Here is a 224346-nt window from a genome sequence, read left to right on the forward strand (position 1 = left end):
CGATGCCGCCAACGATCTCAATCACCTCAACACGCTGGCGTACGCTCTCCTGTTCGCGTGTCTCTTCGAGCAGTACCGCCGGGCGGGGCCCGAAGCCCGGGATCGAGCCGAGGCACTGATCGAGCTCTCGACCGAGCAGGGTTTTCCGCATTTCCTCGCGCCTGCCACCGTGATCCGTGGATGGGCTCTGACCGAGTCAGATGAGTTAGAGACAGGGCTGGCGCAGCTTCGGCAGGGCCTGCCGGCTTGGCGTGCCACCGGGGCAAATGTCTATGAGCCGCATTTCCTCGGCCTACAGGCCGAGGCGCTTGGCCGCTCCGGCGCAGTGGAGGAAGGCTTGGGTTTGATTGCAAAGGCGCTCGACCGCGTGGAAGAAACCCGCGAGCGGTGGTTCGAGGCCGAACTCCATCGGATGATGGGCGAGCTGATGCTGCGGCTGCCGAGGCCCGATCCGATCGCCGCGGAAGCACGGCTCTGCCATGCCGCTGCAACCGCGCGCCGGCAAGGCGCCAAGCTCTGGGAACTGCGCGCAGCGACATCGCTCGCGCGACTTTGGATAGAACAGCGCCGGCGCAGCGAAGCTCACGATCTACTCAGTCCGCTCTATGGCCAGTTCACTGAGGGCTTTGAGACGGTGGATCTCCAGGCTGCCAGAGCAATACTTCGAGACATCACTGCCAGCTCCGAGGCGAAGACGGGTCCCAAATACCGACAGTGATGCTGCATACTTGAGCTCTCCCGCTAAGCCACCAAACGAGAATCTCGCCGGTCTTGAGTTGTGATTTGAAGTCGGCCGACTGAGGCGGCGGCTGAGGGCACCGGCGGCGGTCGACTGCGAGGTGCGCCGAAGTACGGTAGCGAGAGCAGTTGGAACTGCTCGCTGCGATGGCCCGCTCGGCCGACACCATTACGGCGGCATACCGGATTACGGCGGCATATCGGCTCCGTGAGCTAGGTCGCAAGTAGCTCCGCGACGACCCGCGCGCGGTATCCGGTACTGGCGTTGTTCGTGCGGGTCGATTGAACTGCATGATACAAGATCACGGCCAGTCGGCAGCAACAAGTCAGCGGCCAAGTCACCGCCGAAACATAGAGCCGAGCTCGCACTTGGGCTAGAGGTAGTGCTTGCCTGAGCGTGCTTACTGGAAACTGTCGGGAGCGAACCTCCGGGCTGCGCACCTCACCGCGATCTTCTGGGCGACCATGATTTTCCCACGTCTGCATCTACTTCTTCACCGGCTTACCGCGCGCGGTTGCTTTCGAGTTGGGTCAGCCTACCGGACCGGTGAGACATGGACATCACGCGTCTTATAGACGCATTGGAAATTCACACACAGAGGTCTTTGCTCGGCACCGTTTAATCCGCAACCATCTGGGAGGAAACCATGAGGTATCATCTCAATTCATCGTGGATGTGCGGTTGTGTTGTGCTCGCTTTGGCAGTCCCGGCGGCCGCTGTTCCGGCCTTCGCAGAAGAAGCGGGCCAATGGTTCGGTCGAGCCGTTCTGGTCACCCTGTCCAGCAAGAGCGTGAAGCTCGAAGACAGGGCTGACCATACGGTCTCGGTCACGGAATACGACGGCGCCGTGTTCAATGCCGATGGCAAGCCCTTCCTCGACAAAGCTCGCTATCAGGTTGTTGATCTGACGGATGCTGGCACTTCCAGTGGCGGCCATAAGACCTTCACAGAGGCCGACGGATCCAAGGTCTTTGCCAGGTACGTCTTGAAAGACACCAAGCCGAAGGAGTTCCGCGGCACCTTCGAGTTCACTGGCGGCACGGGAAAATATGCAGGGATCACGGGTCGCGGTGAGTACCACGTCGTGCTGGTCAGCGACACGGCCTTGTGGGATGAACTCCGCGGCGAGTACAAAATTCCGGCTACCGTCGGAAGTTCGCGACCTGAACCGACTAAATGAGCAGCGAATCGCGCCCGCGTTCATCGTGAGCTGCTCAAATTGCGTAGGGATGTCGGTCGGCGGCACTTCGTACGCGTCTGTTTCGCAGTAAAGCAGACGCTTCGATCTTAAAGCTGAGGCGACGATTCTATTAGTAGAACCTGGTAGCTCCGCCGCGCGGTACGCTCGGAGAAGGCTTCACGAATGTTGGCGCGCGCCACAATGGACAGCTCCGGAGGCTCCACGATCCGGCTTTAAGCAATGGCCGAGCTGAACCCGAGCTGGTCTCGCGCGCCGGAGCCGTGCCACGTTCTGCACCAGATCGCGTGCAGTAATCGACGACATCAATGATCGTAAGGCACGGCGGATGTAACCGGCCTGATGATCTTGAAGGGCCCCGACGTGTAATGGCGTCGGGGCCTTTGACATGATCCATATCGGAGCCCCGATTTCCGGACGATGCGAATATCGACGACAAGACGGAAAAGACTGCCCGAAGGCGGTCTTTTTAGTGCAATGCCGGGCCACAATAGATCGGGATCAAACGGTACTTGGCCCAGACTGACTACAGCTAACCATCGTCCAACGCGCGCTGCTTCACAAATTTCGTTGCAGTATTGAAATGGAGCGGAGTGCGCTTGCGGCTTGAGAACTTACGCGCGTTGTAGCGCAGCATGGCTGATTTCGCGAACAAAGAAAAACGGCTCCAGTTGTGGGACTGGAGCCGTGACCTTCCTAAAAGAGCGCCTCGACTTTGGGGGCTTGGAGGGCTCGGAAGAGGTCATCAATTTTGCGCCTAGCTTTTACTGTCGTCAACGCTCAGAAGCCAAACGCCAAAAGTAAGACGATTGCGCTGTCATCAATTTGACCGTCAGACTCCGGACTATCGCTCGCAATGTCAATCTGCGAGAATTTGCCCTCGACACATGAGAGTAATAGGCTTGCGAAAAACAAGCCGAAGGGAGGGTCCTCAGTGGAGAAGGTGAGACGCTTGCGCGCGATGGGTTCGCTCTGCCGTCAAAATGCCGCGTACAACAGCATGAACAAGTGGAAGCTCCTCGCGGAAGCAGAATACTGGGAGCATCTAGCTGAGCTTGAGCTGTCGTCCTATTTCGAAGAATGTAATGCCGTCAGCCCGACCAGTTCGCATGATCTGGCCGCGTGAGAAAATCTGCAATCCGGCGGACGAAATCACTCTGAAGACCAAAGTTTGGCCGACTCTTTCAAAAGTCAGGGGGCGTGCAGTGAGTAACCGCAATCGGGTGTACGACCGCCTTGTTCTGTGCCAGCGCGCTCAGGCGCTCATTTTTCAGCTTGCCGAACTGGAGATTCTTCGAGGCCGAGTGCAAGAGGCCGAGGAGAATACGCTTCTCTGTCGAGCGGCAGCCCCGGTGAGGTCAACCATTCACTAATGGGCGGCATCCTGCAGGCTGATTGCCGGGGGCGTTTTTCTATGGTGCAGCTCAGTGTTCGGGACTCGAAATGACGTGTGCGACGCTTGCGCCGATGAGCAGCATTTTAGCGATCAGTCTGGAGGTGCATAAGCATCGGCCTGCGCGAATGTATCGAAGGGCGAGCCGCCGATCTTGGTCGCGCCTTTGCTCACATGGAGTGGACGCCATGAAGCCATATAGCCTGCGCGTCCGTGAAACTCGGGACCGTTAGGGCTCTGGTAAGTGATCACGAAAGAAAAGCCGTTGCTGCTTGCGCTCCATCCTTCCAGATGCTCGACGGCACGGTGGAATTGAAGGGCCATCAGGTGACTACTCGGCAGGTCCACCGCTTCGAACGGTCTGAATGCAGATTTGCGCCGGGTCTTTGAGGCCGGTCTGGCCGATCTTGATGATCTTCTTGGCGATCAGTTCGGTCAGCGGGAATTCCGATCTTCTACGCCAATGGTACGCAGAGCCTGCTCGTAGGCAGACGAAAGTCGGGCGATCTCTTCCGGCCCGAGAGGCAAGCTTTGTATGTAGCCGAACAATCTGTTTTCAGCTCCTGAGGTTATGAGGCCGGGGCCCTAGGCGCTCGGGCCTCGCCTTGTTGCGCATCGGTCCCCAATACAGCCGCGGCGCGACGTGATTGTTAGTCAATCTGCTCGTTCGAACTTAGTGCACCCGCTTCTGCGGCGGATGACGACATAGCTGATCGCCGACTTCTGCACTCATCAGCAGAAGTCTCTGCTCCAACTGCTCATTGACAAGCATCAAAGCCCTAAGGGCGCTCCACAGATCGCCGTCGCAATGGGCGACGAGTTCATCCACAGCTTGCCCGTATTGGTCAAGAATGAAGTTGGTGCCAACGTGTGACATGCGAACAACCTCCAAGAAGTGTTCGTGCAGTAGAACACCCCTGTCCAAATGTGGAAATCCGGGGCTCTACGGTTAGCCGAGCCAACGGCGCAAGATCCGCCATGGCTGACCAAGCCTTCGCGCACAACGTATGAGGTTAGCGTTCCTTCGCCGGACGTTTGAATATTGTCGAGCCGAGATGCGGGATATTCGATCAAGCGATCAATCCAATACGCGCGTCGCCCCTCCGGCCCGGTGATGGTTTTCATGCCGCCGCAGCCGCGCCAAATGACGGCGTCTTCAGCATACCTTCTCAAGATCCTTTCAATGTCGGCTTTGCGGTAGGCATCAAGCCAATCGACCGCTGCGGCCATCGGTCAATAAGCCATGCGCTCATGCGCCGCGCCCTCTCGTGTTGGAACCTCATTAAGATTAATTGATTTAATTTGGGCGCCGTATTTAAATCCGGCAGCTGGGGATTGAACACCATGAATAGCTCGGAAGAGGATGACCGCCGCGAATTTCTAAAGACGTGCGGAAGGTTCGCCGCCGTGACGCCTCCGGCAATGACGCTTCTGCTAGCGACCTCTCTCACGTCGGATGCAATTGCTAGGTCGGGCGCGGGATCGGCCGGTGGCAACAACGGCAAGGGCAACGGCGGCCGTGACGGCAGCCCCAACGGCAAAGAGGACAAAACACGCTGTGCCAGGCACCGCAGCTTCCGGAACGAGACAAAATGCAGTCCAGGCGCCGCGACGTAGATTGGCAACTTCGCCTCCTTTATTGTTCTTTATTGTTTCGCTGATCTGGCTACCAGCTCACGCCAACCTGTCTTCAGCAAAGGAAGAGGCGGTTGGTTCGCTCACCGATGCAAGACGGACTAGCATCGGGAACCAAAATGGCACTAGCTAAGTTGATTCTTCCCGATCACGCCTCGACAACGTGATGCCGACACAAGGGCCTCAGCTTGGCGTCAGTCCCGTAGCTGAGGTTCTTTTTTTCGCTAGTGTACATTTTTGCGCAAAGCACCGGAACGCAATCCAGGTTCCTGACTCATCCCACGGGGACTTCGATCGGGATGAACAGACGTGCCGCGCTACACCTCCTTTGCCCGCGAGGCCGCAGCAACGCTGCTGCGAATGGCCAAAACAACAAAAGATCCGCAGGTTGCGTCCGGCTTGATCCAGCGTGCAGCCGATCTGAAGGACCGCGAACTGCCCCCGGTTGATATTGAGGCGGTCACCGAGGAGCCAAAGAAGCCTCTAACGAAGAACTGAGGCTGCCGTTGGCGGCCTCCTTCATTTCGGAACTCATGTGATCAAAAATGGCCCCGGGGCAATGGGCGGCGAAGCTGGGGCCAATCGGGGTCGCCCTTGGGGAAGGGCGTCGGGAAAACTTGGTAATCGGCAAAGCGTTCCCGCGCCCCGGGCTATCAACGGTCCTCAGGTTTGGGAGAATATGAATGAGGTTCATACTTGGAATTCAATTTTGCGTTTCTCTGCTCGTTTGCCGCTAACGCCCAAGACTCGCCGTTCCGGAAAAGAATTGAAGAGAGCAGGCGACAAGCCGCCGCCTAAGTAAGGTGTAGGAGAAGGCGCTCCTTGGTCCTTGATTAGCGCGCGCCTTACACTCGCGAGGCGGTCAACTAGACGTTTTCGTCTAGAACTGTCGCTCTCGTGGCACCATCGAACAGCACTGTGAACCAGGAAGAATTGGCTAGTGGTGATGCTGTAGAGGTTGCAGAGAGAGACCCCCCGGCCGCCGAGCCACGCGGACTAAATCATCCCCTTCTTGGTGACCCGCAAGCTGCGAACGTAATAGCCCTGTCTCTGAACGGCTGACTTGATCTCGTCGCTGACTTTGAGAACTCTTTTTCTGCTCTTACGCCACTTACTCCGAGAGCAAACGACGGGTATTGCGGAGCCATTGCTTAGAACAAGCAAGTCGCGCTTGTCATTGCGATAGACATCAAACATTTTGCGTCCCCGCCGATCGTATCGAAGTAAACACGAAATATGTTTCAATCATTTCTGATCGATCAGCTTACTATCTCGAATGGCTGTGCGGGTTGTAAATGTGCAACGCTCCGCGACTTCTGCTTCACGGTGCCACACCAGCACAGCTTGGATCGCACACCTCGGGTGCCACGCCCCCTGATAAGTAGCCACCGAGGACCGATACACTTTTTTGGTCAATTTTATTGCCGCATAAGAGATCCACCTCAGCCGATCGGCTTTGCTTGAATAGCGCTCATTCGGAACGCTGAAATTGCGTCATCCAGATTGAAGGAGCACGTTATGGATCGCGAGCACGTGAAGGGTGTCGCCGACAAGGCCAAGGGCACGATTAAGGAAGGGGCCGGCAAGCTGAGTGGCGATAAGGACCTGCAAAGGGAAGGCAAAGCCGACAAGGCCAAGGGCTCGGTGCACAGTGCCGCGGGTGATGTTAAGGATGCGGCGAGGGACGCAGCAGGCGCCATGAAGAAGTGAGTTCACTCACAAGCAGATCTAGCACTCGCCGCTCTTTCGGAGCGGCGTTTGTTTGCGCCGCTCGTCACAGCCCGAGCTTGCATGAACAGGTTCGCGGTCCCGGCTGCGGGCATTGATAAACAAATCGACGGGCAAGCTGATCAGCGAGGTCGTCGAGACTTCTCGACTCTTTGCCCCGGTAAATGGGGTAGGAGCCGTTTACCGGGCTTTACGCAAACCGGGGCTGTCTCCCTAGCCCGCGCCGGGAAAGCCCATCAGCGATCCCTTACGGCCGAGCCGTTCGAGGTCCGTCTCGCTCACCGACAGGTCCGTTAGCTCGATACCCGGCCGCGTGCGGCATGGCCGTTCTTCCGCGCCATCGCTGCACGCTGCCGGTCCCGCGCATTTTGTTCGCGGAACAGCCCGAGAAACTGCGCCTTCTCAGTCCGCGAAAGCGCCTTCCATGCTCGCCAGGTCAGTTCCAAGGTCATCGCACCGCCTATCCATATGGTTTTGCCGTACTATGCCTTGAAGTAAAGCGAGAAACGCCGACGCCAAATACGCGGAGACCGGGCCGTCGCGCGTCCCCCCGGTCCTCGCTGCAATCGGTAGGACCCGATGAAATGGCGCAGATCGCATGCTGCATCGCAGGGCCAGTTGACACTTAACGTTTTTGTTCTGGCGCTGCTCAGTTTCCGGGCGCACACTATACTGTCGCCGCGCGAAGCCTTGGCAGTTATCGGTGATGAGAACGCCGGTTGCGCTCCCGCCAGTGCTCGAAGGGAGGGAGCAAATGCCAGAGCCTCATCGTTTGACACCAACAAGTCCGCTTGACGAACGCCTTGCAGAGCAAGCACGACGGCTGCGCAAGCAGGCTCAAGGCACCCCGCCGGGCATTGACCGCGAGCGCCTTGTCCGCAGGGCCCGCCAAGCCGAGACAGGTTCCCACATATTTGAGTGGCTGAACTCACGCGGGCTACAACCACCAAAATGAGTTCGGTTGGCAATGGCGGTTCCCGCTTGAACCGCTCCGGCGGCTTGTTCGTTAACGGGCATCACCGGCAAACTAACTTGGCCGCCGGTGGCTGAGAGATCAACCGTTCTCCCGCCGAACGTTACAGAGGCGAGAGCGATGCATCGCAAGCGCTCTATCCCACATACGTTTCGCGAACTCTTGTCCGCTGAAAAAGCTCGCCTCGAAGTGCAATTGGAAAATACGAGCCAACAACAACAGCGCGAATTGATCGAGCGGAGACTGCGCCAGATCGAAACGGTGTCTCGGATGGATAAGTGGATGGCGTCGGCTGAATTGCAGCCGCCCCGTTAAGGCGCTATCGCACGTCCTTCACCGATGGCACTGCTCGTTCGCGTTGGGCCATCGCCTGCATCTCAACGGCGAGGTTTTGTCCCACGCTCGGCCCCAGGAACGATTGACGGTGAGCGCTCCTCTAGTTTCCGGAGCCGTTCGATCTGCGTTTTTAGCCTCTCCGGTTGGTCCGGCTCAGGCTTTAGCGTCCCGCGCAGGTGGTCGCCGATTTCCTTAGCAATTGCCCGGCTGTGTTTGTCGTCTATGTCGATGCGGCGGGGCACAACGAACCTCCATGCCTACCCCTTCCCGCAGCTTCTCCGCCTGCGAGTACGGCTGCCCTAATCAAGGAACCGGAGACCGTCGCTTTTGGCTATCTACGCGAGCGCTTGCATTGAGCATAGCGGGTCGGTGGCCGCGACCTTTGGCTATCCCGCGATCTGCGCCGTGTTAGGACCGGCGAGCGACGGCCTCGTGTTCTGCCAAAGCCTTGACAGGCGCTTTCGTTCCTTTGGGATCGCGGCGCAGGGTTCATCGAACGAGGAAACGAACAGCTCCCGGAACCATTTCTAAGAGCGCCCGGTTAATTCCTGGCTATGAAGGGAGGGACAAGATGAGAACCGAATATCTCGCTGCGATCGCGATAGCTGTTCTTGCCGCTTGTACCGGGCTGGCCATGAATTCTCTCGGCTCGCTACCTCTCGAAAAGCAGTCCATGCCAGCCGCCACGCAAATTGCGGACCGATTAGCTGTGTCCGTGGATCCATTTTTGATGCGGTCTAGTGGCTAACAGCCCGCGTAACTCAAACGCATTGATACGCGCCTAGAATGGGCGAGGTGAATGCGGGCGGGCCGCTCATATTACCGCGCCAGGCGCGCCTCCGGGCCATCGCGTTCTGAGTACCTCCGTGAGACCACAGCGATCACATAGATCGGCTTCTCGCCGTTGAACACTCGCAGGGTCCAGTTGTCGCCCGGTTGCATTCCGTTTTCGGTGTGCCTCAGCATCCTGACCGCCTGCGCCCAAGCCACCCCATCGTCGGCAAGCTCCTTGCCCACCTCATCGTGGTGGGGCTTCTCGCCTTCGATGTGGAAGAAATATCGGGGCATGCTCAGCAACGTTGAAGGACGGGTCGCAACCCCTAACGGCTGTCTATGTGTCATGACGCCACCTCTTCTTCTCTCGCCTCCGCCGTTTATTGCCGTTCCTGCCACTCAGCCGAGACGCGAGCCGCCCGAGTTTTGAGTTCTGTTGCGCCTACGGATCGCGCGCGTCGGTGATCTCGCGCGCCGCCAAGCTCAACTCAAGCTCGGTCAGCCTATAGCGCGACAATCAGGATGAGAGTCTCACCCTGATCGCCGCCGCGCAGTCAGCCGCTCGATCAACCGCTCGACGATCTCCTCGCAGTCGTATGGCGTCAGTGAACTCACGCCTCGCCGGGTCAATTCGTCTGTGAGGATCGTCACCATGAGGGCTTTGACGGTCACTTCCGCCTCCCTCTGAAAAATTTGATCGTGATCTAAATGCAATGCAATCGAGGCGGGTAATAGACGCCAAGCCCAACCACGGGCAATGGCGTGCACCGCGCGTCAGTATAACTACGCGGCGGCTGTCTGATCGGTCAGTGCCGCCAGCCCCTTCATCGGCTGTGGGCGCTCAAGCAGCAGCGCAAGTAAGTTCGACCGCTAACAGCACTTCCTGTTCTGCTGGACCGGCGGACACGGCACCGAGCCGTATGAGCAGAACACACAGCAATCGCCGGGTTTAGGCCTTAGCCGCTGGCCGCAGCCCTTGCAGTCATAGAAAAACTGGCAGGCGTCCATCGGCATGGCCTCGGTACTGGAGTGCCGACAGGACGGACAGACGAGAGTTGATAGCAGTTGCATGACGCAAATCAGGTCCAACCCCGATCGACCGAAAATCTCCCTCGATCAGGCGAGCGGCTCAGGCTGTATGTCGATTGGAATTTTCATGATGCTTGAAGAAGAGATCAAGCTTCACAGGTTTGCCGGTGTCTCGCCAGAACAGTCTTTTACCCATGCTGCCCGCCACCGCGAGGCGATGGTGGCCGCCGATTAAAGTATGATCATCCGTTGCTATGGCGATGATCTCGCCGGTTTCATCAACGATGACTTTCATGCGCCGCCTCCAATGCAACGCGCCGGTCAGCGCAGCCGCGATGGTACGCAATTCATCTAACCTCGTGCCGCCCCCCACGTTCCAACCCGTGAAGATCAAGCCTTCCGTACTCGACATGCGCCACATCACGCACGGCCATTTTTGTACTGATCCGCACTACACGGCGGCGGGTGAGGGCGGGCATGCGCGCATCAAAGCGCACGCCGGATCGCGCCGCAAATTATCATGCTGTTGTGGTGGGGACTGCGCCCGGACTACTGCCGGTCGCGGGTGTGGAAAATCCGGTCGAACTTCGACCAACTCGCCGCGCAGCTAGCGGGAGCGCTTTGGTAACTTGGGAAGCTTCGCCGGATCGAACTGTGGTCTCGGCTTGGTCGCTTCTGGCACGAGGGTCTGCTGCTCGCTCAGAATGAGCATTCCCTCAAGCACCACTCCCGGCACCTGATCCGCCGTGCCAATGTAACGAGCTATCTTGCCGGGGCACGTTCCCTCAAGCCGAAGCGTGAGGTCATCTGCGCCGAACACCGTGGCATGTCCTTCGGTGTGCCTCTTGATCGTGATGATCGCGGTGAACCGATCACCGTCAGTCTGGCAAGACCCGCTGTATGTCATGATGCTATCACAGCCCCAGATTTGCCCGTCCGCGACGTGAGCGATACCGGTTCCTTGGCTGAGCGGGGTCTTGAACCACGCCGCATAGGTGCCGTTCTTTAGCATGGAAGAAACCACTCTATAGTTGTGGTTGACCGGTCGCGATGATCCGGCGACGAGCACTAATGCTTGGTAAATGCCGCGACCCGTTCAATTCCGGTGGCGGGGGCTAATCGTCGCGCGCTTGCGGCTTTCTTCGTGTTCGACTTCGCGGGGCCGCGCGTTGTTCCACGAGCCGCAGGAGGTTCTTGCACTTGGGACATCGATAGGTTCGGATTTCCCATACCGATGTCTCCGGTTCCGAATGGACGAGCCTCCTCTCGACATTGCAGGTGGAGCACATTTGCTGGCTCACAATCGGACCTCGCAAAATCCTTGCGAAAGTGAGTTGCCGCTCGATCGGCGAAGCCGTCAATTGGGAAATTTCCCAATGGGTAAACTACGGAGAACAAATGCTTGCGCTCGCCCGGCTTTGAGCAGCGGCCGGTTTTTCTGCGCACTCGAAGTGTGCCGCTGCCCGTTACCGGTGCACTACCATTGGCCGCCGCAGGCCAGCGCTTGCGGCCTCAAACGGGCATCCATTTTGTTCGAGGACTATTCTTATCCGGGAAACTACGGTCCGGTGGATACACCGGATATCCGCTTGATGACAGCAGATTTGGAACCCCTAAGGAAGATGCTGCCACCTACGGGCAGGAACGGTCGGTGTTCGCTCTCGTTTACACCGGTCCAACCCCAAGGGAGCACTCGCATATGTTGAAGATCGCTCTTGTTTTGGCCGCAACCGCAGCGGCGCTGACAACTACCCCGATTGCCACCCCGGCAAGCGCCCAAGGCGTCAAGATGGCACAAGGCGTTGATGTTCAGATCGGACGGGATCGCGAGGATCGCTACTATAGGGACCGTGACCGGTACGACCGCGACACCACAGTTGGCGTCGGTCCAGGAGGCGTTACCGTCGGCCCAAGACAGCGCTGCCGCACAGAGACCGTCACGGTCGAACGTGATGGCCGCATGGTTACGCGCAGGGAGCGCCGTTGCGACTAATTCCGTCCGGGGTGAAGGCGGAATTAATCCGGGCAACACCATGGTGCACGCCGCAAGAAAGCGCGCGAGCTTGCCGCTCAACGCTTATGTTGGCGGCCACGCGCCGATTTGAAAGCTCAATGCGGCACTGAGATGCTGACACTGAAAGAAAGAACCGACGCGCACCGCCGGTTCACCTGATCCGGCTGACAGAGACACGCGGGATCGCGCGTTACATTGGAACGTGGCTACCGGCAAGTTCGTTGGCTTTCCGTCCCATTTTGAACAATGGACGCCAGGCTGGCCCCGACCCAGCTTCCCCCATTGCCCTTGGTGTCGGGGCCAGCCCATATGGAGAGAGACCTTGGACGGTAGGAGCACGGCCCGGATCGTCGGTTTCAGCATCGCGGGTATATACTTCGTTTGCATGGTGCTCGCGGCGATCAGTATGAGTTGACTACCTCCGGGCCTCACCGGAGCGATCAGGCCGCGAGCCGCAGCTTGGGGTCGACTGCCTTCACAGGAGGCTCCCCGATGATCCGCCGTAGTTCTGCCGCCCACGCCTGCAAGACTTCCCGCTTCTCTTTCACCTCGCGATCCTCGGCGTGGACGTAGTGCTTGCCGGTGACGGGTGGCAGCTTGACGCCGTCCTCCGTCGTCACGCGATGATCCAAGCAAAGCGCAATCTTCGCCATCGGCTGACCGATCCGACGCGCCCAACTCGCCGCCGTCCGCCGCAGATCGTGTGGCGTGAACGGCTTCAACCCGAGCAACTGGCAGATGCCGGGCGTCCTCACCTTGCCCTTGCGCTTGTCGCCACGCAGCGCGTCGGCCATTGCTTTGCGGTGCATCGGCTTGTTGTCGAGCGGGCTGGCGAATACGAAATCCTTGTTGTTCCCCTTCAAGGCTTCCCTGACGATCTCCACCGCGAGGCTCGGCAGCGGCTGTTGGATCATTCGCCGTTTCTTGACCCGCTTCAAGGGCACGTCGAGGCGCGGCTGCTCGCCGTCGAGGTCGATCAGTTCGCTGCGGTGCGCGCCGAGCAGTTCGGCCGAGCGCAGCATGGTCGCCAGTTCGAACTTGAGCGCGAGCCGGGTCCTCCGGTCCCATGACGTCATCAGGTCGTCGCGGTCGAGGCCGTGCCACAAAATCCTGATCTCGTCCTCGGTGAGGACGCGGGTGCGCGGATGCTCCGGGTCGAGCGGCTCCAGATCACTGCAAGGGTTGGCGGTGATGTACTCGCGCCGCAATGCCCACCGGAACATACCCGATGCCGCCTTGCGCATGTGACGCGCGTTGCTGACCGACGGCTTGCCGCCGTGCCGACCCGCCACGATGTCGTCCGACAACGCCTGAATGTCGCCTCGGGTGACGTCGGCCGCGATCTTCCGGCCCAGCTTCGAGCCGATGAAGCGGCGCAGATGGCTCGCGGTGTTCTCCCAGCTTTCCAGCCGGGGCCGCATCTCGCCGTCCGCCTTCCGGACTGGCGTCTTCATCCAGTCGATCCGTTCCTCGATGATCTCATTGACGGTCTTGCCTCGCTTCGCCTGCCGCTCTTTCCGGTCGTGGAAGGTTTCAGCGGCCGGCGCAGCGCCCCGCAGGCCATAAACCTTGCTCCGGGCATCATCGACGGTGAACGTCTCGAGGCTATACACGCCGAGCCAGCCGGTGCGCTGCTTGCCAGTCTCTAGATCGGTGAACTTAAACGAGAAGGTCGCCATGCCCGCCGTGGTGATGCTGACATAGAGGCCGGGGCATTTGCGATCGTAGAACTTGACCCGTTTGGGCACCCGCCTTTCGCAAAGGCGATTGGTCAGGATGACGCTGCCGGTGCGGGTGCGCTTGCCAGCGGGGTCGGCGGTGATGGTAGTATCCATTTCGGTTTCGGCTCCTAAGGCTTGGGACCAAAGGGCTCGGCTTTGGGTCTTTCAGTTTTGTCGTGCGGACGCTGAAAGGCTTAGGGCCGGGCCCTAGATTTGACGAAACCCGCCGAAGCGCCCCGAAACAGGCTAGTCGAAAAAGACTTGTTTTAAAGGGTTTTTGTAGTTTCGGCGTGTTTCACCGAATGCCAAAATATAGACGTGTGGTCCTGGCCGTCGTTGCTACGGTCAAGCCCTGGCGGATGCGGCATTGGCGTCAACCGGCGCGGTGTCCGTGACTTTCGCTGCGGTGAGGGAGGCCAGAAGGAATTCGGCTCCCGGGAGAGCGCGGCATAAGCCGTCCAACCACTGCGCAGGGAAGGCCGTGTGTTGGGCTTCACCTGTATGCTGCTGTGCGGTCTTCTCTGCGCGTGCTTTTCGCGCAGCGGACCGCGGGTGCCAGCCGGCACCCGGCCTTCCCTGGTGTGCCCGGCATGGGCTTCGACTTGGAGGTGAAAGTCCTTCCGTGAGCTGATCACAGCGAGCGAAGTGAACCGCAGAGTGTCGGACCGCGAGGCCGGCGTGAAGGAAGCGGGGAGCGAAGCTGCGGGCCGACGAACAGAAATCGGATATGAGGCGGAGCCGAGCAGGGCGAGCGGGCCAGGAGCCGCAAAGCCGTTGTGATCAAGGCAGGCGACGGAGATCCGGCGGTCGTGCAGCGAAGGTCGAAGGTCTTACCCGGGGAGATCTCGCTTGCACCTGAAAGGATGACGAGGGTTGCAAGGCCTTCGGAGCGAGAAGTCAGCAGAGGCCGTAGTGTGCGCTGGGCAGCGCATGAATCAAGGGGGTTGAAGTCCCCTCGGCGCTCGGATGAGGGCGCTGTATCCAAAAGCGGGGGTAATGCCTCGCTGGCCGGGAGAGCAAGAGGGTATGGAGAAGTCTAAACGGGCACGCAGGCGAAAGCCGGAAACAGCCAAGACGGACCTGAAGCCAGTTGCTCGGCGTATCCCGGAGGACAGGGTGTCCGGAGCGATCCGGAATCCGAAGGGTTTGAGGAGAAGTATCGGGCTGTAATCAATGGGGGCTCCCCCGACGATGAACAGGTCGGCCAAAGATGGGGCAAGGTCGAGCCCGCACTATGGGGGCGAAGGCGTTACTCATTCACCCATCGTACCAAGGTGTTTGCTGGCGGCACGATACGGAAGATTCATGTGTGACCCCAGGAGACCTGTCGGTGTCCAGGTTTTTAACCAGGTAAGCGACCCTATAAGCGAGAGCGAAATGGGAAGCGATGCACCGCCAGGAGTCGGAGAACGTATTAGTACCTGAAGCGCGAGACGAATAACTCGCGTGACCGGAGACGGCGGATCGAGAGCAGTCCGGGGAAGGACGTTCGTGAATGGATCGAGCTTTGAGCGGTCGAGGTAGATGAGAAAGGAGCGTGAAGATGGATAGTTCCCTTTGTGAAAAACCCGAACGTCACGCTTCGAGGAGACTATCCGATCATTTGACGTTCGAAGGTCAGAAGCAGAAGGTCCACTCTCTGGTGGACAAGATATACTCACGCAAGAACTTGACGCTTGCATGGGAGCGCGTTCGCGCCAATCAGGGTGCATGCGGCGCAGATGATCGATGCGACGCCGGTTCCGCTGGATCAACTCAGCACCTGGGCCGGTTGGAACGGACGTACCCGTGGTCTCAAGCTTCACGTGGTTTACGATCCCGGCTCGGATCATCCGCGCCGTCTGGCGATCACGCCGTCGACGGTCAATGACGTCACACCAGCCCAGCAATTCCCGATCGAGGCCGGCGCCACCTATGTGTTCGACAAGGCCTATTGCAGTTATGCCTGGTGGACACGGCTTCACGACGCGGGCGCCTGCTTCGTCACCCGCCAGAAGAAGAATCTGCGCTTCAGAGCTACACGCTGGCGGAAGCTGCGGAAACAAAAGGGGAAGGGCTTTAAAATCATCGACGATGCTGAGGTAAAGCTCCTCAGCAGCTCCAAACTTGCTGTTCCGATGCGCCGCATACGCCTCAAACGCGATGACGGTACAAAACTGACCCTCATCACCAACGATCTGAAGCGTTCGGCCATCGAAATCGCTGCGCTTTACAAAACACGCTGGCAGATCGAGCTGTTGTTCCGCTGGATCAAGCAGCACCTCAAGCTTCGCAAATTTCTCGGCCGCTCCGAGAACGCGGTCCGTCTGCAAATCCTCGCCGCCATGATCGCCTATCTGCTGCTGCGGATCGCCGCACGCGAAAGTCGTCTAATCATGCCGGCTATCCGCTTCGCAGGTCTTGTCGCCGCGTCGCTGTTCGCACGAAAACCAATCGCCGACATCGACCGACCTCCCAAGGTGAACCCATCCGCTGCCCGCGACAGAAGCTCCCCCGACCAGATCAGCTTCTGTTATGCATAGAATTCCCGGACAGCCCTGCGCGAAGGCGGGGAATGACAGTGGCAGTTGGAGGACGAAGCCGATGCCCAAACTCCGTCATTGCGAGCGCAGCGAAGCAATCCAGAATCCCTCTGCGGAAAGACTCTGGATTGCTTCGTCGCAAGAGCTCCTCGCAATGACGGCGTTGAAGCAATTGCGCTCCCCGAATTCGTCTTGGCCTGGTGCCGCCCAGAGTGTTAGGCGGCACGCCGGCTAAATATTCGGCAATCGTGCCCGCGGCGCCGATGGACTTGACCGCTGCAATCCGGTTCAATGGGGCCAATCGAGTTTCCAGGCGACAATGATGTCGAGATATCTGCTGGTCCTGCTGCTGATCGCCTCGCCGGCGGCGGCGCAAGTGAAGATGACGCAGAAGACCACGGCGGCTCATCCCGACCCCTGTGCCCCGATCGGGCGTACCGCGGACGGCAAGCTGGTCTACTCCATGAAATGCGAGACCCTGCCGGCGCCGCCCCCGCCGCCGCAGGCGGAACTGAAGGAGGTGCCTCCGACGGCGACCGCGGAGCCGGAGCCGGAGGTCCGGCGGAGCGGCATTTTCGGCTGGTCCTACGACCGTAGGTGAGGGCCGCGCCTCTTGCGCGAAGCCCGATGGAATGCTCTTTGCCGAGGAATCCACCGTGGGGCCCATCACCCCCGACCCAGAGAGATGAGATGAGCAAACTCGTTATCCGCGCCGGCGATTTCACCTTCGACGCCCGCTTCGAGGAGCAGCTGGCGCCCAAGACGGTCGCCGCGTTCCGCAAGGCGCTGCCGTTCGAAAGCCACATCATCCATGTGCGCTGGAGCGGCGAGGGGGTGTGGATGCCGCTCGGCGACCTCGATTTCGGCGTCGGCTACGAGAACCACACGAGCTATCCCGCGCCCGGCCAGATCATCCTCTATCCCGGCGGCATCAGCGAGACCGAGATCCTGCTCGCCTATGGCGGCGTGCACTTCGCGAGCAAGATGGGCCAGCTCGCCGGCAACCATTTCATCACGCTGACCTCGGGGCTGGAGAATCTGGCAACGCTGGGCAAGAGCGTGCTGTGGAAGGGCGCGCTCCCGATCCGCTTCGAGGAAGTCTGAGTGACTGAGACCCGCTACCCGCGCGATCTCCGCGGCTACGGCCGCAACCCGCCGCATCCCGAGTGGCCCGGCAATGCGCGGGTCGCGGTGCAGTTCGTCGTCAATTTCGAGGAAGGCGGCGAGAACAACATTCTGCACGGCGACCGCGCCTCGGAAGCCTTCCTGTCCGATGTGCTCGGCGCGCAGCCCTGGCCGGGCCAGCGCCACGCCAACATCGAATCGATGTTCGAATATGGCTCGCGCGCCGGATTCTGGCGGCTATGGCGCATGTTCACCGCGCGCAACTGGCCGACCACCGTGTTCGGTGTCGCGACCGCGCTGAAGCGCAATCCGGAAATCGTAGCTGCGATGAAGGAGGCGGGCTGGGACATCGCGAGCCACAGCCTGAAGTGGATCGAGCACAAGGACATGACCGAGGCGCAGGAGCGCGCCGAGATCGCGGAAGCCATCCGTGTCCATACCGCGGCGACCGGATCGCGGCCGCTCGGCTGGTACACCGGACGCTCCTCGATCAACACCAACCGTCTCCTGATGGAGGAGGGCGGCTTCCTCTATCTCTGCGATTCCTATGCCGACGATCTGCCCTATTGGGTGAAGGGCGCGAACGGCAAGCAGCTCATCATTCCCTATACGTTAGACGCCAACGACATGCGCTTTATCAACCCGCAGGGGTTTGCCGAAGGCGAGCAGTTTTTCACCTATCTGAAGGATGCCTTCGACGTGCTCTATGCTGAAGGGCAGACCGCGCCGAAGATGATGTCGGTCGGCTTGCACTGCCGCCTCGCCGGCCGGCCCGGCCGCGCTGCGGGGCTGATGCGCTTCTTGGATTACATCGGCAAGCACGAGCGCGTCTGGGTGCCGACGCGATTGCAGATCGCGCAGCACTGGCACGACAAGCACGCGCACCTTGCGGCCGATGCATTCGAGATCGGGTGAGAGAGCGATGTCGCAGATCTCGCTGGCCGATCTCAACGCTGCAAGCAAAACCGATTTCGTCGCGGCGCTCGCCAACGTCGTCGAATATTCACCGTGGATCGCCGAGCAGCTCGCCGGAAGGCGACCGTTCGTCGGCATCAACCAGCTGCACGCCGCGCTGATGGCGGCGATCCAGAGCGCCGAACCGGACGTGCAGTTGGCGTTGATCCGGGCGCACCCCGATCTCGCCAACAAGACGCAGCGTGCGGCAGGGCTGACGGCAGAATCGACCGACGAGCAGAACAGCGCCGGCCTCGACCGGCTGTCGGAGGCCGAATACGCCGCGTTCGAGCGCGTCAACACCGCCTATCGCGACAAGTTCGGCTTCCCCTATATCGTCTGCGTGCGCCGTCACACCAGGGATTCCATCCTGCGTGACTTCGAGACGCGGCTGCTCAACATCGTCAAGACCGAGACAAGGCGCGCAATCGAGGAGATCGGCCGCATCTCCGCGCTGCGGCTCGATCAGCTCGTCATGGCCGACAACAAGCTGAAGGTGCACGGCCGGCTGTCGACGCATGTGCTCGACAATCACACGGGCAAGCCTGCGCGGGGCATCCCGGTTGAGCTGGTCGAGCTCGCGAGCCTCGGCGAGAGCCGCGTCATTGCGCGCACTGTCACCAACGCGGACGGCCGCACCGATCAGCCGCTGATCGGCGGCCGCCCCTTGCCGATCGGCCGCTACGAGCTCAGCTTCAGCGTTGCCAGATATTACGCCGAGCGTAACGTGCCGTTATCCGACCCGCCGTTCCTCGACGAGATCCCGCTGCGCTTTGCCATCAGCGAGCCGGAGGGACACTATCACGTGCCGCTGCTGGTCACGCCATGGAGCTATTCGACCTATCGCGGCAGCTAGAGCATGTAGGTTCGGCGGGCTGTCCGTGGTTCACCTCTCCCCAAAGGGGAGAGGTCGGATTGCTGTGGCGCGCAATTGCGCGCCTGAGCAATCCGGGTGAGGGGCTGCGGCGCTCAGTGAGACCTAAACCCCTCACCCGGACCGCATCTTCGATGCGCTCCGACCTCTCCCTACGGGGGAGTGAACCGAACCATCCCGCTCTAGCCACCGAACTTGTCGAGCAGCGCCGGAAACAGCCGGTCCGGCTTGAAGGGCGGCGCGGTGAAGCGGATGCCGGTGGCATCGGCAATGGCGTTGCCGAGCGCGGCGGCGACGGGGTTGTACGGACTCTCGCTCATCGACTTCGCGCCCAGGGGGCCGATCGTGTCGGACGTCTCGGCGAAGAACACCTCGGTGCGGGGCACGTCGGCGAAGGAGGGCAGGTGGTAGTCGCGGAACTTCGGGTTGGTGACCCGGCCGTCTGCGTCGATCACCATCTCCTCGTAGAGCGCGGCGCCGAGTGCCTGCGCGACGCCGCCCTCGACCTGTCCGCGGCATTGCATGGGATTGGCGACGACGCCGGCGTCCGCCGCCTGCACGCTCCTGAGAATCCTGAGCTCGCCGGTGCCCTTGTTCACGGCGACGCGAAGGCCCTGCACGTTGAAGCCGACCGAGCGCGGCGTGCCGGTGGAATTGCCGGTGCTTGCGAATGGCTGTCCGCGGTCGCGCGCGAGCTTTGCCAGCTCTACAAAGGACATGCGCCGCACGCCGCTGACGACGGCGTCAGCTTCGAGCGCGCAGCTCCCGGCATCGGAGAGCCACGCCTCCGCAGCCGCTGCCTTCAGCTCGGTCGCAAGCTGGATGGCCGCCGCATGCGTCGCCTTGCCCGCGACGAACATGCCCGCGCTGCCATAGGCGCCGGTGTCGTGGCCGCCAAGGGCGGTGTCGGACTGGCGCAGGTGGATCCTGTCGACGGTGGTCGCAAGCGTCGTCGCCGCGATCTGCCGGTGCACCGTGCTGGTGCCGTTGCCGAACTCGGCGGTGCCGACGGTGAGATCGAAACCGCCGTCATCGCGCAGCGCGATCATGGCGTCGGCGAGGTGGCCCGCCGGTGGCGCCGTGTCGATCATGGTCAGCGCGATGCCGTCTCCGATCAGCCATTCAGGCGACAAGTCGGACTGCGGCCCATCGGCCTGCATCGCGCGCTCGACAAGGTCGAGGCACTGGTCGAGCCCGTAGGAGCCATAGTCGACGTCGTGAAATTCGGACGGTGGCGGCGACAGCATGGGATCGCCGGGCCTGACGATGTTGCGCCGGCGCATCTCGTAGGGGCTGATGCCGAGCTGCTTCGCCAGCTCGTCGATCGCGGCCTCCACCGCGATCAGCGCCTGCGGCAGGCCATAGCCGCGAAACGCCCCCGCCGGCACCGTGTTGGTGTAGACGGCGGCGCCGTCGACCCGCTTGTTCGGGCAATTATAGACGCTGATGGACTCAGCCAGCGCGTGGAACATCACGGGCCCAGCGTGATTGCCGTAGGCGCCGGTGTTGGAGAGCACGTCGAGCTGGAGCGCGGTGAGCTCGCCGTCGGCATCGGCGCCGGCCTTGACGTGGACCCGCATCGGGTGGCGCGTCGAGGTCGCGATGAACTGCTCCTCGCGGGTCAGCTCCAGCTTCACCGGCCGCCCCGTCTTGAGCGCGGCAAGCACCAGAATGTCCTCGACGAACATCTCCTGCTTGCCGCCAAAGCCGCCGCCGACGCGCTCGCAGAATACGCGGACTTTGTCCATGGGAAGCTTGAAGATATCGGACAGCGCGCGCCGGGTCAGGAACGGCACCTGCGTCGAGGTGCGGACATTGAGCACGCCGGCGTCATCGAGCCAGGCGAGGCCGCCATGGGTCTCCAATGCGGCATGCTGCACACGATGACTGTGGAAGGTGCCCTCGTAGCTGACGGCAGAGGTGGCGAGCGCAGCCGCGACGTCGCCGAATTCGCCATGCGTCTCCGCGACGAGGTTGCGCTGAGCATCAGTGACCCGGTTCGCGGTGGTGCGATCAGGATGAATGACGGGCGCGCCCGGCGCCATCGCCTGCTCCGGATCGATCAGCGCAGGCAGGATCTCGTAATCGACCTTCAGCCGGCGGCACGCCTCCTCGGCGGCGGCTTCGCTCTCGGCGACGACGGCCGCAACCTTCTGGCCGATGAAGCGGACGACGTTATCGAGAATGCGGGTGTCCTCGGGATCCATCCAGTCCTTCTCGTGCCGCGCGGTCGACATCAGGACGGGCGGCGCATCCTCATGCGTCAGCACGGCGTGCACGCCGGCGACGCGAAGGGCTTCCGACTTGTCGATCGCCACGATCCTGGCGTGAGCATGCGGGGAGCGGAGCAGCTTGATGTGCAGCAGTCCGTCGATGGCGGTATCGAAGGTGTAACGCGCCCTGCCGCGCACGATGTCGGGACCTGCGGGGGCCGGCAGGCTGCGGCCGAATGCGGCGCCGGCCTCGATGTTTGCCTCGACATTGGTGTTGCCGAGGATCGCGTGCTCGATCGAACGATAACCGGTGCAGCGGCAGATATTGCCCTTCAACGCCGTGCCGAGATCGGTGCGCTGCGCCTGGTTCAGCGAGGCGCAGGTCAGGATCATGCCGGCGGTGCAGAAGCCGCATTGAAAGCCTTGCGCATCGAGGAAGGCCTGCTGCATCGGATGGGCGCCGTGGTCGCCACCAAGGCCTTCGATCGTGGTGACGCTGCGTCCCTCGGCGCGGAACGCCGGGATCAGGCAGCTATGGACCGGCTCGCCATCCAACAGCACGGTGCAGGCGCCGCAATCACCGGCATCGCAACCCTTCTTCACGCCGAAATGGCCGAGTTCGCGCAGGAACGTGCGCAGGCACTGGCCGGCACGCGGCCCTTGCGAAAACGCCTTGCCGTTGATCTCGAAGCTCATGATGGCACTCCGCCCAGGAGTTCGCCGCGGATCTCCTCGGCGAGCCGCAGCGTCATGTGCTTGCGCCAGAGCGGCTTGCCATGGATGTCGGTATGGTACAGGTCGTCCGTGATCTGCTGCGCGATGTCATCGCGAAGCGCACTCGCGTCGGGGGCCTTGCGAAAGGTCAGCTGGATCGGCCGCACCGTCGATGCGGTAACCGTTAGCGTCAGCGTGCCGTCCGGATCGAGACTGCCGATCAGAAGCGCCGCAGAGCGGCCGACGGGCGCCAGCGAGATCTGGCGAAAGGCGGTGCGGCGCCTCAATGCGGCAATGGGGATATCGATCTGCCGGATCAGGTCGCCTGGCGTCAGGCGGTTGCGCTGGTTGCCGGTGACGAAGTCGGCGACGGAAATCCTCTGTTCACCGCCGCCGGCCTTCCAGATTATGCAGGCGCCGTCGAGCGCCGAGGTGAGCGAGATCATTGGTCCCGCCGGCAGCGACATGCAGAGATTGCCGCCGACCGTTGCCGTCTTCCAGATCTTGAACGAAGCAAGGAAGGCCCGACAGCACTGGCCGATCAGCGGTGCCGCGAGCCAGTCGGACGGGCAGGCGAGACCATCGAGCTCCGCGATGGTGCAGGTGGCGGCGATGCTGAGATGGCTCGCGGTGATCGTCAGCGCCGGCCATTTCAGGTCGGTGAGATCGATCAGCCGCCTCAGATGCGTTTGCGGCTCCGAGAACAGCCAGGTGCCGCCCGCGAGCCAAGCATCACCTGCCGTCCAGGCAGGGAGTTGCGCGCGTGTTTGCGGATGGGCGACTGCTGTGATGGTATTCAAATCCATGGCTGCGCCAACGCTTCCGCCGGGTGAATCGGACAAGAGAAAGTCTTGCAAGACCGGAGCCAAGTCGCAACAACAAGTCGCAGCCAAGAACGCGATCGGACCGGCCTCCGCCTTGCAGGCCTGCCGTCAGCGGAGGTGAGGAGAAGCAGGATCATGACCGACGCAAGTCCGATCTGGATCAGGGATCCCCTGGCCATCCTCGCCGATGGGGCCGAGCGCGGGGTCGTGGTGAAGGATGGCCGGATCGTCGAGCTGGTGCCGGCCGGCGGGACGCCCGCGACTGCAAATATCGCGGTGTTCGATGCAGGCGACCACGTCGTGCTGCCTGGCCTGATCAACACGCACCATCACTTCTACCAGACACTGACGCGGGCCCTGCCGGCGGCGATGGATCGCGAGCTGTTTCCCTGGCTCCAGGCGCTCTATCCGGTGTGGGCGAAGCTGACGCCGGAGGCGCTGGAACTCGGCGTCACCGTGGCGATGTCCGAGCTGCTGCTGTCAGGGTGCACCACGACGACCGATCATCACTACGTCTTCCCGGCAGGACTCGAGGACGCCGTGGATATCGAAGTGGCGGTGGCGCAGCGGCTCGGTGTGCGCGTGCTGCTGACGCGCGGCTCGATGAACCTGTCGCAACGCGACGGCGGCCTGCCGCCTGATAGCGTCGTGCAGGACGAGGATACCATCCTCGCCGACAGCGCGCGCGTGGTCGCCAAGCATCACCAGCGTAGCGCGGATGCGATGGTGCAGATTGCGCTCGCGCCGTGCTCGCCCTTCTCCGTGACGACCTCGCTGATGCGCGCCACCGCCGAACTCGCCGAAAAGCTCGACGTGCGCCTGCACACCCATCTCGCCGAGACCGAGGATGAGAACAAATTCTGTGAGCAGATGTATGGCTGCCGCCCGCTCGATTATCTCGAACAATGCGGCTGGCTCAATGCACGGACCTGGCTCGCTCACGGAATCTTCTTCAACGCCGAGGAGATGAAGCGGCTCGGCAAGGCCAGGACGACCATCAGCCATTGCGCGTGCAGCAACCAGCTGCTGGCCTCCGGCTGCTGTCCCGTCTGCGAGATGGAGGAGGCCGGGGTCGGCATCGGTATCGGCGTCGACGGCTCGGCCTCCAACGACGGCTCGAACCTGATGCAGGAAGTGCGTGCCGCCTTCCTGCTACAACGAGCCCGCTACGGCGTGACGAAGGTCAGCCACAAGGACGCTTTGCGCTGGGCCACCAGAGGCTCGGCGGCGTGCGTCGGCCGGCCCGAGCTCGGCGAGATCGCCGTCGGTAAGGCCGCCGATCTCGCGTTGTTCAAGCTGGACGAGCTGCGCTTCTCCGGCCATGGCGATCCCCTGGCCGCATTGGTGCTGTGCGGCGCGCATCGGGCCGATCGAGTGATGGTGGCGGGAAAATGGGCCGTGGTCGACGGCGCGATCCCGGGCCTCGATGTGGCGGACCTCATCCGCCGCCACAGTTCGACGGCGCGGAGCATGCAACTGGGATAAAGAGGGGGCAGCCACAAGTGCCGGGTGCTTCTGGCCACCCCCTCCGAACCTCCTCCGGGAGGAGCAGGTGATCTGGTCAAGCAAGAAGCGTGCTACTTGCCCGGCAGCTTGTCGTCGATGCCCTTGACGTAGAAATTCATGCCGAGGACCTGGCCGTCATCGAGGTGATCGCCGCCCTTGCACTCGACCGGCTTGCCATCCTGCCCAACGATCGGGCATTTGAACGGATGCAGCTTGCCTGCTGTGATCGCGGCCTGGGCATCCTCGGCCATTTTCTTCACGTCGTCAGGCATGTTGGTATAGGGCGCCATCGCGAACATGTGGCTGTCGAGGCCGCCCCAGGTGTCCTCGGACTTCCAGGTGCCGGCGAGCTCGGCCTTGACGCGCTCGATGTAGTAGGGGCCCCAGGTGTCAAGGATCGAGGTCAGCTGGGTCTTGGGACCGAACTTGATCATCTCGGAGTCCTGGCCGAAGGCGAGCTTGCCGCGTTCGCTGGCGATCTGCATCGCGGCTGGCGAATCCGTGTGCTGCATGATCACGTCGGCGCCCTGGTCGATCAGCGCCTTGGCGGCGTCGGCCTCCTTGCCCGGGTCGAACCAGGTGTTGGCCCAGATGATCTTGACCTTGATGTTGGGGTTGATGGTCTGCGCCGCCAGCATCGTCGCGTTGATGCCGGAGACGACCTCGGGAATCGGGAACGAGCCGATATAGCCGAGCACGCCGGACTTCGACATCTTGGCCGCGATCAGGCCTTGAATGTAGCGGCCTTGATACCATTTGGCCGAATAGGTCGACATGTTCGAGTTGCGCTTGTAGCCGGTGGCGTGTTCGAAATGCACGTTCGGATACTTCTTGGCGACCTTCAGCGTCGGATCCATGTAGCCGAAGGAGGTCGTGAAGATCAGCTTGTTGCCGGCGCGAACGAGCTGCTCGATGGAGCGTTCGGCGTCGGGACCTTCGGGCACGTTCTCGAGATAGGTGGTCTCGATCTTGTCGCCCAATTCCTTCACCAGCGCCTGCCGCGCGAGATCGTGCTGATAGGTCCAGCCGAGGTCTCCGATCGGACCCAGATAGATGAAGCCGACCTTCAACTTGTCGGCGGCGGAGGCTGCACCGACGCTCCCGGCAAGCAAAAGCCCGGCAGCCAGCGCAAGAAGTGATTTCCTCATCATCAATCTCCAAACATCAGGGGAAAGCCACGATCCGCAACGCGCGCGCCCCATCGCGCACGCTGCGGAAATGAAAAACTCAGCGGTCAGGCACGAACACGCTGCCGAGCGCGGCCGGCGCGGTCGAGCCGCCAGTGCGCGCACGGGAGAGCAGGACCAGGACGATGACGGTTGCAAGGTACGGCAGCGCCGACATGAACTGCGAGGGGATGCCGACGCCCCAGCCCTGCGCATGCAGTTGCAGGATCGTCACCGCGCCGAAGAGGTAAGCGCCGACGACGAGCCGGCCCGGCCGCCAGGACGAGAACACCACCAGCGCCAGCGCGATCCAGCCGCGGCCTGCGGTCATGCCGGGAATGAAGAACGGCGTATAGGCGAGCGGCAGATAAGCGCCCGCCAGCCCTGCGCAGGCGCCGCCGAACATCACGGCGAAGGTGCGGATGCGCAGCACGGGATAGCCGAGTGCATGCGCGGAGACATGATTGTCGCCGCAGGCGCGCAGGATCAATCCCGCGCGCGAGCGGTACAGGAACCACCAGACGCCAACGATGAGTGCGACCGAGAAATAGACAAAGGCGTCCTCGCCGAACAGCACCCGGCCGATCAGGGGGACATCCGTAAGGCCGGGAATGGTGAGGTGCACTGCCGGCGTGATGCGCTCGCCGACGAAGCCGGCGCCGATCAGGCCGGAGAAGTCCGACGCCGAGGATGGTCAGCGCGAGACCCGTTGCGACTTGGTTGACGGCGAGCCCGAGCGTCATCAGCGCGAAGATGAGCGACATCAACGTGCCCGCCACAATGCCGAACAGCGCTCCAATGAAGATCGAGCCGGTCAACCAGGCGCCGGCAAAGCCGCAGGCCGCGCCAACGATCATCATGCCCTCGACGCCGAGATTGAGCACGCCGGAACGCTCGGTCACGAGCTCGCCGGTCGCCGCGATCAGCAGCGGCGTCGACGCGGCGAGCACCGCCAGGATGATGGCCTCAACCAGCTCCACGGGTCACCTGTCGGTTCGCGAAGATCAGCTTGAAGCGGTAGAGGATGAGGGAATTGCAGGCGAGCACGTAGAACAACAAAATGCCCTGGAAGACCTTGGTGACGTCCAATGGGATCTTCATTGCGATCTGTGCCTGCTCGCCGCCGATAAAGGTCAATGCGAGGAAAAGGCCTGCAATTAATATTCCAAGCGGGTTCAGCCGGCCAAGGAAGGCCACAATGATCGCGGTGAAGCCGTAACCCGGCGAGATGCCGGGCTGGAGATGCCCAACGGGTCCTGCGACCTCGATGATGCCGGCGAGGCCCGCCAGCGCACCAGAGATCGCGAAGGTGAGGATGATGAGCTGGTCGGCATTGAAGCCGCCGAACCGGGCGGCACGCGGCGCGGCTCCAACCACGCGGATCTCAAAGCCCTTGATGGTGCGTGCGAGCAGGATCGCTGCCGCTGCGACGACGAGCAGGGAGATGATCGAGCCGAGATGCAGCCGGCCGCCCTCGATCAGCAGCGGCACCGTCGCCACCGGATCGAACTCGGCCGTGGTCGGGAAGTCGAATCCGTGCGGATCGCGCCAGGGGCCGCGCACGAGATAGTCGAGGAAAAGGTCGGCGACATAGACCAGCATTAGGCTGGTCAGGATCTCGCTGGCGCCGAACTTCACCTTGCAGATCGCTGGGATGAGCGCATAGAGGGCGCCTGCGGCCGCGGCGAGCACGAGCATGGCCGGCAGCACCCAGCCGCCGGCATCGGTGCCCTGCGTCTTCACCGCAATCCAGCTTCCGGCGACCGCGCCGATCAGGAATTGTCCCTCGGCGCCGATGTTCCAGGCATTGGCGAGATAGCAGAGCGACAGCCCGATCGCGATCATCACCAGCGGCGTGGCCTTCACCGCGATCTCCTGAAGCGAATAGCCGTCGGTTAGCGGCGCGATGAAATAGGCATGCAAAGCGAGCAGCGGATTCTTGCCGAGGATCGCGAACAGAATGACCATGGTCACGATGGTGAGGCCGATCGCGATCAGTGGCGAGATCAGCGCGATCGTATTGGAGCGTTCGGCGCGCTTCTCAAGCACCAACTGCATGCGTGACCTCCTTCGGCTCCAGGCTGCTGCCGCCCATCAGAAGGCCGAGCTTTTCGCGGCTCGCTTCGCTGGCGGCAAGCGGAGCCGACAGCCGGCCGTGAAACATCACGGCGATGCGGTCGGCGATCTCCGTGAGCTCGTCGAGATCCTGGCTGGTCACGAGCACGGCGGCGCCAGCGGTTGCGAGATCAAGCAGCGCCTGGCGGATCACGGCGGCAGCGCCGGCATCGACGCCCCAGGTCGGCTGGCTCACCACCAGCACCGCCGGATTGCGCAGGATCTCGCGTCCGACGATGAATTTCTGCAGATTGCCGCCGGAAAGGGATGCTGCTTCCGGATCGCGTCTGGCCTTGCGGACGTCAAACGTTTCGGTCGCGCGGTCGACCGTCTTCAGCGTTGCCGCGGTGTCGATGAAGCCGTGACGGACCATACCGCTGGCGGCATGCCCGGTGAGCAGCGCGTTCTCCGACAGCTTCATGCGCGGCGCGGTGCCGTGGCCGAGACGCTCCTCGGGCACGAAGGCGGCGCCGAGCTTGCGCCGCTGCGTGATCGAGAGGTGGCCGGCGGCGATGCCCTCGATTACGACGGTGCCGGGGTCCTTCGACAGGCGCTCGCCGGAGAGTGCGGCGAACAGCTCGTCCTGGCCGTTGCCGGCGACGCCGGCGATGCCCAAGATCTCGCCGCCCTTCAGCTCGAACGAAATGTGCTCGAGACGTACGCCATGCGCTTCGCTTGGAGAGAGCGAGAGATCGTTGACGACGAGCCGCGGCACGGTGGTCTTGCGGCCGGATGCGGCCTTCACTTGCTTGATCTCAGCCCCGACCATCATGCGCGCGAGCGAGGCGGCGGTCTCGCGCCGGGGATTGCAGGTTTCGACCTTCCTGCCGCCGCGCAGGATCGTTGCGGTGTCGCAGAGCCGCTTCACTTCCTCTAACTTGTGGCTGATGTAGAGGATGGCGCGACCTTCGGCCTTGAGCCGCTCCAGCACGATGAAAAGCTGGTCGGCTTCCTGAGGCGTCAGCACTGCGGTGGGTTCGTCCAGGATCAGGAATTTCGGATCCTGCATCAGCGCGCGGACGATCTCGATCCGTTGGCGCTCGCCGACCGACAATTGCCAGACCTCGCGCCGGGGATCGAGCGGCAGTCCGTAGGTCTTCGAGACCCGCTCCAGTCGCGCCGACATGTCCTTGAAGGATTCCTGCCCGTCGAGGCCGAGCGCGACGTTCTCGGCGACGGTGAGATTGTCGAACAGCGAGAAATGCTGGAACACCATGCCGATGCCGCACCTGCGCGCGTCCGAGGGACCGGACAGCACTAGTCGTTCGCCCTGCCAGCGAATCTCGCCGGCGCTGGGCTGGATCAATCCGTAGACCGCCTTGACCAGTGTCGACTTGCCGGCGCCGTTCTCGCCGAGCAGCGCGTGGATTTCCCTCGGCCGGATCTCGATGTCGATGGCCTCGTTGGCGAGGAAATCACCATAGCGCTTGGTGAGCCCGATCGCCTGAAGCAGAGGGGGCTCGCCGGAATGCAGGCCGTTAGGCGTCTGATCTAACATTCGCTGATGCGCTGGCATGGATGAAGTGCCTCAATTGTGAGCTAGTTTGAGCCGCCGCGTAAGATGTGAAAAAGCGTCATCCCTTGCTCAACGCTGCGGCAGGTGCGGCGGTGCCGGTTGAGTCGTTCCACGCTTTCGTGCGCAAACACGGACAGCGGAGGCAATCGCTGCATCGAGTTCGCGCCTGTTGCAAATTTGTGACGGTTCAAACCAAATCGGAACCCGCTGTGCAGGCTTGACGCCATGTTGAGCAATCATGCGCCGGTCCGTCCTTCGCTTGCAGCGCAGCGATCGCGACGGCCGCTCCAACTCGGCGTCGCATCGGGGCGTGATCAGAAAATCCGAATAAAAACAATCGGGAATGTTCGGCAATAGCGATCCCTTGCCTCTCGTGCTCACTGCGCGCGGGCACTGTGCAATCTCCTCCATGACTCGTCGCGTGCTGCCGAAACAAGCGGCACGCCGTGTGAAAAGTTGAGGCTTCTCACTCCGGGAGATCGGCGCAAGTGTCGCACCCAGGGGACGTTCATTTTTACGTGTCCAAACTTGGGGGTATTCAGGATGTTGTTTCGTTACACGGCAATGGCAGCAGCGGCGCTGTCACTTGCTACGCTGGCCACCGGTGGCCTGGCTCAAGCGGCGGATCTGCCGGTCAAGGCGGTCAAGAAGGCGCCGGACCTTCCGTTCTTCCTGGTCATAGATAACCGCGTCACGTTCTCGTACATCTTCAACGCTTCGCAGCCGGGCGCGTGGTCATTCCGGCCGGATGGATCGATCAACAGCAAGACCACCAAGCAGGTCTATTCGTTCACCCATTTCGACCTCTGGGCATACGGCACGAACTTCTTCACCATCTCCATGTTCAAGTCGGATCACAATGACCCGGCGGGGCCCTGCACCAGCGCTGGCACGATCTTCGGCGCGCCGGCATCCTGCGCCGGTGCGACCGAAATCTATGGTCTGTTCCGCTCGACCTTCGGCTGGAACGAGCTCTTCAACACCAAGGCTTTCACCGCGGGGCCGCTGCACAACATTTCGTTTGAAGTCGGCATGGATGCCAATACCGAGAACAGGTATTTCGGCGCCGCCAAGCGCGACGTCGTCGGCGGCCTGCAGTTTGCGTTCGACCTGCCCTACAAGGGCTACATCAACGTCGCGCCGCTGGTCGATTGGGAGTTCGCCAACCACAATTCCTTCAGCCAGTGCGGGCTGTTCGGTCCGGGCGTTCCCGGAGTGACGTGTCTCGCGGACGGCAACACGTCGTTCAAGCCAACCTGGGCTGTCGAAGTCAACTACTACATGGACCTCGGCTTCCTGCCGCCGAACATGCAGTACTTCTCGATCAGCGGCCGCGCTGGCTGGTACGGCAAGAAGGGCACCGACACCGAGCCGCTTCCCTACAGCCCGGCGAATGGCGTCTACAACACGGCGGTCGAGTTGAACTCGGAACCCATCCGTCTGACCTTCGATGCCTCGAAGGCGGCCTGGGGTGACAAGTACTCCCACTTCGTGGACGTCTGGGTGGCCTACCGCTACTGGCAGAACAAGTTCGGCCTCGATCACAACCTTGCCGTCGGCTGTACCACGGCCGTCGGTGGCCGGACGGTGAGCACCGGCTCCTGCACCGAGTCCTCGCTCTATTCCGGTATCACCGTGAAGTTCTAACCACCTGACCTTCTGCAGGTGAAAGACGATGGCGCCGCGTCAAACCTCCGCGGCGTTATCTCCTTTTGGATGTGCTGCTACTTTGTCCACGCGCCCTCGTGCAACGCTTCGGCTTCATCCTCCAGCAACGGCCCGAGCACCTCGGTCGGCCGCTGCCCGCTGGCAAAGACCTCGCGGCAGGGCAGGTCGAGCGTTGGATTCTCCGGATGGTTGCCGGTGACGCCGCGCAGGCGGTGCTCGCTGAGACCGTAGACCACGCGGCCGATGCCGGCCCAGTAGATCGCGCCGGCGCACATCGCGCAGGGCTCGGCGGAGGAATAGAGCGTCGCCTTCGCCAGCACTTCGCGACTGAGCGTGCGGCAGGCCTGCGTGGCCGCGAGACGTTCGGCATGCGCGGTGCCGTCGTGATCCGGCATGTAGCCGTTCTCGGTCTCAATCAGCACGTTGCCATCCGCATCGACGACGATGCAGCCGAAGGGATGATTGCCATGGGTGAGGGAGCGGCGGGCGATCGCCAAGGAGAGGCGGAGGAAGTGCTCGTCCTGCTCGGATGCGCCGCTCATCGCTGCTCCCTGGTCAGTGCCCCGCCATGTGCCGGCCGACCACGGTGAGGTCGGCCTCGCTGGTCCGTGCTTCATACACGAATTCGCCGTGGAACATCACCACCAGCCGATCGGACAGTTCGAGCAATTCGTCGAGATCCTCGCTGACGAGCAGCACGGCGGCGCCGCGGTTGCGGGCGGCCATGATCTCGGCGTGGATCTGCGCCACCGCTGCGAAGTCGAGGCCGAAACAGGGATTGGCCGCGATCAGCACCTCGACGTCGCCGGCAAGCTCGCGGGCGAGCACGGCACGTTGCACGTTGCCGCCGGACAGCGCCGAGATCGGCGTATCCGGCGTGCGGGTCTTGATCTTGTATTGCGCAATCTTCGTCCTGGCGTCGTCTCGAAAGGCGCCGCGATTGAGCCACCAGCCGCCACGGGCGAAGGGCGCACGGTCGAATTCGCGGAAGGCGATGTTGTCGGCGACGCTCATGCCGCCGACGCAGGCGTTCTTCAACGGCTCCTCGGGAAGGAGCGACATCTTGTGGCGCCGCATCTCCTCGCGGCTGGCGCGGTAGGGATCGCCGGCAACACGGATCTCGCCGCTTTCGGCCTCGCGCTGGCCGGCCAGCACCTCGACCAGCTGGCGCTGGCCGTTGCCGGAGACACCGGCGATGCCGACGATCTCGCCGGCCCGCACGGTGAGCGAAACGTCATGTACGGCGACTGCGCCGGCATCGTCGATCGCACGGAGCTTTTGCAGCTCGAGCCTGGCTTGGCCAGCCTTACCGGTGCGCGGCGGCTGCACCGTCAATTCCTCGGCGCCGATCATGGTGCGAGCCATCGCGTCCGGCGTGAGCTCGGCCACGTTGCCATGACCCGCCAGCTTGCCGCGGCGCAGGATCGTGACGTCGTCGGCGAACGCCATGACCTCGCGGAACTTGTGCGTGATCATCAGGATCGTCAGCTCACCCCTGACGACCATATCGCGGAGCATGCCGAGCACCTCGTCGGCTTCCGCCGGCGTCAGCACCGAGGTCGGCTCGTCCAGGATCAGGAAGCGACGCTTCAGGTAGAGCTGCTTGAGGATCTCGCACTTTTGGCGTTCGCCGGCAGAGATGTCCGAGACTTTGGCGCCGAGCGGCACCTTGAAGGGCATGCGGCTCAGAAACGCCTCGAGCTCCTTCATCTCCTTCGGCCAGTTCACCACCGCCGGCACATCGTCGCGGGCCAGCACGAGGTTTTCCGCGACCGTCATCGCCGGCACCAGCGTAAAATGCTGGTAGACCATGCCGAGCCCGAGCGCGTGAGCGTCCTTCGGATTGCCGATCGCCTGCTCGCGCCCGCCGACGAGGATGTCGCCTTCGGTCGCGTGGTAATAGCCCATGATGCATTTGACGAGGGTCGATTTGCCGGCGCCGTTCTCGCCGAGCAGCGCGTGGAACGAGCCCGGCCGCACCTTCAGCTCGACATTGTCCAGCGCCAGGAAATCGCCGAAGCGCATGGTCATGGCGACGGCATCGACGCCGAAGGCGCCGGAGGGCGGTGGCGTTTCGCCGATGATCACGAAATCGCTCCGATGAAGGCGTCCGACGTCGAGACCGCGCCGAACACGCCGCCTTGCATCTTGATCATCTTTAGCGCGTGGTCGTGGTTGCTCTTGTCGGTCGCGCCACAGCAATCGTGCAGCAACACGCATTCGAAGCCACGGTCGTTGGCCTCGCGCATGGTGGTGTGAACGCAGACGTCGGTGGTGATGCCCGTGAGCACGATGTTCTCGATGCCGCGCACCCGCAGGATCAGCTCCAGGTCGGTGGCGCAGAACGAGCCCTTGCCCGGCTTGTCGATAATCGGCTCGCCCGGCAGCGGCGCCAGCTCCGGGATGATGTCCCAGCCGGGCTCGCCGCGCACCAGGATGCGGCCGCAGGGGCCGGGATCGCCGATGCCGGCGCCGATCTGGCGCGAGCGCCAGCGCTTGTTGGCGGGAAGATCGGAGAGATCGGGGCGGTGGCCTTCACGGGTATGGATGATATGGAAGCCTTGGCTGCGCATCATTGCGAGCAGCTTCCTGATCGGCTCGATCGGTGCCCGCGTCAGCGAGAGGTCGTAGCCCATCTTGTCGACATAGCCGCCGACGCCGCAGAAATCGGTCTGCATGTCTATGATGATGAGCGCGGTGTTTTCGGGACGGAGGTCGCCGTTATAGGGCCAGGCATAGGGCTCGGACTTGATGTGTCGCTCGGGCATGATCTTGCTCTCTAGCGTGTGATCGACAATTCCGCCGGGGCTCCGGTCAGCGTGCGTTTGGGCGAGCAGGTGATGATCATGATCGCCAGCGTCAGGATGTAGGGCGCGGCATTGAAAAGGTGATAGCCGGAGGTGACGCCGACCGATTGCAGCGCCGGCCCCAGCGCCGCGGCGCCGCCGAAGGCGAGCGAGGCCCACAGGCAGAGCAGGGGATCCCAGCGCGCGAAGATCACGAGCGCCACCGCCGTGATGCCCTGCCCCGAGGACAATCCTTCATTCCAGCTGCCGGGATAGAACAGCGACAGGAACGAGCCGCCGATGCCGGCGAGGAAGCCGCCGACCATGGTGGCGCGCAGGCGGATCAGCAGCACCGAGTGGCCCATCGCGCGCGCGGCATCCGAGCTCTCGCCGGCGGTGCGGATGAGCAAGCCCCAGCGCGTGGTGCGGAAGGCCCAGTGCAGGATCGGTGCGAGCGCGACGCCGATCAGGAAGAGCACGTTGACGCGCAGCGCGGCGCGGACCTGCGGGACGTCGCTCCACCAGCCGAAATCGATCGCGGGCAGGCGCGGCGCGGTGGGCTCGATCAGCGGCTTGCCGAGATAGAAGGCAAGGCCGGTACCGAACAGCATCAATGCAATGCCGACTGCGACGTCGTTGACGCGCGGCAGCGAACAGATGCCAGCGTGCAGCGCGCCCAGCAGCGCGCCGGTGATGCCGGCTGCGAGCACGCCCAGCCACGGAGAGCCCGAAAGGTACGAGACACCGTAGGCGCTCATCGCGCCCATCACCAGCGTGCCTTCGAGGCCGAGATTGATGCGGCCGGAGCGTTCGGTGATGCATTCCCCCAGGCTCACGAACAGGAACGGCGTGGAAACGCGAATGGCGCCGCCGAGCACAGCGAGCGGGACGGTCCAGAGTCCGATCGATCCGTCTGCCATCTCAGGATTTTCCCTTCAGGAATCCGATGCGGCCGTAGAGCGCATCGCTGGCCAGCACGAAGACGAAGATGATGCCCTGGAGCACCAGCACGGACGCATCCGGAAGTCCGAGGCGCCTCTGCAGCAGGCCGCCGCTGGCGCTGATGCCGCCGAGGAGGATCGCTACGGGGATGATGGCGAGCGGATTTTGCCGCGCGAGGAAGGCGACGAGAATGCCGGTGAAGCCGTAGCCCGCAGCAAGATTGGCATTGGTGCGTCCCTGCACGGCGGCGACCTCGACCATGCCGGCAAGGCCTGCGGCGCCGCCGGCGAGAAAGCAAATGGTCAGGATCAGCTTGTCGACGCCGAGGCCGACGATCTTCGCGGCGCGGATGTTGCCGCCGGCAACCCGCGCCGCGAAGCCGAACACGGTGTGATAGATCAGGATGTAGGCAGCAATGGTGGCGATCAGACCGAACACCAAGCCCCAATGCACGTCGGTGCCGGGAATGGTGCCTATCATGTTGGCGGCGCCGATCTCGCGCGTCGAAGGCTTGTTGAGGCTCGCGGGATCGCGCATAGCGCCTTCGACGAGATGGTTGAGGATTGCAAGCGCGATGTAGACGAGCAGCAGGCTCGATATGGTCTCGTTGACGCCGCGATACTGTCGCAAGCCGCCCGACAGCATGATCCACACGCCTCCGCCGGTCACGCCGGCGATGACCATGACAATTTGCACGGCGAGCGGCGGCATGCCTTGAAGCGCCAGTGCGGCGCTGGTTGCCGATAGCGCACCGATCAGGAGCGCGCCTTCGCCGCCGATGATGACCATGCCGAGTTGTGCGGGCAAGGCGGTGCAGAGTGCGGTGAGGATCAGCGGCGCCGCACGTGTCAGGGTGTTCTGCCAGGAGAACCAGGTGCCGAACGCGCCGTAGTACATGTAGAAATAGAGGTCGAGCGGATTCTTGCCGAACATCGCGACGAAGATGCCGAACACCACGAGCGCGCCGACGAGCGCGGCGCCCGGGATAAGAATGTATTCAATCGTTGCGCCATGGCGCTGGAGAAAGCCGGGATCGGCGGCCGGGGCAATCGTCCCGGCCGCATCAGTGGAATCCACAGCTTCCGTCGTCACGAAGTCGCTCCGATCACGCCTTCGACGAGGTAGTCCATCTTCTCCAGCTCGGGATCCTTCTGGCCGCGATCGGTGCCGGCCGCGATCACCGTCTTGCCCTTGTTGTCGACCAGCCCGCCCTTGAAGATGGCGTAGCCGTCAGCCGAGAGGAATTTGGCCTTGACGTCGTCGGCATGCTTGCGGGCTTCTGCGGAAACCGCTTCGCCATAGGGCGATGTCTTGACGATCTCCTCCTTGAGGCCGCCGCGATAGAAGTTCGGGATGCTCTCGCCGGCGGCGATCATCTTCACGAACTTCGGATAGAGCGCTTCCCAATTCCACTCCGCGCCGGTGAGATACGCCTTCGGGGCGAGCGGCGACTGGTTGGTATGATAGCCGCAGACGAAAGCGCCGCGGCGCGCCGCGTTCTCGACCATGGTCTTGGGGCCGTCGACATGGCAGGTGAGCACGTCAACGCCCTGGTCGATCAAGCTGTTGGTGGCTTCGGCTTCCTTGACCGGCATCGACCAGTCACCGGTGAAGATGACTTGCGTGGTCGCCTTCGGATTGGCGAGCCTGGCCCCGAGCGTGAAGGCGTTGATGTTGCGCAGCACCTGCGGGATGGGCTTGGCCGCAACGAAGCCGAGCTTGCCGCTCTTGGAAGTGTAACCGGCGACGATGCCGGAGATGTATTGAGCTTCGTCGATATAGCCGAAATAGCTGCCGGCGTTCTTCGGGTCCTTGTCGCTCCACAGGCCGCCGCAATGCTCGAAGCGCAGCTTCGGGTACTTGTTGGCCATCTTGACCATGTGCGGATTGTAGTAGCCGAACGATGTCGGGAAGAGCAGGCTGGCGCCGTCGAGATTGATCATGGATTCGATCGTCTTCTCGACCGCGTCGGTCTCCGGCACCTTCTCTTCCTCGACGACCTTGAGGCCGGGAATCTTCTTCAGTGCCGCTGCGCCCTGCGCATGCGCCTGGTTGTAACCGTAGTCGTCACGCGAGCCGACATAGATGAAGCCGATCGTCGTCTCGGCTGCGAAGGCCGGTCGGACGCCAGCCGCGGCGCCGAGGGTCAGGGCCGCGCCGCTTTGCAACAAATGCCGTCGTGAAATCCTGCCAAAATCCATTGCTTGCTCCCCTTGGCGGATGCCCCGCCTCAATCTCGCGGCTACCGCCGGTCTGGCGGAGCTTGGAACAAGTGTCGCAAGCTTCGTGCCACAGGCTGCGGAGCGTTCATTTGAGTGCAAGTTATTGAAAATAGTGGAATTTGTGGGTTGCCTGAATCCTGATCAGGGAATCGACGGATTAATTTATGGGCAGTAGCTCCCAATTGTATGCAATGGAGTTAAGCAGCCTTAACCGGTTCGCGCGTGTGCATGAGGGGAGCGGGACGGTCGGCCGGCCACTCGCATTCATGCTAACCACGTGCGGATTAGGACGGCGCCGGATGCGTGATTTTCGCTGGCACCGAACTTGTATCGATCGTCATCAGAACCGCCGCTGCTGCGGTCCGCGAGAGATGGAAAGCCCGCCGAGATGGTTGCTGGGAACGCCGTTCAGACGACATCGCTCGGCGAAGAGATCGGGCGCCGCATCAACGAGCTCGGCGCGATTTCGGAAGAGGTTGGCAAGCTCACCCGCATCTATCTCAGCAAGGAGCTGCGCGAGGCTGCGGACCTCATCTTGGGTTGGATGCGCGAGGCCGGCATGAGCGCGCATCTCGATGCGATCGGCAATGTCTGTGGCCGCTACGAAGGCGAGCGGCCGGGTGCGCCCTGCCTGATGCTCGGCTCGCACTACGACACGGTGCGCGATGCCGGCAAGTGGGACGGGCCGCTCGGCGTGATCACCGCGATCGCCTGCGTCGCAGACCTCAACCGCCGCGGCAAGCGCCTGCCGTTCGCGATCGAGGTCGTCGGCTTTGCCGATGAAGAGGGGGTACGTTTCGCCTCGACGCTCCTCGGCAGCCGCGCGGTGGCCGGCACATTCGAGGAGAGCGTCCTGAACACGCGCGACCGTGACGGCTTGTCGATGCGCGATGCGCTCATCACGTTCGGCCTCGACCCCGATCATATCGGCGCGGCTGCGCGGGCGCGGCGCGAACTGCTTGCCTATCTCGAGCTGCACATCGAGCAGGGGCCGGTGCTGGAAGCGCAGAACCTGCCCGTCGGCGTCGTCACCGCGATCGCAGGGGCCACGCGCCTTGCCGCGCGGCTGACCGGCATGGCCGGTCACGCCGGCACGGTGCCGATGGCGCTTCGGCGCGACGCACTTGCCGGCGCCGCCGAATGCATCGGCGCGATCGAGCAGTTTTGCCGGACCGACGAGGGCGGGCTGGTCGGCACCGTCGGATACATCCAGGCAAGGCCCGGCGCGACCAACGTCATCCCGGGCGAGGTGTCCTTCACCATCGACATGCGCGCACCGACCGACATGCATCGCAAGCGTGCAGTCGCCGACATCGTCCGCCAGATCGAGGCGATTGCCAAGCGCCGGCAATTGGTGCTTCAGCTCGATGTCACGCACGAGAACCGCACTGCACCTTGTGCGCCCTGGCTCAAGGAGCAGATCGCCAAGGCGATCGGAGCGGAAGGTTTTTCCGTATTCGAGCTGCCGAGCGGGGCAGGGCACGACGGTATGGCGATGATCGACATTGCCGATGTCGGCATGATCTTCGTCCGCTGCCGCGGCGGGATCAGCCATCATCCTGACGAGCATGTCGAGCTCGCCGATGCCGACACCGGCGCGCGGGTGCTGCTGCGGGTGATCGAGAATTTCAGGCCGCGGGACGGTCAGTTGAGCCCGCAAGTCACCGGATAGAGACACGAATCAGACACGCCTAAAATAGTGACGGCCTTCCGCCGGGACCACGAGGCACAATTCGACGAGACATATGAACAGCAACATTTCTTTTCCGCGCCATCGTGAAAGCCGGTTCTATCAGGGCGTGACCGCAACCTTTGTCGCCAACGCGCTTCAGGCGGTGAATTTTCTCGGCGATCAATTCCTGAGGCAATCGCATCATCCGTTCACTGCCATTGCGGACCTTTACCGGCACTCGATGGACAGCGCCTTTTCGGTGACCGAGGCATTCCTCGTCACGGGGGCGCCGCACGCTTCCGCGTACTATCCGCGCGACTTCGCCTGGTTCTATCCCGACGTTCTCGATCCTGAAACCATCATGGATTCGCAGGACGCGGTGCGACGGGCCCGTCTGCTCGAAAAGAGCGTGCGTCTGTTGCTGGAGGCGGTTCGCGCTGGCGTCGTCACCACGACCATCGTGCCGGCGGGACGCGGTCGGTATCTCGGCGTGAACTATTTCTCGCGTCCTTCGGATACGCTGCTCGGTATCCTTGCCGGTCTCCAGCAGATGATGTCCGCCGAAGACAGGGCGTCGTCCTTTCTGGCAATGTCGCAATGCGCGCATGCCGGCCGCCTACTGCTGGCCGAATATAGCGCCGACCTGAGGCGGGCGATCCTGCAGCTCGCAAGCGAGCTGGAGCCGTTCGAGGCTGACGGCACCAGATATTTGCTGTGCGATGCCCGCGCCCCGCGCTCTGCGGCAACCGACACCCGCGCCGAGCGCCGACGCTTCGTGACCAATGCCTGCGTCTACACCACGTTCGTGTGGGGCGTGCAGCTCGGAATCGTCGACGAGAACGAGCTGAAACGGCTGCTCGGGCGCGACCTCGCGCACCACAAGAGAGACCTGCTCCGGCTGTTCGGCAAGGATGGCTACATCAGACATTCCCTGGACGGCCCGGCGGCTCCGCCGGCGTCCTCGGTTGCGCTGGATTTCGTCAGCGTGCATCACGGCTTCTGGGACCTGAACGAGGAAAGCGAGCGCGCGCTGTTCGCGGCCACGGCGGATTTGATCATTGCGGAGCCGCGCTTCCGCATCCCCAGCACGTTTCATTTCCTGGTGTCGGCGGATAATCCGCGGACCAAGATGATCCACAAGATCGCGGCTCCCGCCTACCAGGGACGCTCATCCTGGCCGACATTCAATGTCGAGTTTGCGGATCGCATGCTGGACTTCGACGAATTCTCGGGGAGCGGCACCTACCGGGCCTGCGCCCAGGGAATATTGAATGACATTCGGACTGCAACCGAGGTCCATGGCGGCTATCAGGAACTGATCTCGGAGCAGGGTCTGAAATATCGCACCTGGGCTTATAAGGGCGCCGTGGCTCATTCCTGGTTTCCCCGCTTCCTCTCTGTCTGGAGGAGGGCATATGGAACGCCGCTCCTCCGGTGGGATGACTGATCCACAACGTCGGTTAATCAGTCGGCGAGGCCCCCTCGAGCACTTTTGCTGCCAGGGTCATCTAGTTCCGATTTCGGCGAGAACTAATATTCGGGCGAGGGGGCCGCCGTCCTCGCACTACGCCACGAGATCCAGCAGCCGGCATGATCCGCGCACCAGCACCTTGCGTCCGGTGGGCGTCATCTCAGGCAAGCCGTCATTGACGACAACGAGGCCGAGCTTGACGAGACTTTCGAGGAGGTAGGCCTTCGAGGGGCGACCGTTTGATGCCGGATTGCGAAGTGTGCGTAGCGCTTCCCATTGTTCCGGCGAAAGATCGAAGTCGACGTCGTTGCTCATGTTGCCTCAAGCGATAGTACCGTTCGCGCGCCTCTGTTAGCGACGCTGCATGAAAACCATGCGACGACAATGAGTCGGGAATTCGGTGAGCTGTTTGGAACGTCTCTTCATAAATTGCCGCACTTCGTTGCGCCACAAGAGTTAAGATCGCTCCGCCGCGAATATCGTTCCGGACCTCGATCACTTATTGATGATGTTGGCTTGATGTTGCGCTGCGAACTGCCGCGCTGCACGGGAAGTGCTGCTGTCTCATTTCGCGTCGCAATATGCACAGAAACAATGAGACGGAGCGTTCCGGACTCTGTTAGCCTCGTTGGCAGGGAATGGCTTCACAGGCCGGAGTGGAGTGCATGAAGAGGCTGGTCGAAATCCGCAGTCAGGAATCCCTGTGCCGAGAGCGGGCCGCGCTCGATTTCGAGCGCCGCGTTTTCTGGCTCGCGCAGGCGGAAGAGTGGAAGCAGCGCGCTGTCGACGAAATCGCGCATCACTTTCGCGAGTGCAATCTTGCTCACGCCGAGCTGACCGCCGCCTGACGATAGAGGCGGGTGCGATCGCCGCTTATTGATAACTGGCCACGATATCGGATACCGCGCGCTCGAGTTGCTGCGCGGTTGCGCATTGCCGTACGACGCTGCAAAAGGTCGCATAGCGTGACATCTCGGAATCGCCAAAGCCCCAGGCGAGCCGTCCTTCCGGATTGAGCCAGACCAGTCGCTTCGACCGTTCGGAGATGCGGCGCAGAATGTCGGCGCGCGGGTCGAGATTGTTGCTGCGGGCATCGCCGAGCACGATCACCGTGGTCTGCGGCGTCAGCGTGCTCATGAACTCTTTCTCGAAATCGACCAGCGAGGAGCCATAGTCGGACGAGCCGAAGCCGACCTTGGACATGATCTCGGCCATCGCCTCTTCCGGCGAGTTGTTCTCCAGGATCTCGCTGACTTCGATCAGATGCGAGGAGAAGGCAAACGAGCGGACGTCGTCGACCACCTCGTGCAGCGAGTGGATCAGCAGCAGGAAGAAGTCGGAGACCTGCGCGACCGAGCCGGAGACGTCGCAGAGCGCCACGATCTTGGGCCGGTCACGATGCTTGCGCTTCCATGCGGTGAGGAACGGTACGCCGCCCCAGGCCGCGTTGCGGCGGAGCGTGCGGCGAACGTCGAGATGGCCGCGGCGCTGGCGCTTGCGCGGCTTCGAGTAGCGCTCGCGCAGCCGTCGTGCGATCTGGCGGATGAGAGCGCGCATCTCGGCGACCTGGCGCCGCTCGATGCGCGCAAGCGGCGCGTTGCGCAGAATCTCGTTGCGAAGGTTTTCGGCCTCCTCGCGGGCGTAGAGCGCGAGCCCCTGCGAGACCGTGTCGCGCACCGCTTCGCGCAAGGCATCGAGCGCGGCGCGCAGACGCTCGGCCAGCGACGGGTTGGTCGCGGTCAGTTGGTCCAAATCGTCCCGCAGGCGCTGGAGGCCCATGGCGTCCAGGATGCGGCTGGAGAAGATGCCGCGCTGGGTGGAATAGCGGATGTCGGACAGCGGGGCAGCACCGGAGGCACTGGCGATCGCTGCCGCGATCGCATTGCGATCCTGCGACAGCAGCATCTGCGCAAGAGGGCCGAGTTCCTGGGCGGGCTGACCTTCACCAGCTTCGCCGGCCGCGTCCGATGAGGACGACTGATCTGAATCCTGCGAAGCGTCGTCGCTGCCCGCCTCGGGCTGATCCTGCCGCGGTTCGGGCTGGCTGAAGAAGAGATCGAAACAGTCGCCGAGTGCGAGTTTTTCGTCCTGCGACTTGGCGAGTGTCAGCAGCAGGGCGTCGCGCAAGATGGCGCGGTCGGAGAAACCGACCTGCTTGACCGCGCGCATCGCATCGATGCTTTCGGCGGGCGAGACATGAACGCCGGCGCCGCGCGCCGCCCGAAAGAAACGATGGAGGTTCTCGCGCATCGGCGTCAACCGAAGACGTTGGACCGTGCCGCCTTGGCGATGAAGGTCGTAACTTGCGGCACTGCTGCCTCGATGTCGGCTTCGTATTTCAGGAGCACGTTGAGCGTGTCCTTGACGATCTCGGTGTCGAGCTCCGAAGCCTGGAGCAGCACCAGCACGCGTGCCCAGTCGATGCTCTCGCTGACCGAAGGCAGCTTTTTCAGATCCAATGAGCGGATCTCGTGGATGAAGCCGACCATCTGCCGGCGCAGCGTCTGCGAGATGCCGGGCACGCGGCTCTCGACGATGCGTTCCTCCAGCCGCTGCTCGGGGAAGCCGATGTGCAGATGCAGGCAGCGCCGCTTCAGGGCATCGCCAAGATCGCGCTCGCTGTTGGAGGTGAGGATCACGGTCGGCGGCGTGATCGCCGAGACGGTGCCGAGCTCGGGGATGGTGACCTGAAAGTCGGACAGGATCTCCAGCAGCAGCGATTCGAACTCCGCGTCCGACTTGTCGATCTCGTCGATCAGGAGCACGCAGCCGCCCCGCTGCTCCAGCGCCTGGAGCAGCGGGCGCGGCTCGACGAATTCCTTGGAGAAGAACACGTCACCGAAATCATGGAGCTGGTCGAGCGCGGCATGCAGCGTTTGCGCACCGCCCAGGACTTCGCCGAGCTTGTCCTTCAATATCTGCGTATAGAGCAGCTGCTTGGCATACTTCCACTCGTAGAGCGCCTTGGCCTCGTCGAGGCCTTCATAGCATTGCAGACGGATCATCTTCATGCCGCGCCAGGCGGCAATCGCCTTGGCAAGCTCGGTCTTGCCGACGCCCGCGGGGCCTTCGACCAAAATAGGCTTCTCGATCTGTTGCGACAGATAGACGGCGGTCGCGATCTGCCGGCTCGCGATATAGCCTTGCGCGGCGAGGCCGCTCTCCACTGCCTCGATCGAGGTCGAGGCCTTCTGATCAGCCACGAAAGGGCGCTCCCAAAGGTCTTGCTTGAGGCTTGTTCTGCCTGCGTTCCGGGCAAAGAACAAGCCTCGTTTGGGAGACATCAGACCCGCGCGAACTGCGTTTTTTCCGCTTAACGCAAATAGTTGAGCGGTGCGCGGGCCCCGCGATCAGTGCCGCAGCTGCTCCGGCTTGCGGATGGTTTGTCTGACCTCGGCGCCGCAATCGGCGCATTCATAGACAAAGTCGATCTTGGCAAGGCTCCAATGCGGTTCGACCTCGCGCACATACATCGGCAGGAACCCCATGCAGGTGGGGCAATTCACTGGCGCGATTTCGACATCCTGATGATGCTGAACATAAGCTGGCATCTCGGCTCTCCTTCGCAGGCGACTACCAAACCCCGCGTGAAGGCTACTGCCACTCGCCCCAGGCCCGTCATCAACTCTTCCGAACAGAGACGGAACGGCGGGCGTTTGTCGCCCGTTGTGACATTCTTGTTACGTGTCTGTACTGTAACGGCCGGACCAAATGCCTATTTCACGGGACGATCAAGTGCTCTGAACTTCACTGCAACGATAGGGAGTAACGCCCATGACGCATGCCATTCGCTTTCACAAGACCGGCGGCCCGGAAGTCCTGGTCTGGGAGGAGGTCAGCGTCGGCAAGCCCGGACCGGGCGAGGCGCGCATCCGCCACACCGCCGTCGGTCTCAATTTCGTCGATATCTACAACCGCTCCGGCCTGTATCCGGCGCAACTGCCGAGCGGGCTCGGCAGCGAGGCGGCCGGCGTTGTCGAGGAGGTCGGCCCAGGGGTCACCGATCTGAAGCCGGGCGATCGTGTCGCCTATGGGGCCTCGCCGCTCGGCGCCTATTCCGAGGCTCGGCTGATTCCCGCCGACCGCTTGTTGAAGCTGCCTGACGGCGTCGATGACAAGACCGCGGCGGCCATGATGCTCAAGGGGCTGACGACGCAGTATCTGATCCGGCAGACCTATCGGGTGAAGGCCGGCGACACCATCCTGCTCCACGCCGCAGCCGGCGGCGTCGGTCTGATCCTGAGCCAGTGGGCCAAGCATCTCGGCGCGACCGTGATCGGCACCGTCAGCAACGACGAGAAGGCGAAGCTTGCCAAGGCGCATGGCTGCGACCATGTCATCATCTACACGCGCGAGGATTTCGTGAAGCGCGTCGACGAAATCACCGGCCGCAAGAAGGTGCCGGTCGTCGATGATTCCGTCGGCAAGGACACGTTCCTGAAATCGCTGGACTGTCTCGCGCCGCTCGGCGTCGCCGCGCTGTTCGGCCAGTCCTCCGGCGCGGTGGAGCCGCTCAATCTCGGCCTGTTGGCTCAGAAGGGCTCGCTCTACGTCACGCGGCCGACGCTGTTCACTTATGCCGCCAAGCGTGAAAGTCTGGTCGCGATGGCAGGCGAGCTGTTCGACGTCGTCAAGTCCGGCGCAGTCAAGATCGAGGTGCACCAAACCTATCCACTGAAGGATGCCGCCAAGGCGCATGCCGATCTCGCGGCGCGCAAGACCACGGGATCGACCGTGCTCATGGTGTGATGTTCACCCGAGACGGTAGGGCAGAGGCTGCCGGCTTCCGTCACGTCCGCTCGTGCTTGCGCAGATCGCGGGCGTGATCGAGGCGCTTTGCCTGGAGGTCGATGTCTTCGGGCGGGATCTGGGGCAGCGCAGCCTCGGCCAGGATGGCCTCGGTTACGTCCTCGACCGAATTCTCGGCGATTTCGTGGATGAACGAGACGTTCTGGTATTCGCCCGAAACGATGCGCGAGATGACCTCGCGCCTTGTGATTTCGGGATCGACGACCGCCTCGCGACCGCGCCGCCCGTAGTCGATCATCACGACGAAATATTGCATGGAATGAACCTGCCGCACCCCGAGTCGGGACTGCAGCAGAGTATTTCCGAAAATCAGAAATCAGTCAAGGGTTGATTTCCAAATCCCGGAAATCCGGGCCCTATTTGCCCTTCTTGCGGGGGCGGGCCGACTTGGCGCGCAGCCGCTCGAGCTGTCCCTTGGGCATGGAAAGGCAGATCTCTCCGACCCAGTCGAGCTTCACGCCGACGATCGGCTTGGCGTTGAAGCTGGTGAGATTGACGACGGACGGGCTCTTCCCGCGCTCGATGGTCTTCAAATAGCGCTCGCCGGTCTTGAGCCGGACCACGGCCTCTTCGCCGTAGAAGCTCGACAGCGGATGGCGCTGGTCCTTGTAGACCACGATCACGTCGCCGCTCTCGTACTTGGGCAGCATCGAATCGCCCACGATCTCGAAGGCGACCGTCTCTTCCATGATCGGGAAGGGCAGCGTGATGTCGCCGAGTCCCTCCGGCGGAACCTGTTCATAATCGGGCTCGATCACGGCGCCGGCGCCGACGCGGCCCATGATCGGCGCGAGGTTGAGCTCGAGATATTCCATGATCGGAATGATCTCAGAGGCCTTCACCAGGCGCTCGCCGCCGAGAATCTCCGAGACCGCGCCGGGCCGCACGCCCATGGCCGCCGCCAGGCCGCCCTTGCTCTTGCCCGTCTTTTCCAGGCCCCGCTCGATCATTGCAACGTCCAACATGGTGATTCCCTCGATTGCGCACCGTCTTGCCTCTTATAATCCGAAATTCGGAATTGATGCAATTATGAATATCAGAATTATGCCTTGACTTTCGATTCGGAATACCGGAATGTGCCTTCCCGCCACCCGATCGTGCGATCGGAGCAGGCGCATCACAGGACAGCAGCATGGAACCGGGTCATTGGCCGTCGGAGCACTCCGACGCGCTTCGCGACTATTTTCTCAAAGGAATGTCTTACGCGGCAATCGCAACGGAGATTAACGCAAGGTTTGGAACGGCTTACACGCGCAACGCGGTGGCTGGCCGCGCCAAGCGGCTGGGAGTCGCCGCATTGGCACGGATGACGAGCCCGCCGATCGTGCCGCCTTTGCCGGGCGAGGCCTGTCTGCCTTCGCTGCGCCGTCCGGCGTTACCAAACCTGAACCTGCCGCCAAAATCCGCGATGAAACCTGCGGCGCGCGTGAAGTTGCGCTGTGTCGGCGTCCGGCCACGCCTGATCCCGCTGCTCGAACTGGCGCGAGGCGACTGTCGCTATCCCTATGGCGGCGACAAGGACGGGGAGGAGATCACGTTTTGCGGCCATCCGCGTCAGCCCGGCTCCAGCTATTGCGCGCCGCATGCAGGTCTGACGCGGCCATCCGGGGTTGCGTCCGCCCGCGTCGTCGGTCCCGTCGTGTTGCGGCTGGTCTCGGCCGGCTGAGGAGGCGGCCGCCCGTTCGACTATCGATTTTGCAATCGCCAACTTTGCAAGGAGTATCCGAGTGGCACGTGCTCGACGCAATAAATCTTACAAATTGGCTGGAATCTACGACCGGCGGTCCCGCGACGTGCCGTTCAATGCCGATGTGGCGGAAGTCGAGGTCGACAATCCGCTGGCGCTCGATGCCGGCGAGAAGATCGTGGCCGTCCGGTCCGTCCGTAGTGACCCGCTCGGCCGGCTTCACGCGCACCATCAAATCGACGAAGCACAATATCGCGGCGGGCGCGCCTTCCAGAGCGATTGGGAGAGAGCGGAGAGGGGCCCTCACGCGATGGATCCGACCCGCGAATATGTCGATGGCGCGCGTACGCGCGAGCCGGTCACCGAAAGCCAGCGCCAGGCGGTGTTGCGGCTGAACCGAGTCGAACGCGAACTCGGCACCGACGGCGCAGCATTGGTGCACGACGTGCTCGTGCTGGGCTTGACCATGGATCAGATCGGGCAGCGGCGCGCCGTTCGTACGCAGCGCTGGAACGACTATTTTGCGCGGCGTTTTCGTGAATGCCTGGACCGGCTGGCGCTGATCTACGGTTTTGCGACGGAAACGGGGACACCACGGGCAGAGCAGCGCAAATGACGACGGCACGCCCGCGGGCATGCCGTCTGCTGCTTACGGATGCGGTACGATCTGGTAAGGCGTGGAATACGGCTCGACACGGAGAGAAGCGTTGGCCAAAAGCCCGATCTTGGCGGTCGGCGCCTGCTGCAATTCGCCGTTCGGGCCGCGGTGCACGCTGTACTGCCAGACGGTGAGGTCGCCTTTCTGCGCCAGCGCATGCGCAAGCGCGCTGGCGTCATTGCCGCCGAGCGCCTGAAGCTCCTCCGCCGACAATCCGACGATGATTTCGTCCTTGATGGTGACGATCTTGAACAGGTTCATCCTGGTCTCCTGCGCCCATGCGCCTTGTATCGAGAGGGTAAGAAGCGCGACCGCGGCGCCCTTGATCAGATCGCAGCGAGAAAGCATGCCGTCGTCCTTTGGTGGTGACACGCGCCCAAATCATGAGTTTATCAGCCATGGCGCCGTCGTCCGCGTGGCCGTTCCGCAACCGCTTTGTCGTTCGCTCCTGAACAACGGTTCACGGCCGGAAAACATATCGGAACCGATGAGGCTCGCTGGGAAAAGCGCCAGCGGGGCGCATTCCGACGAGATGAGGAAGGCGACCGATCCCAAGGCGCTTGCCGCGTTGGTCGGCTTCACCGGCGCCCCAATCGGAACGTTGAAGACCTGGCGTTCATGTCGCTGACGATACAACCGCTGGGACGCTACTCAACAATTACGTGTATATGCTGCCGAGGCGCCAGTTCGTCTCTGCAAATGTCTGTTCACATCGGAAACAAGGCGAAACGCAGCGCCGATTGGCAGCGATCTCGGCTGTATGCGTGATTGATGCCGCTTCTTGACGCAGGTGGGTGACGGCGCTCGATATTCCTGTTATCCGGAATTGCCGTGGCGCGATGCGGGCGAAGCATCGCTACGCCGGGCTGTTGGGCTTGCCGGATCGGTTGTTCCTTGGCATAATTGCAACCTGTTCGGTTGGGCCCATCCGTTCGGCTAATGGAATTCGGCCTGCTAGCCCGCCGGGACCTGCCGGCCGGAGCTGATTGTCGCCATTGTATTGGGTTGCGGCGTTCGCTCCTCGACTGCGACTTCGACGCAAGAACTGAAGGCCGATGCTTGTCATAGGTGCGGGATGAAGAACCTCAATTTCGCGGCTGAACTGCACCTCAAGCTTGGCGCGCCCGCGAGCGGCACCGTCGAAAGCCTGCGCCTGCTCCGTGCGTTCCTGAAGCTCGAGGCTCGGCAGCGTTTCGAGGTTATCAAGCTCGTCGAAGACCTCGCCACCGAAGAAACTCTTCCCGAACACCCCCTGTCCTGAGTCTCGGCCGCGCCGGCCTTACACCTCGTCCCTCGTTTCCTGCCAGATCCGGCCCACCGGGCAACCTTTTGCCCGGGGCTGGCCGCTGGAAGGCGATCCGGCAAGTGTGGTATTCAGTCAGAAAAAGGGAGGAAGGCGATCATGATCGAACCGAAACTCGAAGTTCCGGCCGAACTGCGCGACTTGGCCGAAAAGACGATTGACCAGGCGGAAAAAGCATTCGGCATGTTTTTCGAAGCCGCCACCAAATCGATGTCGTCCGTCCCGGGCGCGGGGACGGACGTGTCGAAGCAGGCGCTCGCTTTCACCGAACAGAACATGAAGTCGGCGTTCGAGCACGCGCGCAAGCTCGTTCACGCCACAGACCTTCAGGAAGCAATGCGAATTCAGTCCGACTTCCTGCGCAGTCAATTCACCAGCGCCGGGGACCACATGCGCCAGATGACCGGCAGTTTCATGCAACCGGGCAAGGACAAGTCCTGATTCTGTCGGTGCCGTGCGGCATGCCCACAAATTGATCTTGCGCGGCGGCGAGATGCGTATTCTGATCCTGGTGCAGGTCCATGATGGGCCACCGAATGGATCCCCATTTGCCGTCCATCATCCTTTCTGCTGATCCCTGTCGGTCTTCCGGCAGGGATTTGCAGTTTTTAGCAGGCTCGCGATTGACCGGGGTTCTATTGGCGCAGCGATCCGATATAGGCCGCGATGTCGCCAGCTTCGGTCCGGCTCAAGGGAAAGTTCGGCATCTTCGGGTGCGGATCGAGCAGGAAGAAAGCGAGCCGCTCCGGACTGAAGTCTGGCCTGCGCGCAACGGATGCGAAGGAGGGGACGTCGGCGCTAGCCTGCGTCTGGCCGCTCGCCACCACGTGGCAACTCGCACACCAGCGCTTGGCGAGATCGGCGCCGTGCTCGGCATCGGCGGCGAGGGCAGGCGACATGCCGAAGCCCGCAATGGCGCCGGCAAGCAACAGGAAAATTCGTCTCAAACATCGGTGCATCGGGCAACCTTCATGCATGCGCTTGCGGCCGACGTGCTCACCCGCAACACGATCCCGGAAATTGCGAGAGATCGATGCGGGCGATGATCGACCGCAGCAGCCTGCGGGTCGAACGATAAAAGTGCCGTACGAACGCCGGCGTCCTTGCCGCGGGCAATCCAAGGCTCTTCGTATCAAGGCTCTTCGTATCAAGACTTTCGGTATAGTGCGACACGTGCCTCTCCGAGATGGCAAGGCCCTTCCTATCGTGGCCGGCTCGGAGCTGCCTTGATCTGCCGCAAAGGGTTTCCGGCTAATAGTCGCCAGGGTTCATGATCATCGGGCTCTTCGTATCGGCCGGCGCGAGCGCGCTGCTGGCGCTGTCACGCAGGAAGCGGTCGAGCGTCGCCTGGATCTTCTCCTTGACCGCGTCGGGACCGCGATCGCTCATCTCGGTGTGCTGTGCACCAGTATGGACGATGTCGATGCCGCGAGCCCTGGCCTCCTCCGGCGTCGGCAGTACGCCGGGATCGGTCACGAAATGCGGATCCTTCGAGCGGAACGACAGGATCTTCATATGGTCGCTGAGCACGAAGGGCACCCGCAGATTGTCGAGCGTGATCACCTTCGATACCAGCTCCGGGTGCTGATGGGCGACATACATCGAGACATCGCCGCCGTTGGAATGGCCGACGAGGGTGATGTGGTCGTAGTCGGCGTTCTCCTGCCGCCTCTTCAACTCGCCCAGCACGAACAGAATATTGGCCTCGCAGCGAATGTAGACTTCACGCCGGCCGACGTATTTCTGGCCGGCATGGGTCATCAGCGGCGGATCGCTCGGAAGATCTTGTTGGATGCTGGCAACCAGATAGCCGCGTGCGGCGAGCACGTTGGCCAGGAAGGAATATTCGGTCGCCTTGACGGTGTTGCCGTTGCTGATGATGGCGAGCGGGAGCTTCCAGAGGCCGAGATTGGCCTTGGTCTCGTAATCACGCCGCACCGCGATGTCGACCGAGATCGGCCGCTGGCGCGAGGCGTCGAACATGCTCAAAGTCTCGTGGTGGATCGCGAACCGGCTGACGATGAAATACTGGCCGACGGCGAGGACGCAGAGGAACGCCAGGACTGCAAACACCCTCTTCATGGCTTCGTCTCAAATCACCTTTGGCTGAACATGGTCATTGGGAACTCGCGGATCGAGCGATCGTGAGCAAGTTACGGGATTAAATTTAGGCAAGTCTGTGAGCAAGCCGCAAAAGCGCCGCATGCAGGTTTGTGGGGCGAAGCGCAAGGCCTAGAGACAGCCGGCCTTGCCTCGTTCAGGGCAGAGCCGCAGCGCGCTCGACAGTGTGAGCAGGAAGCGCGGGCTGCGGCGCTCGTTGTCCGGCGCCCTGTAGCTCAAGGGAACGGCTACGCCGAGATCGACCTGGAGATCGTCCGGCAGGAAGAACCGCACGCCTACCCCGGCCGAGGTCAGCGCGAGGCCGTCGCTCAGGCGGTACCCGTCGTTCCAGACCGCGCCGGCGTCGCCGAAGGCGTAGAGTTGATAGCCGGTCCAGTAGCGAAAATTGAGCTTCTGGTCGAAGCGCAGTTCGAGCGAGCCGGCAAGACCGTTGTCGCCACTGATCTCGGCCGCGCCATAGCCCCGGCCGAAGGCGGCGCCGCCGAGATAGAATTGCTGCGAGGTGAACAATGGCCGCGATGTCGTCTGGCTCGCCGCCGAGAGCTTGAGTGACCAGGCGTCGTTGAGTGTCTGATAGCGCGTGAACCAAAGGTTCAGCACCGAGAAGTTCGATGACGCGCCGACGCGCGACAACTGATCGTCGTCGAAATGCGAAGCGCCGAAGATGTCGAGGCCCTGCCGGTAGCTCAGAGTCGCGAAATTGGTGCCGCCGAAGCGATCCTGGAGCCTGTAGTCGGCGGTCAGGCTCGCCGTCCTGATGTGGTCGTTATACCAGGGGCCGTAGAGGTCGTGCTCAGATACATTGCTGAAGGTCGTCGCGGCAGTCAGGGCCAGCGAGGAGGACAGCGACTGCAATGGGACGACGCTGGCACGCAGCTCGAACGCCTCGGTGGTGGTGATGTCGCTGTCGAGACGACGAGCATCGCCAGGCCGGACTGCGCTGTACAGGATCGAAGCGCCAAGGCGCACGCCATCGACACCGACCGGTGCGTCATAGGACATCCGCGCGAAACCGAGCTCGCGCGGATCATTGGCGATGGTCGACAGGTTGACCGCGAGCGTGTCGCCGGGCGTGAGGTAGGAGTTGAACGTGCCGGTCGCGTAGGTCTGCCACGGACCGACTGAGGAAGATCCGAGATTGTCCATGCCGAACGATGAGAAGACGTGCCAGGTCTTCAAATAGACGATCAGGCGGAAGCGGCCGGTCGCTCCGCCAATCTCTTCCAGCGCGGTGTCGGTGATCCGGACGCCCGGCCTGCCGTTGATGAGGAAGAGCTGGCGTTCGAGCGTTGCCAGGCGCGACGGCTGCTCGGCCAGAATCGGCCCGAGCATCGGCCTTACGCCGAACTGTTCGGCGCCGTCGCCTTTCAGCTCGGCCTGCACGATGGCGCCTTCGATCACCTGGATCCGAACGCGGCCGTCGGCGATATCCTGCGGTGGCACGATCGCGCGGCTCAAGTGGAATCCGGCTTCGCGATAGAGATCGCTGATCGCGCCGGCAATCGCGGCGAGATCCGCTTGCGAGACCTTCTTTCCAAGATAGGATTGATAGGCTGTAGCGATGCGATCGGGGGAGACGGCGTGGGCGCCGATGACGTCGATTCCGCGCAGCACGAATTGCGGCTTGGTATCACCGCCGGTGTTGGGTTGGCCGACCGTCGGTAGCCTGACCGGGGGGCGGTTCAGCGTTTCCCGCTCGGTTTGGTTTTCAAAGTACTTCTCGGGCTGGCGCGGATCAAAGCCTGGCTGGTTCGCCTGCTGCGCGAAGGACTGCGGAATTCCCGTAAAAATCGTTGCCAGCAGTACCGATGCGGTAAGGAAGTGTCGCTTCTCAATACGCGGAGTGAACGCGTCTCCGTAGTTTGACGGGGATTTGCCCATAAGGCGGTAAGGGTTCGTTAGCCGCATGATTTTCCATAGTTTTTCATAGTCAATGATTGGTTAATGCGGCTTCTCGGCTCGCCACTTCGCGCTAATTTTCTCTTGAGTGATTTCGGATACGCCTCAGGTCTGGCTGTAACGCGGACTGAGGATTGTCATGTTCGGTAGAGTTGGAGTGTGGCGCGCCTTGCTGGCAGCGCTGATCCTTGGAACCGCATCCGGTGCATTTGGCGCGGAGAATGGCGCCTGGTCGGTCAGCAAGGCCACCGGCGAGGTCTGGGTCGCCACCAATGGCGCGCAGCAGGTGTCGTTGAATCAGGAGGAGGCGCTCAAGCCTGGCGACACCATTCGCACCGGCCGCAACGGCCGCGTGCTGCTCGTCCGCGGCGAGGAAACGATCCTGATCTCTCCCAACTCGGTCGTCGGCTTGCCTGCCGAGAAGAAGGAGGGATTGTCGACCACCATCATCCAGCAGGCGGGTTCGATCCTGCTCGAGGTCGAGAAGCGTAACGTCAAGCATTTCGAGGTCGAGACGCCTTACCTCGCCGCCGTCGTCAAGGGAACGCAGTTCAGCGTCACGGTGGGTGCGGGCAGCACCAAGGTCAGCGTGCTCCGCGGCCAAGTTGAAGTTTCCGACTTCAAGACCGGACAGATCGCCCAGGTCATGCCGGGGCAAGTGGCCGCCGTCTTCGAACATGGCAAGCCTGGTCTCAGCCTGAGCGGTGCGGGGACGTTCAATCCGATCGAGCAGGGTAAGCCCCGCGCCTCCACCATCGAGCGCATTCCCGTGCCGAAATCGGGATTATCCGCACCGCGCAATGCCGCAAATGGTCATGCGATCCATGCGCTAGGTCCGATCGACAAGGGGATCAAGATGGTCGGTGCGCCGATGAGGTCGCATCAGGCGACTGGCGGGCACGCCCCCAAGGCCGGCGTCGTGCGCATCTCGAGCTCGCTCGGTGAGGTCAAGCTGAATTTCCAAAAAGTGACGCACGGGCTCGCCCATGGCGCCGTTGGCCCCGGACAGGTGCGCAGCGCGAATGCCAGCACCGCTACCGAGACGGTCTGGAGCGATGGCAAGGCCAGCACGCAAGTATCCAACAGTGTCGTCCAAACCGCGGCAACGACTAGTGCTGCCGCAACAGCTGGCAGCAGTGCCTCGCCGGCCGCAAGCGCAGCGGCAGCGAATAACGGAAACTCCGGTGGCAACGGCAATTCCGGTAATGGCAGCAACAATAATGGCAATAGCAACAATGGCGCCACCGGTAACGGCAGGGGCAACAACGGCGATGGGCGTGGCGGCGGTAACGGCAGCAACGGCCACGGCTACAACAGACACTAAGGCGATTTCCTAGGGGATGAGGGGGCTCGCCGGTTGAAGCGGGCGCGGGGGAGGATTGGGTGAAACGCTATCGGCCGCATATTCTGGTTGTGATCGCGCTTGCGGTCGTGCTGTCCACGGGGTGGCATTGCGCGCTCCGCAATGCGCTCACCGACATGCGGTTCGCCTGGCAATCGCGTGCTGCCAGCGGCAATGTCGTCGTAGTGGCCATCGACGCGCCCTCGATCGACCAGATCGGGGTGTGGCCCTGGCCTCGCCGGCTGCACGCGGAGCTTCTGCATAGGCTTGAAGCCGCCGGCGCGCAGGATGTGGCCTTCGACGTCGATTTCAGCACGCCGTCGGATCCGGCCTCTGACGAGGCTTTCGTCAAGGCGCTTCGGGACGTCGGCGGCTCGACGGTTCTGCCATCCTTCAAGCAGCCGGCGCCGAATGGCGGCGCGGCTTACATCGATCATCCCCTGAAGCCGTTCAGCAACCAGTCTTGGCCGGCCGTCGTCAATGTCGCGGTCGAATCCGACGGACTCGTGCGCCGTTATCCGTTCGGCGAGAAGCTCGGTGACGCCTTGATGCCGTCGATGGCCGTCGTGCTGGCTGGGCAGGACGCCAATCGCCGGCCCCCCTTCCTGATCGACTTCAGTATTCAGGCGGCTTCGATCCCAAGTGTCTCCTATGTCGACGTGCTGCGCGGCGATGCCGCGACCCTGGACAAGGTGAGAGGCAAGAAGATCATCGTTGGCGCGACGGCGCTCGAACTGGGCGACCGGTTCAGCGTTCCGAATGGCCGCATCGTCTCTGGACCCGTCCTTCAGGCGCTCGCGGCGGAATCGATCCTCCAGAACCGGATGCTGCGCTGGACCTCCGATGCCGGCATGATGCTCGGCCTCGGCCTGATCTGCCTCTTGATGATCTATTCGTGGCGCCGCTTCGCACCGGGACTTCGCGTCGCAATCCTGATCGCAGCCGGTGCTGCCATCGAACTGGTCGCGACCCTTGTGCAGGCGAGATGGCCCTTCGTCATCGATACGTCGCTGTTCCACATCGCGATCATCGCTTATCTGACGGCGATTGCGCTGGACGAGATCGATTTCCGCAGTCTCCTGGGTCGCATCGCCGAGAGCCGCTTCCACCGTATCGCGATGTCGCTGGGCGATGGTCTCGTCTGCACCGACGAGGATCATCGGATCACGGTTTGGAATCCCGGCGCGAGCGCCATCTTCGGCTACATGCCGGCCGAGATGATCGGTCGCCCGTTCGAAACGCTGTGCGCCGTACCGGCGGACGGCGACCCAAGGCCGTCCATGCACGATGCCGCGCGCCAGTCGCTCCTGGTTCCCGGTGGTGCCGTCGTCGTCGAGTTCGAAGGGCGACGCAAGAACGGCGAGACATTCCCGGTCGAGGCGAGCTTCTCAGGCTGGCAGGGAACGGACGGCTTCCAGTATGGAGCGATCCTGCGCGACATCTCGGTGCGCAAGCGCGAGGCCGAGCGCGTCAGGTATCTCGCCGAACATGATGCGCTGACAGGTCTTGCCAACCGCGACATGCTGCATGCGTCGCTCGCCAGTCTGATCACCGCGGCAGAGCATCGGTCTTCCAACGTCGCACTGCTCGTGCTCGGGCTCGACGGTTTCCAGCAAATCAACGACATGTTCGGGCATGCCGCGGGCGACCGCGTGCTGCGGGCGGTCGCCGAGCGCCTGACGGCCGAGGCCGGCGCCGGGGCGATCGTCGCACGCCTCAGTGGCGACGAGTATGCCGTCGCGCTAGATTGCGCGGACGCAAGCGAGCCGATTGCCGAATTCGCCGAGCGAATCGCGCGCGCGTTCGAAACGCCGCTCGCAACGGGCACAAGGCAGCACCGGGTCAGAATCGGCATCGGAGTTGCCGTCCATCCCGACGGCGGGCGCAATGCTGATGATCTCCTGAGCAACGGCCACCTTGCGCTGACCAAGGCGAAGCTGACGCGGCGCGGCAGCCACCTGATCTTCGAGAGTGCGATCAGGCAGGAGCTGGAGAACCGGCTAAGGCTCGAGAGTGAATTGGCGCTTGCCGCGGATCGCGACGAGTTCGAACTGTTCTACCAGCCCCAGGTTCGTCTGGTCGACGGCAGCCTGGTCGGAGCCGAAGCGCTCATCCGTTGGCGTCACCCCGTGCGCGGCTACGTCTCGCCTGCGGAGTTCATGCCGGTGGTCAACACTTCGGCCCTGTCCGAGCGGATTGCGAACTGGGTGATGGAGACCGCCTGCCGCCAGGCGCGCGCCTGGGAAATATCCGGCAACGAGGTCCGCGTGGCGATCAACCTGTCGCCGTCCCAGCTTGATTCCGGTGACCTCGCGCGTTCGGTTGCCGAATTGCTCGATGCGACGGGGCTGGCCCCCTCGCTGCTCGAGCTCGAAGTCACCGAGGACATCCTGTTACACGACGAGGCCCGCGTGCTCGACATGTTCAAGCGGATCCAGGAGCTCGGCGTCCGCGTCCTGTTCGACGATTTCGGCACCGGCTATGCGAGCCTGAGCTATTTGAAGAAATTTCCGCTCGATGGGCTCAAGATCGACAGGTCGTTCGTGCTCGACCTGCTCACCGATTCCGATGATGCCGCGATCGTCGGCTCCACCATCGGTCTCAGCAGGCAGCTTGGGCTCACGGTCGTGGCTGAGGGCATCGAGAACCGCGCCACGGCCAACTTCCTGATCAGCATGGGATGCGCGGAAGGGCAGGGCTACTTCTTCGGCCGTCCTATGCCTTCCGAGGCGTTCGAACGGCAGTTTCTCACGATCGAGCGCGCTATCGTCAGCGCCGCCTAGACGGGCTGCTATCGGGTAAAGTCGCTAGCGCCGGCGCGCCACCGCGACGCCGAACAGGAAGGCAACGAACAGGCTGGTGAGCGGCGCTTCGCGTGTAATCGCCGCAACCGTCGAGAGCGGCCGGCCCGGCCTTCGCGCTTCCTCGATCGCAGAGGTAAGACGGTCGACCGCTGCATGCAGGCCTCCGGCGACTTCACCGATCGTGCGGGATACATCTGTCGCTGCATCGATGGCGCGTTCGGCCATGCCAGGTTGGGGATTGGACTGCGGTATCTCCGTGCTCAAGCGTGCGATCTCCAGGCCCGATGATGGAGGCCGGCACCTTTGGCTATCCGCGCGAGCGCTCGTTTTGAACAGCGGGTCTGACGACCTTTGGCTATCCGCGACAGGCGCCGTGGTTTACATTTACGGCGGGTGCCGGCCTTGGATGGCAATTCGGCGCGGGGGATTTGTTCCGGGATGATATGCCCACGGGCGGACCTCCCGGGAAACGACGGGTGCGAATCTCTGTTAGGCTGACGGTAGCCTTGCTGACGTCAGGAGATTGCGGTGACCGATCGGACCGTGACGGATCGAACCCGGCGGATCGCCTTGCTCGGCGCTCCCATCGACATGGGAGCTTCGCAGCGCGGTACCTTGATGGGCCCTGCTGCGCTCCGCACCGCGGGCCTTGCGACACTGCTCGAGAGCCTCGATTTTGACGTCGTCGACTACGGCGATCTTTCCGTGGCCGAGGTCCGGGACCTCGCCGACAAGCCGCCCGAGAAAGCCAATCACTACCGCGAGATCCAGCGCTGGACGCGCGTGCTGAGTCACAGAGGCTATGAGATCGCGAAAACCGGCGCACTGCCGATCTTCCTCGGCGGCGATCACACGCTGTCCATGGGGTCGGTCAATGCGATGGCGCGTCATTGGAAGGAACGCGGCCGCGAGCTGTTCGTGCTCTGGCTCGATGCCCATACCGATTACAACACGCCGGAAACGACGATCACGGCCAATATGCACGGCATGTCGGCCGCGTTCCTGTGCGGGGAGCCTGGCCTCGACGGATTATTGGGCGATGATCCGCGCGCCTCGATCGACCCCGATAGGCTCGACCTGTTCGGCGCGCGTTCGGTTGACAAGCTCGAAAAGGAGTTGATGCGCGCGCGCCGGATCAGGGTCATCGACATGCGCCAGATCGACGAGTTCGGCGTCGCCGTGCTGATCCGGCGCGTCATCGAGCGCGTGAAGGCGAGCGGTGGCGTGCTGCATGTCAGCTTCGACGTCGATTTTCTCGACCCGTGCGTGGCTCCGGAAGTCGGCACCACGGTGCCCGGTGGCGCGACCTATCGCGAGGCGCATCTGATCATGGAGCTGCTGCACGATTCAGGGCTGGTGGGGTCGGTGGACATTGTGGAGCTCAATCCGTTCCTCGACGAGCGCGGCCGGACCGCGCGTACCGCGGTCGAACTGATCGGTAGCCTGTTCGGTCAGCAGATCACCGACCGGCCGACGCCGAGCAATGCCATCGCGCCGGGCGAGTGAAACCGGTTTGAACCATTGAAAGGAGGGTGTGTTCCCCGCCTTGGCCGGGAACTTACCGGAGCCAGGACGGGAACCAGCGGGACGCAATTGAATTAACCTGCGATAGGATAATTGCGGACCTTCTGATGATGACGGCTGATCGTTTCGCGGATTCCATCTCTACGGCGCTTCGTCATCCCGGCGTAATCGCACTGATCGTGGCGGGCGTGACGATTGCAGCGATGCTGATCGTCGACCACGGCCCTTGGAGCCGCGCCAAGACCCAGCCGGCCCATATCGCGATGTACGCGACCACCGGGGAAGCTGCGCGCGCCGCGGGCGCTGCCGTGCTTCCGACCGAACCGAAGTCGCCGGTCGAGCCGGCACGGCCGGGGCCGAAGACGTCGTCGACCGTCAATCCTGTGACGCCGTAGCCTTATCGACGTTGTCCCTCTCTCATCACCCGATCACGGACGAGCCGAGCAGGGCAAGGACGGCCAGCGCCATCAGTGCGGTGCCGAGCCAGCCGAGCGCGATCAGCCATGAGCGGGCCTTGAAGCGGCCCATGATCGTACTGCTCGAGACGATCAGCATCATCATCGCCATGATCGGGACGGCGACGATGCCGTTGAGCACCGCGCTCCACACCAGCATGTGTATCGAGTCGATCCCGGTGAAGCCGAGGCCGAAACCGATGATGGTTGCGGCCGCGATGATCGTATAGAAGCCGACTGCCTTCTCGGGCTTCGCCTCCAGCGTGGCGCGCCAGCCGAAGATCTCGGCGACGCCGTAAGCCGCCGAGCCCGCCAGCACCGGGATCGCCAAGAGCCCCGTGCCGATGATGCCGAGCGCGAACAGTGCGAAGGTGAAGTCGCCGGCGAGCGGCCGCAGCGCTTCGGCGGCCTCCGTCGCCGAATGGATCTTGGTCACGCCGTTGGCATTCAGCACCGCTGCGGTAGTCAGGATGATGAAGAAGGCGATGCCGTTGGACAGCAGCATGCCGGAGATGGTGTCGGCCCGGATGCGCGCGAGCACGGGATCGCCGCCGCTCGGCAGATCGCGCAGCGGCCTGTCGTGCTTGCCCTGGTTCATCTCCTCGACCTCCTGCGAGGCCTGCCAGAAGAACAAATAAGGGCTGATGGTGGTGCCGAGCACGGCGACGATCATCAGAAAATAGTCGGCGCTGACATTCGCCTTGGGCCACACCGCGGCGAGCAGCGCCGTGCTCCACGGGATCTGCACGGTGAAGGCGGTGGCGACATAGGCAAACAGCGCCAGCGTGAGGAATTTCAGCACCGGCGAATAGCGGCGATAGGGCAGGAAGATCTCGAGCAGGGTCGAGCCGGCGGCGAAGATCAGCGCGTGTTCGTGATGGAGACCGCCGATCACGAGCGCCAGCGCCTCTGCCATCGCGGCGATATCGGCCGCGATGTTGAACGTGTTGGCGACGACGAGCATGGACACGAGCGCGAGCACCGCCCAGCGCGGCGCCAGCTGCATGACGTTCGCGGCGAGACCCTTGCCGGTGACCCGGCCGATCCGGGCGCTGACGAGTTGAATCGCGATCATGAACGGCGTGGTCAGAAACACCGTCCACAGCAGCCCGTAGCCGAATTGCGCGCCGGCCTGCGAATAGGTGGCGATGCCCGACGGATCGTCGTCGGCCGCCCCGGTGATCAGGCCCGGCCCCAGCCTTTTCAGCAGCACCGGCACGGACTTGGTCGAGGCGTCGACGCTGCCATGCTTGGCGGGGCGGTGTTTTGATCGGGTCGACAGGGGCAGGCCTTCCGCAATTTCGAAATCAACGATTAAGCCCGATTATAGCCGGAAAGTTCCCGCAGAGGGGGCCGTGTGGATTTGATTCTGATAATACGAATTTCGTTTGACCCGTCGGGCAAAACAGGTGTAGAGTGTCATCATCGCAGAAATAGCCGATGTGCGCGCCGTCCCCGGCCGCGGGCTTTCTGTTGCGGTGCGATGTCTTGTGTTCGCCTGGCCTGCTCGCAGGTCCGGAAGCCAAGTCGTGGCCGGGTGCTATTTGATGCTGACGAACATGCCCCAGGCGGCGGCCAGCGCTGCGCCCGCGAAGACGAGCACCGGATTGTCGCAGAACGCGCTGCCATAGCGGCACACGTCTGCGCCGAACTGGCCGAGCTCGTGGCGGCCCGCGGAGTAGAACAGTCCCGACAGCCCCAGCAATGCAGCGGCGACGTAATACATCGGTGGTCTCTCCGAATCTGTCCCGATTGCGTCCTTCGCAACGGGAGCAAAGCGACATGTCCCAGCATGGCGCGAAGAGCTTTCATTCCGCCAAATCCGATGTGCCGGATTTAGATAAAGTTTGACGGGAGTGCCAATTTTTCCCGACGCGGCTTGAGACATTGACTCATGAGCGCAGGCGTTGGGGCGTTATCCGCCCCAAACCAGACCTACTATGCTCACCTTGAGTTTTACCGAATTTGACTGATTTTGTTGAAAAAGGCCGGCAGTATTTCGTTGTAGTAGCTCCGTCGCAACGTCGCCGAACTGCTCTACCGACCTATGCGAGGCTCGGGGTGGGCATCCGGATCAGCTTGGCCATCTTTCGAAGGTTTTGGGCGGTGGCTGCGAGGATGAACTCGTCACGCGCGCCGGGACCTCGTAAACGCAAACGGTCGAGCTTGAGAATGCGCGTAACGGTGGCGGTGCGCTTTGAGAGATGCCTACCATGGGATGCAGCCAAGGCAAACCCGTCCTTAAGCGTGAGGGCGGCCGCCGGCGAGATGGAGATCGCCGCAAGTAGACGCGACCTGCATAGCGCCATCGCATGTGCAGGGTCCGAGCGCGACGGCCTGGCTCCGCCGAGCAAGCTCGCTGAGGGCATGGGAAGGATCTCGATGCGCAAGCGTCGGGATTTCTCGCTTATGTCCTCTGCTCTAACCTTCACCACCAAGCAAGGCCGGGAGAGATCGAGAGGAAGTAAGTAGAGAGCTTGGAATGAACAGAAGGTGGGGGTACCAAAAAGTCTATAACCTTCTCTCCGGGACCGGTCTTCCTGGTTCGTGCGCAAAATTCCGGAATTAAATACAAAAAGCCACCGGCCTGGGACGCAGGTGCGGCGAGCTATGACCCAAAGCGACATTGAGCTCATAGCGAAGTTCCACACGCACAATAGAAGTTGCAACGTCCAGCAGGTTTATAAGAAAAAGCCGGAAGATCTTCCTGGATTTTGTGCTGCCAAGCAGCCAGCCGAAAGGAATATCCTGAAGAGTTGGCAAGTCCTGGTGCTCCCATGGGAGGTTGAGCCGATTCGGAGGAATTCGTTCCATGGACGAAGATATCCTACACAAATTGGAGGGGCGCCTCGGACCGCTCCATGCGAGACAGCGATTGGCTATCGAGACGGTTCATGAGGCGCAGATCTTCGGCCACGGCCTTCTCTCCTTTCACATAGAGAACTGGTATCCGTTCCACTCTGTCGTCCGAAATGCACTCAAGCTGACTGGTCTCTACTGGCGCGGACGCCGAAATACAGAAAGCATTCTCGTCAAACGGAATGATGTTGTGTCCAAGGAGCTGCCACAGCTTTTCGACGGCTTCACCATACTCCACCTTAGCGACATGCACGTGGATATGAATGAAGCTGCCATGCAGCGCCTTATCGAACTCGTCGGCGACATGCGCTACGATCTATGTGTCCTAACCGGGGACTATCGGGGAAGAATCTTGGACCGTTTGAGGCTACCTTGAACGGCGTTGCACGAGTGCGAGCTCATCTAAAGGAGCCCGTTTATGGGGTTCTAGGCGACCACGATACCATCCAAATGGTTCCGGGGCTGGAAGCCATGGGAATACATATACTGCTTAACGAGAGCGAGGTGATCGTGCGCGGCGATCAGGAAATCTATCTAGCCGGAATCGATGACGCTCATTGCTTGAAGGCCGACGATATCGAAAAGGCTGCGTTGCAGATACCGTTTGGCGAGTTCTCCATCTTACTGTCACACACACCGGAGGTTTATCATCCGGCGGCTCATGCCGGTTTTAATTTGTTGCTGAGCGGGCATACGCACGGCGGGCAGATCTGTCTGCCAGGATCTATTCCGATCATACTTGATGCAGTATTGCCTCGACAGATGGGGGCAGGAGCTTGGCGGTATCATGACATGGCCGGCTACACCTCTGTCGGTGCTGGATCGAGCGTCGTTCCTGTTCGCCTCAACTGTCCACCAGAAATCACCCTGCACTGCCTTCGTTCGGGCTAACGGCGGGCTAATATGGTTCGTCGCGCAGGTGGACCCGGAATAGAAAACGAGACAGAATTACCGCGCCAATAAAAAAGATCCCGACGCCAAGCGCGACGTCTGCGATCGTCAATGAAAGTGCGCCGCGGCATGCCAGCATCGGAAATACGGATTCGGGAATCTGATCGAGCCCGAGTGCCTGGCTGCTGGGCGGAGAGTTTAGGCGGCGCTTCACGAAGCTGGAGAACAAATCGCCCGCCATAGCCGCAACCGCTACGATTGCACCAATCGTCAGATCCAGACCGATAACAGGGGCGCTTGCTGTCGTCACGAGGAATGAAATCAAGATACCGCGGATGGTCTTCGATGGTCCAAACAACGGCCGGCCATCAAAAAATGTGGTGCCGGCATCCAGCGGAAAGGAAAAACGTGAGCCAAAAATCTTCTTCGCAACGATCGGTGTGCCGTTCGCCAACGTCATTAAAACCAACAATTGCAGAATATGCACAAGTTGCATTTCTTCAGCTTAGCTTATAGTTGCATCCGCCAGGGTCGGGCTGATTCTGGCCTCATGGGAATACGCTATATCTACCTGAAGGCCGATCAAGGGGGCTAGCTGGTGGACGAAGACATTCTGCGCAAACTCGAGATCCGTCTCGGACCGCTCCACGCCCGCCAGCGATTGGGAATTGAGCGAGATCATGAAGCTCAGGTGTTTGGCCAGGGCCTCACATTCTTTCACCTCGAAAACTCATCCTGGGCCGAGTGGATCATTCGAAATGTTCTGCGGGCAACGGGGCTTTATTGGCGTGCACGCCAGAATGCAGAACGCATTCTTGTCAGGCGGAATGACTTGAGGTTCGAGAAATTACCGGTCCTCTTTGAGGGCTTCACCATTCTCCACATTAGCGACCTTCACGTGGATATGAATGAAGTTGCCATGAACAAACTCATCGAGCTCGTTAGCAGCATGCAGTACGATGTGTGTGTCCTGACTGGCGATTATCGGGGGCGAACTTTTGGGCCCTTCCAGCCCGCGCTGGATGGTGTCGCGCGATTGGGAAATCATCTGAAACAGCCAATCTACGCCGTGCTCGGCAACCACGATACAATTCAGATGGTTCCGGGGCTCGAAGCCATGGGCATTCGCGTGCTGCTCAATGAATGCGAAACAATCGTTCGTAGGGACCAACGGATCTATCTGGCGGGAATCGACGATGCACATTTCTACAGAGTGGATAACATCGAAAAAGCCGCTCTCTCGATACCCCGCGGTCAATTCTCGATCTTGTTGTCTCACACACCGGAGGTTTATCGCCAGGCTGCCCATGCCAATTTTGATCTCATGCTGAGCGGACACACCCACGGCGGTCAGATTTGTCTCCCCGGATCCATTCCAATCAAGCTCGAGGCGGTGCTGCCAAGACGGATGGGGGCGGGGCCTTGGCAATACGGCGATATGACCGGCTATACTTCCGTTGGTGCGGGCTCGAGCGTCGTTCCCGTGCGCCTCAATTGCCCGCCGGAAATAACCTTGCACCATTTACGTCGCACCTGACGCTCACCTAAGACGGTTCATCACGTACATGAGCCTAAAACAAGAGTCGGGGAGAGAAGTAGCTCGCCGAAGCGAAAACACCTCAACACCCGAGGCAGCTTTCGGCAACCGGCTTTCCTTCTAAACTCGCCGATGGCATCGGTGAGAGAGGAAACCGAACTGCCCTCGATTCTCAAAAGGCGGATGCAGAAATTGCGCGAGCTGGACGAGTCGCCGTCCATTGTTCCCAGCGGAAACGAGCGGTTCTCGTAACCAACACGCGACTGCTCGCACAGATCAGCTAAAATGGAAGTGAGTATTACCTCGCCAGCAAGCGCGATTGTGATCGATGCGCACTGAAGTCCCCGTGTTGCCCCAAGCAGCCTTCGCCGAGGGTGCCGCGCTCAATCTATGTGAGCGCTCGGGACATGGTGCGCCAGATCGCAAGGTCGTGGGAAGGAGGCACCTCGCAACAAGTGAAGGTCTCGGCCTAACACCGCTTGGAACTGAAACATTCCCGAGATCGGGGGGTTGGCTATTGGGCTTCGGGGCTTCGCAACGTGCGAGGCGCGCCATGACCCCTCTTCCGGTGGGTGATGTGTTTCTCACGGTCGCAATCATGGCCGTGACCTTCGCGGCCGAGATCGGCCTTTTCATCTTGATCGGGATGTTCTGAATGGAGCACTCATCCCTTGATAGGACACCTCGCGCCGGAAAGGACGCCTTAATTCCGGCTCAAATTTCTCAAAGTCCCCGGCAACCATCGGCCCCGTTCGGCGTCATGCTCAATTGCGGAGCGCGCGATGGACGACAATGAGCAACAGCAAGAGCTTCAAGACCAGATCAGGGGCTACCGCATGATGGAGCGTGACATCACTGATCCGCTCGCACTTGGCCTCCTGCACGACATCGTCGCAGAATTAGAAGCGGCGCTGCGGTCTGCCAACGAATAGCGAACCCCCGCGATGTGCATCTTCCTGAAACGTTGTCGCAGCCGTTTACTGCTAGATCGCCCGGCAGTGCGCCTTGGCTCTAAAAGCAGGGCTGCGGGGGGCGCTTAGTTATGAGGGTGGGCGATGGCGGAGGACAAAAACATGCAGTTGCCCGAGCAAACGACGCACGACGCGCAACGCCGATGCCCCGCTTGTGCAGTTATTCCAACATTGCTCCACTCAATCGCCGATCCGCACAGCGGTCGGATGATCCGCGTGTTCCGGTGCCGATGTGGCGAGCTCATCTGGGACGATTAGCTGCCACGAGCTCGATTGGGACCCCTAAGGCGACCACCCTCGAAATGGGAAAGGCAGCGCGCGCCGCTGATGTCGAAGGTCAATTCTCAACAAGCTTGATAGTCGAGAGTGGCCATCTTCCATAATGACCTTTGATCGAAATGCGAAGCCCATGCAGTTCATCTCGCCAAACGTTCTCGACGGTGCGTGCCTTTCCATCGGTAAGGACGACGGCTTTGTCGATCAATTCGGCTTGCGCCCACCGTACTCATTCAAAATTCTTGGCGCACAGCGTTTCACCGATGGCATTGCTCGTCCACGTTCGGCGACCCATCTGCGGCTCAACGGCGAGATTTGTTCCCATGCTCGCTCCCGGGGACGATTGACGGTGAGCGCTCCTCCGATCTGCGTTTGAGCCTCTCCGGTTGGTCCGGCTCAGGCTTTAGCGCCGCACGCAATTTCTCGCCGATTTCTTTGGCAATTGCTCGGCTGTGTTTGTGGTCTATGTCGATGCGGCGGGGCACAACGGACCTCCGTGCCTACCCCTTTCTCGCAGCTTCTCCGCCTGCGAGCACGGCTGCCCTCCACTAGTGGAACCGGAGACCGCCGTTTTTGGCTATCTGCGCGAGCGCTTGCATTTAGAACAGCGGGCCGGTGGCCCCGACCTTTGGCTATCCCGCGACATGCGCCGAGCTAGAATCGGCGAGCGACGGTCTCGTGTTCTTCCAAAGCCTTGGCAGATCGCGACGCCGGGCCTCCATTCGAACGAGGAAACGAACAGCACTCGGAACGATTTCTAAGAGCACCCGGTTAGTTCTTGGCTATGAAGGGAGGGACAAGATGAGAATCGAATATCTCGCTGCGGTTGCAATAGCTGTTCTTGTCGCCTGTGCCGGGCTGGCTGTCAATTCTCTCGGCCCGCTGCCTTCCGAAAAGCAGTCCGCGCCGAACATGCAAGTGGCAGACCGACTGGCTGCCTCGGTCGATCCATTCTTGCTTCGGTCTGGTGGCTAACAGACGACGTTGCAGCCAACGGTGCTTGCATCCACTGGTAAGTTGTTTCGCGCTGTAGTTGGATATTTATTCGCGGAGCAGCGCTCTTAAGTTGTTTGACGAAATTCTGCTGAAACAGAAGGCTGCTATAATCTCTTTTAGGTAATCGGCCCTGTTCCTTTTTGCACCGACAAGCCAGCCAATCGCTCTTTGAGTTTTTGAATTGGCTCAGCCTGTAAATGGGCTCACATCGGACAGCCATCGCCGGGGCCACGATTATCCGAAATCCGTGCTGGAAATTATCTCTAGTGATACTCAAACGATGGGGGTATCCATGCCCGCCATATTCGACCTGCTCTATCACGAATATTGCCGCGCCCGCCTTGCCGAAATGCGGAAACAGCTTCTGATCGCGCGTGAAACTCCGCAAGTCTCACAATCGGATTATGATCCTGCTGATCACAGTAGCGTTGGTAGGACGGACACGCAGCACGAATTCAGCTACGGCGCGCCGAATTGAAGCGGTCGCGAGACGTGGGCTCTTCGCCGCAGTAACTAACCAAGCGGCGATGGCTCGGGATACCCATTTGCCTACGAACTAAGATTGTAACTGCGCAGTTACTTCATCTCGGTTGTGAGGGCTCAACTCATGACGAAACACTTTTCGAAGCGCATTATGATCGATGTGCTTGTAGTCGCCATATCTTTGATGACAATCACGATTGCAGCGACATCGTTGGGCGAGCCCATTGTTGCAGGGATTGCTGCTTCTGTTCCGGGCCCATTCCATCTTGCGACGGAAAGGACACTTGCAGGTGCCGGGCCGAGCAAACCGACGCTCGCCCGCGCGCCAACGGGTTGTCGGCTTCGATCTGCTCCTCTGCAATGGAAGGTGGACTGGCTTTTCGGGCCGCCTGCGGCTCCCTTACGATGAATCCCCGCCCAGGGCCGCCGACCGCTGCCCTTGAGGCTTAACGGAAAGGGCAAGCCGACGATTTGCTCGCGTTCGCCGCGCCGTCGTCCTCGGCTATGTCGAAGATCTTGACTGCCTGTGAAGTAGCTTTACATCCCTTCGCTCGTGGCGCGCGCTAATGTGAGGAAAGGTTCTTACCTTGACGGAGGCCTCCAATGCTTGCAGCAATCAAATGGAACTCCCGACATAGTGCTCGCGAATGGGTAATGATGGCTGTGGCGCTTGTCGTCCGCACACAGGCAAACCGGCAGAACGGCGAAAGGAAGCAAAAGCAGCCACTCTGGAAGCAGTTCGACGACACCCATCATTGGGACTCAACCGCGGAGGAATGGGTCCCCAACCAAGACCGACCGACTTCCTAAATACCTGCGAACGACGGGGGTGTCGGGCAGGGCGATGGAATTTCTGTCAGCAAGACTGGCGGGATATCCAATCGGCGAGTCCAACGATTGGGGACCGACTGCTTGCCAGTCTGATCGGACGAGTGGCTTACCCCATCCACGCGTGCATTGCATGGTCGGTCCCGACAAATCCTTTGGCTTGGCCTCCCAGCAATTGCTTTGAGCCTGGCTGCAGTTCCCGTCGCGTTCTGCAGTGGCGTTACCCTGTCCTAGCCAACATGATCCACGAACGGTTGATGTCGGATAATGGCCCCGTGGCCGCTCAATCGGACGCCGCGATGTCTGCCTCTGGGAGATGAGCCGACCGTCTCCGGTAAGCTCCCGAGGGCGGCCTTTGACCCTTAGCCGACTTGCGCGACCTCGTTCAGCTTGCCGCTCGCGCCTTCATCAAAACGAACAGATGGGAGCCTGCGGCGATCACCGAGAAAATGACTATTCCTAGTTCTACGCCGTGCACACTTCGCGGCGCATAAGTCGAAGCCAGCCAAATAAAGAGCCGTACAGCTCCCATGAAGACAACCATTCCCCACATCGCGAACCATTTTGGGGCGTACCATGTTGGGTCGCCGCTTCGTCCCCACTGCATTGCGATGCGTTCGCGGTCGATACGGAGTCCAAAATAGAGGTTGAAGGTGACAACCAACGCAACAGCCAGACCAAAAACGTAATCTGCGGGTAACATGTTTTGCGCCTCAGAAAACGAGCAAGCAAGCCTACCGCGAGACGAAGCCCGCCGCAATCTATGCTTGTCTATCCGCTGCATCTGCTTTCCGCATTGGTCGCCAACAGGTTGACCAGCTACCCGAGGTCTAATTGTGGCCCCGAAGCTGCCGATAGGGGACGGGCAGAACATGTCCGCTCCGCCCCAATAGTTCAGACGTCAACTTGTTCTGCTATTGCGAGCGCGTCGTCGACCTCGATTCCCAGATAACGAACGGTGCTCTCAATTTTGGTGTGCCCCAGAAGCAACTGCACGGCTCGTAAGTTGCCTGTACGTCGATAGATCAGGGTCGCCTTGGTTCGACGCAGTGAATGCGTCCCGAACAGATGCGGATCCAGTCCTATACCGGCAAGCCAATCGGACAACAGGCGCGCGTACTGCCGAGTGGTTAGGCCGTAACTGGGTCCTCGCCGGCCGGTGAACAGATATTCGCCCGGCTTCTGGCCGGTCGCTCTCAGATGATCATCGATAGCTTGGCGTGTCGTCTCAGTCAGTTCGAATTTGACCGGCCGTCCCGTCTTCTTCTGCCGGACGCTTGCACGGTCGGCTGCATAGCCGCTCGGCGCGACGTCGTCGACCTTGAGCGCCACGACGTCGCAGCCCCGAAGTTTGCTGTCGATGGCTACGTTGAACAGAGCCAGATCACGGATCCGTCCCTCGACCTGGAGCTTCGTCCGGATGGACCACACGTGCTTCGGGCGGAGCGGCGGCTTTGCGCCGACGATCTTTCCCTTATTCCAAGGGACGTGCCTTGAGACGCTCTCGATTGTGCTTAAGACTTCAGGCATGGTGACCTCCTCAATTAATGAGGAGGCCATTCTCAATCTGGCAAACTTTTGAAAGAACGTCGGCTTTCAGACGACTGAGGACGTCGCATTTTGACCCGATGCGGACGGCAGGAGTCCAGTTCAACTGCCGACAAATTTCGCGTCCATATCAGGCTGCGCAAGCTCACGCTCAATCAAAGCAGCTATGGCCGTGCCGAGCGCGAGGAAGATGGCCCCAAGAAAACCAAGGACCATCGGCAGGCTCCAAATCGAAAGCACCCCGCGGATGGCTGCCGAATTGGGCTGTTCGGGGTCATAGAGGACGGAGACTGCCTGCCCTGTGTAGTAAGCCGGCGGATTGCTCCGGTGGCTGGACTGGAATTCGACCATCCGGCCGTCCACGGTTTGAAAGCGCACCAGCGGCGTGAAGAGATAACCCTGGCTCTCCTTGGCTCGCACGCGAACCATCTCGATCACTTGCCCGCGCACCTCTACGGCGCCCGCGAGCCACGCCTTTGTAGTCCAAGCGGTACAGACGGCCGCGAGCAACAGCAATAGGCCGATCGGAATGAAGCAGAATTTGCCGAGACGTCCGGCAAGAGCGCTGCGCTGCTGCATGTCGAGAAGGTCGCCGCGCTGCAAGCGCGGGGCACCGCGCTGTAAAAGGCCTGCTTTTGTCGCAGAGGCGAGCCGGGAGGTTCAATCCGTGTTTAGTGCGATAAGGGCCGTGTCGGCGACTGGCCCGACGGCGAATCCGGTCTGGCTCTTTGATGGCGGCTTATCGGGACAAACCGGGAGAAGCCGAACGATCTTCTGAACGGCGCCTTGTGACCCTTGGCTGACCTTCAGCAGGTCTGCTTGGACGGCCAGTGTAGCTCCGCCGGTGGAGCGGCCGCTGATGACTTGCGCACAGGTTCATAGAGTAACGCTGTCTGCCACAGTCGAACGTCGCCATGGCGTCACCTCGTTCCTCAAGACTTCGCCGTTGCGGGTATCTGACCGGGCTCGAACGGACCCGGCTCGAAGAAGCCCTCGATCGATTCGACCTTTGCGTAGTTCTCGGCGATGCTCTCGGGTGTCAGATGTGGATCATTGAAGCCAGGTCCCATGACGATAGCGATACGTTGGATTACTCCGGCTTCCACGTTGTAGATCCTGTTCGTCTCCGAACAACTATCGCTTGCAAGCCAGACGATCGCTGGCGCAACAGCCGCAACCGGCATTGTGGCTTCGCTCTGCTTCAGCCAAGCGGGATCCGCAACCGCCGCCGGGTGCATCCTCGTGTACCCGGCTGGCGAAATGGTGTTCACGAGAATCCCATGCTCAGCACCTTCAATTGCAAGAATGCGCATCAATCCAACTACGGCGCACTTGGCCGCAGCGTAGGTGGCTTGGCCACGTAACCCAAACAGGCCGCTGACTGACGTCGTGAGGATGATCTTCCCGTAGCGCTGTGTGACCATATACGGCCAGGCAGCCTTCACGGTGTTAACCGGCCCGCCGAGGTGCACCCGCCAATAGTGATCGAAATCGTCAAGGGTGGCGGCCTCGAATAGCTGGCTTCCGCAGATACCAGCGCTGTTCACGAGGAGGTCTATTCTCCCGAAATGCTCGATGGTCGTCGCGATCAGGTCGCTGCCACCTTCAGGAATGGAAACATCGCTGTCATTCGCGATTGCCTCGCCTCCACGCGATCGTATGAAATCGGCCACCTGTTCCGCGATCGTGGAATCCTTCCCGAACCCCGATACGTCGGTCCCAAGGTCGTTCACAACGACCCGGGCGCCGCGCTCGGCGAGAAGTTCGACGTATGCCCGCCCAAGCCCGCGACCTGCGCCAGTCACAACCGCGACCTTTCCCTCCAACGAAATTCGTTCTGTCATCTCGCTATCCTCCTTCCGGCAAGATTGAATGCGTCTGCGCGCAACCGTGACACCAACTGTCGGGGCGTTATGTCCCTTTGGCAAAGCCAGATTCACGTCCCCGCAATCGACAACGCGTCCGCTTTCGGGAAGTTCGCTGATGTCCGCTCATGGCCCCGAGGGCGAAGATCGCGATGGCGCCCGGCACGTCAGCAGCCGAGGCCAGACCGGACGTGGTGGTGACGCGGCCAAATCGACGCGAATGACCCACAACAGAAGTCGCGGCCGCGCACTCGACGGCAAGCAGATTGTTGTCGCCGAAGATGAGAACGCCGAACGAATGATAACGTGTTGCTATTGGCTGATCACAGACGCTGCTGGGCGTGGTGTCGTAATCGGGTCGGCATGCCGGTGGACAAGTTTCCAAGCGTCGTGCTCCAAGCGAAAGAGGCTGGTCACACGCAAAGCCAGTGTGGCCGTTTGATCGCTCCTGCCAACCTTGGCATGCCCTCGCTCCACTTCGACGACACAGGCAAGCCCATCGGACACATATTTCGCCACAAGTTCCACGCCGGTGACGTCGCCATCGCGATAGTTCGAGGCGGCACGGGCAATCGTTTCTTCGACCTTTTTACGGCCGCGTGCATAGGGCCCAAAAGGGTTGCCCAAAGTGACGTCATCATTTTCTGAAAAGAGAGCCTTCGCCGGGCCCGGATCACCCCGGAATACCGCTGCCACTGCTCGATGACTTCGCTCGACTGCGCGATCAAGATCTTCCGCTGCCATGTGTACCTCCGATGATGAGGCTCCCGTTACCCGCGATGAGTTTGCCCACTGGATTGTTGCAAACTCGGAAAGTTGGAGGGCATTTTATTCCTCGGTCGGGCAGAGGACAATCTGCGGCCCCAGCTCCCCCCGCCGCTGTTGGCCCGATGGCGAAGTTCGGTTCGCCTCAGATATGGCTGATCGGTGGAGACCGGAAGTGAGACAGCGCGAGTCAAACCAGCGCTTTTGACCCAAACCGGAAACGCGCTTGTCAGTGGGCGCATATTTGCAACGGGAAACTAAGAAGGTACACAATCGGAACGCGGCCCGTCGCCGCGCGAACGTTGCTTGCGCTACCAGACATCTAGCGGGGGCGGCTCGTTGCAAAGCGCGCAATCTTTGCTATGCGAAACTTTTTGTTTGGTGACCGTTGTGCAATGCAGTGACGAGTATAGACGCACTGAGAATGACAGAAGCTTAATGTTTTGACTCTGGCGCTTTTGAGGCTGGACCATATTTCGTTATCACCGACCGGATATATCGGCAGAACCGTTCGGTACTTGCCTTTCACCAGTGATAAGACCGCCAGTCGCACTCAGCGAACCTCGATAGTTAGGGGTAGCGCATGACGAAGCGTCGCCGTTTCAAACAAACAACCTGTCTTAAGGACCGCCTTGCAAACGAGGCGAAGGTGTTGCGCAAGCAGGCTCAGAATACCCCGCCGGGATTTGAGCGCGATCTCCTGATCCGTAAAGCCCGACGGTCCGAGGCGGCTTCACAAATGGTCGAATGGCTAACGTCGGCTCCCAAGCATAGGACTAAATAGAAATGGCTATTTATCGCCTGTTAGAGAACTCTGCCCTAGGGCTAGGGCCGAAACAGGTTAACCGCATCATTGAGGCGTATGAGCAAACGCTGCATACCCTCGGCGTCAAGGACCGAGACGATCCTCTAACGGAGATGATTGCGAGGAAAATTATCAAGATTGCGCAAACTGGTGTCGATGATGCGGCGCAGCTTTCGGCTCAAGCGATCAAAGAACTAGAGATTCGCTAAACAGCGCAGTCAGCGACTGCGTTTTTTGGAGGAGCGTTACGATGGCGGAATATCGTGTCAACCTCATGGGCTCCGACGGCCGTTTCGAGAGCTCCCGCACCTTCGTCTGCGACACGGATGAAAACGCGATAGCTTGGGCAAAGGAGATGGCGGGCGGAACTTTGGATTGGGTCGCGATTGGTGCAGCACCTCGGCCCAACTGTCGAAGAAGAAGCCGTCAGCCATGAAGTTCATGAAAGTCGCCTGACGCCAAAGGATAAGACATAATGCTGTCAGTCATTTCGACACTAGTCCGCTAATGTTAGCGTCGAACCCACGCCCCACCTTGGCGTCTGCTCTTTGGGGGTAGACCGGACGTGGTCGCGGCCCCAGCCGATCGACGCTAATGACCCTGGCTGTGTGAAAACGCTGCGCTTGATGTGATTCGCGCGATATGATTCCCGCACGATTTGCGGGGGCTGGAATGAAGCGCTTCGTTGCGGAGGCGGATCGTGGGCAATCGACGCTATTGCCCGAGTGCCTCGATGATTTCATTGACGAGAGCAACCCTGTTCGCGTGATCGACGTGTTTGTCGATGCGCTCGATTTGGCCGAGCTAAGCTTCGAGGGGGTGAAGCCGGCGGCGACCGGTCGGCCGTCATACCATCCCTCGGTTCTCCTGAAGCTTTACATCTACGGCGATCTGAACCGGGTGCAGTCGAGCCGGCGGCTCGAACGAGAGGCCGGACGCAATGTCGAGACCATGTGGCTGCTGGGCCGGCTCGCACCTGATCACAAGACGATCGCGGACTTCCGCAAAGACAATGGCCTGGCGCTCCGCAAGGTATGCGCACGCTTCGTCGAACTCTGCCGTGAAATGGGTCTCCTCGCGACGTCGAGCGTCGCCATCGATGGCAGCAAGTTCAAAGCTGTGAACAACCGGGACAAGAACTTCACACGCGCGAAGGTGGAGCGGCGGCGCGCGCAGCTGGAGGAGAGCGTCGCGCGCTATCTGAGCCAACTGGACACGGCCGACCGGCAGGAGCCGAGCGAGGCGTTGGCCGCCAAGGTGACGAGGCTAACCGAGAAGCTGACGAAGCTGAGGGAGGAAATGGGCAAGCTTGCCGTCTACGAGAAGCAGATGCTTGCGTCACCCGATCAGCAAATCTCGTTGACCGATCCCGACAGCCGTTCGATGGCGACAAGCGGCCGGGGCTCCGGCACCGTTGGCTACAACGTGCAGGTCGCCGTCGACACCGAGCACCATCTGATCGTAGCGCACGAGGTGACGAACAGCGGCTCAGATCGGGCACAACTCGCCAATATGGCCAAGCAGGCGAAGGCTGTTCTCGAGACCGAGACGCTCGAAGCTGTAGCCGATCGCGGCTACTTCAACAGCCCGGAGATCCTCGCGTGCCACGAGGCCGGCATCACCGTAACTCTGCCCAAGCCGCTGACGTCGGGTGCCAAATCGGAGGGGCGCTTCGGTAAGCAGGACTTTGCCTATTTGCCAGAGGAGGACGCCTATCGCTGTCCGGCTGGGGAGCGATTGCCGTATCGCTACACAAACGAAGAAGACGGCAAGATGCTGCGGCGCTACTGGACCACTGCCTGTCAAAGTTGTTCGCTCAAATCGCAGTGCACGACAGGACCAGAGCGGCGAATTACACGCTGGGAGCACGAGCATCTGCTTGAGGCTGTGCAGCAGCGCGGCAACAAGTGGAGCCTTGGTCTCCATCTTCGAGTGGTCATGGCCAGCATGCGCATAAGCGTTCCGTGAACCTTTCAATTACCCATAACTTTGACCGCTCGGACGGATCCGCTGATCGGCGAAATCTTGAGTCGAAAGAATCACTTGTGATTCCTTGCTGAGCACCTGATTCGCGAGGGGGTGCTCTATGGCGCTGAGATTAAGGAATCGATCGGCAAAAGGCTGTTTGCGATCCTTGGAAGGTGAATGTTGGATTGATCGAGAGAGTAGTGGATGCGAGTTTAGGGACGCGCGGCTCGGCGATAGATTCCGCAAACTGCTCACGCAGATTGGAAGCGCCATGGGACAAAGCATTCCGCTCGTCTGCCAGGATTGGGCGAATACCAAGGCAGCCTACCGCTTCTTCTCTAATGACCGGGTCAGCGAAGCGGACATTCTGGCCGGCCATTTCCAATCGACACGTGATCGTGCCGCCGCCGCTGAAGGTCTCGTTGTTGTGCTGCACGACACAACCGAGTTCAGCTATCAACGCGAGAAGTCAGAAGCGATCGGCATCACCAAGAGCATAAACAGTGGACGGGATAAGGCGGGCCGCCTCAGATCGCACACGGTTTGCGGCATCCTGATGCATTCGAGCCTCGCGGTTACAATCGAGGGGGTGCCGCTGGGATTGGCGGCCGTTAAGTTCTGGACCCGGAAGAAATTCAAGGGGACGGCAGCGCTTAAAAGAAGATCAATCCGACCCGGATTCCCATCGAGAAAAGGAAAGCGTCCGATGGTTGGAAAATCTCAAGCAGTCCACTCAACTGTTGGATCATCCGGGACGATGCATCCATATTGGTGATCGCGAGAGTGACATTTACGAGCTTTTCTGCGCAGCACAGGAGATCGGAACTCATTTCCTGATCAGGACCTGCGTCGACCGCTTGGCTGGAGATGGGGATCACACGATCGCCGACGAAATGGACGAGGTCGCCGTCAAAGGGCTCCATCGCATCGAAGTCAGAGACGGCAACGGCGATCCCGACCAGGCGGTTCTTGAAATCAGGTATCGCAAGATTTGTGTCCTGCCGCCGATCGGAAAGCAGAAGCGCTATCCCGCTCTGACCCTGACGGTCATCCATGCCGAAGAGCGAGGGACTCCGAAAAACAGAAAGAAGATCGATTGGCAGCTGATCACCGACCTGCCTGTTGGTTCCCGCACCGACGCCATTGAGAAGCTCGAATGGTATGGTTTGAGATGGAAGATCGAGGTGTTCCACAAGATCCTCAAATCGGGCTGCAAAGCTGAGGAGTTGAAGCTCAGGACCGCCCAGCGTCTGACCAATCTGATCTCGCTCTTTTGCATCCTGAGTTGGCGGGTCTTCTGGATGACGATGCTCAACCGTTCCGCCCCAGACGCACCGCCAACCCTCGCGTTGACTGCGACTGAAATCGGCGTGCTCGATCGCCTCGTCAGCGACAAACCAAAAGCAAGACAGAAAACGCTCTCGCACTATCTGATCAAGATAGCCCGGCTCGGCGGTTATCTCGCCCGCGCCAGCGATCCGCCGCCTGGGAATACCGTCATGTGGCGCGGGCTGTCACGCCTCACCGACATCGCGCTGGGCGCCATGGTCGGCGGAGAATTTGTGGGTAATTGAAAGTCCGTGAACCGTGCGTATGCGGCTCGCTCGCGGTCTCGCCGAAGACCCGGCAGGAAAGCGCGGCATTATAAAGGAAGCGGTTTCCGAGATTGGTGTTCTGGGTTCCGGTGCCGGTTGCAATCGCCAGCACGTTTGCATGGAAGCTCAGCGCGGGATTTAGGCGCTGGCTCAGTGCTGCGCCGAACAGCCCCTCCCAAGAGCCCGATCCAGGCTGAAATTCAGCCTCAAAGGTTTCACCGAACCTGTCAATCAAGCCGGTCGTACCCGTCGGAGCCTTGACACCAAACAGCACTGCCGCCTGCGTTCCGCTTATCTGATTGTTCACGAAGCGATATTGGCCAAGTACAGTGACATCGCCGAAACCCGATGTATTACCACGGTCACGCACCGTGGCGGGATCAGCCGGGTCTTCCTGCACGGCTTCCAGGATGCCGGTGCGGCGCACCCACGGCAGGCGCACCGACACCGTCAGATCATTGGTGATGCCATAGGCTAGCGCAGCCGCGTAGCTCTCGACTGTTTGCAGACCATGAACGTCGTTGCCGACGTTTGCGAGCAGCGCCGGCTCACTCAGTTGCTTGAGCCGAAGATAATCGACGAAAGTGGAAAAAGCGAACTGCCCCTCGTCGAGCGTGCCAGCGCCTATCGTCAAGATCCCGCCTGCACCGCCAATACCGCCGATCCCAGGATGATGCGCGGAAGCAGCGCTCATGCCAATGACTATCGATCCAGCCAGGACCACCGCGAACTGGAGGCGACTAGCCATTTTCGACCCCCCAATTTCTATTTTTTATTTTCCGCCGCATGCTCTGGAGACCGACCATAATCCCGATTGCCAGGCGGTTGGGACCGTTGCTTAAATAACGCGGCTTCTATTTCCAGGGCGTGTCGCCCGGAAGATACACCACGCTACGCCTTGCCCGGTGGTCCCGTTCATTAAATAGCCGCGTGAACTTGATGGCGTGCGCCGCCACGTGTTGCCCATTTCCGATATTGGCCCTTCGCGACATATTGCAGCGCCGCGCGGCTTTGGTCGCTAACGGCGTTGCGCGGCGGCGATCAGGGCGCTCTCATCCTGATTGTCGCGCTATACGGCGTACAGCGGAAGTCCGATGGATGCGTAGGAACGGCGGTGCCGGTTGCGCTTGGTTCATCACATCGGAGCTCTACCATCGCCTCTCAGGCAATAGTCGCGCGGTGTTGCAGAACTCCCGATTATACGATCGTGCATCGTTATACGGGAGCGAGTCTCATATTGGCTTTGCAGGCCCGCCGCCCTAGAATTGCGGCGATCGCAGGACGGGCGAAATGCAGTATGTTTGCGACGCGCCGAAGGGCAAGACCTGGTTCCGTATCGAGACGGAAGGTGAGGCGATGCATGAGTTGCGCCTGATGGGTCACACAGTTGAGAAATATTTCCGCCGCGAGCGGGAGAAGGCAGTCCAGTCCTGGCGTCCCGAGCGGCCCAACGCGATCGAGCGCGACATCGGCCTCGAGGCCCATATACAGCGAGAGATGCCGCTTTTCCTCACGCTGCGCGACAGGGAGGGCAATGCACTGACTACAGCGATGCTGCCACCCGGTGGCAAGGATCGCGGCGGGTTCCGGATCATCATCGTTGCCGCATCCAATGCCGATCCTTATCCTCAGCAGGACGCGGCCATCGCTGCACTGGGAGCGCATTTCGGTCTCACACTCGATCGCAACCGCTGCTTCCCCTACGGCCGCTAAGGAGCCTGACAAGTATCGCCGCTTGATTGGAGCGATGTCGGCTCATGGCCCTTCGCATCGGTTCGCGGCAACGCAGCACTACGGTCGCTTTCAGGGCGAAGTGGACATGAACCGCTAGGCAAAGCCCGCTGAATTGGTCGAAGATGACCCAAAGCAGTCGTTGCTAGAAATCAACAGGATTGAATGCTCCACCAAGAGGGCGGCAATGCCGGGGCAGCCGGGACATCGTCAGAGTGCGATTGTTTCCTCGACTACATGTTTCAGCGGCGTCCCCTCAGCGGACAGGGTCATTCGCAGTTTGAGCTTGCCACCTTTCACCGCCCCGCTACGCACCAGGTTCTCAATTTCACGCTGCGATGTAACTCCGACATGCTTCAGAAATTTACGGATAGCCATATTGAAGCGGTCTTCATCGAACTCGGCGGTCATGGCTGTTCTCCCTGGTCGGGCAGGCGAAGTCTAACACGAGGCGAGCAAAAACCAAACATGGGTTACCCAAGCGCTTGGATGACGCTCTTGAGCATGTTGCCTTCCGCTACACAGACAGCGTCGGCACCCGGGATCACTTTTCTATCGCGGCTCAATGGTTGGCCTGCACGTCCCCCTACCGACGCTTCGCCGACATCCTCGCGGATACCTGCGCACGGCTCGGGGTCGATGCGGTTCGCTATTCCTTCATCGTAGTGGACTTGCACCACCTACTCCTTGCCGGTCTCCCGGCGCACCTGTGTGAAAAGGCTGCGCTTGATGTGATTCGCGCGATATGATTCCCGCACGATTTGCGGGGGCTGGAATGAAGCGCTTCGTTGCGGAGGCGGATCGTGGGCAATCGACGCTATTGCCCGAGTGCCTCGATGATTTCATTGACGAGAGCAACCCTGTTCGCGTGATCGACGTGTTTGTCGATGCGCTCGATTTGGCCGAGCTAAGCTTCGAGGGGGTGAAGCCGGCGGCGACCGGTCGGCCGTCATACCATCCCTCGGTTCTCCTGAAGCTTTACATCTACGGCTATCTGAACCGGGTGCAGTCGAGCCGGCGGCTCGAACGAGAGGCCGGACGCAATGTCGAGACCATGTGGCTGCTGGGTCGGCTTGCTCCTGATCACAAGACGATCGCGGACTTCCGCAAGGACAACAGCATCGGGCTTCGTAAGGTCTGTGCGCGTTTTGTCGAGCTCTGCCGCGGGATGGGTCTTCTCACGACGGCGAGCGTCGCCATCGATGGCAGCAAGTTCAAAGCTGTGAACAACCGGGACAAGAACTTCACACGCGCGAAGGTGGAGCGGCGGCGCGCGCAGCTGGAGGAGAGCGTCGCGCGCTATCTGAGCCAACTGGACACGGCCGACCGGCAGGAGCCGAGCGAGGCGTTGGCCGCCAAGGTGACGAGGCTAACCGAGAAGCTGACGAAGCTGAGGGAGGAAATGGGCAAGCTTGCCGTCTACGAGAAGCAGATGCTTGCGTCACCCGATCAGCAAATCTCGTTGACCGATCCCGACAGCCGTTCGATGGCGACAAGCGGCCGGGGCTCCGGCACCGTTGGCTACAACGTGCAGGTCGCCGTCGACACCGAGCACCATCTGATCGTAGCGCACGAGGTGACGAACAGCGGCTCAGATCGGGCACAACTCGCCAATATGGCCAAGCAGGCGAAGGCTGTTCTCGAGACCGAGACGCTCGAAGCTGTAGCCGATCGCGGCTACTTCAACAGCCCGGAGATCCTCGCGTGCCACGAGGCCGGCATCACCGTAACTCTGCCCAAGCCGCTGACGTCGGGTGCCAAATCGGAGGGGCGCTTCGGTAAGCAGGACTTTGCCTATTTGCCAGAGGAGGACGCCTATCGCTGTCCGGCTGGGGAGCGATTGCCGTATCGCTACACAAACGAAGAAGACGGCAAGATGCTGCGGCGCTACTGGACCACTGCCTGTCAAAGTTGTTCGCTCAAATCGCAGTGCACGACAGGACCAGAGCGGCGAATTACACGCTGGGAGCACGAGCATCTGCTTGAGGCTGTGCAGCAGCGCCTTGACGCAAACCCAGAAGCCATGCGTCAGCGTCGGGAGACGGTCGAGCATCCGTTCGGCACGATGAAGGCCCGCATGGGAGCGACACACTTCCTCACCAAAACGCTCCCAAAAGTAGCGACCGAGATGGCACTCTCGGTCTTGGCCTATAATCTTACACGGGTCATGAACATCGTCGGGGCCAAGCCACTGATCACTGCGATCGCGGCCTGAGACAGGCGCGGTTCCTAGCTTCCGGACCGATGCCCTTTGAAGCCGTTTTTACACGGCCAAGACCCATAGCAGAAATTGACAACAGTTTTAGCAGCCCTCGACAATGTGCTAGGCTGATAGCCCGATGGAGCCTGTCGAAAGTGGCGGCGGGAAATTCACCCGTGCAACTGTCGGCAAGCGCCTGCGAGAGGCTGCTGCGACCGGCCCTGTCACGCTGGCCGGTCGAAGCACTGGCTCCAGGTGAAGAACCGCAAGCATCCGGCGATGGCAAGAGTGATGGAGTCGTTCGGATAGAAATCCCGAAGAACGTCCGTTGACGCTGATCAAGCCCAATCCGCCTCAAATTGCTTAACTCCAGTCGTGCAGACCGCCGGAGCGCGGGAACTAGGATAGGAGACAAAGATGCATTTCGCTATCTCCGCCACATATGGTCCGACTGATCCAACTCGGGCAATGCTGCCGTTTATCTTCGCTACGTCCGCGGTGCAGAGCGGCGACAGCGTCACGCTGATGCTATTCGCCGATGCCGTATTCACAGCAATCGAGGGCGTGGGCGCGAAGCTCGTCCCGGTCGGACCACCGAACCGGTACGAGGAGATCGCAGCGCATCCCAATGTGACGTTGATGGTGTGCAAGCCTTGCGTAGAGGCGCGCGGTCTAGAGGCATCAGCGCTCGACAAACGGGTGAAGCTTGCTGGGATGAACGAGTTCCACGCCGCAGCCAAGCAGCCCGACTCGCGAGTGGTCAATTTCTAGAAGATCGCCCTGCGAGCATTGGATCAAGGTGAAGACCGCAAGTATTCGGCGATGAACCGGGTGATGGAGTTGGCGGTCTCCTTCATTTCGCGAATGTCACCTGTTGGCCCATACCGACGACATCCAGCACTCGCGCACATGTCGGCTGCTAGGGGAAGACGAGAAACGGCTGACGTCCGGCCAAAACGACGCGAGTGACCCAGAGCTGACTCGTTATGCTGCCAACGTTCGATGGCCTTTAGGGCTGAACTCCGTGTCGTCCGCTCGTGTCTCGCATCCGCTTGAGTACGCGTGTCCTCGGCAGGGCTTCAGTTCAAGGCTCATTACCCCTAATTGCGCAGGTTAGGCTGTCAAAGTTTTTCATCCCTTAGATGGAGATACTCTGGCGTGAAGTCCGCCAGCTCCTCCAGCTCCTTCCGTCGGAGCAGCGTCAACGTGCGCCTCTCCCACTCAATGAGTTGGAGTTGTCTTAGCTCCTGTATGGTCCGATTGACGTGCACGACGGACAAACCGCAGGCATCCGCGATGTTCTGCTGTGTGAATGGAAGATAAAAGCTGGCGTCCTCAAGCAATCCGACGACTTCCAGTCGCGCGGCAAGCTCGCAGATGAGGTGCCCCACTCGTGAGCGCGCGTCGCGGGCAAGGCCTGCAATCCATTCGCGGTAAATCGCGGCATCGACAAGCGTCTCGCGCCAGAGCGCGTGAACCAGCCCGGGAGAGTTACTCAGGATATCATTGAGATAGGTGTGCGGCACAAAGCCAACGGTCGATGGACCCGCGCTGCAAATATTGTGGTCCATCACGGGCAGCTGCAAAGTGTGCAGATCCGGCATATCGCCAGCCAGGTAGATCGATAGTATTTGGGCTCGGGTGCCGACGACCTTTTGACGAAACACAAACCCGCTCATCACGATGGCGCACCGGGACGCTCTGTCTCCGTCACGCACAATGTACTCGCCATCAGTGAATTCCTTCACCGTATGGGGCATGTTGGCGAGCTGGGTCCGGTCCTCCTCGGAGAGACCAACAACGGCTTGCAGCCGTTTGATCAATATTTGGCTTGGCATTGCGGCACCCGAGTTCTGGGGCGGGAGCACAACACTCTCAGTTGCCAGCTACCCTGCCTTAACGCCAGCAATGCTGATACGCTAACACAGGACGAGGGGAACATGACAGTCGGAGCTGTTAGCATTCTCGGCGGCACATTGCCAAAATACATCTTAAGGAAGGGGCGATCTTATTTTTGGATTGCGGAAAACCGCAGAACGAAGAGCGTCCGGCCCTCTGGTAGCGGACCGTCGGTGACCTTCATCTCCCACGGAATGCCCTTCCATAGAGTTTCCATTGAGCCCTGTTTAATGATTTCACCGCTCGTTTGCAGGGCCGCAGTTTGTGCGGCTGCAATGTCCAGGAGCTCAGTGCCGGCATCATCGAGCGAAGTGCTATCAGAGATATGGAAGAAGTAGCGCGGCATGCTTGCTCCGTCGCAGATTGCATCAGCCGTCCTAACGATAATCCGATAATCCTCCATGGTTCCTACCCAACACCATTCTATTTCTGCTTTGTCTGACCTGCATTAGCACAAGTGAATTTCCAGCCTTCGGTTCCGTGGTCTGACTTTCAAGGGCGGAACTTGCTCAGAATTTTTCTAACGAATGCCCCTCGAAATGGCGGTCGGTTGCTGCGCTCCATGTTCCGGAATTGGCCCGTCTGCGAAGTGTCCGCACGCCTCGTCGAGGTCCGGACAGCGGGGTATAGCGGACTAGATTTGCTCACGTTGAGTTCTTCGCATTGTAACCCTAATGCGACCTCGGCCGAGTGTCGGGCAAGCGCTGTCGCCTACGGGTGAGGATGCCTTTACTGGCGCGCGTAAGAGCGCATTGACAAGCACCGGACGACAGGCGCCTTTCGCTGTCACTCGTTGATCTGCATCAATCGAAACAAATTGTGTCGCAATATATTGGGTATCGTGCAAGCCGAGGAGTGCGTGATGATGGACGGTTGCTGTTGCGGAACGCAAACGGAAGCAGCGAAGCAGCCTGCGCTTGAGATTTTGAAGGAGCGCTTCGCGAGGGGTGAGATCGACAGGGCGGAGTTCGAGGAAGGGCGTCAAGTCCTTTCCAATGCGACAGAAGAAACGGCTGCTGCCGCGGTTAACAAGGGCAAGGGTTGCTGTTGATCGAGGTGAACTGTCCCCCCTGTGACAAGCGGATATCCAATTTGTAGGTTACCGCGAGCCTTGGATTAGAACGGAGGCTGTCATGTGGTGGTGGAACGGATTTGGGCCGGGGCCGTGGCTGTTGGGCCCGGTAATGATGATCTTGGGCCTAGCCTTCTGTGGGGCCATGATGTTCTTCATGATGCGCCGGATGATGGGCGCCCATAGAGAGCGGTTCGGCACACTCGACATACTGAAAGAGCGCTTCGCTCGCGGCGAGATTACCCAAGCTCAATATGAAGAACAGCGCCGACTGCTAGAGGTATAGGTAGCCTCAGTTGGCGGCCTCTTTTACATTTCGCGAATGTCACCTGTTGGCCCACAGCGACGAGATCGATCCCTCGCCTACACGCCGGCTGTCAGGGGTAGACCGGAAATGCCTGCCGGCATGCTAATTGACGTGAATGACCCATTCCGGACCTCGACAGGTTTACGTTCCCCCTTCCAGAACACAGATGCCGAGTGGTACGGTGCTGTGTCCCGACCGGGGGACCGCGTTAGATGATAGATGCGAGTATTTTCCGCGACCAGATGACGATCCGGCGGCTCCGCCTCGCAGCTGGTCTCGTCATGCTCTCCTATCTCACGCTGCACCTTAGCATGCACGCGCTTGGCAATGTCTCGTTTGAGGCAATGCAATGGGGCACTCGAATTCATGATTTTATCTGGCACAGTGTGCCAGGAACTATCGTTCTCTACGGCGCGTTCGCAATCCATTTTAGTCTCGCGTTCTATGCCCTGTATGCGCGCCGGAGCTTCCGCATAGGTGCCGGCGAATTAGTGCGGCTTGTTCTCGGTTTTTCCATTCTAACCCCTCTTGCTGCATCACTTTGCGGCCGGGCGGTATGTATATTCTGCGTTCGATGTAACGCGCCGTTATGATGCAGTGCTCACCGTCTATTTTTCCTTTGTTCCGTTCTGGGGGTGGCGGCAAGTCACCGTGCTCCTGATCGCTTGGACGCATGGTAGCCTCGGCGTGCATTACTGGCTACGAGCGCGAACCAACTATCATCAGTTTGCTCCGGTATTGCTTACATTCGCCACACTCCTGCCAGTGCTCGCTTTGCTCGGGATTTGGCAGGGCACGCGACAAGTGCTCGCACAATGGCCACTGCACCCAGAATGGCTTGAGATGACCGTGCGCGACGGTCATGTGCGCGATCCAAGCGTGAACGGACCGAGTTGGAATCTCGAAGTCCAGCTTTACTGGATTTATGTTGTGCTCCTGGCGCTCGTGTTCATCGCATGGACGACGCGCTGGCTGGTTGAACGCCGCCGCGGCCTGATCAACATCGCGTATCCCGGCGGCCGTGTCGTTCGCGTGCCCGTGGGCTATGCCGTGCTCGATGCTAGCCGCCGCGCCAGCATTCCGCATGCTGCAATTTGCGGCGGACGAGGTCGCTGTACCACGTGCCGCATCCGGGTGCTGCGTGGGGTCGACAGGTTGCCGCCACCTAGCGCGTCCGAGCAAGCATTGTTGAATCGATTGCACGCTGGTCCGAGTGTACGTCTGGCGTGTCAACTCCGTCCCCGAAGTGATACCGCAGTGCTTCCGCTGCTGCCGCCAGACATCGGCACGAGCGAGACGCGTCGACGTGACTATTCCGAAGCTTCGGACATTGAACGTTTCGTGGCGATCATGTTTGTGGACATCCGCAGGTCAACCGCCTTGGTCGAGCAGCGGCTCCCTTATGACGTAGTGTTCCTGCTGAACCACTTCTTCGATGCCGTGGCAGGAGCGGTAGTTGATACCGGCGGCATGCCCAACCAATTCGTCGGCGATGGTATGATGGCGATCTTCGGCATGCACGCCGCGCCGCGTGATGCTTGCTCCCAAGCGCTGGTTGCGGCGCAACTTATTCATGGCCGGCTCGCCGATATGAATCGAACACTGGCTGACGAGTTGCCGGAGCCAATTGCAATCGGCGTCGGGCTTCACGCCGGTAACGTGATCCTGGGCGAGCTTGGTTACCGGGATCGCTTCCTCCTGACAGCAATCGGCGATTCGGTACATGTGGCTGCGCGCCTCCAGGAGCTGACCAAAGATTATGGCTGTCAACTCGTCGTATCCGACATCGTCGCCGCCACTGCCGGCGTCGAAATGAGCGGGTTTCCTGTGCGGGTGATAAACGTGCGCGGTCGCGGGGAACCCCTGGCCGTGCGAATTGTCGGCGCTATGAATGAACTGGTCGCATGAAATTGCCGTCTGGAAATCGACCAATCTTTTTGCAATGCGATGGTCCGCCACCTAGCGCACTGCCGGTAGCGTCATCACTATGGTCCCCTTATGAATTTATCGACCAACCGAAACGCTTGCCTCCGAGTTGGCCGGGGCAGAGCGACGCTAAATCGGCGCTCTGCCCTGACTCTGGACCTCCCGCAATGTCAGCTTTTGTGGCACTATTGGCAAGCATAGCCAAAGTTAACCTCGTCTGATCGAGCATCAGCGAACGGCAATTTGCCGTGGCGACCCACCAGTCAGCCAAGACTAGGGAGGGAATGCATGCCCCGAAAGATCGTGAACGGTGTGATGGCGGGAAGATCCGTGGCCCAGCCGCTCGCAATGCACCTTGTTCTTTTGGCCACAGTGGCTTCGTTGGCGTCCGCCTGGGGACCCACAAAGCCTGCGTACAGTGCCGATACGCCGCCTGCGTGGGCGTATCCCGTCACGCCTCCAGATTTTAAGTTGCCGCCGGACGACGGCAGCGTCAAGCGTGTGCCGGACAGTTCAGCCGCTTTCTCAATCGGTCAAATACGGGACCGTTTCTTCACAAAAGATTGGCATCCCGGCGATCATCCCGCGATGCCCGAAATTGTCGCGCGTGGCAGGAAACCCGATGTTCTTGCGTGCGGTCATTGTCATCGGGCTGATGGGTCTGGTGGTCCCGAAAACGCAAATCTCGCCGGGCTTCCTACAGATTATATCGTGCAGCAGATGGCCGATTTCAGAAGTGGAGCAAGAAAGAGTTCAGTACCACAACGGCTACCAGTGAGTTTGATGCTTTCAGTTGCCCGCGCTATAAGTGAGGATGAGGTGGGGAAGGCGGCAGCATATTTTTCCTCTTTGAAACCGAAGGAGCGTATCAAGGTCATTGAAACTGATACTGTTCCAAAGACCTACATCGCTTGGCTGATCTTTACCGCGTCGAAAGATGGTGGCCAGGAGCCGATTGACCAGCGCATCGTCGAAGTGCCGGATGATCTGGATCAGTTTGAGTCTTATGACGACCGTGCCAGATTTACCGCGTACGCGCCGGTCGGCAGCCTTGAGAAAGGAGAGGCACTGGTAACCACGGGCGGGGCCGGCAAGACCGTTCAGTGCGCAATATGCCATGGTCCTGATCTCAGGGGCCTCGGCCCCATACCTAGTATAGCTGGTCGCTCCCCAAGCTACATCGTCCGGCAACTCTATGATTTGAAGCACGGACAGCGCACCGGGCTGTGGAGTTCGCTAATGGCGAGGGTTGTCGCCAATTTGGACGAAGAGGCTCTCGTTTCAATCGCCGCCTATCTCGCCTCTCGGGAGCCGTGAGACTGGATTGCGCAATGGCGCTCGGCGGCCTCATCATCCCACCAGCGCTGCTTGCCCGCCCCGACGGGATGCTCGAATGGAGCTGCGCTGCGCGAATCCGGAGGTGGCCCTTCGAGACATGCCGACCGGCTCAGAAGTTGTCTGCTTATCGGGGTAGACCGGAAGTCATCGGCGCACCCTCAGAATGACGTGCTTGACCCAAGGCGGACACACCTTACCTGCCGCCCGAAACCAGGGTGCTTTTGCCAGTCGCCTGGCAGCCTGAGAGTGCTATAGTCCAGCAAGTCCATGAAGCAGTTCTCCAGCGAGGTCAGGTGCGACGACGCGGATTTATTGGGCTTCTTGGCGGGACGGTAACCTGGCCTCTCCTGGCAAAAGCGCAACAGCGGTCCAGGCTGCCGCGTGTCGTCTATTTCGCGCCGGTCGATATTCCGGCGCAGACTGACGCAACCCGGAAGCTTCTGGCCGAGCTTGGATACGTTGAAGGACGGAACATTCGACTTGAGTTTCGGAATGCAGCGGGAAATGTCGATGCGCTGCCCGCACTTGCACAGGAACTAGTGCGCGAGGGCGACATAGACGTCATTGTCGCGATTAGCACGCCTGCTGCGCTTGCAGCCCACAAGGCAACTCAGACGATTCCCATCGTCGCTTTCGCCGCCGTTGATCCGGTCGCGTCGGGACTGGCAGACAGTCTCGCCCGCCCGGGCCGCAACGTAACCGGCATCGCCGTCTTCTCGGAGGAAACCACAGTCAAGCGCGTTGAGCTAATGCGGGAGGTTCTCCCGCGAGCTGTCCACCTCGGGACGGTGACGACGAAAGTCAGTAGTGGCGCTCAAAGCCTTATGCCCGTTTTGGAAACCGGCCGTAAGCTCGGTTTTGAGATAGAGCAAATCAATATCGATGATCCGACCGCTATCGCGAAAATCTTAAGCCCGGGAGCTCTCGCCCGATTTGATGGGCTTGTGTTTGTACCGGATGTTGTACTTAGTTCTCATATGGCCGAAGTCATCAAGATGGTGGGTCTGAGCAATAAACCTGCAATTTTCGCTTCACCCGAATGGGTCGCTAACGGTGGCCTTATATCTCTTGGACCCGATTTTTCCGACGCAACGCGTCACTTGATTTCACAGCTCGATCGCGTTTTGAAGGGAGCAAAGCCCGGCGATTTACCTTTCGAACGGCCCACCAAGTTCGATCTTAGGATCAACCTGCGCATTGCCAATGCGCTAGGTATAGAGTTGCCTCCCACCGTCCTCGCCCGCGCGGACGAAGTCATCGAATGAGACCGGGCTAATTCCGTTTCTGGGCCCCAAGCCGAACAGCGCTTAGGCCGTTGTCATGTCGGCTGTCGGCGGTAAACCGGACGCCGGGCCGCGCTTGCCTCGACCGCCGCTTGTGACCCTACCGGACATTCGGCGTGACGCTCTCGTGCATCCACAGTCGCGCCTAGGGGTGACTACGTGAACAATCGATCGGTCGCTTTATCGAGCCGCTTGTCCGATCCGCTCGCGTCATTGAGATGACCAACCAACTCTCCGGACGACCGGTAGATGTTGATCCCTTTGAGGTCATACAGCTTCGTACCATTAGGGGCGAAAATTTCTCGACCCACTATGACAGCGACATGAATACCCTTGCTGTTGAATATATTGCCGTTCACAAGAGCCTCCTTGCTTGAAGTCGAGCCGTGCGATCGCTGCTCTTAGCGGGCGTGTCAGAGCCGCCTTTATGAGGCGGCTTCAGTTCACCGCCGCGCGGGCTTTGCCGTGCACAACCCTGCGCAATGGCTCATCGAGCTGTCTTCGTTGAGCCCACGCCGGGATCAGCAATCGTCTCCCAGTCATTACCGCAAGCGGAACAACGCCATTTGTTGACAACCCCAGCGGGCAAATAGGTCGAACTGACCGGAGCAATAACGAGGTGTCCGCAGGTACAGGTGCTGGTCCCTTGTGATGGAGAGCGGCGCAGCCCGTCGCTGACCATTCTTGAGGCCCAGCGGCGCTCGAATCTTCGCTGAAAATGCAATGGATAAAGGATCGAACTCATGGGCTCCCTCCTGTCGGATGGCGGGAGCGCGGTACGGTCTCTCAGTCACTGAAGCCATTTTACGATCAGCGATGCTAATAACATATGGCGTGAGCCATCCGATTGCTAGTCGAAACTCTTTGAAAACCTTCGCGCCCGCTGTGGGGACGAACCAGCCTCAAGCGGATCGACCAGCGGACGTTCGTATGCCTGCTCCGCGCTCGCGGTCGACAGAGCACATAGAGCGGTCGGTACCCCGACAGCAGTCCTTCCCCATGTGCCGCGCGGTGGCTGTCGAGGTCGAGTGGTTCGTCAGCCATCGGACGCACTCGCATCGATACGCTGCGCGTCTGCAAGATCGACCGAGCCGATCGAGATTCTCTCGGTCACCAGTCCGCGCGAGCCTTCTGCGGGCACGCTGATCATCGTGGCGACACGGCGGAACGCTTCGAACGAAATGCCCTCGATCGTCTCCTCATCGGTAATGACCTCGTAGTCGCCGGCGGGCAACAGGCGATCGATTCCCCTGATCCGGAACGGATGTTTGAAGGTGACAACTTCATGTCGGGAGCGGATAGTCATGCGCGCATTACCTTTCGCGAAAACGCTTGGCGCCGGCGCAAGCGCCGGAAGGCAGCATGTGCCCCTTAAGCGGCAATAGCCACCCTTTTCTTGCCGCACGCTGCGAACAAGCCGCCACCCGTCTCTTCCTGCCGCAGCTGATGCGAAGCGCTTTAGCGCTCGCTATTCTCAGGACATCGGCGTAGGGTTGGCGATCACCGCATTTTCTACGGCATCTACCGGTGACTGAGGGCCACGCGCCCCGCCGCAAAGCGCAGGAGCAATTCCCTTGCGGCAGTTTCGCCTGGCCGAGTGGATCGTGCCGCCTATCATCGTTCCGCTGCTCCTTTTGATCCTGGTGATCATGGTAGCTGCCTTCAACGCCTAGGCGCGGACGCACTGAAATATCGGGTCGGCGACAACCACGAAGGGGCTTCTCATTTGAACGACGGGCTCATGTCACTTGGGCTAAGGCCGCCAGGGTAGCCCCCTCCTTAGGAACTGAAACGGTCGGCGGCCGTTAGGCCGCATCACCGCCCGATCCTCTGCTGTTATCGGTGACTGAGAGCCCGTGTGCTCCCGCCTTAAGTTCAGCGGTGAGCCGATGTGCGAAAAGTGCAAAGAGCTAGACGAGACAATCTCGCACTACCAGCGGCTCGCAGCCTTTCCCTACGATCCTCTCACCGCGGAACGCATTACGGGCGTGATCGCCGACCTACAGCAGAAACGGGACGCGATGCATGCTACCGTTCTGCCGTCCTCGGAGTTAGGCCGCTGACAGCCATTTCGCTGCGCTCCTGTATGCATTTTTCGATATCCCTGCGCGCGGTTTAGGCGTAGGGTCTATTCATCACCGCCCGATCAGTGGCATCTATCGGTGACTGAGAGTGTTGTGCTCCCGCCCGCACAAGAAAGGGAGCACACGCCGGATGCGCTCCTCAAACAGGCTCTCACCACGTGAAACGGACTGGCCCCGCTGTCCGATGTGCGAAGCGCGGATGGAAGTTCTGCGTATCGGTACCAGGAAGACCCGGGTTCGAGCACAAGACGTTACTTGCAGGAAGTGCGGGCTGGTCTACGAAGCGCAGGCTCCCGCAGACGCGATTACTTCTGAAACATTGGGCTGCCTCTTGAGTGAATTGAAGCGGCTTCGCTAGCCGCAGCTACGGTTATTTAGGAGGCGGCTCCGTGAGCGAACCCGACGCGAACAGGTTCTGCAGCGAAGCGGAAGAATGCCTCCGTCTGGCTGAATCGGCGTTAAGGAAAGTAGACCGGGAAGCATGGCTCAGGCTTGCTGCTGATTGGATCAGGCTGGCTGAGGGCGCCGAACCGCATCCGAGCAGACTTGATCCGAACGCATAAGTGCACACCTCCGAAAGGGAGAAGTCATGTTGGACATCGAAACTACAGCCCTGCTTCGCGCAATACACGCTGAAGTTTGCGAGAGCATTTCCGGATACGAAATTTACACCCGCACCCATGTCGCGTCCAAGCTCTTGGAGTCGGCAAGTAGCGGTGAGCGCTCCATTCCCGATCTGAAAAAGATCGGGCGCAGTGCGCTGAAACAGGCCGCTATGACGCGGCGGGTTCAAACGTGGCCGCAATGATCTGAACCCGATGCGACTGAACAAGCCGCTCGATTGGCAAGACGGTCGTGCGCTGAGCGTGAAAGCCGTTCAAGAGGCTCACTAAGGCCACCGCCGCCGCTGGAAAGACCTCAGATGTCCATCCGTGACCCATTCTTAACGGTTGAGGGTAGCGGCTTGGAAGCTACTCAGCCGAGTGATGTCTTCTTCCAAGGCGGCCTCTTTGGTGAGGTCGCCTTTGTGAAGGGTTTCGGATGCCGGCCGCATGACTGATGGCGCGGCACATTCGGCGGCCGGCGTCCGAAAGCCTCCAAGGGAGGAAACCGCGCATGGTGGGCAGGAAGGGTGCGGCGGGCTCTATGGGGATTTGAGCTCTGCGGGCGAACTGGCCGATGGAGTTCGAAGCAATGCAGCGAGCTGCGCGAGGGTAGCGGGGCTGGTGAATGATGGGTAGATGGCTTCGAACGTGATCAATCGTCGGCGGATTGGCGACGACAGCTGACCGTTGGGGCGTATGCCGTTGTGGCCGGTCGATGAGCGGCGGGCATGGCGAACTGCTTTGCAGAGCGATGGTTGCGCGCTCATGAGGTATCGATCCTGATGGCGCTGGTTGGCGGGGTCGCTTGATGGCGAGGCGTTGTGCCTTGTTCGAAGACCTCGATGACGATCATGCGGCCGCCGCAGCATGGACACGGCGGCCTGCCGCTGTCGACGACAGTCTCGGTCGGCTCATCCTTACGATCCTTGACGACGAGCAGTTCGCGCGCGCGTGCAACGTTGTCGGCGCAGGCGCTCCGCGCGAGCAGACCGTAGTGGCGGATGCGGTGGAAGCCCTTTGGCAGCACGTGGATGAGGAAGCGGCGGATGAACTCGTCTGCAGCGATCGTCATCCGCTTTTGACGGTCGTAGCCTTCGACCCGGTAATCCTTCCAGCTGAAGGTGACGTCGTGCCGGCCGAGGGCGATCAGGCGGCTGTTGGCGATAGCGACGCGGTGGGTATAGCGCGACAGATAGGCCAGCACGGCCTCGGGACCGCCAAACGGACGCTTGGCATAAACGACCCATTCCGTCTTGCGCGACGCTGTGAGCAACGCGGCGAATGATTGTGCTCCGGCGAGATGAGCGTCGTTGCCGAAGAAGCTCAGGCGCCCGGCCTGGTGGAGGGCGGCAAGGCGCTCGAGGAACAGCCGCCGAAACAGGCGTGAGAGCACACGCACCGGCAGGAAGAACCCTGGCCGGCAGGCCACCCAGCGCTGGCCGTCGGGCGAGATGCCGCCGCCCGGCACAATCATGTGGACGTGCGGGTGGTGGGTCATGGCCGAGCCCCAGGTGTGCAGCACGGACGTAATGCCGATCCTGGCGCCGAGATGCTTCGGGTCGGCGGCGATCGTCAGCATGGTCTCGGCCGAGACCTTGAACAGCAGATCGTAGATGGTGGCCCTGTTGTGATAGGCGATGTCGGCGATCCGGGCCGGCACCGTGAACACAACGTGATAATACGGCACCGGCAGCAGTTCGGCCTCACGGTCGGCGAGCCACTGCTTCGCCGCGGCGCCCTGGCACTTCGGGCAGTGCCGATTGCGGCAGGAATTGTAGGCGATGGACGTGTAGGCACAGTCCTCGCAGCGCGCGACATGGCCGCCGAGAGCTGCCGTGCGGCAACTCTCGATCGCCGACATCACCTTCAACTGGTCGAGGCTGACATGGCCGGCATGGGCGTGACGCCATGCCGGGCCATGGCTGCGGAAGATATCCGCAACCTCCAGAGCCGGGCGAGACATAGGTGCCCAGCGTCAGCCGGGCGGCCGCGCCTCCTTGAGCTTGAGAGCGATGTGCTCCAACGGGCTCATGACCTCGCTGATGGTCTTGGTGGCGACGCGGGTGTAGAGCGCGGTGGTATCGAGCTTGGCGTGGCCGAGCAGCACCTGGATGACGCGGACGTCGACGTTCTGCTCCAGGAGGTGAGTAGCGAAGCTGTGGCGCAATGTGTGCAGCGACACGCGCTTTTTGATCTCCGCCATCTGCACGGCGGCATGACAGGCACGATTGAGCTGGCGCGTCGTCATCTGCTGCGCCGGATCGCGGCCCGGGAACAGCCAGCCTTGCGGCCGAGCCATCTTCCACCAGGCCCGTAGCAGCGCGAGCAGGCTGGGCGACAGCATGACATTGCGGTCCTTGCCGCCCTTGCCCTGCTCGACGCGGATGATCATCCGCTTGCTGTCGATATCGGAGACCTTGAGCGAGACGACCTCGTTGGCACGCAGCCCGGCACCGTAGGCCACGCTGAGAGCCGCCTTGTATTTGAGCCCCGGTGCGGCATCGAGCAGCCGTGCCACTTCCTCCACGCTCAGTACCACCGGCAGCTTGCGTGCCTCGTGAATGAATTGAGTGTGCTCGATGATATCGTGGCGCTTCAAGGTGACTTTGAAAAAGAACCGCAACGTCGAGACAGCCTGGTTGATGGTCGGCACGCCGGCGCCGCCCGTCGCCAGATGCAGCTGATAGCGACGCACGTCCTCGAAGGTCGCAAGATCGGGTGATTGCCCGAGAAACGCGGCGAAATGCTTGACCCGTTGAACGTAGTCATGTTGGGTCTTGGCTGCGAACTTCCGGATCGTCATGTCTTCGATCATGCGCCGGCGCAGTGGGCTTACTGCCTCGTCGGTCATGGGGGGCTCCTGTCTTGGGTGAAGGTTGCGAACCCCTCATCTCAAGACAGGACGCCTCGTCGCGCTATCCTCTCAGCTGCGCTGCCAGCTACCATGCCCTACCGCGCGAGCGGTTTAGTCCTATGGCCCTTTTCGGACCTCATGCGATGTCTGATTTTGCGTCGCTCTTGAGGGATAAGCAGACGTCCGCGTTGGTGGAGCAGAGCGGCGCCTAAGAGCCTCCCCACGGCGTACCGCACCGCGCCCGAACTGTCGGTGGCCTCAGAGCACTGGAGACGTACTGAGGACACGCACAGATATGTTGTCGGGTCATCATTCTCGGTCCGGCACAGTTTTAAATCTTCGATCCTCCAACGGTTGATGAAGATTGCACCTGCGGTTTCGGCTGAAGGAAGTTGGAGATCCGCGCCCTGTACGTGCGTCGGGATTGTGATCACGACGACACGACCATCTGGGCTGAAAAACTCGCCTGAGCGACCGTCGGCTTCACCCTTGCTGTCAAGGTGCACCGATCAGCCGCGCAGTTGCTTCCGCATCTGTCAATGTCGTCCCACAATAATGTGTTTCTGCCGCGTGTTGCCCGACATCCGGCTGAAGGAGTTGGGGCTGTGAGGCGGGATCAAATGTCGGAAAGATTGTGTTACCTTGGACCAGATCGAACTCGTTCGTCCTGGAATCGAGCGGGTTAGGATCGAGCTTGGCCCTGCCAAGGATCTGGCCGTCTCTCGCCGACGCCGAACTGGAGCGCGGGGTAAAGATCAGAGAAAATGAGCGATCTGCACACTGCTCGTACTGAGCGCTTTGGCAGAGCCGACTTTCTTTGATGGACACGAGCAAAAGGTCACACCCCGCAGCCTCGGCTAAGCGCGTTCGGTCTTTGGGAGGCACTTCGGAGGGATTCCACCCCCGACAATAGTACTCGACGGTTTCGGTTAGAAAGTAGCGGCGATCAGGAGCCGATTTCCCATTTCCGACTGATCTCAAAGTCTTCCCGACGAGAAACTTGAGTGCCTCAGCGCCGTTCAGCATTACTTCATCGCCAGAAGCCGATCGCGCAGGGCTTGCGATATTGGTCGCAATCAACAGTAAGCCGACACCGCCCACTTTCGCGGACCTTTTGCTGGTACAATCTTTGGCAACGAAACACCGTCAAGCCAAACCCACTTAGAAGCTAAAGCAGCTAAACACGATTGCAAGCTGAGATTGTTCGAAACTGCAACTGCACTGTTTGGTTCAGTGCCGCGAGAGTCGCCTCCTGGCCCATCTGTGACCTCGGAGAATGTCCGCTCTTCGTCCGATGTCGGGGGGTGACGGGACATCGGTCTGCCGCTCGCTCAATGAGTACATGACTTGGTCGGTTCGATCCTCCAATATCAAAAAAGGCCCCGCATCGCGGGGCCTTTGTCTTGTTGGGTCCGACCCGGCCTATCGCCGCGTGCCTACTCCGTATAGCTCGCGCTCGCGGCGGATGTCGTCGGGAGCGAGCGGCGGGCTTGCGGCGTCGAAGTCGGTCCAGCCGGCCTTCTGCCAGGCCGAGCTGCGGTCTCGAAGGTTCACGGACATCTCATCGAGCAGCGCATCGAGGCGGGCGCGATCCTGCTCGGGCACTTTCACGGCTCGCGAAACACGGCTGAAACAATCCTGAAACCCGATTGTCCTGAACTCCTCAGCCGCGGGCCCCGACCAACGGATCGAAAAGGAGAGACAATCATGATTCAGATCGGTTCGAAGGAAGAAGTCGCGTTGCTTTTGGCGCTGTTCGGCACCCACACTCAGCCGGTCAGGAAGCCGAAGCCGAAATCCTCGCGCGGGTGAGGCGCGAATCGCATGTCGGGTTTGGCCGATTGCCAGAGCCTCCTGCGTCTTTTGATCGCGAGGGGAGATCCCCAGGCGATCCCGCTCGCCGAAAATGCCATCGATCAGTATCTGGCCATCACGCCGGCCAGCGCGCGTGGGCGCGGCCTGTGCGAGCTCCAGCGCGACGCACGCGACCAGCACGGGGCCGCGGTCGGCGTGCAGCGCTCGTTCGCGGAGACGGTGGACGCCTACATTGCACGAAAGCTGACGGAGGAATGAGCGGGCCTTGGAGGGGCAGGCAGACGAGGCGATCGACCTGCGCGACGACGGCGGTCCCGTGATGCAGGTGACATTCTGGTTTGAGATCGAGAATCTCAAGACGCGATCGCGCGCGCGATCATTGAGGCGTGAGCAAGTTCGGCGGCGGCTGCTCGGGCTCCAGCACGGCGATCTTGCGGCCAAGCTGCCAGACCTCGACCTTGCCGTGGCGGGTGAACTGCCGTGCGAAGGTGAGGGCGGAGGCGTCGGACGCCGCCTCGAACGCCTCGGCGGAGCGGAAGACGCCATCATCGCCGACGAGGTAAGCGCGATATTGATGGCAGTGATCGCTCATGTCGGAGTCCTCAGCCCCGGCGAATGCAGCCAGGCGTCGATCTGCATGGCGGTCTCATCCTGCCGCGCCTTGCGCAGCAGCAGTTCGCGGCGGCGTCCCGGCGCCAACACGCGGGCTTCGTCGCGACAGCGCGCGGCCTCGTCTGCCAGCCGTTCGGAAAGTGTCTTGGTTTGTTTGAAGCGTCGCCGCTTCAGCATGGCGCATCTCCCTTTGTCTAAGTGGGGCGGGAGCGCAATCAGGGCGTTCTCATCACCGATAAATGCCACGGACCGTGCGGTGATAGGTTAACCCTACACCTCCATCTGCGGAGAGTCTGTATCTTTTGATATGCTGCGAGAGCTAATTTTCGGGTGCAATTTCAGCCGTTTGTGCCACTTACTCATCTTGAGTGCAGGCAATTTGTAATGTCCAGTTTTGAACAAAGGCAGCCTCAGGTCGTTGACCCTCATCACCGGCCAAGGCTTTGTCCGTGGGCGTCGGTGGCTGAGAGACCGAGCGCGCTCCCGCCTGCAAAGCAAGGGAGCACGGCCGTGCCGGACAACGACAATCATACGCGCCGCATTCACGACGAGGCTGCCGCTATCGCGAGGCAGAGTGCATACATTCGCGACCTCGTCGCGCGATCGTGCGAGATCCTGAAGCAGCCGGTGCCGGACACGTTTCTGGGCCGCAGGACCCACGAGCCTTTCCCCGGCGAGCCCAGCTCTTCGCCGGAGGACGAGCGCTGACCGTCGTCGCGATCGCGACTGTCGGCAGCAGGCCGGTTTGCAGCGCGCGGATTTGCCTGGCATGGGCGCAAATGGCCCGGTCGGCTTCGAGGAGGGCGGCATCGGCGCGCGCCAACAAGGGATCGCGCATTGATCCGCGCACGGCGATGCAACGCGGCATCTTGCCGCTCGTTCCCGGCAGCGGTGGCGCCGGGCGCCGACGAGGTCGTGAAGACGCAGCTGTAACGGACCGGACGCCGCACGTATATCACCGGCAATCTGCGAGAGGCGGGGAGCAGCCAGGGGAAGTAGGCGGCGTTCGTAAGTCCTGTCTGCGCTCGCACGAGCGACGGATCAATCTCTCCCGTTGGCGAAGCCAAACCAGGCGAATGGGAGCGCTGCGGCGCAGAGGGCTGCCATGGGAAAGAACGCGGCTCCGGCCCACGAGACGTAGAGTGCACCAGACGCGAAGGTGAGTGCCGCCGTGACCACGCCCGAGCCAAATGCATAAAGAGCGTGTGCAGTTGCGGCGACACTTGGTGCGACCAAGGTTGTCATCATCCGCATGCAAGCGAGGTGAAGCAAAGCGAATGTCAACCCGTGTAACGGCTGTATTAGTGAGAGCAGCAACACCGAGGTGGTTGCGCCGGCTACAGACCAGCGAATGACTCCCGCCGTAGCCGCCAAAACGGCCGCACTACGCACCCCAAGCCGATCGAGGAGCTCTCAACCGGCGAGCATGAACACCAACACCTCAGCAAGTACCGCCTCCGACCAAAGGAAGCTAATCGCGGAAGTGCTAATGTCGGCTTGGCTCCGCCTGATCACAGCAAACGCATCGTGCACAGCATGGCTGCCATAGACAAAAGCTGTGACGACAAGAACGATTCGAAACCGCGAGATCCTGAGTAGAGCTTGCAGCTCTGACGCAGGAAAGAATGGCGCGGTTTGCAATGCGGCTTGACCAGCCCGGGGCAGCAGTGCTGTGGCGCCAGCGGCGGCGATCAGGAAGACAGCATTCATCCAGATAATCGGCGAGAGATCCGTGGGGCTTATCAGCTGTCCAGCAGTCAATGTCCCCAATACGAATGCCGCGGCGGCGGAACCGCGGATCCACCCATACTCGAATTGTCTTCAGGGCCTCGCCGTATTGACCGACAACGCACCAGCTATCGAGGTGGTAGGGGCGAGAGCGGCAGCCTGAATGAGGGTAACAACCAGCAACAACCAGAACGCTTCAGCGCCAAACAGTGCGACGGCTGCCGAAGCCGCCAAGACAGCGCGGCCTGCGAGCACGAGGCGCAATGACCCGAGCAAATCCGCCAGCATTGCAACGAGCGGTCCAGAAACAAGCCGCATTATCATTGCGACAGCGAGGAGAAACCGATCTGCTAGTGGTGCACGAATACGCACAGGGGGCGACCCATGGTTTGCTGTGTTGCGTCACACGAAGTGTGACGCCTTAGATCCGAGCGTGCTCTCGGCTTGCATCGCGATCGGGGCCCCACAGACAGGCGGTCCGATTGCGGTATTCGTTGCGATAGCGCGATGACTGCGAGCGTCCAGCGGGGCTCGAGATTTCCGGGATGGTTGACATAGCTGAGCAGGCGCGATTGCCCGTGATTCAGCTGATTTATCCAAGCCCGATCACGTTCGCAGCTCAACCCAGAAGGCGATTCCGCCGGAACATAAAACCAGTCGGAACGAATTTTCTGGAGACCTCAAGGGCGCGGCTTTCGCAGCTTTCCAGCGCAATCTTCTGGGAGAGCATGACGTCTCCGATTGGCAGTTCGCCCCGCGGCAGGAAACACAGCCCGACCGTCGGACCTCCCCTTTCGTCGACCTCGCAGACATTCGCCCCTCTGCCCGCGTAGATCCTGTACTGCTTGCCGGTGTCCCCGCCGATCACCTCGAAATAGCCTTGTGCCGCGAACTGCGCCGATTGCGCCGGCGATAGCCACTCGCGCAAGAGCCGCAGCGAGCGGCCCTCCGGCGTTCTTTCGGCGCCCAATCGGATGAAGAGCGCGCGGATAGCTCTCTTGCGCGAGCGTTCACGCGGGCGAGATGGGCTGAAGCCCAACATAGCGCGGGGTGATCAACCCCCGACCAGTCTAGGGAAGAAGACGGTTTCCTCAGCGGTCGGATCGAATGAGCGGATCTGCGTGACCTGACCCGGGCCCGTCCGGACCGCCGCCGTGAAACCGCCATCTGTGAGCGCGTAGAAGCGCCGCTGCGCGTTCGCCAGCTCTCGTGCGTCGTCAGGATTGAATGGGTGATGGCTGTCGCCGGTACGGTCCATCACGATCTGGATTGCCATGATCTTCCTCCTCGGAATGCTGAGGGCCAGGGACCTGACTAAGTATCCGACTGATGCTGTGGTGGTTCAAGAGGAGAAGTTGCGGTCGCGAACTTTCGGACATAAGGCCCCGAGCTGATCTTGGCCGGATAATAAGAAAGACGCAGAACCATTGTCGCGCGTTGCCGAGTCACGGCGCCAGGCAGGAGCACCTCGACGCTGACCTTGCGATAATAGTAAATGATCCTGGCGCGCACCTATGAAGCAGCGCGGCGATGTGGACATACCCCCGTTTGCATTTGCGAAACGCCCAGGCTGTGCGCTGCCTGCTATGTCGAGGGGCGTGATGGCCGGCGCCGACTGTTTCCCGTGCTGCCTTCGCGGTCTGTTTGCTTGAGCGCCGTTCGTTGGCCTTTTTCGAGTAAACAGATGAACTTTCCTGATTGCCCGCTGGACGTGTGGTCAGATCGCGCCGAGGCCCGCCATCGCATCTGCCGATGCGGCAACCGGCACCAGGCTTAGTGCGGCGGGGGAAGGCAAAGGGAGCAAGAGGCGGCCCACCTGTGTTCATTGACGGCTTGCAGGAACGAACGCCAGCCGCAGCATCGCAAGTACTTTGGTGGACGGTCGCCTTCGGGCGGCCTTTTTCTATTGGTATCCGCACAAACGACCTCGGTTTGGGGTCCGAGGTCGCCAACCTTGGGGAAGGTTTGCTCCCGACGGGGCTTTTGACTTGGGGACTGGTCGGGAGCTTAGATTCGACTCGGCATCGGGAAAGTCGTTCCGCTTGCCGACTAAATAAAACGGCCCCGGCGTCGTTCGCTGGGGCCGTTGCATTTCCGGATGCCGTTCCGATCGCTTGCAGCTTCTCGGGTCACTCCGAGAGGTGCCGGTTCACATTTGCGGGCCCGCTGTAGTCCCTCGGGAGGCGCTCGCCCAGGAACGTTTAGCCCCGCCCGGCGTCGAATGGCGACGAAACCCGCGGTTCGCCTATGAACAGAGCGGTTGCTTATGCGATCTCGATATTCATCGTCCTCTTCGGCGTCTGGATCATTGCTGCCGGCCTGTCCTCCGGCTCACCTGTCCTATGGATCGTCGTCGGGCTTGTCCCCATAGTGATCGGGCTTGTAAGCGCTTTCGGTCCCACCTGATGGGTTCGTCCCCTTCCTGAAGCGGAACGGCACTATGCCCGTAGAGTTGTTCCTAGAGAAGCGAACGTGGATCTAATCGAGATCGAGCGCGCGTTCTTAAAGCAGCTGTCTTCCGAACCGTGGATCAGCACTCCAATGTTCGTCACGAACTCGTCGCGCGGCTGGTGGAGTTAGGTCTGGTTGATGCAGCCCCCAAACATCGCTTTGAGCGGATACAGGTGCCACTTACGAGCTATCTGCGCTCCTTCTCTCAAAAGCTTGGGGCCAAATCCCGCGTCAGTTTTTATGGATGGAGGCGGTCGCCGGCCGGTAGCCCTTGCGCTCGTCCTCCGGCGCTCTCTGGCATGAAATTCCGGGTGCACTCCGCTGGCACGGTCCTTGCCAATCCAGCGTATCTTCCGTCGATCCTGGCAGGGAGCCGTTTCGCGATGAAACAGAAATCTCGAGTCCCAACGCCGCGCAAGCCCACTCTGACACACATGGTCTCCGATCTGGTGAGATTGCTTAAAGCAATGGACGACCTTGAGGGGCTGAGAGAGAAGGTCCGGCTTGCTGAGAACAACCAGAGACCGCATTAGCCCGAAACGGATTGTCACGAGACCGCCTATCGCAATCAGGCTGGGAAATGCGTCGGCTTGGAAGCTCTCGCCTCCCAATGTGGAAATCCTCCGATTGAAGTAGCTCAAGGCGCCGACAAAGCTGGTGCAGTCAACGGGGCAGCGATCCACTTGTTGATGGATCGGGCTCAAGAGGCGTGTGTGAAACGGCCAAAGCGATGTTGTTGCGAAGATCTGCGAATCGACAGTCCTCGCGCGCGATTCTGGTCTCGTCAGAGCATACAGGTGATTGCCGGCCTCCTTCTCGTCGCACCGGCGATGACCTTGCCGATCCAAGCCGCCATCGATCCGGCGACAGGACCTCGGTACATGGGTCACGCTTCAGCAGATCGCGATCAATGGCAGAGGATCGATTTCCGATCGGAGCGGCTGTCTGTCCGAACAGCGCAGCACATCAATGTTGCCATCCAGACCCGAGGACCGGCCATGCAGGGCCTCATCCGTATTCCGGGCTGTCCGGTTCACCGCCGGCTCCGCACACCCTCAAAGCTCATCAGCCAAATCGAGTGCCTCGACAAACGCGTCGATCACGCGAACGGGGTTGTTCTCGTCAATGAAATCATAGAGGCATTCGGGCAACAGCGTCCGCTGCCCCACGATCCGCCTCTTCAACGAAGCGCCTCATAGCAGCCAGCGTTTTCAAACAGACAGGGTCACAAGCCGCCGATCATGCTCGATTCGGGTAAGTTCCGCTTTGCCTTTGGAAGGACGTCTATGACACACGTTAGACCGCGCGCATCGCCGTTTGCGCTTGAGGTGACTGCGGCCATGGGCAGTGTTGGTCCCCTACAAGTCGGTCCCCTAATCGCTTCAAAGTAGGTAGTGCCGTAGAGCTCAGACCGCGCCGGCGACGGCCGGGTTCTTTGTTTTGCGCAACTATGGAGGGGCAGTTGCGCAAGACGCGACATCGCAGAGTTTCAACAGACAATCCGCGATTTCGGGCATAGTAGATGATCAAGAAACCCGCCGGAGCGCGTGATTTCTTCTCGGCTCCTCAATTTCCGGCCGCTACGGCTGACCTTGGCCCGCTGGTAAACTGTTCAGCGCGCCGGCTCAGTGAACGGCGAGAGGTCCGGATGGGTGAAGAAAAGCACAGGCGCGTGATCAAGATCATCACGCAAGAAGCGCGATACTCCGATGATCGCGGCGGTCAGCCGCTTCCTTGAGTTGTTGGTGACCGCGGACCGGATTTCCCGAGAGTAAACTTGACCATCGGGGTGTTCCTGAGCGGAGATATTTTCCCGATTGGGAAATTCCATTGCCAGGAAACCGTTTCTGACCATTGATTTTCCCGCTCGGGAAATTAACTTGCTTTTGGGGTACTTTTCAGATTAACATTCCCGTTCGGGAAAATCGACATGGCCATCACGACCACCTCAGAGCTCGGCGCGACGATTCGGAACCGGCGGACCTCCTTAGGTCTTCGGCAGCAGGATCTTGCCTTGGCGGCAAACGTCGGCGTCCGCTTTATCGTCGACGTCGAGAATGGCAAGGAGACAAGCCAGCTCGGTTTGGTCCTCCGCCTGCTGCAGGCGCTCGGCATCCGGCTGACGGCGGAAATGAGCCCAGTGCCAGCGGCTCGGCCGGCCAGCGAGGAATCCCAAACTTTCGACCCCGACAACTTCACGCCGTCGCCATGACCAGCAAGTCAAAAGCCGGCGGCACTGGCGAGACCCTGGAAGTCCGGTACGGCAACAAGCTCGTCGGGCTGCTGCGCCGGCGTTCACAAGAGATCCAGGACATCGAGTTCGTCTACGATGAAGCGTGGGCGAAGGACCCCCACGCGTTCGCCGTCTCGACCCGCATGCCGCTCGCGCAAGGCGTTCACGAGCCGGACGTCGTGTACCGATGGTTTTTGAACCTGCTGCCAGAAGGCCGGATGCTGCGGACGGTGGGCACCATTCTCAAGATTCCGGAGGCGAACGTGTTCGCGCTCCTCGAGGAGTTGGGAGAGGACCTTCCGGGCGCGCTCGAAGTCCATCGCCCCGCGGACCAGCGGCCGAAGCGCACGCCGCGCTATAAGCGACTGACGGAAGCCGAACTCGCCGCGGCCATCCTTCGTCTTCCGGAGAAGCCACTTCTCGTTGGCGAGGAGGGCATCCACATGTCTGTGGCCGGCGCGCAGGACAAGCTTCCTGTGGTTCAGTATCCGGACGGCGATATCGGCCTCGCGCTCGACGGCGCGCCGACGACGCATATCCTCAAGCCCGCCAACAAGCACTTCTGCAACGCCGTCGAGAACGAGGCCTTCTGCCTTCGCTTGGCGGCCAAGGTGAAGCTGCCCGTCGCCGAATGCACGATCGGAAATGCGGAGGGTCTCGATTACCTGCTGGTGAAGCGCTACGACCGCGAGCCCCACGGGCGTAGCCTCCGCAGAATTCATCAGGAGGATTTCTGCCAGGCCACGGGGCACATCCCGTCGACCAAATACGAATCCAATCCGGCGACCAAGCTGCGTGGGCCGACCCTGAAAGACTGCTTCGACGTCCTGCGGAACACCCAGGCAGGTGCCTTCAACGCCGCCCGCTTCGTCGATTTCTTTGTCTTCAACGTTCTCTGCGGAAACGTCGATGCGCACTCGAAGAACTATTCGCTGCTGCTGCAGTCGGGCGGCGCCGTCTTCATGGCACCGCTCTACGACGTCATGACCGGCGACATCTATCCGGACGTCACGCGAAACCTGGCGATGAAGATCGCTGGCAAGAACCGCGGTCACTACATCTACGCCCGACATTGGGATCGGATGGCGGAGGAAAACCAGCTTTCCGGCGCGCAGGTAAGGCGCCGCGTCGCCGAATTGTCTCAGGCTGTCCTCGATGCGCTGCCGTCCGTCGTCGAAGAGTTGAACGCGTTGAAGACGTCGCCGGTCTACCAGAAAATCTCGGACTACATCGCCGGCTATTGCCGCGACATGCTGCGGAATCTGAAAAGCGACGCCAGGGACGAGCCCGAAGAGGACCCGGACCACGAGGCCGCCACGCGTCCACCGGGGTTCGCCTGAACATTTGAACTGCATCGCGACGGTGCAGTTAGTCTGAAATACGTAAAGCCCCGCCAGCGATGGCGGGGCTTTACGTATTTCAAATTGTCCGTCCAAGGACGAGCGTCGATCGATCGGACTTTTGTCCGCTTTACCTCAAAGAGCCGGCATCCAGGATGGCGATAGGATCGTCAGCTACGGGCCCAGGCCGTGTGAAAATCCGGCAACTTGGGGAGCTCCGGCGCATTGCGGCCGCCGAGCTTCTATTCGGTGGAATCGACCTCCTGTCATCTCGGTGGCAACCAGGAGCTTCGTGCAGGCGCTGATTTGGTCGTGCAGAGGCCGGCCTCACGCCTGCATCGGCTCCAGCAATCCGCCTACGCGCACGAGCATCATCACGCGCTTCATGTTGTAGGCGAGCACGTTGAGCGCCATCTCGGGGGCCACCTTTGGCAGCTTTTTCGTGAGAAAGTGCGTTGCTCCCATCCAACACTTCATCGTGCCGAACGGATGCTCCGCTGAGCAAGGGATCATCTCCTAATTGTAGTAGCGCGGTCCGCGGATGTTGGAGTGCAGGATCGGCAGGTCGTCCGCGGAACGCTGGGGAGCAGGACGCCGATCGAGGTTGTTGGCGAGGATCGATCTGACCGAGCCATAGGTGCGCGCGCCGATGTCGATCGCCCGCGCGGCTGCCGTGTCCAGGCGCTCGCGTCCGTAGGACGCGGCGAGCCTGAGGATGCCGAGACAGGCGCGGAACCCCTGCTCGGGGTGCGAGCGCTCGTCGAGAATGAGGTCGCACAATGCGCTGGTCGCCGGGCCGATCGCGGCAGCGTCCTGACGGATGCGCACGATGGTCCAGCCGGCATAGCGGCGATGGCTGGAAGCCATATGCTCCGGCACGGTGGTGTGCTTGTGATTGCCACTCATGCGCTGATGCGCGGCAATCCGCTCGCCCTTGTGGAAGATCTCGACGGTGCGGGCGGTGAACCGCACCTCGACCTCGGCACGCGCGAAGCGATGTGGAACGCTGTAGTAATGCTTCTCCACCTCGACGTGGTAGTCGAGGCTGACGCGGCGGATACGCCACTCGGCGAGCACGTAGGGGCTCGCCGGCAACGGCTTGAGCGCCGGCCGGTCGACCTCCTCGAGTAGCCGGCGGCGCGTCACGCCGAGCCGCCGGATCGGCCGCTCCTCGTTGAGCCTGGTGAGCAACTCGCCGATCGCCGCGTTGACCTCGGCGAGGCTGTAGAAGACACGGTGGCGCAGGCGGCCGAGCAGCCAGCGCTCGACGATGAGGACAGCCTGCTCGACCTTGGCCTTGTCGCGCGGCTTGCGTGGTCGCGCCGGCAAGACGGCCGTGCCGTAATGCGCCGCCATCTCCGCATAGGTGCGATTGATCTGCGGGTCGTAGAGGCTCGCCTTGATGACCGCGACCTTGGTATTGTCAGGCACCAAGAGCGCCGGCACGCCGTCGATCGCCGCCAAGGTGCCGACGTGGGCGCTGATCCAGTCAGCAAGCCCCTGCGTCCACGTCGCCTGCGCATAGGTGAAGTTCGAGGCGCCAAGCACGGCGACGAAGACCTGCGCCGTCCTCCGCTCGCCAGTGAGGCGATCGACCACCACCGGCACGCCGTCGCCCGCGTAGTCGACGAACAGTTTGTCGCCGGCCGCGTGCGACTGGCGCATCGTCACCGACAGGCGCCCCTCCCAGGCGCGGTAGAGCTCGCAGAAGCGCGAGTACCGGTATCCGCCGGGCTCGGCGGCAATGTACTCCTCCCACAGGATCGACAGCGTCACGTGCTTACGCTTGAGCTCGCGGTGCACCGCCGCCCAGTCGGGCTCGGCGATGCGGCGGTGACCCTGCCGGTTGCCGTTGCCGGTCTTGGCGAACAGGCGGGCCTCCAGGGCCGCGTCCGTGAGTTCGTCGGGCAACGGCCAACTCAGGCCTGCTGCCTCGAACCGCCGGATGGTCAACCGCACTGTCGAGGGCGCCGCGCCCATCCGCCGCGCAATCTCGCGGCTCGGCAGCCCAGCCGTCTTCATCCTGATCACATCGCGCACACGGCGCATCGCAAGCCTCTCCGTCGGCATCCAGGGTCCCCCTTCGCAAAGCCGAAAGGACGGACCCTATGGGAGCCAGAAGAGGCCGCGTCACCCGGGCGACATCATCCCGGAATGCCGGGCGAGATCGTCTCGGAACGGGTGGGCGACTTCAAATCGGAATGGTGGGCGAGATCATCTCGGAACGATGGGCGACATCGAGCGGAATCCGCAGTTACGACAATCGGATATCGTCCGGCCACTCGTCAACCACCATGGCCGAAAGCTTCACCCTGTGGCCACAGCGATAGTCCTGACCGAAGGCGAACAAGTCGCGCACGCCGGTCGATCGCAACTCGCCGAGCTTCTTCTTCCTGACACAAGGGGCAAGATCCTTCCTCAGCTGACCGAGCTGCTTCTCAATGCCGCTTGCGTATTCGTGCCAGTGCACCACCATGGTCGCTCGTCCGACCATGGCAATCAAACGGCGACGCAACCGAAGGGCGAGCGCAAGCACCTCGGTGGGCCAATTGCCAAGCCACCGCTTTGATCACCAGGATGAGAAGGTAGATCGCGGTGCGGCGGCCGATGCGGTTCATCGTTTCTTGCGGGAGGGCAAGGGATGAGGCTGGAAGGTGGGCAGATTATTTTTTCAGAATAAGCCACATTGCGCGCGCCATTCGCCTCACGGATCCGGTGTGCCGAGCGAGCGCCGCCGCTATCTCCGCCACGACACGACGACGCGCCAGCCAGGCAAGCCGCTTCCGCTCAGCCTCAGGCCATTCCTTTGGCTTCGACGATCTCATTTCGAAATGATCGAATGAGCTCGATGCGAGCGATATTGGGAAATCTACGGGTGGAGGTGCCGAACCACCCTGAGAACGCGCCCCAAGCCCGCCAACCTTAGTGCAATACGCGAGCGAGCTCGGCGAGCCGGACCTCTCTCAGGCTCTCAAGGTGCTCCATTGCTTCAAGCAATTTCACCAGATCGGAGATCATATATGCCAGGGCTTGCGCGGTTTTCGGGAAGAGCGACCGCCAGCGCCTCCCGCCGGCGGGTAGGGCGGTGAAACCGGGGCCCGCCGGTTCACGCGCGTTGTCCGTACCTCCCATTTCGATACGTTCGGTCCCGGGCGCATTTGTTTTGCGATCGCGGTGGCTGGTGGCGCATTATTAATCGCTATCACGAGCTTTTACTTCATGGAATAACGCGCTCGGAATCGGGCAAATCGCCAGAATGCTCCGGTCCCTAGCCGCCGCCTGCCTGGCCGCATTCAGTGTCGCCGCGCGAGTGTCCCCGCATTAGACAGTAAGCCGCTTCAGTTAGCGGACTCAGGTGATAGTCGCAGGGCAGCTGGAGCTGCAGAGCGACTGTTTGATACCAAGGATCTGGAGAGACGGCCCCAGCCTCCAGGGGGCTGTTGAGGGGTGGGCCGGGGCCGCTCCGCCAGCTCGGGCTGCGAGCCGGCACGACTTAAACGTTCGCCAGCGCTTGTGTTCCTTTGAAAACGGTCAAACCGAGGATTCTAAGGCAGATTTCGTCTTGTAATAACGATTAGCTACAATGTAAGGTTCGGATTTTCAGTCCTGTTATTTGAGGTAGTAATGAGTACATCTGATCGGACTGCCCATACCGCCACCGTTTTGCACCAAACTATCGCACGTCTCGAAAGTCAGATTGCCGAATTGAGCGTACTGCGAAATCGATTGGCGCAAGCTGAGTTGCGCCGCTCTCGGTCGAGATCGGTTCAGTCAGCTTCCCGAAAAATAGGACGACACGCTAGGTGTAGATAACCTTCCACGGTCAACCCACGTCTCGTTTGCCGGCCGCGTCTGGTAGCTCCAAGCTTCCTGCGTGAGTCGGGGATTCAAGGAACGGGAGCGGTTGCAGAGCATGTCTTTGGAGGAGCTGTGGCAACTCCACAGGCTAGTCAATGACATTCTCGCGCTGAGGCTCTTAGTGAAGAAAGAAGAGCTTGCGACACCTGGAGGCTTAGCCGAGGCGACAACGCTCCTGTGACGAGGTTTGACCCGGAGGAGTGAGGTTGCCTGGTTGCCTAGAACTGTTGGCTCGCTAGATTAACAGTCGATTCTCGCGCGCCATGGAAAACTGCCCCCTCGGCGTCACGAGGAATTGCCCCCTCCTTGGATAGCCTACCTGAGGTCGGCAATCCATGGCTATCTGGACAACAGAGCGCGGCAGCGCGGTTGAGCGTGCAGAAGGGACAGTGTGTTAAACTCCGGTGCGCAACACGTGCCGGATACGACAGCAGAGCCCGAGAAAATTGGGGCGCGCCGCGCAGTTGGTGTTCGGCGCGGACACAAATCCCCTCAGCCCCCTGATATCTAGGCGATAGTCTTTAAATAGAGGCTCGGGTCAAAGTATTTGCTCGCCGGCGTGAAGTCCTTGATGCCTGCGTTGGCCATGAAGAAATCTGTCGATTGTTGTAGCCAGTTGGTGACGGTCCCATCCGAGTACATGCGTTTCCAGTCCTTGGACGTGAACATCTTCTGAGCCTTGAACGACTCATTGATGTCGGCCATCGGCGTCTGGCTGTAGTGACCCTTCTGGAGCTTCTCCATCGCCTCCGCGCTGTTGGCGATGATGAAGTCGTTCGCCTCGGCCCAGCCCTTGATGAGCTTTGCCAGTGTTTCCTTGTTTGGCTCGTAGTAATCGTTAGCCGCCGCCCAGCCGCCGATGATCGCTGCCTTTGGATAATAGGCTGACGCATCCGCGAGCTTGACTGCGCCGGGCACCTTGTCGCGAACTGTCACGTTGAAGGGCACCCAGAGCGCGACGGCAGGCACTGCGCCGGAAATGAAGGCGGTCACGGCGGCCGGCATGGTCTGGTTGACCAGTTCGACCTCCTTGGGATCGACCTTGTTGGCACGAAGCGCGGTATCCAGGAATACGTGCGCCGTTGTGCCGGTCGCGGTCGCGATGCGCTTGCCCTTCAGATCCTCGAACGATTTGATGCCCTGATCACCGCGAACCCAGAGTTGCGCCGTCGCTACCTCGATGTCGTTGATGAGGAAGACCTTGCCTTGGCCACGGGCCGGGAAGTTCGAGAGCACGGCGCCGGTTGCCAGCACGTCGAGGCTGCCGCCGATCAGCGCCTGGAAGATTTCCAGGCCGGTGTTGAACTGTCGCAGCTCGAGATCGAGGCCCTGCTTTTCGAAGGAGCCGCGGTCCATGCCGGTCCAGATCTGGCCGTCAACGGCGACAGTGTGAAGATAGCCGACGCGGACCTTTGTTTTCGCCTGCGCGATCGCAGGCGCCGTGGCCGTGAAGGTCCCCAGTGCAAGGCCTGCCGTCGTGGTCAAAAATTGTCGCCGATCCATAGGTCGCTCCTCCGCTTTATGATTATTCCGAGAATGAGACCGGACGCATCTGCGCCTGCTGGGCGCGATATTCGTCCATCACGAGTTGCCTGATTTGGCTTCGCAGTTCGGCGAATTCCGGACGCTCCTGTATCGACTCGTCGCGCGGATAGGCGAACGGCACGTCGATGATCTCCCGGATCCGCGCCGGCCGCGCGGTCACCACCACGATGCGGGATGCGAGGTAGATCGCCTCTTCCACGGAATGGGTAATCAGCATGACCGTCTTGCCTTCGGTCTCCAGTACCTTGAGCAGCAGGTTCTGCATGTTGGAGCGGGTCTGGGCGTCGAGCGCCCCGAACGGCTCGTCCATCAGGAGGAATTGCGGCTTCACCGCATAGGCCCGCGCGATCGCAAGCCGTTGCCGCATGCCGCCGGACAGATGTTTCGGATAGGAATTGGCGAAGTCGGACAGGCCCATCAGAGCAAGATAGTGATCGCAGATCGCGTCGCGCTCGGCGGTTGCGACATGGTTGGCGTTGAGCGTCAGGCCGAAGGCGATGTTTTGCTTCACGGTCAACCAGGGGAATACGCCGTACTCCTGGAAGATGACGCCGCGTTCGGGGCCGGGGCCGGCGACGGGACGGCCATCGAACAGGACCTTGCCCGTCGTCGGCTTCTGGAAGCCGGCGAGCATGCTCATCATCGTGGTCTTGCCGCAGCCGGACGGCCCGATCACCGCGATGAAGTCGCCGTCGTTGATGTCGTAACTGACGTCCTCGACGACGTTGAGACGGCCCTTCGGCGTCTCGAAGGAGAGCGAAACCTTGTCGAACTGCGCGCGTTTGGTCATGCGATCGCCCGGTCCTGCCAGACCAGCAGCCGCGCCGTGATCTTGCGCAGGATCATGTCCATGATCAGCGCGATCAGGCCGATGCAGATGATGCCGACATAGATGACGTCGAGCAGGAAATATGTCGAGGCATTCTGGATCATGGCGCCGAGCCCGCGCTGGGCCGCGATCAGCTCGGATGCGACCAGCGTCGCCCAGGCCACCCCGAGCGCGACGCGCAGCGCAGTGAGGATGTGCGGGACGGTGAGGGGAATGATCACCTTGCGAAAAATCTCGCTCTGGTTGGCACCGAGCGTCTGCGCCACGCGGATGTAGAGCGGCGTGATCTGCGAGACGCCCTCATACATCACGATCACGCCGGAGAAGAACGAGGCGTAGAACAGGATGACGAGTTTTGCGACCTCGTCGACGCCGAAATAGACGATCACCAGTGGGATCAGCGCGATCGGCGGCAGCGCGCGGAAGAAGTTGATCATGGGGTCGGCGAAGGTGCGGGCCGGCCGGTACCATCCCAGCAGGAAGCCGACCGGCACCGCGGCGAGGATTCCGAGCGCGACGCCGAGAAAGACGCGCCTGGTCGAGGCGAAGACGTCGATCAGCAGACCTTCCTTGGTCAGGAGCTCGAAGAACTTCGCGGCCACCTGGTGCGGCGCAGGGATCAGCGAGACGTTGACGAAGCCGCTCCAGCGAACGGCATACCAGAGCAGGATCGCACCGATCCACGGGATCAATCCGAGACCAAAGCGTCTCACGCCAGCTCCGTCCATTCGACGCGTCCACCCGGATTGCAGTTGATGTTTTCCAAGGTCATATTATAAATAGGATGACCATACAAGTGGCGCCTTTGGTCGTAGGCGTCGCAGGCTTTCCCGCATGACAACTTCCCCTTTCACCATCCAAAGCGTCCAGGCCTTCGGCTATCGCTATCCGCTGACGGCGCCAGTCATCACGTCCTTCGGGCGGATGAAGGATCGGCCCGCCGTTTTCGTCCGCGTTGAAGACGCCGATGGACATGTTGGTTGGGGCGAAGTGTGGTGCAATTTTCCTGCACCAGGTGCCGAACATCGTGCTCGGCTCGTCAACGAGGTGCTTGCGCCGGCCCTTGTCGGATTCACTGTGCCCGAGCCGTCCGCCGCGTTCGAGCGTCTGACGCAGGGAACCTCGGTCCTCGCGCTACAATCAGGCGAAGCCGGCCCGTTTGCGCAGTCGATCGCCGGCATCGATCTCGCCATCTGGGATCTCCACGCGCGCCGCCAGAACCTCGCGCTGTGGAGGCTGCTCGGCGGGGCGAGGCGCAAGATCAAGGTCTACGCCAGCGGCATCAATCCGGTCGGTTCCGAGCGGATGGCCGAAGCGGCCCTGGGCCGCGGCTACCGCGCGTTGAAGCTGAAGATCGGTTTCGATCCGGCAGGTGACTGCGCCAACCTCGAAGCGCTGCGCCACCTTGTGGGCAAAGGCCTGCTTGCTGCCGACGTCAACCAGGGCTGGACCATTGCCCAAGCGCTGGAGCTTGCACCGCAACTCGAGCGCTTCGGCCTCGTATGGCTCGAGGAGCCGATTCGTGCGGACCGCCCCCGGCAGGAATGGAAGCAGTTGCACGAGACCGTCCACTTTCCGCTCGCAGCCGGCGAGAACATCGCGAGCCTCGCCGGGTTTGCCGAGGTGCTGCGTGAGCCGGTTCTCGATGTCGTCCAGCCCGACATCGCCAAATGGGGCGGGCTGTCGGCTTGCGCAAACATTGCCCGCGACATCCTGACTTCGGGAAAGATGTTTTGCCCGCACTATCTCGGCGCCGGCATCGGTCTTCTGGCGTCGGCGCATCTTCTCGCCGGTGTCGGCGGCGACGGGCTGCTCGAAGTCGATTGCAACGAAAACCCGCTGCGCGATCGCTTCTGCGGTCCCGTGCTTGAAGTCCGCGACGGTATGATCGAGCTCGGCGACGAAGCGGGCCTCGGCATCACGCCCGATCTTGCCTCCATCGCACAATACCGGATGGTCTGATGTCAGCTCGTGGTTACGACTACATCATCGTCGGGGCGGGCTCCGCCGGCTGCGTGGTTGCGAACCGGTTGTCGGCGGATCCGTCCTGTCGCGTGCTGTTGCTGGAGGCCGGCGGATCGGATCGGAATTTTTGGCTGAAGCTTCCGGTCGGTTACTACCGGACCATCTACAACGAGCGATACTCGCGCCTGTTCAGGACCGAGCCGTCGGAAGGGAGCGGCGGTCGTGCCATCGTCTGGCCGCGTGGCCGCGTGCTCGGCGGCTCTTCTTCGATCAACGGGCTGATCTTCATCCGGGGCCAACACGAGGACTTTGACGATTGGGAGCGCCTTGGCGCCGATGGCTGGAACTATCGCGAACTCCTGCCGTACTTTCGGCGCTACGAACGCTACCGCGGCGGCGAGAGCCAGTTTCACGGCGGGCTCGGGGAATTCGAGGTCTCCGATCTGCGCAACGACAATCCGGCATCGAAGGCCTGGGTCGACGCGGGCGTGCAGTTCGGCCTGCCGCGCAATCCCGACTTCAACGGCGCCACGACGCTGGGGGTCGGCACCTACCAGCTCGGCATCGGGCGGCACTGGCGGACCAGTTCCGCCTCTGCTTTTCTGCGTCCCATAGCCGGCCGTCCCAACCTCACCATCATCACCCATGCTCAGGTCAGCAGGGTCGTTTTCAACGGTCGCATCGCGACCGGCGTCGAGTGGATCAGCAAGGGTCATGTCCACAGTGCGGCGGCTGACCGTGAGATCATCTTGTCCGGCGGCGCGCTGCAGTCGCCGCAGATCCTTCAGCTTTCCGGCGTCGGTCCGGCCGACCTGCTGCGCAAGCTCGGCATTCCCATCGTTGCCGATTCTCCGGAAGTCGGCGCCAATCTTCAGGACCACTATCAGGCCCGGCTGATCGTCCGCCTGAAGGAGCGAATTTCCCTCAACGATCAGGTTCGCAATCCCGTCGACCTTGCGAAGATGGGCTTGCAGTGGATGCTTGCGGGCAGCGGCCCGTTGACGGTCGGTGCAGGGCAGGTGGGCGGCGCAGCCTGCACGGAATACGCCGTCGGCGGTCGGCCGGACGTGCAGTTCAATGTGATGCCGCTCTCGGTCGACAAGCCTGGCGAGCCCTTGCACAGCTATTCCGGTTTTACAGCTTCGGTCTGGCAGTGCCACGGAAAGTCGCACGGACAGCTTGCCATCAGCTCAACCGATCCGTTCGAGCAGCCGCGGATCGTACCGAACTATTTCGCCGAGGAGGTCGACCGCAAGACCATCGTCGCGGGTCTGAAGATTCTGCGCGAGATCTATCAGCAGAAGGCGTTTCGCGCGCTCTGGGATATCGAGATGATGCCGGGCGAGGCAACAAGGGATGATGTCGGGTTGTGGGATTTTGCGCGCAACACGGGTGGCACGGTGTTTCACTGTGTCGGGACCTGTCGCATGGGCAGGGACGCGCAGGCCGTCCTCGATCCGCAGCTGCGTGTGCGCGGCGTCGAGCGGCTGCGCGTGATCGACGCCTCGGTGATGCCGCAGATCACCTCGGCCAACACGAATGCGACCAGCCTGATGATCGGCGAACGCGGTGCCGCGCTGGTCATGGCTTGATCACGTGACCTGAATTCTGGAGGGCGAGATGGAATTGAGTTCCGATAGTCACGTCCCCAAATACGCGCAGATTGCCGACATCTTCCGGCAGCGGATCGCGCGCGGCGTCTGGACCCAGGGTTTTCGCCTGCCGGCCAACGAGGAACTGGCCGCCGAGTTCGGTGTGTCGCGCGTCACGATCAGGCAGGCGGTGGAGCTGCTCGCCCGCGACGGTGTGATCGAGGCGCAGCAGGGCCGTGGCACCTTCGTCACGGGGACCGTGCGGCAGGACCGGTGGCTCAAGGTCGAGACAACGCTATCCGATCTCGCCGACATGTACCGCGACACCTCGCCCGAGATCATCAATATCTCGGAAAGCCGCAGCGATGCACCGCTGCTTCCCGGGGACGGCAAGCCGGCCGAAAAGTACGTCTTCATGCGTCGGCTGCATTCGCGGGAGAAGCAGCCCTACTGCGTCATTTCCATCTATCTCGACGAGGAGATCTTTCGTAGGTCTCCGAAGCGATTTCGCAACGAGACCGTGATTCCGATCCTCAACGATCTCAGGAATCCCGCTATCGCGAGTGCGCGCCAGACCTTGACGATCGGTACCGCGGATATCGAGGCGGCGCGGCTGCTGCGCGTGCCCCTGAACTCGCCAGTGGCCGAAGTCCGCCGCATCTTCACGACGCAGGACCGCACCGTGATCTATCTCGGCGAGGTCACCTATCGCGGCGACTTCGTGCGGATCGATATGGATCTGCGGCCCTAGCGCCTTCAACGCGAAAACAGTTCCTGGTTCCGACGCTCGAGTTCTTCCCCGTAAGTACGCAGCACATGAGCTTCGCTCAAGGTGCCGATCGCGGCGCGATGGTCGGCGCGGTCGACAACCGCGAGCACGTCGGCTTCGCTGCGTTCAAAGGCCTTGAGGATCTCGCGAACCGGCGTGCTCGGGAGCAGGCATTCATCCTTTTGCTGCGCCAGTGACCCGATCAGCTCGTTGTCCTGATTAGCGACGGAATGTAGCGTCGCAGCGGAGACGATGCCCGCATAGATGCCGTTAGGATCGCGCAGCACGATCTGGCGGACCTGCACCGGCGAGAACAGCTTTTGCGCCTCGCCAATCGGCATCGTCGTCAGGGCATTCTCGAAATCGGTGCGCATCAGGGATGCCGCACTCATCTGCCGGACCCAGCCGATGTCCTGCGGTCCGCGGATCACCTCGCCGCGCAGATGAAAACGCCATGTCGCAAAGCTGTAGCCGAACAGCTCGCGGACGATCAGCGCGCAGACCGACGATGCGACCACCGCTCCAACGGTGACGGAGAAATCGCCGGTGATCTCGAGCGCGAGACAGACCATGCTGAACGGCGCTCCGAGCACGCCGGTTCCGAGCGCGGCGAGTGCTGCAATGGCTGCCGTGCCGGGCTGTAGCGCCAGGGTGGGAAGAAGACCCATCAGCACGATGCTGTAGAGCTGGCCGATCAGCGCGCCGAGCAGTAGCGAGGCGAAGAACAGGCCGCCGCGAAAACCGGCTCCGAGCGAGATGGCGGAGGCCAGGATTTTGAACACAATGGTGGTTGTGAGCAGGAGCCAGGTCGGATTGCTAACCAGCAGAATCTGCATTGCGCCATGTCCGGCGCCGAGCACGGTCGGCGTCAGCAAGGCAAGGCTGCCGAGGAGGAAGCCGCCGAGAATCGGTCTCACGACTCCCTTGAAAACCGTGACGCGCTGAAAGCAGCGCTCGGAGAATGCGACCGCAAGCATGACCAGGATGCTGGCGAAAGCGCAGATAATGCCGATCAGCACCGTCTGCCCGATCATTTCGACGGACACCGGCGATGGGAAGCCAGGCACCATCAGGAAGGATTGGTGCGTCAATTGCCGCGCGACGAGCCACGCGGTGACGGCGCTCGCGATGACCGGTACGAGACCGGCCGACGTATAGGCACCGAGCACGACTTCGAAGGCGTAGAATGCGCCGGCAAGTGGTGCTGAAAACGCGGCGCTGATCGCACCCGCGGCGCCGCAAGCCACCAGCAGCCGCATGTCGTTGCGCCGGGCGGCCAGGCGCTGGCCGACATGAGAGCCGAACATTGAGCAGATCTGGGTGTAGCCGGCCTCTAGCCCGACCGACCCGCCGAACCCGTTGGACAGCAATGTCTGGATCGAGATCAGCAAGCTGCCGCGAAAGGACACCCGGCCGCCATAGAGCGCATTGGCCTCGATCGCGTCGGCGAGCTGCTGTCCCCTGACGCGCCGGGCGAAGTACAGCCCGATCAGCGCAAGCACCAGGCCACCGAGCATCGGGATCAGCAGCGTGCGCTGCCACGAGATCACGCCGGTGGCACTGAGGTGTGCGTCGAAAGGAATGTCGAACAGCAGTGCGTGAGAGAACTGGCTGAGGCTCGAGATCGCAGCCACGAGCACGCCGTTGAGCAGTCCGACGACGATGGCGACCAGCACGAGGCCAGTCTCGCGATTGCGCACGAAATTGCGCAGGAACAGGGGCAGCAGTCGGATGCCGGGGGCAGCGGCCGGCCTCGCAGGATGTGGTGCCGGCTCCATCCTATGAAGGATCCCGCAGCGGCTCAGTGCGCACGACACGAAAGCCGATATTGCTGGACGAGGAGTCAGGCGTATTGGAGCTTCGCGCCGCGACGCGGTAGCGATTGCAGTAGGATTCGTGGCAGAGGAAGGATCCGCCACGCATCGATCGGTTGGGAGCTGGCTCGCGGTTCAAGGGGTCTCGCGATGGCGTGAGGCGGTGATAGCTCGGCGAAAAATAGTCCTCGCACCATTCCCAGACATTTCCGCAGACATTGTGCAGGCCATATCCGTTGCGCGGAAAAGCATGAACGGGCGCGGTACCGAAATAGCCATCTTCCACGGTATTGCGATCGGGAAAGTTGCCCTGCCAGATGTTGCAGCGATGCTCGCCATCCGGCTGCAGCTCGTTGCCCCAGGGATAGGTGGCCTGGTCCAACCCGCCGCGCGCGGCCATCTCCCATTCAGCTTCGGTCGGAAGACGCGTGCCGGACCATTCGCAGTAAGCCTGTGCGTCGTTCCAGGAAACGTGGACGACGGGATGATCGAGCCTGTCGAGGATGCTGCTCGTCGGTCCCTCCGGTTGCGCCCAGTAGGCGCGCGTCACCGGGACCCACCATGGTGTTTCCTGAACGCACATTGTGCGCGCGGTGCGCGTCTCTTCGGGCAGGAGCCCGTCGAAGACAAAACTCCAGCCGTAGCGCTCGGCTTCCGTCGTATAGCCCGTGGCACGGACGAAGTTGCCGAATTGCAGGTTGCTCACGGCGTGGCAGGCAATAGCAAAGGGCGACAACGTAACCAGCCGAACCGGGCCTTCGCCGTCTTCGACAAAGCCGATGTCGGCAGATCCCATGTGGAAGGTTCCGTCGATCAGTGCGCTCCAGCTGCGCAGGATCGGGGTTGGACTGGGGGGATCGCTGCTTGCGCATCGTTGCCCGTCGCCGGTCCGTTGCCGGCGACGCGCTGGATGCAGCAGTGTGAACGATCCTTCGTCATGTCCTATTTCTGCTTCTCTTCCTCCCAGAAGGCTGTGCCCCCTTCCGCCTTCATCAGCTCGAGAATCTTCTCGCGCGGGATCACGCCGCAACGGTTCGCCCATTGCTGGTATTGAGCCGTCATCTCGCGGACGCGATCCGGATGCTGCGCAGCCAGATCATTCATCTCGGTGCGGTCCGTCTCCATGTCGTAGAGCTCCCAGGGTCCCGGGTAGTTCCGAACCAACTTCCACTTGCCGACGCGCACGGCTGCATTTCCCTCGTGCTCCCAGAACAGCGGGCCACGGTTGCCATAGGCCGACGCGAATGACGGCACGAGGCTCTCACCCTCGCAAGGCAGGATGGCGTTGCCGTTGTACTCCTTGGGATAGGTGGCGCCGGTGACGTCGAGAATGGTCGCCATCACGTCTGTGAGCTGGCTGGGGTTGTGCCGCAAGCCGCCTTTTTCAGAGATGCCGCGCGGCCAGTGTATGATGAGGGGCGTGGCGATGCCGCCTTCGTGTATCCAGTGTTTGTAGAGACGGAACGGTGTATTGGAGAGATTGGCCCAGGCGGTGCCGTAGCTCTGGTAGGTGTCCTCGCCACCGGGCATCAAGGTCGGATCGTTACCGAAGCGCACCGGCCTGCCGTCGCGCGTTCTGGCCTTGGCGATCATGAGCTGGTCCACCAGCTCCTTCGCGGTGACCCCTTCCGGAATGTCCTCGGCGCATGCGCCGTTGTCGGACAGGAAAATGATCAGCGTATTGTCCATCTGGCCGGTTTCCTCCAGCGCCTTCAGGATGCGGCCGATGCCCTGGTCCATGCGATCGATCTGGGCCGCATAGACCTCCATGCAGCGCAGCGTCCATTCGCGTTGCTCCGCGTCGGTCCACGACGGCTGGGTCGGATCGCGATCGGTCAGGCGCCAGTTCGGATGGATGATGCCGTCATCGACGAGGCGCTTGAGGCGCTCTTCGCGTAGCCTGTCCCAGCCCGCATCGAAGCGGCCCTTGTATTTCGCAATGTCCTCGTCATGGGCATGGAGCGGCCAGTGCGGCGCCGTGTAGGCGACATACTCGAAGAACGGGGCGTCGGGCTTCTCTGCATTGTGCTGGCGGATGAAAGCCGCTGCCTGGTCGCTGATCGCGTCGGTGTAGAAGAACGACGGATCCTTCTCGGCCTCGTGCTCGATATTGTCGTTGCCGCGCGTCAGCGTGTTCGGGTGATAGAAGCTGCCGGCGCCGATGATGGTGCCGTAGAAATGGTCGAAGCCGCGCTGCATCGGCCAGGCGTCGGTCGGCTCCGTCAGGCTGCTGGCGATGTGCCATTTGCCGCTGAGATAGGACGTGTAGTTCCGGCTCTTCAGGGCCTCGGCGATCGTCACGCAGCTCTTGTTCAAATTGCCGGCATAGCCCTCGGGGCCGTTGCTGTAGGTGAGGATACCGATGCCGGTCTGGTGCGGATGCAGGCCGGTCAGGAGCGAGGCGCGCGAGGGACTGCAGCGGGCGGTGTTGTAGAACTGCGAATAACGCAGCCCGTTGGCCGCGAGGCGGTCGAGGTTCGGGGTCTGGATCTCGCCGCCGTAGCAGCCGATGTCCGAAAAGCCCATGTCGTCGTTGAGGATAAGCAGGATATTGGGGCTATCAGTAGTCTTTGCGCCATTCGGCATGTTTGTGTCCTCGTTATTGACGTGTGGCGTTGTCAGTGGCGGCGCGTCAGGCTGATGCTGAGGCGGAAATATTTCGGCAGGTAGACGGCACGCAAAAGCTCCAGCGCCCGCCCGTCCTTGCCGAAGGTGACGCGCTCGATAGAGAGCAGGGGCGAGCCGACCTTCACGCCGAGCAATTTTGCGCTGCCGGCGTCGGCGAGGTCGGCGCTGATGGTCTGCTGTGCGTCCTTGATGGCGAGTCCAAGCTCGTCCTCGAAGACGCGGTACATGATGATCGAGAGGAGGTCGCGCTTCTCGAGCTCGAGACCGATGTCCGGCGGATAGAAGGCGTGCTCGATGGCGATCGGTGTATCGTCTGCGAGCCGCAAGCGCCGAAGCTGCCAAACGGCGCGCTCGCGAAGCTGCTCGCGCACGGCAGTGTCGTGCCGGTTGGTCATGCCCTGCTGCAGGATCTTTGCACCAGCCTGGTAGCCGGCGTCGCGGATGGTTTCCGAAAATCCCATGAGATGGCCGACCCAGTTCTCAGGCTGGTTCGAGCGCAGGAAGGTGCCGCGGCCGCGTGAGCGGTCGAACATGCCTTCGTTCACCAGAGGTGCGATGGCGTTGCGGATGGTGATGCGGCTGACACCAAAATGTCGGCCGAGTTCGGCCTCGGTCATCAGGCGGCCGGTCTCGTCGATGAACTTGCCGTCGCGCACCTGGCTGCGAATGGATTCGCGGATCTGGATATGCAGGGGCGTCGAGCCTTCCGCGACCACATCGCTGCCGAGCGGTGCGGGTTTCTTCTTGCGCGTTTGAACAGCCATGGTGTCAGAGCCGCATGCGTGTTGCTGGATCGAACAGGTGAATGTCTTGCGGACGAGCCGTGATCGAGATCGTGTCGCCTTCGCCGGGAATGTTGCCGCCGGAAACGCGCATGCGGATCGTGGTGCCGGCGCAATCGAGATCGAGCACGGCGGTATCGCCGAGATCCTCGATCAGGTCGACACGCGCGCCAAGGCCGCCGTCCGTCATGCGCAGGGCGCCGGGGCGAAGGCCGACCACCACATCGCGCTCGCCGGCTGTCGTGGTCGTCGTCTTCACACGATGGCCGGCGATGATCACGTCGCCGTCCACGTAATGGGCGAGAACTAGGTTCATCGGGGATTGCCGATGAAGCCAGCGATGTCGATCGAGTTCGGACGGGCGAACACTTCTGCGGGCGTGCCGACCTGCTGAATCTCGCCTGACATGAATACCGCCATGCGATCGGCGAGCGTCATCGCCTCTTCCTGGTCGTGCGTGACGTAGACCGCGGTGACGCCGAGCGAGCGCTGCAGCTTCTTCAGCTCGGCGCGGGTCTCCAGCCGCAGCTTCGCGTCGAGGTTCGACAGCGGCTCGTCGAGCAGGAACAGGCGCGCCTTGCGCACGATGGCGCGGGCCAGCGCGCAGCGCTGCTGCTGGCCCCCCGAGAGCTGACCCGGCTTGCGGTCGAGCAGATGGTCGATCTTCACCTTGCGCGCGGCGTCCTTGACGGCGGGCGCGATCTCGGATTTCGGCAGCTTGGCCATCTCCAGGGGGAAGGCGATGTTCTCTGCCACCGTCATGTGCGGGTAGAGCGCGTAGCTCTGGAACACCATGGCGATGTCGCGGTCACGCGCATCGGTCGAGGTGACGTCTTTGTCGTCGATCAGCACGCGGCCGGCGGTCGGCGCGTCGAGGCCGGCGAGGATGCGCAGCGTTGTGCTCTTGCCCGAACCCGATGGCCCGAGCAGCGCAAAGAACTCACCCGGCTTGATGTCGAAATTCACGCCCTTGAGCGCGGCGAACTCGCCGTGCATCTTGACGATGTTGCGAAAACTGACCTGACCTTGGCCGCTCATCGGCGTCCTCCGCCCTTGACTGCACCGACCGTCAGGCCCTTCACGATATGCTTCTGCGCGACCACGCCGAGCACGACGACAGGCAGCATGGCGAGGACCGAGACCGCCGCGAGCTTGGCCCACAGCGTCTGCTCGACGGAGACGAAGTTGAACATGGCGACCGTGACCGGTCGCACCGTGTTGCCGCTGAGCACAACGGCGAATAGGAATTCGTTCCACGCGTTGAGGAACACGAACACGACGGTCACGGCAATGCCGCCGCGGACCTGCGGAATGATGATGCGCCACAGTGTTTTCAGTCGACTCGCGCCGTCGAGATAGGCGGCTTCCTCCATCTCGAAGGGAATATCCTCGAAATAGGAGACCAGCAGCCAGATCGCGAAGGGCAGTGAGAACGACAGGTAGATCAGGATGATGCCCTGATAGGTGTCGATCCAGCCAATGTTCCGCAGCACTAGGAAGTAGGGAATGATGATGCCGACGGGAGGCAGCATCTGCGTTGCCAGCACATAGAATCCCGCGAACTTCTTGCCGCGAAAGCGCAGTCGCGCCAGCGCGTAGGCCGCCGGCACCGCCATCAGCATGGTGAGGATGGTGGTGCCGACCGAAATGATGATGCTGGAGACGAGGTTCGGCAGGATCGAGCCCGAACCGAAAAGCACGTCACGATAGGCTTCCAGCGTCGGTGTGAACACCAGCTTGGGCGGATAGGCCAGCACGTCGGAATCGGTCTTGAGCGAGTTCAGCACGCTCCAGATGATCGGAAATGCCCAGGCCAGTAGGAAGACCATGGAAATCGCGAGCAGGGCGAAGACGCGAAGGCGCTTTGCAGTCATTTCGCCCTCCGCATCGCGAACAGGATGCCGGAAATGATGATGGTCACGATCAGCAGTGCGACTGCGAGTGCCGAACCATAGCCGATCGACAGCTCGGTGAAGGACTTCCGGTAAGCATAGAGATTGAGGATCTCGGTCGCGGTGCCGGGGCCGCCGGCGGTGACGGTGAAGATCGCTGCGAATGCGGTCAGGGCCACCATGGTCCGCATGATGATGACCATCACGATCGCGGGACGCAGCAAAGGCAGGGTGATGCGGCGGAAGCGCTGCCAGGCGGAGGCTCGGTCGAGCCGCGCGGCTTCGTAGATGTCTTCGGGCAGGGAGGCCAGCGAAGCGAGCAGCACCATGAACGCGAACGGCGTCCACTGCCAGGTGTGGATCGCGATCACCGAGACCATCGCGAGCGTGGGATCGCCGAGCCAGTTTTTGCTGCCCAGCCCTGCATTGATCGCGAGGAAGTCGACGATGCCGAATTCCGGTGCCAGCATGAAAGTGCGCCAGATCATACCGACCACGGCCGGCGACAGGACCACGGGCAGGATGGCGATGATCCTGAACCAGCCCTGGCCACGCTTCATGTCCATGACCAGCAAGGCGAGCGCCAGGCCGATGATGACCTGCAGAGCGACGGTCGAGCCGGTATAGACGAGGCTCACCAGCAGCGAGGTCCAGAAGCGCTCGTCGGAGAGAAGCACCTGGTAGTTCTCAAATCCGACGAAGCCGTTGGTGAACGGCATCGCCAGATCCATCCGGAATGCGCTGGTGTAGGCCAGGAAGAGCAGCGGAAACGTCGTCGTGGCGAGCAGCGCAAGAAACGCCGGTGCAAGCAGAGCCGCTGCAAACCGGCGCTCGCGCTGCGCCAATACGCGTCCGAAATCGCTGCGAGGCGCCTCGCTCGCGATCTCGGCCGATGTCACCGCTGTCGTCGCCATGGCTCAGCCGCGCATCATCGGTTCGATGCGGCGCTGCGCGTCGTCCAATGCGGCCTTGATCGTGGCCTGGCCGGAGAGGGCCGACTGAATCGCGGTCGCCATGGTGTCGCCGATCGCCGGCCATTGCGGCACGCGCGGACGCCAGTCGACGTCGGTGTCCTCCTCCAGGGCGCCCATCGTGGCCTCGACGAAGTTCTCGCCAAAGCCGTTCATGAGCTTGATGTAGTCGGGATCCTTCCAGACCGAGGTGCGGTTGACGCCCGAGCGTTTGGTGGGACCGGCGAACTTATGCGCGGTGCGCGCCTGGGTCTCGGCGCTCGCGGCCCACTGGATGAACAGCCAGGTTGCCTTGCGCTTCTTCTCCGGCAGTGCGGAATTGATCGGAAAGCCCCAGTTCCAGATCGATGTGGTGCGCTTGCCCGACGGCCCCTTGGGCCAGCGGGCATAGGCGACTTTGCCGATCACCTTGGACTTTTCCGGATTGTTGATGACCGAGGCCGACGAGTGCGCGTCGATGTAGCTGGCGACGGTGCCTTGCGAGAAAGCGTCGGCGATATCCGGCCAGTTCCAGTTCGCCGCCGCCGTCGGCGCGTACTTCTTCATGATGTCGACGTACCAGGCGAGCGCCGCCTCGGCCTCGGGGCCGTTGACGGTGAGTTTGCCGCCCTTCATCCAGTCGCCGCCGAACTCACGGAAAATCGACGGATAGATGTACATATTCTGGCCGGCACCGGCGACGCCGCGCAGTGCTGCGCCCCAGACGCGATCGTTCGGCGTGTTCAACGCCCCGGCATTGGACATGTAGGCTTCGAGCGTGTCTGCCGGCTTCAGGCCCTTCGCGTCATAGAGGTCCTTGCGATAGACCTGAATGGTGACTTCGCCGTCATAGGGCATGCCGTAAAGCTTGCCGCCGATGCCGTTGGCGCTCCGCCAGGCCGGAATGATGTCGTCGAGCTTGAACCAGGCCTGATCGGTCAGCGCCTTGTCGTTCAGATAGGTGCCGAGCGGCTCGACCCATTTGTTCGCGGCATAGAGCGCGTAATACATCGGGTCGGCGGCGTGGGTCGCGTAGGTGCCGGTCTTCGAGGTCAAGTCGATGACGCTCTTCTGCCGGATCTGCGCCGGCGGAATCTTCTCGAAGCGGACGTCGATGCCGGTGAGCGCCTTGAACTGCGGCGCGAGCGTGATGAGGTTTTCGAAATAGCTCGCCGGGATCACGGCGACCGTGATGGTCTCGCCGGAGACTTGCTGCCAGTCGATCTGAGCGGATTTGTAAGGTGCGAGGTCGGCGTCCTGCGCGGCGGCTTGCCGTAGAAGTGCCGGACCAAGCGTCGCGAAAGCGGCGGCTGCGGTTCCGGTCTTGAGTAGCGTTCGTCGCGTCGGCTTGAATGACGGCATGCGGTCCTCCCGAAAATCCGGATTTATATTTCCGGTTAGTTAGGACATTTGCTCAAATGTTATAACAAGTCAACCGCGACAAAATGGACCGTCATCCGGCCGTTCCGCGCGGAGCGTGAATCGATCTCGGACCTCGCCCCCGGGGGGCGATTGAGCTGAGCAGCGATGATGTGCAGTTGTCGACTAGGTGTTGCCAAGGCGCTCGAAATCTGCGCGAGCGTCGCGGGCGGTATGGATTTGACCGCTATACCTGTGCGCGATCAGCTCGAACGCTGCCGGCAATCGGTCATCGATGACAAGATGGTGGCACTCGTCGAGGTGGCCACCCCGAACCGTCGCATTGCGCCCGAATTTGGTGATGTCGGCCACGAGCACGGACGTTCGTGAATTGGCGGCGATGGATTGGCGTGCCTTGACTTCATCGACATGGAAGTCGAGCAGCGTGCCGTCCTGATCAACGCCGCCGACGCCGAATATCCCGAAATCAGCGCGAAAATCCGAGAAGAAACGCGCAGCGGCCTCGCCAACGATATCGCGGTCGAGCGGCCGCAGCGTGCCGCCCGCGATGCTGATTTCCACATCGGGATTCTGCGCGAACGCTGTGGCGACGTTCAGGCTGTTGGTGATCACCCGCAGATCCCGTCGGCGGGAGAGTGCCTGCGCGACATATTCGGGCGTCGTGCCAAGCCCGATCATCAGCGACGTCCCGTCGGGAATGAGTTTGGCGGCCGCGTGCGCTATCCGCCGCTTGGCGTCGGCGTTCAACCTATGTCTGCTGCCGTAGGCGAGGTTCTGGTTCTGGACGGGGAGGCTGACCCCGCCATGCACCCTCCGAAGCAGCCCTTGGTCGCAGAGCGCATTCACAAGGCGGCGAATGGTCTGCTGCGTCACGTCGAAACGTGCCGCAAGCTGCTCGATGGAGGCGAAGCCTTGCTCGCGCACGATCTCCAGGATGTGGGACTGACGTGTCGTGGCGGCCCTGAGCATCGGATCTCCGTTCCCAACGAAATTATCATTTGAACGTCGAAGACGCAATTTTCTGTTTCATATGGTGTCACGCTATGTTCATATGAACATAATAGTCGCTACGCCGATGAATGCGCGTGGCTCAAAGGGAGGGGCGCATTGACCGGTCTGCCCGTCGTGACCGGCCTTGCGTTGCTCTGTTGGAGCGAGCCGCCGCCAGCGTACGTAGCTGCATCATGCTGAGAGCGAACCGGCCATGTCGGCGATTACGCTGAGTCATGTCTCCAAGTCCTGGGGCGCGATGCGCGCCGTCGATGACGTCAGTCTTACGGCGGACGAGGGCTCGCTGCTGGTGCTTTTGGGACCGTCCGGCTGCGGCAAGTCGACCACGTTGCGGCTGATCGCCGGCCTCGAGGACGCCGACGGCGGCACGATTGCCATCGGCGGCGCCGACGTGACTCACCTGACGCCGGCGCAACGGAAGATCTCCATGGTCTTCCAGTCCTACGCGTTGTTTCCGCATTTGAGCGTCGCCGAGAACATCATCTTCGGTCTGCGCGTCCGTCGCGTGGCGCGTGCCGAGCGGGACGCGCGGCTCCGTCGCGTGGCCGACATCGTCGGTCTCGGCCATCTGCTCGAGCGCAAGCCGTCGCAGCTGTCCGGTGGCCAGCGCCAGCGCGTTGCGCTGGGACGCGCCATCATCGCGGAGGCGCGGGTCTGTCTCATGGATGAGCCGCTGTCCAACCTGGACGCCAAGCTGCGGCACGAGATGCGGACTGAGATCCGCGCGTTGCAGCAGCGTCTTGGCATGACCATGGTCTACGTGACCCACGATCAGACCGAAGCCATGACGATGGCGGACCGCGTCGTGCTGATGCGCGACGGCCGTATCGAGCAGAACGGTTCGCCGGAAGAGCTCTACAACCGGCCGGCAACGGCCTTCACGGCGCGGTTCATTGGCACCCCCCGATAAATCTCGTGCGACGGAGCGATCATCTCATCGGCATCCGGCCGGAGCACATCCGCATCGTGTCGGACGGCGATAATGGGGCGCGCGTCAAGGCCGTCGAGCATCTCGGGGCCGACAGCATCGTGCTGTGCGAGATCGATGGTCAGCCAATCTCGGTGCGATCGGATGGTTTCAGCAAGGTTAAGCCCGGCGAGGATGTCCGGCTGGCGTGGGACCCCGCGAACGAGCATCGGTTCGATCCGACGTCGGAATGCCGGGTGGACAGTTCGGTCAGGGAGGGCCTGCTGGCTGCATCCGGTCGGTAGCAGCGGCGGTCAAGGGATAACGAGGGAGAGCGAAAGATGTTTGCGCGACGAACGATGTTGATGGCAGCTGCATTCGCGGTCTTTTCCATGGGCGCGCGTCCCGCCGCCGCGGTGGACCTGACGATGTATTATCCGGTGGCGGTCGGCGGCCCCGTCACCAGGATCGTCGACGATATGGTCTCGCGCTTCGAGAAGGACAATCCGGATATCAAGGTGACGGCGGTCTATGCCGGCAACTACACGGACACGATGACCAAGGCGATGACCGCAATGAAAGGCGGGCAGCCGCCGCAACTGTCGGTGCTGCTGTCGACCGACGTGTTCACGCTGATGGACGAGAACGCCATCGTGCCGTTTGACGGCCTCGTCAGTGACAAGGCGTGGTTCAAGGACTTCTATCCAGCATTCATGGCCAACGGACAGATCGACGGCAAGACCTGGAGCATACCGTTCCAGCGCTCGACCATCGTACTGTATTGGAACAAGGACGCCTTCAAGGAAGCTGGCCTCGATCCCGAGAAGGCGCCGGCCTCCTGGGACGAAATGGTCGAGATGTCGAAGAAGCTCGTCAAGAAGGACGGCGGCAACACCACGCGTTGGGGCGTCGAGATTCCCTCGACCGGCTACGGTTACTGGATGCTGCAGGCGTTGGCGATCGAGAACGGCCAGAAAATGATGAACGAGGCCGGCACCGAGGTCTATCTGACCGCGCCGAAGACGGTGGGCGCGCTCGATTACTGGGTCGACCTGTCGCGCAAGCACGGTGTCATGCCGTCCGGCAGCGTCGACTGGGCGACGCTCCGCACCGACTTCCTCGAAGGCAAGACCGCGATGATGTGGCACACCACGGGTAACCTCACGGCCGTCAAGAACGCCGCGAAATTCCCGTTTGGTGTCGCTATGCTCCCGGCCAAGGAGCGGCGGGGCTCGCCGACCGGTGGCGGCAGCTTCTACATCTTCAAGAGCGCGTCGCCCGAGCAGCAGAAGGCCGCCGTGAAGTTCATTCAATGGATGACGGCGCCCGAGCGCGCGGCGGAATGGAGCATGAAGACCGGCTATGTTGCCGTGTCGCCGGCCGCTTACAAGACCAAGGCGATGGAAGAGTATGCCAAGGGCTTCCCGCAGGCGACCGTCGCGCGCAATCAGCTCGAGCATGCGGTGCCGGAGCTCTCGGTCCACGAGAACGGCCGCATCTACAAGTTCGTCAACGACGCGATTCAGGCCGCGGTCACGGGGGCGCAGAAGCCGCAGGAGGCGCTGGCTGCCGCACAAGCCCAGTCCGATCGCGTGCTGCGCGCCTCGAAGTAAGAGAAATTGCGGGATGGCGGTACGCCGCCGTCCCGCTTCCTCGGAAATGTCCGACGCCGCGGCCGCATCGCTAATTTCTGAACGCCGCGCTGGATCGCAGGCGTGGCGGAATGCTGTGAACGCCTGGCTGCTGCTGTTGCCGGCAGCCGTCCTGCTGATAGCGTTCACCCATTACCCGATCCTGGCGACGATCCGGCATTCGCTGTTCATCACCAAACGCAACGGCACCGAGGTCTTCGTCGGCCTCGACAGTTATCAGGGGATGGTCGCCGATCCGATCTTCTGGAAGGCGCTGGTCAACAATTTCTGGTTCGCGCTCGGCACGATTCCGACTTCGATCGCGCTCGCGCTCGTGATGGCGATCTGGGTCAATCGCAACATGCGCGGCCGCGGCTTTCTGCGTCTCGCCTACTTCACGCCGACCGTGCTGCCGATGATCGCGGTCGCCAACATCTGGCTGTTCTTCTACACGCCGGATTACGGCCTGCTGGATCAGTTGCGCGGCGTTTTCGGTCTCGCCGGCTGGAACTGGCTTGGCGATCCCTCGACGGTCATGGGGTGTCTGATCGTCATGGTGATCTGGAAGGAGGCCGGCTTCTTCATGATCTTCTATCTGGCGGCGCTGCAGCAACTGTCGCCGGATCTCGAAGAAGCCGCCTCCATCGAAGGCGCAAGCCGATGGTATACGTTCCGCCGGATCACGTTTCCGTTGTTGATGCCGACCACACTGTTCGTGGCGATCAACGCGGTCATCAACTCGTTCAAGCTGGTGGACCACCTCGTCATCATGACCAAGGGCGGGCCGAACAACGCCAGCACGCTGCTACTCTACTACATCTATGAAGTCGCCTTCACCTTCCAGGACTCCTCTTACGCCGCAACGCTGACGGCAGTGCTTCTGGTGATCCTGAGCGCGGTCGCGCTGATCAAGTTCGGCTATCTCGATCGCAGGATCCACTACCAATGAGAGGCCGAACACATCCCGTCGAGGCCGTCGCGGCCTGGGTGCTCGCTCTGATCTGGCTTGCGCCGTTGGCCTATGCCTTCTGGAGTGCGCTGCATCCGGCCGCCTATGCGACCTCGTTCAGCCTATCCGCGCCCTGGACGCTGGAGAATTTTGGACGGGCCTGGCGGCAGGCGCCGTTTGCCCGCTATTATCTGAACACGGTCGTCCTGGTGACGTTGATCCTGGTCGGGCAGCTCATCTTGTCAACGCTGGCGGCTTACGCCTTTGCGCGCTTCAAATTCAGGGGCAGCGGCATCGCCTTCGCGCTCGTTCTGCTCCAGCTGATGATTATGCCCGACGTTCTCATCGTCGAGAACTATCGCGCGATCTCGCGGCTTGGCCTGCTGGATACGATCCCTGCGATCGCGTTGCCCTATCTGGCGAGCGCCTTCGGCATCTTCCTGCTCCGCCAGACCTTCGAGAGTGTGCCCCAGGAACTGGTCGAGGCCGCTCGTGTCGAGGGAGCAGGGCCGCTGGCAATCCTGTGGCGAGTTTACGTCCCGCTGGCCCGTCCGACCTACGTCGCGTTTGGCCTCGTCTCGGTCAGCTATCACTGGAACAACTTCCTGTGGCCGCTGATCGTCACGAATTCGGTGGAAGCACGGCCGCTCACGGTAGGTCTTGCCGTGTTCGGCGCGCCTGAAACCGGCGTGGATTGGTCGGTGATCACGGCGGCAACCGTGATGACGATGGCGCCGCTGCTGATCGCGTTTCTGCTGTTCCAGCGCCAGTTCGTTCAGTCATTCATGCGTGCAGGTATCCGGTAATGCGGCTTCTCACCTGGAACATCCAGTGCGGAAAAGGTTGCGACGGGGTGACCGATCTGGCGCGGATCGTCGCCGTCGCAAGGCAGACGCTCGATGCGGACGTGTTCTGCTTCCAGGAGGTGAGCGCCAATTTTTCGAGATTCGGCGATGGTGCGGATCAGAGTGCGCAGCTCGCAGCCCTGCTGCCCGGCTACTCCGCAATATTCCGGCCGGCGATCGAGACGGTCGATGGTGATGGCAACCTCCACCGCTTCGGCAACATGACGCTCTCGCGATTGCCGGTGCTACAAATCGCCAATCACCTGCTGCCGTGGCCAGGCGCGGCCAAAGTGCGCAGCATGCGCCGTCACGCCCTGGAGGTGACGGTGCAGGCCTCATTCGGCGCGATTCGCATCGTCAACACGCATCTCGAGTTTCATTCAACCGACCAGCGCGAAGCGCAGGTCGCGAGGCTGCTGGATTTGCAGGAGGAGGCGTCGGTGAATCCCAGGCAGGCCGGTTCCCGGTACGATGAGCCGTATGGAAGCCAGACCGTCGCTGCCTCGAGCTTGATGTGCGGCGATTTCAATTTCGACGTCAGCGACCCCCAGCATGCCTTGATCGACCGGTCCAGCCGGCCCGGTCTGACCTATCGGGATGCATGGACCGCTAGTCGTGCCGACCGCCCGCGCGCACCGACTTGCGGAATCTACGACCGCGCGCAATGGGTCGATGGCCCGGACTGTCGCGACTTCATTTTCGTGACCGAAGATCTGATCAGTCAGGTTCGCAGAATCGACGTCAACGAAGCGACCGATGCTTCCGATCACCAACCTGTTGCGATCGAACTGGCGGAATAGAGAATGGCGAAGTCATCAAAACTTGTGGTCGCGCGGAAGGGCAGGGTACTCCTGGTCAGACGTCGACGCGACAAGCATTGGATGTTTCCGGGCGGCCGCAGGCGAGCCGGCGAGAGTGAGAGAAAGTGTCTCCGTCGCGAGATTACCGAAGAGCTACCCAAGCTCAGGCTTGGTGAGCTGAGGCTGTGGAAGGAAGTCAATGGCAAGAATCGCCTCACCGGCCGAAAGATGAGCGACGCGATCTTCCTGACCAAGAAGGTTTCAGGTCCATTAAAGATCGGGGACAAGAGGGAGATCGACAGGGCGGCATGGCGAAAACCGCGCGGACTCAAACTGACGCCAACCTCGCGATACATTCGCGACAAGCTGTTTCCAGAATGAGCCTTCCGTTTGGTCCCTCACTATGCGGAGCATGACCGACGCCGACAGGTCACCAAAACCTTCTAGGCGTACCTGCCGCTCTTAGACAGCTTCATACTGCGCTGAGCTCTCCGCTTCCTTTTCACAGCCGGGGTCGGAGCTTGGTGGCCCCAAACCTGAGTTGGGGAGGCGTTCTTGGCACAAACCGGACGTTCGGCCAGCCCAGCATGTCTCAGGAGCGCCAGAAGCGGACTGCCTCGCAGGCCGCGAGCGACCTGGTACACGACCGCGCAGTCCTTCCCTTCGGTTGCGTTCAGGCAAGCAGCGGGGTTTCCCGAAATTCCTCATCGATGCATCCACGCCCTCGAAATCGAAAGCAGTGTGTGACCAATGACGCTGAGGAGCGCCGCGATGCCCCATATAGTGAACATGTTCTCTTTGTAGCTTGCAGAAAAGCCAGCGCCTTCGGCGATCACATCGCCGATATACTTCCACCAGCCGGTGAGAGTGCCCGGCAACCCGCCAGTTGCATCAGCAATCGCAAGCGTTACTCCCGAGATTACGGGAAGATAGAAGACGAGAACTACGGATGCGGCGAGAACACGGAGAATGAATCGCATGAGACCCTCCAATGTATGCAATGATGGCCGCGAACTCACCGAGCCGTTGTTTCTACGTGAGTCCCTTTGAGGACAGCACCTCGAAACAATCCGCTTCGCTTACACTCATGACTGCGCACGCGCCCCTGCAAAAAAAACTGCTGCTCCCGCGCGCGCGTTTGTCGCCGAGAGCGGAATCATTTTCGGCGCGACCGCGGCGCTCTATGGCGAGATCACGGTCAAGAATGGTCGGGTCGAGCAGGCCAACTTCGACACTGCGCATTAACGAAACGCCCAATATCGAGGTCCATAGCGTCAAAGAGCTCGGAGCCACGGGCTTCGCCGTGGCAGCCCGCCTCAAACCTGAATCAAGGCGTAGGGTCGACCGCTGGGCTTCTTGATTGACCGCGCCACGTTGTAAACCCGCGCGCCTCCGGGCGTGCGGCCTTCATAGCGGCCCTGATGAGCATGGCCGTGAACGACCGCACTCACCGTAAATCGATCGATCGTTTCGCCGAGGCGTGACGAGCCGAGGAACGGAAGAATCTCCAGCGGCTCGCCTTCAACCGTATCGAGAATCGGCGCATAGTGAAGGACGACAACAGCCTGCTTGCTCGCCACCGCGCGCATCGCATTTTCGAGGCGCGTCGCTTCGTTGACGGCCTCGGCGACCAGGCTCTTGACGACGGCCTCGCCGAACGAAGCGAGCATGCGGCGGCCGAACCCACCGATGAAGCCCTTCACGCCGACGAAGGCGACGCCATCGATTTCGTACGACTGCCCGTTGAGCAGGTGCATTCCGGCGCCCTTCAAAATGCTCTTTACGTCTTCAGTCTGCCCGGAACTCGTAGTCGTGGTTTCCGAGCACGCCGACAACGGGAATGGAGCAGGCGCGCAAATCCTCCGCCAGAAGTTCCGCTTCGGACGGCTTGCCGAGGTCAGTGAGGTCGCCGCAAAGGACGAGCACCCGGGCCTTGGTCGAGAGCTCGGCAAAGAGTTCCCGGAAGGACAACGTGCGGTCCTCCTTCACGTGGAGATCGCCAATGGCAGCGAAGGTGAGCGTGTCGGGTTTTTCGGACATCGCGCTACTCGCTATCCTGGTCTGCGTCGGCAAAGCCCCATTCCTCAACGGCCGGGGCATAATCGACCTGCGAAAACAGGCGCCCCCGACATATCTTCACGCGCGGAGGAGGAAGTTCGAACTGGGTCTTCAGGCGGGCGACCAGTTCGTCCATCAGCCAGCGCGGCAGGCAATCGCGCTCGCTCGGATAGGCCCAGCGGAAGTTGAGTAGATGTGCCAGAAGCACCTCCCAATGCAGCTCCATGTAGGCAAGCAGACGCCGCCAGTCGATCTGATCGTGCTGCTTGAGAATGAGATGCGCGATATCCGGGCCATCGTAACGGTGCCGCAGCTGGACGAAGGCCTTGGACCAGATCAACTCCGTCGGGGCGATGATGCGCATCGGCGTACCGAACACCTCGATGCGCGGCGCGGATTCGAACCATTGGTCGGTCACGGGAGCCATGCCATGCCAGAAAGCGAAGATCACATCGAAAAAGTGCTCGTCCTGGAAGACCTTGCCGAGCCAGCGTTCGTCCTCGATTGCGACGGTGTACCCGAGGTTGCGGAAGTGGTTGAGAACACGTGGATAGTCAGTCGGCTTGCACACGATATCGAGATCTTTGGTAGCGCGCACCACGCCGGTATAGGCGCTGAGCGCATACGTGCCGGCCAAAAGAAACGGCAGATCCAGCTTCGCGAGCTCGCGCAAGGCCTGAGTGTAAAACACCTCGGCGCGGGCCGATGGCACGATCGGCTCGGCGGCCGCAGCGATCGTCTCTATCGATCCAGTGGTCTCCTTGGCCATAATAGTTCACTCGAAGCTCATCGGCTTCGGCCATGAGGGTCCCTGTTCGACAATCGAATAGACCATGCAAAGTTCCGCGCGCCCTAGGTCCCACCGGCAACAAACCGGTTCGCAATGGTCGATGGACTTCGCTTTCAGCGTGCCTTGGCGACGTTGAGGAATTGATTCGTCTTCAAATTCGATAAGTCTTCAGCGAGCCAGAGAAGCGCGTCAAACATCTGCGCACGGCGGTCGACAACATGGGCGTATGCGGTGAGGTCCGCTATACCCCTGATAGCGGCGCGATAGCCCACCCCACCAGAGGTCCGAGGCGGGCCAAAATCCGACATGGAACGAGCCGTCGGAATGTCCCGCCTTTGGGCGAAAATGAGAGCCGCCGACTAGCGGCGTGTGCTAAATAGTAAAAGCTTCAATTCCGATCGCATCAGGCGGAATGATTAGTGATGCTTCCCGAAACCCGATACGCCAGAAGCGGCGAGGTCCATATCGCTTATCAGGTCATTGGCAACGGTCCATTCGATCTTGTCTGGGTACCGGGATTTATCTCGCATGTCGATCACGTTTGGGATGAACCTCGCTGGGCCGGCTTCATGGAACGGCTCGCCTCGTTCGCTCGCTTGATCTGCTTTGATAAGCGAGGAACCGGGTTATCAGATCAGGTTACGGCAATTCCTACGCTTGAGGAGCGAATGGATGACGCGCGTGCGGTGATGGACGCGGTCGGTTCGAAGCGCGCAGCATTCCTCGGCATTTCCGAGGGCGGTCCGATGTCACTGCTGTTCGCTGCCACACATCCTGGCCGCACCCTTGCTCTCGTACTCTATGGCTCTTACGGGCTATTTTCGACGGCCGTGATGTCGCCAGAAAAACTTGCCAGTTTCTTGGAAGAGGTTGAACAGTCGTGGGGGAGCGGAGCGCTTGTTCCCGGGTTTGCACCGAGCCTTGCTCAAGACAGGGCGTTTCGCAACTGGTGGGCTCGCTTCGAGCGGCTCGGCGCCAGCCCGTTGGCCGTGAAGACACTCATGCGGATGAACAGCGAAATTGACATCCGCGGCGTCTTACCCGTCATTCACGTACCCACGTTGATAATGCACAGAACAGATGACCCGCGCGTGAATGTCGCGGCGAGTCGTTATCTGGCCGCACACATTGCCGGTGCGCGCTACGTCGAGTTATTAGGCAATGATCACCTGTTCTGTGCAGGCGACTCACAACGGATTCTCGACGAAATAGAAGAATTCTTGACCGGGTCGCGCTCTCATTACGAAATGGAACGTTGTTTGGCGACAGTATTGATCACCGATATTGTTGGTTCGACAGAGCGCGCATGCTCGCTTGGCGACCGCGAATGGCGCCACCTTTTGGTGAGGCATGACGCGAGCGTGCGTCGCGAGTTCGCTCGATTTCGTGGCAAGGAAATCAGGACGACCGGCGATGGGTTTGTTGCAACGTTCGACGGTCCCGCCCGTGCAGTACGTTGCGCCGAGGCTGTCCGTGAAGCCGTACGCGACCTGGGCCTGGAAGTTCGGGCCGGTCTGCACACCGGGGAGATAGAGATTTTGCCGAATGATATTGGCGGGATTGCCGTACACGTCGCAGCTCGGGTTGCTCAACTGGCTGCCCCGGGGGAGATCCTAACGTCGAGTGTACTCAGGGATCTGGTTGCGGGTTCTGGTCTCCACTTCGAGGATCGTGGCGTTCATGCGCTCAAGGGACTGGTCGAAGGGGTGAGGATCTTCGCTGCGCGGTCAGCTTCAATCGTGCAGCCAACGTGATGTCCGCTCCGGGGTCATTCGCGTCGGTTTGGCCACGTGATTACCACGTCCGGTCCGGCCCCGGCTGCTGACGTGCCGGCCGCAATCGCGATCTTCGTCTTTGGGCCACATCGGGACTCTCCGCAAGGGGCGACCTCCAATTGGCTTGCGGTCGCTCGTGGATGGCTAAAAGGACCTACTAACAACACGCTTTCAAATTCTTACGCATTAACGACTGGACCGTGTCGGCATGGATGGGTCTCGATCGTCCTTGGATGGACTTCCCGGATGTGTCGTTACCTCGAGCCGTTGAAATTGAACTGGAGCAATACCGATGAGAATCACCGTCAAAGCCAATGTAGCAGCCCCGATCGATCAGGTCTGGCGTGCGTATACGACGCCGGCCGACATCGTGAAGTGGAACGCAGCGTCGGACGACTGGCATACGACCAAGGCTACGGTCGACTTGCGGGATGGCGGCGCCTTCTCGTCCCGCATGGAGGCCAAGGACGGCAGCATGGGCTTCGACTTCGCCGGTACCTATACGAAGATCGCTGAACACGAGCGGATCGAATATGCGTTCGGCGATCGAAAGGCCGAAGTCGAGTTCCTGCCCGGCCCGAAGGGCGTTCTCGTCCGCGTTGTCTTCGATAGCGAACCGACCCACTCAGTCGAGCAGCAGCAGGGCGGTTGGCAGGCAATCCTCGACAACTTCGCGCGATACGTGGAGGTGAAGGAGAAGACGTGAAGGTGTGCGAGGGCTGGAGATGGTGGTCGCTGACGGGCGTCTTCGGTTTCCGCGGAGCAACTGACAAAAACTGAATAGTGAACGGTCGGCTTAGGATCACGGCCGGATATACTCGAACTGATCACAAGATTTGGCCGACATGGATTCTATGAGCCTAGACGCTTGTTGCTGGATGTGGCAGCTTGACCGGTGCGCCGCTGTTTTCAAGTCGAAGACCAAGCCTTGGGACCGGGTGGGGTCTCCTACTACCGACGCACACCCGTAAAAGAACCGAGTGCCCCGCTAAGCGCTTTGAATAGATAGCTTTCCAGACTAGGCCGACATTGCTGCGGGCTGAGGAAGCAATGCCATTCGTATGTTTGAGACAGAAAACCTGTCCGATTTGCGATAGGCCGATGGAAGCTGCGCCGTCAGTGTCGGAGGAGGTGGAGTATCGCTGCGCCACTTGCGACGAAAGCGATCCGATGAAATTTGCCATCGTTCGCGGCTGATCGAAAGTCCTCTGAAGCCACCCGAGAGATAGCATCCCAGCATTGATCTGCGTCATCATCGCCGCGAGCGAATGATCGATGCTGTGGCAATGACCGCGATTATGTTCCGCTGTCCCTCTACGCATCAATTCGTGCAGCACTGGGTTGATGATGACCCAAGTGCGGCGCGGGACTCGTTCGTGATGGTGAAATGCCCGGCCTGCGGATCCATTTCATCTGTCGGGCGACGCAACAAGCGGTCGGGGCACGAGAACGAATCCTGAGGCTTTGCGGCATTGCACTCTCTTCGACGAATCAAAACAGAACGTGTGCGGAGACGGAACCAAACCGAACCTCGCTAACTTTGTGAAACGGAAGGCACGCAAAGGAGCGGCCATGGTGGTCGATTTTTTCTCTCCGGAAGTCAATCCGGCGGACGATCGGCGATATCCCCCGTCCGCTCCGGCTCCTCCAAACTCTCCTTCATACTGCACACCGCAAGACCGTCCACGTCCTCGAGCGCGGGCTTGCACAAGGTTGGTCTGGGACGATTAGGGCAGGTTAGCGCAAGGAGTAGCGCCATGAGTAAGGCTATCCGCAATGCGACCGCCGATCCCCCGATCATTACTGTGGGCGATCTCATCGATGAACTCTGCCGATTGCCAGATACAGCGCTCGTTAGTTTCCACTGCCCAATGCTCGAACATGAACTTGCATTTTACCACCTTCGACGGCGATCGAAGGACGTCGTTGAAATCGAAGTGAACGCATATCCGCAAAGTCGCCCGGCCAACGCCGCATGAGAATTGGCATTTGGTGTACAACCGGGAACGATCATCCCGTCGCGGCATTAACACATGAGACGGTCGCCCGCTGTTCCCACAAACAGCGCATGTCGCGGGGATACCGCTGTTTAGGAAACCAGCGCCCGCGCAGATTGCCAAAGGCAACGGTCTCCGCCTCTCCTTCCAGAAACGGAAGTATTGGATCGTGGCAGGGCTTGGAAGGCCCGAGTAATCGTTTTGACCAGGCTCACGGGACCGAACGAGCATGCCCAACATCAGCATTGACCAGACACACGGCCGCGCAATCGCTCATGAGATTGGAGAGCGTCTGCGTGGATTGCTGCGAGAGGAAGTCGAGTTGCCCTCAAGCCTCAAAAGGCAGATGCAGCGACTTCGCGAGCTGGACATCGAGGCGCCCTCGATCGTTCCCACGACGAAGAGAACTCCATTGGTCGGAATCCACCGCGACTTAGGTCGTGGTGGCGAAGACAAGGCTGATTCAGATTACCCCGAGTGCGATGAAACGCCCGATCTCGATCAGGAGAGCAACGCTTGTGAAAGTAAGAAACACATCGCTCTGGGTCATGGCTCGACTCATTCCACTGCGAGCCCCGTCGCTTAAACTCCACATTGAGTAAGAAGGTTTCGGTTCCACGCGAGGGCAGATGCAGCGAAAGAATCGGGGGAATTCAGGGGTCTGCTCAAGTCGTGGCCAGGGATGCCTATGTTGCGGTGGTTTCCCGGAATGGACCCTTGCCACGAGTCCGATCAGAACGACCCTCAAGGAGGGGTTGATTATGAGTGAATTGATCGCACACAAGCAAATCTGGATGCCGTACTAGAGCGTGATGTTTTTATACGGAAACATACCCTGAATTTTTGAGATAGTTGGCGCACTCCTCCTTGGAGAAGAGGTCGAGGAGTTCGCCGACCTTGCGCCAAGTCGCTTCGACATCACGTGTCTGGGCGGCTCGCATCAGGTGTTTGAGCTTGGCGAAGACCTGCTCGATCGGGTTGAGGTCGGGGCTGTAGGGCGGCAGGAAGAGCAGATGTGCTCCTGTGGCGCGGATGGCGTTGCGCGCCGCCTTGCCCTTGTGACTGCCGAGATTATCGAGGATGACGAGTTCACCTTTTGCGAGGGTCGGCGCCAGTACCTGTTCGATATAAAGGGTGAAGAGCTCGCCATTGATTGGGCCGTCGATGACCCATGGCGCGCTGATCCGATCGTGGCGCAGCGCCGCGATGAAGGTCATGGTCTTCCAATGGCCGAAAGGCGCAGACGCCTGGAGACGTTGCCCGCTCGGCCCCCAGCCTCGCAGCGGCGCCATGTTGGTTTTGATCCAGGTCTCGTCGATAAAGACCAGGCGCGAAGCGTCGATCCTGCCCTGATGGGTCTTCCAGCGCGTCCGTTTACGGGCGATATCGGGACGATCTTGTTCGGCCGGCAGGACCGTTTTTTTTGAAGCTCAGCCCTTCGGCGTGAACGAACGTCCACACCGCCCGCACGTCTGTCTTGATCCCGCGCGCAGCCAGTTCCTCCGTCAGCTTCCGCAAAGTGAATGGGCCGGAGTGAATGCGTTTGCGCAGCCAGTCGGCATTGGTGCCGGACAGAACCGGCTTCTTGTGACCGCCGATCTTGCCGGAGAAACGCCTCCGGTCTCCCGCCGCAGATTCTTCCACTTCGTCACACAGGAAGGGCTGATCTGAAGCGCTTCTGCGATCGAACGAACGGTCTCGCCCGCGTCAGCTCGCGCAAGAGCGCGTTCGCGAATGTCTTCCGAAAGCGGTCGCGTCATCCATGCTGGCCTCCGCTTTCCAGCATGGAGCTTGAATCAGAAATCCTCCCCGCAGGGAATCCCGATTCCGGCAAAAAACAACATGCTCTAGAAGAAATCTGCTGCGAGTTACCTCCTCACCACGGCTACCACGAAACCCGCAAATAAATTGCAGAACAACTGATTGCCGCTGCGCGGTCCGGCAAGATCACGTTGGCAGATCTTCGGGCAGTGGCACGTCACGCTCGCTGACATTGATTGGCCGGAAATCGGGGTAGGGCACGCACTCGTAAATCGCGATCGGCGCGTGGATGTCTGCTGCGCCCCTGATAGCTACGCGATAGCTGACCTTACCAGAGGTCCGAGTTGGGCCATGTGTGGACGGCTCCGGGTTGGCAAGGAGAATCTTTACTTTGCGGCGTTGGTCGGAGCGGCCATGTGTTCGGCCTGTTTGCGCGGTTCACGTGACCGCTGGCCATAATGCCCTCCGCGGATCAGGTCCCGATCAAAAGCACGCATTTCGGAGATGCCATGGCCCGTGTGGGTTGTCCTGATCGCCGGATCGACCGGCGCTGCATTAAGTGCTGTTCGCCCTTCCAACCGTTACGTCACACGCATGTCCGGCGTAATCTCATTTACGGCGGGTTCCTTGTAGCGTTCGTTCCTCGCCATCATCGCCCAGGCTATCCTGGCGAGTTTGTTGGCGAGCGCGATGGCAGCGACCTTAGTTGCTCGCCGCGCCAGCAATGCGGAGAGCCAGGGTCGAGGCCCCGTTCCATGGATCTTGGCATAGCGGATCACGGCGAGTGCGCCGGCTGTGAACAGGCTGCGCAAATAGCGATCGCCCTGCTTGCTGATACTGCCAAGCTTGTCCTTGCCTCCGCTCGAGTTCTGCTTCGGCACGAGCCCAACCCAGGCCGAGAAGTCTCGACCCGATCGGAACGCCTTGGCATCAGCAACGCGCGCGACCAGCGCCGGACCGACACCAGGGATCGCGTCCAGTCGCTTGCTCGTCGCGCTCGATCGATGCCAGGCGACAATGCGCCTGTCGAACTCCAGGATTTGCACCTTCAGCGCCCGCAATTGACTGCCGAGAGCAGCAAGACATGCGCGGGCCACCTCCGGGAGCCGGCGGTCAGCTGTATCGGCGACGACTTCCAGCAACTGATCGACGCCCCGGCGCCCGACCGGGGCGACAATCCCGAACTCGGCAAGATAGGCGCGGATTGAAGTTGATGACGGCAGTCTGCTGGCGGATGAAGAGGTGGCGCGCTCGATGAAGCATCAGACAGCTCTGTTGCTCGACCGTTTTGGTCGGCACAAGAAGGACAGCACGAAACGGCGCTTGAGTTGACGCCGTATGACCACTTGCCCGGCCATGCACTTGAAAGACCGACTTCGCAATATCCAGACCGATCGTCGAAATTGACTGCATAGGCTGCTCCTCCGAATCGTGGGAGCCTCAAAAACGGTGCCCATACCTTGGCACTCTCGTGCCGGTGGAGGAGCCGTCCACATGGGGTAATCGCGGGAGCGAGTCGCCCCTGAATCAGTCCCAACCGACAATGGAAGCTGGTGGCTGTTCCCCGATAGGATGGAAATACGGGCTCACGACTGGACGCCGGGCCCAAGCATCGAATGGAGAACAGCCATGGAAGAGTATATTGGTCTCGACGTGTCGATGAAAGAGACGGCAGTCTCGATCCGCCGAGCAGGTGAACGGATCTGGCGCGGCAAGTGCGCTTCTGATCCCAGCATTGTCGCCGAGCTTATCCGCAAGCGGGCGCCATCCGTGAAACGCGTGGTATTCGAGACCGGACCGCTGTCGGTATGGTTCTATCATTCTCTGCGCACCGAAGGGTTGCCGGCGATCTGCATCGATGCGCGCCATGCTAAAGCGGCGCTCGATATGGCAACGAATAAGACGGACGCGAACGACGCCGATGGTCTGGCGCAGCTCGCGGAAGTCGGGTTCTTTCGTGAGGTGCGTGTGAAGGGCTTCGACAGCATGCTGACCCGCACGCTTGTCGCAGCGCGGACGCGGCTGGTCCGAATCACTACCGAGCTTTCCAACCAGATCCGCGGTGTCATGAAAACCTTCGGTCTGCTCGTTCCCGCCGGAAAGGGAAGCACCTTCGAGAAGAATGTGCGGAGCCTTCTTGCCGACCAGGACGGACTTGCATCCATCGTGCTGCCGATGCTGGAAGCCTGGCGCGGCATTCGCCTCCGCGCCGCCGAACTCGGACGCCAATTGGTGCGGGACGCGCGCCAGAGTCAGGCTTGCCGCATCCTCATGTCGATTCCTGGCATCGGTGCGATCACCGCAACCTCCTTTACCACAGCAATTGAGGAGCCTGACAACTTCAGGAAGTCCCGATCTGTCGGTGCGTGGATCGGGCTAACAACGCGCCGCTACCAATCCGGAGAAGTCGATTATCACGGCCATATATCCCGACGTGAACCACAATTTGCGAGGGCTTCTCTACGAAGCGGCGGCGGTCATTCTGACGCGCAGCTCAACCCACAGCACGCTGCGCACGTGGGGTCTGCAGCTCCGGCAGAGGATCGGCTTCAAAAGAGCTGCCGTGGCTGTGGCCGCAAACTGGCGGTAATAATGCATACGATGCTTAAGACCGGCGAGCTGTTTAACCCGAATGCCGGAGCCGCCGCATAAGTCCAGATCGCGTTCGGAACCCGAACGCCTAAGGCGTCCCTGCCGGGACGTGAGCCGAGCCATTCCGCTGATGCTGTTGCATTGCTGACTCAGCAAAGTGCGTCGTCCACATTGAAGGCTCGTCCCGCGAAGCTCCATCATGCGGCGGCTGATGCCGACCGCGAAGACAACCATGCACCCGGCAGTGTCTCCTCAGGGATTATATGCTTGACGCCCCGGCAGCGATTAGACAACAGCATCAAGAGCGGAAGTCGCGAAGCTGCGGACGCGGGGGGATCTCACATCGGCGGCCTATGTTGGCGGCAGCCTGCTCAACATCACGCTCTCGCTGCCGCGCTCCTGCCCATCTCGGTCAATGACGATGGAACGCTTCAAATCAGCAGGTCATGTGGCGCAGGTCCAATGGCGTGATGCGGACCATTATTGCCGTGGTTGGCCGCCTGTTCGCCCGGTGCATTGAGGACCATTTTGATGATCATCTCGAGGTCCTCTGGCTGACCGGGCGGAACGCGCAGATCGAGCGGATCATTAAGTTCCTTAAGCTCGACTCTCGCGATGACAGTAGAAGGAGCTGCGGCGCTATCGAAGTGGAACACCGGTTCTCGATCTGCGCCGCCCGTCTCGAACGCAGCTTTGGCCGGCTGTGTCGATGCGATTGCAGCAGATTGCGCAGCACGCCGCGAGTTTCCGCGTCCGGCGTCACCGCCGGTTGCGACACTCGGATCTATGATGTCGGCTGCTTGCTGTGCGTTTGCAGAGGCTGAGTTTAAATCGTGTCTCAAGTCACCGTGTTCCACGGCGACCGGTTCTGCCGTCTTCACTGCCACTGACGCCCCAGCAGCGTCCGAAGCCGGAGCGTGATGCTCCGCGCCATTCCCGACGCCATTGTCCGGTTTGACACCAGCTTCAGTCGATTCGCTCGCTGCCGCCTTTGTAGAGGCTGGCCCTGAAGCGTGCTGCGAATCGCCGTGGCCCGCGCTAACGGCCGTTGCGACGCTTGATTTGACGTTCTCGGTTGTTTCCGGCGCGTTTGCCGCGGTTGAGTGCCCGGATTTGCCGTGTTCCGCGCCGCCTGGTTCTGCCGCCTTCGCTGACGCCCCCGCAGCGTCCATAGCCAGAGCGTGCTGCTCCACGCCATTCCCCGGTTTGGATTCAGCTTCAGTCGATTCCGTGGCTGCCGCCTTTGCAGACTCTGATTCCGAAGCGTGCTGCGAGTTACCGCGGTCCGCGCTGTCGGCCACTGCGACGCTCGAGTTGACGTTCTCGGCTGTTTCCGGCGCGTTTGCCGCGGTTGAGTGCCCGGATTTGCCGTGTTCCGCGCCGCCTGGTTCTGCCGTCTTCGCTGACGCCCCCGCAGCGTCCGTAGCCGGAGTGCCATTCCTGACGCCATCGCCCGGTTTGGATTCAGCTTCAGTCGATTCCGTGGCTGCCGCTCTTGCAAACCCTGACTCCAAAGCGTGCTGCGAGTTACCGCGGTCCGCGCTGTCGGCCACTGCGACGCTCTTGGACGATCACCAGCTCAGTCGACGAAACGCCGGCATCCGCATTGATCGAAGCACTCTTCGATGTGACATTTGCGACTGCCGTTGCCGTCGCGCTTTGAGCAGGCTCGATCGATGATAAGCGAACCGACTCGCCAGACGCAGCGCTCTCTTCCGTTGATGGCGCCGAATCGCTGGTGAGGGTTCTGAACCTTGCCGCTCCCCCCAAGTTCCGGGTCTGCCCGAACTGGAACCCCAAGCCGTGGTCGGCCAGAATGGCCGCCGTCCCGGGCGTGCTCTCGCTCGCGTCGATGCTGACCTGGACACTGTCCTGACTCAGAACAGTCTCACCGAGAGGCCTCGCCGATGCCAGCGCTTGTTCGAGCTTCTCCAAGGTGACGGCGGCAGCTGCGCCTTCTCGGTGGTCGGCGAAATCCGCTTCCGCGAGAGATACGATCCCCTGCAGATGGATTTCCAGCAGGGCGCGATCTCCGATACCGAGAACACGATCGGTCGGATTCACATAGACGATCGTTTCATTGGTTGCGGAGTTGTAGATCCAGGCAAGGGTATGTGGCGGTATGGACTTGCTTGCTGCTGTCTTATGCAACCATGCAAGCGCTCCGAAAGCCGCAAGATTGATCCTGCTCGACCCCGATCCGAAATCGAAGGCAGAGTGGGAAGAGGTAGAATTGGAATCGATCGGGGAGCGATGAACATCGTTTTCACCAACTTTGCCGCCCAACAGCTGATCGTGGCTGTCTCCGCCAATACTGGCATCGTGACCGGCCTCCACTAAGCGAACAGGTTTTTGGAGTATGTTGCCCTCGGCGCCATGAATCATTTGGCTCCGAGCGTCTTCTCCCGCGACGCTTTCGTTTCCCCTGGTCACATCTCCGGAAGGCAGGTGGGAATCGAGCGAATGGAAACCCGGGGCTGAGTTGTCTACACGATTGGCATTGGCATGAGCGATCGCGGCCGGGCTTGTGGCCACATTCTCTTCGGCGACGACCACGAGGCTGTCGATCAACGCCTTACCCGGGTCATGCGGCTGCACGGCGAGATGAGGGTCGTGCAGTGCGTAGATCAACGCGCCTGCGAGAGTGGCGAAGGTGCCATATCCTCCGTGAAGCGACATCGGATGGTCCGGAGTCGGTTCACCTCCAATCTGTGTGCCGCTGGTTTCTCGCCGTCGAGGCGCAGGAAGATTGGGTGTGCTCGATCCAACAGGACCGTAGTCTTTCCACGGTTTCGAGCCTGCAGATTGCTCAACTGGGCGCAGCGCTTCCATGGCCGCCGCCGGGCCCGTGACTTGGCTCAGCTTGGCAAAAACGTCACTCTGGGTAAGTGGGGACATCTCGGCGGATTCCCAGGCGGTGAGGTGCCGGAGAATAGCTTTCTTCCAGGGGTCATATTCGGCGTGCTCTCCCGCCTGGCTGATGCTGTCGTCATTCGGAAGCATGTCGCTCGCTTCCGACGCCTTGAGTTCGTCCGCAATGGCGATCGCCAGAAAGGCCAGCGCGAGCGTGCCGAAGCCGGAGGAATGTTTTAACAACGCGAGGGTAGCGAGCACAGTCCTGTTGGTGATCTCAAGCTTCTGAAATATATTGTACAGGTGTACTTTGACTGTCCCTGGTGAAACGTTTAACTGGCGCGCGATCGCCTTGTTCGACATTCCTTCTGACACCAGTTGCACGATTTGACGTTCCCGGTGTGTCAAAACCTCCAGTCTCTTTTCAATTTTGCCGGGACCGTCAGCTTCCTTCCCGGTTGGCGAGAGATCTAACTGCTCGGGCCGCTGCGTCAACGCTCGCAGCAGTCGCAACATGGTGTCGGGGGAGGCGCACTTCGAAATTGCGCTGCAGGCGCCGGCAGCAATCGCCGCGGTTAGATCGTGGTCGGATTCGGATTCGGTAAAGAACACCAAATGCGTGGAAAGATTCTCCGCTTTCGCAATGGCGAGTATCCCAGATACCGTCAGGTCCGGCAGCGTGTCGGCAATAAGCGCGACGTCGGGTATCAAAATCCGAATTGCTTCGAGGCAACTTGTCCCGTCGCTGCATGACGCGACAACGTCGAAGTCCTGCTGGACTCCGAGTATCGATTTCAGCCCCTGTAGAACGATCGGTTGTCGATCTACGATCATAAGCCGGGTGCGCTGGAATATCCCCTGCTTCGCAGACACGTTTAACATGCACGCTGCCTCGGCCCGGCCATCTATGTGCTTTGGCATATGGCCGAGGCCGGGTGAGGCATTAAAATACAATTAATAATTGAATGAAGAAAGAGGTTTGGCGGCGTTGACGGGACATGGAACCGCGAGCTTTCTGGGCATTTTGGGTGAGAAAATATGTCATTTGACCCGATGGCGGTTGCGATTGACTGGCTCGATGCCTACCGCGCGGGCGATATCGAGGCGATCTTAGAAATGTATGCCGAAGATGCCGTGGTTCACTGCGGCTGCGGTGGCGACGTCAAAACCATTAACAGCCGGGAGGCACTTCGAGCCTATTGGGTCGATCGCCTCCGAGAGCATCCGGCCGGCAAGTTGTACGATCTCAATCCCTCGCAAAATGACGGGACCGTTATCTCGTACATCACCGATACTGGTGTGATGAGCGCCCTTTTCGCGTTTGACACCGCCGGGAGGATCAAGGAGCTAAACTGCAATCCCTCACACGCGGCGTGATCCAAGCCGCAGTGGGTCACGTGCTGGACTTGCGGCGCGAGGGTGCCAACGTCCGCCCTGGGTGTGCGCCGTGAGAAGGCGGCGCTTTCCAGTGGGTGCAAACCCCACCCGGCAAACGCTCCAGCCGGAAGCATTCGGAGCAGTCATGGAGGTAACGAAGTGGCTGAAGCCTTCGATTAGCGTGTCACGAATTGGTGACAGCGCGAGTGTGCAGGCCGTAACGCGAGTGAACGCCGAGCAAGCCTCGAAAAGGACGATGCGCAGGCCGACCCGACAACCCTTTCGGGGAAGGCTGATACGGCTGGGATAACGAGCGAAATCCACCCAGCCGCTGCGCCGGGGTAGTGGCGACAGCATGTACACAAGGAAAGCGTACGCAACACGGGAGGCCCTACGACGTGGTCAGGGATGATCAACCGGACGCCCGCGAGGGACAGGCCGGACGCCGTGGGGATGCGGAGGGGTTCATAGTACTGGTGAAGCCGGGTAACGCCGGTGGAGGGAAGGGACCTCAGTTCAAGACGAACGCAAGACGTAGTGAGGGACCTGGGGATTGGGCAGCCTATCAACTCCGAAGAGTGTTCAGAAACTGCAGACCGCGTTGCACGCGAAAGCGAAGGCAGAAGCTGGCTACCGCTTCTACGCCCTGTACGACAAGATCAGCCGGGAAGACATCTTGGCCCATGCCTATGCCCAATGCCGCTCCAACAAGGGCGCACCGGGCGTGGACGGTCAGGACTTCGCGGACATCGAGGCGTACGGGGTGCAGCGGTGGCTTGGCGAACTGGCGCTTGCGCTCAGGCAGGAGACGTATCGACCGGACCCTATCAGAAGAGTGTACATACCGAAGGCCAATGGCAAACTCAGGCCATTGGGCATCTCGACCTTGCGCGATCGAATCTGCATGACGGCAGCGATGCTGGTGCTAGAACCGATCTTCGAAGCCGACCTTCCACCCGAACAGTACGCGTACCGTCCCGGGCGAAATGCCCAACAGGCGGTGGTCGAGGTGGAAGAGCAGCTGTTCCGCGGCCACCCGGAAGTCGTAGACGCCGACCTCGCGGACTACTTCGGGAGCATTCCACATGCCGAACTTCTAAAGTCGGTAGCGCGTCGGATTGTTGATCGGCGCGTGCTGCATCTGATCAAGATGTGGCTGGAATGTCCCGTGGAAGAAACCGATGATCGAGGAAGGAAGAAACGGACGACCGAGGCACGGGACAAGCGGCGCGGCATCCCGCAAGGCTCACCCATCTCACCATTGCTGGCGAATCTTTACATGCGCCGGTTTGTGCTGGGATGGAAGATGCTCGGTCTCGAGCAAAGCCTCGGCTCTCGCATCGTGACCTATGCCGACGACCTCGTAATCTTCTGTAAACGGGGCAAGGCTGAAGAAGCCTTGCGTCAATTGCGCATGATCATGGGAAAGCTGAAGCTGATGGTCAACGAGGAAAAGACACAAATCTGTAAGGTCCCGGAAGAGGAGTTCGACTTCTTGGGCTATTCGTTCGGGCGGATGTACTCAGAGAGAACCGGCCAGGCACGCCTGGGGTACCGGCCATCGAAGAAGAGCATCAAGCGTATGGTCGAGCAAATCCATGCGCTGACGGTCCGAACGGGGACATGGCAAGAAACCACAGAGCTGGTGGGTAAGTTGAACCGGGGAGCGGCAGCTTGCGGCGCAAGAGGCGCTGATTATTGAATTGAGGCGGCAGGGTCTGAATACGGACAACGCTGAAAAAGAACTCGAAATATTGCGCGAGAACCAGCGTCGGCGCCATCAAGACCGACAACGCCTCCTCTCGCTGCTACAGCCCTGATCAAAGTCCGCCTCGGATCCAAAAGTGGCGGTAGACGTGGACGAGGACCAATGTCCGATCTACTGCGAATAGCCGAGGTGGAAGCGAAGCAATGGTCGGCTCAGACGCAAATTCAGAAGTCTTCGTGTGCAAGACCGCTGGTTATTATCCGAGGAACCACTGCGTGAACTCTTCCGTTGTGCTGGTCTTCCGGACAGCAAAGGAACACGATGATGGATCGAGAACATGTGAAGGGCGCAGCCGACAAGGCAAAAGGCGCCATCAAACAAGGTGCGGGTAAGCTCAGTGGCGACAGGGACATGGAAACCGAAGGCAAGATCGACAAGGCCAAGGGATTCGCCCACAACGCCGCGGGAGATGTGAAGGATGCAGCGCGGGACGCTGCTGACGCCCTCAAAAAATAAGCAAGAGGGAAGTCCAAGACTAGCCGCCTCGGGCTGCCTTTTCTTTGCCACTGAGCGCTCTGGCTGAGTGTGCCCGTTCGGGGCCAGAACGTTCGCACGAGGTCCGCGTCGCTCTCCTTACCGGACGTGTTAGCCCAGGCCAACTCGCATATCGCGGCGGACTACTCAATCACCACCAATTTAACGAAGCTTACAATTGAGAAACTAAAAGTGTAACGCACGCGATCAGTGTCGCCGTGCTGAGGGTCACCACGACGAGAGCTTGTTCGCTGCGAGCTTGCAGATTGTCATCGTCCATTGACCTCAACGCGAAGAACACGCATCGTTTCCATCTACAGGGAAAGACCGTCTGGCTGTTTCGGCTCTCGAACTTGAGGGTCATGAGCGCCGGCTGGTGGCTCCGCTTGTTTGTTTCGCTCTTTTTCGATGAGCGGACAACAGGCACGCCGCCCGGACCAGCGCCTTTGGGCCAGAAGCGGGCATCGGAGACGGCGGGTTGGGACGCGGCTGGAATTTGTCAAGTGAGGGCGCGTCATAGGAACTCTCGAATGGAGCCAATCCAGCCGCCCGCGTGAGAAGCTGCTCCTAACGTTCTGACCTCATGTAAGGCACTCCGCTGACGCGCCAAATATCTGGCTCCTCGCCTACGCCTGCTTGCGGTGTCTTGCGGATCCCACGCGTTGTGCGGTGCTCTACGTAGAGGTGGAGTGACTAGGAGCACGGCGCAAAAATGCTCCTGCCAGCATTGCTGTTGCCAATTCCGGATGCTTGTTCATCAAATCCTCCCGCAGTGACTTCCTAAAAATCTTCGGGGTGCGTGTGGGACGTTCCAGGAGCGCGCCGGGAACTGCTGACTTTAAGTGCGGTGTAGGCACCATGCGGTGCAGCTACGAAACAACGTTACATCGCGGAACGAAACCGGTAGCCAATCTTTCTCTGTCTTTGGAGGATGCCTATGACTTCTCAGGCCATAGAAGGTGCGTGTGCGTTCGCTTGGCGGAACTACCTGCTGTTCCACAGCGGCATCAGCGAGAACGATAATAGGCGTTCTGCCCTCTATCGCTACGTCGCCAATCTTCCTGATACTGGTGGAGATAATTTCGATCTATTGCAAATAGCGGCCGTCGCTTACTTAAAAAAACTGGACGAATTGCACGACGAAAGATGTGCGAGGCTTGCGGCAGATCAGGTCTTGGCTGAGTGCTTTAGAAGCACGCAGGGCACAACCCACCACGAAGCTTAAGGCCACAACACCAAAAAGAGGGAGCGAACCGCATGGCAGACAAGACCGCTAACGCAAACCGTTTCGCGCGCGACCCAAAAATCCCGTCACCGCAACGACTGCAATCGGTATGAATGCGTTGAATCCGATTATGCACTTTCAAGTGTCAGTCCTGAGCATGTGGGCCGATAGTATTGAGAGGTTCGCGGGCAACTACGAAAAAGGGCTAGAAGAAACGACGACCGTCGTCGAGGAACAGTCAGACAAGGGACGCGCCGCATAAATTAACGCGAATGGTGTAAGTCGGAGTCCGCCTCGCGTCATTCGCGTCGATTTGGCGCTGTCCCGGCATTTTCCGGTGTCAATCGGCTTCCAAATTTTGGACGCCGATCGCGACACTAGTCAGCCCTCTATTCCACAGGTACGTACGCGCACTTTGGCTTCGCAGGGACTCTCGCAAACTGTCAACCATACCGTCGATTGACTGGGACCTCATTTTCGTGACGCAAAGAGGACTTTGCGATGCGACTCTCCGGCCTTGGTCTTCTGACACGATGGCACAGTAGAGTCGCCAAACCCGAAATTGCTTCGGAGCTGCAGTTGATCGCGCTTACGGTAAAAGTTCCACGTGTCTACACCCAAAGATCTTGCAGCAGTGCCTTGCTTTCCTTCAAGTCGCGAATGTCGAAGCCCTCGTTGAACCAACCGTAGACCGGCGCGAGAAGACCGCGTGCTTCATCAGCCTTGTCCTGATCACGCCAGAGCCGGGCGAGATTGACGGCAGAGCGAAGTTCCCAGAGTTTCGCCTCCTGCTGACGCGCAATCGCAATGGCGTGGCGAAACTCAGTCTCCGCCTCGGCCGCGGCGCCCGGCCGAGCCATTAGCATCAACTCGCCTCGTCGCCGGTGCAGCTCGGCCTCGAACCATCGCACCCCCAATTTCTGGGTTAGTGCTAAGGCGTCGGATAGTTGACCGAGCCCGGTTTCAAATCGTGCTGCGTTTGCCTCGGCCGCCGCGAGCTGCGCGAGGTAGAACGGAAGAGTCCATGCTGCGCCGGACGCCTGGAATCCCTCGATACCGCGCCGCAGTAAGTCCACCCCGGCTTCGGCGTCGCCGGCCTCGGCCAGCGACCAGCCGCGATATGCCGTCCCCATCGCGAGAAAGAAGGCAAAGCCCTGCTCGGTGGTGAGCGCAACTAGCTCCTCCGCCCGTCGCCCAACCATATCCGCATCATCGAGCACGAAATGCAATCGGCATGCGACGCTCAGCGCGAACGCGAGGCTGATCGGGTGGGACGAATCGCGCGCCTCTGCCAGGGCGTCATTGCTCTGCACGCGCGCCTGATCGGCGAAGCCAAGGAGGCCACACGTCAGCGACAGGAACGAAAGCATCGCTACGCGGGCGTTTTCTGCGAACAGGGCCGTCAGAGAGCGCTGCAGCTCCGGATCGTACATGGCGAGCCCCCGCTCAAGATGGGCACGCGCCAGGGCCAATTGTCCGCGATGAAGCCAGCTATCGCCGACTGCCCGATGACCGGCGACAAGAATAGCGGCGTCGTTTTGTCGTCCAGCCAAATCGAGCAGGTCCTCGGCGATGCGATGGGATCGGTCCGTTTCACCACGCACGTGATAATGCACGAACTCGCCCCAGAGCGCCTTGAGCAGGTTCGGCGTGTCGTTCAGTGACTTGCAGAGGCAACGCGCCCGGGCGTAGGCCCTGCCGGTCTCTTCGGCCGCATGGCCCTTTGCGGCGATCAGTGCGCCGCCGAGCGCGAGTTGAAGGTCAGTTTCGGTGCCCTGGCGCCCGGGGGTATCCGGGAGATGGGATAGCAGATCGAGCGCCCTTCGCATCTGCACGATTGCTTCTGTCATGGCCGATCGAGCCTTGGAACGCTCACCAGCCTGCTGCCAATAGGAAACCGCCTTTTCGATCAAACCCGCATGCCCGCAATGGTGGGCGAGGATCTCCGGTTGCTCTTGGATGCCCCTAGCGAGCCTCTCCTCGAGCGTGCCAGCGATCCGCGCGTGCAGCTCGCGGCGTTGGCTGCGCAACAGTGTGCCGTATGCCGCGTCCTGGACCAGTGCGTGTTTGAACAAGAAATTGGCGTCGGGCGGTTCGCCACGCCCAAAATGAGCCCGGCGTTGATCAGCCGGTTCATCGCCGCTTGCAGCTCGTGATCGCACCGCTGCACGATCGCGGCAAGCAGATCGTAGGAGAACTCGCGGCCAATGGCCGCGCCGACTTGCGCCACCTCCTTAGCTATCGGACCGATTCGGTCGAGCCGCGCCATCAACGAAGCATGCAACGTGGCCGGCACAGCAAGTCCGGGCAGGGGCGCGAAAGAGATGGCTCGCGCGATCCCCTCGGGGCTTGTTTCGAGCACCGCTTTGGTCAACTCCTCGACGAACAGCGGTACGCCATCCGTTCGTTCAGCAATCTCATTGACGATTTCGGTCGGCAGCGTCCGGGTGCCAGCCACGCTCCGGATCAGCGCGGCGCCCGCGCTCTGGTCAAGCCGGTTCAGCACGAGCAAGCTGACGTGCGGCTTTCCGGTCCATACCAACGGGAACTCGGGGCGGCAGGTGATCAGGACCAAAACTGGTAGGCTTGCTACTCGATCGACCGTCCGGTCCAGCAGCTCGTGCGAGCTCGGATCGATCCATTGCATGTCCTCGAACACGACCATAATTGGATATCTTTGTGCGAGAGTTTCAAGCTGGCGAACCAGAGCGGCGAAGCTTCTCTCCTTCTTTTGTTGCGGCGTAACGGTAACCGGCAGATACAGATCACCGTCCGGGATCGACAGCAACTCGGCCAGGATCGCCACGTCCTCGTCGGACGGCAATGCCGGGGATAGTAGGACTCGGAGTTTATCGAGCTTCGCCCTCGGTGTGTCCTCACGATCGAAACCAGCCGCTCGCTGGAGTTGTGCGGTGAAGGGATAGAGCGCACTTTCCTGATGACGTGGCGAGCAGAAATAGCGCAAGCAGGTGTGCGGCTCGCGTTCGATACGCTCCTGCAGAGCCGCAACGAGGCGCGACTTGCCGATCCCCGCCTCGCCCACGAGCAGTGTTACTTGACCGGTACCGACCCGCGCACGGCGCCAGCTCCGTTCCAGCTGCGCGAGTTCTTCCTCGCGCCCAACCAGCGGGGCGAGGACCGCAGGATGCAACGCCTCGAAGCGGCTTTCCGCTGTTCCCTCATGCAGCACCCGCCAGGCTTGCACCGGCATGGCGAAGCCCTTCAGCGTCACCGCGCCGAGATTCTCGTAGTCAAAGAGCCCGCCGATGAGCCGCCGCGTGTCCTCAGCGATTACCACCCCATCCGGTTCGGCGAGCGCTTGCAGTCGAGCGGCAAGGTTTGGCGTCTCGCCAAGCACCGCCTGTGCCTCCGCAGCTTCGCTGCCGATAAGGTCACCTACGATGACGAGACCAGTCGCGAGCCCAAGGCGAACCCGGAGCTCGAACTCGGGTGGGGCTCTCGGCGCGCGCCTGAGCGCGGCGATCTCAAGCGCAGCGCGCACCGCGCGTTCGGCATCGTCCTCATGCGCTGAAGGATGGCCGAACAGGATGAGCATGCCATCGCCGATGTAGCGGCTGATAGTGCCACCGTACTTGCGGACGACCGCCGCTACGCTATCGCGGTACTCGGCGATTATGTCTCGTAGATCTTCTGGATCGAGCCTTGTCGCAAGTGCCGTCGAGCCGACGAGGTCGCAAAACATCACTGTGAGCTGGCGACGCTCGGCGGAAGAACTTGGCGCGGGTGACAAGCTCGAGCGCTCCGTGGCCCGCGCTACGATGGACGTCGAGGCGCCGGCCCCTGCTGTTACTTGCGGCGGTACTGTCGGCGTGAGCGCGGCACCGCAGTCGCCACAGAAGTTCTTGTCTGGCGGATTGTCGGCCCCGCACGCAGGGCAGCGAAGGAATAGCGGCGCGCCGCAATCGCCACAGACCTTCTTTCCCTCTGGGTTGACTTTGCCGCAACTCGGACAATTCATGCCGCACCCGATCGAATTCCGACCGACGTGAGGTCGCGTCGGTCTATGGGCGAATCTTCAGAGCGCGCTCTTTGAAGATTCTTCGTCAGCTGCCTACCAAGCGTCAAGGACGATCAAACTCACAATTTTCAGGAAGTAGACACAGGCGATAGTCGCAGGGAAATGAGCCAGCTGGGTGTCATCGTTGCCTCCCGAGCGGTTGTCTCGAAAGCTTAAGCTGGCAGGCTCGACGAGGATTATGAACTGGCTAACACTCTGCAGCTCAAGCCCATTTTCAATTTAAGAAGGCTGACCACATCCTAAGACGACCCAAGCGCGAAATTGGTGGTGATCAGCAAATGCCGGCAAACCTATGGGCCGTCCACTAACTACCGCCGGCCGAGTCGATGAAAGGTCCTCTCGCGCGTCAGCAACCGAGCGCTGTGGGGCAAATGCGAATTTGCGGGAACGGCAGCTCTTGGGCGCAAAGCGGATCGGCCCCCTAGGTATGTCTCAGAGGGCTCCGGACAGTCCTAAGGGTCGCAGTTTCCCTGCCTCGAAGCGCCTGACAATCCTATCTTCGTGCAACCTATCTGTTTCCCGGATCTGTCTGCAGGCGTAGAATGTCGCTGCCCTTGAAGCGGGATGTGCCGAAATCACCGTCGAGGGCGAACGAGCAGCGCTGGTGCTGTCGGCAGGCTCTCTTAGCGACCGATCCTTTTTCGGTTTCGTACCACCTTAGCCACAAACTTTGCGCGCCGCTTTGCAGCGGTCGTTAGGTTATGTTGGGAGAAAAGCGATGACCAAGATCGATCGAAGGTCCGCACTGGGAATCGGGCTGGCAGCGGCTTCGGCTGCCATAGTGAAGCCAGCCGCCGCTCAAACCACAGGCTACAAGGATACGACGCCTTGGGCAGGTGTTGTAGTGCGTGAATATGAAGGCGAGACACCATCCCTGATCCCAGGTTTTAAGACCGTCTCAATGCGCGATATCATTATGCAGCCGGGATCGAAGACCATGGGACCCCCGATGATGAATGCCATGGTCTGCCATATCACCGAAGGCGAGCTTCGGCTCGAGCAGGACGGAAAGACCTTTACGGGCAAAAAGAATTTTGTCTGGACTTGCAACAAGGATACAAAAGAACAGGCGTTCAACGATGGCAATGTGGTCGCGATTATGCGGATCACGGACCTGAAGGCCTAAGGCTGGCTCCTCGTAAGAGACCGATCGTAGGAGCGGATGGCGCGCGCTACGACGCGCCATCCACGCTGAGCCAATTACCTGGTCCGATATATAAAAGCTTGCATCTCCTCCAGGGTAAGCTTGCCATCCTTATTGCTGTCCATCGCCTTGAAAATTCGTTCGTGAGCTGCCTGAAACTCTTGCAGTGAGATGGTCCCATCGCCATCGGCGTCCATCAGAGCGAACATCATACGCATCATAAAAGGAGGTCCCATGGCGCTCCCACCCATCATGCCACGCCCCATCATATGTCCTCCCATCATGTCGTTCATACCACCTTGCCCTATCGTGCTCGGGCTTTCCCGGCCCAGGAATGAGATTGCATTTGTTGCTGATCTGGCTGGGGCGTCATTCGGTCCTGTGCGATGGCGCCCGCATTGCAATACGCCAGAATGAGGGTAGATATCGTGAGTCCCAGAACGCGCGAGTACATTCGAACCTCCTCGGAGATGTGTGGCCCGTCCCATTAATTCCGCGCGAGTGATATTGATCCTCCTGCTCGGCTTTCCCCCAACGCAGCCGCCATTCTGATCGACTACTAAGATCGTAGGCTTCAGCTGGAAGAGCCAGACGGAGACCGCATGCACTACAACCGCATGCAGGACCGTTTCGGGTTAAAGGCGGGCCTCGGACTGATCGGCGCGACGGTCCGGAAAAAGGCCGAATGCCTTGAAAAGGCACAGTTGCGGCGCGAGATGCTTGCCCACCCGAGCAGCGTCTTGCGCGTTTCTCTGCCTGTGGATCTCGCCACGACTTATCTTGCGTCCCAATTGGCCGAGTTCTCCCGGCGCTATCCCGAGATCAGCTTCGAGTTCGATCTTACGCTGCGGCATGTCGATCTGGTGGCCGAGCCGTTCGATGTGGCGATTCGTATGGGCGAGTTACGCCGTTTGCCGGTTGGAACGGCGGCTCCCGGCTGAACCTGCCGTCTGTCGCTCGCCGCGGCCGTTTCGAATTTGAAACGACGGGCAAAAGACTTGGCAGAATGGCATCAGTGAACGAGTTCGGATCAGGCGTGGGGGATGCCGCGGGCTTTGTTTGTCTCGGCGGCGAGTGAGACGTTCGTAACACTACGCAGCAGGCGGCCCGAACCAGGTCGTCAGCGCCTCCGCAAGTCCGCGTTGGCTATCGTCTTCCACCCAGGCCACATATCCATCGGGCCGCACGAGCACGGCCTTGGGCGCGGCGATCTGTCCGATGGCCGGAAGCTCCCATGTGCCGTCGTAGGCAGCATCGACCGCTTCGACGCGCCCCGCCCATGGCGTGATGTCGAGAACATCTGCCTTCTCAAAATTGAGCAGCAGGCCCCGCGCGCCGTGCAGTAGCGCGAACAGTCTTAGTGGCTGCCTTTCGACCGTCAGATCGAGATCCGGCATACGCCGTCCGAGCAGCGCATGCCCTTCGCCGAGATCATAGCGGATGTCGAGCCCGCTCATCATTGCGCCAACGCGCTGGCGCGGCTGGTCCATGGCGAGCAGCTCGGAGACGACGTCGCGCGCGGCCTTGAGGCCATCGTCGCCGCGGCGGAGCAGGGCGATTTGCGCCATGGTGTTTTGCAGGACGCGTGCCGCGACGGGATGGCGCTCGGAATGGTAGGTGTCGAGCAGGCTGTCCGGCGAGATGCGATTTACCACCTGCGCCAGCTTCCAGCCGAGATTGACGGCGTCCTGCACGCCGGTGTTGAGGCCTTGTCCGCCGACGGAGTGATGGATATGCGCGGCATCGCCGGCGAGTAGCACGCGTCCCCTGCGATAGGACACGGCCTGCCGTGCCGTGTCGGTGAAGCGGGAGATCCAGGCGGGATTGTTGAGGCCGAAGTCGGTGCCGTAGACCGCCCTGAGGGCGTCGCTGAGATCGCGCAAGGTGGGCTCGCCGGTGCGCGCGAGCGTTGCTTCCGTCACGACGACCAGTACGCGTCCGCTCTCGGTTTTGCTGAGGCCGTGGAAGCCGAGCGCATCGTGACGCAGGCCCCATGCCGGCGCCTCGTTCATCTCGACCTCGGCCATGAGGTTGCTGAGCGTCGGATCGAAACCGGCGAACTCGATGCCAGCGGCTTTGCGCACTAGGCTGCGACCGCCGTCGCAGCCAACGAGATAGTTTGCGCGCAGCGTCTTTCCGCCCGACAACGCGATATCGATGCCGGTCTCATCCTGCGCAAAAGCCGTTACCTCGGCATTGCGATAGACCGGAACTGCGAGTTCCTCGACCAAGCCGGCCAGGATGCGCTCGATGTGGCTCTGCCGCAGCGCGAGGCCGTAAGCGTGCCGGGTGGGAAGGTCGCTGATGTCGAGCCGCGTCCACGCGAAGCCGGCGAGCTGGGTGATCTGGCCCTCGCGCAGAAAGCGGTCGGCGACGCCGCGCTGATCGAGGATCTCGAGGGTGCGGGCGTGCAATCCGCCGGCGCGCGTCTCGACCAGCTCCTGGTTCGCGCGCCGCTCGACCACAGCGACGTCGACATTGGCGAGCGCGAGCTCCGCAGCCAGCATCAGGCCGGTTGGGCCAGCGCCGGCGATCACCACGGCATGATCGGTCATCGCGGCTGTCCTCGCGCCGGCGCGATGCACATGCTGGTGTGAGCGGGACCTGGGAAGCAATACAGGCATGTCGCGACCCCTCGATGTGTCGGCTGGGCCACGAGTTCTACGGCAGGGACGGGGACTTGAAGCAAGCCCCTCGCGCACCACATATCTAGCTGGGAGGAGGGGTTTCGTCGTCTTGCCCTCGACGGTGTTTGACACGTCGGGCAAAACACTGGCAGAATGGCATCATCGAAAGAGTTCGGTTCAGCCCGCGCGGGAGCAATCCGCTGCGGGTTTTCTTTTGAGCATAGTCGTCAGCAAATGCCGGCGGTTCGCTGCATGATGTCGGCGAGTTCCTCAAACGAGAACGGCTTCCTGATCATCGGAAGGCCGCCGCGCCGGGGTTCGCGACCGGACAGCTGAAGCACCTTCAACTCGGGGCGGACTCGTTTGGCCAACTCGGCCAGTTCATGGCCATCCATGTCGGGCATATTGATGTCCGTGATCAGGATGGAGATGTCCTGGTTCTCGTTGAGCTGATCGAGCGCATTCGGACCGTTTTGGGCGCTAATCACCTGGCAGCCAAGATCTTCCAGCATGCCGACGATCACGTCGAGGACGGCGGGGTCGTCGTCAACAACCAGGACAGTGTGACTCATCGAACGAACGTTCCTTCCAACGAAGGACTAAACGCGCCTCTCGTCAGGTAGGTTCCCGGCAAGCTCTGGTCGCATTTTCAGACGTTTGACACGACGGGCAAAACCCCGGCCGCATGGCATCATCCAAACGCGCGCCGCCGGTGCCCCTAATCGTCCTTCGACAAATCGCTGGATTTCGTGGGGAGGTCGATGGTTCCGCCATCGCCGTGCACGAGGTCGCGACCCCTGTCCTCTGTCTCGCCAGCGTCTTCAATAATCGACTCTTGCGTGTCGCGCGCCGTGTCGATGCGTGGCTTGGGCCCCGGCAGATTTCGCGATGTCTTTTGTAGCGTCATCTTAACTGTCATCAACCGGTCCTCCTGATCGCCAAACGCACGTTACGTGAATTTGTTCGTTTGAAACGTCAGGCAAAACACACCGGTAGGATGACATCTTGAGACCAATTTGGTTCACCCGCGTGGAAAATATCCGCCGTGGGTTTTTAGTTCTCGATCCAGAATCGGATGGTGGCCCACACATTATGGCGACGCGCTCGCTTGGCATGTGTTCGGGAAGCGCCGATCAGCGTGCCGCCCGTCCGTACCGTAGCCGGTCTTGGACGCGCGAACGTGCTGGCCCGCGCGGCGCTGCGCTCCTTGCTCACGCCGCTGCGATCTCCAGGAGCCGAGATCGGGCACTTGTAAAGGCCGGACAAGCTGATGGTCTATCGCGCGGCACTACATCTCGCAAAACTCCTGGTCTGGGACAAGGTCCTCGGCTTTGGCATCCACGGATGCTCTGGCAGGAATCACGGCCAATCTCGTGGTCCCCTACTTCGTCAAACGCGGCTTCGAGAACGCTGCAAGGATCATCAAGCGGTGAAGATGGTGGACGAGGAAATCAAGGCCATTGTTGTCGAAACGCTGGCTGAGCAGCACAGACTCCGGCAAGAGAGCATCGATGCGATCGTATCGAAGGCAGTGGCGTCGGCGCTGGCTTCTTTTGGAATCGAGGATGACGATCGGAAAGAGCTCAGGGTGGACTTCCAACACCTGCGGCGATGGCGGAAAAGCGTGGACCAGGCGCAGCGGTATACGTTGAAGGCTGTCATCACGGTAATCGCCACCGGCCTGATGGGGGCCGTCTTGTTAGGCGTCCAGGTCGTGCTGGGTAAGTGAGGATTCCTCGGGGGCGACGTCGCCGTACGACGGATCGAGGTTGAGCCCGAAGTGCCCTGGGCCTGGTCGCATACGCTTTACTGGCGAAAGTGGCTGAGATGAGCGGTGAGCGGCGTTTCCCGTGATGCGGAATGCGGCCTGTAACGCCGAATAGTCCGATGTGGCGCAGCCTATATGCGCAGTATGTCGAGAGGCCCGGCAGCCCGATGGCCGCCGGGCCTTTTTTGCGTTCTCAGGCCGTGCAGGTGAAACACTTGCGAAGTCGGTGGCGCCGGGCTTTAAGTTCGATCTTGCAGGAAATTCGGCGGCTATAAGCCGATGTAAAGGAGCGCTATCAATGCCTACCAAGCCTCAGTTGCCGGAACGTGCGTCGCGGGCGAGGGGAGGGCCAACTGCACTCGATGGTCTGCTGGTCGTCGATTTTACGCGTGTCGTCGCTGGGCCGGCCTGCACACAGACGCTTGCTGATTTCGGCGCGCAAGTCATCAAGATTGAAAACCCTGACGGCGGCGACGACACACGAGCCTATGAGCACGCCGAAATCGGTGGAGAGAGTGCCGCCTATCTCAGCCTGAACCGCAACAAGCGCGGCATCGTGCTCGACCTTACCGTGCCGGAGGCTCGCGAGATCGCGCTCGACCTGATCCGCAAGGCAGACGTTGTCGTCGAAAATTTTTCCAGCGGGGTCATGAAGAAATTCGGCCTCGATTATGAATCTGTCGCTTCGCTAAATCCACGGCTGGTCTATTGCTCAATCTCCGCCTATGGGCGCACCGGACCGTTCGCTGCGCGTCCAGGCTTCGATCCCATCACGCAGGCGGAAAGTGGCTTCATGTCGCTCAACGGGTTTGCCGACGGCCCGGCGGTCCGTACCGGTCCGCCGATCGTGGATATGGCCACGGGAATGTCTGCCTGCAACGCCATCCTGCTGGCATTACTGGCGCGGGACCGGCTCGGTCGCGGGCAGCATGTCGAGGTCGCTCTGTTCGACATTGCGATGGGGATGACCGGTTTCTACGGCATGGCCTATCTGATCAACGGCGAGAATCCTGGCCGGTTTGGCAATTCGCCGAGCGGATCTCCCACCGTCGGCGTCTACGAGGCCTCCGATGGGCCGCTCTACATGGCTTGCGCGAACGACCGGCTCTATCGCCGTCTCGTGGTCGAGGTGCTCGACCGGCCCGATCTGATCACCGATCCGCAATTTGCGACGCGGAAAGCGCGCTCCGAGAACAAGGAGCTCCTGCGGGCAGCTATCGCCGAGGTCTTTGCAAGCGATACCCTCGAGAACTGGATGGCAAAGATGAAGCTGGCCAATATCCCGGTCGGCTATCTCCGGACGGTGGAGGAGGGGTTCAATGCGCCGGAAGCACGCGAGCGCCACCGCTTGAGCCGGATTCCGCATCGTACAGCAGAATGGGTCCCCAACATCGAGCCGCCAATTGCGATGAGCCTGACTGGGGCCATTGATCCCGTGGCTGCTCCGCTGCTGGGTGAACATACGAAACAAATCTTGCACGATACGCTCGGCTACGACGAACGTCGCATCGCGGAGTTCGCCGAAAAGAGTGCCTTTGGATCGGCCAAGCCTTCGACCGATTTGAGCTAGGCAGTTGGCCGCCTCCGGGCAGGTATGGCGATGCCCGCGGATCGCCGCTTTGCGATGCACGCGCGAGCGATCCTGCTTTTTCGTCCGGCCGAGGTACCGCGCGACCGCATTGCGAGCGTGGCCTCGACTTGATTTGGCGAAGGTCCCGCCGCATAAATGCGTGAGAGCGAGGGATACGAATGGCGCCTGGTCGAGAGCCGAGCATGAGCGAGCCCGCTGGACTGAAAGCCGGTGAACGCGCCTATGCGGCAATGATCGCGAAGGCCCGGGCGCTCCTCCCACGGCTGCGAGAACGGGCGGCGCGGACAGAGGAGCTACGGCATCTTCCGCCGGAGACTGAAAAGGATCTCCACGACGCCGGCCTGTTCCGGATGCTCCAACCGAGACGAATTGGCGGCGCGGAGCTTGACTATGTTGCCCTGATCGACTGCGCCGAACTGCTTGGATCGGCGGATGCCTCGGTGGCTTGGAACCTGGCCAACCTGGCGAGCCATCATTGGATGCTCGGCATGTTCGAGCAGAAGGCGCAGGATCTGGTCTGGGACGGCGATCCGGACGTGTTGATTGCGTCCTCGTTCATTTTTCCGGCCGGACGCGCCACGAGGGTCGCGGGTGGATATCGGCTGCATGGTAGCTGGCCGTTCTCCTCGGGCGTCGCCTCCTGCGAATGGAATATGCTTGCAAGCGTTGTTTACTCCGACGACGAAGCCGACGGCATCGCGTATCGGATCTTTTTGCTGCCGAAAGGCGACTATAATGTCCTCGACACCTGGAATGTCGCGGGATTGCGCGGGACGGGATCTTGCGACGTGGAGGTCAGGGACGCCTTTGTGCCTGATTATATGACGGTCGCCGTCGGCGATCTCGCCGGGGGCCCAACGCCGGGAAGCAAGGTCAATCCGAATCCGCTATATGCGCTCCCTGTGTTCTCGCTGTTTCCTTACGTCCTCTCCGGAGTCGCGCTGGGAAACGCGCAGGCGTGCCTCGACGATTATACCGAGGTCGCGCGTCATCGCATCTCGACCTACAACCGTGCCAAGCTGAGCGACTTTCAAAGCACGCAGATCAAGATCGCGGAGGCCTCGGCGAAGATCGATGCGGCGCGCCTGATCATGCGCTCAGCCTGCCTGGATGCGATGGAGAACGCTCGGTGCGGTCGTATTCCCGATATGGCGACCAAAACCAGATATCGGCGCGATGGAGCCTTTTCGGTGAATCTGTGCACCGAAGCGGTCTCCATGCTGTTTGCCGCGAGCGGAGCGCGCGGCCTGTTCACGACGGGCGTGCTGCAGCGGCAGTTCCGCGATGCGCACGCGATCAACTCGCATCTCGCGTTCAATTTCGACGCGGCGGGGACCAATTATGGACGCGTGGCGCTGGGCCTGCCGTCCGAGAATCTCACGCTGTGAGGCCGGCCGATGAATGATCTGCCGAAGCAGCCGGCCGTTCCCGATCCAGCCAACGAATTCGCGAGCGACAGCTCGTCGATCGATCCTCGCGATTTCCGCAACGCGCTCGGCACCTACGCAACGGGCGTAACGATCATCACGGCCGCGGCTCCTGATGGCAAGCCGTATGGTCTGACGTGCAATTCGTTCGCCTCGGTCTCGCTGAATCCTCCGCTGGTTCTGTGGAGCCTCGTTGTCTATTCCTCCAGTCTGACCGTATTCCAGAACGCCAGTCATTTCACGGTCAACGTGCTTGGCGTTTCGCAACAGGCACTCGCGAACAAATTCGCAAAACCGTCCGACGACAAGTTCACCGGCGTCGATTGGGCGCCGGGGCTTGGCGGTGCGCCGGTGCTGGCAGACAGCGTCGCCAATTTCCAATGCCGCTCCGTCAATCGCTACTATGGCGGCGACCACGTGATCTTTCTCGGCGCAGTCGAGGCTTATACCTACAATGTGAAGGAGCCGCTGCTCTTCGCGCACGGGACGTTCGGTCGCTTTCTGGCCGACGATGAGCGCAACAAGGCGCCGTAACTCGCTGCCATCCTAGACAGCTTGACGCTCCGACGCTGAAAGCTTGTAGATCTCCAGCGCGTCGGCTTCCGCGCCTCGCGCTAACTTGGCCAGCCTGAAAAGTTGCCCCGCAAGCGAGGCCATCGGCACCGGCGTGGACGTCGCCTGTGCGACATCGGCGACCGTATCGAGGTCCTTGAGCATTGTGGCGATGTGCCCGAGCGGCGGGGTGTGAATGCCCTGAACCATCCGCGGCACGAAGAGCTGGAGTGGGATGGAATCCGCGAAGCCGCCGGCGAGTGCTTCGGGCAATCGGTTGGCGTCAATTCCGGCGTTCACGGCAAGGCGTGTTGCCTCCGCGAGGACGGCCATCGCGCATCCGACGATCACCTGATTGCACAGCTTTGTGGTCTGGCCTGCGCCGATCGGGCCCATGTGAGTGAACCTGCGCGCCATGGCCAGCACATAGGGCCGCACCCTCTCGATGTCGGCAGCTTCTCCGCCGGCCATGATCGCAAGGGTGCCCTCCTCAGCGCCCTTCGTGCCCCCGGACACAGGCGCATCGATCCAGCCGGTACTGTTCGCGTCTTTCAATCGCGTTGCAAGGTCGCGTGCGGCGTCAGGATGAATCGACGAGAAGTCGACGACAAGCTTGCCGGCGCCGGCAGCCGACGAAAGACCTTCGCGCCCGAAGATCACCTCTTCGACGGCGGCGGCGTCCGTTACGCACATGAAGACGATCTCCGAGTTTGCCATCACGTCGCGGGGTGTGTCTGCGCGGCTTGCGCCGGCCTCGACGAGCGGAGCCATCTTGTCCTGCGATCGGTTCCAGATGGTGACCTGATAGTCAGCCTTGAGCAGACGCCGGGTCATGGGTGCCCCCATGAGCCCAAGGCCGATATAGCCGAGCCTGTCGACGCTTTGCGGGTTTGTCCTGCTCGCATCAGCCATAGGTTGCCTCCTTCTGTCGCGGCGCAACGCCGTGCGACCGCCAGCTTACCTTACATGGCACTGCGCTCAGTGACACCGCGGCGCATGCATGGCTTGCCTGATTGTTTGAACCATGAAACATTTGCACCAGTCGGGTTGGGTGGCGCCCGTTGGCGCCGGAGCAGCGGAGTGGGCAAGATGCGAACCGTTTCGAGGTGGATCCTGGCATTGAGCGCGGTTGCGGCCGTGATCGCGGGCTCAGGCCCGTTGCGGGCGCAGCAGACCATCCGCGTCGGCTGGACGATCCCGGCCGAAGAATCCAAGTACTGGATGATGCGCCGCCCGGCCGAGTTTCCGAACCTCGGCAAGGCCTACAACATCGAATGGACCCAGTTTCAGGGCACCGCGCCGATGACGCAGGCACTTGCAGCTGGGGCGCTGGATTGCGCGACACAGGCGCCGCTGTCGCTCGCCAATGGCGTGGTCGGCGGCAATCTCAAGGCCTATATCGTGGCACAGCACGTCTTCGAGAAGCCCGGCGGCTTCTCCGTCTATTGGGCTGTCATGGATAACTCGCCGATCAAGACGATCGCCGATCTCAAGGGCAAGACGGTCGGCATTTCCGTGATCGGCGGCGGCACGCAGGGGCCATTCAACATGCTCCTGAAGCAAAATGGCGTCGATCCGGCCAAGGACATCAAGCTGGTCGAGGTCGGCTTTGCCGTCTCCGAAGACGCGCTCCGACAGGGCCGCGTCGATGCGGTCAACATGAACCAGCCCTTTGCCGCGCGCGCAGAGGCAAAAGGTGGTACCCGAAAGCTGTTCTCGCTGTCGCAGGCGATGCCGAACATCGTGCACATCCTGGAAGCCTGCCGTGCCGATTTCGTCGACAAGAACCCGGAACTGGTCAAGGCCTATGTCCGCGACATCACATCGGGCATGAAGAAGGCGCTGGCAAACCGCGAAGAGACCCTGAAGGTCGTGTCCGAGGTGCTCAAAGCGCCTATTCCAGTGCTCGAGACCTATCTGCTCAAGGACAACGATTTCGGTCGCGATCCAGGTGCGGCACCGAATTTCCCCGCGATCCAGAAGATGCTGGACATCTACGCAGAGACAGGAATGCTGCCGAAACTGGATGTCGCACAGTTCAAGCATCCGACAATCGTCGCTCCGCTGCAATAAGCGAGCTGGCGAATTGTCCGAGGACAGGGATCGTGGCGTCCCGGATCATCCGGGACGCAGCATGAAGAAGATGCACGTATGAAGAAGTTGCGATCACGGGTCACCACAGACGGTCTCGATCGAGCCCCGCATCGTGCGTTCATGCGTGCAATGGGTCTCGACGACGCCGCGATCGCCAAGCCGATGGTCGGCGTCGTCAGCATGAAGGGCGAGCAGACGCCCTGCAATATGACCCACGACTTTCAGGTCGCTGCGGCCAAGACCGGAATCGAGGAGGCCGGTGGCACGCCGCGGGAATTCTCCACCGTTTCGGTTTCCGACGGCATCAGCATGAATCATGAGGGGATGAAGTTCTCCCTGTTTTCGCGCGAGCTGATCGCCGACTCCATCGAAGCGGTCGTCCATGGTCTGGCTTACAACGCGCTGATCGGATATGGCGGATGCGATAAGACGCTTCCCGGCGTGATGATGGCTATGGTTCGCTGCAACGTGCCATCCATTTTCATCTACGGCGGCAGCTCGCTGCCCGGCCGCGTGGACGGGCGGACCCTGACGGTGCTCGACTCCTATGAGGCTGTCGGCAGCTTCATGACCGGCGAGATCGATCGCGCCACACTCGAGCGGATCGAGCGCGCCTGCCTGCCGACCATCGGTGCGTGCGCCGGCCAGTTCACTGCGAATACGATGGGGATGGTCTCGGAGGCAGTGGGCCTCACCATCCCCAACGTCTCGATGGTGCCCGGTGTCTACGCCGAGCGTGCGCAGATCTCACGCCGGGCCGGACGCCTGATCATGGAGATGCTGGAACGCGGTGGGCCTCTGCCGCGCGACATCGTGACGCGAAAGTCCCTGGAGAATGGCGCCGCGATTGTCGCTGCGACGGGCGGCTCAACCAATGCCGCGCTGCATCTGCCGGCGATCGCGAACGAGGCGGGCATCGCGTTCACGATCGATGACGTCGGCGAGGTCTTTTCCAGGACACCGCTGATCGGAAATCTGCGGCCCGGAGGCAAATACACCGCGAAGGATGTCTACGATATTGGCGGCGCCGCAGTGGTGATCCGCGAACTGATCCAGAGCGGGCATATCGATGGCAGCTGCATCACCATCACGGGCCGCACGCTTGCCGAAGAATATGGTGCAGCCAACGCGCCCGATGGTGAGGTCGTTTACGCGGCCCGCGCGCCGATCATGCCCGATGGCGGCGTGGCGGTGCTGAAAGGCAATCTTTGTCCCGACGGCGCGGTGATCAAGGTTGCGGGATTGAAGAGCCAGTTCTTCGAGGGCGTGGCACGGGTTTTTGAAGACGAGGAGGCTTGCGTCAAAGCGGTTCGTGACCGCAGCTACAAGGCAGGCGAGGTCCTGGTGATCCGCAATGAAGGGCCGGTCGGTGGGCCCGGCATGCGCGAGATGCTCGGCGTCACCGCGCTGATCTACGGGCAAGGCATGGGCGAAAAAGTGGCCCTGATTACCGACGGACGGTTTTCTGGCGCGACCCGCGGCATGTGCATCGGCTACGTGTCTCCCGAGGCCTTTGTTGGCGGTCCACTGGCGCTTGTTCGTGACGGCGACAAGATCCGGATTGATGCCGCAAACCGCCAGATGGACATGCTGGTCGAAGAGCAGGAACTTGCGGCGCGCCGACGCGATTGGAAGCCTCGCCCGCCGCGTCATCGTGCCGGCGCGCTGGCGAAATATGCGCGATTGGTCGGCCAGGCACCGGGTGGAGCTGTCACGCATGAAGGGCCGGCGGAATGGCCCTGGTTCGAATGACGCACCGCCGGGTGCGAAAACGACCTCTGTCTGGCAGGTTTCTTGCTAAGCTCGTGCCGCTGAAGGTGAACGTTCGGCAAATTCGTCGAGTAATGTTTACGCGCAAGTGAGGCGAGCGACGGTATGACGGCAGTGCCTTCGAGATCGAATGAATGGGTGAAACCGGTGATGTCACAAAACCGGGCTTCTGCGATCATTCAGATCGACCGCGTCTCGCAGGTTTTTCAAACCTCGGCGCGGAAGGATCATGTGGCGTTATCGGACATCTCGCTCACGATCGACGAGGGCGCATTTGTCTGAATCCTCGGTCCCTCCGGCTGTGGCAAGTCGACCCTGCTCTACATCGTCGGGGGCTTCGTCAGCCCGACCAGCGGCGCGGCGAAGATGAAGGGGCAGGCGATCACGGGGCCTGGTCCAGATCGCGGACCCGTGTTTCAGGAGTTTGCCCTGTTTCCGTGGAAAACGGTGCTCGGCAATGTGATGTATGGTCCGCGCCAGCAAGGCGTGCGCGCCGCCGAGGCTGAAGCGCAGAGCCGGGCCTTGATCGAAATGGTGGGCCTTAAGGGCTACGAGAACTTCTATCCCAAGGAGCTGTCGGGTGGCATGAAGCAGCGCGTCGCGCTGGCGCGAACGCTCGCCTACCATCCCGAAGTTCTGTTGATGGACGAGCCGTTCGGTGCGCTCGACGCGCATACCCGGACCCGCTTGCAGAACGATCTCTTGAACATCTGGGAGCGTGATCGCAAGACGGTGCTATTCGTCACCCACTCGGTCGACGAGGCTGTCTTCCTCTCCGACAAGGTCGTGATGATGTCGAAATCGCCCGGCCGCATCCGGCAGGTCATCGATATTGATCTGCCGCGGCCGCGCCGTCGCAACGAGCTGTTGCTCGATCCACGGTACCAGAAATACGTCGTCAATATCGAGCACATGTTCGATGAGAGCGACGCAGCCGGCGCGCCCGCATGATGTCGTCGGCTGCCATAGTCAAGCGCGCTGCCCCGGTGCTCGCCTGTATCGGATTGCTGGCGGTGTGGCAGGTCGCGTCACTCGTGCTGAAGAACGACAGTTTTCCGACGGCGATCGAAGCGATCCGCGCGATCCCAGATATTCTTGGCGATAAGGAATCCCTGATCAACATTCTGGCCTCGCTTCGTCGCATGACGATTGGATTTGGCGTAGCCGTGCTAGTGTCGATTCCACTTGGTCTCCTAATGGGACGGAGCCGCGCGGTCGCGGCCTTCTTCAATCCGCTTTTGATGGTGATCTACCCGGTGCCGAAGGCGGCGTTGATGCCGATCATCATGCTGTGGCTGGGCGTTGGCGACATCACGAAGACGTTGGTGATCTTCCTCGGCGTCAGCCTGCCCGTGATTTATCACAGCTTCGAAGGCGCCAAGGCTGTCGAAGAGAAGATGGTATGGTCAGGCGCCGCGATGGGGCTCTCGCCGGCGCAACGCCTGGTGCGCATCGTGTTACCCGCGGCACTGCCGGAAATTCTGACGGGCTGCCGCACGGGATTGGTGTTGGCGCTGATCACGATGATCACAAGCGAGATGATCGCCCGTCAGTCCGGCGCCGGGAACATCCTGTTCAACGCACTCGACATGGGCCAATATGACACCGTCTTTGCGATGATCATCATCGTGGGGGCAATGGGAATCTGCCTCGACGCGATTTTCGAAAGGGTTCGTGCCCGCCTTGTGCGCTGGTCCGAGCCTCAGTTCGACCTGCCGCTGAGCTTCTCATGATGTCACGCCTTCTCTCCCCAAACGTCGTTCTCGGGCTTGCACCAATCGTGCTGGTGATCGCAGTTTGGCAAGGCCTCGTGTCAACAGGCCTTGCACCTGTGACGCTGCTGCCGCCGCCGGGCTATGTCTTCAGCCGGCTGTTCCAGCAGCTCGTGACGTGGACGTTTCAGCAGGAGATCACGGCTACCCTGATCCGGCTGTTTGCCGGGTTCGCGACTGCGGTCGTGCTGGGTGTCAGTATCGGCATCGCCGCCGCCGCCAATCCTGCGATCAACGCCGTGGTTCGGCCGATCGTGCGCGTATTGGCGCCGTTGCCCAAGGTCGCTCTCTATCCAGCATTGCTGGCTGCTGCTCGGCTTCGGCCACGGGTCGAAGATCACATTGGTGGCTGCCGATGCTCTCTTCCCAATTCTATTGTCCACCTACTATGGTGCGTCGACCGTGGAGCAGAAGCTGATCTGGTCGGCCATGGCGGCGGGAACGCCGCGCTATGAAATCCTCTTAAAGGTCGTGCTGCCGGCGGCGATGCCGTCGATCCTGACCGGCTGCCGGATCGGCCTTGTCATCTCCTGCATCGTGGTGTTTCTGGCCGAGATGATCACCTCGACGGACGGACTGGGTCATGCGCTCGTGACGGCGGCCCGAACCTTTCAGGCCGTGGACATGTTCGTCCCGTTGATCACGATCTCGCTGCTGGGTTTGATCCTGAACGGCTTGCTTGGAGCCGTGCGATCGTAACTGCTCCGGGGCTTCCCCGAAGCGTAACAGACAAATAAGAATTCTGAAGAGAGGGAGTGAACCATGCTGGCTGATCGCATCGAGGCAAAATGGATCGACGCATTTTGCGAGATCTTTGAGCGATGCGCCGTCAAGACCGGCGATACCGCGGCGATCCTCTCGGAAACCCAGTCGCGTGCGTTGAACGTGCATCTGGCGGAGCTCGCGCTGCTGCGGATGGGAGCGCGGCCGTTTCATGTGGTGATGCCGACACCGCGTAACCGTCATGTCGTTCCGGTTCGCTCGACCGGGGCAAGCGAGGCGATCCAGCGGCTGGGGCCGGTGATCAGCGCGCTTCAGCAGGCCGGCTTTGTAGTGGATTGCACCATCGAGGGCCTGATGCATGCGGTGGAGACACCCGAAATTCTCAAGGCTGGCGCGCGTATTCTGGTGATTTCAAACGAGCATCCCGAGGCGCTAGAGCGGATGGTGCCAGATCCCGCGCTCGAGAAGCGCGTTCGTGCCGCGGCAAAAATGCTGCGCGGGACCAAGCGGATGCGGGTCACCTCAAAAGCAGGAACGGCTCTTGATGTTGATATGATCGGAGCCTCCACGGTCGGCGTGTGGGGCTGGACCGACAAACCCGGTACGCTGGCGCATTGGCCCGGCGGAATCGTCGTCAGCTTTCCCAAGAGCGTGACAGTGAACGGTACGCTGGTGATGGCGCCGGGCGACATCAATCTCACCTTCAAGCGGTACCTAACGTCGCCGGTTAAGATGACGCTGAAGGACGATTATGTCGTCGAGCTGGAAGGCGAAGGCACCGATGCCGCAATGATGCGCAGCTATCTCGCCGCCTGGGGCGATCGCGAAGCCTATGCGGTCTCGCATGTCGGTTTTGGCATGAACCCCGGCGCGCGGTACGAGGCGCTCTCGATGTACGACCAGCGCGATACCAACGGCACGGAGCTTCGCGCTGTGTCCGGAAATTTCCTGTTCTCGACCGGTGCGAACGAGTTCGCAGGCCGCTACACGGCGGGTCATTTCGATCTGCCAATGATGGGAACAACCATCGAACTGGACGGCGTTGCCGTCGTCCGCGAAGGTGTGCTCCAGGACATCTTCGGCTAGCCGCGATCGACCACAGGCGGCCGCGCCAGGCCAAAGTGGCGGAGCAGGTCGACCATGGCCTTGAGTCGCTCGACGCGATAGGCATCGACATCGAGGCCGGAATAGTCAAGGAAGCCCGCGCCGGTCCGCAGGCCGATCCGTCCCTCGCTCATGTTGCGCGAAATCACCTCTGGCGCCCGATAGCGGTCGCTGCCGAGTGCGCCCTCGAGATAGCGGCTGGCGTAGTAGAGGATGTCGCCGCCGCCCCAGTCGATGAATTCGAGCAGGCCGAGCACGGCGTAGCGGAAGCCGAAGCCGTAGCGGATCGCCTTGTCGATTTCTTCCGCGCTGGCGACACCCTCCTCGACCATACGAGCGGCCTCGTTCATCGCCAGCGCCTGAATGCGCGGGACGATGAAGCCCGGCGTCGCTGCGCAGACCACCGGTACTTTGCCAATGCCTTCGAGCAGCGCCTTGACCTCGTCGATGATGGCGGGATCGGTGGCCTTGCCGGGCGAAACCTCGACCAGCGGGATCAGATAGGCCGGATTGAGCCAATGCACGTTGAGGAAGCGGCGAGAGTTCACGATCGCGACGGAGAGATCGTCGACGAGGATGGTCGACGTCGTCGATGCAATGATCGTATCCGGGCCGACTTGCCTTGAGGCGGCCGCCAGCACCTCCCGCTTGAGCTCGACGACCTCAGGAACGCCCTCGAAGACCATAGCGGCCTCGGAGAGAGCTGCACCGCTTTCGCCGGCTGCCACCACCGAGACCCGCGCGATGAGCGGATCGACGTCGGCCTCGGTCAATAGCCCCAGCTTCGACAGGCTGTCGAAGGTCTTCCTGACTTCGCCGAGCGCGTCCGCCTCCAGCTTGGCGAAATCGTCCGCGGAGCGCGCCTTGATGTCGATCATCGTGACCCTGTGCCCCGCATAGGCGAATGCGACGGCGATACCGCGCCCCATGCGGCCGGCCCCGAGACAGACGATATTGACGCGATTGGTCATCGATCAGAATCCATTGCGAAGCAGCGTCTGCAATTCAGCTTTTCTGAGATCGCCGAAGCCCAGCGTCTCGAGCGTTCGGCCATCTCGCGCAAAATCCTCGCCGCAGACCGCGCCGCCGATCGCCAGGAACGCTTTGGCCAGCGGTGTGGCCACACCAGCCAGGCCGGCGACGGAGACCAGCAACGACAGCCCGAGCCGCAGATCCTCGCGCATGTAGCGGTGCTCGGTCAGCACGATCCGTTCGCGCCAGTCCCCGGAATCGGTCAGCCGGTCGTGCGAGCCGCGGCCATACATCCAGATCTCGCCTTCCTTCGCGTAGTGATGAGCGAGCGGGAAATGCGGCGCGCCGTAACCGAGCGCCTCGCGCACCGCGATGCGTTCCGCGTCGAGAGCGTCGGTGACCCGGCGGATCGCGGCTTGCGTGCCTTCCTTGTGAATGTCCCAGCGCTCGAAATGTTCGATCGGGCCGGCGTTCATCACGATCAGTGGCGGATGGATGACAGGCCCTGCATTCATCAGGGCGCCGGATAACGCATCTCCGCACGGTTCGATCACGCCAGGGAAAGCGCCTCCAATGACTTCGAGCGCATGCGCCGCCTGATCGAGCGGGAATACGCCGACCGGCAGTCGCTTGGCGCGGATGGTGATCGCGACCTCGAACGGTCCATGCTTGCGGGTCAGCCAGGGCAAGGTTCCGGTCTCGGCAAAGCTGGCCTTGGCATGGTTGCCGGCATCTCGGGCCGCTTGGGCGAAGATCATCGAGCCGAATGTCGCCGGCGGTAGAAAAACGACCTGGCCGTCCCGCAGATGCGGGGCGAGCAGACCGGCAATGTCCGGCTGTGCGAAGGCCGGGGCGGGGCAGAGGATCAGCTCGACGCCGCCAACGGCTTCGGCGATGTCGGCCGTGATCAGCGCGAGCTTCACGTCGTGGCGGCCGTTATGATCCTTAACCAGGATGTGCGAGCCGGCAGCGCGATGCGCTGCGACCTGATCCGCATCGCGGCGCCAGAGCCGGACCTCATGCCCCGACAGCGCAAAATCGCCCGCGGCCGCGAAAGAACCGTTTCCCCCACCCAGAACCGCAATCTTCAAGATGTTTCTCCTTGCGCGCGCGATTGCGCATCGAGCTGCTTCAGCAGGAAATGCTGCACCTTGCCCAGCGCCGTGCGCGGCAAGTCGGTGACGAAGACGATATCGCGGGGAACTTTGAATCGCGCGAGCTGCGCCTGGATGTGCGTTCTGAGTTCATCCGCTTCGAGATGCGAGCCGGATCGCGGGATCACATAAGCGATGGGGACTTCGTCCCAGCGCGGGTCCGGCCGGCCGATCACGGCGCATTCGCTGACGTCGGGATGTTCGAGCAGGACGCGCTCGACTTCCGCTGGGTAGACATTCTCGCCGCCGGAAATGATCAGGTTCTTCTTGCGGTCGCGCACCCAGAAATAGCCGTCCGCGTCGCACAGGCCGATATCTCCGGTGCAATACCAGCCGTCCTGCAGCGCTTCGCGCGTGGCGTCCGCATTGCCCCAATATTCGAAAAACACGTTGGCGCCGCGCACCGCGATTTCGCCCGGTGTGCCAGCCGGCACCTCGGCACCGGCCTGATCGACCACCTTTGCCTCACAACACAAGCCGGCGAGTCCGGTCGATCCCACACGCGACAGATCGCCACCGAGGCGGGTGTAGATTGCGATGGGGCAGGTTTCCGTCGAGCCATAGACCTGCAGCACGGGAACGCCGCGCGCGACGAAGCGGTCGATCAGGTGCGGCGGCACGATGGTCGAACCCGTGGCGACGGCCTTGAGTGACGAGAGATCGGCCGTTGCCCAGGCGGGATGCTCGCTCACGGCCTGGATGATCGCCGGCACCATCACGGTCAGCGTCGGCCGTTCGCGTTCGATCGCCGCGAGCGCCGCATCCGGCATGAAGCGGGCGAGGATCGTGACGGTTGCGCCCAACTGCAGCGCTGGCGTGGTCTGGATATTGAGGCCGCCGACATGGAAGAACGGCAACACGGTCAGCACGTGGTCGTTCGACGTCATGTTGTGCATGTGCTGGCTCATGACGCCGTTCCAGAACAGCGCCTCTTGCCGCAGCACCGCGCCCTTCGGCCGACCCGTCGTTCCTGACGTGTAGACGATGAGAAGCGGGCAGGAGAGATCGGTGTGCGGATTGCGGCCGCTGCCCTGGCCGCGATCCAGCAGACCTTCGAATGTCGTGCCGCGAGGCGGCGTGAAGTCGAGGCCGACGACGGATGTCCCCGGCGCGGTCCGCCCAAGCTCGGCAAGCACTCCCTCAAATGCCTGCTCGAGCACCAGGACCTTGGCGCCGGCATCGCTCAGAATGAACAGCTGCTCGGCGACCGCCAGCCGCCAGTTCAGCGGCACCAGCATCGCGCCGAGCCGCGCGCAAGCGTAGAGCAGAACGAGGTAGTCCGGCCGGTTCAGGCTCAGGATCGCGACACGGTCGCCGCGGCCGACGCCGAGTTCCTGCTTCAAGGCGGTTGCGGTCCGTTCGATGCGTGCAGCGAATGCGGCATAGCTCAGCCGTTCGCCTTCGAAGGCAATGGCCGTCTTGTCTGGCGCGAACGCCGCGTTGCGGTCGATCAGGCTACAGAGGTCCACCGTCAGTCGTCCGTCTCGCCGGCCTCGTACAGCGCCTCGCGTCCGATCCGGTCGAGGCAGAGCTCGGCGGTCCAGGGCAGCATCAGCGAGCCGCAGCGGCTGTCGCGATAGATCCGCTCCAGCGGCAGCGACCGCAGCATGGCCTGACCGCCGCAGGTGCGGATCGCGAGCGTGGCGAGCTCATTGGCGCCCTCCATCACCGAATATTGTGCGGCGTAGGCGCGCAGAACCTGTTCCTTGCTCGGATTGGCGCGGGCTTCGGTCACAGCCTGGAACCAGATCGCCTTGATCTGCTCGAGCTTGATTTGCATCTGCGCGACCGCGATCTGCTTGGTCGGGTACATCCGGCGCTTAACCGGCGGCATGCCCGGCACCTCGCCGCGCAAATAACGCACGGTGAAATCGTAAGCGGCTTGCGCGAGGCCCATATAGGTCGGCGACAGCGTCAGGAACATGTGCGGCCAGCGCATTGCGGCCTGGAAATAGACGCCGCGCGGCATCAGCGCGGAATCCTCCGGTACGAACACGTCCTTGAACAGCAGCGTCCGCGAGACGGTGCCGCGCATGCCGAGCGGATCCCAGTCGCCGACGACCGAGACACCTTGCGATTTGGCGGGAATGGCCAAATAAAGGGTGTTGCGGCGCGAAGCCTTGCCGCCTTCCTCGATCTCGGTGCAGAGCACGCCGTAATAATCGGCATGACCGGAGAGCGATGCAAAGATCTTCTTGCCGTTGACGATCCAGCCGCCCTCGACCGGCCTTGCTTCCGTGCCGAAAGCGACGCCGCCTGCCGCCGCCGCACCACCTTCCGAGAAGGGCTGCGAGTAGATCGCGCCGTCCTCGACGATGCGCTTGTAGTGGGCCGCGCGCCGCCGCTCGTGCGCGGCGCGGGTGTCCGCGTCCATGTCGAGATCGTCGGCCAGCGGGCCCGACCACAGCGTCGAGCACACATGCATGTTCCAGGTCAGCGCGGTCGCGCCGCAATAGCGGCCGATCTCGGCCGCTGCCAGGGCATAGGTCTGGTAGTTCGCGCCGAGGCCGCCGTGCTTCTTGGGGACGGCAATGCCGAGCAAGCCGACGCGATGCAGATCGCGATAATTCTCGGTCGGGAAGGTCGCCTCGCGATCATAGGTCGCGGCGCGGCCGGCGAACACGCTCTGGCCGATCTCGCGGGCGCGCGCAATGATGCCGGCCTGCTCGTCACCCAGGCGGTATGCGACGGGATCGAAGATCGGCGCGTCGAGCACGTCCTTGTCGCTTGCGCCGATATTCTTGCCGACTTGCATGGTCATGGCGCAATCACCTTAGGCTTTGGTCGCGAGAGAGTTCAGGAACCGGCCGAGCGCTTCGTTGAAGGCATCGGGGCGTTCGAGATTGGCGAGATGGCCCACGCCAGCGAGCTCGACATATTCAGCTCCCGGAATAAAGGTCGCCGTCTTCGCCATCATCGGTGCGGGCGCGTTGTTGTCCTTCGAGCCGGACAGCAGCAGTGTCGGGACGGAAATATCCCTGAGCGTGCTGCGCTGATCGAAGCCGATGAGAGCCAGCATCATGGCGCGATAGCTGGCCTCAGGCACGCTTGCCATGCAATCACGTGCCATTTCCATCCCGTTCGGATCAGGGTCGTCGCCGACCAGCTCCTTCACCAGCGAAGGCGCCAGCGACGTCATTGTGTCCCCGCGGTCGAGCGGCCCGAGTCGCGCCGCGATGAAGGATCTCTGCCAATCGCCGTCGGCTTTGCCGAAGGCCGGGCTGGTCTGCGCCAGGACGACGGCGCGTGCCAGTTTAGGTGACTGCACCAGCCATTTCTGGACGATCATGCCGCCGATCGAATGGCCGACCAGAACAGGCCTGCTTGCGCCGAGCTGCTCGATGAACTGCTGGAGCGCATCTGCGAGGGCAACGATGCTCACGCTGGGGAGCGGCGCCGATCCGCCATAACCCGGCATGTCCCATGCGATCGCGCGGAAGCGGTTGCCGAATGTGGCGAGCTGGCGCCGCCAGGCTCGCGCCGCGCCGCCAATGCCGTGCAGGAAAATCAAAGGTGTCGCGCCCGGATCGCCCGCGGCTTCGTAGGCGAAGCGTCCGTCCTTTGTTATCATTGGCGCAGGCTGCGACACGCGACAATCCTTTTGCTTGGCCCTGTGATGCTAACAGGCCCGCGGGCGATGGGAAGGGATAATTTTATACTTAAAGCAATTTTCGGGCCGGTCGCCATGCGGCCGTTCCCCATATCGATCGGCGCTTTCGTTGCAAAAATTTGAAGGTTAAAATATATCGAGGGAACGATCAGGAGCTGAGGGAGCAAGCGCATGTCCGGATTGCCGCATTCGCCGCACGCGCTGGTGACCGGTGGTGGTCGCGGCATCGGCCGCGCCATCGCGGCTTCGCTTGTCGGTGCTGGCGCGACCGTGACGGTGCTCGGTCGGAATGCGGCGCCTCTTGCAGAGGCCGTCAACGCAGGCGCCGCGCATTTCGCGGCCGTTGCCGACGTCTCTGATGAGGCGTCGTTGAAGGCGGCCATCCTTGAAGCGAGTGCGCGCAAGCCGATCGACATCCTGATTGCCAACGCAGGCAGCGCTGAATCGGCGCCATTTGCGAAATCGGACAGTGCCCTCTTCAGCCGCATGATGGATGTCAATTTCATGGGCGTGGTCCATGCGATCCGCGCTGTGTTGCCGGGCATGAAAGACCGTCCCTATGGCCGCATTGTCGCAGTCGCGTCCACGGCCGGGCTCAAGGGCTATGCCTATGTCAGCGCCTACGCTGCGGCCAAGCACGCCGTGGTCGGTCTCGTGCGTTCGCTCGCTCTCGAGATGGCCGGGAGCAATGTGACGGTGAATGCAGTGTGTCCCGGCTTCACCGACACCGATCTGGTCGCCGGCAGCATCGAAAACATCATGACGAAGACCGGCCGAACCCGCGAGCAGGCGATCGCCGAGCTCGCGAAACATAATCCGCAAGGAAGACTGATCACGCCTCAAGAGGTGGCCGATGCCGTGCTGTGGCTATGCGGTGAGGGCGCTGGCGCGATCACCGGACAGGCGATCGCGGTTGCCGGTGGTGAAATCTAGCGTGTGTGGTGCAGGCGCGGAACAAGGAAGCTAAGGAGATCGCATGAGCAGACCAGCCAATCCCGTCACCATACCGCTTGCAGATTACTCGCCGCAGCACTTCCTGCTGGCCGTCGTCGACGGTGTCGCGACGGTTACGCTCAATCGCCCCGACCGAAAGAATCCGCTCACCTTCGAAAGCTACCGGGAACTGACTGATTTCTTCCGCGCCTGCGCGTTCGATGATGCGGTCAAATCCATCGTCGTCACCGGCGCCGGCGGCAATTTCTCGTCTGGCGGCGACGTGTTCGAGATCATCGGCCCGCTCGTGAAGATGGATACCAAGGGGCTGACCGCCTTCACACGCATGACCGGCGACCTCGTCAAGGCGATGCGGGCCTGCCCGCAGCCGATCGTGGCGGCGGTCGAGGGCATCTGCGCCGGCGCCGGGGCGATCATCGCCATGGCGTCGGATATGCGCCTCGCGGCAAGCGGGACAAAAGTGGCGTTCCTGTTCAACAAGGTTGGCCTTGCCGGCTGCGACATGGGCGCCTGTGCGATCCTGCCGCGGATCATCGGTCAGTCACGCGCCTCCGAATTGCTCTACACCGGCCGGTTCATGACCGCGGAGGAGGGCGAGCGCTGGGGCTTCTTCAGCCGCCTCGTCACGCCCGAGCAGGTGCTGCCCCAGGCGCAATTGCTGGCCAAGCAGGTCGCGGAAGGACCGAACTTCGCCAACACCATGACCAAGCGGATGCTGGCGATGGAATGGGCGATGTCGGTGGAGGAGGCGATCGAGGCCGAGGCCGTTGCCCAGGCGCTGTGCATGACGACGGCAGATTTCGAGCGCGCCTTCGAGGCGTTCGCCAACAAGGTCAAGCCGGTCTTCAGGGGCGACTAGGACGATCGTCTTTAGGGGGCACATCCGCAACGGGGGACTTGCGCAAAATTATTTTAGGCTTAAAATAGTTTTCGTGACCAGGTGAATTGGCGAGGCTCCCATGAAAGTCGCGATCATCGGTGGCGGACCTGCGGGTCTCTACGCTGCGATCCTGCTCAAGAAGCAGCGCCCGGGTGCCGAAGTCACCGTGTATGAGCGCAATCGGGCCGATGACACGTTCGGCTTCGGCGTGGTGTTCTCCGACGCCACGCTGGACAATTTCGAGAAGCACGATCTTCCGAGCTACCGCCGCATCACTCAGGAATTCGCCTATTGGGACGATATTGCCGTGCATTTCCGCGGCACGGTGCACCGGGTCGGTGGCAACGGCTTTTGCGGCTGCTCACGGCAGAAGCTGCTGCTGATCCTTCAGGAGCGGGCACGCGAGCTCGGCGTCTCCCTGCATTTCGAAGTGGATATCGACGACGAATCCCGCTTCGCCGACGCCGACCTCATCCTGCTTGCGGACGGTATCAACAGCCGCTTCCGCGAGAAATACATCGATCATTTCCAGCCCGAGGTCGACGTTCGCTCCAACAAGTTCGCCTGGATGGGCTCGACCAGGCCGCTCGATGCCTTCACCTTCATCTTCCAGGAAACCGAGTGGGGGCCCTTCATCGCCCATGCCTATCAGTATGAGGCCGGGCATTCGACCTGGATTTTCGAGACCGACCCTGAAACGTTCGCGCGGGCGGGGCTGACGGGGCTGGACGAGGCTCAGTCCGCCGCACGGATGGCGGACATCTTCGGCTGGTTCCTCGATGGGCATAAGCTGCTGACCAACCGCTCGATGTGGCGCAACTTCCCCATGGTCCGCAGCAAGCGCTGGGTCAAGGACAACATGGTCCTGCTCGGCGATGCCAAGGCGAGCGCGCACTTCTCCATCGGCTCCGGCACCAAGCTCGCGATGGAAGACGCCATCGCGCTGGCCGAGGCGATGGAGAAGGCGCCCAGCATCGAGGCGGCGCTGGAGGTCTATGAGAACGGCCGCCGCGAGGAGGTCGAGAAGACGCAGCATGCCGCCGACGTCTCGCTGGTCTGGTTCGAGCACGTCGACCGCTTCTGGGATTTTGACCCCGTGCAGTTCGCCTTCGGCGTCATGACGCGCTCGAAGGCGATCACCTACGACAATCTCAAGCTCCGCGCGCCGGATTTCGTGGCCGAGGTCGACAAGTCGTTCGCCAAACAGGTGCGCAGCGGCGGCTTCGATGTCGACACCGACCGGCCGATGGTGCCGCTGTTCCAGCCGTTCCGCTTGCGAGAGATGGAGCTGGCCAATCGCGCGGTGATGTCGCCGATGTGCATGTATTCGGCGCGGGAGGGTGTGCCGACAGACTTCCACCTGGTGCATTACGGCTCGCGTGCGATCGGCGGCGCCGGGCTGATCTTCACCGAGATGGCCTGCGTCAGCCGCGATGCCCGGATCACGCCCGGCTGCGCCGGTCTCTGGACCGACGATCAGGAAGCCGCGTGGCGGCGCATCGTGAATTTCGTCCACGGCAATTCAGCCGCGAAAATCTGCCTGCAACTGGGCCACGCCGGCCGCAAGGGCGCGACCAAATTGATGTGGGACGGCATGGACCGGCCGCTGGAGCAGGGCGGTTGGGAGGTCTTTTCGGCATCGCCGCTGCCCTATTTCCCCGATAGCCAGGTGCCGCGCGAGCTCGATCGCGCCGGCATGAACGCGGTGAGGGACGCTTTCGTCGCGGCGGCCGAGCGCGGCGAGCGCTGCGGCTTCGACATGCTCGAATTGCACTGCGCCCACGGCTATCTGCTCGCGAGCTTCATCTCGCCGCTCACCAACACCCGCGCGGACGAGTATGGCGGTTCGCTCGAAAACCGGCTGCGGTTTCCGCTCGAGATCTTCGAGGCATTGCGGGCGGTGTGGCCGTCGCACAAGCCGATGTCGGTGCGTATCTCTGAACTGACTGGGTGGAGGGCGGCATCACCGGCGATGACGCCGTCGCCGTCGCGCGCGCCTTTGCCGAGGCGGGTGTCGATCTCGTCGATGTTTCGACCGGGCAGACCGTGCGCGATGCGCAGCCGGTGTACGGGCGCATGTTCCAGACGCCGTTCTCCGACCAGGTCCGCAACGAGGCGCGGGTGGCCACCATGTGCGTCGGCAACATCACGACGGCGGACCAGGCCAACACCATCTTGGCCGCCGGCCGGGCGGATCTCGTCGCGCTCGGCCGTCCGCATCTTGTCGACCCGTTCTTCACCATGAAGGCGGCGGCCTGGTACGGGGCAAACGACGCTTTCTGCCCGCCGCAATATCTGCCCGGAAAGGATCAGATTTTCCGTAACAGCGTCCGCGACCGGCAGGACTTCGAGGAGCTGAGAATTAAGGCTAAGCCCAAGACCCGGGCCGAGCTCAAGGCGGAGGCGACAAAGCCGCTTGCGGCGGAGTGACCGCCCGTGCGACCTTGACCCATTGCCTGTGTTTCGAGTGGAGTAAGGGCGATGAAGGCGATTATCGTCGGTGGCGGTATCGGTGGTCTCACCACGGCATTGATGTTGCGCTCACGCGGCCTGGATTGTGAGATCTTCGAGCAGGCCGACACCATTCGCGAGCTCGGCGTCGGGATCAACACGCTGCCGCATGCCATGCGCGAGCTGGCGGGGCTTGGGCTGTTGCAGAAGCTCGACGAGGTCGCGATCCGCACTGATCAGCTCTATTACCTTAATCGCCACGGCCAGGAGGTCTGGCGCGAAGCTCGCGGCATCGACGCCGGCCACGACGTGCCGCAATTCTCGATCCATCGTGGGCGCCTTCAGGGCGTCATCCATCGCGCCGTCGAGGAGCGGCTCGGGCAGCAAGCTATTCAGACCGGCTGCCGGCTGGGTGCGTTCACGCAAGACGAGGGCGGCGTCACGGCCTATTTCTTCGATCGCGTCGGCGCGCATGTCCACACCGCGCGCGGCGATATCCTGATCGGCGCCGACGGCATCCATTCGCGCGTCCGCGAGACGCTGTTCCCGAACGAGGGGCCGCCGTGCTGGAATGGCCTGATGCTGTGGCGCGGCGCCCGCGATTGGCCGCTGTTCCTCACCGGCAAATCGATGATCGTGGCCGGCGGTCTCAATGCCAAGGTGGTGATCTATCCGATCGCGGAGGGATCGAGCCCGGCGAGCCGTCTGACCAATTGGGCGGTGCTCGTCAAAGTGGGCGAAGGCAATGCACCCCCACCGCGGAAAGAAGATTGGTCGCGGCCGGGCCGCCGCGAGGAGCTGATGCCGCATGTCGCGCGCTTCTCGGTGCCCTATATCGACGTGAAGAGCCTGATCTCGGCGACGCCGGAATTCTACGAATATCCGACCTGCGACCGCGATCCCTTGCCCTATTGGTCGTCGGGGCGCGTCACGCTGCTCGGCGACGCCGCGCATCCGATGTATCCGGTCGGCTCCAATGGCGCCTCGCAGGCGATCCTCGATGCGCGCTGCCTTGCCGACGTGCTGGTGCGCGCCGACCACCCGCGTCAGGCGTTGCTCGAATACGAGAAGAAGCGTCTGCCGATGACGGCCGACATCGTCCGCGCCAACCGGCGCGGCGGCCCCGAGGGCGTCATCGACGCCGTCGAGCAGCTCGCGCCTGATGGTTTCGACAATGTCGACAACATCCTGAGCTATTCCCAGCGCGAGGCCATCGTGCGCGGCTATGCCACCAAGGCAGGCTTCGCCGCAGTGCCCGGACTTGCGGCGGTGCGCGCTGAAGTCGGCGGTAGAGCGGGATGAGTTTGAGGAATCGGCGCTAGCCCGGGACTCAGATCACCTTTCCCGCTGGGAGAGGTGGAGCCCGAGCCACCGAACGAGCCTAACTTCATCCCACTTTAGCTAGCCGCCGGGCGGCGGCGGCAGGAAGTGGATGTTGAACTCGGCGGCCATCGCCACTACGTCCTCGGGCTTCTGCTCCTTCATGTTGTGAAGGCCCCAGAACAGGTCGAACAGCTTGCGGCTCGGCGAAACCCAGAACAGCACCTTTGCGGTCTGCTCCGACTTGTTGAAGATGCCGTGCGGTACGCCCATGCCGAGGCGGATCAGATCGCCCGCGGTCGCCTGCGCCTCGGAATTGCCGAGCATGAAATCGAGCTTGCCCTCCAGCATGTAGAGATATTCATCCTGGTCAGGGTGAATATGCGGCGGCACGAACGTGCCTGGCGGCAGTGTCGCATGCCAGGAGAAGCTGTTCTCGGCGTAGCTCTTCGGCACATAGGTCTGGCCGAGGATGTTCCAGGAGATGCCCTGGATGCCCTCATTGGCCCGGGTGATGCCGGTGATTTCGCTCTTCATTGCAGTCCTCCCGTAACGCGATACACGGCCTTAGTTCGCCGCCTTGCAGTCCTTGGCATAGCGGTCGCCGTAATTCTCGAAAACCTTCTGCACGATTTCGGTCTGGAACTTGCCGTCTGGACGCTTGGCGACCTTGGTCAGGTAGAAATTCTGGATCGGATAGCCGTTGGTGTTGAACTTGAAGGCGCCGCGCAGCGAGGTGAAGTCCGCCTTCTTCAAAGCGGCGGCGACCGCGTCCTTGTTGGAGAGATTGCCCTTGACGGCCTTGACCGCGCTGTCGATCAGCATCGCGGCGTCATAGGCCTGGAAGGCGTAGGTGCCGGGCACGCTGTTATAGGTGGCCTCATAGGCGGCAACGAACTTCTTGTTCTGCGGATTATCCAGGTTGGGCGCCCAGTTGGCGCCACCGAACATGCCGACGGCCGCGTCCTGCTGCGCCGGCAAAGTCGAATTCATCCACCGTGAACGCCGAGAGCACCGGAATGCTATCGGCCAGCCCTGCCTGCCGGTATTGCTTGACGAGATTGACGCCGAGGCCGCCCGGCATGAACGTGAACAGCGCATCGGGTTTCTGCGACGAGATCTTGGAAAGCTCCGGCTGGAAGTCCAGCGTGTTCAGCGGCATGTAGGATTCCTCGACGATCTCGCCCTTGTAGTCGAGCTTGAAGCCCGCCACCGAATCCTTGCCGGCCTGATAGTTCGGGACCATCAGATACATGCGCTTGTAGCCGCGATCCTGCGCGACCTTGCCGAGGATCTCGTGCACCTGATCGTTCTGGTAGGAGGTCACATAGAAGAACGGGTTGCAGTCCTTGCCGGCAAACGTCGACGGGCCGGCATTGGGGCTGATCAGGAAGGTTTTCGATTCTGTGATGGGCCGGTGGATCGCCTGGAGGATGTTGGAGAAGATCGGGCCGACCACGAAGTCGACCTTGTCGCGCTCGAGCAAGCCCTTGACCTTCGTCACCGCCGCATCCGGCTTCAATTCGTCATCCGCGACGATCACCTCGACATCGCGTCCGCCCATCTTGCCGCCGAGATCCTTCACCGCGAGCGCAAAGCCGTCGCGGACTTGCTGGCCCAGCGCAGCGGCTGGCCCCGACAGGGTCACGACCACGCCCAGCTTGATTTTCTCCTGGGCGAGGGCAGGGCTCATCGCGGTGCCGAGCAGCATGGCGGCTGCGGCCAAGGTCATTTGCGTCTTCATGATCTGTCCCTCGTGACGATCGGCTTGCGCTGCAAGCCGCGTACTCCAATCCAAGCTTATGCCGATGATGGCCGCCGCGGCAAGCCGAGCTCGAGGCGTCGCATCCGGCGGGCAGCGGCGCATGCAAGCGGCGCGCCAATTATTTGAAGCCTAAAGAAATTGACGTGCGGTCGATTGTTGCAGCTTTGGACTTGCAGCCGGCCCCGATTTATTTGAAGCTCAAAACGTTAGGGAATCCGTGCCGGCGCCAATGCCGGCCGTGAGTGACTGCATCAACATGCTCGATTCCGAGACCAAGGCCGTCGAAACACCGGAGGATCATGCCGAAGAGCTTCGGCTGTGGCTGCGGCTGTTGACCTGCACGACCCTGATCGAAGGGGAAGTCCGCGGCCGGCTGCGGCAGAGATTCGACGTCACTTTGCCCCGGTTTGACCTGATGGCGCAGCTCGACAAGGCGCCGGACGGCATGACCCTGTCCGATGTCTCCAAGCGCATGATGGTGTCGAACGGCAACGTCACCGGCCTCGTCGAGCGGCTGGTGGAATCCGGTCATCTCGACCGGCGCACCTCGGAGACCGACCGCCGCGTCCAGGTGATCCGCCTCACTAAGCTCGGTCGTGCCGAGTTTCGCAGGATGGCTGCGGAACACGAAACCTGGATTGCCGACCTCTTCGCCGATCTGACGCCGAAGGACGTGCGCGAATTGATGCGGCTCCTGGCCAGGACCAAGGCGTCGGCGCAGAAATCGGCCGCGCGCCGCCGGCCCTAGCAGGCGGGCGGGCGGGCCGCCGAACCCATTTGCCGCAGGAAAAAGCAAGGAGTGCCCAAAATCCGCTATTGCGCCAAATTGTTTTAAGCCTAAAATGTTTTCCAGATCGTGCTGCCGGGTGCAATCCATGCTGAAAGGAGCGTGCGATGGCCAACGCCGCCAAGGTTCAAGTGTCGGGCTCGTGTGACGGCAATACTGCGACGGCCCATGTCGATACGTTCGCACGGCAACATCTGCCGCCGCGCGAGCTCTGGCCCGAATTCACCTTCACGCGGCCGGAGCTGCGCTACCCAACGCGATTGAACTGCGTCAGCTATTTCCTCGATCGCTGGGTCGAGCAAGGCCACGGCGATGCGCCTTGCGTCATCAGTCCTGCGGTCAGCTACACCTATCGCGAACTGCAGGCCCTCGTGAACCGCATCGCCAACGTGCTGGTCGGCAAGCTGGGTCTCGTGACCGGCGGGCGTGTGCTGCTGCGCTCGGCCAACAATCCGATGATGGTCGCGACCTATCTCGCAGTCATCAAGGCCGGCGGCATCGTCGTGGCGACCATGCCGCTCTTGCGGGCCAAGGAGCTGTCATATCCGATCCAGAAGGCTGAGATCACGCTCGCGCTGTGTGACGGAAAGCTCTCCGAGGAGATGGAGAAGGCGAAAGCCGCGGCGCCGGGCTTCAAGCACGTGGTCTATTGGGGCAATGGCGCCTCCGATTCGCTCGAAGCGCTGATCGCGGATGCGAGCCCGGAGTTCAAGGCTGTCGATACCGCGTCCGACGACGTCTGCCTGATCGCCTTCACGTCGGGCACGACAGGCGATCCCAAGGGCACCATGCATTTCCACCGGGACATGCTGGCGGTCTGCGACGGCTATGCGCGCAACATCTTGCGCGCCGAGCAGAAGGATCGCTTCGTCGGCTCGGCCCCGCTCGCCTTCACCTTCGGCTTCGGCGGTGTGTTGTTTCCGATGCATATTGGCGCCTCCTTCGTGGTGCTGGAGAAGACGACGCCGGACGACATTCTGAACGCGATCGAGCAGTACAAGACCACGGTCTGCTTCACGGCGCCGACCGCATACCGGGCCATGCTCGGCAAGCTCGCGGGCCGTGACATCTCCTCGCTTCGCAAATGCGTCTCCGCGGGCGAGACGCTGCCCAAGCCGACATTCGAGGCCTGGCTGAAGGCCACTGGCATCAAGCTGATGGACGGCATCGGTTCGACCGAACTGCTGCACATCTTCATCAGCGCGACCGAGGACGAGATCCGTCCCGGCGCAACCGGCAAGGCGGTGCCGGGCTATGAGGCCAAGATCGTCGACGATGCCGGCAACGACGTGCCGCCGGGCACGATGGGCCGACTAGCGGTACGGGGGCCGACCGGCTGCCGTTATCTTGCCGACGAGCGGCAACGGAAATACGTCCAGAACGGCTGGAACATCACCGGCGACACCTATCTGATGGATAGCGACGGTTATTTCTGGTACCAGTCGCGCTCCGACGACATGATCGTCTCGGCCGGCTACAACATCGCAGGCACGGATGTCGAGGCAGCGCTGCTCACGCATCCGTCCGTCGTCGAATGCGGGGTCGTCGGTGCGCCGGACGAGGCACGCGGCATGATCGTGAAGGCCTATGTCATCGCCGCGCCCGGTGTGACGCCGGACGCGCAGCTCGTGGCCGAGTTGCAGGAGCATGTCAAACGCGAGATCGCGCCGTACAAATATCCGCGCGCGATCGAATTCGTGACGCAATTGCCGAAGACCGAGACCGGCAAGTTGAAGCGTTTTGCCCTGCGTCAGCTGGCGCAGGCCGCGGCGACGTCCTCAGGCGTCGCTGCGGAATGAGAGAGGGATAGAGAATTGTCCGCGACGACGCCAAAAGGCCCGCAGCTCGCGGTGCTGCCGACGGCAGCCGAGCACGAAACCCGCTCCCGGGCGCAGATCCTCCAGCCGTCCGGCTGGCCAATGCCGAAGGGTTATGCCAACGGCATGGCTGCCGATGGGCGGATCGTCGTCACCGGCGGAGTGATCGGCTGGGATGCCGAAGAGCGTCTCGCGGACGGCTTCGTCGCGCAGGTGCGCCAGACCCTGAGCAACATCGCCGAAATCCTGGCCGAAGCGGGCGCCCGGCCCGAACACCTCGTGCGTCTGACCTGGTATGTCGTCGACATGGACGAGTACCTGGCCAATCTGAAGGAGCTGGGCAGGGTCTACCGCGACGTCTTCGGAGCGTACTATCCTGCGATGGCGCTGGTTCAGGTGGTCCGGCTCGTCGAGAAGGCGGCGCGCGTCGAAATCGAGGCCACCGCCGTCATTCCTCGCTGAGTTCGGCCCTGATCAGCTCGCCTTGATCAGCTCGCCTTGGCGAGCTCGCCGTCCTCTGGCGAGTTCAGATAGACGCCGGACATGGTGTCGACCCAGCAAAGATGGTCGTGCACCGTCTTCACGCCTTCGACGTTCTCCGCCGCAACGATGGCCGCCTGCCGTGCGCGTTCTTCGGTGATGACGCCACTGAGGTGAACGATGCCGTCACGGACGATGACGTTCAGCCCGAACGGGCACCAGTCGTTCTTCTCCATGATGTCGATGATGCGGCCGCGAATGTGATCGTCGTCCGCCGTCGGATCCGGTACCTCGCGAGCGAGCCCCGCCACCGCCTGTAGCAAATTGGCGCGGGATACGATTCCGACGACGTTGTCGCCGCGCACCACCGGCAGCCGCTTCACGTTGTTCCGTTCCATGAGATCGACGATCTCCGCGAGCGCCGTGTCCTCGGTGATGGTCACGACCGAAGCTGTCATCACCTCCGAGACCTTGCGGCCATGCTCGTGGACGAAGTCGCTGGCCGATTTGCCCGGACCGAGGATGAATCTCAGCCAGCGCCCCCGCTTGCGTCCGGTGCCGATTTCGCTGCGGCGGATGAAATCTCCTTCCGAGACGATGCCGACCAGCTTGCCGGTATCGTCGACGACCGTGAGGCCGCTGACATGCCGCTTCAGCATGATGTTCGCCGCCTCGACGATGCTGGTGTCAGGAGTAACCGAAATGACCGACCGGGTCATGATCTGGTGGGCGCGCATGAAGAACTCCGCTGGCTCGTCGAATGTCGATGCGCAAAACCTAGCGGGGACGTCGAGATGCGGTTTGACCCAGGTCAAGCGGACGAGGCCGCTTGGTCCTGGTTCAGCGATTGTGATCTGGGCCGGATTTGATGCAGCTCAACGCGCATCCGAAGCGTCGCCATATCCTGCTGCCGACGTAGACCGGAAGCCGGCAGGGAACATTCAGCCATGAGCGTCGTGCAGAAATTTCCACGGGCCGATGAGCCGGCGGCGCACGCGCTCGTCAATCCCGTTGCCGGCCCTCGAGCCGCTGCGGCAGGCCCCGAAAAGCCCGCAGGCAAGCCGGTCACCGCAGATCTCCCGCCTGCATCGGAGCCGTATCCCCTCGACCGCGCGTTTCATGCCATGCTGGCACGGTTCACGGGCGGGATTTCGCCAATGGCCTTGTCGCTCGCCTGGCTCGACTGGAGCTCGCATCTCGCCGCAGCCCCACAGCGCCAGATGGAGATTTCCCGCAACGTTCTTCGCGACACCGGCCGGCTGCTGGAAGCTGTCGCGCACGCGACGTCGCAAAAACCGTGGTCCGTCATTCAGCCGCAGGGACGCGATCGCCGCTTCAGGCAACCGCAATGGGAGGTCCCGCCGTTCAATCTGCTAGCACAGGCGTTTCTGCTTGCAGAGCGCTGGTGGCACGATGCCACCACCGGCGTGCGCGGCGTGTCGCATGCAAATGAAGCCATCGTCGAGTTCTCGGTGCGCCAGATGCTCGAACATGCTGGCGCCGTCGAATTTCGCGGCGACCAATCCGCAGGTGCTGGAGAAGGCGTTCCAGAGCGGCGGGGAAAATTTCGTCTTCGGCTGGCAGAACTGGTGCAGCGATCTGATGCGTCTGCTTTCGGCATCGAAACCGGCGGGCCACGCGCAATTTGTCGTCGGCAAGACGGTGGCGGCTTCGCCCGGCAACGTCGTCTATCGCAACGAGCTGATCGAGCTGATCCAGTACCATCCGACGACTGCGCAAGTGCGGCCCGAACCGATCCTGATCGTGCCGGCCTGGATCATGAAGTACTACATTCTCGATCTGTCGCCGCAGAATTCGCTGGTCAAGTATCTGACCGCTCAAGGCTTCACTGTGTTCGCGATCTCCTGGCGCAATCCGGATGCCAACGACCGCGATGTCGCCTTCGATGACTATCGCAAGCTGGGCGTCATGGCCGCGCTGGACACGATCGGCCGGATCATGCCGGATCGGAAGACCAATGCGCTGGGCTACTGTCTGGGCGGAACGTTGCTATCGATTGCCGCTGCCGCAATGGCGCGCGACGGCGACAGGCGGCTCGGCACGATCACGCTCCTTGCCGCCCAGACCGACTTCACCGAGGCCGGCGAACTGACGCTCTTCATCAACGAGAGCCAGGTCGCTTTCCTCGAAGACATGATGTGGCAGCGTGGCTATCTCGACACGACGCAGATGGCCGGTGCGTTCCAGCTGCTGCGCTCCAACGAATTGATCTGGTCGCGGCTGTCTCATGACTATCTGATGGGCGAAAGCAGTCCGCCAAGCGACCTGATGGCCTGGAATGCCGATGCGACGCGGCTGCCTTATCGCATGCACTCGGAGTATTTGCGCCAACTGTTCCTCAACAATGAGCTGGCCGAAGGCCGCTATCGCGTCGAAGGCAGGAGCATTTCGCTCTCGGACATCCATGCGCCGATGTTCGTGGTCGGCACGCTGGCCGATCACGTGGCGCCGTGGCGATCCGTCTACAAGATTCACTATCAGGTCGATGCCGACGTGACGTTCCTGTTGACCAGCGGCGGCCACAATGCCGGCGTCGTCGCTCCGCCGGATGACCCTGGGCACAGCTATCAGGTGATGACCAAGGCCGCGGACGCGCCCTATATCGGTGCAGATGAGTGGCTGAAGCTGGCTCCGCGAGTTGAGGGCTCCTGGTGGCCGGAATGGGCCGGATGGCTGGCGGCGCGCTCCGGAGAGCCCTGTGATCCGCCGCAGACCGGGCTTGGCGACGACGCTTCAGGCCTGCCCGAAGCGCCGGGAGACTACGTCCGCACCTAGTCCTCAGGCTCTGCATTTGGCGCGAGGTCTGAGGAGCGGAAGGGCTTGGCCTTGTCCAGTTTGCGGTAAGCCGCCGCGGCGGTGCGCAACAGCTTCTTTTCCCGTTTGCGGTCGAGGAAGCGAGTGCCGGCCTCGAAGCCGACACCGTTCAACGACGCCGCCAGCGTTTGCCCTCGCGCATCGTCGTTCAATTGCCCGAGAGATCTTTGCGCCTTGCGCAATTGCTTGAGGATGGACTTCTGCTTCGTCGCTGATCCGTCGGCGAACAGATCCGTCAGCGATTCGACCGAATAGGTCATCCGCTTATTGAGCAGCCGCAGCTTGTGCCGTCTCTCGACGTCGAGCTTGCTCAGCTTCCGGGCCTTCTTGAGCAGTGTCGTCTCCCATTCGGTCAACCGCGCTGTCGCGTGGTCGGCGAGCGAGCAGCGACGCAATCTCATGGCCTCCTTGCTGCGCCGCGTCGACCAGGGGCCGCTCTCGATCCAAGCCGAGGTCTGCTCGACCAGGCGGCGATAGCGTGCGGATTGCAGCGCGCGTGCCAGCAGGCGGTGGCTCTCGGCGCGCTTCTCGTCCCAGTGCTGGAGTTCGGCGATCACGGCGAGCTCGTTGCCACTTTCGGCGACGATCCGCTCGATCGCCACGTCGAGGTCCCGCACCATGCCGAGCTGGCTGTTGAGCCATCTCAGCTCGGCCCAGACATTCGGCCGCAGCGCGTCGTCGACCATCGGCGCGAAGAAGCGGATGGCGGTGCGCAGATGCGTCAGCGCGATCCGGATCTGGTGCAGGGCATCGGGATCGCCGCGGCAGGTGCCGTCGTGCTGGGCAAGGACGGCATCGAGGTGACGGCGCGCGATGATCCGGAACGCCGTGTCGCAGGCCATGCCGGGGCTGAGGCGGCCGGGCAGCGCATTGCGCCGCGTTGCCGGCATTGCGCGGGCGGTCGTCGAGATCGTGCTGGGTCGCGCCATCCTTGCCCGCGTCAATCAGATTGCCTTATTTGACCTCAGCGATTGCGTCCCGGCAGCTCTGGAGCGTCTGCTCTGGTGTCCCGGATGCATCGATGGTCGCCCAACCGACATGACCGATATTATAGCGCTCCTGCTGCGCGGCAACCTCTTGCGTGGCGTCGGACGCATCTCCCCGGCGGCTTCCGATTCGCGCCTGCCGGGTCGCGAGGTCGGCGACGAGGAACAGGCCGTTCAGCGGCACGTTGCGCTCGCGCGCCAGTGTGGCGATCGCGTCTCGTTCGCCCTCGGCGGCGAATACACCGTCGATGATCGCCGAATGGCCTTGAGCCAGCGCGCGCCGGGCGTAACGAGCCAATGTGCCGTAAACCCGGGCCGTGACCTCTGGCGTGTATGCGAATGGCGGCAGTCGCTGCGTGTCCTCGATCCCGAACATCTGCTTGCGGACGATGTCGCTGCGCAGCACGATCGCTCCCGGCTGTGGCGCGACGACCGGTGCGAGCGCGCGCGCCAAAACCGTCTTGCCGGTGCCGGATAGTCCCCCGACCGCAATCAGACGCGGAGCGGGAGGATGGATCAGCATCCGGGCGAGGCCGAAATAGCGCCGTGCATCGTCAAGGATGCCGACATCATCAGAACGCGGCGGCTTTAGCCGTGCCAGCGCCACCTGAGCGCGGATCGCCGCCCGGATCGACATGAACAGCGGCAGGGCCGAGAGCGCGTCGAGATTGTCGGATGGCGTCGCAGCGAGATATCGGTTCAGGACGATGTTGGCCGCGAGCGGTTGATCGTGGTGCAACAGGTCCATCAGCGTGAATGCGAGATCGTAGAGCACGTCGACAGTTGCCATCTGGGCATCGAACTCGATCGCGTCGAACAGGACTGGCCGCCCGCCGATCAACACGATGTTCGCAAGATGCAGGTCGCCGTGGCAGCGCCGCACAAAACCCTGCTGGCCGCGCTCTTCGAGCAAGGTGCGGAGGCGCAGAAACATCATCTGCGAAGCCCTGCCGAGTAGCGCGATTTCTTCGGCGTCGAAATGGTTGCCTTTTCCCAGGCCATTGCAGTTGCCATCGATCAGGCCGAGGATGGAGGAGATCCACGCCTTGCCGTCGGAGCGGCTCGCCGCCGCATGCGAAGCCACGATCGCGTCGGCGGCAGCCGAAGCTAGATTCTCATCTAGCGGGCCGGCCTTGGCCAGATGATCCAGCGTCTGGCTTTCGTCGAAGCGCGACATGTCGACCGCATACTCGATCGGCCGGCCGGGCCCGTCGATCTTCACCGACCCATCCGGCTCCTCCGTGATCGCCACGACGCTATGATAGATCTGCGGCGCCAGCGGCCGGTTGATCCTGATCTCCTCCTCGCAGGCCGCCTTGCGCTTGTCGAGCGTCGAATAGTCGAGGAACGGAAATTGCACAGCCCGCTTGATCTTCAGCGCGCGGTCGCCGTCGAGAAATACCGAAGCCGCGTGGGTATCGATCCGTCTCACGCCAGGACGTCCAGTCAGGAACTGGAATATCCGGTCCTGGGCCTCCGTCTCATCTCTGATCGACTTTGGCATCTGCCTCACCGTCAGGGCGTCAGGACGGCCGCGCCGAGAATCTGGCCATTCCGCAGCATTCTCAGAACTTCGTTGGCCTGATCGAGCGGAAATGCTGTGGTCTCGGTGCGTATGCCAGCTTGCGGGACGATCCGGAGAAAATCGAGGCCATCCTGCCGGGTCAGATTGGCCACCGAGACCAGCTGCCGTTCCTCCCAGAGCAGCTCATATGGAAAGCTTGGAATGTCCGACATGTGGATTCCGGCGCACACGACGCGGCCGCCCTTGCGTACGACGCGCAGCGCGGCCGGGACGAGTTCGCCAGCTGGCGCGTAGATGATGGCGGCGTCGAGCGGCTCGTCCGGCGTTTCGTCAGAGGCCCCTGCCCAGACGGCGCCGATACGACGTGCAAGGCCTTGCGCAGCGGCATCGCCACGCCGCGTGAATGCATAGACGGATCGTCCCTGCCAGACCGCAACTTGCGCGATGATGTGGCCGGCCGCGCCAAAACCATAGAGGCCGAGCTTGTTGGCAGAGCCGGCCATTACCAGCGAGCGCCAGCCGATCAGCCCTGCGCACAGCAGAGGAGCAATCTCCACGTCATTGCCGTTTTCGCCGAGTGGAAACGCGTAGCGCGCGTCAGCGATGGTGTGCGTTGCGTAGCCGCCGTCGCGCGTGTAGCCGGTGAAGAGGGGCGCGTCACACAGGTTTTCCATGCCGTCCCGACAGAACCGACACTTGCCGCAGGTAAAACCAAGCCAGGGAATGCCAACCCGATCGCCGGGCGCATGCGTCGCAACGTTCGGACCCACGAGATCGACCCGGCCGACAATCTCGTGGCCAGGCACGATCGGATAGCGAATATCGGGTAGCTCGGCGTCGACCACATGAAGATCGGTGCGGCATACTCCGCAGGCGCTGACCTTCACCCGGATCTGGCCTTCGCCGGGAATAGGATCGGGCCGCTCCTCCATCCGGAGCTGCGCTCGTGAGGCCGGCAACACCATCGCACGCATGAACCTCTCCGGGGCGAACCGCTCGGACTGACTTATTCATAGAATGGCCGAGCGGCCAGTCCTTGATGTTGGTCAACGGGCCGTCGCCAACCGACAGGACGGAGTTCCCCGGGCTTGACGAGGATCAAGCGTCCCGATGAAGGCCGGGCTATGCTGACGGCCAAGGAGAATCCCGATGGCCATCAAGGACGTCTTTCTGCCGCTTGTCGGCCAGCCGCGCCGGCCGCTTTTAGCCGCGATCGAGAAATGCGTGGCTGCCGCCGCGGACCTCGGCGCCAGGATCACCGCACTTGCGCTCGAGGAAGATGTTTTCGTGCGGCCGAAAGTGCTGCTGCCGGACGATGCCGCTGCGGCCGAGGCAACGGGGTTGCTTGGGACCGGCGACATGCAACTGCTCCTGAATGCCTTCACAGATGCATCGTCCCGCGCCGACATTCGCGCTCACGGCCGATCGGCCAAGGTGCCGGCAGACCAGATCGCCTCGATCCTGGCCGAACATGCGCGCTTCAGCGATCTCACGTTGCTCCCGGTGAAGCCGCACGACAGCCGAACGGAACACATCATCGAGACGCTCCTGTTCGAATCCGGGCGGCCGCTTCTGCTCTGCCCGGAACAGCACGTCGATGAGCTGCGACCGGAATTCGAGAATGTGATGATCGCGTGGGATCACTCCGCGCGTGCGGCGCGTGCGGTCGGCGATGCGCTGCCGGTCCTTCAGGCGGCCGCATCGGTCCGCGTGGTGACCGTGGCGGACGAGAAGACCGACGCGATCGTGCAATCCGGAACGGCTCTCGTTGGCCATCTCAGGGAACACGGCGTTCACGCCTCGTTCGAAACGGCGAAATGCGGCGGCAATTCGATCGGAAAGGTGCTCGGAAGCTGGGCGAATTCCCATGCGATCGATGCGATCGTGATGGGCGCCTATCATCATTCGCGCCTGAACGAGATCGTTTGGGGCGGTGTGACAAAGACCGTCATTGGCCAGCCACCGTGCTGGGTTATGATCTCGCACTAGGCACGCAGTTTCCAGCCTGATCTTCCATCCTCGGAACCGCCAGCGACCGGGCGCATTTGCTTTCATGTCCACCTACCGCCTGAAGAATCTGCTGTCACCGCGTTCGGTCGCGCTGGTCGGCGCGAGTGCCCGCCCGGTCTCGGTGGGACGCGCCGTCCTGGAGAACATCCGCGGCGCCGAGTTCAAAGGACAGTTTGGCCTCGTCAATCCGCGCCATGCCGAGATCGGCGGCATCGCCGCGGTGAAGAGTCTGGACAGGTTGGACTTCGTCCCCGAGCTCGTGGTCATCACCGCGCCGGCGCGGGAGGTTCCCGGCATCATCGATCAGGCCGGACGTCGCGGCTCGGCGGGCGCGCTGATCGTCTCGGCCGGGCTCGGCCACGGACCGGGATCCCTGCACGAGGCTGCAATCGCCGCGGCCCGCAAGTACGGCATGCGGCTGATCGGTCCGAACTGTCTCGGCATCATGATGCCCGCCGTAAGCCTCAATGCCAGCTTCGCCGCGCACATGCCAGGCGCGGGAAATCTCGCGCTGATCTCGCAATCGGGCGCGATCGCGGCCGGCATGGTCGATTGGGCGGCGCAGCGCGGCGTTGGCTTCTCCGGCATCGTCTCGATCGGCGATCAGATCGACGTCGACCTTGCCGATCTGCTCGACTATTTCGCGATGGATCACAAGACCCGCGCGATCCTGCTCTATATCGAGGCCATCAAGGACGCTCGCAAGTTCATGTCGGCGGCGCGCGCCGCCGCGCGCGTGAAGCCGGTCGTCGTGGTGAAGTCCGGCCGGATGGCGCAGGGGGCGAAGGCCGCGGCCACGCACACCGGGGCGCTCGCCGGCGCCGACGCCGTCTATGACGCCGCGTTCCGCCGCGCAGGCGTGCTGCGGGTCTCCGATCTGCGCGAGCTGTTCGATTGCGCCGAGACGCTCGGTCGCGTCGAATCGCCGGCGGGAAAGCGCCTCGCCATTCTGACCAATGGCGGTGGCATCGGCGTCTTAGCCATCGATCGATTGGTCGAGCTTGGCGGAATTCCGGCATCGATCTCGGCGGACGCGCGCAAGAAACTCGATGACGTGCTGCCGCCGACCTGGTCCGGTGCAAATCCCGTCGATATCGTGGGCGACGCCGACGCCGCGCGCTACGCAGCGGCGCTGGAGGTGCTGCTCGCCGATCCCGACAATGACGCCGTGCTTGTCCTCAACGTGCAGACGGCGATCGCCTCGGCGGCCGACATCGCCACGACCGTGACAGAGCTCGTCGGAAAATACCGTGAGCAGCACCGCCGCTGGGCAAAGCCCGTCCTTGCCGCCTGGGTCGGAGCCGACCAGAACATCATTCAGACGCTCTCCGGCGCGGGCATTCCGAACTACCCGACCGAGGATGATGCCGTGCGCGGCTTCATGCATCTGGTCCGGCACCGCGAAGTGGTTGAAGAATTGAGCCAGGTTCCGCCCGCGATGCCCGACACGTTCGTGCCGGACGCCAAGGCGGCGAGGCAGATCGTCACTGCCGCGATCACAGACGGCCGTCAATGGCTCGAGCCTGTCGAGATCAAGCACCTGCTCGAAGCCTACGACATTGCGATGGTGCCGACCTATGCCGCAACCGATGTCGAGCAGGCGGTGGCCTATGCGAACGACATGTTCGCGAAAGGCGCCACCGTCGTGCTGAAGATCATGTCGCGTGACATCGTCCACAAATCAGATGTCGGCGGTGTCATCCTCAACCTGACCACGCCGGATGCGGTGCGCGCGGCGGTCACCGACATTCTCGACCGAGCGAGGAAGCTGCGACCCGAAGCCCGCATCGGCGGTGTCATTGTCCAAGCGATGGTGGTCAAGGCGAAGGCGCGCGAGCTGATCCTCGGTCTTGCCGATGATCCCACCTTCGGCACCGTCGTCGTCTTCGGCCGAGGCGGGACGGCTGTAGAGATCATCAACGACAAGGCGCTTGCGCTGCCGCCGCTCGACCTGCAGCTCGCCCGCGACCTGATCGACCGCACGCGCGTGTCACGGCTGCTTCGCGCCTACCGGGACGTGCCGGCAGTGAAGCCGGATGCCGTCGCCATGGTGCTGGTCAAGCTGGCGCAGATGGCCGCCGACATTCCCGAAATCCGCGAATTCGACATCAACCCGCTGCTCGCGGACGAAACCGGCGTGACCGCGGTCGATGCCCGCGTTGCCGTGGGGCCGCCGCAGCGGAAGTTTGCAGGCTCCGGGCCGGCCAATTTCGCCGTTCGGGCCTATCCGTCACAATGGGAGCGCCGCCTGGAGCTGAAGGACGGCTGGCGGATCTTCGTGCGGCCCATGCGCCCCGAGGACGAGCCGACCATCCACGAATTCCTGCGTCACGTCACGCCGCACGACCTCCGCCTGCGCTTCTTCGCACCGATGAAGGAGTTCACCCACGAGTTCATCGCGCGCCTGACTCAGCTCGATTATGCGCGCGCGATGGCTTTCATCGCATTCGACGGGGAGACCGGCGAGATGGTCGGCGTCGTCCGGCTCCATTCGGACTCGATCTACGAGAGCGGCGAATACGCCATCCTGCTGCGGTCCGATCTCAAGGGCAGGGGACTCGGATGGGCCCTGATGCAGCTGATCATCGATTATGCGAAGTCGGAAGGGTTGAAGACCATATCGGGCGACGTGCTCCAGGAGAACATCGTGATGCTCGATATGTGCCGGCAGCTCGGCTTCGAGGTCAAGCCGGATCCTGCCGAGCCTGATATCTGCGACGTCAGGCTGAAGCTCTGAGCGCGCGCTTTAGGAGTGCGCTTCAGCCGACGTTGCGGTGGATTTCCTGGCCGTCGTTCGCAAATTCTTGACGATGATCGCAATCAGCGGCACCAGCACCGGCACGACGGTGCTGAGCGGATGATGCACGGCGCCTGACACCTGGACCTGGAGCGCGCGCGCCTCGAGCTGAAGGGCTTCGATGGATGCGTCATGAATTTCGTTCGCAAGTTCGATGTCACGCCCTGACGGAGCGCGGCCGGCGACCATGAACAGAGCGGCCGCGATGACGAAGTTGACGGCGCCGAGGATGGCGGCCGCAGTAATCGCACTCCAGATCTGCACCAGCGCGAAATAGGCCGAGAGCTCCAGCATCAGGAGTCCGAAGGCCGCGATCAGCGCCGCGAAGGCGCGAAGGCCAAGCCCCATCAACAGATGGCGAAGCCTGATGTCCGCGATGATCCGATCGGTGCGCCACAGCACGCGCAGATGTTTGACGACACTCTCGGTATTCACCTAATGCCTCCTCAGCATGAAGCCGACCACCACGCCGAGCGCAAACGCGGAGGCGAGCGATGTGATCGGCCGATCCGCAATGAGGCCCTGAAGCTGCTCCTGCTCATCGTCGACGGTCTCGCCGAGCTCGGTGAGCGCAGCCCTGATCTGATCGGCCAGCGCCTCGGCCCGATCTTTCGAACTGTCGTAGATCTCCTCGCCGGCGGTGCTCAAAAGGCGCGTGACGTCAACCTTCAGCGCTCGCAGTTCGTCGCTCATCTTGTCGCTATCGAACATGGATTTGATGTCCCCATTGATCCGCTAGCGAACCTAGGATCCGCGGGCGCAACGGTACTTGATGTGCGTCAAGGAGGTGCGGTGTTGTCCTGGTCTTGAGACAGGTCAACCCGGCCGCCACATGCTGGCCTAGAAATTCCGACTGAATGGGCCCCAATCGTCCCGATGAGGTGGAAGCGTGAACCCCGAACCACTGTTGCTGGCGACGCCGTCCGGCGATGTGCTGAAATTGCGCCCGGAAGGGCCGTGGACCGCAGCGAATGTAGTGACGCTCGAAACGCTGTCCCGATCGGTCGGGGCGGATGTCGATCGGTCCAGAGCCGTGACCCTGGACATGTCGGGCGTCAGCGCGCTCGACACGCTCGGCGCCTGGGTCCTGGAGAAGCTGTCGCGCCGGGCTGCATCATCCGGCAGATCGGCTGAATTCGTCGGTGTCGCCGATCATTTCAGCGGCCTGATGGACGAGGTGCGCCAGGTCAACCGCGACGCGCCGACACCCATAGCCACGTCAAATCCGCTCCTGCTCAGGCTCGGCGATCTCGGCAAGGCCACGATGGGTGCGCGGGAAGACGTCGCGATCTTTCTGCAAATGCTCGGCGCGCTATTCATGGCTGTGATCGGCGTGCTGCGCCGGCCGCGATCGCTGCGGTTGACCTCGCTGGTCTATCAGCTTTACCGCATCGGATGGCAGGCGATTCCCATCATCGTGCTGATCACCTTCCTGATCGGCGCCATCATCGCCCAGCAGGGATTCTTCCATTTCCGCAGGTTCGGCGCGGAGTCCTACACCGTCGACATGGTCGGCATCCTGGTGCTGCGCGAGCTCGGCGTGTTGATCGTCGCCATCATGGTCGCCGGACGGTCGGGAAGCGCCTATACCGCCGAGCTCGGCTCGATGAAGATGCGCGAGGAGATCGACGCGCTCTCGACCATGGGCCTCGACCCCGTCAACGTCCTGATCCTGCCGCGCGTTGCCGCGCTCGTCATCGCGCTGCCGATCCTCGCCTTCATCGGATCGATTGCCGCGCTCTATGGCGGCGGGCTGGTCGCACAGTTCTACGGCGACATGGGACCGGCGATCTACATCGCACGGCTGCATGACGCCATTTCCATCACTCATTTCGAGGTGGGGATCCTGAAGGCGCCGTTCATGGCGCTGGTGATCGGGATCGTCGCCTGTAGCGAAGGATTGCGCGTGAAAGGCAGCGCCGAGTCGCTGGGACGGCAGACCACGACATCGGTGGTGAAGTCGATCTTCCTGGTGATCGTGCTCGACGGCCTGTTCGCGATCTTCTTCGCTTCGATTGGAATGTGACGATGGAGGAATCGCAGGAAGAGTTCGCGATCCGCGTCCGCGACCTCGTGGTCGGCTTCGGCCGCCAGATCGTGCTCGACCATCTGTCGCTCGACGTCCGCCGCGGTGAGATCCTCGGGCTGGTCGGAGCGTCCGGCGGCGGCAAGTCGGTGCTGATGCGCACTATCATCGGCCTCATCCCGCGCCGAAGCGGCACCATCGAAGTCATGGGACAGCCCATCGGCGGCCGCGCTCAAGGCGCGGCCACGACTTGGGGCATCCTGTTCCAGCAGGGCGCGCTGTTCTCATCGCTGACAGTGCGGCAGAACGTCCAGTTTCCGCTGCGGGAAAATCTCGTCCTGTCGCAGGAGCTGATGGACGAGATCGCGATTGCCAAGCTCGAGATGGTCGGGCTGCGGGCGCAGGATGCGGACAAATTTCCCGCGGAGCTGTCGGGCGGCATGACCAAGCGCGTGGCGCTGGCGCGCGCGCTCGCGCTCGATCCGCCGATCCTGTTCCTGGACGAGCCGACCTCCGGCCTCGACCCGATCGCCGCCGGCGATTTCGACGCGCTGATCAAGACGCTGCAAAAGACCCTGGGCCTCACCGTGTTCATGGTCACCCACGACCTTGCGAGCCTGACCACGGTCTGCGACCGCGTGGCCGCCCTGGCCGACGGCAGGATCGTGGCGATCGGCCCGATGCGCGAACTGCTGCAATCCGAGCATCCCTGGGTGCGGGCCTATTTCCACGGCAAGCGCTCGCAGATGCTGCAACACGAAATGAGATGACACATGGAAACCCGCGCTCCTTACGTGCTGATCGGCACCTTCGTGCTGGCTGCGATCCTCGCGGTGTTCGGCTTCGTCTATTGGCTGAACAACACCGGCGGCATCGGGCCGCGCACGAACTACCACGTCCAATTCCAGGGACCGGTGCCCGGCCTGCTGGTCGGCGCCGGCGTGCTGTTCAACGGCATCCGCGTCGGCGAGGTGACCGAGCTCGGGCTCGCGCCGGATAACCCGCGTTTCGTCAATGCGACGATCTCGGTGGCCGCGGCGACGCCCGTGCGTGCCGACACCAAGGTCGGGCTCGATTTCCAGGGCTTGACCGGTGTGCCGGTGGTGACGCTGGAGGGCGGCATGATCGTCGCCAAGTCGGGCGCCAAGTCCGATGATGCGCTGACCTTGATCGCCGAGGCCGGCGCAGGCCAGAGCATGACGCAGGCGGCGCGCGATGCGCTGCGGAAGGTCGACACCGTGTTGGAGGACAATTCCGGCCCGCTGAAGGACACCATCGCCAATTTGAAGACGTTCTCCGACGGGCTCGCGCGCAACACCGGCAAGATCGACGGCATTCTGGCGGGCCTCGAGAAGATGACCGGTGGCGGAGCGCCCGCGCAGAAGGTCACCTACGACCTGCGCACGCCGAAGAATCTGGGGCCGGCCGGCAAGACGCTGTCTGCGTCACTGGCCATTCCCGAGCCGACCGCGGTCGCGATGCTCCAGACCCAGCGCATGCTGTTCTCGCCGGTCGGGACGATCCGGGCTTTGCCGATTTCCTCTGGGCCGACAGCATTCCAAAACTGGTGCAGGCGCGCCTGATCGACAGTTTCGAGAATTACGACATTGCCCACGCCCCGCTACGCACGACCGATCTCGGTCAGGCGGACTACCAGCTCCTGATCGACATCAGACGCTTTCGGATCGCGACAGACGGCGAGGCGAAAGTCGAGATCGGACTGTCGGCGCGGATCGTCGACAAGAACGGCAAGGTGATTGCCTCGCGCCTCGTTGAGACCACCGAGAAGCTCGACAAGGTCGAGCCGGCCGCTTCAGTCGCAGCGTTCGATGCCGCCTTTGCCCGGATCGCAAAGGAGCTGATCGGCTGGACCGTGCAGGCGGTATGATGCCTGCTATTCCAGAGTCTTCAGGTAGGACAGGAGGTCGTGGATCTGGTCCGGATTGAGCTCGAAGGCGGGCATGTCGGTATGGCCGGTGTAGATACCTTCGGCCAGCGCCTCACCAAGGGTCTCGATCGGATAACGCCGATGCAGGTTTCGCAGCGCTGGCGCGCTCTTGAGCGGACTCTCGGAGACACGGTCGATCGCATGGCAGCGAGCGCAATTTGCCCGTGCAAAGGCCTTGCCGCGCTGCTCGGCGGTCGTGGCGGCTTGCGCAGGCGTGATCAGGAGCAGCCCAATCAGGCCGTGACGCAGCGCGCTTTGCAGCATGGAAAGTGATCCCCGTCGAACTCTGGAGGGACAGAATAAGGCGGGGACCTCGGCCAAAATTGATCTGAGTCAATCGGGTTTGTCACAGCGCAGTAAAATGCAGGTGCGTGGCAACTCGGCCCGGGGCAGAGCTGGGCCGACGCTTGGAGCGGTGGATGAAGCCTTCCGTGGTCACGATTGAGCCGAACGGGCATTTCTGCAGCGATTGTGCCGTACGCGCATCAGCGGTTTGCTCGTCGCTGGATGCAGCCGAGCTCAGGGAATTCGAGCATCTGGGGCGCCGTGTCCATTTCGGCTCAGGCGAGACCGTGTTTTCCGAAGAGGACATCACGACCTCGTTCTACAACGTCCTCGAAGGCGTCATGCGGCTGTACAAGCTGCTGCCCGACGGTCGGCGGCAGATCGTGGGCTTTGCCCTGCCGGGCGATTTCCTGGGAATGAATATTTCCGGCCGCCACAATTTTTCGGCCGACGCGATCGGCGCGGTGACCGTGTGCCAGTTCGCCAAAGCACCTTTCGGCCGTTTCATCGAGAGCCGGCCGCAGCTGCTCAGGCGGATCAACGAGCTGGCCATTCGCGAGCTGAGCCAGGCGCGCGACCACATGGTCCTGCTCGGCCGTCGCTCGGCGGACGAGAAGGTCGCAACGTTTCTGCTCGGCTGGCGCCAGCGTCTGTTGGCGCTCGGGGGATCGCTGGACACCGTTCCGCTTCCGATGAGCCGTCAGGACATCGCCGACTATCTCGGCCTGACCATCGAAACCGTCAGCCGCACCTTCACCAAGCTCGAGCGTCACGGTGCAATCGAAATCCTTCATGGCGGTATCAGCCTGCGCGACCCCGCGCGCGTCGAGGCCCTGGCCGCGGCCTGACATTCTGTCCGCAACGCTCGCGGATTTTTGATCCCGATCAATGACGCCGGCCATCCGTCGCAAAATAATGCCTCAGACAATCCGGGAGAAGCATGATGCCCGCTGACGCGTTGCTGGTGACTGTCGTCGTCGTCGCGATCTTCGTCGCTTTCGCCGCAGCCTTGGCTTGGGCGGACCGGCAGACCAGCGCAGGCCGGCTCGACCCGGATTCCAAGCGCTGAAGCTCCTGAGATCGTCGTCCGATCTGACGCGCCGACCGCCGACGCTCGTCCAGAGCTCTGGCCGTGCGGCAGCGCCTCAACGCAATCACGACTTGCGCAATCTGCAACTCTGCGTCGGTCCAAATGCATCGGCGCATCCTTCGGATGGTGCCTTCCGCCTAACCACGGCGTTTTCGCGGCATTTGCCTAAAACGGCGCCCGTGCTTTCCGGTTGAAAAGCCTGATAACGTTGACTACGCAGGAACCCCAATGCCTCGCAGTCTTAGGAGCCCAGCGGCGTGCCTCAGGACAAGACCGGCGACCCCCGACAGTCAGCGGGCAACAAACTATCGGTGCTGCGCAAGCACCCGATCTTCGCGGATCTGGAGCCGGAGGCGCTCGATCAACTCTGCCGCTATGCCAAGCACACCACCGTGAAGCGTGGCGCGACGATCGCCGCCAAGGGCGATCCCGGTAACAACCTATTCGCGGTGGTCACGGGGACGGTGAAGATCTCCTCTTCGTCGCCGGATGGGCGGAATGCCATTCTCAATCTGATCGGTCCCGGAGAAATTTTTGGCGAGATCGCGGTGCTCGACGGCGCACCCAGGTCGGCCGACGCCACCGCGAACACCAATTGCGAACTCTACATCATCGATCGCCGGGACTTCCTGCCATTCGTGAAGAGCCAGCCGGCGCTGGCGATGAAATTCATCGAGCTGCTCTGCGCGCGCCTGCGCTGGACCAGCCAGCAGGTCGAGCAGGTGATCCTCCAGAACCTGCCGGGCCGGCTCGCGAGCGCACTGCTCGGTCTCACCGAGGAGCGCAAGCTCGACTCCGGCAGCGGCACGCTCGCCATCACCCAGCAGGAGATCAGCGAGATGGTCGGGATGACGCGCGAGAGCATCAACAAGCAATTGCGCGCATGGTCCGGCCGCAACTGGGTTCGTCTCGAGCATGGCGCGATCGTCGTGCTGGATACAGATGCACTGCGCGAACTCGCCGAGAGCGGTCTCTCCGGCGATTGAGAGCGTAGAGCGTGCTCTACATTATTGAGCATCTAGCCATCGATGATGGCGATCGCGCGGGTCCAGCCTGCGGAGGCGCGTTCGATCTTGACCGGAAAGCATGAGACCATGAATCCGGTCGCGGGCAATTGATCGAGATTGTGCAGCTTCTCAAGATGGCAATAGCCGATGTGCCGTCCCGCCTTGTGGCCTTCCCAGATCAGGCTGGCATCCCTTGTTTCGGCGTATTTCTTTGCAGTGTAGACGAACGGCGCATCCCAGCTCCAGCCGTCGGTGCCGGTCAGGCGGACGCCGCGTTCGAGCAGGTACATGGTGGCTTCATAGCCCATGCCGCAGCCGGAATTGACATAGTCGGCTTGGCCGAATTTCGCGCCGGCGCTGGTGTTAACGATGACGATCTCCAGCGGCGACAGCGTGTGTCCGATGCGTTTCAGCTCCTTCTCGACATCGTCGGCGCTCGCCACGTAGCCGTCGGGCAGATGCCGGAAGTCGAGCTTCACGCCCGGTTGAAAGCACCATTCCAGCGGCACCTCGTCGATCGTCCATGACCGTTCGCCGCGGTTCATGGTCGGATGGAAGTGCCAGGGCGCATCGAGATGCGTCCCGTTGTGGGTCGACAGCGAGACCTGCTCGACGGCCCAGCCCTGGCCGTCCGGCAAATCCTGCGCCTTGAGGCCGTCGAAGAACTGCAGCATGCGCGGCAGGCCCTGCTGGTGATCGATATACTGGATCGTCGGATGGTTGCCGGGCGGATCGGACGTCACGTCGTTTCGGAGCGGCACTGAGATATCGATCAGCTTCCGCGGCATGGGCATTCCCTCGAGATGGTCCACTGTTTCGAACATGTTGAGGGGGCTCCGTAGGGGGCGTCAAGTCACGTGCCGGCGACGCCGAGCCAGCCCGCCGTACCCCACCCTAATGCGAATTGCGCCAGAAATTGATCGATGCAACTCTTGCATTGATCAATGCTGGATTTGGCTTGGACAGAGAATGCCGCTCGCCCTAGGGACGACATTGGCGCTTGACTTCACACCTGAAGTGGAGCGACCCAAGGCGGCCTGCAGCCGGCCCGACAACAACATAATCAACCCAGTCGACCAGGAGGAAAGCCCAGATGAAGACACTCACCGGTATCATCACAGCCGTTGCACTGGCGGTCTCAGCGCCCCTGGCGACCGCACGCGATTTCCGCTCCGCCGACGTCCACCCCGCCGATTATCCGACCGTCGAGGCCGTCAAGTTCATGGGCAAGCAGCTCGCGGCGGCGAGCGGCGGCAAGCTCGGCGTTAAGGTGTTTCCCAACGGAGCCCTGGGATCCGAGAAGGACACCATCGAGCAGCTCAAGATCGGCGCGCTCGACATGATGCGGATCAACGCATCGCCGCTGAACAACTTTGTGCCGGAAACCATCGCGTTGTGCCTGCCTTTCGTCTTCCGGGATACGCAGCACATGCGCACGGTCCTCGATGGATCCATCGGCGATGAGATCCTGGCGGCGATGGAGCCCGCGGGATTGGTCGGCCTTGCCTATTACGACAGCGGCGCCCGGTCCATCTACACCGTCAAGGCACCGGTCAAGTCGCTCGCCGACCTCAAGGGCCTGAAGATCCGCGTCCAGCAATCCGACCTGTGGGTCGGCATGATTCAGAGCCTCGGAGCCAACCCGACGCCGATGCCCTATGGCGAGGTCTATACCGCGCTCAAGACCGGCCTCGTGGACGCTGCCGAGAACAACTGGCCGTCTTACGAGTCCTCGCGCCACTTCGAAGCCGCCAAGTTCTACAACGTCACCGAGCACTCGCTGGCGCCGGAAGTTCTCGTGATGTCGAAGAAGGTCTGGGACACGCTGAGCAAGGACGATCAGGCGATGATCCGCAAGGCGGCCAAGGAATCGGTGCCCGTCATGCGCAAGCTCTGGGACGAGCGCGAGCAAGCCGCCCGCAAGACCGTCGAGGCCGCCGGCGTTCAGGTCGTGACCATCGCCAACAAGGCGGAATTCGTCGACGCGATGAAGCCGGTGTACACGAAGTTCGCCGGTGACGAGAAGCTCCAGAGCCTCGTCAAGCGCATCCAGGACACGAAGTAAACATAGCAGTGTCGGGTCCGGAGTCGCCCAGTTGCGGCACCGGACCCTCGGGAGGGAGGCGCGGGATGACAGACCCACACGTCGCAAGCCACGAGCACGAGGCGGTCACCGGTCGCCCGTCCACCGGATTGCTGTCGCGGATCAATGCTCCCGTCGCGCGCGCGGGCATGTATCTGTCCGTGGCCGGCCTGCTCGTCATCGTCGTCATCGTTTTCTACCAGGTGTTCGGACGTTACGTGCTCAATTCCAGCCCGACCTGGACGGAGAACCTCGCGCTGGTCCTGATCCTGTATGTCACCTTGATCGGCGCCGCCGTCGGCGTGCGCGATGCCGGACACATCGGCATGGACAGTCTCTTGGTGATGCTTCCGGATCACATGCGGGAGAAGATCGAGCTCGTGATCCACGTCCTGGTGGCCGTGTTCGGCATTGCGATGGCCTACAATGGCTGGATCCTCGGGGCGTCGGTCGGAACCGTGAAGATCCCCAATCTCGGCCTGCCTGAGGTGATCCGCTACGTGCCGCTGATCGCCTCCGGCATCCTGATCATCTCCTTTTCAATCGAGCACATCATTGCTCTCTTGCGCGGCGAAGAGGTCGTCCCCTCATGGAACTGATCATCCTCGGCGCCACCTTCTTCGGCTTCCTGATCCTCGGCGTCCCCGTCGCCTTCGCGATCGGCCTCTCCGCGATCTGCACCATCCTCTACGAAGGCCTGCCGGTCGCCGTCATCTTCCAGCAGATGATGTCGGGGATGAACATCTTCTCCTTCCTCGCCATTCCGTTCTTTGTCTTCAGCGGTGAGCTGATGCTGCATGGCGGCGTCGCCGATAAGATCGTGCAGCTCGCCAAGAATCTCGTCGGGCACATCCGCGGCGGGCTCGGCATGTCGAACGTGGTCGCCTGCACCCTGTTCGGCGGCGTCTCCGGCTCGCCCGTCGCCGACGTGTCGGCGATGGGCGCAGTCATGATCCCGATGATGAAGAAAGAGGGTTTCGACACCGACTACGCCGTCAACGTCACCACCCATGCCTCGCTGGTCGGAGCCTTGATGCCGACCAGTCACAACATGATCATCTATGCCCTTGCCGCGGGCGGCAAGGTCTCGATCGGTGCGCTGATCGCCGCCGGCCTCCTGCCGGCGCTCGTGCTGATGGTCTGCATGCTGGTCGCTGCTTACGCGGTCGCGGTGAGGCGCGGCTATCCGGCGGGCAAATTTCCGGGCTGGGCCGAGGTCTTCCGCTCGCTTGCGGCCGCGCTGCCGGGCCTTCTGATCGTCGGCATCATCCTGGCGGGCATCCTGTCCGGCGTCTTCACGGCAACGGAATCCGCAGCCGTCGCGGTCACCTACACGATCCTGCTGACCTTCTTCATCTACCGCACCATGACCTGGGGCAACTTCCTGCGCGCCGCCGCCAAGGCGGTGAAGACGACGGGCGTGGTGCTGCTGCTGATCGGCGTCTCCACCATGTTCCAGTATCTGATGGGACTCTACGAGGTGGCCGACCTCGCCGGCGAGATGATGAGCAAGGTCTCCACGCAGCCCTGGATGATCTTCCTGCTCATCAACGTCATCTTGTTCGTGCTCGGCACGTTCATGGACATGGCCGCGACCATCCTGATCTGCACCCCGATCTTCCTGCCGATCGCGATGAAGGCGGGCATGGACCCGGTGCAGTTCGGGATGCTGATGCTGATCAATTGCGCCCTGGGGCTGAACACCCCGCCGGTCGGAACGACGCAGTTCGTGGGCTGCGCCATCGGCGGCATCTCGGTCGGCGCCGTGATGCGCACCATCCTGCCGTTCTATGCCGCGCTGATCGCAGCCTTGATGTTCGTGACCTACGTCCCTGCATTCTCGCTGTGGCTGCCCCGCCTGCTGATGGGCTACAAGGGCTAGCAGCACCAGGGAGAAGCCATCAGTGACGGACTATCGCAAGCTCTTCGATCTCACCGGCAAGACCGCAGTCGTCCTCGGCGCCGCTTCCGGCATCGGCAAGTCGTCGGCCGAGGCGCTGGCCGGGCTCGGCGCCCGCGTCGTCTGCGCCGACCGCGCGTTTGATGCGGCGGAGGCGACCGCCGCCGGCATTCGCGACAAGGGCGGCTGGGCGGAAGCTGCTAGCTGCGACGCCGCGAGCGCTGCGGACGTCAACGCGCTGGCCAAAACCGTGATGCAGAAGTTTCCGCGGCTCGACATCGCTGTGACGACGCCCGGGCTCAACATCCGCAAGACCATCCTCGACTACACCGAGGAGGATCTCGATCGCGTCCTCAACCTCAACGTCAAGGGCACGGTCTGGTTCTTCCAGGCTTTTGGCCGCATCATGGTCGAGCAGAAGGGCGGCAGCATCGTCGCCTGCTCCTCGGTGCGCGCGGTCACCATCGAGCCGGGCCTCGGCGTCTACGGCTCGACCAAGGCGGCGATCGGCCTCCTGGTGAAGGGCTTTGCCTCAGAGGTCGGCCATGCCGGCGTGCGCGTCAACGCGATCGCGCCGAGCATCGCCGAAACGGCGCTGACCGGCCCGTTCAAGCAGCGTCCCGACATCTACAATCTCTACGCCGGGCACACCGTGTTCAACCGCTGGAGCAGCGCCGACGAGGTCGCCACCGCTGTGGCCTATCTCGCTTCGGACGCCGCGAGCTATGTCAGCGGCAGCACGCTGTTCGTCGATGGCGGCTGGACTGCCGTCGATGGCCCGCCGACCGGCCTCACCCAGCTGCACAAATAGGCAGTCATCGGCATCTACCCCGCGAAGCCTGCGCGTTGGCGCAGCTCCTTCCGGTCTGCGCTGCTCAGCAGCGCGATCAGCGCGGCCGCCTCCTTTGGGTGTGCGGCCCGCGCGGTGACACCGGCCGTGTACATCGTCACGAGTTCGCAGCCGGGCGGCAGCGATCCTGACAGCGCGATGCCGTCGGTCGCGATGATCTCGGTCGCCTGCGTGCAGCCGATCGGTCTTTGCGCGGTGGATGCCGCAAGCTCCCGCATCGCAGTTGCGCCGTTCGGAAAGATCTTGAGGCGTGAGGCGACCTCATAGGCGATGCCGAGCTGATCAAGCACTTTGGCGACGTGCTGTCCCGCGGTCGAGGCCTTCGTGTCGGGGACGTAGATCGCATCGGCGCTGCGCAAGACCTCACGCAAATCGGCTTCGCTCTTCACCGTCACCCTGGGATCGCGGCTGCGGACGGCCAGCGCAGTCTCGACGCGGCCGACATCGGCAATCGAGGAGGAAGTGATAAGCTTCTCCTCGGCGAGCTTGGCAAGCAGCACTTGCGTCAGGATCACGAGATCTACTGGCGCTCCCGCGCGCAGCTTGTCGGCCATGATGCCGACCGCGCCGAACTCGCCGTCGATACTGAGGCCGGTCTGCGCCTTGAGCGCGTCGGTAAGGCCGCGCACCAGCCCTTGCGCTGCGCCACCGCTCAAAATGTTCACTGTCGTCACGATGCAAGCTCCGCAGCTGCAATGATCCTGTCGCGCGTGATCGGCAGGTCGTGCACGCGCACGCCGAGGCAATCGTAAACCGCATTGGCGATCGCTGCCGTCACCGGGCCGTGCGCGGCCTCACCGGCGCCGAGCGGCTCGATCTCCGGCCGCTGGATGATCTCGACATCCACCGCCGGCACCTCGCTGAACCTCAGGATCGGATAGTCGGTCCAGGAGGTCGAATTGATGCGCGTCCGATCGAAGCGGACACGCTCCTTCAGCACCCAGCTCGTCGCCTGGATCGCGCCGCCCTCGATCTGGTTGATGACACCGTCCGGATTGATCGCTTCGCCGACGTCTACGGCAAGCGTTAGCCGCTTCACGCGGATGTCCTCAGCACCTTCGATCTCGGCAATCGCGGCGCAGTAGGCTCCCATGTTCTTGTAGCGGGCAAAGCCGACGCCGTGACCGATGCCGGTTCGCTTCTGCGGCTTCCACGCGGCACGTCGCGCGGCAGAGCGGATGACGTCCTTGGCGCGCTCGTCGCGCAGATGACGCAAGCGAAATGCGATCGGGTCCTCGCCGCGCAGGGCGGCGATCTCGTCGAGCAGGGATTCGATGGCGAACACGTTGCCCTGCGCGCCGAGGGTCCGCAGCGCTGAGGTGCGCACCGGCATCGTCAGCAGCCGGTGGCTTGTGATCGTCCAGGCCGGGAGGTCATAGAGTGGAACGGAGTTGCGATCAGCGCCGCCGCCATTCGCAGCCGGCGGGTTGGACGAGATCATGCGCGGGTAGGGGTTTGCGATCTCGGTTGCGGCAAGCAGCGCGGGCTGCGCCGCGCGTCCGGGTCGCGCCGCATGGCCATTGCTCCAGATCGCGTGGCGCCAGCCGGTGATCTCGTTGTCGGCATCGAGATCGGCCTCGATCTCGATGGCCATGGCCGCGCCGAACGGCGCATGGGTCATCTCGTCGTGGCGAGACCATTGCACCCGCACCGGACGGCCGCCGGCAGCCTTTGCCAGCAGCACGGCATCGAGCGCGACGTCGTCGGCTGCATTATGTCCGTAGCAGCCGGCGCCCTCCATGTGCTCGACGACGATATTCTCGGCCGGCAGCTTGAGCACGATCGCGAGATCGGCGCGCAGCAGATAGACGCCCTGGCTGTGGGTCCAGACATGGACGCGATCGCCGTCACATTGCGCCATGGCGCAGGATGGCGCGATCGAGCCGTGTGCGATGTAGGGGCGGGTGTATTGCCGGCGCAGAGTTTGGACCGGCTTGTTCGTCGCTGCCGTCCTGGTGTCGATGACATCAGTCTCGACCGGCTGGCTCTTCAGAAAGCCCGCCAGATCGTCTTCGTCGGGCAGCGGATCGCCGGCCGACCATGTCGCGCCCTTGCCCAGGGCTTTCACCGCGGCTTCCGCCGCGGCCTCGCCATCGGCAACGACGCCGGCAAAATCGCCGTCGCGGACGATCGCGATGAGGCCAGGGACAGCGCGCGCAGCCTCCTCATTGAACGCAATCAATCTGGCCCCTGAAACCTCCGGCCGCAGCACGCGTCCGTGCAAAAGGCCCGGCAGCGAACAATCGTGGATGAAGCGCGGCCGCGCGAACACCTTGTCGGGAATGTCGACGCGCTGGACCGAATGCCCGGCGAGCGCGCGGTCGGCGGCGCTCTTCGCTGTCGCGCTCGCGGTCGCGTCGTGATCAAGAGAAACCTCACCAGCCAGCTCCCAATAGCTGGTGCTGACATTGCCCGGTCCCGAGATCGTGCCGTCATCGACACCGAGCAGCGCCGCATCGACGCCTAGGCGCTCCGATGCAGCGGTGAGGAAGCGCTGGCGCACCTCGGCACAGGCCTGGCGCAGCGCGCGGCCGGATTGCTGAATCGACAGGCTGCCCGAGGTGACGCCTTCGTTCGGGCTCGTCGCCGTCGAGGCGCGGATCATCTCGATGCGGCCGATATCAACATCGAGCTCGTCCGCCGCAATTTGCGCCAGCGCCGTGACGATGCCCTGGCCGATCTCGACCTTGCCGGGCGAGATCGCCACACGGCCTTCGCCGGTGAATCGTACCCAGGACGACAGTCTTGGATTGGCCGCCAGACTGACCGGCAGTTTCGGGGCGGGGACCGTCATAGGGCTGCCATCTCCGCCGCCGCCCGCATCACCGCACGGACCATGCGGTTATGCGATCCGCAGCGGCACAGATTGCGGTCCAGCGCCGCTCTGACCTCGGCCTCCGTCGGTAACGGATTGCACTTCAGCAGGGCTGCTGCACTGATCAGGATCCCTGAGACGCAATAGCCGCATTGCATCGCCTGCTCGAAGATGAAGGCGCGTTGCAGCGGGTGCGGTTGCTCGACCGTGCCAAGGCCTTCCACCGTGACGACGTCCTTGCCCGCAACCGACCACATCGGCATATCGCATGAAGCCATCGCGCGGCCATCGACCATGACATAACAGGCGCCGCACTCACCGGCGCCACAGCCGAAATGCGCACCGGTGACAGCGAGCCGGCTGCGCAGCACGTCGAGCAGCGTCTGGTCAGGATCAGCATCCACGGCCATCGCTGCGCCGTTGAGCTGGAATTGAATGGCAGGCATTCTCGCTCTACGATCTCACGACTTGTCGAACTTCTTGACGACGTCGGCCCATTTCTCGATGTCACCGCGCAGGAATTTTTCGAACTGTTCCGGCGTCATCGACATGGGCATGGCGCCCTGTTCTGTCCAGAGCTTGACGATGTCAGGCCGCTTCACCATTGCGTTGACGGCCGCATTGAGCTTGTCGATCACAGGCTTCGGCGTGCCCGCGGGAGCCATGAGGCCGAGCCAGATCGTCGCCTCGTAGCCGGGCACACCGGCCTCGATCGCGGTCGGCACGTTCGGCAGCACGGCCGAGCGCTGCTTGCCGGTGGTGGCGAGCGCGCGGACCTGGTTCTCGCCGATGTTCGGCGCCATTGCCGGCACCGCGTCGATCATCATCTGCACCTGTCCGCCGATCACGCCGCTGCGCGCCTCGCCGCTGTTGCGATAGGGCACGTGGACGATTTCGACGCCGGCCATGGTTTTGAACAGCTCGCCGGCCATGTGATAGGGCGTGCCCTGGCCGGAGGAGGCGTAGTTCAGCTTGCCGGGCTGTGCCTTGGCGAGCGCGATGAACTCTTGCAGCGTCTTCGCTGCGACTTGCGGGTTCACCACGATGACGAGATCGGAATAGTTCACCGGCGCGATTGGCGCGAGGTCGCGCATCAGCTCGTATTTGCGCTTGTCCGGGGTCAGCAGCGATTCGTTCGCGGTCTGGGTGTTGGACATCATCAGCAGCGTGTAGCCGTCGGGCGGCGACTTCGCCGCTTCGACCGTGCCGATGACGCCGCCCGCGCCGGTGCGGTTCTCGATCACGAAGGGCTGGCCAAAGCTCTCCTGGAGCACGTTGCCGATCAGCCGGGCCGCGACATCCGCCGGCCCGCCGGCCCCAAAGGGCACCACGATCCGGACTGCGCGGGTGGGATAATCCTGCGCCAATGAGGGGGCTGCGGAGAAGGCGCCGAGCAGGCCGACGGCGACCACCAGCACGAATCTTCGGGCTTTCATACCCACCTCCCTGATGTCGTTCTTGTTTGGCCGGCACTGTAGCGGCAGGGGATGTGGACTGTCGACGGCTCACAAAGCCGATCGTGCCGGGAATATCGGGACGGTGTCGGTGTGGCTGCGCCGCTCTTCGCAGTCGCGGCAGGAACCGGCAGCGCACGTGATCTGAGCAAATCGCATGGGCATTGCCGGATAAATGCCCTCGGCTGACAGGTATTTTGGTGTTACGAAATTGGCCATGAACCAGCACGCCAAGATCGAAATCCGCCACTCGACCTGCCCGCATGATTGCCCCTCGGCCTGCGCCCTCGACGTCGAGGTGGTCGAGGGCCGCAGCATCGGCCGCGTCCGTGGTTCGAAGCAGCAGACCTATACGGCCGGCGTCGTCTGCGCCAAGGTCGCCCGTTATGCCGAGCGCATCCATCACCCCGAGCGGGTGACGTTTCCGATGCGCCGCATTGGGCCAAAGGGCTCCGGGCAATTCGCGCGGATTTCCTGGGACGAGGCGCTCGACGAGATCGGGCATCGCTTCAATCAAGCCGAGCGCGAGTTCGGCGCGGAATTGATCTGGCCCTATTACTACGCCGGCACGATGGGCCTGGTGATGCGCGACGGCCTCAATCGCCTCACCCATGTGAAGAAATATTCGCGCTTCTATCAGACGATCTGCGCCAATGTCGCGCGCATCGGGTTTGCGATCGGCACCGGCAAGATCGCCGGCGTCGACCCGCGCGAGATGGCGCTGTCCGACCTCGTCGTGATCTGGGGCACCAATCCGGTCAACACCCAGGTCAACGTGATGACGCACGCCTCGCGCGCGCGCAAGGAGCGCGGCGCGAAGATCGCTGCGGTCGACATCTACGACAACGAGACCATGAAGCAGGCTGACATCAAGATCATCCTGCGGCCCGGCACCGACGGCGCGTTTGCCTGCGGCGTGATGCATGTCCTGTTCCGCGACGGCTATGCCGACCGCGCCTATATGGACAACTACACCGACTGCCCGGATGAGCTCCAGGCGCATCTGAAGACGCGCACACCGGAATGGGCATCCGCCATTTGTGGCGTGCCGGTGTCGGAGATCGAGGCCTTCGCGAAAGCGGTTGGCGAGACCAAGCGCACCTTCTTCCGCTTCGGCTACGGCTTTACGCGCAGCCGCAATGGTGCCACGCAGATGCACGCGGCAAATTGCATTCCGGCCGTGACGGGCGCCTGGCAATATGAAGGGGGCGGCGCCTTCTTCAACAATTACGCGCTGTGGCATTTCAACGAATCCATCATCGAAGGCCACGACGCGATCGACAAGACCACGCGCGCGCTCGACCAGTCGCAGATCGGCCGCATCCTCACCGGCGATGCCGAAGCCCTGCAGGGTAAGGGCCCGGTCAAGGCGATGCTGATCCAGAACACCAATCCGATGACGGTGGCGCCCGAGCAGGCGCTGGTTCGGCAGGGCTTTGCGCGCAAGGAACTGTTCGTCGTGGTGCACGAGCAGTTCATGACCGAGACCGCCGAGATGGCCGATATCGTGCTGCCGGCAACCATGTTCATGGAGCATGACGATCTCTATTACGGCGGTGGCCACCAGCACATCTCGGTCGGCCCCAAGCTGATCGACCCGCCCGGCGAATGCCGCTCCAACCACGAGGTGTTGCAGGCACTGGCGCCGCGGCTCGGCGCCAAGCATCCGGGTTTCGAGATGACGCCCCGCGAATTGATCGATGCGACGCTGAAGCTCAGCAATCATGGCGACATCGCCGGCCTCGAAGCCGATATCTGGCGCGACCTGCAACCGGATTTCCGTACCTCGCACTATCTCGACGGCTTTGCCCATGCCGACAGGAAATTCCATTTCAAAGCCGACTGGGCGCATCCGCCGTTCGGTCAGACCATGGGCGATTTCGACAAGATGCCGTCGCTGCCGGACCATTGGGCGGTGATCGAGCACACTGATCAGGCCCATCCATTCCGGCTCGCGACCAGCCCGTCGCGCAGCTTCCTCAACACCACCTTCAACGAGACGCCGTCCTCGCAGGCGCGCGAGGGCAGGGCCAGCGTCATGATCCATCCCCTCGACGCCGCCGCACTCGACATCGCCAATGGCGATGCCGTGACGCTCGGCAACAGCCGCGGCGAGACCACGCTGGTCGCAACGCTGTTCGATGGCGTGCGCCGCGGCGTTCTGATCGCCGAATCCGTTCATCCGAACAAGGGTCATATCGGCGGCCGCGGCATCAACATGCTGACGGGCGCCGACACCATCGCGCCGATCGGCGGGGCGGCATTCCACGACAACAAGGTCTGGATCAGGAAGGCGGCCGCGGGCTGAAGCACGCTGTCGCTTCGATTGCTCTATAAATTTGTGTCGAGGCGCTAAAGCGGCGCCTCGCCGCAGATTACCCTTGCGCGCGCTGCCCGAGCTGCCGCAAATGACAGCAAAACGGAGCCAAGGAAGCGAGCGTGTCATGACCAACACCACAGCTGTCGTCACTGAAAAGCGCGGGCAGGCGTTCTGGATCACCATCAACCGGCCGGAGAAACGCAACGCCCTGAACGGCGATGTTATCGCCGGCATCACCAAAGGCTATCGCGACGCGCATGACAACAAGGATGTCCGCGTCATCGTGCTGACGGGCGCGGGCGACAAGGCGTTCTGCGCGGGCGCCGACCTGCAGAATTCCGGCGCGGCTTTCGCGATGGATCATTCCAAACCCAATGTCGACTATGCCGATCTGCTACGCTTGTCACAGAACGCCACCAAGCCTGCGATTGCGCGCCTCAGTGGCGTCTGCATGGCCGGCGGCATGGGCCTTTTGTGCATGACCGACATGGCGGTTGCAGCCGATCACGTCATCTTCGGCCTGCCGGAGGTGAAGGTCGGCGTGTTTCCGATGCAGGTCCTAAGCCTGCTGCAGAGGATCGCGCCGCCGCGGCTCGTCAACGAATGGGCGCTCACGGGGGAGCCGTTCGACGCCAAGGCGGCGCAGGCCGCGGGCCTCCTCAATTACGTCGTGCCCAAGGCCGAACTCGACGCCAAGGTCGACTGGCTGATCGGCCGCATCGTCGACAAATCGCCGACCGCAATCCGCCGCGGCAAATACGCCATGCGCGCGATCGCCTCGATGTCGTTCGACGAGAGCATCGCCTACACCGAAAGCCAGATCGCTCTGCTCGCGATGACTGAGGACGCCAAGGAGGGCTTGAAGGCGTTCAGCGAGAAGCGCTCGCCATCGTGGACGGGAAAATAGGCGATCATTTCAGGGCAAGATTGGATGCTGTGGTCGTTCAATGCACCGCTATTCTGCGGAATAATCGGCGTTTAGTCGAACAAGAAGTGATCTTGTCCGCTCCTCGCGACGTTTCTTTGTGGCCGTGATCAACTGCTTCCCGGTGCGCTTGGCGTAGGTTGGCAGTTGGCGGCTTGATCTATGACGGCCTGCGAGCGCAACTCTGCGTCCGTGAGATCGCTGTCCGCACCTTCGGTGAAGCCTCCGTGCCGGAAGGAAGTAAAGGACAGTTCCTGACGAAGCCCGGCCTCCGCAATGATCTGCTTTACCACGCTGCGCAAATAACGCAGGTCCTTGCGTGGCGTAATCCATGGAAGCGGGGTTGCCGACCGACGATGGGCATGGTCACGCCGGAATACCAGGCCCGGGAGCGAGGTCTTTTAATCTCGTCGAGCTCGTCCATAAGTTCAGGAAAGAGAGGGGCGCCCGTTTCATCTAATAATGGCCACCAGGCTTCCTCTCCATTCTTTGGATGCACGATCGTGACTGGTGGCCTCTTGGAACGTAATCGGCCTTGTCGCTTTTCCTGGTGTGCAAAGCGTGCGGCCGTCTCATTGCCTATGTCTCGGCGGGGTCTGCGAAAGAGGAGCTTCGATGAAAGCGACAGCTCTGGCGATCGTCATTTCAGTCGCTGTCCCGGCCGCTTCGGTTTCGGCGCAGCCCATTACGTGGACGACCTACCGCATCCCGCAGACGGGCACGTCGGTTGCCTTTCCTTCTTCGATCTTCACCGAAGAAGCGGGCCGACCGGACGGTTATGGGCAACGCTTCCGGACCGCCGACGGCCGCGCCGACCTTACGATACAGGCTGCTTCCAACGTCGGGAACGATTCGCCCGCTGCTTTCCTCGCGAAAAAAGGTCCGCCTCCGCGCATTCAGTACAAGAGGGTGACGCCGCGGTTTTTTGCGGTTTCCAGCTACAAAGGCGACAAGGTCTGGTATGACCGCTGCAACTTCTCCGGCGGGCTGGTCCATTGCGTGCTAATCAATTATCCGGCCAGCGAAGAGCGGGCCTGGGACGGGATCGTTACGCGCATCAGCCTCTCGCTGCATGGCGATTGATCCAACCGTCTTCGCGTCCGGCGCCAGGCGACGCTTTTGGAACCAAGCATCCGCCAAGCGTCGACTCTCTGCCCGCGGCACTCGCCCCCTAAAGCCCCGCCGGGGAAAACCTACCCACTAGGCTGGTGGTCCTCAGGCGCACCATAGCGCAAGGACCGTTTGCGCTCGAAAGAGGGAGCAATGGGCAATCGCACATCGGAGCGAAGGACACCGACCGCAGCCACGAAAAGGATCGATGTTATCCCTCAGGCCGGCTTGTGCAGATGGCGATGCTGAGGGAAATACCATCGCATGACTTCTCGCAGGTTGTCGGATTCTCCGCGCGCCCAGTTGCGCATGATTTCGCAGCCGAAGGAGATCGCCGTGATGGGTCTTGCCCCGGCCTGAATCATTCGGTCGAACGCGCGTTCGTGCGCGACCGGCGAGATGCCACCCACCGCGTCGGCGACCGGATAGACCTCGTAGCCTTCGGCCAGCATGTCGAGGGTCGGAAAGGCCAGGCAGACCTCGGTCCAAAGCGCGCCGATGACCACCTTGCGCCGCCCCGTGTCCTGGACCGCCTTGCGGAAGTCATCGTCTTGCCAAGCATTGACGCCCGTACGGTCGATTTCTTCCACTCCCGGCAGAGCCGCGCGGATCTCCGGAATCGTGCCCTCGTTCACGCCCATGTCAACCGCGACCGTCGAGAGCACCACGGGGATGCCATAGGCTTGTGCGAGTTTGCATAGCGCAACCGCATTGAGGGTGATCTCCTCACGGGAGGATGAAGTCACGCTGGAATACTGCTCAGGCTGGTAGTCGATCAGGACCAGAACGCAGTTTTGCGGGGTCAGAAGGTGATCGGCCTTCGGATCGCGGACGGGTTCGGGCTGGGTCTTTGCCACGTTGTTTCTCTTTCGAATTGAAGTGAAGCGGTCGTCATTGATGATCTAAGTCTATATCAGAAAGATCTGCTGATGCGCAGGTGAAAAAGGCCGTCAAAAAGGTCGGCAATGCGCGCAAGCGCGTGGAGAAAAAGCTGGGTCGTTGAAATGGGAAGGCCGCGCTGACGTTGAGGCTAGGCACCAGCCCTTTTAGTGGAAGACATCAGAAATCGCGATCGGCGGACGAAAGTTCGCACGTGATGATCGCGCGACCATTGGATGTTTTTATGTGTCCCCGCGCCACTTAGGGGATGAAAGTTTCTTTTTCTCTCTCGCCGTTGACAGTTTCATCTGGCCTTTCATAGGAAGGCGTCCGGCTCGGGAGGCGCGCGCAAGGTTCAAGGGGGAGTGTCGGATGAGAAAAGTGCTCGCCGCCAAACTGCATGGCATTCACGTTACGGAAGCCAATCTTCACTACCATGGCTCGATCACTCTCGATCCAGATCATTGCCGGGAAGCGGGCATACTCCCAATGGAGTTCGTGGAGATCTGGAACAAGAATTCCGGAGCGCGCATTTCGACTTATGTCATTTTTGGCGCTCGCGGTTCGCGCTGTTGCGTCCTCAATGGAGCTGCTGCGCGCACTTGCCAGGCGGGCGATGCAATCATCGTCTGCAGCTCCACCTATGTGAGCGAAACGCAAATCGTCCAGCTTAGGCCCAGAATTCTCACCTTCGATCGCAACAACCACGTTGTCGATCGCTTGGCCTATTCCGTCACGCGAGATGACGCGGAAGGCTATCATTTCGAGATCCTGGGCTCGTCCGGCGACGTCAAATCCATACCGCTTCGAACTGCAGAAGCGAATTGAACAGACTGGCGGGACCTTGGATCTGACATGAGCCACACTTCCGAAGCGCCGCTTAATCGCATCACCATTCCAATGTTGCAGCAGTGGAAGCAGGAGGGGCGGCGTATGGCAATGACCACCGCCTACGATGCGGTTACCGCACGGATAGCCGATTCTGTCGTCGACATCCTCCTCGTCGGCGACAGCGTCGGCAACGTCTGCCTCGGCTTCGACAACACGCTGCCGGTCAGCATGGCGATGATGAACCATCACGTCGATGCGGTCGCACGCACAAAACCTCGTGCCTTGCTCGTCGCCGACATGCCATTTCTGAGCTTTCACCTCAGTCCGGAGGACACGATCCGCAACGCCGGTGGATTCCTGCAGCGTGGTGCGGACGCCGTCAAACTCGAGGGCGGAGCCAAGCGCATCGAGATGGTGCGCGCCCTGGTCCACTGCGAGATTCCTGTGATGGGCCATCTCGGCCTCACTCCGCAGAGCGTCAACGTCATGGGAGGATTCAAGGTGCAGGGGCGGAAGGCCGACGACGCTTTGCGTCTGCTCGACGACGCTTATCGCCTGCAGGAAGCCGGATGCTTCGCTCTGGTCCTGGAAGGTATTCCCGCCGAACTCGCCGCGCGAGCGACCGAAGTCCTGACCATACCGACCATTGGAATCGGGGCAGGTCCCGCTTGTTCGGGCCAAGTGCTGGTGTTCCACGACGTGTTGGGCCTGACCAAAGGCCATCGCCCTAAATTCGTTCGCGCCTATGCAGACGGTTTTCATGTGTTGCATGAGGCGCTGTCGCGCTGGGCTGCGGATGTCCGCAACAGTGTATTCCCGACCGCCCAAGAATCCTATCAGCTTCCCGAAGGTCTTAGTGACGCGATCGCAAGCTGGACACCCGCCACTCCAACCTGATGTAGAGCTCGACATGCAAACAATCACGACGATCGCTGAGCTTCGTCGTGCTCTCGAAAATGCGCGCAAGGCAGATAAGCGGGTCGGTTTCGTGCCGACAATGGGCTACCTGCACGACGGCCACTTGGCACTCGTGGAGGCGAGCCGGGCACGATGCGACGTTACGGTCGTCAGCATCTTCGTCAATCCCACTCAGTTCGGACCAAACGAGGATCTTAGCACCTATCCGCGCGACTTCCTGCGTGATGAGAAGCTGTGCCGCGACGCCGGTGCTGCGATCGTCTTTGCGCCTGATGCGGGGGAAATCTATCCAGCTCAGTTTGAGACCTTCGTAGAACCCGGTGAGCTTGCGAAACCATTGTGCGGAGCTTTCAGGCCTGGGCACTTTCGCGGTGTTGCGACTGTTGTGTGCAAGCTGTTCAACATGGTGCAGCCGGATGTCGCGTTCTTCGGGCAGAAGGATTTCCAGCAATGCGCGGTCGTCCGTCGCATGGCACGTGACCTCGATCTTCCGATCGAGATCGTCATCGTGCCCACCGTTCGGGAACCGGACGGGCTCGCGATGAGCAGCCGCAACCGGTATCTCGGCGAGGGGGACCGTCGGCGGGCCCTTGCGATCAGTCGCGGACTGTTGGCCGCAGCCGATGGGTTTCGCTCGGGAGAACGCGACGCGGAAAGGCTGGTTGCGATCGCCAAGAAGCACTTGGATGCGGTCGACCGGCTGCAGTACCTTGAGCTTGTCGATTGTGACACGCTCAAACCGGCCGAGAGTTCGCTGTGTCGCCCGGCGGCGCTGTGTGCCGCAGCCTATGTCGGCTCGACCCGGTTGATCGACAATGTAGTGCTTGTGCCGCAGACGCTCTAGTCTGTCGGGCAGTCGGGACAAGTATCACCGATCGAGTTCAGCACGTCGCGAACCTCGGCCGCTGCGGCATCAGGGGAGACGCCTGCTGGCGGGTCTTCACGGGCGTTATCAAAGGCCCTCTCCAGCGCATGCGGACCGGCGCGATCTTGCATCCAGCCGTGTTCTTCGCACTCGCGGATGGCGCCCGCTTCCTGAAGCACCTGGATCGCCCATCCGCGTAGCGTCCGTATCGCTGGCCTTCGTTCACGCGTCATCAGCATTGAGATAGCTCCTGATACGACGAATCCTTATGTGCGTCATTCGTTCCCCGATTAGCGCGGGCGCTGGGATTCGTAATCACGAGAGCGCAAGGTGGGGGCTATGCGACCGGAAACTCCCCGCTTCTGGTTGCGCGCTTGACGTGAACAGCCGACCGAAGTCCGCATGCGATCGTAGGCGGCCTCACGGCGGTGGAAGAACTGAATGCGCGCTCCATGGCGGCCCCCAGAGGATCAAGTCGCCACCCGTCTGCGTGGAGCCAGAGGTCGGCCTGGTTCATTGCGCCGCACACTGGTTCGTCTCTCCGACCGGGGTGGACCCACGACCATTATCACCACAAACTTCGATCTACTTCTCGAGCAAGCAGCCAGCTGTGTTCGTCCGAAGGTGAACTCTTATTCACTTAGGCTCAATTCCGCGGCCGAGCACGCGGAATGAGTTTGCCGGCGCGTATTTCTGTTGCTTGAAATGCGGAACGACGATCTTGGCGCCGTAATAGATGGACTTCATATTAACGCTGGCGATCCGGTCGAACATTTCGCCCGTTACGGTTTCGAGTGGTTGCGGCGTGTGACCGACGCCCGCATTGTTGACGAGGATGTCGAGCCCTCGAAACGTATGATGGGCCCTTTGCACCACGGCTGCAAAGCCGGATTCCGTTGAAATGTCGGCAACGGCAGCGGTCGCCTGACCGTGTAACGAGCTTGCCACGCGCTCCGCGGCCGCCTCGTCGCGATCGGCGACGACGACGCGGGCTCCTTCCGCTGCGAATTTGCGGGCGTTGCCTTCGCCGAATCCCGAGCCACAATTGCGATCTTGTCTTTCAGAACTCATTGCGATCCTCCTTTGTTGGGCGTTGTTGCGATGAGCTGGCCGTTGCGGGGCGCGGCGACGCATCACCCCGCAAGCGCGAGAGCTGGATGGTCTTGCAGACGATCGGTTCAAGAAGAGGGGACGTTGCGATCAGGGCGAGCTGTCGAGAATGCCGGCGCTGTGAGGGGAGGCGCCATGCCTGTCGCCCCACACGCCACGCGACCTTTCGAGGTGGCGTCGAATGGTTGCTTCGGCCCCGCTGCGATCCTGTTTCGAGATGCAGTCGAGCAGCTTGAAATGCTCGCTGGCAGATCGCCTGAGAAAGTCTCGCGACGACTCGTCGCTCGCAAAGCCTTGCAATCGTACCCTGTCTCGGAGCGTCTCTACCATCTTGGTGAGATAGTGATTGCCAAGCGTGGCGATCAGATGGACGTGGAATTTGAGATCCGTATCGAGGAAGGCGATCAAGTCGCCGGTATCAGCCGTTTCTCTGGTGGCCTCGGCGAGCTGATGCAGCTCCTGAAGCTGTCTCTCCGAGAGGCCGTCCTGGGCGATGTCGCCAACGCTCGGCACTTCCAGCAGCAGGCGGACGGCGAAGATGTCATTGAGCTCATTGAGCGAGAGCGACACCACGCGGAAGCCGCGATTCCGCTCGGCTTCGAGCAGCCCTTCGCGCTCGAGATCGAGCAGGGCTTCCCGCACCGGAGTAGCCGAGACACCGAGCTCGGCCGCCAATCGCGGCACTGAATAGAGCTGATCCGGCCGCATCTGTCCGGTGATGACCAGTCCGCGGATCACCTGCCGCGCCTGCTCCCGCAAGCTGGGCGCCGAAACCAGGCCGGCCGAACTCTTAAGTGTCGTTTCCATGCGTTCCTCATAGCACAAGGAGCGGGCAAGCGGCAATGTGAAATGTGACGTGTAATATATTATAGCTTGACGAAGAGAAGTGTGATGTGTGATATTGTACCAAATTGCGAAGGAGGTACGCACAAGTGGCCATAGACCGCATTCTCATGATCGTTTCCGATACCGTTCGCACCGATATGCTCGGATACAACGGCGGTCACGTCCGCACGCCGAATCTCGATCGGCTTGCCGCCAAGTCCATGGTGTTCGACCGCTATTATGCGTCGAGCTTTCCGACGGTCCCCGCGCGCTACGACTATCTCACCGGCAAGCCTGCATTCGCCGGTGTCGGCTGGGGTGCGCTGCCGCGCTCTGACAAGTCGATCGCGACCGCATTGACCGAGGTGGGTTACACCACGCTCGGTGTGGTGGACACGCCGTTCTATCAGGTCAACGGCTACTCCTACGACCGCGGCTTCAACTTCTTCTACGACATGAAATCCCAGCTACTGGGCACGCCGCATTACAGCTCCTACAGCGCCCCCAACAAGACCAAGCGTCAGGGCGAGGGCAAGCTGCCGCAATGGCCGATCACCGGCAAAGTGAAACCCGATCCGCGCACAGGCGAGATGGAATGCCCTGCACCGCTCACCATGGTGCAGGCCGCGAGGTGCCTCGAGGAAATCTACACGGACAAGTTCTTTGCGCTGGTCGATACGTGGGATCCGCATGAGCCCTGGGATCCGCCGGCCTATTACACCCGCCACTACCTTCCCGACTATGCCGGCGAGCGCGTGCATCCGCCGTATGGCGACTGCAAGAAGCATGGCATGACGGATCGCGACATCGCTGTAGCGCGCGCGCTCTATAGCGGCGAGCTCGAATTGGTCGATCGCTGGATCGGGCATCTGCTCGATCAGGTCGCCTATCTCGGGATCGAAGATTCGACGGCCATCATCTTTGCCTCCGACCACGGCTTCCTGCTGGGTGAGCACGGGTTGATGGGCAAGATGGTCCGCCGCGCGCCCGGCGAAGCGACCTGGATGCGCTCGCCACTCTACGAAGAGATTGTCAAGGTGCCGCTGCTGATCCACGTGCCCGGCGCCAAGCCGGGGCGAACCAACAAGCTTGCCTGCGCGCTCGATATCGCGCCCACGATCTGCGATATGGCCGGTATGCAGCGTTTGCCCGAAATGCAGGGTCATTCGCTGTTGCCCGCTGCAAAGGGCGATGCATTCGTGGGACGCGACCACGTGTTGACCGCGCTGCCGCTCGCCAATCCCGGCGATACCGTCGAAGTGGTCGACGATCTCATGCGGACCGTCGTCGAGTGGCAGCCTGTGACCATCACCACGCAGGATTGGTCACTGCTCTACGCCACCCCGACCGAGCCGGTCGAGCTGTACGATCTGCGCACCGATCCGAAGCAGACGACGAACGTTGCGGTCAAGCATCCCGACGTCATCGCGAAGCTGCTGGAGTTCTATGCCGAGGATCTGCGGCGCGCCGGGGTCGCAAAGAAGTACAGCGATCCGCGTCTCGCTGATCGGTGGAGAGAGACATGAAGGCCAGCATAACGCGAAGGCAATTCGTAGGCTCCACCGGCGCGGGGCTCCTAGCCCTTCGATACGGCGCCGGGGCGGCGGTCGCATCGGACGAAGCGCCGACGCCAAAGCGGGGTGGCGTGCTGACGATCGGCCAGGATGAGAATCCGATCGGGCTCGATCCGCACAAGACGGCGGCGTTTTCGACCGGCAACATCGTCGAACACATCTACACGTGCCTGCTCCGGTGGGATGCGACGGCAAGCCGTCTCGAGCCCGATCTTGCCGTCGCATGGGAGAACCCGGATCCGCAGACCTTCGTCTTCCATCTGCGTAAGGGCGTCAAATTCCACAATGGCAACGTTCTCACCAGCGACGACGTCAAGTTCACGTTCGAACGTCTCGTCGATCCCGCGACACGCTCGCCCTGGGTATCGATCTTCTCGGTCATCAGCGTGATCGAGACGCCGGATCCGTGGACGGTCGTCTTTCGATTGGCCCATCCGTTCTCTCCGTTCCTCAATTATCTTGCCACGGTCAAATACACCGCGATCGTCAGCCGCGAGGACGTCACGCGCCGCGGCGATCTCGTCAAGGGCGGCGTCGGCACAGGGCCGTTCATGCTGGAGGACTTCCGGCCGAACTCGCTGGTGCGGCTGAAGCGCAATCCCGACTACTACGAGCCGGGATTGCCGTATCTCGATGGCCTCGACCTCCGCATCATTCCCGACGAGGGCAGCCGCATGGCGGCCCTGCGGGCAGGCAGCGTGCAGTTGACCTGGTTCAGCCGTCCCGACTCGGCCGCGCAGATGCGCGATGTGACGGATATCGAGGCGCCTGAGCCGGAAGCCTATTCGCGGTTGCTGCTGCTCGAATTCGACCAACGCCGTCCGCCCTTCAATGATGTGCGCGTTCGCCGCGCCTTCAGCATGGCGTTGAACCGGGAGCTGATCATCAAGGTGGTCTGGCGGGGCCGCGCCGGCCTGACGGCTGCGCTGCCGCCGATGCAGTCACCTTTCGCGATACCGAGCGGCGACGTGCCCGGCTTGCCCTATGCCAAGGAAGACGTCGCTGCCGCCAAAGCGCTCATGGCCGAGGCAGGCTATGCCGCTGGCTTCGACACTATGTTCGCGGTCTCGCCGGCCAATTATGGTGACGTTCAGATTGCCCAGATCATGCAGCAGATGGTCAGCCGCATCGGCATCAGGATCAAGATCCTGCAGAAGGAATGGAGCAATCTCGTCACCGACTTCCAGTCGACGGAATCGCCGATCTCGATGGCAGGCCTGGTCTGGGGACCGGACCCCGACACCAACATCTCGATCCGGCTGGATTCCCATTCCACGGTCAATCCGGGCAAGACGGCCGATCCCGTGTTGGACGATCTGCTCGCCAAGGCCCGCCAGAGCGGTGATGTCGCCGAACGAACCAAGTTCTATCGCGCGGTTCAGCAGCGCATCGCCGAGATGGCCTACATCATCACGCCCTGTGCCGCTGCCCTGCGGTGGGAGATGTGGTCGACAAAGCTGCAAGGCTACCGCGCCGTGCCGTCCACGCAGCGCGTCTACCTTCGGCAGGCCTGGCTGCAATAGGCCGACAAGAGCAACGTTCGGATGGAGTAGTCGATGCTCAGGTACGCCGCGGCGCGTATTGCTTACACGGTGCCGGTCCTCATCGGCGTTTCGCTGATGAGCTTCGCCGTCATCCATATGATCCCCGGCGATATCGTGAGCGTACTGGCCGGCCCGACGGTGGCGCTCGAACTCGGAGGCCGCCCAAAACATCCGCCATGCCCTTCACCTCGACCAGCCGCTGCCGCTTCAATACGTCCTCTGGCTGATCGGTGCGCTTCACGGCGATTTCGGCAATTCGCTGGTGATGGGATTGCCGGTCGCCCCGCAGATCGCCTCCCACCTTCCGGTCACGCTGGTCTTGACCGCCCTGTCGCTCGTCATTGCGATCGTCATCGGGTTGCCCGGAGGTGTCATTGCGGCGAGGACCCGCGGCCGCTGGCCGGATCTTGCCATTCGCGGTGTTGCGCTGCTCGGCCTCTCGACTCCGCCTTTCTTCGTCGGCGTGGCCGCGGTGTTGTTGCTCTCGATCTATCTGCCGTCGTTCGATACCCTCGGTGCGGTCGACCTGCATGGCGATCCGCTCGGTGGACTCCGGACCCTGCTGCTGCCGGCCTTCGTCCTTTCGCTGGCGTCCGCCACGACCATCATGCGCTACACCCGCGCCGCCATGCTTGAGGTGCTGAAGGAGCCCTACATGGCCACGGCGCGCGCCAAGGGCGCCGGCCGCATGCGCGTGTTGATCCGGCACGGGCTTCGCAATGCGCTCTTGCCGGTGGTGACCGCGATCGGTGTTTCCGCCGCTCATCTCATCGCCGGCGCTGTCGTGGTCGAGCAGGTATTCGGCCTGCCCGGTATTGGCCAGTTGATGCTCAACGCCATCTACCACCGCGACTATACGCAGGTACAGGCCACGGTGCTCGTGGTCACCACGCTCGTGGTCCTGATCAACGTTGTCGTC

208 protein-coding genes and 19 pseudogenes (2 of these 227 cut by a window edge) are annotated in these 224346 nt (G+C 61.7%); 112 read left to right on the top strand and 115 right to left on the bottom strand.

Going from position 1 to position 224346, the window contains the following annotated elements; genetic code table 11:
- From ACSKB8_RS22810 to ACSKB8_RS22820, 3 genes are all read left to right on the top strand, one after another.
- On the top strand, positions 1–718 hold the 3' end of the coding sequence (locus ACSKB8_RS22810) for an AAA family ATPase (protein ID WP_438106515.1). Its footprint begins 2693 nt before the window's first position; 718 of the gene's 3411 nt are visible here — the last part of the coding sequence; its start codon lies off the left edge, out of view; it ends in the stop codon at positions 716–718.
- A 667-nt stretch (positions 719–1385) separates the two neighbouring features.
- A complete protein-coding gene (locus tag ACSKB8_RS22815; RefSeq protein ID WP_143035692.1) occupies positions 1386–1919 on the top strand; it encodes a hypothetical protein in 534 nt (177 codons plus the stop codon).
- A 952-nt stretch (positions 1920–2871) separates the two neighbouring features.
- Positions 2872–3063 carry a hypothetical protein gene (locus tag ACSKB8_RS22820; protein WP_091898359.1) on the top strand — a complete coding sequence of 64 codons (192 nt, stop codon included), beginning with the start codon at positions 2872–2874 and terminating at the stop codon, positions 3061–3063.
- A gap of 360 nt (positions 3064–3423) precedes the next feature.
- Here the strand turns inward: ACSKB8_RS22820 and ACSKB8_RS22825 are convergent, their stop codons facing one another.
- Complete coding sequence (locus tag ACSKB8_RS22825) at positions 3424–3654, bottom strand: hypothetical protein (RefSeq protein ID WP_438106517.1); 231 nt, start codon at positions 3652–3654, stop codon at positions 3424–3426.
- A 349-nt stretch (positions 3655–4003) separates the two neighbouring features.
- The gene (locus tag ACSKB8_RS22830) at positions 4004–4207 is read right to left on the bottom strand and encodes a hypothetical protein (RefSeq protein WP_091898363.1); all 204 of its coding nucleotides are present in this window, start codon (positions 4205–4207) and stop codon (positions 4004–4006) included.
- A gap of 467 nt (positions 4208–4674) precedes the next feature.
- Here ACSKB8_RS22830 and ACSKB8_RS22835 point away from each other — a divergent pair, with 467 nt between their 5' ends.
- Together ACSKB8_RS22835 and ACSKB8_RS22840 are read left to right on the top strand one after the other, a co-directional pair.
- Positions 4675–4947 carry a hypothetical protein gene (locus ACSKB8_RS22835; protein ID WP_091898331.1) on the top strand — a complete coding sequence of 91 codons (273 nt, stop codon included), beginning with the start codon at positions 4675–4677 and terminating at the stop codon, positions 4945–4947.
- A gap of 327 nt (positions 4948–5274) precedes the next feature.
- Complete coding sequence (locus ACSKB8_RS22840; protein WP_091898333.1) at positions 5275–5463, top strand: hypothetical protein; 189 nt, start codon at positions 5275–5277, stop codon at positions 5461–5463.
- Between the two features lie 498 nt (positions 5464–5961).
- On the opposite strand, the gene ACSKB8_RS22845 is transcribed toward ACSKB8_RS22840, so the two are convergent.
- The gene (locus ACSKB8_RS22845) at positions 5962–6162 is read right to left on the bottom strand and encodes a hypothetical protein (RefSeq protein WP_091898337.1); all 201 of its coding nucleotides are present in this window, start codon (positions 6160–6162) and stop codon (positions 5962–5964) included.
- 321 nt (positions 6163–6483) lie between these two features.
- Here ACSKB8_RS22845 and ACSKB8_RS22850 point away from each other — a divergent pair, with 321 nt between their 5' ends.
- Entirely contained in the window at positions 6484–6675 is a 192-nt protein-coding gene (locus tag ACSKB8_RS22850; RefSeq protein WP_091898340.1) for a CsbD family protein, read from the top strand.
- A 311-nt stretch (positions 6676–6986) separates the two neighbouring features.
- On the opposite strand, the gene ACSKB8_RS22855 is transcribed toward ACSKB8_RS22850, so the two are convergent.
- Positions 6987–7139 (bottom strand): hypothetical protein, encoded by a 153-nt coding sequence (locus ACSKB8_RS22855; RefSeq protein ID WP_438106520.1) that lies wholly within the window; start codon positions 7137–7139, stop codon positions 6987–6989.
- A 647-nt stretch (positions 7140–7786) separates the two neighbouring features.
- Between ACSKB8_RS22855 and ACSKB8_RS22860 the strand changes: the two genes are divergently transcribed.
- A complete protein-coding gene (locus ACSKB8_RS22860; protein WP_438106521.1) occupies positions 7787–7981 on the top strand; it encodes a hypothetical protein in 195 nt (64 codons plus the stop codon).
- Between the two features lie 840 nt (positions 7982–8821).
- On the opposite strand, the gene ACSKB8_RS22865 is transcribed toward ACSKB8_RS22860, so the two are convergent.
- From ACSKB8_RS22865 to ACSKB8_RS22885, 5 genes are all read right to left on the bottom strand, one after another.
- Entirely contained in the window at positions 8822–9070 is a 249-nt protein-coding gene (locus ACSKB8_RS22865; protein WP_091898344.1) for a DUF6894 family protein, read from the bottom strand.
- A gap of 237 nt (positions 9071–9307) precedes the next feature.
- Positions 9308–9448: a hypothetical protein gene (locus ACSKB8_RS22870; protein ID WP_438106523.1), complete on the bottom strand. Its 141-nt coding sequence runs from the start codon at positions 9446–9448 to the stop codon at positions 9308–9310.
- Between the two features lie 198 nt (positions 9449–9646).
- Positions 9647–9847 (bottom strand): GDCCVxC domain-containing (seleno)protein, encoded by a 201-nt coding sequence (locus ACSKB8_RS22875; protein WP_091898365.1) that lies wholly within the window; start codon positions 9845–9847, stop codon positions 9647–9649.
- 58 nt (positions 9848–9905) lie between these two features.
- The gene (locus ACSKB8_RS22880; RefSeq protein WP_438106525.1) at positions 9906–10217 is read right to left on the bottom strand and encodes a hypothetical protein; all 312 of its coding nucleotides are present in this window, start codon (positions 10215–10217) and stop codon (positions 9906–9908) included.
- 195 nt (positions 10218–10412) lie between these two features.
- Complete coding sequence (locus ACSKB8_RS22885; RefSeq protein WP_438106527.1) at positions 10413–10817, bottom strand: hypothetical protein; 405 nt, start codon at positions 10815–10817, stop codon at positions 10413–10415.
- 687 nt (positions 10818–11504) lie between these two features.
- Between ACSKB8_RS22885 and ACSKB8_RS22890 the strand changes: the two genes are divergently transcribed.
- Positions 11505–11798, top strand: a complete 294-nt coding sequence (locus ACSKB8_RS22890; RefSeq protein WP_091898350.1) for a hypothetical protein — start codon at positions 11505–11507, stop codon at positions 11796–11798.
- Positions 11799–12259: 461 nt separating this feature from the next.
- On the opposite strand, the gene ACSKB8_RS22895 is transcribed toward ACSKB8_RS22890, so the two are convergent.
- Positions 12260–13654 (bottom strand): tyrosine-type recombinase/integrase, encoded by a 1395-nt coding sequence (locus tag ACSKB8_RS22895; protein ID WP_438106529.1) that lies wholly within the window; start codon positions 13652–13654, stop codon positions 12260–12262.
- Positions 13655–15261: 1607 nt separating this feature from the next.
- Here ACSKB8_RS22895 and ACSKB8_RS22900 point away from each other — a divergent pair.
- The 5 genes from ACSKB8_RS22900 to uraD all read left to right on the top strand — a co-directional run bounded on the left by ACSKB8_RS22900 (position 15262) and on the right by uraD (position 18997).
- Complete coding sequence (locus ACSKB8_RS22900; protein ID WP_438106531.1) at positions 15262–16062, top strand: IS4 family transposase; 801 nt, start codon at positions 15262–15264, stop codon at positions 16060–16062.
- Positions 16063–16384: 322 nt separating this feature from the next.
- Positions 16385–16663 (top strand): hypothetical protein, encoded by a 279-nt coding sequence (locus tag ACSKB8_RS22905; RefSeq protein WP_438110638.1) that lies wholly within the window; start codon positions 16385–16387, stop codon positions 16661–16663.
- A gap of 89 nt (positions 16664–16752) precedes the next feature.
- A complete protein-coding gene (locus ACSKB8_RS22910) occupies positions 16753–17166 on the top strand; it encodes a DUF3830 family protein (protein ID WP_014493672.1) in 414 nt (137 codons plus the stop codon).
- Entirely contained in the window at positions 17167–18102 is a 936-nt protein-coding gene (gene puuE, locus ACSKB8_RS22915) for an allantoinase PuuE (protein WP_438106534.1), read from the top strand. It abuts the gene before it with no gap.
- Between the two features lie 7 nt (positions 18103–18109).
- Entirely contained in the window at positions 18110–18997 is an 888-nt protein-coding gene (gene uraD, locus ACSKB8_RS22920; RefSeq protein WP_438106536.1) for a 2-oxo-4-hydroxy-4-carboxy-5-ureidoimidazoline decarboxylase, read from the top strand.
- A 200-nt stretch (positions 18998–19197) separates the two neighbouring features.
- On the opposite strand, the gene ACSKB8_RS22925 is transcribed toward uraD, so the two are convergent.
- Entirely contained in the window at positions 19198–21924 is a 2727-nt protein-coding gene (locus tag ACSKB8_RS22925) for a molybdopterin-dependent oxidoreductase (protein WP_438106538.1), read from the bottom strand.
- Positions 21921–22748 (bottom strand): FAD binding domain-containing protein, encoded by an 828-nt coding sequence (locus ACSKB8_RS22930; protein WP_438106539.1) that lies wholly within the window; start codon positions 22746–22748, stop codon positions 21921–21923. Before ACSKB8_RS22930 ends, ACSKB8_RS22925 begins: the two co-directional genes overlap by 4 nt.
- 153 nt (positions 22749–22901) lie before the next feature.
- Here ACSKB8_RS22930 and ACSKB8_RS22935 point away from each other — a divergent pair, with 153 nt between their 5' ends.
- A complete protein-coding gene (locus tag ACSKB8_RS22935) occupies positions 22902–24251 on the top strand; it encodes an 8-oxoguanine deaminase (RefSeq protein ID WP_438106541.1) in 1350 nt (449 codons plus the stop codon).
- Positions 24252–24343: 92 nt separating this feature from the next.
- Here ACSKB8_RS22935 and ACSKB8_RS22940 read toward each other — a convergent pair whose 3' ends face one another.
- The 4 genes and pseudogenes from ACSKB8_RS22940 to ACSKB8_RS22955 all read right to left on the bottom strand — a co-directional run bounded on the left by ACSKB8_RS22940 (position 24344) and on the right by ACSKB8_RS22955 (position 29051).
- A complete protein-coding gene (locus ACSKB8_RS22940) occupies positions 24344–25420 on the bottom strand; it encodes a BMP family ABC transporter substrate-binding protein (protein ID WP_438106543.1) in 1077 nt (358 codons plus the stop codon).
- A gap of 79 nt (positions 25421–25499) precedes the next feature.
- A pseudogene (locus tag ACSKB8_RS22945) lies at positions 25500–26418 on the bottom strand (ABC transporter permease).
- A complete protein-coding gene (locus ACSKB8_RS22950; RefSeq protein ID WP_438106545.1) occupies positions 26405–27496 on the bottom strand; it encodes an ABC transporter permease in 1092 nt (363 codons plus the stop codon). Before ACSKB8_RS22950 ends, ACSKB8_RS22945 begins: the two are co-directional and overlap by 14 nt.
- Positions 27480–29051, bottom strand: coding sequence for an ABC transporter ATP-binding protein (locus ACSKB8_RS22955; protein WP_438106547.1), 1572 nt, complete (start codon positions 29049–29051; stop codon positions 27480–27482). Before ACSKB8_RS22955 ends, ACSKB8_RS22950 begins: the two co-directional genes overlap by 17 nt.
- A gap of 561 nt (positions 29052–29612) precedes the next feature.
- On the opposite strand from ACSKB8_RS22955, the gene ACSKB8_RS22960 reads away from it, so the two are divergent.
- On the top strand, positions 29613–30716 hold the full coding sequence (locus ACSKB8_RS22960) for a hypothetical protein (protein ID WP_438106549.1): 1104 nt from the start codon (positions 29613–29615) through the stop codon (positions 30714–30716).
- Between the two features lie 77 nt (positions 30717–30793).
- Here the strand turns inward: ACSKB8_RS22960 and ACSKB8_RS22965 are convergent, their stop codons facing one another.
- Genes ACSKB8_RS22965 through ACSKB8_RS22990 form a run of 6 tightly spaced genes read right to left on the bottom strand, consistent with a single transcriptional unit; the run spans position 30794 to position 36666 of the window.
- Positions 30794–31279, bottom strand: coding sequence for a nucleoside deaminase (locus tag ACSKB8_RS22965; protein WP_438106551.1), 486 nt, complete (start codon positions 31277–31279; stop codon positions 30794–30796).
- A gap of 13 nt (positions 31280–31292) precedes the next feature.
- Positions 31293–32825, bottom strand: a complete 1533-nt coding sequence (locus ACSKB8_RS22970) for an ABC transporter ATP-binding protein (protein ID WP_438106553.1) — start codon at positions 32823–32825, stop codon at positions 31293–31295.
- A complete protein-coding gene (gene biuH / locus ACSKB8_RS22975; RefSeq protein WP_370989769.1) occupies positions 32822–33505 on the bottom strand; it encodes a biuret amidohydrolase in 684 nt (227 codons plus the stop codon). Before biuH ends, ACSKB8_RS22970 begins: the two co-directional genes overlap by 4 nt.
- Before the next feature lie 11 nt (positions 33506–33516).
- Entirely contained in the window at positions 33517–34443 is a 927-nt protein-coding gene (locus ACSKB8_RS22980) for an ABC transporter permease (protein WP_438106555.1), read from the bottom strand.
- Between the two features lies 1 nt (position 34444).
- On the bottom strand, positions 34445–35557 hold the full coding sequence (locus tag ACSKB8_RS22985) for an ABC transporter permease (RefSeq protein ID WP_438106557.1): 1113 nt from the start codon (positions 35555–35557) through the stop codon (positions 34445–34447).
- Complete coding sequence (locus ACSKB8_RS22990) at positions 35554–36666, bottom strand: BMP family ABC transporter substrate-binding protein (protein ID WP_438106559.1); 1113 nt, start codon at positions 36664–36666, stop codon at positions 35554–35556. The genes ACSKB8_RS22985 and ACSKB8_RS22990 overlap by 4 nt, the downstream gene beginning before the upstream one ends.
- 409 nt (positions 36667–37075) lie before the next feature.
- Here ACSKB8_RS22990 and ACSKB8_RS22995 point away from each other — a divergent pair, with 409 nt between their 5' ends.
- Positions 37076–38359 (top strand): allantoate amidohydrolase, encoded by a 1284-nt coding sequence (locus tag ACSKB8_RS22995; RefSeq protein WP_438106561.1) that lies wholly within the window; start codon positions 37076–37078, stop codon positions 38357–38359.
- 73 nt (positions 38360–38432) lie between these two features.
- Positions 38433–39806: a hypothetical protein gene (locus ACSKB8_RS23000; RefSeq protein ID WP_438106562.1), complete on the top strand. Its 1374-nt coding sequence runs from the start codon at positions 38433–38435 to the stop codon at positions 39804–39806.
- A 117-nt stretch (positions 39807–39923) separates the two neighbouring features.
- Here ACSKB8_RS23000 and ACSKB8_RS23005 read toward each other — a convergent pair whose 3' ends face one another.
- On the bottom strand, positions 39924–40145 hold the full coding sequence (locus ACSKB8_RS23005) for a hypothetical protein (RefSeq protein ID WP_438106564.1): 222 nt from the start codon (positions 40143–40145) through the stop codon (positions 39924–39926).
- A 350-nt stretch (positions 40146–40495) separates the two neighbouring features.
- Between ACSKB8_RS23005 and ACSKB8_RS23010 the strand changes: the two genes are divergently transcribed.
- Positions 40496–40678, top strand: a complete 183-nt coding sequence (locus ACSKB8_RS23010) for a hypothetical protein (RefSeq protein ID WP_091897150.1) — start codon at positions 40496–40498, stop codon at positions 40676–40678.
- A 25-nt stretch (positions 40679–40703) separates the two neighbouring features.
- Here ACSKB8_RS23010 and ACSKB8_RS23015 read toward each other — a convergent pair whose 3' ends face one another.
- The 3 genes from ACSKB8_RS23015 to ACSKB8_RS23025 form a co-directional block, all read right to left on the bottom strand.
- On the bottom strand, positions 40704–42080 hold the full coding sequence (locus ACSKB8_RS23015; protein WP_438106566.1) for a vWA domain-containing protein: 1377 nt from the start codon (positions 42078–42080) through the stop codon (positions 40704–40706).
- A gap of 5 nt (positions 42081–42085) precedes the next feature.
- A complete protein-coding gene (locus tag ACSKB8_RS23020; protein WP_438106568.1) occupies positions 42086–43033 on the bottom strand; it encodes an AAA family ATPase in 948 nt (315 codons plus the stop codon).
- A gap of 147 nt (positions 43034–43180) precedes the next feature.
- The gene (locus ACSKB8_RS23025) at positions 43181–43381 is read right to left on the bottom strand and encodes a hypothetical protein (RefSeq protein ID WP_091897156.1); all 201 of its coding nucleotides are present in this window, start codon (positions 43379–43381) and stop codon (positions 43181–43183) included.
- A gap of 223 nt (positions 43382–43604) precedes the next feature.
- On the opposite strand from ACSKB8_RS23025, the gene ACSKB8_RS23030 reads away from it, so the two are divergent.
- Positions 43605–44579, top strand: coding sequence for a quinone oxidoreductase family protein (locus ACSKB8_RS23030; protein WP_438106570.1), 975 nt, complete (start codon positions 43605–43607; stop codon positions 44577–44579).
- A gap of 40 nt (positions 44580–44619) precedes the next feature.
- On the opposite strand, the gene ACSKB8_RS23035 is transcribed toward ACSKB8_RS23030, so the two are convergent.
- Entirely contained in the window at positions 44620–44895 is a 276-nt protein-coding gene (locus ACSKB8_RS23035) for a hypothetical protein (RefSeq protein ID WP_128932532.1), read from the bottom strand.
- A 100-nt stretch (positions 44896–44995) separates the two neighbouring features.
- Positions 44996–45604, bottom strand: a complete 609-nt coding sequence (locus tag ACSKB8_RS23040) for a S24 family peptidase (protein WP_035705094.1) — start codon at positions 45602–45604, stop codon at positions 44996–44998.
- A gap of 167 nt (positions 45605–45771) precedes the next feature.
- On the opposite strand from ACSKB8_RS23040, the gene ACSKB8_RS23045 reads away from it, so the two are divergent.
- Together ACSKB8_RS23045 and ACSKB8_RS23050 are read left to right on the top strand one after the other, a co-directional pair.
- On the top strand, positions 45772–46305 hold the full coding sequence (locus ACSKB8_RS23045) for a GcrA family cell cycle regulator (protein ID WP_370989760.1): 534 nt from the start codon (positions 45772–45774) through the stop codon (positions 46303–46305).
- Between the two features lie 61 nt (positions 46306–46366).
- Entirely contained in the window at positions 46367–46942 is a 576-nt protein-coding gene (locus ACSKB8_RS23050; RefSeq protein WP_438110640.1) for a hypothetical protein, read from the top strand.
- 33 nt (positions 46943–46975) lie between these two features.
- On the opposite strand, the gene ACSKB8_RS23055 is transcribed toward ACSKB8_RS23050, so the two are convergent.
- Positions 46976–47332, bottom strand: a complete 357-nt coding sequence (locus ACSKB8_RS23055; RefSeq protein ID WP_091897171.1) for a hypothetical protein — start codon at positions 47330–47332, stop codon at positions 46976–46978.
- Between ACSKB8_RS23055 and ACSKB8_RS23060 the strand changes: the two genes are divergently transcribed.
- The 3 genes from ACSKB8_RS23060 to ACSKB8_RS23070 all read left to right on the top strand — a co-directional run bounded on the left by ACSKB8_RS23060 (position 47331) and on the right by ACSKB8_RS23070 (position 48728).
- Entirely contained in the window at positions 47331–47612 is a 282-nt protein-coding gene (locus ACSKB8_RS23060) for a hypothetical protein (protein ID WP_438106573.1), read from the top strand. The genes ACSKB8_RS23055 and ACSKB8_RS23060 overlap by 2 nt on opposite strands.
- 447 nt (positions 47613–48059) lie before the next feature.
- A complete protein-coding gene (locus ACSKB8_RS23065; RefSeq protein WP_130216251.1) occupies positions 48060–48245 on the top strand; it encodes a hypothetical protein in 186 nt (61 codons plus the stop codon).
- A gap of 141 nt (positions 48246–48386) precedes the next feature.
- Positions 48387–48728: a phasin gene (locus ACSKB8_RS23070; RefSeq protein WP_091897174.1), complete on the top strand. Its 342-nt coding sequence runs from the start codon at positions 48387–48389 to the stop codon at positions 48726–48728.
- Positions 48729–48922: 194 nt separating this feature from the next.
- Here the strand turns inward: ACSKB8_RS23070 and ACSKB8_RS23075 are convergent, their stop codons facing one another.
- The 3 genes from ACSKB8_RS23075 to ACSKB8_RS23085 all read right to left on the bottom strand — a co-directional run bounded on the left by ACSKB8_RS23075 (position 48923) and on the right by ACSKB8_RS23085 (position 52316).
- Complete coding sequence (locus ACSKB8_RS23075; RefSeq protein ID WP_438106575.1) at positions 48923–49246, bottom strand: c-type cytochrome; 324 nt, start codon at positions 49244–49246, stop codon at positions 48923–48925.
- A 292-nt stretch (positions 49247–49538) separates the two neighbouring features.
- Positions 49539–50369: an alpha/beta fold hydrolase gene (locus ACSKB8_RS23080; RefSeq protein ID WP_438106577.1), complete on the bottom strand. Its 831-nt coding sequence runs from the start codon at positions 50367–50369 to the stop codon at positions 49539–49541.
- Between the two features lie 150 nt (positions 50370–50519).
- On the bottom strand, positions 50520–52316 hold the full coding sequence (locus tag ACSKB8_RS23085) for a ShlB/FhaC/HecB family hemolysin secretion/activation protein (protein ID WP_438106579.1): 1797 nt from the start codon (positions 52314–52316) through the stop codon (positions 50520–50522).
- A gap of 130 nt (positions 52317–52446) precedes the next feature.
- Here ACSKB8_RS23085 and ACSKB8_RS23090 point away from each other — a divergent pair, with 130 nt between their 5' ends.
- Together ACSKB8_RS23090 and ACSKB8_RS23095 are read left to right on the top strand one after the other, a co-directional pair.
- A complete protein-coding gene (locus ACSKB8_RS23090; protein ID WP_438106581.1) occupies positions 52447–53631 on the top strand; it encodes a FecR family protein in 1185 nt (394 codons plus the stop codon).
- A gap of 59 nt (positions 53632–53690) precedes the next feature.
- Positions 53691–56432 (top strand): EAL domain-containing protein, encoded by a 2742-nt coding sequence (locus ACSKB8_RS23095; RefSeq protein ID WP_438106582.1) that lies wholly within the window; start codon positions 53691–53693, stop codon positions 56430–56432.
- A 24-nt stretch (positions 56433–56456) separates the two neighbouring features.
- Here ACSKB8_RS23095 and ACSKB8_RS23100 read toward each other — a convergent pair whose 3' ends face one another.
- Complete coding sequence (locus tag ACSKB8_RS23100) at positions 56457–56717, bottom strand: hypothetical protein (protein WP_370989752.1); 261 nt, start codon at positions 56715–56717, stop codon at positions 56457–56459.
- Between the two features lie 264 nt (positions 56718–56981).
- Here ACSKB8_RS23100 and rocF point away from each other — a divergent pair, with 264 nt between their 5' ends.
- Positions 56982–57959, top strand: a complete 978-nt coding sequence (gene rocF, locus ACSKB8_RS23105) for an arginase (protein WP_438106584.1) — start codon at positions 56982–56984, stop codon at positions 57957–57959.
- A 128-nt stretch (positions 57960–58087) separates the two neighbouring features.
- Positions 58088–58372 carry a hypothetical protein gene (locus ACSKB8_RS23110; protein ID WP_370989784.1) on the top strand — a complete coding sequence of 95 codons (285 nt, stop codon included), beginning with the start codon at positions 58088–58090 and terminating at the stop codon, positions 58370–58372.
- 25 nt (positions 58373–58397) lie between these two features.
- Here the strand turns inward: ACSKB8_RS23110 and ACSKB8_RS23115 are convergent, their stop codons facing one another.
- The 3 genes and pseudogenes from ACSKB8_RS23115 to ACSKB8_RS23125 all read right to left on the bottom strand — a co-directional run.
- A complete protein-coding gene (locus tag ACSKB8_RS23115) occupies positions 58398–59645 on the bottom strand; it encodes an NRAMP family divalent metal transporter (RefSeq protein ID WP_438106586.1) in 1248 nt (415 codons plus the stop codon).
- A gap of 327 nt (positions 59646–59972) precedes the next feature.
- Positions 59973–60158, bottom strand: a complete 186-nt coding sequence (locus tag ACSKB8_RS23120) for a hypothetical protein (RefSeq protein WP_091897192.1) — start codon at positions 60156–60158, stop codon at positions 59973–59975.
- A gap of 319 nt (positions 60159–60477) precedes the next feature.
- Positions 60478–60621 (bottom strand): annotated as a pseudogene (locus tag ACSKB8_RS23125) (IS5/IS1182 family transposase); the annotation flags it as partial.
- A gap of 623 nt (positions 60622–61244) precedes the next feature.
- On the opposite strand from ACSKB8_RS23125, the gene ACSKB8_RS23130 reads away from it, so the two are divergent.
- A complete protein-coding gene (locus tag ACSKB8_RS23130) occupies positions 61245–61667 on the top strand; it encodes a hypothetical protein (RefSeq protein ID WP_438106588.1) in 423 nt (140 codons plus the stop codon).
- Entirely contained in the window at positions 61664–62182 is a 519-nt protein-coding gene (locus ACSKB8_RS23135; RefSeq protein WP_438106589.1) for a metallophosphoesterase, read from the top strand. The genes ACSKB8_RS23130 and ACSKB8_RS23135 overlap by 4 nt, the downstream gene beginning before the upstream one ends.
- Positions 62183–62189: 7 nt before the next feature.
- Here ACSKB8_RS23135 and ACSKB8_RS23140 read toward each other — a convergent pair whose 3' ends face one another.
- Positions 62190–62678 carry a CDP-archaeol synthase gene (locus ACSKB8_RS23140; RefSeq protein ID WP_438106591.1) on the bottom strand — a complete coding sequence of 163 codons (489 nt, stop codon included), beginning with the start codon at positions 62676–62678 and terminating at the stop codon, positions 62190–62192.
- Between the two features lie 102 nt (positions 62679–62780).
- On the opposite strand from ACSKB8_RS23140, the gene ACSKB8_RS23145 reads away from it, so the two are divergent.
- Positions 62781–63719 (top strand): metallophosphoesterase, encoded by a 939-nt coding sequence (locus tag ACSKB8_RS23145; RefSeq protein ID WP_438106593.1) that lies wholly within the window; start codon positions 62781–62783, stop codon positions 63717–63719.
- Positions 63720–64501: 782 nt separating this feature from the next.
- The gene (locus ACSKB8_RS23150) at positions 64502–64651 is read left to right on the top strand and encodes a hypothetical protein (RefSeq protein ID WP_438106594.1); all 150 of its coding nucleotides are present in this window, start codon (positions 64502–64504) and stop codon (positions 64649–64651) included.
- A gap of 376 nt (positions 64652–65027) precedes the next feature.
- On the opposite strand, the pseudogene ACSKB8_RS23155 reads toward ACSKB8_RS23150, so the two are convergent.
- Positions 65028–65186, bottom strand: a pseudogene (locus ACSKB8_RS23155) (PRC-barrel domain containing protein); the annotation flags it as partial.
- Positions 65187–65767: 581 nt separating this feature from the next.
- On the opposite strand from ACSKB8_RS23155, the gene ACSKB8_RS23160 reads away from it, so the two are divergent.
- Positions 65768–65941: a hypothetical protein gene (locus ACSKB8_RS23160; protein WP_438106596.1), complete on the top strand. Its 174-nt coding sequence runs from the start codon at positions 65768–65770 to the stop codon at positions 65939–65941.
- A 202-nt stretch (positions 65942–66143) separates the two neighbouring features.
- The gene (locus ACSKB8_RS23165) at positions 66144–66440 is read left to right on the top strand and encodes a hypothetical protein (RefSeq protein WP_438106598.1); all 297 of its coding nucleotides are present in this window, start codon (positions 66144–66146) and stop codon (positions 66438–66440) included.
- A 1218-nt stretch (positions 66441–67658) separates the two neighbouring features.
- Here ACSKB8_RS23165 and ACSKB8_RS23170 read toward each other — a convergent pair.
- The 5 genes from ACSKB8_RS23170 to ACSKB8_RS23190 all read right to left on the bottom strand — a co-directional run bounded on the left by ACSKB8_RS23170 (position 67659) and on the right by ACSKB8_RS23190 (position 71430).
- Positions 67659–67976, bottom strand: a complete 318-nt coding sequence (locus tag ACSKB8_RS23170) for a hypothetical protein (RefSeq protein ID WP_438106600.1) — start codon at positions 67974–67976, stop codon at positions 67659–67661.
- A gap of 191 nt (positions 67977–68167) precedes the next feature.
- Positions 68168–68803 (bottom strand): tyrosine-type recombinase/integrase, encoded by a 636-nt coding sequence (locus tag ACSKB8_RS23175; RefSeq protein WP_438110642.1) that lies wholly within the window; start codon positions 68801–68803, stop codon positions 68168–68170.
- Between the two features lie 120 nt (positions 68804–68923).
- A complete protein-coding gene (locus tag ACSKB8_RS23180) occupies positions 68924–69424 on the bottom strand; it encodes a DUF3592 domain-containing protein (protein WP_438106601.1) in 501 nt (166 codons plus the stop codon).
- Positions 69425–69753: 329 nt separating this feature from the next.
- Entirely contained in the window at positions 69754–70665 is a 912-nt protein-coding gene (locus ACSKB8_RS23185; RefSeq protein ID WP_438106603.1) for an SDR family NAD(P)-dependent oxidoreductase, read from the bottom strand.
- A 333-nt stretch (positions 70666–70998) separates the two neighbouring features.
- Positions 70999–71430 (bottom strand): YybH family protein, encoded by a 432-nt coding sequence (locus ACSKB8_RS23190; RefSeq protein ID WP_438106605.1) that lies wholly within the window; start codon positions 71428–71430, stop codon positions 70999–71001.
- 807 nt (positions 71431–72237) lie between these two features.
- On the opposite strand from ACSKB8_RS23190, the gene ACSKB8_RS23195 reads away from it, so the two are divergent.
- The 4 genes and pseudogenes from ACSKB8_RS23195 to ACSKB8_RS23210 all read left to right on the top strand — a co-directional run bounded on the left by ACSKB8_RS23195 (position 72238) and on the right by ACSKB8_RS23210 (position 75798).
- Complete coding sequence (locus ACSKB8_RS23195; RefSeq protein WP_438106607.1) at positions 72238–72465, top strand: hypothetical protein; 228 nt, start codon at positions 72238–72240, stop codon at positions 72463–72465.
- 463 nt (positions 72466–72928) lie between these two features.
- Positions 72929–74155: pseudogene (locus ACSKB8_RS23200) on the top strand (IS1182 family transposase); the annotation flags it as partial.
- A gap of 187 nt (positions 74156–74342) precedes the next feature.
- On the top strand, positions 74343–74999 hold the full coding sequence (locus ACSKB8_RS23205; RefSeq protein ID WP_438106608.1) for an IS4/Tn5 family transposase DNA-binding protein: 657 nt from the start codon (positions 74343–74345) through the stop codon (positions 74997–74999).
- On the top strand, positions 74935–75798 hold the full coding sequence (locus ACSKB8_RS23210) for an IS4 family transposase (RefSeq protein WP_438106610.1): 864 nt from the start codon (positions 74935–74937) through the stop codon (positions 75796–75798). The genes ACSKB8_RS23205 and ACSKB8_RS23210 overlap by 65 nt, the downstream gene beginning before the upstream one ends.
- Here the strand turns inward: ACSKB8_RS23210 and ACSKB8_RS23215 are convergent.
- A complete protein-coding gene (locus tag ACSKB8_RS23215; protein WP_438106612.1) occupies positions 75746–76567 on the bottom strand; it encodes a transporter in 822 nt (273 codons plus the stop codon). The two genes, ACSKB8_RS23210 and ACSKB8_RS23215, sit on opposite strands and share 53 nt — an antisense overlap.
- A gap of 542 nt (positions 76568–77109) precedes the next feature.
- Here ACSKB8_RS23215 and ACSKB8_RS23220 point away from each other — a divergent pair.
- Positions 77110–77532, top strand: coding sequence for a hypothetical protein (locus ACSKB8_RS23220; RefSeq protein WP_438106614.1), 423 nt, complete (start codon positions 77110–77112; stop codon positions 77530–77532).
- Between the two features lie 228 nt (positions 77533–77760).
- Here ACSKB8_RS23220 and ACSKB8_RS23225 read toward each other — a convergent pair whose 3' ends face one another.
- On the bottom strand, positions 77761–77961 hold the full coding sequence (locus ACSKB8_RS23225) for a DUF6494 family protein (RefSeq protein WP_130220955.1): 201 nt from the start codon (positions 77959–77961) through the stop codon (positions 77761–77763).
- A gap of 364 nt (positions 77962–78325) precedes the next feature.
- Between ACSKB8_RS23225 and ACSKB8_RS23230 the strand changes: the two genes are divergently transcribed.
- Both ACSKB8_RS23230 and ACSKB8_RS23235 read left to right on the top strand, forming a co-directional pair.
- Positions 78326–79765: an IS1182 family transposase gene (locus ACSKB8_RS23230; protein WP_438106615.1), complete on the top strand. Its 1440-nt coding sequence runs from the start codon at positions 78326–78328 to the stop codon at positions 79763–79765.
- Between the two features lie 402 nt (positions 79766–80167).
- Positions 80168–80521 carry a DsrE family protein gene (locus ACSKB8_RS23235; protein ID WP_370990420.1) on the top strand — a complete coding sequence of 118 codons (354 nt, stop codon included), beginning with the start codon at positions 80168–80170 and terminating at the stop codon, positions 80519–80521.
- A gap of 350 nt (positions 80522–80871) precedes the next feature.
- Here the strand turns inward: ACSKB8_RS23235 and ACSKB8_RS23240 are convergent, their stop codons facing one another.
- Together ACSKB8_RS23240 and ACSKB8_RS23245 are read right to left on the bottom strand one after the other, a co-directional pair.
- Entirely contained in the window at positions 80872–81588 is a 717-nt protein-coding gene (locus ACSKB8_RS23240; protein WP_438106617.1) for a Crp/Fnr family transcriptional regulator, read from the bottom strand.
- A 170-nt stretch (positions 81589–81758) separates the two neighbouring features.
- The gene (locus ACSKB8_RS23245) at positions 81759–81995 is read right to left on the bottom strand and encodes a DUF6894 family protein (RefSeq protein WP_438106618.1); all 237 of its coding nucleotides are present in this window, start codon (positions 81993–81995) and stop codon (positions 81759–81761) included.
- Positions 81996–82511: 516 nt separating this feature from the next.
- On the opposite strand from ACSKB8_RS23245, the gene ACSKB8_RS23250 reads away from it, so the two are divergent.
- From ACSKB8_RS23250 to ACSKB8_RS23270, 5 genes are all read left to right on the top strand, one after another.
- Positions 82512–82700: an SHOCT domain-containing protein gene (locus ACSKB8_RS23250; protein WP_438106620.1), complete on the top strand. Its 189-nt coding sequence runs from the start codon at positions 82512–82514 to the stop codon at positions 82698–82700.
- Positions 82701–82866: 166 nt separating this feature from the next.
- Positions 82867–83007 carry an SHOCT domain-containing protein gene (locus ACSKB8_RS23255; protein WP_438106622.1) on the top strand — a complete coding sequence of 47 codons (141 nt, stop codon included), beginning with the start codon at positions 82867–82869 and terminating at the stop codon, positions 83005–83007.
- A gap of 549 nt (positions 83008–83556) precedes the next feature.
- Entirely contained in the window at positions 83557–84936 is a 1380-nt protein-coding gene (locus ACSKB8_RS23260) for an adenylate/guanylate cyclase domain-containing protein (RefSeq protein WP_438106624.1), read from the top strand.
- 306 nt (positions 84937–85242) lie between these two features.
- A complete protein-coding gene (locus ACSKB8_RS23265; RefSeq protein WP_438106626.1) occupies positions 85243–86271 on the top strand; it encodes a c-type cytochrome in 1029 nt (342 codons plus the stop codon).
- A gap of 314 nt (positions 86272–86585) precedes the next feature.
- On the top strand, positions 86586–87557 hold the full coding sequence (locus tag ACSKB8_RS23270; RefSeq protein ID WP_438106628.1) for an ABC transporter substrate-binding protein: 972 nt from the start codon (positions 86586–86588) through the stop codon (positions 87555–87557).
- A 173-nt stretch (positions 87558–87730) separates the two neighbouring features.
- On the opposite strand, the gene ACSKB8_RS23275 is transcribed toward ACSKB8_RS23270, so the two are convergent.
- The 3 genes from ACSKB8_RS23275 to ACSKB8_RS23285 form a co-directional block, all read right to left on the bottom strand.
- A complete protein-coding gene (locus tag ACSKB8_RS23275) occupies positions 87731–87934 on the bottom strand; it encodes a hypothetical protein (RefSeq protein ID WP_438106630.1) in 204 nt (67 codons plus the stop codon).
- Positions 87935–88062: 128 nt separating this feature from the next.
- Positions 88063–88320, bottom strand: a complete 258-nt coding sequence (locus tag ACSKB8_RS23280; protein WP_438106631.1) for a hypothetical protein — start codon at positions 88318–88320, stop codon at positions 88063–88065.
- A gap of 291 nt (positions 88321–88611) precedes the next feature.
- A complete protein-coding gene (locus tag ACSKB8_RS23285; protein ID WP_438106633.1) occupies positions 88612–88881 on the bottom strand; it encodes a hypothetical protein in 270 nt (89 codons plus the stop codon).
- A gap of 1367 nt (positions 88882–90248) precedes the next feature.
- On the opposite strand from ACSKB8_RS23285, the gene ACSKB8_RS23290 reads away from it, so the two are divergent.
- Positions 90249–90467 (top strand): hypothetical protein, encoded by a 219-nt coding sequence (locus tag ACSKB8_RS23290; RefSeq protein ID WP_438106635.1) that lies wholly within the window; start codon positions 90249–90251, stop codon positions 90465–90467.
- Positions 90468–91027: 560 nt separating this feature from the next.
- Here the strand turns inward: ACSKB8_RS23290 and ACSKB8_RS23295 are convergent.
- The 4 genes from ACSKB8_RS23295 to ACSKB8_RS23310 form a co-directional block, all read right to left on the bottom strand.
- Positions 91028–92227 carry an IS91 family transposase gene (locus ACSKB8_RS23295; protein WP_438106637.1) on the bottom strand — a complete coding sequence of 400 codons (1200 nt, stop codon included), beginning with the start codon at positions 92225–92227 and terminating at the stop codon, positions 91028–91030.
- Between the two features lie 12 nt (positions 92228–92239).
- The gene (locus ACSKB8_RS23300; protein WP_438104197.1) at positions 92240–93115 is read right to left on the bottom strand and encodes a tyrosine-type recombinase/integrase; all 876 of its coding nucleotides are present in this window, start codon (positions 93113–93115) and stop codon (positions 92240–92242) included.
- Positions 93116–93613: 498 nt separating this feature from the next.
- Entirely contained in the window at positions 93614–94219 is a 606-nt protein-coding gene (locus tag ACSKB8_RS23305; RefSeq protein WP_438106638.1) for a hypothetical protein, read from the bottom strand.
- A 321-nt stretch (positions 94220–94540) separates the two neighbouring features.
- Positions 94541–94723, bottom strand: a complete 183-nt coding sequence (locus ACSKB8_RS23310; protein ID WP_244551445.1) for a hypothetical protein — start codon at positions 94721–94723, stop codon at positions 94541–94543.
- Between the two features lie 219 nt (positions 94724–94942).
- On the opposite strand from ACSKB8_RS23310, the gene ACSKB8_RS23315 reads away from it, so the two are divergent.
- Positions 94943–95191, top strand: coding sequence for a hypothetical protein (locus ACSKB8_RS23315; protein ID WP_438106640.1), 249 nt, complete (start codon positions 94943–94945; stop codon positions 95189–95191).
- Between the two features lie 118 nt (positions 95192–95309).
- Here the strand turns inward: ACSKB8_RS23315 and ACSKB8_RS23320 are convergent, their stop codons facing one another.
- Both ACSKB8_RS23320 and ACSKB8_RS23325 read right to left on the bottom strand, forming a co-directional pair.
- Positions 95310–95525: a hypothetical protein gene (locus ACSKB8_RS23320; RefSeq protein WP_091898891.1), complete on the bottom strand. Its 216-nt coding sequence runs from the start codon at positions 95523–95525 to the stop codon at positions 95310–95312.
- Complete coding sequence (locus ACSKB8_RS23325; RefSeq protein ID WP_370989743.1) at positions 95522–95722, bottom strand: hypothetical protein; 201 nt, start codon at positions 95720–95722, stop codon at positions 95522–95524. Before ACSKB8_RS23325 ends, ACSKB8_RS23320 begins: the two co-directional genes overlap by 4 nt.
- Positions 95723–96055: 333 nt before the next feature.
- Here ACSKB8_RS23325 and ACSKB8_RS23330 point away from each other — a divergent pair, with 333 nt between their 5' ends.
- A complete protein-coding gene (locus ACSKB8_RS23330) occupies positions 96056–96253 on the top strand; it encodes a hypothetical protein (protein WP_438106643.1) in 198 nt (65 codons plus the stop codon).
- Positions 96254–96586: 333 nt separating this feature from the next.
- Here the strand turns inward: ACSKB8_RS23330 and ACSKB8_RS23335 are convergent.
- The 4 genes and pseudogenes from ACSKB8_RS23335 to ACSKB8_RS23350 all read right to left on the bottom strand — a co-directional run.
- Positions 96587–96943: pseudogene (locus tag ACSKB8_RS23335) on the bottom strand (MFS transporter); the annotation flags it as partial.
- A gap of 15 nt (positions 96944–96958) precedes the next feature.
- Entirely contained in the window at positions 96959–97255 is a 297-nt protein-coding gene (locus ACSKB8_RS23340) for a hypothetical protein (protein WP_244551447.1), read from the bottom strand.
- Positions 97256–97892: 637 nt separating this feature from the next.
- On the bottom strand, positions 97893–98315 hold the full coding sequence (locus ACSKB8_RS23345; RefSeq protein ID WP_438106645.1) for a hypothetical protein: 423 nt from the start codon (positions 98313–98315) through the stop codon (positions 97893–97895).
- 12 nt (positions 98316–98327) lie between these two features.
- Positions 98328–98549 (bottom strand): hypothetical protein, encoded by a 222-nt coding sequence (locus ACSKB8_RS23350; protein ID WP_091898898.1) that lies wholly within the window; start codon positions 98547–98549, stop codon positions 98328–98330.
- Positions 98550–100521: 1972 nt separating this feature from the next.
- Between ACSKB8_RS23350 and ACSKB8_RS23355 the strand changes: the two genes are divergently transcribed.
- The gene (locus ACSKB8_RS23355) at positions 100522–100923 is read left to right on the top strand and encodes a hypothetical protein (protein ID WP_438110908.1); all 402 of its coding nucleotides are present in this window, start codon (positions 100522–100524) and stop codon (positions 100921–100923) included.
- A 413-nt stretch (positions 100924–101336) separates the two neighbouring features.
- On the opposite strand, the gene ACSKB8_RS23360 is transcribed toward ACSKB8_RS23355, so the two are convergent.
- On the bottom strand, positions 101337–101579 hold the full coding sequence (locus ACSKB8_RS23360; RefSeq protein WP_438106647.1) for a hypothetical protein: 243 nt from the start codon (positions 101577–101579) through the stop codon (positions 101337–101339).
- Positions 101580–101654: 75 nt separating this feature from the next.
- Here ACSKB8_RS23360 and ACSKB8_RS23365 point away from each other — a divergent pair, with 75 nt between their 5' ends.
- A complete protein-coding gene (locus tag ACSKB8_RS23365) occupies positions 101655–101936 on the top strand; it encodes a helix-turn-helix transcriptional regulator (RefSeq protein ID WP_438106649.1) in 282 nt (93 codons plus the stop codon).
- A complete protein-coding gene (locus tag ACSKB8_RS23370) occupies positions 101933–103297 on the top strand; it encodes a type II toxin-antitoxin system HipA family toxin (RefSeq protein ID WP_438106651.1) in 1365 nt (454 codons plus the stop codon). Before ACSKB8_RS23365 ends, ACSKB8_RS23370 begins: the two co-directional genes overlap by 4 nt.
- Positions 103298–103624: 327 nt before the next feature.
- Here the strand turns inward: ACSKB8_RS23370 and ACSKB8_RS23375 are convergent.
- From ACSKB8_RS23375 to ACSKB8_RS23400, 6 genes and pseudogenes are all read right to left on the bottom strand, one after another.
- Positions 103625–103798, bottom strand: a pseudogene (locus tag ACSKB8_RS23375) (IS5/IS1182 family transposase); the annotation flags it as partial.
- Between the two features lie 15 nt (positions 103799–103813).
- Positions 103814–105346, bottom strand: a complete 1533-nt coding sequence (gene istA / locus ACSKB8_RS23380; protein ID WP_438110644.1) for an IS21 family transposase — start codon at positions 105344–105346, stop codon at positions 103814–103816.
- Positions 105347–105551: 205 nt separating this feature from the next.
- Positions 105552–105791: a hypothetical protein gene (locus ACSKB8_RS23385; protein WP_438106653.1), complete on the bottom strand. Its 240-nt coding sequence runs from the start codon at positions 105789–105791 to the stop codon at positions 105552–105554.
- A gap of 1871 nt (positions 105792–107662) precedes the next feature.
- Positions 107663–108658: an ABC transporter substrate-binding protein gene (locus ACSKB8_RS23390; RefSeq protein WP_091898287.1), complete on the bottom strand. Its 996-nt coding sequence runs from the start codon at positions 108656–108658 to the stop codon at positions 107663–107665.
- 22 nt (positions 108659–108680) lie between these two features.
- Positions 108681–109490: an ABC transporter ATP-binding protein gene (locus ACSKB8_RS23395; RefSeq protein WP_091898285.1), complete on the bottom strand. Its 810-nt coding sequence runs from the start codon at positions 109488–109490 to the stop codon at positions 108681–108683.
- The gene (locus tag ACSKB8_RS23400) at positions 109487–110242 is read right to left on the bottom strand and encodes an ABC transporter permease (RefSeq protein ID WP_438106655.1); all 756 of its coding nucleotides are present in this window, start codon (positions 110240–110242) and stop codon (positions 109487–109489) included. The genes ACSKB8_RS23395 and ACSKB8_RS23400 overlap by 4 nt, the downstream gene beginning before the upstream one ends.
- A gap of 121 nt (positions 110243–110363) precedes the next feature.
- Here ACSKB8_RS23400 and ACSKB8_RS23405 point away from each other — a divergent pair, with 121 nt between their 5' ends.
- The 3 genes from ACSKB8_RS23405 to ACSKB8_RS23415 are packed head-to-tail and all read left to right on the top strand — an operon-like array spanning position 110364 to position 113837.
- Positions 110364–111491: a mandelate racemase/muconate lactonizing enzyme family protein gene (locus ACSKB8_RS23405; RefSeq protein WP_438106657.1), complete on the top strand. Its 1128-nt coding sequence runs from the start codon at positions 110364–110366 to the stop codon at positions 111489–111491.
- Complete coding sequence (locus ACSKB8_RS23410) at positions 111491–113086, top strand: GMC family oxidoreductase (RefSeq protein WP_438106659.1); 1596 nt, start codon at positions 111491–111493, stop codon at positions 113084–113086. Before ACSKB8_RS23405 ends, ACSKB8_RS23410 begins: the two co-directional genes overlap by 1 nt.
- Positions 113087–113114: 28 nt before the next feature.
- Positions 113115–113837, top strand: coding sequence for a GntR family transcriptional regulator (locus ACSKB8_RS23415; protein WP_438106661.1), 723 nt, complete (start codon positions 113115–113117; stop codon positions 113835–113837).
- Positions 113838–113842: 5 nt separating this feature from the next.
- Here the strand turns inward: ACSKB8_RS23415 and ACSKB8_RS23420 are convergent, their stop codons facing one another.
- The 10 genes from ACSKB8_RS23420 to ACSKB8_RS23465 all read right to left on the bottom strand — a co-directional run bounded on the left by ACSKB8_RS23420 (position 113843) and on the right by ACSKB8_RS23465 (position 124270).
- Complete coding sequence (locus ACSKB8_RS23420; protein WP_091898275.1) at positions 113843–115633, bottom strand: chloride channel protein; 1791 nt, start codon at positions 115631–115633, stop codon at positions 113843–113845.
- Between the two features lies 1 nt (position 115634).
- Positions 115635–116711 carry a formylglycine-generating enzyme family protein gene (locus tag ACSKB8_RS23425; RefSeq protein ID WP_438106663.1) on the bottom strand — a complete coding sequence of 359 codons (1077 nt, stop codon included), beginning with the start codon at positions 116709–116711 and terminating at the stop codon, positions 115635–115637.
- Positions 116612–118255 (bottom strand): arylsulfatase, encoded by a 1644-nt coding sequence (locus ACSKB8_RS23430; protein WP_438106664.1) that lies wholly within the window; start codon positions 118253–118255, stop codon positions 116612–116614. The genes ACSKB8_RS23425 and ACSKB8_RS23430 overlap by 100 nt, the downstream gene beginning before the upstream one ends.
- A 32-nt stretch (positions 118256–118287) precedes the next feature.
- Entirely contained in the window at positions 118288–119061 is a 774-nt protein-coding gene (locus tag ACSKB8_RS23435; RefSeq protein WP_438106666.1) for a GntR family transcriptional regulator, read from the bottom strand.
- A 4-nt stretch (positions 119062–119065) separates the two neighbouring features.
- On the bottom strand, positions 119066–119395 hold the full coding sequence (locus tag ACSKB8_RS23440) for a TOBE domain-containing protein (RefSeq protein WP_438106668.1): 330 nt from the start codon (positions 119393–119395) through the stop codon (positions 119066–119068).
- Positions 119392–120117 carry an ABC transporter ATP-binding protein gene (locus ACSKB8_RS23445; RefSeq protein WP_438106670.1) on the bottom strand — a complete coding sequence of 242 codons (726 nt, stop codon included), beginning with the start codon at positions 120115–120117 and terminating at the stop codon, positions 119392–119394. The genes ACSKB8_RS23440 and ACSKB8_RS23445 overlap by 4 nt, the downstream gene beginning before the upstream one ends.
- A complete protein-coding gene (locus tag ACSKB8_RS23450) occupies positions 120114–120953 on the bottom strand; it encodes a carbohydrate ABC transporter permease (protein ID WP_091898265.1) in 840 nt (279 codons plus the stop codon). The genes ACSKB8_RS23445 and ACSKB8_RS23450 overlap by 4 nt, the downstream gene beginning before the upstream one ends.
- Positions 120950–121885, bottom strand: a complete 936-nt coding sequence (locus ACSKB8_RS23455) for a carbohydrate ABC transporter permease (protein WP_091898263.1) — start codon at positions 121883–121885, stop codon at positions 120950–120952. The genes ACSKB8_RS23450 and ACSKB8_RS23455 overlap by 4 nt, the downstream gene beginning before the upstream one ends.
- A 3-nt stretch (positions 121886–121888) precedes the next feature.
- The gene (locus tag ACSKB8_RS23460; RefSeq protein WP_438106672.1) at positions 121889–123283 is read right to left on the bottom strand and encodes an ABC transporter substrate-binding protein; all 1395 of its coding nucleotides are present in this window, start codon (positions 123281–123283) and stop codon (positions 121889–121891) included.
- 183 nt (positions 123284–123466) lie between these two features.
- Positions 123467–124270 (bottom strand): DeoR/GlpR family DNA-binding transcription regulator, encoded by an 804-nt coding sequence (locus ACSKB8_RS23465; protein ID WP_438106674.1) that lies wholly within the window; start codon positions 124268–124270, stop codon positions 123467–123469.
- A 235-nt stretch (positions 124271–124505) separates the two neighbouring features.
- Here ACSKB8_RS23465 and ACSKB8_RS23470 point away from each other — a divergent pair.
- From ACSKB8_RS23470 to ACSKB8_RS23495, 6 genes and pseudogenes are all read left to right on the top strand, one after another.
- Positions 124506–125524 (top strand): annotated as a pseudogene (locus tag ACSKB8_RS23470) (ABC transporter ATP-binding protein).
- 54 nt (positions 125525–125578) lie between these two features.
- Positions 125579–126832, top strand: coding sequence for an ABC transporter substrate-binding protein (locus ACSKB8_RS23475; protein ID WP_438110646.1), 1254 nt, complete (start codon positions 125579–125581; stop codon positions 126830–126832).
- 46 nt (positions 126833–126878) lie between these two features.
- A complete protein-coding gene (locus ACSKB8_RS23480) occupies positions 126879–127799 on the top strand; it encodes a carbohydrate ABC transporter permease (protein ID WP_438110648.1) in 921 nt (306 codons plus the stop codon).
- Positions 127796–128605 (top strand): carbohydrate ABC transporter permease, encoded by an 810-nt coding sequence (locus ACSKB8_RS23485; RefSeq protein WP_438106676.1) that lies wholly within the window; start codon positions 127796–127798, stop codon positions 128603–128605. The genes ACSKB8_RS23480 and ACSKB8_RS23485 overlap by 4 nt, the downstream gene beginning before the upstream one ends.
- Entirely contained in the window at positions 128494–129444 is a 951-nt protein-coding gene (locus ACSKB8_RS23490) for an endonuclease/exonuclease/phosphatase family protein (protein WP_438106677.1), read from the top strand. The genes ACSKB8_RS23485 and ACSKB8_RS23490 overlap by 112 nt, the downstream gene beginning before the upstream one ends.
- 3 nt (positions 129445–129447) lie before the next feature.
- Positions 129448–129825, top strand: a complete 378-nt coding sequence (locus ACSKB8_RS23495) for an NUDIX hydrolase (protein WP_091898249.1) — start codon at positions 129448–129450, stop codon at positions 129823–129825.
- Positions 129826–130148: 323 nt separating this feature from the next.
- Here ACSKB8_RS23495 and ACSKB8_RS23500 read toward each other — a convergent pair whose 3' ends face one another.
- From ACSKB8_RS23500 to ACSKB8_RS23510, 3 genes and pseudogenes are all read right to left on the bottom strand, one after another.
- Positions 130149–130424 (bottom strand): hypothetical protein, encoded by a 276-nt coding sequence (locus ACSKB8_RS23500; RefSeq protein ID WP_438106680.1) that lies wholly within the window; start codon positions 130422–130424, stop codon positions 130149–130151.
- Between the two features lie 336 nt (positions 130425–130760).
- Positions 130761–131484 (bottom strand): annotated as a pseudogene (locus tag ACSKB8_RS23505) (metallophosphoesterase family protein).
- Between the two features lie 4 nt (positions 131485–131488).
- Positions 131489–132271, bottom strand: a complete 783-nt coding sequence (locus tag ACSKB8_RS23510) for a nucleotidyltransferase family protein (RefSeq protein ID WP_438106682.1) — start codon at positions 132269–132271, stop codon at positions 131489–131491.
- 443 nt (positions 132272–132714) lie between these two features.
- Between ACSKB8_RS23510 and ACSKB8_RS23515 the strand changes: the two genes are divergently transcribed.
- From ACSKB8_RS23515 to ACSKB8_RS23530, 4 genes are all read left to right on the top strand, one after another.
- Positions 132715–134046, top strand: coding sequence for an adenylate/guanylate cyclase domain-containing protein (locus tag ACSKB8_RS23515; protein WP_438106684.1), 1332 nt, complete (start codon positions 132715–132717; stop codon positions 134044–134046).
- Positions 134047–134359: 313 nt separating this feature from the next.
- Complete coding sequence (locus tag ACSKB8_RS23520) at positions 134360–134773, top strand: SRPBCC family protein (protein ID WP_438106685.1); 414 nt, start codon at positions 134360–134362, stop codon at positions 134771–134773.
- Between the two features lie 1051 nt (positions 134774–135824).
- On the top strand, positions 135825–136046 hold the full coding sequence (locus tag ACSKB8_RS23525; protein WP_438106687.1) for a hypothetical protein: 222 nt from the start codon (positions 135825–135827) through the stop codon (positions 136044–136046).
- 247 nt (positions 136047–136293) lie between these two features.
- The gene (locus ACSKB8_RS23530) at positions 136294–136650 is read left to right on the top strand and encodes a hypothetical protein (protein WP_438106688.1); all 357 of its coding nucleotides are present in this window, start codon (positions 136294–136296) and stop codon (positions 136648–136650) included.
- A 232-nt stretch (positions 136651–136882) separates the two neighbouring features.
- Here ACSKB8_RS23530 and ACSKB8_RS23535 read toward each other — a convergent pair.
- Positions 136883–137824 (bottom strand): annotated as a pseudogene (locus tag ACSKB8_RS23535) (IS630 family transposase).
- Between the two features lie 582 nt (positions 137825–138406).
- Positions 138407–139238, bottom strand: a pseudogene (locus tag ACSKB8_RS23540) (IS110 family transposase).
- Between the two features lie 216 nt (positions 139239–139454).
- On the opposite strand from ACSKB8_RS23540, the gene ACSKB8_RS23545 reads away from it, so the two are divergent.
- Positions 139455–140477 (top strand): IS110 family transposase, encoded by a 1023-nt coding sequence (locus tag ACSKB8_RS23545; RefSeq protein ID WP_438106690.1) that lies wholly within the window; start codon positions 139455–139457, stop codon positions 140475–140477.
- 371 nt (positions 140478–140848) lie between these two features.
- Here ACSKB8_RS23545 and ACSKB8_RS23550 read toward each other — a convergent pair whose 3' ends face one another.
- Both ACSKB8_RS23550 and ACSKB8_RS23555 read right to left on the bottom strand, forming a co-directional pair.
- Positions 140849–141304: a hypothetical protein gene (locus tag ACSKB8_RS23550; RefSeq protein ID WP_438106692.1), complete on the bottom strand. Its 456-nt coding sequence runs from the start codon at positions 141302–141304 to the stop codon at positions 140849–140851.
- Positions 141305–141944: 640 nt separating this feature from the next.
- Complete coding sequence (locus tag ACSKB8_RS23555) at positions 141945–144152, bottom strand: LuxR C-terminal-related transcriptional regulator (protein ID WP_438106694.1); 2208 nt, start codon at positions 144150–144152, stop codon at positions 141945–141947.
- 156 nt (positions 144153–144308) lie between these two features.
- On the opposite strand from ACSKB8_RS23555, the gene ACSKB8_RS23560 reads away from it, so the two are divergent.
- The 4 genes from ACSKB8_RS23560 (at position 144309) to ACSKB8_RS23575 (ending at position 148114) form a co-directional block, all read left to right on the top strand.
- Positions 144309–144647 carry a nuclear transport factor 2 family protein gene (locus ACSKB8_RS23560; RefSeq protein ID WP_438106696.1) on the top strand — a complete coding sequence of 113 codons (339 nt, stop codon included), beginning with the start codon at positions 144309–144311 and terminating at the stop codon, positions 144645–144647.
- Between the two features lie 553 nt (positions 144648–145200).
- Complete coding sequence (gene ltrA, locus ACSKB8_RS23565) at positions 145201–146349, top strand: group II intron reverse transcriptase/maturase (protein ID WP_438106697.1); 1149 nt, start codon at positions 145201–145203, stop codon at positions 146347–146349.
- A 327-nt stretch (positions 146350–146676) separates the two neighbouring features.
- Entirely contained in the window at positions 146677–146871 is a 195-nt protein-coding gene (locus ACSKB8_RS23570; protein ID WP_438106698.1) for a CsbD family protein, read from the top strand.
- 955 nt (positions 146872–147826) lie between these two features.
- Positions 147827–148114 (top strand): hypothetical protein, encoded by a 288-nt coding sequence (locus ACSKB8_RS23575; protein ID WP_438106700.1) that lies wholly within the window; start codon positions 147827–147829, stop codon positions 148112–148114.
- 611 nt (positions 148115–148725) lie between these two features.
- Here ACSKB8_RS23575 and ACSKB8_RS23580 read toward each other — a convergent pair.
- From ACSKB8_RS23580 to ACSKB8_RS23590, 3 genes and pseudogenes are all read right to left on the bottom strand, one after another.
- On the bottom strand, positions 148726–150027 hold the full coding sequence (locus ACSKB8_RS23580; RefSeq protein WP_438106702.1) for a hypothetical protein: 1302 nt from the start codon (positions 150025–150027) through the stop codon (positions 148726–148728).
- Complete coding sequence (locus ACSKB8_RS23585) at positions 150024–151865, bottom strand: ATP-binding protein (protein ID WP_438110650.1); 1842 nt, start codon at positions 151863–151865, stop codon at positions 150024–150026. The genes ACSKB8_RS23580 and ACSKB8_RS23585 overlap by 4 nt, the downstream gene beginning before the upstream one ends.
- Before the next feature lie 102 nt (positions 151866–151967).
- A pseudogene (locus tag ACSKB8_RS23590) lies at positions 151968–152093 on the bottom strand (double zinc ribbon domain-containing protein); the annotation flags it as partial.
- 778 nt (positions 152094–152871) lie between these two features.
- Between ACSKB8_RS23590 and ACSKB8_RS23595 the strand changes: the two are divergent.
- Complete coding sequence (locus ACSKB8_RS23595) at positions 152872–153279, top strand: hypothetical protein (RefSeq protein ID WP_438106704.1); 408 nt, start codon at positions 152872–152874, stop codon at positions 153277–153279.
- 74 nt (positions 153280–153353) lie between these two features.
- Here the strand turns inward: ACSKB8_RS23595 and ACSKB8_RS23600 are convergent, their stop codons facing one another.
- Positions 153354–153590, bottom strand: coding sequence for an EF-hand domain-containing protein (locus tag ACSKB8_RS23600; protein ID WP_438106707.1), 237 nt, complete (start codon positions 153588–153590; stop codon positions 153354–153356).
- Positions 153591–154013: 423 nt separating this feature from the next.
- Here ACSKB8_RS23600 and ACSKB8_RS23605 point away from each other — a divergent pair.
- Positions 154014–154202, top strand: a pseudogene (locus ACSKB8_RS23605) (LysR substrate-binding domain-containing protein); the annotation flags it as partial.
- Positions 154203–154388: 186 nt separating this feature from the next.
- On the opposite strand, the gene ACSKB8_RS23610 reads toward ACSKB8_RS23605, so the two are convergent.
- From ACSKB8_RS23610 to ACSKB8_RS23620, 3 genes are all read right to left on the bottom strand, one after another.
- Positions 154389–155921, bottom strand: a complete 1533-nt coding sequence (locus ACSKB8_RS23610; RefSeq protein ID WP_438106709.1) for an FAD-dependent monooxygenase — start codon at positions 155919–155921, stop codon at positions 154389–154391.
- Between the two features lie 230 nt (positions 155922–156151).
- Entirely contained in the window at positions 156152–156496 is a 345-nt protein-coding gene (locus ACSKB8_RS23615; protein WP_438106711.1) for a response regulator, read from the bottom strand.
- 146 nt (positions 156497–156642) lie between these two features.
- Positions 156643–156843, bottom strand: coding sequence for a hypothetical protein (locus ACSKB8_RS23620; RefSeq protein ID WP_438106712.1), 201 nt, complete (start codon positions 156841–156843; stop codon positions 156643–156645).
- A 510-nt stretch (positions 156844–157353) separates the two neighbouring features.
- Between ACSKB8_RS23620 and ACSKB8_RS23625 the strand changes: the two genes are divergently transcribed.
- From ACSKB8_RS23625 to ACSKB8_RS23640, 4 genes are all read left to right on the top strand, one after another.
- Positions 157354–157653: a hypothetical protein gene (locus ACSKB8_RS23625; RefSeq protein WP_438110652.1), complete on the top strand. Its 300-nt coding sequence runs from the start codon at positions 157354–157356 to the stop codon at positions 157651–157653.
- A 337-nt stretch (positions 157654–157990) separates the two neighbouring features.
- The gene (locus ACSKB8_RS23630; RefSeq protein WP_438110654.1) at positions 157991–159262 is read left to right on the top strand and encodes a CaiB/BaiF CoA transferase family protein; all 1272 of its coding nucleotides are present in this window, start codon (positions 157991–157993) and stop codon (positions 159260–159262) included.
- Positions 159263–159441: 179 nt separating this feature from the next.
- Positions 159442–160671 (top strand): acyl-CoA dehydrogenase family protein, encoded by a 1230-nt coding sequence (locus ACSKB8_RS23635; RefSeq protein WP_438106714.1) that lies wholly within the window; start codon positions 159442–159444, stop codon positions 160669–160671.
- 9 nt (positions 160672–160680) lie between these two features.
- On the top strand, positions 160681–161244 hold the full coding sequence (locus ACSKB8_RS23640) for a flavin reductase family protein (protein WP_438106716.1): 564 nt from the start codon (positions 160681–160683) through the stop codon (positions 161242–161244).
- 12 nt (positions 161245–161256) lie between these two features.
- On the opposite strand, the gene ACSKB8_RS23645 is transcribed toward ACSKB8_RS23640, so the two are convergent.
- Positions 161257–162174 (bottom strand): NAD(P)-dependent oxidoreductase, encoded by a 918-nt coding sequence (locus tag ACSKB8_RS23645; protein ID WP_438106718.1) that lies wholly within the window; start codon positions 162172–162174, stop codon positions 161257–161259.
- A gap of 177 nt (positions 162175–162351) precedes the next feature.
- On the opposite strand from ACSKB8_RS23645, the gene ACSKB8_RS23650 reads away from it, so the two are divergent.
- From ACSKB8_RS23650 to ACSKB8_RS23675, 6 genes and pseudogenes are all read left to right on the top strand, one after another.
- Positions 162352–163335 carry an ABC transporter substrate-binding protein gene (locus ACSKB8_RS23650; protein WP_438106720.1) on the top strand — a complete coding sequence of 328 codons (984 nt, stop codon included), beginning with the start codon at positions 162352–162354 and terminating at the stop codon, positions 163333–163335.
- A gap of 78 nt (positions 163336–163413) precedes the next feature.
- Entirely contained in the window at positions 163414–165108 is a 1695-nt protein-coding gene (ilvD, locus tag ACSKB8_RS23655) for a dihydroxy-acid dehydratase (RefSeq protein ID WP_438106722.1), read from the top strand.
- Between the two features lie 123 nt (positions 165109–165231).
- Positions 165232–166077, top strand: a pseudogene (locus tag ACSKB8_RS23660) (ABC transporter ATP-binding protein).
- A complete protein-coding gene (locus ACSKB8_RS23665) occupies positions 166074–166859 on the top strand; it encodes an ABC transporter permease (RefSeq protein WP_438106724.1) in 786 nt (261 codons plus the stop codon). The pseudogene ACSKB8_RS23660 and the gene ACSKB8_RS23665 overlap by 4 nt, the downstream one beginning before the upstream one ends.
- Positions 166856–167597, top strand: a pseudogene (locus ACSKB8_RS23670) (ABC transporter permease). The gene ACSKB8_RS23665 and the pseudogene ACSKB8_RS23670 overlap by 4 nt, the downstream one beginning before the upstream one ends.
- A gap of 63 nt (positions 167598–167660) precedes the next feature.
- A complete protein-coding gene (locus ACSKB8_RS23675; RefSeq protein ID WP_438106726.1) occupies positions 167661–168707 on the top strand; it encodes a peptidase M29 in 1047 nt (348 codons plus the stop codon).
- Here ACSKB8_RS23675 and ACSKB8_RS23680 read toward each other — a convergent pair.
- Genes ACSKB8_RS23680 through ACSKB8_RS23700 form a run of 5 tightly spaced genes read right to left on the bottom strand, consistent with a single transcriptional unit; the run spans position 168704 to position 174422 of the window.
- Positions 168704–169696 carry a 3-hydroxybutyryl-CoA dehydrogenase gene (locus ACSKB8_RS23680; RefSeq protein ID WP_438106728.1) on the bottom strand — a complete coding sequence of 331 codons (993 nt, stop codon included), beginning with the start codon at positions 169694–169696 and terminating at the stop codon, positions 168704–168706. The genes ACSKB8_RS23675 and ACSKB8_RS23680 overlap by 4 nt on opposite strands.
- Before the next feature lie 3 nt (positions 169697–169699).
- Complete coding sequence (locus ACSKB8_RS23685; protein WP_438106729.1) at positions 169700–170788, bottom strand: NAD/NADP octopine/nopaline dehydrogenase family protein; 1089 nt, start codon at positions 170786–170788, stop codon at positions 169700–169702.
- Positions 170785–172320, bottom strand: a complete 1536-nt coding sequence (locus ACSKB8_RS23690; RefSeq protein ID WP_438106731.1) for a class I adenylate-forming enzyme family protein — start codon at positions 172318–172320, stop codon at positions 170785–170787. Before ACSKB8_RS23690 ends, ACSKB8_RS23685 begins: the two co-directional genes overlap by 4 nt.
- Before the next feature lie 2 nt (positions 172321–172322).
- The gene (locus tag ACSKB8_RS23695) at positions 172323–173612 is read right to left on the bottom strand and encodes an acyl-CoA dehydrogenase family protein (RefSeq protein ID WP_438106733.1); all 1290 of its coding nucleotides are present in this window, start codon (positions 173610–173612) and stop codon (positions 172323–172325) included.
- Between the two features lie 12 nt (positions 173613–173624).
- Positions 173625–174422 (bottom strand): alpha/beta fold hydrolase, encoded by a 798-nt coding sequence (locus tag ACSKB8_RS23700; RefSeq protein WP_438106735.1) that lies wholly within the window; start codon positions 174420–174422, stop codon positions 173625–173627.
- A 210-nt stretch (positions 174423–174632) separates the two neighbouring features.
- On the opposite strand from ACSKB8_RS23700, the gene ACSKB8_RS23705 reads away from it, so the two are divergent.
- The 4 genes and pseudogenes from ACSKB8_RS23705 to ACSKB8_RS23720 all read left to right on the top strand — a co-directional run bounded on the left by ACSKB8_RS23705 (position 174633) and on the right by ACSKB8_RS23720 (position 180048).
- Complete coding sequence (locus ACSKB8_RS23705; protein ID WP_438106737.1) at positions 174633–175394, top strand: SDR family NAD(P)-dependent oxidoreductase; 762 nt, start codon at positions 174633–174635, stop codon at positions 175392–175394.
- Positions 175395–175437: 43 nt separating this feature from the next.
- A complete protein-coding gene (locus ACSKB8_RS23710) occupies positions 175438–176274 on the top strand; it encodes an enoyl-CoA hydratase family protein (RefSeq protein ID WP_438106739.1) in 837 nt (278 codons plus the stop codon).
- 100 nt (positions 176275–176374) lie between these two features.
- Positions 176375–178725 (top strand): annotated as a pseudogene (locus ACSKB8_RS23715) (bifunctional salicylyl-CoA 5-hydroxylase/oxidoreductase).
- Between the two features lie 51 nt (positions 178726–178776).
- Complete coding sequence (locus ACSKB8_RS23720; protein WP_438106741.1) at positions 178777–180048, top strand: flavin-dependent oxidoreductase; 1272 nt, start codon at positions 178777–178779, stop codon at positions 180046–180048.
- 99 nt (positions 180049–180147) lie between these two features.
- Here ACSKB8_RS23720 and ACSKB8_RS23725 read toward each other — a convergent pair whose 3' ends face one another.
- Both ACSKB8_RS23725 and ACSKB8_RS23730 read right to left on the bottom strand, forming a co-directional pair.
- Positions 180148–180603, bottom strand: a complete 456-nt coding sequence (locus ACSKB8_RS23725) for a cupin domain-containing protein (protein ID WP_080136282.1) — start codon at positions 180601–180603, stop codon at positions 180148–180150.
- A gap of 30 nt (positions 180604–180633) precedes the next feature.
- Positions 180634–181933 (bottom strand): annotated as a pseudogene (locus ACSKB8_RS23730) (ABC transporter substrate-binding protein).
- 127 nt (positions 181934–182060) lie between these two features.
- On the opposite strand from ACSKB8_RS23730, the gene ACSKB8_RS23735 reads away from it, so the two are divergent.
- From ACSKB8_RS23735 to ACSKB8_RS23745, 3 genes are all read left to right on the top strand, one after another.
- Positions 182061–182579 (top strand): MarR family winged helix-turn-helix transcriptional regulator, encoded by a 519-nt coding sequence (locus ACSKB8_RS23735; protein WP_164934521.1) that lies wholly within the window; start codon positions 182061–182063, stop codon positions 182577–182579.
- Between the two features lie 146 nt (positions 182580–182725).
- Entirely contained in the window at positions 182726–184417 is a 1692-nt protein-coding gene (locus tag ACSKB8_RS23740; RefSeq protein WP_438106743.1) for a benzoate-CoA ligase family protein, read from the top strand.
- Between the two features lie 15 nt (positions 184418–184432).
- Positions 184433–184897 (top strand): RidA family protein, encoded by a 465-nt coding sequence (locus ACSKB8_RS23745; protein WP_438106745.1) that lies wholly within the window; start codon positions 184433–184435, stop codon positions 184895–184897.
- 26 nt (positions 184898–184923) lie between these two features.
- Here the strand turns inward: ACSKB8_RS23745 and ACSKB8_RS23750 are convergent, their stop codons facing one another.
- Positions 184924–185652 (bottom strand): CBS domain-containing protein, encoded by a 729-nt coding sequence (locus ACSKB8_RS23750; protein ID WP_438110655.1) that lies wholly within the window; start codon positions 185650–185652, stop codon positions 184924–184926.
- Positions 185653–185862: 210 nt separating this feature from the next.
- On the opposite strand from ACSKB8_RS23750, the pseudogene ACSKB8_RS23755 reads away from it, so the two are divergent.
- Positions 185863–187711: pseudogene (locus ACSKB8_RS23755) on the top strand (PHA/PHB synthase family protein).
- On the opposite strand, the gene ACSKB8_RS23760 reads toward ACSKB8_RS23755, so the two are convergent.
- Genes ACSKB8_RS23760 through ACSKB8_RS23770 form a run of 3 tightly spaced genes read right to left on the bottom strand, consistent with a single transcriptional unit; the run spans position 187708 to position 191235 of the window.
- Positions 187708–188679 (bottom strand): CHAD domain-containing protein, encoded by a 972-nt coding sequence (locus ACSKB8_RS23760; RefSeq protein ID WP_438106747.1) that lies wholly within the window; start codon positions 188677–188679, stop codon positions 187708–187710. The pseudogene ACSKB8_RS23755 and the gene ACSKB8_RS23760 sit on opposite strands and share 4 nt — an antisense overlap.
- 25 nt (positions 188680–188704) lie before the next feature.
- Complete coding sequence (locus ACSKB8_RS23765) at positions 188705–190240, bottom strand: AAA family ATPase (RefSeq protein ID WP_438106749.1); 1536 nt, start codon at positions 190238–190240, stop codon at positions 188705–188707.
- Between the two features lie 11 nt (positions 190241–190251).
- Complete coding sequence (locus ACSKB8_RS23770; protein ID WP_438106751.1) at positions 190252–191235, bottom strand: zinc-dependent alcohol dehydrogenase family protein; 984 nt, start codon at positions 191233–191235, stop codon at positions 190252–190254.
- Between the two features lie 175 nt (positions 191236–191410).
- Here ACSKB8_RS23770 and ACSKB8_RS23775 point away from each other — a divergent pair, with 175 nt between their 5' ends.
- Positions 191411–192250 (top strand): universal stress protein, encoded by an 840-nt coding sequence (locus ACSKB8_RS23775; RefSeq protein WP_438106753.1) that lies wholly within the window; start codon positions 191411–191413, stop codon positions 192248–192250.
- A 64-nt stretch (positions 192251–192314) separates the two neighbouring features.
- Positions 192315–195008: a bifunctional acetate--CoA ligase family protein/GNAT family N-acetyltransferase gene (locus ACSKB8_RS23780; RefSeq protein ID WP_438106755.1), complete on the top strand. Its 2694-nt coding sequence runs from the start codon at positions 192315–192317 to the stop codon at positions 195006–195008.
- 9 nt (positions 195009–195017) lie between these two features.
- Here the strand turns inward: ACSKB8_RS23780 and ACSKB8_RS23785 are convergent, their stop codons facing one another.
- Together ACSKB8_RS23785 and ACSKB8_RS23790 are read right to left on the bottom strand one after the other, a co-directional pair.
- A complete protein-coding gene (locus tag ACSKB8_RS23785; RefSeq protein WP_438106757.1) occupies positions 195018–195503 on the bottom strand; it encodes a phage holin family protein in 486 nt (161 codons plus the stop codon).
- Complete coding sequence (locus ACSKB8_RS23790; protein ID WP_438106758.1) at positions 195504–195779, bottom strand: hypothetical protein; 276 nt, start codon at positions 195777–195779, stop codon at positions 195504–195506.
- Between the two features lie 178 nt (positions 195780–195957).
- On the opposite strand from ACSKB8_RS23790, the gene ACSKB8_RS23795 reads away from it, so the two are divergent.
- From ACSKB8_RS23795 to ACSKB8_RS23805, 3 genes and pseudogenes are all read left to right on the top strand, one after another.
- Complete coding sequence (locus ACSKB8_RS23795) at positions 195958–197094, top strand: ABC transporter permease (RefSeq protein WP_438106760.1); 1137 nt, start codon at positions 195958–195960, stop codon at positions 197092–197094.
- Positions 197095–197096: 2 nt separating this feature from the next.
- Entirely contained in the window at positions 197097–197864 is a 768-nt protein-coding gene (locus ACSKB8_RS23800) for an ABC transporter ATP-binding protein (protein WP_176945709.1), read from the top strand.
- 3 nt (positions 197865–197867) lie between these two features.
- Positions 197868–198982: pseudogene (locus ACSKB8_RS23805) on the top strand (ABC-type transport auxiliary lipoprotein family protein).
- A gap of 6 nt (positions 198983–198988) precedes the next feature.
- On the opposite strand, the gene ACSKB8_RS23810 reads toward ACSKB8_RS23805, so the two are convergent.
- Positions 198989–199306, bottom strand: a complete 318-nt coding sequence (locus tag ACSKB8_RS23810; protein WP_438106762.1) for a c-type cytochrome — start codon at positions 199304–199306, stop codon at positions 198989–198991.
- Positions 199307–199461: 155 nt separating this feature from the next.
- Here ACSKB8_RS23810 and ACSKB8_RS23815 point away from each other — a divergent pair, with 155 nt between their 5' ends.
- From ACSKB8_RS23815 to ACSKB8_RS23825, 3 genes are all read left to right on the top strand, one after another.
- Positions 199462–200175 carry a helix-turn-helix domain-containing protein gene (locus ACSKB8_RS23815; protein ID WP_438106764.1) on the top strand — a complete coding sequence of 238 codons (714 nt, stop codon included), beginning with the start codon at positions 199462–199464 and terminating at the stop codon, positions 200173–200175.
- A gap of 95 nt (positions 200176–200270) precedes the next feature.
- Positions 200271–200396, top strand: a complete 126-nt coding sequence (locus tag ACSKB8_RS23820; RefSeq protein WP_283811349.1) for a hypothetical protein — start codon at positions 200271–200273, stop codon at positions 200394–200396.
- A gap of 278 nt (positions 200397–200674) precedes the next feature.
- Positions 200675–201403 (top strand): Crp/Fnr family transcriptional regulator, encoded by a 729-nt coding sequence (locus ACSKB8_RS23825; protein ID WP_438106766.1) that lies wholly within the window; start codon positions 200675–200677, stop codon positions 201401–201403.
- Between the two features lie 32 nt (positions 201404–201435).
- On the opposite strand, the gene ACSKB8_RS23830 is transcribed toward ACSKB8_RS23825, so the two are convergent.
- A complete protein-coding gene (locus ACSKB8_RS23830; RefSeq protein WP_438106768.1) occupies positions 201436–202212 on the bottom strand; it encodes a cyclase family protein in 777 nt (258 codons plus the stop codon).
- 305 nt (positions 202213–202517) lie between these two features.
- Between ACSKB8_RS23830 and ACSKB8_RS23835 the strand changes: the two genes are divergently transcribed.
- From ACSKB8_RS23835 to ACSKB8_RS23850, 4 genes are all read left to right on the top strand, one after another.
- Positions 202518–203489 carry a TRAP transporter substrate-binding protein gene (locus ACSKB8_RS23835; protein ID WP_438106769.1) on the top strand — a complete coding sequence of 324 codons (972 nt, stop codon included), beginning with the start codon at positions 202518–202520 and terminating at the stop codon, positions 203487–203489.
- Between the two features lie 65 nt (positions 203490–203554).
- The gene (locus tag ACSKB8_RS23840) at positions 203555–204106 is read left to right on the top strand and encodes a TRAP transporter small permease (RefSeq protein WP_128932589.1); all 552 of its coding nucleotides are present in this window, start codon (positions 203555–203557) and stop codon (positions 204104–204106) included.
- Positions 204097–205389 (top strand): TRAP transporter large permease, encoded by a 1293-nt coding sequence (locus ACSKB8_RS23845; RefSeq protein ID WP_438106771.1) that lies wholly within the window; start codon positions 204097–204099, stop codon positions 205387–205389. The genes ACSKB8_RS23840 and ACSKB8_RS23845 overlap by 10 nt, the downstream gene beginning before the upstream one ends.
- A gap of 22 nt (positions 205390–205411) precedes the next feature.
- Positions 205412–206218 (top strand): SDR family NAD(P)-dependent oxidoreductase, encoded by an 807-nt coding sequence (locus ACSKB8_RS23850; RefSeq protein ID WP_438106773.1) that lies wholly within the window; start codon positions 205412–205414, stop codon positions 206216–206218.
- 14 nt (positions 206219–206232) lie between these two features.
- On the opposite strand, the gene ACSKB8_RS23855 is transcribed toward ACSKB8_RS23850, so the two are convergent.
- Genes ACSKB8_RS23855 through ACSKB8_RS23870 form a run of 4 tightly spaced genes read right to left on the bottom strand, consistent with a single transcriptional unit; the run spans position 206233 to position 210508 of the window.
- The gene (locus tag ACSKB8_RS23855; protein ID WP_438106775.1) at positions 206233–206931 is read right to left on the bottom strand and encodes a molybdate ABC transporter substrate-binding protein; all 699 of its coding nucleotides are present in this window, start codon (positions 206929–206931) and stop codon (positions 206233–206235) included.
- A complete protein-coding gene (locus ACSKB8_RS23860; protein ID WP_438106777.1) occupies positions 206928–209051 on the bottom strand; it encodes a molybdopterin cofactor-binding domain-containing protein in 2124 nt (707 codons plus the stop codon). The genes ACSKB8_RS23855 and ACSKB8_RS23860 overlap by 4 nt, the downstream gene beginning before the upstream one ends.
- On the bottom strand, positions 209048–209518 hold the full coding sequence (locus tag ACSKB8_RS23865) for a (2Fe-2S)-binding protein (protein WP_438106779.1): 471 nt from the start codon (positions 209516–209518) through the stop codon (positions 209048–209050). Before ACSKB8_RS23865 ends, ACSKB8_RS23860 begins: the two co-directional genes overlap by 4 nt.
- Positions 209519–209533: 15 nt before the next feature.
- The gene (locus ACSKB8_RS23870) at positions 209534–210508 is read right to left on the bottom strand and encodes a Bug family tripartite tricarboxylate transporter substrate binding protein (RefSeq protein WP_438106781.1); all 975 of its coding nucleotides are present in this window, start codon (positions 210506–210508) and stop codon (positions 209534–209536) included.
- Positions 210509–210743: 235 nt separating this feature from the next.
- Between ACSKB8_RS23870 and ACSKB8_RS23875 the strand changes: the two genes are divergently transcribed.
- The 3 genes from ACSKB8_RS23875 (at position 210744) to ACSKB8_RS23885 (ending at position 214854) form a co-directional block, all read left to right on the top strand.
- Complete coding sequence (locus ACSKB8_RS23875) at positions 210744–212834, top strand: molybdopterin oxidoreductase family protein (RefSeq protein WP_438106783.1); 2091 nt, start codon at positions 210744–210746, stop codon at positions 212832–212834.
- Between the two features lie 136 nt (positions 212835–212970).
- Complete coding sequence (locus ACSKB8_RS23880; RefSeq protein ID WP_438106784.1) at positions 212971–213753, top strand: enoyl-CoA hydratase/isomerase family protein; 783 nt, start codon at positions 212971–212973, stop codon at positions 213751–213753.
- 633 nt (positions 213754–214386) lie between these two features.
- Positions 214387–214854, top strand: coding sequence for a hypothetical protein (locus ACSKB8_RS23885; protein ID WP_438106786.1), 468 nt, complete (start codon positions 214387–214389; stop codon positions 214852–214854).
- 245 nt (positions 214855–215099) lie between these two features.
- Here the strand turns inward: ACSKB8_RS23885 and ACSKB8_RS23890 are convergent, their stop codons facing one another.
- Positions 215100–215738 (bottom strand): hydrolase, encoded by a 639-nt coding sequence (locus tag ACSKB8_RS23890; RefSeq protein ID WP_438106788.1) that lies wholly within the window; start codon positions 215736–215738, stop codon positions 215100–215102.
- Between the two features lie 62 nt (positions 215739–215800).
- Between ACSKB8_RS23890 and ACSKB8_RS23895 the strand changes: the two are divergent.
- From ACSKB8_RS23895 to panC, 4 genes and pseudogenes are all read left to right on the top strand, one after another.
- A pseudogene (locus tag ACSKB8_RS23895) lies at positions 215801–215884 on the top strand (DUF3606 domain-containing protein); the annotation flags it as partial.
- Positions 215885–216132: 248 nt separating this feature from the next.
- Entirely contained in the window at positions 216133–216588 is a 456-nt protein-coding gene (panD, locus tag ACSKB8_RS23900; RefSeq protein WP_438106790.1) for an aspartate 1-decarboxylase, read from the top strand.
- A gap of 27 nt (positions 216589–216615) precedes the next feature.
- Positions 216616–217488 (top strand): 3-methyl-2-oxobutanoate hydroxymethyltransferase, encoded by an 873-nt coding sequence (panB, locus tag ACSKB8_RS23905; RefSeq protein WP_438106791.1) that lies wholly within the window; start codon positions 216616–216618, stop codon positions 217486–217488.
- A 13-nt stretch (positions 217489–217501) separates the two neighbouring features.
- A complete protein-coding gene (panC, locus tag ACSKB8_RS23910) occupies positions 217502–218353 on the top strand; it encodes a pantoate--beta-alanine ligase (protein ID WP_438106793.1) in 852 nt (283 codons plus the stop codon).
- On the opposite strand, the gene ACSKB8_RS23915 is transcribed toward panC, so the two are convergent.
- From ACSKB8_RS23915 to ACSKB8_RS23925, 3 genes are all read right to left on the bottom strand, one after another.
- Positions 218350–218613 carry a hypothetical protein gene (locus ACSKB8_RS23915; protein WP_438106795.1) on the bottom strand — a complete coding sequence of 88 codons (264 nt, stop codon included), beginning with the start codon at positions 218611–218613 and terminating at the stop codon, positions 218350–218352. The two genes, panC and ACSKB8_RS23915, sit on opposite strands and share 4 nt — an antisense overlap.
- Before the next feature lie 397 nt (positions 218614–219010).
- On the bottom strand, positions 219011–219508 hold the full coding sequence (locus ACSKB8_RS23920) for an SDR family NAD(P)-dependent oxidoreductase (protein WP_438106797.1): 498 nt from the start codon (positions 219506–219508) through the stop codon (positions 219011–219013).
- Positions 219509–219574: 66 nt separating this feature from the next.
- Positions 219575–220291, bottom strand: coding sequence for a GntR family transcriptional regulator (locus tag ACSKB8_RS23925; RefSeq protein WP_438106799.1), 717 nt, complete (start codon positions 220289–220291; stop codon positions 219575–219577).
- 125 nt (positions 220292–220416) lie between these two features.
- Between ACSKB8_RS23925 and ACSKB8_RS23930 the strand changes: the two genes are divergently transcribed.
- From ACSKB8_RS23930 to ACSKB8_RS23940, 3 genes are all read left to right on the top strand, one after another.
- Positions 220417–221835, top strand: coding sequence for a sulfatase family protein (locus ACSKB8_RS23930; RefSeq protein ID WP_438106801.1), 1419 nt, complete (start codon positions 220417–220419; stop codon positions 221833–221835).
- On the top strand, positions 221832–223406 hold the full coding sequence (locus ACSKB8_RS23935) for an ABC transporter substrate-binding protein (protein ID WP_438106803.1): 1575 nt from the start codon (positions 221832–221834) through the stop codon (positions 223404–223406). The genes ACSKB8_RS23930 and ACSKB8_RS23935 overlap by 4 nt, the downstream gene beginning before the upstream one ends.
- A gap of 286 nt (positions 223407–223692) precedes the next feature.
- Positions 223693–224346, top strand: the 5' portion of a protein-coding gene (locus ACSKB8_RS23940; protein WP_438110656.1) for an ABC transporter permease. It continues 48 nt past the right edge of the window; the window shows 654 of its 702 coding nt (coding positions 1–654); its start codon is at positions 223693–223695; the stop codon falls past the right edge of the window.

The organism is Bradyrhizobium sp. BR 1432 (assembly GCF_051547705.1).
In the GTDB taxonomy this organism is placed as follows: Bacteria; Pseudomonadota; Alphaproteobacteria; order Rhizobiales; family Xanthobacteraceae; genus Bradyrhizobium; species Bradyrhizobium zhanjiangense.

Excerpts from the sequence above, each read along its gene's own strand:
- ACSKB8_RS23510 (WP_438106682.1), bottom strand. The coding sequence starts at position 132,271 with ATGGCCAAGGAGACCACTGGATCGATAGAGACGATCGCTGCGGCCGCC.
- ACSKB8_RS23545 (WP_438106690.1), top strand. The coding sequence starts at position 139,455 with ATGGAAGAGTATATTGGTCTCGACGTGTCGATGAAAGAGACGGCAGTC.
- ACSKB8_RS23075 (WP_438106575.1), bottom strand. The coding sequence starts at position 49,246 with ATGCACCGATGTTTGAGACGAATTTTCCTGTTGCTTGCCGGCGCCATT.
- uraD (WP_438106536.1), top strand. The coding sequence starts at position 18,110 with ATGTCGCAGATCTCGCTGGCCGATCTCAACGCTGCAAGCAAAACCGAT.
- ACSKB8_RS23710 (WP_438106739.1), top strand. The coding sequence starts at position 175,438 with ATGAGCAGACCAGCCAATCCCGTCACCATACCGCTTGCAGATTACTCG.
- ACSKB8_RS23040 (WP_035705094.1), bottom strand. The coding sequence starts at position 45,604 with ATGTTGGACGTTGCAATGATCGAGCGGGGCCTGGAAAAGACGGGCAAG.
- ACSKB8_RS23325 (WP_370989743.1), bottom strand. The coding sequence starts at position 95,722 with ATGCTGAAGCGGCGACGCTTCAAACAAACCAAGACACTTTCCGAACGG.
- ACSKB8_RS22895 (WP_438106529.1), bottom strand. The coding sequence starts at position 13,654 with ATGGATACTACCATCACCGCCGACCCCGCTGGCAAGCGCACCCGCACC.
- ACSKB8_RS23295 (WP_438106637.1), bottom strand. The coding sequence starts at position 92,227 with ATGTCTCGCCCGGCTCTGGAGGTTGCGGATATCTTCCGCAGCCATGGC.
- ACSKB8_RS22940 (WP_438106543.1), bottom strand. The coding sequence starts at position 25,420 with ATGAGGAAATCACTTCTTGCGCTGGCTGCCGGGCTTTTGCTTGCCGGG.
- ACSKB8_RS22815 (WP_143035692.1), top strand. The coding sequence starts at position 1,386 with ATGAGGTATCATCTCAATTCATCGTGGATGTGCGGTTGTGTTGTGCTC.
- ACSKB8_RS22880 (WP_438106525.1), bottom strand. The coding sequence starts at position 10,217 with ATGTCGAGTACGGAAGGCTTGATCTTCACGGGTTGGAACGTGGGGGGC.
- ACSKB8_RS23170 (WP_438106600.1), bottom strand. The coding sequence starts at position 67,976 with ATGTTACCCGCAGATTACGTTTTTGGTCTGGCTGTTGCGTTGGTTGTC.
- ACSKB8_RS23865 (WP_438106779.1), bottom strand. The coding sequence starts at position 209,518 with ATGCCTGCCATTCAATTCCAGCTCAACGGCGCAGCGATGGCCGTGGAT.
- ACSKB8_RS23640 (WP_438106716.1), top strand. The coding sequence starts at position 160,681 with ATGAATGATCTGCCGAAGCAGCCGGCCGTTCCCGATCCAGCCAACGAA.
- ACSKB8_RS23255 (WP_438106622.1), top strand. The coding sequence starts at position 82,867 with ATGATGTTCTTCATGATGCGCCGGATGATGGGCGCCCATAGAGAGCGG.
- ACSKB8_RS23345 (WP_438106645.1), bottom strand. The coding sequence starts at position 98,315 with ATGTTGGGCTTCAGCCCATCTCGCCCGCGTGAACGCTCGCGCAAGAGA.
- ACSKB8_RS23290 (WP_438106635.1), top strand. The coding sequence starts at position 90,249 with ATGTTGGACATCGAAACTACAGCCCTGCTTCGCGCAATACACGCTGAA.
- ACSKB8_RS23740 (WP_438106743.1), top strand. The coding sequence starts at position 182,726 with ATGGCCAACGCCGCCAAGGTTCAAGTGTCGGGCTCGTGTGACGGCAAT.
- ACSKB8_RS23250 (WP_438106620.1), top strand. The coding sequence starts at position 82,512 with ATGATGGACGGTTGCTGTTGCGGAACGCAAACGGAAGCAGCGAAGCAG.
- ACSKB8_RS23235 (WP_370990420.1), top strand. The coding sequence starts at position 80,168 with ATGCATTTCGCTATCTCCGCCACATATGGTCCGACTGATCCAACTCGG.
- ACSKB8_RS22990 (WP_438106559.1), bottom strand. The coding sequence starts at position 36,666 with ATGGATTTTGGCAGGATTTCACGACGGCATTTGTTGCAAAGCGGCGCG.
- ACSKB8_RS23495 (WP_091898249.1), top strand. The coding sequence starts at position 129,448 with ATGGCGAAGTCATCAAAACTTGTGGTCGCGCGGAAGGGCAGGGTACTC.
- panB (WP_438106791.1), top strand. The coding sequence starts at position 216,616 with ATGAGCCACACTTCCGAAGCGCCGCTTAATCGCATCACCATTCCAATG.
- ACSKB8_RS23575 (WP_438106700.1), top strand. The coding sequence starts at position 147,827 with ATGACTTCTCAGGCCATAGAAGGTGCGTGTGCGTTCGCTTGGCGGAAC.
- ACSKB8_RS23455 (WP_091898263.1), bottom strand. The coding sequence starts at position 121,885 with ATGGCGACGACAGCGGTGACATCGGCCGAGATCGCGAGCGAGGCGCCT.
- ACSKB8_RS23635 (WP_438106714.1), top strand. The coding sequence starts at position 159,442 with ATGGCGCCTGGTCGAGAGCCGAGCATGAGCGAGCCCGCTGGACTGAAA.
- ACSKB8_RS23120 (WP_091897192.1), bottom strand. The coding sequence starts at position 60,158 with ATGTATTACGTCGCCGCTGCATTGCTGGGGCTGTCGGGACTGTTCTAC.
- ACSKB8_RS22860 (WP_438106521.1), top strand. The coding sequence starts at position 7,787 with ATGCATCGCAAGCGCTCTATCCCACATACGTTTCGCGAACTCTTGTCC.
- ACSKB8_RS23365 (WP_438106649.1), top strand. The coding sequence starts at position 101,655 with ATGGCCATCACGACCACCTCAGAGCTCGGCGCGACGATTCGGAACCGG.
- ACSKB8_RS23080 (WP_438106577.1), bottom strand. The coding sequence starts at position 50,369 with ATGAAGAGGGTGTTTGCAGTCCTGGCGTTCCTCTGCGTCCTCGCCGTC.
- ACSKB8_RS23060 (WP_438106573.1), top strand. The coding sequence starts at position 47,331 with ATGCCGTCGTCCTTTGGTGGTGACACGCGCCCAAATCATGAGTTTATC.
- ACSKB8_RS23425 (WP_438106663.1), bottom strand. The coding sequence starts at position 116,711 with ATGGGCGAACCGTTGCGGCGTGATCCCGCGCGAGAAGATTCTCGAGCT.
- ACSKB8_RS23475 (WP_438110646.1), top strand. The coding sequence starts at position 125,579 with ATGTTGATGGCAGCTGCATTCGCGGTCTTTTCCATGGGCGCGCGTCCC.
- ACSKB8_RS23225 (WP_130220955.1), bottom strand. The coding sequence starts at position 77,961 with ATGACCGCCGAGTTCGATGAAGACCGCTTCAATATGGCTATCCGTAAA.
- ACSKB8_RS23530 (WP_438106688.1), top strand. The coding sequence starts at position 136,294 with ATGCCCAACATCAGCATTGACCAGACACACGGCCGCGCAATCGCTCAT.
- ACSKB8_RS23560 (WP_438106696.1), top strand. The coding sequence starts at position 144,309 with ATGTCATTTGACCCGATGGCGGTTGCGATTGACTGGCTCGATGCCTAC.
- ACSKB8_RS23720 (WP_438106741.1), top strand. The coding sequence starts at position 178,777 with ATGAAGGCGATTATCGTCGGTGGCGGTATCGGTGGTCTCACCACGGCA.
- ACSKB8_RS23925 (WP_438106799.1), bottom strand. The coding sequence starts at position 220,291 with ATGGAAACGACACTTAAGAGTTCGGCCGGCCTGGTTTCGGCGCCCAGC.
- biuH (WP_370989769.1), bottom strand. The coding sequence starts at position 33,505 with ATGCCCGAGCGACACATCAAGTCCGAGCCCTATGCCTGGCCCTATAAC.
- ACSKB8_RS23665 (WP_438106724.1), top strand. The coding sequence starts at position 166,074 with ATGATGTCGTCGGCTGCCATAGTCAAGCGCGCTGCCCCGGTGCTCGCC.
- ACSKB8_RS23220 (WP_438106614.1), top strand. The coding sequence starts at position 77,110 with ATGCAGTATGTTTGCGACGCGCCGAAGGGCAAGACCTGGTTCCGTATC.
- ACSKB8_RS23230 (WP_438106615.1), top strand. The coding sequence starts at position 78,326 with ATGAAGCGCTTCGTTGCGGAGGCGGATCGTGGGCAATCGACGCTATTG.
- ACSKB8_RS22995 (WP_438106561.1), top strand. The coding sequence starts at position 37,076 with ATGGTTGCTGGGAACGCCGTTCAGACGACATCGCTCGGCGAAGAGATC.
- ACSKB8_RS23595 (WP_438106704.1), top strand. The coding sequence starts at position 152,872 with ATGACCAAGATCGATCGAAGGTCCGCACTGGGAATCGGGCTGGCAGCG.
- ACSKB8_RS23485 (WP_438106676.1), top strand. The coding sequence starts at position 127,796 with ATGAGAGGCCGAACACATCCCGTCGAGGCCGTCGCGGCCTGGGTGCTC.
- ACSKB8_RS22955 (WP_438106547.1), bottom strand. The coding sequence starts at position 29,051 with ATGTTAGATCAGACGCCTAACGGCCTGCATTCCGGCGAGCCCCCTCTG.
- ACSKB8_RS22910 (WP_014493672.1), top strand. The coding sequence starts at position 16,753 with ATGAGCAAACTCGTTATCCGCGCCGGCGATTTCACCTTCGACGCCCGC.
- ACSKB8_RS23110 (WP_370989784.1), top strand. The coding sequence starts at position 58,088 with ATGACGGCTGATCGTTTCGCGGATTCCATCTCTACGGCGCTTCGTCAT.
- ACSKB8_RS23420 (WP_091898275.1), bottom strand. The coding sequence starts at position 115,633 with ATGGAGCCGGCACCACATCCTGCGAGGCCGGCCGCTGCCCCCGGCATC.
- ACSKB8_RS23780 (WP_438106755.1), top strand. The coding sequence starts at position 192,315 with ATGTCCACCTACCGCCTGAAGAATCTGCTGTCACCGCGTTCGGTCGCG.
- ACSKB8_RS23650 (WP_438106720.1), top strand. The coding sequence starts at position 162,352 with ATGCGAACCGTTTCGAGGTGGATCCTGGCATTGAGCGCGGTTGCGGCC.
- ACSKB8_RS23285 (WP_438106633.1), bottom strand. The coding sequence starts at position 88,881 with ATGACTATCCGCTCCCGACATGAAGTTGTCACCTTCAAACATCCGTTC.
- ACSKB8_RS23390 (WP_091898287.1), bottom strand. The coding sequence starts at position 108,658 with ATGGATCGGCGACAATTTTTGACCACGACGGCAGGCCTTGCACTGGGG.
- ACSKB8_RS23405 (WP_438106657.1), top strand. The coding sequence starts at position 110,364 with ATGACAACTTCCCCTTTCACCATCCAAAGCGTCCAGGCCTTCGGCTAT.
- ACSKB8_RS22890 (WP_091898350.1), top strand. The coding sequence starts at position 11,505 with ATGTTGAAGATCGCTCTTGTTTTGGCCGCAACCGCAGCGGCGCTGACA.
- ACSKB8_RS23140 (WP_438106591.1), bottom strand. The coding sequence starts at position 62,678 with ATGCAACTTGTGCATATTCTGCAATTGTTGGTTTTAATGACGTTGGCG.
- ACSKB8_RS23035 (WP_128932532.1), bottom strand. The coding sequence starts at position 44,895 with ATGCAATATTTCGTCGTGATGATCGACTACGGGCGGCGCGGTCGCGAG.
- ACSKB8_RS23515 (WP_438106684.1), top strand. The coding sequence starts at position 132,715 with ATGCTTCCCGAAACCCGATACGCCAGAAGCGGCGAGGTCCATATCGCT.
- ACSKB8_RS23775 (WP_438106753.1), top strand. The coding sequence starts at position 191,411 with ATGGCCATCAAGGACGTCTTTCTGCCGCTTGTCGGCCAGCCGCGCCGG.
- ACSKB8_RS23840 (WP_128932589.1), top strand. The coding sequence starts at position 203,555 with ATGACAGACCCACACGTCGCAAGCCACGAGCACGAGGCGGTCACCGGT.
- ACSKB8_RS23065 (WP_130216251.1), top strand. The coding sequence starts at position 48,060 with ATGAAGAACCTCAATTTCGCGGCTGAACTGCACCTCAAGCTTGGCGCG.
- ACSKB8_RS22845 (WP_091898337.1), bottom strand. The coding sequence starts at position 6,162 with ATGTTTGATGTCTATCGCAATGACAAGCGCGACTTGCTTGTTCTAAGC.
- ACSKB8_RS23430 (WP_438106664.1), bottom strand. The coding sequence starts at position 118,255 with ATGCCGAATGGCGCAAAGACTACTGATAGCCCCAATATCCTGCTTATC.
- ACSKB8_RS23480 (WP_438110648.1), top strand. The coding sequence starts at position 126,879 with ATGTCCGACGCCGCGGCCGCATCGCTAATTTCTGAACGCCGCGCTGGA.
- panC (WP_438106793.1), top strand. The coding sequence starts at position 217,502 with ATGCAAACAATCACGACGATCGCTGAGCTTCGTCGTGCTCTCGAAAAT.
- ACSKB8_RS23160 (WP_438106596.1), top strand. The coding sequence starts at position 65,768 with ATGAGAATCGAATATCTCGCTGCGGTTGCAATAGCTGTTCTTGTCGCC.
- ACSKB8_RS23725 (WP_080136282.1), bottom strand. The coding sequence starts at position 180,603 with ATGAAGAGCGAAATCACCGGCATCACCCGGGCCAATGAGGGCATCCAG.
- ACSKB8_RS23760 (WP_438106747.1), bottom strand. The coding sequence starts at position 188,679 with ATGGCGCGACCCAGCACGATCTCGACGACCGCCCGCGCAATGCCGGCA.
- ACSKB8_RS23300 (WP_438104197.1), bottom strand. The coding sequence starts at position 93,115 with ATGACCGACGAGGCAGTAAGCCCACTGCGCCGGCGCATGATCGAAGAC.
- ACSKB8_RS23520 (WP_438106685.1), top strand. The coding sequence starts at position 134,360 with ATGAGAATCACCGTCAAAGCCAATGTAGCAGCCCCGATCGATCAGGTC.
- ACSKB8_RS23680 (WP_438106728.1), bottom strand. The coding sequence starts at position 169,696 with ATGACCAATCGCGTCAATATCGTCTGTCTCGGGGCCGGCCGCATGGGG.
- ACSKB8_RS23185 (WP_438106603.1), bottom strand. The coding sequence starts at position 70,665 with ATGACAGAACGAATTTCGTTGGAGGGAAAGGTCGCGGTTGTGACTGGC.
- ACSKB8_RS23610 (WP_438106709.1), bottom strand. The coding sequence starts at position 155,921 with ATGCCTGTATTGCTTCCCAGGTCCCGCTCACACCAGCATGTGCATCGC.
- ACSKB8_RS23415 (WP_438106661.1), top strand. The coding sequence starts at position 113,115 with ATGGAATTGAGTTCCGATAGTCACGTCCCCAAATACGCGCAGATTGCC.
- ACSKB8_RS22935 (WP_438106541.1), top strand. The coding sequence starts at position 22,902 with ATGACCGACGCAAGTCCGATCTGGATCAGGGATCCCCTGGCCATCCTC.
- ACSKB8_RS23320 (WP_091898891.1), bottom strand. The coding sequence starts at position 95,525 with ATGAGCGATCACTGCCATCAATATCGCGCTTACCTCGTCGGCGATGAT.
- ACSKB8_RS23645 (WP_438106718.1), bottom strand. The coding sequence starts at position 162,174 with ATGGCTGATGCGAGCAGGACAAACCCGCAAAGCGTCGACAGGCTCGGC.
- ACSKB8_RS23875 (WP_438106783.1), top strand. The coding sequence starts at position 210,744 with ATGAACCAGCACGCCAAGATCGAAATCCGCCACTCGACCTGCCCGCAT.
- ACSKB8_RS22960 (WP_438106549.1), top strand. The coding sequence starts at position 29,613 with ATGTTGTTTCGTTACACGGCAATGGCAGCAGCGGCGCTGTCACTTGCT.
- ACSKB8_RS22950 (WP_438106545.1), bottom strand. The coding sequence starts at position 27,496 with ATGCAGTTGGTGCTTGAGAAGCGCGCCGAACGCTCCAATACGATCGCG.
- ACSKB8_RS23010 (WP_091897150.1), top strand. The coding sequence starts at position 40,496 with ATGAAGAGGCTGGTCGAAATCCGCAGTCAGGAATCCCTGTGCCGAGAG.
- ACSKB8_RS23350 (WP_091898898.1), bottom strand. The coding sequence starts at position 98,549 with ATGGCAATCCAGATCGTGATGGACCGTACCGGCGACAGCCATCACCCA.
- ACSKB8_RS23045 (WP_370989760.1), top strand. The coding sequence starts at position 45,772 with ATGGAACCGGGTCATTGGCCGTCGGAGCACTCCGACGCGCTTCGCGAC.
- ACSKB8_RS22850 (WP_091898340.1), top strand. The coding sequence starts at position 6,484 with ATGGATCGCGAGCACGTGAAGGGTGTCGCCGACAAGGCCAAGGGCACG.
- ACSKB8_RS23630 (WP_438110654.1), top strand. The coding sequence starts at position 157,991 with ATGCCTACCAAGCCTCAGTTGCCGGAACGTGCGTCGCGGGCGAGGGGA.
- ACSKB8_RS23600 (WP_438106707.1), bottom strand. The coding sequence starts at position 153,590 with ATGAACGACATGATGGGAGGACATATGATGGGGCGTGGCATGATGGGT.
- ACSKB8_RS23245 (WP_438106618.1), bottom strand. The coding sequence starts at position 81,995 with ATGCCGCGCTACTTCTTCCATATCTCTGATAGCACTTCGCTCGATGAT.
- ACSKB8_RS23085 (WP_438106579.1), bottom strand. The coding sequence starts at position 52,316 with ATGCGGCTAACGAACCCTTACCGCCTTATGGGCAAATCCCCGTCAAAC.
- ACSKB8_RS23435 (WP_438106666.1), bottom strand. The coding sequence starts at position 119,061 with ATGGCTGTTCAAACGCGCAAGAAGAAACCCGCACCGCTCGGCAGCGAT.
- ACSKB8_RS23465 (WP_438106674.1), bottom strand. The coding sequence starts at position 124,270 with ATGCTCAGGGCCGCCACGACACGTCAGTCCCACATCCTGGAGATCGTG.
- ACSKB8_RS22965 (WP_438106551.1), bottom strand. The coding sequence starts at position 31,279 with ATGAGCGGCGCATCCGAGCAGGACGAGCACTTCCTCCGCCTCTCCTTG.
- ACSKB8_RS23770 (WP_438106751.1), bottom strand. The coding sequence starts at position 191,235 with ATGCGTGCGATGGTGTTGCCGGCCTCACGAGCGCAGCTCCGGATGGAG.
- ACSKB8_RS23070 (WP_091897174.1), top strand. The coding sequence starts at position 48,387 with ATGATCGAACCGAAACTCGAAGTTCCGGCCGAACTGCGCGACTTGGCC.
- ACSKB8_RS23340 (WP_244551447.1), bottom strand. The coding sequence starts at position 97,255 with ATGAATGCTGTCTTCCTGATCGCCGCCGCTGGCGCCACAGCACTGCTG.
- ACSKB8_RS23810 (WP_438106762.1), bottom strand. The coding sequence starts at position 199,306 with ATGCTGCAAAGCGCGCTGCGTCACGGCCTGATTGGGCTGCTCCTGATC.
- ilvD (WP_438106722.1), top strand. The coding sequence starts at position 163,414 with ATGAAGAAGTTGCGATCACGGGTCACCACAGACGGTCTCGATCGAGCC.
- panD (WP_438106790.1), top strand. The coding sequence starts at position 216,133 with ATGAGAAAAGTGCTCGCCGCCAAACTGCATGGCATTCACGTTACGGAA.
- ACSKB8_RS23150 (WP_438106594.1), top strand. The coding sequence starts at position 64,502 with ATGGACGACAATGAGCAACAGCAAGAGCTTCAAGACCAGATCAGGGGC.
- ACSKB8_RS23920 (WP_438106797.1), bottom strand. The coding sequence starts at position 219,508 with ATGCGTCGCCGCGCCCCGCAACGGCCAGCTCATCGCAACAACGCCCAA.
- ACSKB8_RS23800 (WP_176945709.1), top strand. The coding sequence starts at position 197,097 with ATGGAGGAATCGCAGGAAGAGTTCGCGATCCGCGTCCGCGACCTCGTG.
- ACSKB8_RS23830 (WP_438106768.1), bottom strand. The coding sequence starts at position 202,212 with ATGCCGCGGAAGCTGATCGATATCTCAGTGCCGCTCCGAAACGACGTG.
- ACSKB8_RS23385 (WP_438106653.1), bottom strand. The coding sequence starts at position 105,791 with ATGGTCGGACGAGCGACCATGGTGGTGCACTGGCACGAATACGCAAGC.
- ACSKB8_RS23175 (WP_438110642.1), bottom strand. The coding sequence starts at position 68,803 with ATGCCTGAAGTCTTAAGCACAATCGAGAGCGTCTCAAGGCACGTCCCT.
- ACSKB8_RS23555 (WP_438106694.1), bottom strand. The coding sequence starts at position 144,152 with ATGTTAAACGTGTCTGCGAAGCAGGGGATATTCCAGCGCACCCGGCTT.
- ACSKB8_RS22885 (WP_438106527.1), bottom strand. The coding sequence starts at position 10,817 with ATGCTAAAGAACGGCACCTATGCGGCGTGGTTCAAGACCCCGCTCAGC.
- ACSKB8_RS23025 (WP_091897156.1), bottom strand. The coding sequence starts at position 43,381 with ATGCCAGCTTATGTTCAGCATCATCAGGATGTCGAAATCGCGCCAGTG.
- ACSKB8_RS23765 (WP_438106749.1), bottom strand. The coding sequence starts at position 190,240 with ATGCCAAAGTCGATCAGAGATGAGACGGAGGCCCAGGACCGGATATTC.
- ACSKB8_RS23055 (WP_091897171.1), bottom strand. The coding sequence starts at position 47,332 with ATGCTTTCTCGCTGCGATCTGATCAAGGGCGCCGCGGTCGCGCTTCTT.
- ACSKB8_RS22835 (WP_091898331.1), top strand. The coding sequence starts at position 4,675 with ATGAATAGCTCGGAAGAGGATGACCGCCGCGAATTTCTAAAGACGTGC.
- ACSKB8_RS23205 (WP_438106608.1), top strand. The coding sequence starts at position 74,343 with ATGGCGCTGAGATTAAGGAATCGATCGGCAAAAGGCTGTTTGCGATCC.
- ACSKB8_RS23190 (WP_438106605.1), bottom strand. The coding sequence starts at position 71,430 with ATGGCAGCGGAAGATCTTGATCGCGCAGTCGAGCGAAGTCATCGAGCA.
- ACSKB8_RS23015 (WP_438106566.1), bottom strand. The coding sequence starts at position 42,080 with ATGCGCGAGAACCTCCATCGTTTCTTTCGGGCGGCGCGCGGCGCCGGC.
- ACSKB8_RS23845 (WP_438106771.1), top strand. The coding sequence starts at position 204,097 with ATGGAACTGATCATCCTCGGCGCCACCTTCTTCGGCTTCCTGATCCTC.
- ACSKB8_RS23695 (WP_438106733.1), bottom strand. The coding sequence starts at position 173,612 with ATGACCATGCAAGTCGGCAAGAATATCGGCGCAAGCGACAAGGACGTG.
- ACSKB8_RS23315 (WP_438106640.1), top strand. The coding sequence starts at position 94,943 with ATGTCGGGTTTGGCCGATTGCCAGAGCCTCCTGCGTCTTTTGATCGCG.
- ACSKB8_RS23000 (WP_438106562.1), top strand. The coding sequence starts at position 38,433 with ATGAACAGCAACATTTCTTTTCCGCGCCATCGTGAAAGCCGGTTCTAT.
- ACSKB8_RS23410 (WP_438106659.1), top strand. The coding sequence starts at position 111,491 with ATGTCAGCTCGTGGTTACGACTACATCATCGTCGGGGCGGGCTCCGCC.
- ACSKB8_RS23005 (WP_438106564.1), bottom strand. The coding sequence starts at position 40,145 with ATGAGCAACGACGTCGACTTCGATCTTTCGCCGGAACAATGGGAAGCG.
- ACSKB8_RS23675 (WP_438106726.1), top strand. The coding sequence starts at position 167,661 with ATGCTGGCTGATCGCATCGAGGCAAAATGGATCGACGCATTTTGCGAG.
- ACSKB8_RS23395 (WP_091898285.1), bottom strand. The coding sequence starts at position 109,490 with ATGACCAAACGCGCGCAGTTCGACAAGGTTTCGCTCTCCTTCGAGACG.
- ACSKB8_RS23215 (WP_438106612.1), bottom strand. The coding sequence starts at position 76,567 with ATGGCTAGTCGCCTCCAGTTCGCGGTGGTCCTGGCTGGATCGATAGTC.
- ACSKB8_RS23360 (WP_438106647.1), bottom strand. The coding sequence starts at position 101,579 with ATGGTCAGAAACGGTTTCCTGGCAATGGAATTTCCCAATCGGGAAAAT.
- ACSKB8_RS23450 (WP_091898265.1), bottom strand. The coding sequence starts at position 120,953 with ATGACTGCAAAGCGCCTTCGCGTCTTCGCCCTGCTCGCGATTTCCATG.
- ACSKB8_RS23735 (WP_164934521.1), top strand. The coding sequence starts at position 182,061 with ATGCCGGCCGTGAGTGACTGCATCAACATGCTCGATTCCGAGACCAAG.
- ACSKB8_RS22900 (WP_438106531.1), top strand. The coding sequence starts at position 15,262 with ATGATCGATGCGACGCCGGTTCCGCTGGATCAACTCAGCACCTGGGCC.
- ACSKB8_RS23880 (WP_438106784.1), top strand. The coding sequence starts at position 212,971 with ATGACCAACACCACAGCTGTCGTCACTGAAAAGCGCGGGCAGGCGTTC.
- ACSKB8_RS23030 (WP_438106570.1), top strand. The coding sequence starts at position 43,605 with ATGACGCATGCCATTCGCTTTCACAAGACCGGCGGCCCGGAAGTCCTG.
- ACSKB8_RS23700 (WP_438106735.1), bottom strand. The coding sequence starts at position 174,422 with ATGATAACAAAGGACGGACGCTTCGCCTACGAAGCCGCGGGCGATCCG.
- ACSKB8_RS23815 (WP_438106764.1), top strand. The coding sequence starts at position 199,462 with ATGAAGCCTTCCGTGGTCACGATTGAGCCGAACGGGCATTTCTGCAGC.
- ACSKB8_RS23460 (WP_438106672.1), bottom strand. The coding sequence starts at position 123,283 with ATGCCGTCATTCAAGCCGACGCGACGAACGCTACTCAAGACCGGAACC.
- ACSKB8_RS23130 (WP_438106588.1), top strand. The coding sequence starts at position 61,245 with ATGGACGAAGATATCCTACACAAATTGGAGGGGCGCCTCGGACCGCTC.
- ACSKB8_RS23570 (WP_438106698.1), top strand. The coding sequence starts at position 146,677 with ATGATGGATCGAGAACATGTGAAGGGCGCAGCCGACAAGGCAAAAGGC.
- ACSKB8_RS23525 (WP_438106687.1), top strand. The coding sequence starts at position 135,825 with ATGAGTAAGGCTATCCGCAATGCGACCGCCGATCCCCCGATCATTACT.
- ACSKB8_RS23090 (WP_438106581.1), top strand. The coding sequence starts at position 52,447 with ATGTTCGGTAGAGTTGGAGTGTGGCGCGCCTTGCTGGCAGCGCTGATC.
- ACSKB8_RS23820 (WP_283811349.1), top strand. The coding sequence starts at position 200,271 with ATGCCCGCTGACGCGTTGCTGGTGACTGTCGTCGTCGTCGCGATCTTC.
- ACSKB8_RS23500 (WP_438106680.1), bottom strand. The coding sequence starts at position 130,424 with ATGCGATTCATTCTCCGTGTTCTCGCCGCATCCGTAGTTCTCGTCTTC.
- ACSKB8_RS23935 (WP_438106803.1), top strand. The coding sequence starts at position 221,832 with ATGAAGGCCAGCATAACGCGAAGGCAATTCGTAGGCTCCACCGGCGCG.
- ACSKB8_RS23195 (WP_438106607.1), top strand. The coding sequence starts at position 72,238 with ATGGCTATTTATCGCCTGTTAGAGAACTCTGCCCTAGGGCTAGGGCCG.
- ACSKB8_RS23750 (WP_438110655.1), bottom strand. The coding sequence starts at position 185,652 with ATGCGCGCCCACCAGATCATGACCCGGTCGGTCATTTCGGTTACTCCT.
- ACSKB8_RS23705 (WP_438106737.1), top strand. The coding sequence starts at position 174,633 with ATGTCCGGATTGCCGCATTCGCCGCACGCGCTGGTGACCGGTGGTGGT.
- ACSKB8_RS23790 (WP_438106758.1), bottom strand. The coding sequence starts at position 195,779 with ATGTTCGATAGCGACAAGATGAGCGACGAACTGCGAGCGCTGAAGGTT.
- ACSKB8_RS23265 (WP_438106626.1), top strand. The coding sequence starts at position 85,243 with ATGCCCCGAAAGATCGTGAACGGTGTGATGGCGGGAAGATCCGTGGCC.
- ACSKB8_RS23835 (WP_438106769.1), top strand. The coding sequence starts at position 202,518 with ATGAAGACACTCACCGGTATCATCACAGCCGTTGCACTGGCGGTCTCA.
- ACSKB8_RS22825 (WP_438106517.1), bottom strand. The coding sequence starts at position 3,654 with ATGGCCCTTCAATTCCACCGTGCCGTCGAGCATCTGGAAGGATGGAGC.
- ACSKB8_RS22875 (WP_091898365.1), bottom strand. The coding sequence starts at position 9,847 with ATGCAACTGCTATCAACTCTCGTCTGTCCGTCCTGTCGGCACTCCAGT.
- ACSKB8_RS22905 (WP_438110638.1), top strand. The coding sequence starts at position 16,385 with ATGTCGAGATATCTGCTGGTCCTGCTGCTGATCGCCTCGCCGGCGGCG.
- ACSKB8_RS22865 (WP_091898344.1), bottom strand. The coding sequence starts at position 9,070 with ATGCCCCGATATTTCTTCCACATCGAAGGCGAGAAGCCCCACCACGAT.
- ACSKB8_RS23620 (WP_438106712.1), bottom strand. The coding sequence starts at position 156,843 with ATGACAGTTAAGATGACGCTACAAAAGACATCGCGAAATCTGCCGGGG.
- ACSKB8_RS23615 (WP_438106711.1), bottom strand. The coding sequence starts at position 156,496 with ATGAGTCACACTGTCCTGGTTGTTGACGACGACCCCGCCGTCCTCGAC.
- ACSKB8_RS23280 (WP_438106631.1), bottom strand. The coding sequence starts at position 88,320 with ATGAGTTCGATCCTTTATCCATTGCATTTTCAGCGAAGATTCGAGCGC.
- ACSKB8_RS22830 (WP_091898363.1), bottom strand. The coding sequence starts at position 4,207 with ATGTCACACGTTGGCACCAACTTCATTCTTGACCAATACGGGCAAGCT.
- ACSKB8_RS23440 (WP_438106668.1), bottom strand. The coding sequence starts at position 119,395 with ATGAACCTAGTTCTCGCCCATTACGTGGACGGCGACGTGATCATCGCC.
- ACSKB8_RS22925 (WP_438106538.1), bottom strand. The coding sequence starts at position 21,924 with ATGAGCTTCGAGATCAACGGCAAGGCGTTTTCGCAAGGGCCGCGTGCC.
- ACSKB8_RS22930 (WP_438106539.1), bottom strand. The coding sequence starts at position 22,748 with ATGGATTTGAATACCATCACAGCAGTCGCCCATCCGCAAACACGCGCG.
- ACSKB8_RS23915 (WP_438106795.1), bottom strand. The coding sequence starts at position 218,613 with ATGCTGATGACGCGTGAACGAAGGCCAGCGATACGGACGCTACGCGGA.
- ACSKB8_RS23870 (WP_438106781.1), bottom strand. The coding sequence starts at position 210,508 with ATGAAAGCCCGAAGATTCGTGCTGGTGGTCGCCGTCGGCCTGCTCGGC.
- ACSKB8_RS23370 (WP_438106651.1), top strand. The coding sequence starts at position 101,933 with ATGACCAGCAAGTCAAAAGCCGGCGGCACTGGCGAGACCCTGGAAGTC.
- ACSKB8_RS23885 (WP_438106786.1), top strand. The coding sequence starts at position 214,387 with ATGAAAGCGACAGCTCTGGCGATCGTCATTTCAGTCGCTGTCCCGGCC.
- ACSKB8_RS23860 (WP_438106777.1), bottom strand. The coding sequence starts at position 209,051 with ATGACGGTCCCCGCCCCGAAACTGCCGGTCAGTCTGGCGGCCAATCCA.
- ACSKB8_RS23240 (WP_438106617.1), bottom strand. The coding sequence starts at position 81,588 with ATGCCAAGCCAAATATTGATCAAACGGCTGCAAGCCGTTGTTGGTCTC.
- istA (WP_438110644.1), bottom strand. The coding sequence starts at position 105,346 with ATGCGCCGTGTGCGCGATGTGATCAGGATGAAGACGGCTGGGCTGCCG.
- ACSKB8_RS23445 (WP_438106670.1), bottom strand. The coding sequence starts at position 120,117 with ATGAGCGGCCAAGGTCAGGTCAGTTTTCGCAACATCGTCAAGATGCAC.
- ACSKB8_RS22980 (WP_438106555.1), bottom strand. The coding sequence starts at position 34,443 with ATGGCAGACGGATCGATCGGACTCTGGACCGTCCCGCTCGCTGTGCTC.